Annotated in this window: 216 protein-coding genes, 3 tRNA genes and 1 riboswitch (2 of these 220 running past the window's edge); of the genes, 107 read left to right on the top strand and 112 right to left on the bottom strand. The window is 66.8% G+C overall.

Going from position 1 to position 222,965, the window contains the following annotated elements:
- On the top strand, window positions 1-401 hold the 3' portion of the coding sequence (locus PV781_RS11460; RefSeq protein ID WP_274775764.1) for a DUF4167 domain-containing protein. It extends 703 nt beyond the left edge of the window; only the last 401 of its 1,104 coding nucleotides appear in the window; the start codon falls outside the window, past its left edge; the stop codon is at window positions 399-401.
- A 237-nt stretch (window positions 402-638) separates the two neighbouring features.
- Here PV781_RS11460 and PV781_RS11465 read toward each other — a convergent pair whose 3' ends face one another.
- Window positions 639-791 (bottom strand): DUF3309 family protein, encoded by a 153-nt coding sequence (locus PV781_RS11465; RefSeq protein ID WP_274775765.1) that lies wholly within the window; start codon window positions 789-791, stop codon window positions 639-641.
- Window positions 792-857: 66 nt separating this feature from the next.
- Window positions 858-2,723 carry an aminopeptidase P family protein gene (locus PV781_RS11470; RefSeq protein WP_274775766.1) on the bottom strand — a complete coding sequence of 622 codons (1,866 nt, stop codon included), beginning with the start codon at window positions 2,721-2,723 and terminating at the stop codon, window positions 858-860.
- A gap of 253 nt (window positions 2,724-2,976) precedes the next feature.
- On the opposite strand from PV781_RS11470, the gene PV781_RS11475 reads away from it, so the two are divergent.
- The 5 genes from PV781_RS11475 to PV781_RS11495 all read left to right on the top strand — a co-directional run bounded on the left by PV781_RS11475 (window position 2,977) and on the right by PV781_RS11495 (window position 6,730).
- A tRNA-Gly gene (locus PV781_RS11475) sits at window positions 2,977-3,051 on the top strand.
- Between the two features lie 165 nt (window positions 3,052-3,216).
- Entirely contained in the window at window positions 3,217-4,407 is a 1,191-nt protein-coding gene (locus PV781_RS11480; protein WP_274775767.1) for a tyrosine-type recombinase/integrase, read from the top strand.
- Between the two features lie 323 nt (window positions 4,408-4,730).
- Window positions 4,731-4,916 carry a helix-turn-helix transcriptional regulator gene (locus PV781_RS11485; protein ID WP_274775768.1) on the top strand — a complete coding sequence of 62 codons (186 nt, stop codon included), beginning with the start codon at window positions 4,731-4,733 and terminating at the stop codon, window positions 4,914-4,916.
- Window positions 4,917-4,930: 14 nt separating this feature from the next.
- Window positions 4,931-5,716 carry a hypothetical protein gene (locus tag PV781_RS11490; RefSeq protein ID WP_274775769.1) on the top strand — a complete coding sequence of 262 codons (786 nt, stop codon included), beginning with the start codon at window positions 4,931-4,933 and terminating at the stop codon, window positions 5,714-5,716.
- A gap of 372 nt (window positions 5,717-6,088) precedes the next feature.
- The gene (locus tag PV781_RS11495; protein WP_274775770.1) at window positions 6,089-6,730 is read left to right on the top strand and encodes a hypothetical protein; all 642 of its coding nucleotides are present in this window, start codon (window positions 6,089-6,091) and stop codon (window positions 6,728-6,730) included.
- A gap of 110 nt (window positions 6,731-6,840) precedes the next feature.
- Here the strand turns inward: PV781_RS11495 and PV781_RS11500 are convergent, their stop codons facing one another.
- Window positions 6,841-7,344, bottom strand: coding sequence for a hypothetical protein (locus PV781_RS11500; protein WP_274775771.1), 504 nt, complete (start codon window positions 7,342-7,344; stop codon window positions 6,841-6,843).
- A 464-nt stretch (window positions 7,345-7,808) separates the two neighbouring features.
- Between PV781_RS11500 and PV781_RS11505 the strand changes: the two genes are divergently transcribed.
- Entirely contained in the window at window positions 7,809-8,375 is a 567-nt protein-coding gene (locus tag PV781_RS11505) for a recombinase family protein (RefSeq protein ID WP_274775772.1), read from the top strand.
- A gap of 700 nt (window positions 8,376-9,075) precedes the next feature.
- On the opposite strand, the gene PV781_RS11510 is transcribed toward PV781_RS11505, so the two are convergent.
- Window positions 9,076-16,854, bottom strand: a complete 7,779-nt coding sequence (locus PV781_RS11510) for a CHC2 zinc finger domain-containing protein (protein ID WP_274775773.1) — start codon at window positions 16,852-16,854, stop codon at window positions 9,076-9,078.
- A gap of 924 nt (window positions 16,855-17,778) precedes the next feature.
- Here PV781_RS11510 and PV781_RS11515 point away from each other — a divergent pair.
- Window positions 17,779-19,821 (top strand): AIPR family protein, encoded by a 2,043-nt coding sequence (locus PV781_RS11515; RefSeq protein WP_274775774.1) that lies wholly within the window; start codon window positions 17,779-17,781, stop codon window positions 19,819-19,821.
- A gap of 11 nt (window positions 19,822-19,832) precedes the next feature.
- On the opposite strand, the gene PV781_RS11520 is transcribed toward PV781_RS11515, so the two are convergent.
- Window positions 19,833-21,602: an ATP-binding protein gene (locus tag PV781_RS11520; protein ID WP_274775775.1), complete on the bottom strand. Its 1,770-nt coding sequence runs from the start codon at window positions 21,600-21,602 to the stop codon at window positions 19,833-19,835.
- Window positions 21,603-21,676: 74 nt separating this feature from the next.
- A complete protein-coding gene (locus tag PV781_RS11525) occupies window positions 21,677-22,969 on the bottom strand; it encodes a DNA double-strand break repair nuclease NurA (RefSeq protein ID WP_274775776.1) in 1,293 nt (430 codons plus the stop codon).
- Between the two features lie 156 nt (window positions 22,970-23,125).
- Here PV781_RS11525 and PV781_RS11530 point away from each other — a divergent pair, with 156 nt between their 5' ends.
- Genes PV781_RS11530 through PV781_RS11540 form a run of 3 tightly spaced genes read left to right on the top strand, consistent with a single transcriptional unit; the run spans window position 23,126 to window position 25,795 of the window.
- Window positions 23,126-23,566, top strand: coding sequence for a very short patch repair endonuclease (locus tag PV781_RS11530; RefSeq protein ID WP_274775777.1), 441 nt, complete (start codon window positions 23,126-23,128; stop codon window positions 23,564-23,566).
- Window positions 23,559-24,605 (top strand): DNA cytosine methyltransferase, encoded by a 1,047-nt coding sequence (locus tag PV781_RS11535; RefSeq protein WP_274775778.1) that lies wholly within the window; start codon window positions 23,559-23,561, stop codon window positions 24,603-24,605. Before PV781_RS11530 ends, PV781_RS11535 begins: the two co-directional genes overlap by 8 nt.
- Window positions 24,606-24,619: 14 nt before the next feature.
- On the top strand, window positions 24,620-25,795 hold the full coding sequence (locus tag PV781_RS11540; protein WP_274775779.1) for a restriction endonuclease: 1,176 nt from the start codon (window positions 24,620-24,622) through the stop codon (window positions 25,793-25,795).
- 432 nt (window positions 25,796-26,227) lie between these two features.
- On the opposite strand, the gene PV781_RS11545 is transcribed toward PV781_RS11540, so the two are convergent.
- Together PV781_RS11545 and PV781_RS11550 are read right to left on the bottom strand one after the other, a co-directional pair.
- A complete protein-coding gene (locus PV781_RS11545; RefSeq protein WP_274775780.1) occupies window positions 26,228-27,088 on the bottom strand; it encodes a hypothetical protein in 861 nt (286 codons plus the stop codon).
- Between the two features lie 13 nt (window positions 27,089-27,101).
- Window positions 27,102-27,461 carry a hypothetical protein gene (locus PV781_RS11550; RefSeq protein WP_274775781.1) on the bottom strand — a complete coding sequence of 120 codons (360 nt, stop codon included), beginning with the start codon at window positions 27,459-27,461 and terminating at the stop codon, window positions 27,102-27,104.
- Window positions 27,462-27,548: 87 nt separating this feature from the next.
- Here PV781_RS11550 and PV781_RS11555 point away from each other — a divergent pair, with 87 nt between their 5' ends.
- On the top strand, window positions 27,549-27,809 hold the full coding sequence (locus tag PV781_RS11555; protein ID WP_274775782.1) for a helix-turn-helix domain-containing protein: 261 nt from the start codon (window positions 27,549-27,551) through the stop codon (window positions 27,807-27,809).
- A 2-nt stretch (window positions 27,810-27,811) separates the two neighbouring features.
- Here the strand turns inward: PV781_RS11555 and PV781_RS11560 are convergent, their stop codons facing one another.
- From PV781_RS11560 to PV781_RS11575, 4 genes are all read right to left on the bottom strand, one after another.
- Window positions 27,812-28,189, bottom strand: coding sequence for a hypothetical protein (locus PV781_RS11560; protein ID WP_274775783.1), 378 nt, complete (start codon window positions 28,187-28,189; stop codon window positions 27,812-27,814).
- A 66-nt stretch (window positions 28,190-28,255) separates the two neighbouring features.
- Window positions 28,256-28,810, bottom strand: coding sequence for a PWWP domain-containing protein (locus PV781_RS11565; RefSeq protein ID WP_274775784.1), 555 nt, complete (start codon window positions 28,808-28,810; stop codon window positions 28,256-28,258).
- Window positions 28,811-29,624: 814 nt separating this feature from the next.
- Window positions 29,625-29,834 (bottom strand): helix-turn-helix domain-containing protein, encoded by a 210-nt coding sequence (locus PV781_RS11570; protein ID WP_274775785.1) that lies wholly within the window; start codon window positions 29,832-29,834, stop codon window positions 29,625-29,627.
- A gap of 5 nt (window positions 29,835-29,839) precedes the next feature.
- Window positions 29,840-30,370: a hypothetical protein gene (locus PV781_RS11575; RefSeq protein WP_274775786.1), complete on the bottom strand. Its 531-nt coding sequence runs from the start codon at window positions 30,368-30,370 to the stop codon at window positions 29,840-29,842.
- Window positions 30,371-30,522: 152 nt separating this feature from the next.
- Between PV781_RS11575 and PV781_RS11580 the strand changes: the two genes are divergently transcribed.
- Window positions 30,523-30,876, top strand: a complete 354-nt coding sequence (locus PV781_RS11580; protein ID WP_274775787.1) for a chlorophyllide reductase — start codon at window positions 30,523-30,525, stop codon at window positions 30,874-30,876.
- Window positions 30,877-30,941: 65 nt separating this feature from the next.
- On the opposite strand, the gene coaA is transcribed toward PV781_RS11580, so the two are convergent.
- The 7 genes from coaA to hisB are packed head-to-tail and all read right to left on the bottom strand — an operon-like array spanning window position 30,942 to window position 35,519.
- Entirely contained in the window at window positions 30,942-31,904 is a 963-nt protein-coding gene (coaA, locus tag PV781_RS11585) for a type I pantothenate kinase (protein WP_274775788.1), read from the bottom strand.
- A gap of 25 nt (window positions 31,905-31,929) precedes the next feature.
- Window positions 31,930-32,259: a phosphoribosyl-ATP diphosphatase gene (locus tag PV781_RS11590; RefSeq protein ID WP_274775789.1), complete on the bottom strand. Its 330-nt coding sequence runs from the start codon at window positions 32,257-32,259 to the stop codon at window positions 31,930-31,932.
- A gap of 18 nt (window positions 32,260-32,277) precedes the next feature.
- Window positions 32,278-33,054 (bottom strand): imidazole glycerol phosphate synthase subunit HisF, encoded by a 777-nt coding sequence (gene hisF / locus PV781_RS11595; RefSeq protein WP_209100843.1) that lies wholly within the window; start codon window positions 33,052-33,054, stop codon window positions 32,278-32,280.
- Window positions 33,055-33,062: 8 nt separating this feature from the next.
- Window positions 33,063-33,803: a 1-(5-phosphoribosyl)-5-[(5-phosphoribosylamino)methylideneamino]imidazole-4-carboxamide isomerase gene (hisA, locus tag PV781_RS11600; protein ID WP_274775790.1), complete on the bottom strand. Its 741-nt coding sequence runs from the start codon at window positions 33,801-33,803 to the stop codon at window positions 33,063-33,065.
- Entirely contained in the window at window positions 33,791-34,438 is a 648-nt protein-coding gene (gene hisH / locus PV781_RS11605) for an imidazole glycerol phosphate synthase subunit HisH (protein ID WP_274775791.1), read from the bottom strand. Before hisH ends, hisA begins: the two co-directional genes overlap by 13 nt.
- Window positions 34,435-34,905, bottom strand: a complete 471-nt coding sequence (locus tag PV781_RS11610; RefSeq protein WP_274775792.1) for a DUF2628 domain-containing protein — start codon at window positions 34,903-34,905, stop codon at window positions 34,435-34,437. Before PV781_RS11610 ends, hisH begins: the two co-directional genes overlap by 4 nt.
- 20 nt (window positions 34,906-34,925) lie before the next feature.
- The gene (gene hisB / locus PV781_RS11615; protein ID WP_274775793.1) at window positions 34,926-35,519 is read right to left on the bottom strand and encodes an imidazoleglycerol-phosphate dehydratase HisB; all 594 of its coding nucleotides are present in this window, start codon (window positions 35,517-35,519) and stop codon (window positions 34,926-34,928) included.
- A 212-nt stretch (window positions 35,520-35,731) separates the two neighbouring features.
- On the opposite strand from hisB, the gene PV781_RS11620 reads away from it, so the two are divergent.
- The 4 genes from PV781_RS11620 to hslU all read left to right on the top strand — a co-directional run bounded on the left by PV781_RS11620 (window position 35,732) and on the right by hslU (window position 39,098).
- The gene (locus PV781_RS11620; protein ID WP_274775794.1) at window positions 35,732-36,313 is read left to right on the top strand and encodes a hypothetical protein; all 582 of its coding nucleotides are present in this window, start codon (window positions 35,732-35,734) and stop codon (window positions 36,311-36,313) included.
- A 15-nt stretch (window positions 36,314-36,328) separates the two neighbouring features.
- Window positions 36,329-37,120 carry an alpha/beta fold hydrolase gene (locus PV781_RS11625; RefSeq protein ID WP_274775795.1) on the top strand — a complete coding sequence of 264 codons (792 nt, stop codon included), beginning with the start codon at window positions 36,329-36,331 and terminating at the stop codon, window positions 37,118-37,120.
- A 77-nt stretch (window positions 37,121-37,197) separates the two neighbouring features.
- Window positions 37,198-37,743, top strand: coding sequence for an ATP-dependent protease subunit HslV (gene hslV / locus PV781_RS11630; protein WP_274775796.1), 546 nt, complete (start codon window positions 37,198-37,200; stop codon window positions 37,741-37,743).
- A 47-nt stretch (window positions 37,744-37,790) separates the two neighbouring features.
- The gene (gene hslU, locus PV781_RS11635; RefSeq protein WP_274775797.1) at window positions 37,791-39,098 is read left to right on the top strand and encodes an ATP-dependent protease ATPase subunit HslU; all 1,308 of its coding nucleotides are present in this window, start codon (window positions 37,791-37,793) and stop codon (window positions 39,096-39,098) included.
- 1,588 nt (window positions 39,099-40,686) lie between these two features.
- On the opposite strand, the gene PV781_RS11640 is transcribed toward hslU, so the two are convergent.
- Both PV781_RS11640 and PV781_RS11645 read right to left on the bottom strand, forming a co-directional pair.
- The gene (locus PV781_RS11640; RefSeq protein ID WP_274775798.1) at window positions 40,687-41,130 is read right to left on the bottom strand and encodes an NUDIX domain-containing protein; all 444 of its coding nucleotides are present in this window, start codon (window positions 41,128-41,130) and stop codon (window positions 40,687-40,689) included.
- 45 nt (window positions 41,131-41,175) lie between these two features.
- On the bottom strand, window positions 41,176-41,802 hold the full coding sequence (locus PV781_RS11645) for a glutathione S-transferase family protein (RefSeq protein WP_274775799.1): 627 nt from the start codon (window positions 41,800-41,802) through the stop codon (window positions 41,176-41,178).
- A 192-nt stretch (window positions 41,803-41,994) separates the two neighbouring features.
- Window positions 41,995-42,094, top strand: a riboswitch (TPP riboswitch).
- Between PV781_RS11645 and thiO the strand changes: the two genes are divergently transcribed.
- The 4 genes from thiO (at window position 42,083) to PV781_RS11665 (ending at window position 44,926) form a co-directional block, all read left to right on the top strand.
- Window positions 42,083-43,252 carry a glycine oxidase ThiO gene (gene thiO, locus PV781_RS11650; protein ID WP_274775800.1) on the top strand — a complete coding sequence of 390 codons (1,170 nt, stop codon included), beginning with the start codon at window positions 42,083-42,085 and terminating at the stop codon, window positions 43,250-43,252. It overlaps the preceding riboswitch by 12 nt.
- A 2-nt stretch (window positions 43,253-43,254) precedes the next feature.
- On the top strand, window positions 43,255-43,476 hold the full coding sequence (gene thiS, locus PV781_RS11655) for a sulfur carrier protein ThiS (RefSeq protein ID WP_209098821.1): 222 nt from the start codon (window positions 43,255-43,257) through the stop codon (window positions 43,474-43,476).
- A gap of 22 nt (window positions 43,477-43,498) precedes the next feature.
- Complete coding sequence (locus PV781_RS11660) at window positions 43,499-44,278, top strand: thiazole synthase (protein ID WP_274775801.1); 780 nt, start codon at window positions 43,499-43,501, stop codon at window positions 44,276-44,278.
- A 3-nt stretch (window positions 44,279-44,281) separates the two neighbouring features.
- Complete coding sequence (locus PV781_RS11665; protein ID WP_274775802.1) at window positions 44,282-44,926, top strand: thiamine phosphate synthase; 645 nt, start codon at window positions 44,282-44,284, stop codon at window positions 44,924-44,926.
- Between the two features lie 6 nt (window positions 44,927-44,932).
- Here the strand turns inward: PV781_RS11665 and PV781_RS11670 are convergent, their stop codons facing one another.
- The 3 genes from PV781_RS11670 to PV781_RS11680 all read right to left on the bottom strand — a co-directional run bounded on the left by PV781_RS11670 (window position 44,933) and on the right by PV781_RS11680 (window position 49,137).
- On the bottom strand, window positions 44,933-46,615 hold the full coding sequence (locus PV781_RS11670) for a thiamine pyrophosphate-binding protein (protein ID WP_274775803.1): 1,683 nt from the start codon (window positions 46,613-46,615) through the stop codon (window positions 44,933-44,935).
- 75 nt (window positions 46,616-46,690) lie between these two features.
- Window positions 46,691-47,866, bottom strand: a complete 1,176-nt coding sequence (locus tag PV781_RS11675; RefSeq protein WP_274775804.1) for a CaiB/BaiF CoA transferase family protein — start codon at window positions 47,864-47,866, stop codon at window positions 46,691-46,693.
- A gap of 71 nt (window positions 47,867-47,937) precedes the next feature.
- Entirely contained in the window at window positions 47,938-49,137 is a 1,200-nt protein-coding gene (locus PV781_RS11680) for an acyl-CoA dehydrogenase (RefSeq protein ID WP_274775805.1), read from the bottom strand.
- Between the two features lie 100 nt (window positions 49,138-49,237).
- Here PV781_RS11680 and PV781_RS11685 point away from each other — a divergent pair, with 100 nt between their 5' ends.
- From PV781_RS11685 to eutC, 3 genes are all read left to right on the top strand, one after another.
- Window positions 49,238-49,918 (top strand): TetR/AcrR family transcriptional regulator, encoded by a 681-nt coding sequence (locus PV781_RS11685; protein ID WP_274775806.1) that lies wholly within the window; start codon window positions 49,238-49,240, stop codon window positions 49,916-49,918.
- Window positions 49,919-50,006: 88 nt separating this feature from the next.
- Window positions 50,007-51,395 (top strand): ethanolamine ammonia-lyase subunit EutB, encoded by a 1,389-nt coding sequence (locus PV781_RS11690; protein WP_274775807.1) that lies wholly within the window; start codon window positions 50,007-50,009, stop codon window positions 51,393-51,395.
- A complete protein-coding gene (gene eutC, locus PV781_RS11695; protein ID WP_274775808.1) occupies window positions 51,392-52,171 on the top strand; it encodes an ethanolamine ammonia-lyase subunit EutC in 780 nt (259 codons plus the stop codon). Before PV781_RS11690 ends, eutC begins: the two co-directional genes overlap by 4 nt.
- A 15-nt stretch (window positions 52,172-52,186) precedes the next feature.
- On the opposite strand, the gene PV781_RS11700 is transcribed toward eutC, so the two are convergent.
- The gene (locus PV781_RS11700; RefSeq protein WP_274775809.1) at window positions 52,187-52,567 is read right to left on the bottom strand and encodes a hypothetical protein; all 381 of its coding nucleotides are present in this window, start codon (window positions 52,565-52,567) and stop codon (window positions 52,187-52,189) included.
- 218 nt (window positions 52,568-52,785) lie between these two features.
- Here PV781_RS11700 and PV781_RS11705 point away from each other — a divergent pair, with 218 nt between their 5' ends.
- Window positions 52,786-53,178 carry a hypothetical protein gene (locus PV781_RS11705; RefSeq protein WP_274775810.1) on the top strand — a complete coding sequence of 131 codons (393 nt, stop codon included), beginning with the start codon at window positions 52,786-52,788 and terminating at the stop codon, window positions 53,176-53,178.
- 15 nt (window positions 53,179-53,193) lie between these two features.
- Here PV781_RS11705 and PV781_RS11710 read toward each other — a convergent pair whose 3' ends face one another.
- A complete protein-coding gene (locus tag PV781_RS11710) occupies window positions 53,194-54,075 on the bottom strand; it encodes an EamA family transporter (RefSeq protein WP_274775811.1) in 882 nt (293 codons plus the stop codon).
- A 125-nt stretch (window positions 54,076-54,200) separates the two neighbouring features.
- Window positions 54,201-55,121, bottom strand: coding sequence for a LysR substrate-binding domain-containing protein (locus PV781_RS11715; RefSeq protein WP_274775812.1), 921 nt, complete (start codon window positions 55,119-55,121; stop codon window positions 54,201-54,203).
- Between the two features lie 214 nt (window positions 55,122-55,335).
- Between PV781_RS11715 and PV781_RS11720 the strand changes: the two genes are divergently transcribed.
- From PV781_RS11720 to PV781_RS11745, 6 genes are all read left to right on the top strand, one after another.
- On the top strand, window positions 55,336-56,016 hold the full coding sequence (locus tag PV781_RS11720) for an orotate phosphoribosyltransferase (RefSeq protein WP_274775813.1): 681 nt from the start codon (window positions 55,336-55,338) through the stop codon (window positions 56,014-56,016).
- Entirely contained in the window at window positions 56,013-57,269 is a 1,257-nt protein-coding gene (locus PV781_RS11725; RefSeq protein WP_274775814.1) for a hydantoinase/carbamoylase family amidase, read from the top strand. The genes PV781_RS11720 and PV781_RS11725 overlap by 4 nt, the downstream gene beginning before the upstream one ends.
- A 122-nt stretch (window positions 57,270-57,391) precedes the next feature.
- The gene (locus tag PV781_RS11730; RefSeq protein WP_274775815.1) at window positions 57,392-58,183 is read left to right on the top strand and encodes a transporter substrate-binding domain-containing protein; all 792 of its coding nucleotides are present in this window, start codon (window positions 57,392-57,394) and stop codon (window positions 58,181-58,183) included.
- 143 nt (window positions 58,184-58,326) lie between these two features.
- Window positions 58,327-58,989: an amino acid ABC transporter permease gene (locus PV781_RS11735; protein WP_274775816.1), complete on the top strand. Its 663-nt coding sequence runs from the start codon at window positions 58,327-58,329 to the stop codon at window positions 58,987-58,989.
- 9 nt (window positions 58,990-58,998) lie between these two features.
- On the top strand, window positions 58,999-59,652 hold the full coding sequence (locus PV781_RS11740; protein WP_274775817.1) for an amino acid ABC transporter permease: 654 nt from the start codon (window positions 58,999-59,001) through the stop codon (window positions 59,650-59,652).
- The gene (locus PV781_RS11745; RefSeq protein WP_274775818.1) at window positions 59,636-60,436 is read left to right on the top strand and encodes an amino acid ABC transporter ATP-binding protein; all 801 of its coding nucleotides are present in this window, start codon (window positions 59,636-59,638) and stop codon (window positions 60,434-60,436) included. Before PV781_RS11740 ends, PV781_RS11745 begins: the two co-directional genes overlap by 17 nt.
- Before the next feature lie 114 nt (window positions 60,437-60,550).
- Here PV781_RS11745 and PV781_RS11750 read toward each other — a convergent pair whose 3' ends face one another.
- The 4 genes from PV781_RS11750 to PV781_RS11765 form a co-directional block, all read right to left on the bottom strand.
- Window positions 60,551-60,811 (bottom strand): hypothetical protein, encoded by a 261-nt coding sequence (locus PV781_RS11750; RefSeq protein ID WP_274775819.1) that lies wholly within the window; start codon window positions 60,809-60,811, stop codon window positions 60,551-60,553.
- Window positions 60,812-61,243: 432 nt separating this feature from the next.
- Window positions 61,244-64,102 (bottom strand): NHLP bacteriocin export ABC transporter permease/ATPase subunit, encoded by a 2,859-nt coding sequence (locus tag PV781_RS11755; protein WP_274775820.1) that lies wholly within the window; start codon window positions 64,100-64,102, stop codon window positions 61,244-61,246.
- Entirely contained in the window at window positions 64,092-66,266 is a 2,175-nt protein-coding gene (locus PV781_RS11760; RefSeq protein WP_274775821.1) for an NHLP family bacteriocin export ABC transporter peptidase/permease/ATPase subunit, read from the bottom strand. The genes PV781_RS11755 and PV781_RS11760 overlap by 11 nt, the downstream gene beginning before the upstream one ends.
- Window positions 66,263-67,510 carry an NHLP bacteriocin system secretion protein gene (locus PV781_RS11765; RefSeq protein WP_274775822.1) on the bottom strand — a complete coding sequence of 416 codons (1,248 nt, stop codon included), beginning with the start codon at window positions 67,508-67,510 and terminating at the stop codon, window positions 66,263-66,265. Before PV781_RS11765 ends, PV781_RS11760 begins: the two co-directional genes overlap by 4 nt.
- A gap of 341 nt (window positions 67,511-67,851) precedes the next feature.
- Between PV781_RS11765 and hydA the strand changes: the two genes are divergently transcribed.
- From hydA to rpsU, 4 genes are all read left to right on the top strand, one after another.
- Window positions 67,852-69,279, top strand: coding sequence for a dihydropyrimidinase (hydA, locus tag PV781_RS11770; protein ID WP_274775823.1), 1,428 nt, complete (start codon window positions 67,852-67,854; stop codon window positions 69,277-69,279).
- Between the two features lie 16 nt (window positions 69,280-69,295).
- Entirely contained in the window at window positions 69,296-69,973 is a 678-nt protein-coding gene (locus PV781_RS11775; protein WP_274775824.1) for a GntR family transcriptional regulator, read from the top strand.
- A gap of 261 nt (window positions 69,974-70,234) precedes the next feature.
- Window positions 70,235-70,447, top strand: coding sequence for a cold-shock protein (locus PV781_RS11780; protein WP_274775825.1), 213 nt, complete (start codon window positions 70,235-70,237; stop codon window positions 70,445-70,447).
- Between the two features lie 297 nt (window positions 70,448-70,744).
- On the top strand, window positions 70,745-71,035 hold the full coding sequence (rpsU, locus tag PV781_RS11785) for a 30S ribosomal protein S21 (RefSeq protein ID WP_274775826.1): 291 nt from the start codon (window positions 70,745-70,747) through the stop codon (window positions 71,033-71,035).
- 78 nt (window positions 71,036-71,113) lie between these two features.
- Here the strand turns inward: rpsU and PV781_RS11790 are convergent, their stop codons facing one another.
- From PV781_RS11790 to PV781_RS11805, 4 genes are all read right to left on the bottom strand, one after another.
- A complete protein-coding gene (locus tag PV781_RS11790) occupies window positions 71,114-71,851 on the bottom strand; it encodes an amino acid ABC transporter ATP-binding protein (protein ID WP_274775827.1) in 738 nt (245 codons plus the stop codon).
- Window positions 71,823-72,518, bottom strand: coding sequence for an amino acid ABC transporter permease (locus tag PV781_RS11795; protein ID WP_274775828.1), 696 nt, complete (start codon window positions 72,516-72,518; stop codon window positions 71,823-71,825). The genes PV781_RS11790 and PV781_RS11795 overlap by 29 nt, the downstream gene beginning before the upstream one ends.
- Window positions 72,518-73,192 carry an amino acid ABC transporter permease gene (locus PV781_RS11800; protein WP_274775829.1) on the bottom strand — a complete coding sequence of 225 codons (675 nt, stop codon included), beginning with the start codon at window positions 73,190-73,192 and terminating at the stop codon, window positions 72,518-72,520. The genes PV781_RS11795 and PV781_RS11800 overlap by 1 nt, the downstream gene beginning before the upstream one ends.
- Window positions 73,193-73,258: 66 nt before the next feature.
- Complete coding sequence (locus PV781_RS11805; RefSeq protein WP_274775830.1) at window positions 73,259-74,068, bottom strand: transporter substrate-binding domain-containing protein; 810 nt, start codon at window positions 74,066-74,068, stop codon at window positions 73,259-73,261.
- Between the two features lie 152 nt (window positions 74,069-74,220).
- On the opposite strand from PV781_RS11805, the gene PV781_RS11810 reads away from it, so the two are divergent.
- Genes PV781_RS11810 through PV781_RS11825 form a run of 4 tightly spaced genes read left to right on the top strand, consistent with a single transcriptional unit; the run spans window position 74,221 to window position 77,970 of the window.
- On the top strand, window positions 74,221-74,508 hold the full coding sequence (locus tag PV781_RS11810) for a (2Fe-2S)-binding protein (RefSeq protein WP_274775831.1): 288 nt from the start codon (window positions 74,221-74,223) through the stop codon (window positions 74,506-74,508).
- Window positions 74,505-75,920, top strand: coding sequence for an NAD(P)/FAD-dependent oxidoreductase (locus tag PV781_RS11815; RefSeq protein WP_274775832.1), 1,416 nt, complete (start codon window positions 74,505-74,507; stop codon window positions 75,918-75,920). Before PV781_RS11810 ends, PV781_RS11815 begins: the two co-directional genes overlap by 4 nt.
- On the top strand, window positions 75,917-77,038 hold the full coding sequence (locus PV781_RS11820) for an NAD(P)/FAD-dependent oxidoreductase (RefSeq protein WP_274775833.1): 1,122 nt from the start codon (window positions 75,917-75,919) through the stop codon (window positions 77,036-77,038). Before PV781_RS11815 ends, PV781_RS11820 begins: the two co-directional genes overlap by 4 nt.
- A complete protein-coding gene (locus PV781_RS11825; protein ID WP_274775834.1) occupies window positions 77,035-77,970 on the top strand; it encodes a dihydrodipicolinate synthase family protein in 936 nt (311 codons plus the stop codon). The genes PV781_RS11820 and PV781_RS11825 overlap by 4 nt, the downstream gene beginning before the upstream one ends.
- Window positions 77,971-77,998: 28 nt before the next feature.
- On the opposite strand, the gene PV781_RS11830 is transcribed toward PV781_RS11825, so the two are convergent.
- From PV781_RS11830 to PV781_RS11840, 3 genes are all read right to left on the bottom strand, one after another.
- Window positions 77,999-78,083: transfer RNA gene (locus tag PV781_RS11830), tRNA-Leu, on the bottom strand.
- A gap of 216 nt (window positions 78,084-78,299) precedes the next feature.
- On the bottom strand, window positions 78,300-78,734 hold the full coding sequence (locus PV781_RS11835; protein WP_274775835.1) for a DoxX family protein: 435 nt from the start codon (window positions 78,732-78,734) through the stop codon (window positions 78,300-78,302).
- A gap of 103 nt (window positions 78,735-78,837) precedes the next feature.
- A complete protein-coding gene (locus PV781_RS11840) occupies window positions 78,838-79,224 on the bottom strand; it encodes a HesB/IscA family protein (RefSeq protein WP_274775836.1) in 387 nt (128 codons plus the stop codon).
- A 247-nt stretch (window positions 79,225-79,471) separates the two neighbouring features.
- Here PV781_RS11840 and PV781_RS11845 point away from each other — a divergent pair, with 247 nt between their 5' ends.
- Window positions 79,472-83,149 carry a sensor domain-containing protein gene (locus PV781_RS11845; protein ID WP_274775837.1) on the top strand — a complete coding sequence of 1,226 codons (3,678 nt, stop codon included), beginning with the start codon at window positions 79,472-79,474 and terminating at the stop codon, window positions 83,147-83,149.
- Window positions 83,150-83,233: 84 nt separating this feature from the next.
- Here the strand turns inward: PV781_RS11845 and ettA are convergent, their stop codons facing one another.
- On the bottom strand, window positions 83,234-84,889 hold the full coding sequence (gene ettA / locus PV781_RS11850) for an energy-dependent translational throttle protein EttA (RefSeq protein WP_274775838.1): 1,656 nt from the start codon (window positions 84,887-84,889) through the stop codon (window positions 83,234-83,236).
- A 218-nt stretch (window positions 84,890-85,107) separates the two neighbouring features.
- Between ettA and PV781_RS11855 the strand changes: the two genes are divergently transcribed.
- Window positions 85,108-85,596 carry a cupin domain-containing protein gene (locus tag PV781_RS11855; protein ID WP_274775839.1) on the top strand — a complete coding sequence of 163 codons (489 nt, stop codon included), beginning with the start codon at window positions 85,108-85,110 and terminating at the stop codon, window positions 85,594-85,596.
- Window positions 85,597-85,641: 45 nt separating this feature from the next.
- On the opposite strand, the gene PV781_RS11860 is transcribed toward PV781_RS11855, so the two are convergent.
- The 3 genes from PV781_RS11860 to PV781_RS11870 all read right to left on the bottom strand — a co-directional run bounded on the left by PV781_RS11860 (window position 85,642) and on the right by PV781_RS11870 (window position 87,463).
- On the bottom strand, window positions 85,642-86,154 hold the full coding sequence (locus PV781_RS11860; RefSeq protein WP_274775840.1) for a DUF2059 domain-containing protein: 513 nt from the start codon (window positions 86,152-86,154) through the stop codon (window positions 85,642-85,644).
- Between the two features lie 82 nt (window positions 86,155-86,236).
- Window positions 86,237-86,935, bottom strand: coding sequence for a ribose-5-phosphate isomerase RpiA (gene rpiA, locus PV781_RS11865; RefSeq protein ID WP_274775841.1), 699 nt, complete (start codon window positions 86,933-86,935; stop codon window positions 86,237-86,239).
- A 96-nt stretch (window positions 86,936-87,031) separates the two neighbouring features.
- A complete protein-coding gene (locus tag PV781_RS11870) occupies window positions 87,032-87,463 on the bottom strand; it encodes a hypothetical protein (protein WP_274775842.1) in 432 nt (143 codons plus the stop codon).
- Between the two features lie 189 nt (window positions 87,464-87,652).
- Here PV781_RS11870 and gph point away from each other — a divergent pair, with 189 nt between their 5' ends.
- Window positions 87,653-88,339, top strand: a complete 687-nt coding sequence (gene gph, locus PV781_RS11875; RefSeq protein WP_342455447.1) for a phosphoglycolate phosphatase — start codon at window positions 87,653-87,655, stop codon at window positions 88,337-88,339.
- 106 nt (window positions 88,340-88,445) lie between these two features.
- Window positions 88,446-88,520, top strand: a tRNA-Val gene (locus PV781_RS11880).
- Window positions 88,521-88,576: 56 nt separating this feature from the next.
- Here PV781_RS11880 and PV781_RS11885 read toward each other — a convergent pair.
- Window positions 88,577-89,413 (bottom strand): alpha/beta fold hydrolase, encoded by an 837-nt coding sequence (locus PV781_RS11885; protein WP_274775844.1) that lies wholly within the window; start codon window positions 89,411-89,413, stop codon window positions 88,577-88,579.
- A gap of 157 nt (window positions 89,414-89,570) precedes the next feature.
- Here PV781_RS11885 and PV781_RS11890 point away from each other — a divergent pair, with 157 nt between their 5' ends.
- The 4 genes from PV781_RS11890 to PV781_RS11905 all read left to right on the top strand — a co-directional run bounded on the left by PV781_RS11890 (window position 89,571) and on the right by PV781_RS11905 (window position 93,320).
- Complete coding sequence (locus PV781_RS11890) at window positions 89,571-89,876, top strand: hypothetical protein (RefSeq protein ID WP_274775845.1); 306 nt, start codon at window positions 89,571-89,573, stop codon at window positions 89,874-89,876.
- A gap of 517 nt (window positions 89,877-90,393) precedes the next feature.
- Window positions 90,394-91,965, top strand: coding sequence for a sensor domain-containing diguanylate cyclase (locus tag PV781_RS11895; protein WP_274775846.1), 1,572 nt, complete (start codon window positions 90,394-90,396; stop codon window positions 91,963-91,965).
- A 125-nt stretch (window positions 91,966-92,090) separates the two neighbouring features.
- Window positions 92,091-92,696 carry a L,D-transpeptidase gene (locus tag PV781_RS11900; protein WP_274775847.1) on the top strand — a complete coding sequence of 202 codons (606 nt, stop codon included), beginning with the start codon at window positions 92,091-92,093 and terminating at the stop codon, window positions 92,694-92,696.
- 114 nt (window positions 92,697-92,810) lie between these two features.
- Complete coding sequence (locus tag PV781_RS11905) at window positions 92,811-93,320, top strand: DinB family protein (RefSeq protein ID WP_274776151.1); 510 nt, start codon at window positions 92,811-92,813, stop codon at window positions 93,318-93,320.
- A gap of 16 nt (window positions 93,321-93,336) precedes the next feature.
- Here PV781_RS11905 and mdoH read toward each other — a convergent pair whose 3' ends face one another.
- Window positions 93,337-95,124: a glucans biosynthesis glucosyltransferase MdoH gene (gene mdoH, locus PV781_RS11910; protein WP_274775848.1), complete on the bottom strand. Its 1,788-nt coding sequence runs from the start codon at window positions 95,122-95,124 to the stop codon at window positions 93,337-93,339.
- 63 nt (window positions 95,125-95,187) lie between these two features.
- Between mdoH and PV781_RS11915 the strand changes: the two genes are divergently transcribed.
- The 4 genes from PV781_RS11915 to PV781_RS11930 are packed head-to-tail and all read left to right on the top strand — an operon-like array spanning window position 95,188 to window position 98,513.
- A complete protein-coding gene (locus PV781_RS11915) occupies window positions 95,188-96,183 on the top strand; it encodes a zinc-dependent alcohol dehydrogenase (RefSeq protein ID WP_274775849.1) in 996 nt (331 codons plus the stop codon).
- 19 nt (window positions 96,184-96,202) lie between these two features.
- The gene (locus PV781_RS11920; RefSeq protein ID WP_274775850.1) at window positions 96,203-96,598 is read left to right on the top strand and encodes a 6-pyruvoyl trahydropterin synthase family protein; all 396 of its coding nucleotides are present in this window, start codon (window positions 96,203-96,205) and stop codon (window positions 96,596-96,598) included.
- Complete coding sequence (locus tag PV781_RS11925; protein ID WP_274775851.1) at window positions 96,595-97,662, top strand: glycosyltransferase family 4 protein; 1,068 nt, start codon at window positions 96,595-96,597, stop codon at window positions 97,660-97,662. The genes PV781_RS11920 and PV781_RS11925 overlap by 4 nt, the downstream gene beginning before the upstream one ends.
- A complete protein-coding gene (locus PV781_RS11930; RefSeq protein WP_274775852.1) occupies window positions 97,659-98,513 on the top strand; it encodes an SAM-dependent methyltransferase in 855 nt (284 codons plus the stop codon). Before PV781_RS11925 ends, PV781_RS11930 begins: the two co-directional genes overlap by 4 nt.
- On the opposite strand, the gene PV781_RS11935 is transcribed toward PV781_RS11930, so the two are convergent.
- Together PV781_RS11935 and PV781_RS11940 are read right to left on the bottom strand one after the other, a co-directional pair.
- Window positions 98,500-99,048 (bottom strand): cytochrome b, encoded by a 549-nt coding sequence (locus tag PV781_RS11935; protein ID WP_274775853.1) that lies wholly within the window; start codon window positions 99,046-99,048, stop codon window positions 98,500-98,502. The genes PV781_RS11930 and PV781_RS11935 overlap by 14 nt on opposite strands.
- Before the next feature lie 126 nt (window positions 99,049-99,174).
- Window positions 99,175-99,891, bottom strand: coding sequence for a RibD family protein (locus PV781_RS11940; RefSeq protein WP_274775854.1), 717 nt, complete (start codon window positions 99,889-99,891; stop codon window positions 99,175-99,177).
- A gap of 444 nt (window positions 99,892-100,335) precedes the next feature.
- Between PV781_RS11940 and ribA the strand changes: the two genes are divergently transcribed.
- The 5 genes from ribA to PV781_RS11965 all read left to right on the top strand — a co-directional run bounded on the left by ribA (window position 100,336) and on the right by PV781_RS11965 (window position 104,782).
- Window positions 100,336-101,460 carry a GTP cyclohydrolase II RibA gene (gene ribA / locus PV781_RS11945; RefSeq protein ID WP_274775855.1) on the top strand — a complete coding sequence of 375 codons (1,125 nt, stop codon included), beginning with the start codon at window positions 100,336-100,338 and terminating at the stop codon, window positions 101,458-101,460.
- Window positions 101,461-101,703: 243 nt separating this feature from the next.
- Window positions 101,704-102,453 (top strand): SDR family oxidoreductase, encoded by a 750-nt coding sequence (locus PV781_RS11950; protein ID WP_274775856.1) that lies wholly within the window; start codon window positions 101,704-101,706, stop codon window positions 102,451-102,453.
- 184 nt (window positions 102,454-102,637) lie between these two features.
- Window positions 102,638-103,624, top strand: a complete 987-nt coding sequence (locus PV781_RS11955; protein WP_274775857.1) for a hypothetical protein — start codon at window positions 102,638-102,640, stop codon at window positions 103,622-103,624.
- A complete protein-coding gene (locus PV781_RS11960; protein ID WP_274775858.1) occupies window positions 103,617-104,267 on the top strand; it encodes a chromate transporter in 651 nt (216 codons plus the stop codon). The genes PV781_RS11955 and PV781_RS11960 overlap by 8 nt, the downstream gene beginning before the upstream one ends.
- Window positions 104,264-104,782: a chromate transporter gene (locus PV781_RS11965; RefSeq protein ID WP_274775859.1), complete on the top strand. Its 519-nt coding sequence runs from the start codon at window positions 104,264-104,266 to the stop codon at window positions 104,780-104,782. Before PV781_RS11960 ends, PV781_RS11965 begins: the two co-directional genes overlap by 4 nt.
- Before the next feature lie 74 nt (window positions 104,783-104,856).
- Here PV781_RS11965 and PV781_RS11970 read toward each other — a convergent pair whose 3' ends face one another.
- From PV781_RS11970 to PV781_RS11980, 3 genes are all read right to left on the bottom strand, one after another.
- Complete coding sequence (locus PV781_RS11970; RefSeq protein WP_274775860.1) at window positions 104,857-107,250, bottom strand: carbohydrate-binding family V/XII; 2,394 nt, start codon at window positions 107,248-107,250, stop codon at window positions 104,857-104,859.
- A 197-nt stretch (window positions 107,251-107,447) separates the two neighbouring features.
- A complete protein-coding gene (locus PV781_RS11975) occupies window positions 107,448-111,218 on the bottom strand; it encodes a hypothetical protein (protein WP_274775861.1) in 3,771 nt (1,256 codons plus the stop codon).
- Window positions 111,219-111,361: 143 nt separating this feature from the next.
- The gene (locus tag PV781_RS11980; protein ID WP_274775862.1) at window positions 111,362-112,870 is read right to left on the bottom strand and encodes a catalase; all 1,509 of its coding nucleotides are present in this window, start codon (window positions 112,868-112,870) and stop codon (window positions 111,362-111,364) included.
- 123 nt (window positions 112,871-112,993) lie between these two features.
- Between PV781_RS11980 and PV781_RS11985 the strand changes: the two genes are divergently transcribed.
- The 3 genes from PV781_RS11985 to purN all read left to right on the top strand — a co-directional run bounded on the left by PV781_RS11985 (window position 112,994) and on the right by purN (window position 115,761).
- Window positions 112,994-113,932, top strand: a complete 939-nt coding sequence (locus tag PV781_RS11985; protein ID WP_274775863.1) for a hydrogen peroxide-inducible genes activator — start codon at window positions 112,994-112,996, stop codon at window positions 113,930-113,932.
- 98 nt (window positions 113,933-114,030) lie between these two features.
- Complete coding sequence (gene purM / locus PV781_RS11990) at window positions 114,031-115,098, top strand: phosphoribosylformylglycinamidine cyclo-ligase (RefSeq protein ID WP_274775864.1); 1,068 nt, start codon at window positions 114,031-114,033, stop codon at window positions 115,096-115,098.
- A 12-nt stretch (window positions 115,099-115,110) separates the two neighbouring features.
- Window positions 115,111-115,761 (top strand): phosphoribosylglycinamide formyltransferase, encoded by a 651-nt coding sequence (purN, locus tag PV781_RS11995; protein WP_274775865.1) that lies wholly within the window; start codon window positions 115,111-115,113, stop codon window positions 115,759-115,761.
- A gap of 15 nt (window positions 115,762-115,776) precedes the next feature.
- On the opposite strand, the gene PV781_RS12000 is transcribed toward purN, so the two are convergent.
- From PV781_RS12000 to PV781_RS12045, 10 genes are all read right to left on the bottom strand, one after another.
- Window positions 115,777-117,903, bottom strand: coding sequence for a molybdopterin-containing oxidoreductase family protein (locus PV781_RS12000; protein ID WP_274775866.1), 2,127 nt, complete (start codon window positions 117,901-117,903; stop codon window positions 115,777-115,779).
- Window positions 117,904-117,975: 72 nt separating this feature from the next.
- A complete protein-coding gene (locus PV781_RS12005; RefSeq protein WP_209099083.1) occupies window positions 117,976-118,710 on the bottom strand; it encodes a TerC family protein in 735 nt (244 codons plus the stop codon).
- A gap of 170 nt (window positions 118,711-118,880) precedes the next feature.
- On the bottom strand, window positions 118,881-119,576 hold the full coding sequence (locus tag PV781_RS12010) for a TerC family protein (protein WP_274775867.1): 696 nt from the start codon (window positions 119,574-119,576) through the stop codon (window positions 118,881-118,883).
- 395 nt (window positions 119,577-119,971) lie between these two features.
- Window positions 119,972-120,394, bottom strand: a complete 423-nt coding sequence (ndk, locus tag PV781_RS12015) for a nucleoside-diphosphate kinase (RefSeq protein WP_209099085.1) — start codon at window positions 120,392-120,394, stop codon at window positions 119,972-119,974.
- A gap of 128 nt (window positions 120,395-120,522) precedes the next feature.
- The gene (locus PV781_RS12020) at window positions 120,523-120,999 is read right to left on the bottom strand and encodes a MaoC family dehydratase (protein ID WP_274775868.1); all 477 of its coding nucleotides are present in this window, start codon (window positions 120,997-120,999) and stop codon (window positions 120,523-120,525) included.
- Entirely contained in the window at window positions 120,996-121,460 is a 465-nt protein-coding gene (locus PV781_RS12025; protein WP_425532393.1) for a MaoC family dehydratase, read from the bottom strand. Before PV781_RS12025 ends, PV781_RS12020 begins: the two co-directional genes overlap by 4 nt.
- An 82-nt stretch (window positions 121,461-121,542) precedes the next feature.
- Window positions 121,543-122,640: a redox-regulated ATPase YchF gene (gene ychF, locus PV781_RS12030; RefSeq protein ID WP_274775869.1), complete on the bottom strand. Its 1,098-nt coding sequence runs from the start codon at window positions 122,638-122,640 to the stop codon at window positions 121,543-121,545.
- A 151-nt stretch (window positions 122,641-122,791) separates the two neighbouring features.
- Window positions 122,792-123,400 (bottom strand): aminoacyl-tRNA hydrolase, encoded by a 609-nt coding sequence (gene pth / locus PV781_RS12035; RefSeq protein WP_274775870.1) that lies wholly within the window; start codon window positions 123,398-123,400, stop codon window positions 122,792-122,794.
- Between the two features lie 24 nt (window positions 123,401-123,424).
- Window positions 123,425-124,027 (bottom strand): 50S ribosomal protein L25/general stress protein Ctc, encoded by a 603-nt coding sequence (locus PV781_RS12040; RefSeq protein ID WP_274775871.1) that lies wholly within the window; start codon window positions 124,025-124,027, stop codon window positions 123,425-123,427.
- A gap of 177 nt (window positions 124,028-124,204) precedes the next feature.
- Window positions 124,205-124,330, bottom strand: a complete 126-nt coding sequence (locus PV781_RS12045) for a hypothetical protein (protein WP_256437020.1) — start codon at window positions 124,328-124,330, stop codon at window positions 124,205-124,207.
- A gap of 175 nt (window positions 124,331-124,505) precedes the next feature.
- Between PV781_RS12045 and PV781_RS12050 the strand changes: the two genes are divergently transcribed.
- The 3 genes from PV781_RS12050 to PV781_RS12060 are packed head-to-tail and all read left to right on the top strand — an operon-like array spanning window position 124,506 to window position 127,141.
- Entirely contained in the window at window positions 124,506-125,510 is a 1,005-nt protein-coding gene (locus PV781_RS12050) for an ABC transporter substrate-binding protein (protein WP_274775872.1), read from the top strand.
- 4 nt (window positions 125,511-125,514) lie between these two features.
- A complete protein-coding gene (locus PV781_RS12055; RefSeq protein WP_274775873.1) occupies window positions 125,515-126,342 on the top strand; it encodes an ABC transporter ATP-binding protein in 828 nt (275 codons plus the stop codon).
- Complete coding sequence (locus tag PV781_RS12060) at window positions 126,323-127,141, top strand: ABC transporter permease (RefSeq protein WP_274775874.1); 819 nt, start codon at window positions 126,323-126,325, stop codon at window positions 127,139-127,141. Before PV781_RS12055 ends, PV781_RS12060 begins: the two co-directional genes overlap by 20 nt.
- A gap of 7 nt (window positions 127,142-127,148) precedes the next feature.
- Here the strand turns inward: PV781_RS12060 and PV781_RS12065 are convergent, their stop codons facing one another.
- Complete coding sequence (locus PV781_RS12065) at window positions 127,149-129,323, bottom strand: primosomal protein N' (RefSeq protein ID WP_274775875.1); 2,175 nt, start codon at window positions 129,321-129,323, stop codon at window positions 127,149-127,151.
- A gap of 151 nt (window positions 129,324-129,474) precedes the next feature.
- Between PV781_RS12065 and obgE the strand changes: the two genes are divergently transcribed.
- The 4 genes from obgE (at window position 129,475) to proB (ending at window position 132,483) form a co-directional block, all read left to right on the top strand.
- Entirely contained in the window at window positions 129,475-130,512 is a 1,038-nt protein-coding gene (obgE, locus tag PV781_RS12070; protein ID WP_274775876.1) for a GTPase ObgE, read from the top strand.
- 38 nt (window positions 130,513-130,550) lie between these two features.
- The gene (locus PV781_RS12075; protein ID WP_274775877.1) at window positions 130,551-130,838 is read left to right on the top strand and encodes a type II toxin-antitoxin system VapB family antitoxin; all 288 of its coding nucleotides are present in this window, start codon (window positions 130,551-130,553) and stop codon (window positions 130,836-130,838) included.
- Window positions 130,835-131,224 carry a type II toxin-antitoxin system VapC family toxin gene (locus tag PV781_RS12080; RefSeq protein WP_274775878.1) on the top strand — a complete coding sequence of 130 codons (390 nt, stop codon included), beginning with the start codon at window positions 130,835-130,837 and terminating at the stop codon, window positions 131,222-131,224. The genes PV781_RS12075 and PV781_RS12080 overlap by 4 nt, the downstream gene beginning before the upstream one ends.
- Before the next feature lie 128 nt (window positions 131,225-131,352).
- Complete coding sequence (gene proB, locus PV781_RS12085; protein ID WP_274775879.1) at window positions 131,353-132,483, top strand: glutamate 5-kinase; 1,131 nt, start codon at window positions 131,353-131,355, stop codon at window positions 132,481-132,483.
- A gap of 5 nt (window positions 132,484-132,488) precedes the next feature.
- Here proB and PV781_RS12090 read toward each other — a convergent pair whose 3' ends face one another.
- Window positions 132,489-133,337 (bottom strand): FG-GAP repeat domain-containing protein, encoded by an 849-nt coding sequence (locus PV781_RS12090; protein WP_274775880.1) that lies wholly within the window; start codon window positions 133,335-133,337, stop codon window positions 132,489-132,491.
- A gap of 215 nt (window positions 133,338-133,552) precedes the next feature.
- Here PV781_RS12090 and PV781_RS12095 point away from each other — a divergent pair, with 215 nt between their 5' ends.
- The 4 genes from PV781_RS12095 (at window position 133,553) to rlmH (ending at window position 136,537) form a co-directional block, all read left to right on the top strand.
- Window positions 133,553-134,848 carry a glutamate-5-semialdehyde dehydrogenase gene (locus PV781_RS12095; protein WP_274776153.1) on the top strand — a complete coding sequence of 432 codons (1,296 nt, stop codon included), beginning with the start codon at window positions 133,553-133,555 and terminating at the stop codon, window positions 134,846-134,848.
- On the top strand, window positions 134,848-135,522 hold the full coding sequence (locus PV781_RS12100; RefSeq protein WP_425532396.1) for a nicotinate-nucleotide adenylyltransferase: 675 nt from the start codon (window positions 134,848-134,850) through the stop codon (window positions 135,520-135,522). The genes PV781_RS12095 and PV781_RS12100 overlap by 1 nt, the downstream gene beginning before the upstream one ends.
- A gap of 117 nt (window positions 135,523-135,639) precedes the next feature.
- A complete protein-coding gene (gene rsfS, locus PV781_RS12105; RefSeq protein WP_274776155.1) occupies window positions 135,640-136,020 on the top strand; it encodes a ribosome silencing factor in 381 nt (126 codons plus the stop codon).
- 34 nt (window positions 136,021-136,054) lie between these two features.
- A complete protein-coding gene (gene rlmH, locus PV781_RS12110; RefSeq protein WP_274775881.1) occupies window positions 136,055-136,537 on the top strand; it encodes a 23S rRNA (pseudouridine(1915)-N(3))-methyltransferase RlmH in 483 nt (160 codons plus the stop codon).
- 8 nt (window positions 136,538-136,545) lie between these two features.
- Here the strand turns inward: rlmH and PV781_RS12115 are convergent, their stop codons facing one another.
- Entirely contained in the window at window positions 136,546-137,262 is a 717-nt protein-coding gene (locus tag PV781_RS12115) for an SDR family oxidoreductase (protein WP_274775882.1), read from the bottom strand.
- Window positions 137,263-137,366: 104 nt separating this feature from the next.
- Between PV781_RS12115 and PV781_RS12120 the strand changes: the two genes are divergently transcribed.
- From PV781_RS12120 to PV781_RS12150, 7 genes are all read left to right on the top strand, one after another.
- The gene (locus tag PV781_RS12120; RefSeq protein WP_274775883.1) at window positions 137,367-138,785 is read left to right on the top strand and encodes a murein hydrolase activator EnvC family protein; all 1,419 of its coding nucleotides are present in this window, start codon (window positions 137,367-137,369) and stop codon (window positions 138,783-138,785) included.
- A complete protein-coding gene (locus PV781_RS12125; RefSeq protein WP_274775884.1) occupies window positions 138,782-140,128 on the top strand; it encodes a S41 family peptidase in 1,347 nt (448 codons plus the stop codon). Before PV781_RS12120 ends, PV781_RS12125 begins: the two co-directional genes overlap by 4 nt.
- Before the next feature lie 472 nt (window positions 140,129-140,600).
- Window positions 140,601-141,155: a F0F1 ATP synthase subunit delta gene (locus tag PV781_RS12130; RefSeq protein WP_274776156.1), complete on the top strand. Its 555-nt coding sequence runs from the start codon at window positions 140,601-140,603 to the stop codon at window positions 141,153-141,155.
- Window positions 141,155-142,684 carry a F0F1 ATP synthase subunit alpha gene (atpA, locus tag PV781_RS12135; RefSeq protein WP_274775885.1) on the top strand — a complete coding sequence of 510 codons (1,530 nt, stop codon included), beginning with the start codon at window positions 141,155-141,157 and terminating at the stop codon, window positions 142,682-142,684. The genes PV781_RS12130 and atpA overlap by 1 nt, the downstream gene beginning before the upstream one ends.
- A 56-nt stretch (window positions 142,685-142,740) precedes the next feature.
- The gene (locus PV781_RS12140; RefSeq protein WP_274775886.1) at window positions 142,741-143,610 is read left to right on the top strand and encodes a F0F1 ATP synthase subunit gamma; all 870 of its coding nucleotides are present in this window, start codon (window positions 142,741-142,743) and stop codon (window positions 143,608-143,610) included.
- Window positions 143,611-143,642: 32 nt separating this feature from the next.
- Window positions 143,643-145,079 carry a F0F1 ATP synthase subunit beta gene (gene atpD, locus PV781_RS12145; protein WP_274775887.1) on the top strand — a complete coding sequence of 479 codons (1,437 nt, stop codon included), beginning with the start codon at window positions 143,643-143,645 and terminating at the stop codon, window positions 145,077-145,079.
- 147 nt (window positions 145,080-145,226) lie between these two features.
- Window positions 145,227-145,643 carry a F0F1 ATP synthase subunit epsilon gene (locus tag PV781_RS12150; protein WP_274775888.1) on the top strand — a complete coding sequence of 139 codons (417 nt, stop codon included), beginning with the start codon at window positions 145,227-145,229 and terminating at the stop codon, window positions 145,641-145,643.
- A gap of 129 nt (window positions 145,644-145,772) precedes the next feature.
- On the opposite strand, the gene PV781_RS12155 is transcribed toward PV781_RS12150, so the two are convergent.
- The 4 genes from PV781_RS12155 to rplU all read right to left on the bottom strand — a co-directional run bounded on the left by PV781_RS12155 (window position 145,773) and on the right by rplU (window position 147,884).
- On the bottom strand, window positions 145,773-146,276 hold the full coding sequence (locus PV781_RS12155) for an RNA pyrophosphohydrolase (RefSeq protein ID WP_274775889.1): 504 nt from the start codon (window positions 146,274-146,276) through the stop codon (window positions 145,773-145,775).
- 145 nt (window positions 146,277-146,421) lie between these two features.
- Window positions 146,422-147,054, bottom strand: coding sequence for a GNAT family N-acetyltransferase (locus tag PV781_RS12160; protein ID WP_274775890.1), 633 nt, complete (start codon window positions 147,052-147,054; stop codon window positions 146,422-146,424).
- Window positions 147,055-147,215: 161 nt separating this feature from the next.
- The gene (rpmA, locus tag PV781_RS12165) at window positions 147,216-147,485 is read right to left on the bottom strand and encodes a 50S ribosomal protein L27 (RefSeq protein ID WP_209099145.1); all 270 of its coding nucleotides are present in this window, start codon (window positions 147,483-147,485) and stop codon (window positions 147,216-147,218) included.
- A gap of 21 nt (window positions 147,486-147,506) precedes the next feature.
- Complete coding sequence (rplU, locus tag PV781_RS12170) at window positions 147,507-147,884, bottom strand: 50S ribosomal protein L21 (protein ID WP_209099147.1); 378 nt, start codon at window positions 147,882-147,884, stop codon at window positions 147,507-147,509.
- Between the two features lie 230 nt (window positions 147,885-148,114).
- Here rplU and PV781_RS12175 point away from each other — a divergent pair, with 230 nt between their 5' ends.
- Window positions 148,115-148,507 carry an acyl-CoA thioesterase gene (locus tag PV781_RS12175; protein WP_274775891.1) on the top strand — a complete coding sequence of 131 codons (393 nt, stop codon included), beginning with the start codon at window positions 148,115-148,117 and terminating at the stop codon, window positions 148,505-148,507.
- A 6-nt stretch (window positions 148,508-148,513) separates the two neighbouring features.
- On the opposite strand, the gene PV781_RS12180 is transcribed toward PV781_RS12175, so the two are convergent.
- The 4 genes from PV781_RS12180 to PV781_RS12195 form a co-directional block, all read right to left on the bottom strand.
- The gene (locus PV781_RS12180) at window positions 148,514-149,344 is read right to left on the bottom strand and encodes a DNA-binding transcriptional regulator (RefSeq protein ID WP_274775892.1); all 831 of its coding nucleotides are present in this window, start codon (window positions 149,342-149,344) and stop codon (window positions 148,514-148,516) included.
- 241 nt (window positions 149,345-149,585) lie between these two features.
- Window positions 149,586-151,124 (bottom strand): bifunctional 3-(3-hydroxy-phenyl)propionate/3-hydroxycinnamic acid hydroxylase MhpA, encoded by a 1,539-nt coding sequence (mhpA, locus tag PV781_RS12185; protein ID WP_274775893.1) that lies wholly within the window; start codon window positions 151,122-151,124, stop codon window positions 149,586-149,588.
- 38 nt (window positions 151,125-151,162) lie between these two features.
- Window positions 151,163-152,131: a VOC family protein gene (locus tag PV781_RS12190; protein ID WP_274775894.1), complete on the bottom strand. Its 969-nt coding sequence runs from the start codon at window positions 152,129-152,131 to the stop codon at window positions 151,163-151,165.
- Window positions 152,132-152,207: 76 nt separating this feature from the next.
- A complete protein-coding gene (locus PV781_RS12195) occupies window positions 152,208-153,548 on the bottom strand; it encodes an MFS transporter (RefSeq protein WP_274775895.1) in 1,341 nt (446 codons plus the stop codon).
- 585 nt (window positions 153,549-154,133) lie between these two features.
- On the opposite strand from PV781_RS12195, the gene PV781_RS12200 reads away from it, so the two are divergent.
- Genes PV781_RS12200 through PV781_RS12210 form a run of 3 tightly spaced genes read left to right on the top strand, consistent with a single transcriptional unit; the run spans window position 154,134 to window position 155,753 of the window.
- Window positions 154,134-154,379 (top strand): hypothetical protein, encoded by a 246-nt coding sequence (locus PV781_RS12200; protein WP_274775896.1) that lies wholly within the window; start codon window positions 154,134-154,136, stop codon window positions 154,377-154,379.
- Entirely contained in the window at window positions 154,351-155,247 is an 897-nt protein-coding gene (locus PV781_RS12205; RefSeq protein WP_274775897.1) for an exosortase/archaeosortase family protein, read from the top strand. Before PV781_RS12200 ends, PV781_RS12205 begins: the two co-directional genes overlap by 29 nt.
- Complete coding sequence (locus tag PV781_RS12210; RefSeq protein ID WP_274775898.1) at window positions 155,244-155,753, top strand: hypothetical protein; 510 nt, start codon at window positions 155,244-155,246, stop codon at window positions 155,751-155,753. The genes PV781_RS12205 and PV781_RS12210 overlap by 4 nt, the downstream gene beginning before the upstream one ends.
- 149 nt (window positions 155,754-155,902) lie before the next feature.
- On the opposite strand, the gene PV781_RS12215 is transcribed toward PV781_RS12210, so the two are convergent.
- The 5 genes from PV781_RS12215 to PV781_RS12235 form a co-directional block, all read right to left on the bottom strand.
- Window positions 155,903-156,535 (bottom strand): NrsF family protein, encoded by a 633-nt coding sequence (locus PV781_RS12215; protein ID WP_425532394.1) that lies wholly within the window; start codon window positions 156,533-156,535, stop codon window positions 155,903-155,905.
- 10 nt (window positions 156,536-156,545) lie between these two features.
- On the bottom strand, window positions 156,546-157,100 hold the full coding sequence (locus PV781_RS12220; protein ID WP_274775899.1) for a sigma-70 family RNA polymerase sigma factor: 555 nt from the start codon (window positions 157,098-157,100) through the stop codon (window positions 156,546-156,548).
- Window positions 157,101-157,232: 132 nt separating this feature from the next.
- Window positions 157,233-157,856 (bottom strand): CGNR zinc finger domain-containing protein, encoded by a 624-nt coding sequence (locus PV781_RS12225; RefSeq protein WP_274775900.1) that lies wholly within the window; start codon window positions 157,854-157,856, stop codon window positions 157,233-157,235.
- A 162-nt stretch (window positions 157,857-158,018) separates the two neighbouring features.
- Complete coding sequence (locus PV781_RS12230; protein ID WP_274775901.1) at window positions 158,019-158,909, bottom strand: alpha/beta fold hydrolase; 891 nt, start codon at window positions 158,907-158,909, stop codon at window positions 158,019-158,021.
- 109 nt (window positions 158,910-159,018) lie between these two features.
- A complete protein-coding gene (locus PV781_RS12235; protein ID WP_274775902.1) occupies window positions 159,019-159,954 on the bottom strand; it encodes a LysR family transcriptional regulator in 936 nt (311 codons plus the stop codon).
- Window positions 159,955-160,084: 130 nt separating this feature from the next.
- Between PV781_RS12235 and PV781_RS12240 the strand changes: the two genes are divergently transcribed.
- Both PV781_RS12240 and PV781_RS12245 read left to right on the top strand, forming a co-directional pair.
- Window positions 160,085-160,624: a carboxymuconolactone decarboxylase family protein gene (locus PV781_RS12240; RefSeq protein ID WP_274775903.1), complete on the top strand. Its 540-nt coding sequence runs from the start codon at window positions 160,085-160,087 to the stop codon at window positions 160,622-160,624.
- A 63-nt stretch (window positions 160,625-160,687) separates the two neighbouring features.
- Entirely contained in the window at window positions 160,688-161,314 is a 627-nt protein-coding gene (locus PV781_RS12245) for a pyridoxamine 5'-phosphate oxidase family protein (protein WP_274775904.1), read from the top strand.
- A 48-nt stretch (window positions 161,315-161,362) separates the two neighbouring features.
- Here PV781_RS12245 and PV781_RS12250 read toward each other — a convergent pair whose 3' ends face one another.
- The 3 genes from PV781_RS12250 to PV781_RS12260 are packed head-to-tail and all read right to left on the bottom strand — an operon-like array spanning window position 161,363 to window position 163,720.
- Window positions 161,363-162,142, bottom strand: coding sequence for an aldolase (locus PV781_RS12250; RefSeq protein ID WP_274775905.1), 780 nt, complete (start codon window positions 162,140-162,142; stop codon window positions 161,363-161,365).
- A 2-nt stretch (window positions 162,143-162,144) separates the two neighbouring features.
- Window positions 162,145-162,792, bottom strand: a complete 648-nt coding sequence (locus PV781_RS12255) for a glutathione S-transferase family protein (RefSeq protein ID WP_274775906.1) — start codon at window positions 162,790-162,792, stop codon at window positions 162,145-162,147.
- Between the two features lie 7 nt (window positions 162,793-162,799).
- Window positions 162,800-163,720, bottom strand: a complete 921-nt coding sequence (locus PV781_RS12260; protein ID WP_274775907.1) for a Bug family tripartite tricarboxylate transporter substrate binding protein — start codon at window positions 163,718-163,720, stop codon at window positions 162,800-162,802.
- Window positions 163,721-163,892: 172 nt separating this feature from the next.
- Here PV781_RS12260 and PV781_RS12265 point away from each other — a divergent pair, with 172 nt between their 5' ends.
- Both PV781_RS12265 and mtnK read left to right on the top strand, forming a co-directional pair.
- Entirely contained in the window at window positions 163,893-164,423 is a 531-nt protein-coding gene (locus PV781_RS12265; RefSeq protein WP_274775908.1) for a helix-turn-helix domain-containing protein, read from the top strand.
- Window positions 164,424-164,619: 196 nt separating this feature from the next.
- Window positions 164,620-165,891, top strand: a complete 1,272-nt coding sequence (gene mtnK / locus PV781_RS12270; protein ID WP_274775909.1) for an S-methyl-5-thioribose kinase — start codon at window positions 164,620-164,622, stop codon at window positions 165,889-165,891.
- 20 nt (window positions 165,892-165,911) lie between these two features.
- Here mtnK and PV781_RS12275 read toward each other — a convergent pair whose 3' ends face one another.
- Window positions 165,912-166,406, bottom strand: a complete 495-nt coding sequence (locus PV781_RS12275; protein ID WP_274775910.1) for a PRC-barrel domain-containing protein — start codon at window positions 166,404-166,406, stop codon at window positions 165,912-165,914.
- A gap of 84 nt (window positions 166,407-166,490) precedes the next feature.
- On the opposite strand from PV781_RS12275, the gene PV781_RS12280 reads away from it, so the two are divergent.
- From PV781_RS12280 to PV781_RS12290, 3 genes are read left to right on the top strand one after another with little or no spacing between them, the layout of a single operon-like run.
- Complete coding sequence (locus PV781_RS12280) at window positions 166,491-167,153, top strand: cytochrome b/b6 domain-containing protein (protein WP_274775911.1); 663 nt, start codon at window positions 166,491-166,493, stop codon at window positions 167,151-167,153.
- Window positions 167,154-167,162: 9 nt separating this feature from the next.
- The gene (locus PV781_RS12285; protein WP_274775912.1) at window positions 167,163-167,954 is read left to right on the top strand and encodes a molybdopterin-dependent oxidoreductase; all 792 of its coding nucleotides are present in this window, start codon (window positions 167,163-167,165) and stop codon (window positions 167,952-167,954) included.
- A gap of 34 nt (window positions 167,955-167,988) precedes the next feature.
- A complete protein-coding gene (locus tag PV781_RS12290) occupies window positions 167,989-169,956 on the top strand; it encodes a hypothetical protein (protein WP_274775913.1) in 1,968 nt (655 codons plus the stop codon).
- Here PV781_RS12290 and PV781_RS12295 read toward each other — a convergent pair.
- The 12 genes from PV781_RS12295 to PV781_RS12350 all read right to left on the bottom strand — a co-directional run bounded on the left by PV781_RS12295 (window position 169,945) and on the right by PV781_RS12350 (window position 179,846).
- Complete coding sequence (locus PV781_RS12295; protein WP_274775914.1) at window positions 169,945-170,304, bottom strand: EamA family transporter; 360 nt, start codon at window positions 170,302-170,304, stop codon at window positions 169,945-169,947. The genes PV781_RS12290 and PV781_RS12295 overlap by 12 nt on opposite strands.
- A complete protein-coding gene (locus PV781_RS12300) occupies window positions 170,301-171,365 on the bottom strand; it encodes an NAD-dependent epimerase/dehydratase family protein (protein WP_274775915.1) in 1,065 nt (354 codons plus the stop codon). Before PV781_RS12300 ends, PV781_RS12295 begins: the two co-directional genes overlap by 4 nt.
- Window positions 171,362-172,111 carry a glycosyltransferase family 2 protein gene (locus PV781_RS12305; RefSeq protein WP_274775916.1) on the bottom strand — a complete coding sequence of 250 codons (750 nt, stop codon included), beginning with the start codon at window positions 172,109-172,111 and terminating at the stop codon, window positions 171,362-171,364. The genes PV781_RS12300 and PV781_RS12305 overlap by 4 nt, the downstream gene beginning before the upstream one ends.
- Window positions 172,111-172,827 carry a TIGR04282 family arsenosugar biosynthesis glycosyltransferase gene (locus tag PV781_RS12310; protein WP_274775917.1) on the bottom strand — a complete coding sequence of 239 codons (717 nt, stop codon included), beginning with the start codon at window positions 172,825-172,827 and terminating at the stop codon, window positions 172,111-172,113. Before PV781_RS12310 ends, PV781_RS12305 begins: the two co-directional genes overlap by 1 nt.
- A gap of 9 nt (window positions 172,828-172,836) precedes the next feature.
- Window positions 172,837-174,015, bottom strand: coding sequence for a trans-sulfuration enzyme family protein (locus PV781_RS12315; protein WP_274775918.1), 1,179 nt, complete (start codon window positions 174,013-174,015; stop codon window positions 172,837-172,839).
- A gap of 148 nt (window positions 174,016-174,163) precedes the next feature.
- Window positions 174,164-174,892, bottom strand: coding sequence for a GntR family transcriptional regulator (locus tag PV781_RS12320; RefSeq protein ID WP_274775919.1), 729 nt, complete (start codon window positions 174,890-174,892; stop codon window positions 174,164-174,166).
- 108 nt (window positions 174,893-175,000) lie between these two features.
- Window positions 175,001-175,936 (bottom strand): ABC transporter substrate-binding protein, encoded by a 936-nt coding sequence (locus tag PV781_RS12325; protein WP_274775920.1) that lies wholly within the window; start codon window positions 175,934-175,936, stop codon window positions 175,001-175,003.
- An 11-nt stretch (window positions 175,937-175,947) separates the two neighbouring features.
- Entirely contained in the window at window positions 175,948-176,799 is an 852-nt protein-coding gene (locus tag PV781_RS12330) for an ABC transporter permease (protein ID WP_274775921.1), read from the bottom strand.
- Window positions 176,783-177,586, bottom strand: a complete 804-nt coding sequence (locus PV781_RS12335; RefSeq protein ID WP_274775922.1) for an ABC transporter ATP-binding protein — start codon at window positions 177,584-177,586, stop codon at window positions 176,783-176,785. Before PV781_RS12335 ends, PV781_RS12330 begins: the two co-directional genes overlap by 17 nt.
- Before the next feature lie 64 nt (window positions 177,587-177,650).
- The gene (locus tag PV781_RS12340) at window positions 177,651-178,043 is read right to left on the bottom strand and encodes a RidA family protein (protein ID WP_274775923.1); all 393 of its coding nucleotides are present in this window, start codon (window positions 178,041-178,043) and stop codon (window positions 177,651-177,653) included.
- 5 nt (window positions 178,044-178,048) lie between these two features.
- Window positions 178,049-179,203 carry an alanine racemase gene (locus PV781_RS12345; protein WP_274775924.1) on the bottom strand — a complete coding sequence of 385 codons (1,155 nt, stop codon included), beginning with the start codon at window positions 179,201-179,203 and terminating at the stop codon, window positions 178,049-178,051.
- Window position 179,204: 1 nt separating this feature from the next.
- On the bottom strand, window positions 179,205-179,846 hold the full coding sequence (locus PV781_RS12350) for an HAD family hydrolase (protein WP_274775925.1): 642 nt from the start codon (window positions 179,844-179,846) through the stop codon (window positions 179,205-179,207).
- Window positions 179,847-180,095: 249 nt separating this feature from the next.
- Here PV781_RS12350 and PV781_RS12355 point away from each other — a divergent pair, with 249 nt between their 5' ends.
- Entirely contained in the window at window positions 180,096-180,755 is a 660-nt protein-coding gene (locus PV781_RS12355; RefSeq protein WP_425532397.1) for a Dps family protein, read from the top strand.
- Between the two features lie 127 nt (window positions 180,756-180,882).
- Here PV781_RS12355 and PV781_RS12360 read toward each other — a convergent pair whose 3' ends face one another.
- Window positions 180,883-182,277, bottom strand: coding sequence for a sensor histidine kinase (locus PV781_RS12360; protein ID WP_274775926.1), 1,395 nt, complete (start codon window positions 182,275-182,277; stop codon window positions 180,883-180,885).
- Window positions 182,252-182,917 (bottom strand): response regulator transcription factor, encoded by a 666-nt coding sequence (locus PV781_RS12365; protein ID WP_274775927.1) that lies wholly within the window; start codon window positions 182,915-182,917, stop codon window positions 182,252-182,254. Before PV781_RS12365 ends, PV781_RS12360 begins: the two co-directional genes overlap by 26 nt.
- Before the next feature lie 109 nt (window positions 182,918-183,026).
- On the opposite strand from PV781_RS12365, the gene PV781_RS12370 reads away from it, so the two are divergent.
- The 3 genes from PV781_RS12370 (at window position 183,027) to PV781_RS12380 (ending at window position 185,788) form a co-directional block, all read left to right on the top strand.
- Window positions 183,027-183,806, top strand: a complete 780-nt coding sequence (locus PV781_RS12370) for an ABC transporter ATP-binding protein (protein ID WP_274775928.1) — start codon at window positions 183,027-183,029, stop codon at window positions 183,804-183,806.
- A 12-nt stretch (window positions 183,807-183,818) separates the two neighbouring features.
- The gene (locus PV781_RS12375; protein WP_274775929.1) at window positions 183,819-184,685 is read left to right on the top strand and encodes an ABC transporter permease; all 867 of its coding nucleotides are present in this window, start codon (window positions 183,819-183,821) and stop codon (window positions 184,683-184,685) included.
- A gap of 86 nt (window positions 184,686-184,771) precedes the next feature.
- Window positions 184,772-185,788 (top strand): ABC transporter substrate-binding protein, encoded by a 1,017-nt coding sequence (locus tag PV781_RS12380; RefSeq protein ID WP_274775930.1) that lies wholly within the window; start codon window positions 184,772-184,774, stop codon window positions 185,786-185,788.
- Between the two features lie 56 nt (window positions 185,789-185,844).
- Here PV781_RS12380 and PV781_RS12385 read toward each other — a convergent pair whose 3' ends face one another.
- Window positions 185,845-186,243 carry a (R)-mandelonitrile lyase gene (locus PV781_RS12385; protein WP_274775931.1) on the bottom strand — a complete coding sequence of 133 codons (399 nt, stop codon included), beginning with the start codon at window positions 186,241-186,243 and terminating at the stop codon, window positions 185,845-185,847.
- 111 nt (window positions 186,244-186,354) lie between these two features.
- Here PV781_RS12385 and PV781_RS12390 point away from each other — a divergent pair, with 111 nt between their 5' ends.
- Window positions 186,355-187,410, top strand: coding sequence for an NAD(P)H-dependent flavin oxidoreductase (locus PV781_RS12390; RefSeq protein WP_274775932.1), 1,056 nt, complete (start codon window positions 186,355-186,357; stop codon window positions 187,408-187,410).
- 3 nt (window positions 187,411-187,413) lie between these two features.
- Here the strand turns inward: PV781_RS12390 and PV781_RS12395 are convergent, their stop codons facing one another.
- From PV781_RS12395 to PV781_RS12440, 10 genes are all read right to left on the bottom strand, one after another.
- A complete protein-coding gene (locus PV781_RS12395; protein ID WP_274775933.1) occupies window positions 187,414-188,409 on the bottom strand; it encodes an Ldh family oxidoreductase in 996 nt (331 codons plus the stop codon).
- Between the two features lie 265 nt (window positions 188,410-188,674).
- Entirely contained in the window at window positions 188,675-189,070 is a 396-nt protein-coding gene (locus PV781_RS12400; protein WP_209099234.1) for a carboxymuconolactone decarboxylase family protein, read from the bottom strand.
- Window positions 189,071-189,416: 346 nt separating this feature from the next.
- Complete coding sequence (locus PV781_RS12405) at window positions 189,417-190,709, bottom strand: ABC transporter substrate-binding protein (protein ID WP_274775934.1); 1,293 nt, start codon at window positions 190,707-190,709, stop codon at window positions 189,417-189,419.
- A gap of 229 nt (window positions 190,710-190,938) precedes the next feature.
- Entirely contained in the window at window positions 190,939-192,183 is a 1,245-nt protein-coding gene (locus PV781_RS12410) for an ABC transporter substrate-binding protein (protein WP_274775935.1), read from the bottom strand.
- Window positions 192,184-192,245: 62 nt separating this feature from the next.
- Window positions 192,246-192,953 (bottom strand): ABC transporter ATP-binding protein, encoded by a 708-nt coding sequence (locus PV781_RS12415; protein ID WP_274775936.1) that lies wholly within the window; start codon window positions 192,951-192,953, stop codon window positions 192,246-192,248.
- The gene (locus tag PV781_RS12420) at window positions 192,940-194,709 is read right to left on the bottom strand and encodes a branched-chain amino acid ABC transporter ATP-binding protein/permease (protein WP_274775937.1); all 1,770 of its coding nucleotides are present in this window, start codon (window positions 194,707-194,709) and stop codon (window positions 192,940-192,942) included. The genes PV781_RS12415 and PV781_RS12420 overlap by 14 nt, the downstream gene beginning before the upstream one ends.
- Window positions 194,709-195,665: a branched-chain amino acid ABC transporter permease gene (locus tag PV781_RS12425; protein ID WP_274775938.1), complete on the bottom strand. Its 957-nt coding sequence runs from the start codon at window positions 195,663-195,665 to the stop codon at window positions 194,709-194,711. The genes PV781_RS12420 and PV781_RS12425 overlap by 1 nt, the downstream gene beginning before the upstream one ends.
- Before the next feature lie 122 nt (window positions 195,666-195,787).
- Window positions 195,788-197,203 (bottom strand): MmgE/PrpD family protein, encoded by a 1,416-nt coding sequence (locus PV781_RS12430; protein ID WP_274775939.1) that lies wholly within the window; start codon window positions 197,201-197,203, stop codon window positions 195,788-195,790.
- Between the two features lie 125 nt (window positions 197,204-197,328).
- Window positions 197,329-198,282 (bottom strand): NAD(P)-dependent oxidoreductase, encoded by a 954-nt coding sequence (locus tag PV781_RS12435; RefSeq protein WP_342455448.1) that lies wholly within the window; start codon window positions 198,280-198,282, stop codon window positions 197,329-197,331.
- A 90-nt stretch (window positions 198,283-198,372) separates the two neighbouring features.
- The gene (locus PV781_RS12440; RefSeq protein ID WP_274775941.1) at window positions 198,373-199,335 is read right to left on the bottom strand and encodes a LysR substrate-binding domain-containing protein; all 963 of its coding nucleotides are present in this window, start codon (window positions 199,333-199,335) and stop codon (window positions 198,373-198,375) included.
- Window positions 199,336-199,595: 260 nt separating this feature from the next.
- Between PV781_RS12440 and PV781_RS12445 the strand changes: the two genes are divergently transcribed.
- Window positions 199,596-200,336, top strand: a complete 741-nt coding sequence (locus PV781_RS12445) for an SDR family oxidoreductase (protein ID WP_274775942.1) — start codon at window positions 199,596-199,598, stop codon at window positions 200,334-200,336.
- Window positions 200,337-200,348: 12 nt separating this feature from the next.
- Here the strand turns inward: PV781_RS12445 and mntR are convergent, their stop codons facing one another.
- Window positions 200,349-200,867: a manganese-binding transcriptional regulator MntR gene (gene mntR / locus PV781_RS12450; RefSeq protein WP_274775943.1), complete on the bottom strand. Its 519-nt coding sequence runs from the start codon at window positions 200,865-200,867 to the stop codon at window positions 200,349-200,351.
- Between the two features lie 240 nt (window positions 200,868-201,107).
- Between mntR and PV781_RS12455 the strand changes: the two genes are divergently transcribed.
- A complete protein-coding gene (locus PV781_RS12455; RefSeq protein WP_274775944.1) occupies window positions 201,108-202,421 on the top strand; it encodes an Nramp family divalent metal transporter in 1,314 nt (437 codons plus the stop codon).
- A gap of 84 nt (window positions 202,422-202,505) precedes the next feature.
- Here PV781_RS12455 and rhmD read toward each other — a convergent pair whose 3' ends face one another.
- The 4 genes from rhmD to PV781_RS12475 form a co-directional block, all read right to left on the bottom strand.
- Entirely contained in the window at window positions 202,506-203,693 is a 1,188-nt protein-coding gene (gene rhmD, locus PV781_RS12460) for an L-rhamnonate dehydratase (RefSeq protein ID WP_274775945.1), read from the bottom strand.
- Window positions 203,694-203,758: 65 nt separating this feature from the next.
- Window positions 203,759-205,069 (bottom strand): MFS transporter, encoded by a 1,311-nt coding sequence (locus PV781_RS12465; RefSeq protein WP_274775946.1) that lies wholly within the window; start codon window positions 205,067-205,069, stop codon window positions 203,759-203,761.
- A gap of 137 nt (window positions 205,070-205,206) precedes the next feature.
- On the bottom strand, window positions 205,207-205,959 hold the full coding sequence (locus tag PV781_RS12470) for an SDR family NAD(P)-dependent oxidoreductase (RefSeq protein WP_274775947.1): 753 nt from the start codon (window positions 205,957-205,959) through the stop codon (window positions 205,207-205,209).
- A 14-nt stretch (window positions 205,960-205,973) separates the two neighbouring features.
- Window positions 205,974-206,816 carry a fumarylacetoacetate hydrolase family protein gene (locus PV781_RS12475; protein ID WP_274775948.1) on the bottom strand — a complete coding sequence of 281 codons (843 nt, stop codon included), beginning with the start codon at window positions 206,814-206,816 and terminating at the stop codon, window positions 205,974-205,976.
- 138 nt (window positions 206,817-206,954) lie between these two features.
- Here PV781_RS12475 and PV781_RS12480 point away from each other — a divergent pair, with 138 nt between their 5' ends.
- Window positions 206,955-207,965: a LysR family transcriptional regulator gene (locus tag PV781_RS12480; RefSeq protein WP_274775949.1), complete on the top strand. Its 1,011-nt coding sequence runs from the start codon at window positions 206,955-206,957 to the stop codon at window positions 207,963-207,965.
- A gap of 8 nt (window positions 207,966-207,973) precedes the next feature.
- On the opposite strand, the gene lldD is transcribed toward PV781_RS12480, so the two are convergent.
- Window positions 207,974-209,146, bottom strand: a complete 1,173-nt coding sequence (gene lldD, locus PV781_RS12485) for an FMN-dependent L-lactate dehydrogenase LldD (RefSeq protein WP_274775950.1) — start codon at window positions 209,144-209,146, stop codon at window positions 207,974-207,976.
- Window positions 209,143-209,898, bottom strand: coding sequence for an FCD domain-containing protein (locus PV781_RS12490; RefSeq protein ID WP_274775951.1), 756 nt, complete (start codon window positions 209,896-209,898; stop codon window positions 209,143-209,145). Before PV781_RS12490 ends, lldD begins: the two co-directional genes overlap by 4 nt.
- A gap of 520 nt (window positions 209,899-210,418) precedes the next feature.
- On the opposite strand from PV781_RS12490, the gene PV781_RS12495 reads away from it, so the two are divergent.
- The 10 genes from PV781_RS12495 (at window position 210,419) to PV781_RS12540 (ending at window position 221,866) form a co-directional block, all read left to right on the top strand.
- Window positions 210,419-210,772 carry a hypothetical protein gene (locus tag PV781_RS12495; protein WP_274775952.1) on the top strand — a complete coding sequence of 118 codons (354 nt, stop codon included), beginning with the start codon at window positions 210,419-210,421 and terminating at the stop codon, window positions 210,770-210,772.
- 356 nt (window positions 210,773-211,128) lie between these two features.
- The gene (locus tag PV781_RS12500; RefSeq protein WP_274775953.1) at window positions 211,129-211,845 is read left to right on the top strand and encodes a TetR/AcrR family transcriptional regulator; all 717 of its coding nucleotides are present in this window, start codon (window positions 211,129-211,131) and stop codon (window positions 211,843-211,845) included.
- A 202-nt stretch (window positions 211,846-212,047) separates the two neighbouring features.
- Window positions 212,048-212,998 carry a 4-hydroxy-tetrahydrodipicolinate synthase family protein gene (locus PV781_RS12505; RefSeq protein ID WP_274775954.1) on the top strand — a complete coding sequence of 317 codons (951 nt, stop codon included), beginning with the start codon at window positions 212,048-212,050 and terminating at the stop codon, window positions 212,996-212,998.
- Window positions 212,999-213,007: 9 nt separating this feature from the next.
- Window positions 213,008-213,787 carry an SDR family oxidoreductase gene (locus PV781_RS12510; RefSeq protein ID WP_274775955.1) on the top strand — a complete coding sequence of 260 codons (780 nt, stop codon included), beginning with the start codon at window positions 213,008-213,010 and terminating at the stop codon, window positions 213,785-213,787.
- A gap of 62 nt (window positions 213,788-213,849) precedes the next feature.
- Complete coding sequence (locus tag PV781_RS12515) at window positions 213,850-214,818, top strand: Bug family tripartite tricarboxylate transporter substrate binding protein (RefSeq protein WP_274775956.1); 969 nt, start codon at window positions 213,850-213,852, stop codon at window positions 214,816-214,818.
- 19 nt (window positions 214,819-214,837) lie between these two features.
- Window positions 214,838-217,300 (top strand): molybdopterin-dependent oxidoreductase, encoded by a 2,463-nt coding sequence (locus tag PV781_RS12520; RefSeq protein WP_274775957.1) that lies wholly within the window; start codon window positions 214,838-214,840, stop codon window positions 217,298-217,300.
- Window positions 217,301-217,322: 22 nt separating this feature from the next.
- Window positions 217,323-217,811 (top strand): tripartite tricarboxylate transporter TctB family protein, encoded by a 489-nt coding sequence (locus tag PV781_RS12525; protein ID WP_274775958.1) that lies wholly within the window; start codon window positions 217,323-217,325, stop codon window positions 217,809-217,811.
- A gap of 31 nt (window positions 217,812-217,842) precedes the next feature.
- Complete coding sequence (locus PV781_RS12530; protein ID WP_274775959.1) at window positions 217,843-219,342, top strand: tripartite tricarboxylate transporter permease; 1,500 nt, start codon at window positions 217,843-217,845, stop codon at window positions 219,340-219,342.
- Between the two features lie 11 nt (window positions 219,343-219,353).
- Window positions 219,354-220,631 carry an NAD(P)/FAD-dependent oxidoreductase gene (locus tag PV781_RS12535; RefSeq protein ID WP_274775960.1) on the top strand — a complete coding sequence of 426 codons (1,278 nt, stop codon included), beginning with the start codon at window positions 219,354-219,356 and terminating at the stop codon, window positions 220,629-220,631.
- Between the two features lie 101 nt (window positions 220,632-220,732).
- Entirely contained in the window at window positions 220,733-221,866 is a 1,134-nt protein-coding gene (locus PV781_RS12540; RefSeq protein WP_274775961.1) for a PLP-dependent cysteine synthase family protein, read from the top strand.
- A 106-nt stretch (window positions 221,867-221,972) separates the two neighbouring features.
- Here PV781_RS12540 and PV781_RS12545 read toward each other — a convergent pair whose 3' ends face one another.
- On the bottom strand, window positions 221,973-222,416 hold the full coding sequence (locus PV781_RS12545) for an SRPBCC family protein (protein WP_274775962.1): 444 nt from the start codon (window positions 222,414-222,416) through the stop codon (window positions 221,973-221,975).
- A 487-nt stretch (window positions 222,417-222,903) separates the two neighbouring features.
- On the opposite strand from PV781_RS12545, the gene PV781_RS12550 reads away from it, so the two are divergent.
- Window positions 222,904-222,965 carry the 5' portion of a hypothetical protein gene (locus tag PV781_RS12550; RefSeq protein ID WP_274775963.1) on the top strand. It continues 412 nt past the right edge of the window, so only the first 62 of its 474 coding nucleotides appear in the window; its start codon is at window positions 222,904-222,906; its stop codon lies off the right edge, out of view.

Genomic DNA, 222,965 nt, shown 5'->3' on the forward strand with positions numbered 1-222,965 from the left:
ATGCGCCCCGCCCCGCCCGTGCCCCGCGCGAGGAGCGCCCCGCGCCGCAGGACGACGAGCAGCCCAGCCTGGGCTTGCCCTCCTTCATCACCGCGCCGGTTCCGGTGCCGGTGAAGGCGGAAGTGAAGGAGAAGCCGACCCGGTCGCGGTCGAGCGAATCCCGCGCCAAGGCCGCGCGGGAGGAGGAGCCGGCCGCTGCCCCAGCCGCCGCCGCTCCCGAGGCGGAGCCGGTTCTGCCGCTGGACACCGCTGCGCCGGCGCCCGCCGATGCGCCTGCCGCAGAGGGCGCCGAGGATCCCGATCGCTATCCCAATGGCCGCCGCCGGCGCCGCTACCGCTCGCGTGCGGAGCGCACGGACGAGGCTGGCGCGTCCGCCGAGACAAGCAGCGCCGAGTCCTGAGGCTCAAACAACAGGCCGCGCCCCTCGACCCTGCTTGCGGGTCGGTGGGCGCGGCCTTTTTGTTGCCTGGGGGGCGAGACTGTTTGCCTGTGCGCGAGGCCGTTCCTGGCCTCCCGACCCTTGAGAGGCGGCCGGTGAGAGCCCTTCAGCTTTTCATGGCACCCCTGAAGGGCTCTATCTCTTCGTTTTCACGCATTTCCTTCACGCAATCCGGTCCGCAATTCGCTCGGAAAAGCGTTAGACCCGGCCGGTCAAGGCGAGCACGATCACGACGATGAGGAGCACGCCGACCAGACCGCCGGGGCCATAACCCCAGCCGCGGCTATAGCCCCAGGTGGGCAGCGCCCCGATCAGCAGCAGCACCAGGATCACGATCAAAATTGTGTACATCTAAGCGTCCTCCCGACGAATAAAGTCTGCCGGGATAACGGTTCGCGTGCCGTGAAGGTTCCGCCCTCAAATCGGCGCGGTTGCTTGCTCCAGGAAGGCGCGGACGGCGGCCGGCACAAGCGGGCCGATTTCCTCAAGCACGCGGCGGTGATAGGCATCCACAAAGGCCCGCTCCTCGGGCGAGAGCAGGGCGGTGTCGATCAGCGCGCGATCATAGGGGGCCAGCGTCAGCACCTCGAAGCCGAGGGACGGTCGCTCTGCGCCGTCGGGATGGCGCGGCTCCACCAGAACCAGATTTTCGATCCGGATGCCGAAGGCCCCGGCTTTGTAATAGCCGGGCTCGTTGGACAGGATCATGCCCGCCTTAAGCGGCACGTAGCCGAGCTTGGAAATGCGCGCCGGCCCTTCATGCACCGACAGTCCGGCGCCGACGCCATGGCCGGTGCCGTGCTCGAAGTCGAGCCCGCATGCCCACAGGAACTGGCGCGCAAGCGGATCGAGTTGGGACCCGCTCGTCCCCTCGGGAAAGACCGCGCGGGAGATCGCAAGGTGCCCCTTCAGCACCTGCGTGTAGCGGGTCTTCATCTCCGCCGTGGGCGTGCCCACAGCCAGGGTGCGCGTCACGTCAGTGGTGCCGTCGGGATATTGCGCGCCCGAATCGATGAGGAAGAGTTCGCCCGTCCCGATGGCCCGGTTGGTCTCCTCCGTCACCCGGTAGTGCACGATGGCGCCGTTCGGCCCCGCGCCGGAAATGGTGGGGAAGGATACATCCTTCAACTCGCCGGTCTCCCGGCGGAAGGTTTCGAGGGCCTCCACCGCATCGATCTCGGTGAGGCCACCCTTCGGCGCGGTCTCGGCGAACCAGTGCAGGAAGCGCGCGAGCGCCACGCCATCGCGCACATGCGCGCTGCGCATGCCGGCGATCTCCGCCGCATTCTTGCACGCCTTCAGGAGGGTGACGGGATCGGCCCCCTTGGACACGCGCCCCCCGCCCCGTTCCACAATGTTCGCCAGATGAACCGGCGCCGTCGCCTGGTCGAGGCGCACAGTCCGGCCCTCGGCGAAGGCGGCCAGCGTCGTTTCCAGCGCCTCGACGGGGGCAAGGTCCGCCACGTCCGCCAAGGCGGCGCGCACGGGGGCGGAAAGCTTGCCATGGTCGATGAAGAGGCTGGGACGGCCCGCGGTGGGGACGAGGCACCAGGCCAGCGGAAGGGGCGTATGGCCCACGTCCGCACCCCGGATGTTGAACAGCCATGCGGTGTTGTGCGGATCGGAAATGAGCAGGCCATCCAGGCCGTCTCGGTCCTTGGCGAGCGCGGCCTGCGCCTCGGCGAGCTTTGACGCGGGGAGCACGCCCGCATAGGCCATGTCCAGATGGCGCACGGGCGCTGCGGGCGCGGCCGGCCGGTCGGTCCAGATGGGGTCGAGCAGGTCCTGCTCCACCGCCGCCAGGATGCCGCCGATCGCCGCCACGGCCTGGGCGAGCCGCTCGCGTCCGTCGAGCGTGGTGCGCCAGGAATCGAAGCCGAGCGAGGCGCCGCGGGGCAGGTTCTCCTCGATCCAGGCCTCCGGCGTCATCTGTGCCAGCGGCACCACGGTGAAGGCGGAGGTGTCCACCTGGGCCGGGGCCTGGAGCACATAACGCCCGTCCACGAACAAGGCGGCCTTCTCCTCCAGCACCACGCAGGTGCCGGCGGAGCCGGTGAAGCCGGTCAGCCAGGCGAGCCGCTCCTCGCGCGGCGGCACATATTCGTTCTGGTGGGCATCCGCCCGGGGAATCACATAGCCGCCAAGCCCCCGCTCGGCCAGGACCGCGCGCAGGGCGGCCAGCCGGGCCGCCCCGGCCCGGCCATCGGCCGCCGACACGAAGGACTGGAAGATCGCCTTGAAGGCAGGGGCAGGGGAGGGATGCGCGGCCACGGGAGAGGACATGAAGCAGGCCTGATCTGGTCGAAACGGACGGGACGGGGGGCCTGGCCGCGGCGCGCCATCAACCGCGATGCACCCAGGCCAACGCCGAGCCTTCATGCATAAAGCGCGAACGCGCCGGGGGAAAGCGCCCGCCTCCCGCATCTGGCGCCGGGCAGCGGGTGCCGTCCGGGCCTCACCCTGCCACGGGGTCATGGGGATTGCCGCGCATCCCCCCTTGCTGGCTGGCCCCGCCCCCGTCTATGGTGCAGCCGTCGCGGGCGTAGTTCAGTGGTAGAACGACAGCTTCCCAAGCTGTATGTCGTGGGTTCGATTCCCATCGCCCGCTCCAATTTCCTGCCTCAGAGCGTCTCAGAGACTATCACTTCTAAGCAATTTCAATGGGTTGAGCGTCTCACGGCATGTCATGCGCGCGCGTGGCGCTCCGTTGCATCTCAGAAAAATGTAGGCATTTTTGTAGGCATTGCGGCCAAAGGCCGATTTGAGATGCCTACACATGCCCCTCACCGACATTGCCCTTCGAAACGCTAAGCCGAAGGAGCAGGCCTACAAGCTCTTCGATGGCGGGGGGCTTTTCCTATACGTCACCCCCTCAGGCAGCCGTCTCTGGCGCCTTGCCTATCGCTTCGCGGGGAAGACAAAGCAGCTCTCCTTCGGTCCTTACCCCACCATCTCGCTTGCCGATGCACGACAAAAGCGCGATGAGGCCAAGCGCGCGCTTGCGGACGGCGAAGATCCGTCGGTGATTCGACAGAGGGCCAAGATTGAAGCGGCTGCCACCGCCGAAAACACGTTCGGCCTTGTCGCTGGGGAATATCTGGACCGACTTCAAGCCAAAGGCTGCGCACCCGCGACGCTGGCGAAAAACAGGTGGTTTCTCGAAAAGCTGGCCGGCCCTGCCTTGGGCCATCGGCCGATTTCTCACATCACCCCGGTGGAAGTGCTGAGCGTGCTGCAAAGCGTCGAGCGCAGCGGCCGTCTCGAAACAGCCCGAAGCCTCCGCTCGACCATCGGCAGCGTCTTTCGCCTTGCCATCTCGACATTGCGCGCGGAAACGGACCCCACGGCATCACTGCGTGGCGCTTTGCGTCCACCTCAGGTCGTCCATCGGGCGGCGCTTATCGATCCGAAGGAGGTGGGCGCGCTCCTTTGCTCCATCGATGAATATACCGGCTGGCCATCCCTTCGCGCTGCGCTGCTCTTCAACGCCCTGACATTCTGCCGCCCCGGGGAAGTGCGTGGCGCGCGATGGGTCGAAATCGACCTCGATAAAGCGGTTTGGACGATACCCGAGCACCGGATGAAGATGCGCCGTGCCCATCTGGTGCCGCTGTCGCGTCAAGCGGTGCATGTGCTGAGAGACATCTACCCCATCACCGGGGCAAGTGAACTCGTGTTTCCCTCGGTCCGCTCACATAAGAAGCCACTGAGCAATAATGCCTTCAACAGCGCCTTGCGCCGCATGGGCTTCACGCAAGACGAAATGACCGCCCACGGCTTTCGGGCCACTGCAAGCTCAATCCTCAACGAGCGCGGCTTTTCTCCCGATGTGATCGAAGCGGCCTTGGCGCATGTGGAGCCCAATGCCGTACGGCGCGCCTACAACCGCGCCACCTATTGGCCGGAGCGGGTTTCGCTCATGCAGGCATGGGCAGACATGCTGGATGAATTTCGTCGGCTGCGGTGAGGCGTAAAAAAATATAGCGCCTTAGGTCGTTTTAGATTGCCATCCGGAATCTAAAATCATAAAGTCCCTTATCGGCTCATTCGAATGAGCCGAATGATCAAGGGAGACCTAACAGTGACGACGAATAGCATATAACCCCGACGCGTCAAAGCGGGACGACCGCGCACCAGGGTGCCAAGCACCTTGCCTCTTGAGGGCAGCGCAAGTCACCCCGCATCCGGCCCAAATGGGCCGACAAACCCACCTTAAACTTCAGCGGAAAGGGCCCGAGCACCAGGCGGTGCGCGAACGAGGGCGCTTGTCCAAAATTCGAAAGTTGAAAGATGAAAACGTCACCTCCCGACACTCTCCTGCGTCTGAATCAAGTGCTCGCGCCTGAAGGACCTATCCCGGTATCGCGAGCCACTTGGTGGCGGGGAGTAAAAGACGGCCGCTATCCCCAACCAGTGCGCATTGGAGCACGCATTCGCGCATGGCGTCAGAGTGACATTGACGCCCTCATCAACTGAAACAGGAGTTAAAAATGCTGAATCGTGAAAATTTTTTATTTCGCAACATACGGAGAAATATTCTGAATTCAGACCGTAAATCAGTACTAATTACGTATCCAGTGACTCAATTTAATGATTATGAGGCGAAAAATACGCAGGACAGCAAAATGAAAGAAAATGAACATCAAGCCAAAGAATTCATCCTGGCCCTCCAGGAGATCCAAAAAAAGTACCTACCCAATGGACGCGGGCCGAGAAAGCACAATCGCAGCTTGATTGCAAAGACTGCGCGCTTAGTAAAGAAGGTCGAATCGAACAAGGTCGCTGTGCGGAAGCTTATGCGACACCCGTTCTGGCAGGGGGCCACAGTGCCGGTCAATTTTATGCACGCGGCTATGGCCTTTGTTGCCGGTTCAGAGTCAGACAAAGGATTTCGACAGGCCCTGAAACGTGCTCAGGCTGTCGAGTTTCTGATCAACCAAGGTTGGGAGCTTCAAGATCTGGAGCGCGGCCTGGAGGAAGGCATCAACAAAATCTGCGCGCGTTCTGGGAAAGGTCCTCGCAAGAGTGGTCCGAAGCAGCATACTTCCACGAAAAACGGACGAGAACGGGGGCGATCAGTAAATTCCGCAGTGGCGGATTGCAGTGCCACAAAACCCAAGGATAAGGGCGCCCTCAAGCCGGTCATCTTCACTGGCAAGGCCGCGAAAAATCTCCGGCGCTATCAGGATGGGCAATGCCTAAAGGTCATCATGAAGCTCCAGGATGCCACTACGCGGACCATTGAAATCATCGAGCTCAGCCCCTTGAAGGAGTGACCTCGAGCCAAATAAGGCACCAAAACGCGAAGGGCCCCCTGAGAGATCAGAGGGGCCCTTTTTCGTGGACGCCCCAATTTGAGGCCGCAGAGGTCTCAATTGCGATTCTGTAAAGAATAATGTTGGCCGTTTGATGTGCTGCGGAAGGCCCGGCACGCAAAACCAACTGCATACGCACTTTTTATGTGGTTCGTCTGATTTTTTGACGTTCCGCATATGATGTTTGTCGTCTAAATCAGTAAAAATAAAATATTCAAATATAAAAACCAATTAGAATAATGCATAAAATATTAAGATTAAATAATAATAATAAAAATACGAATAACTAAATCGCCATAGTGCAATGAAAATGCATAAAAGGAGAGTTGATATATGACGACTATGGTGAATAATATAGAAGGTTACTTCGATATAGATGCTTATTGCGATTGGGTGTCAAGCCTGTGCAATGCTGGGTACAAGCCGTTCCTGCTCACTTTCATGTTCAGGCCCATCCGCTTTTCTCCTAAGAAGAAAAAGGACATCATGGAGGACGCCATTGCGCACTTCTATTCGCGCGTCGTCACGCGCTTTACGCGCAACCCCAATCGGACTGCAGAACTCGACCAGCGACCCATCCTGATTGCCGCTGCCGATCTGCCGGTGCACAAAACGGCAAAAATCACCCTCCGAGACGCCTCGGTGAATGGTGGGCTGCATTTTCATGGAATGTTTCTGCGCCCGCCCGTTTCTCGCTTTAGGGGCTCGTTCAAGGCCTATGTGCGAGATAATCAGGAGGCGTTGATTGCCGAAACGTCCATGGCTCGCATTCATGTGGAGGTGGTCAGATATACCCCCGAGTATGCCACTCAATACGCCCTGAAATCCCTTGGGAGGGGCCTCATTAAAGGCGGCGAAGTGATGGTCCTCCCAGACAACGTCCGCAAGTGGAATCCAACAAATCGCGGCTATGACGAAGCAGCCCGATCGTACTCAGGTGCGTCTGTGCTATTCCCGGGACGAAGGCCTCTCTAGGTGCATGAGGGAGAGAGATTCAGGGCCTTCACTCGCCCTCAGGCGCGTATTCTTGGAAAGGCGAAAGGGGGCGTTCTGATAGCATTTTCAGCACCAGAAAGCCCCTTCATTCATCCCCGAATGATGATCTCGATATTCTCGACAGGGACGCCGAGCGTGCGAGACAAGGCCGCCTTCGCTTGCGGAATCGTCAAGGTCAGCGTGTCGAGGGAAGGCGCGGCAGGTGCGGCTTCCTCTTCGCGCTCGTCTGGCTCTTCCTCTGCCTCAAGCTGGGAGCGGTCAATACGCGCCACATCCACCTCTGCGCCCGCGGCTGCTTGCCCCAGGCTGCTCGCGCTCCACTCCCACTCAAAGCGCGAAACATTCCCCCTGCGGCCCACCACATAGGCTCCAAAGCCTGCTTTTTGCAGCTCCTTGGCCAGATCGACCGCCGCCGAACGGTCGCTGCGAATGATCTTGGCAATCCGGGAAATGCTCGTGCTCGATGGATCACGCTCGCGCATGGCCATCACCTCGAGAAACGCCCGTGCATTCGGACTTTTCGCCCTCAGTTCGCGGGCACGCTGGGCCAACAGCTCGAATTCGGCGTCTTCATCATACTCATCTGCGGACATGAAAAGCCTTCTAAGGTCCCTCTAGGCAAAGAAAGGCTATATTTTGCGTCTGACGGCGTCAATCAATGCCTTGTGGAGGAGGATGTTTGCGCCTCCCGCAGGCGCTGACAGGCACCAAAACGGCATCTGCAACCCACGCGCTAGTCGCCACATCAGGCACATTCAAAGCGGAGAATGCAGGCCATCAACAAAGACTTCTCCGTCGAAATGGAAATCAAAAACAAGGACGTTGAACTCTAGGTCAACGACAACAACGGTGAATTTAAGGGAGACCTCTCTATCACTCGGACTGGCCTGATTGGGTGTAAGGGAAAGACGAAGCTCGAGAACGGTGTTCCAGTGGACCCGGAGCAGTTTTCGAATAGATGGAGAACGAATGAAGGGAGGTGAAGGCCTCCCCTTTTTTTGTTTTCATCGCCGCATTTATATTGAGGTATTATGCGGCAATATCTAGAATCATTGGCATGAATTACGGCTATGCACGCGTTTCGACTGATGGGCAGTCTCTAGAGAGCCAGATCGAACACCTAAGTGCCGCCGGCTGCACGATCATCTTTTCTGAGACGGCCAGCGGGGCCAAGACGGAACGCCGCGAGCTGCGCAAATGCATCGGTAAGCTGAAGGCCGGCGACGTGCTGGTCGTGACGCGTCTTGACCGTCTTGCCCGCTCCACGCGCGATCTGCTCAACGTCCTTGCCGAAGTGGCCGAGAAGGGCGCGGCATTCCGTTCCATCTCTGATGCCTGGGCGGACACCACCACCCCTCACGGCCGCCTGATGCTGACCATTCTCGGCGGCCTGGCCGAATTCGAACGCGAACTGATCCGCACGCGCACAGGCGAAGGCCGCACGAGGGCCAAGGCACGCGGCATCAAGTTCGGCCGCAAGCCGAGGCTTTCTGCCGATCAGCAGGCCTATGTTGCAAAGCTCAAAGCCGACGGCGAAAGCGTCAGGCACATTGCCCGCATCATGGGAGTGAGCAAGGCGACCATCGGGCGGATCGGGGCGCCGGAAGCGGACTTTGACAGATGAGTACCTGACCGTCGGGTATGGGGCCGTATCCGGAATGGCAGCTATTGGGGACTTCAAAGGAGAAGCGGACATATGGCCGATGAAAGTAGAGGGCAGGCACTGATCCCTCTCTTACCTTGGCCGAGTTAGCTTTTGGACGGCGTCCCGACTCGGCAGCCTTGAGAGCATCAAGCCGGGAACCAGAATGTGCACAAAGCAAAGAACTGCATTCGGCTCTTCCGGCCGCCGAACAAGAGGAGGTCAACTGATTATGCCCGCCGTCTTTTGAGGCGCAAACCTATTCTACCAGATCAGCCGATGTGAATTCTTTCTCGACTGGCACCGGGGCGAGAACAATTGCCTAGCCGAACTGAAGGTCCTCGCTCCCCCCTCAAGCACGCTAGCACCGCCCCGTTCCATCTGCAGGAAGTGCTCGCTCCGCTACCTGGCGTATCCTCACCGGCTGTTCGCGCTTCGAGATCCAGGACGATCTTAAGGCCGGAGTTCCCGGTGGAATGGCGAGGATTCTGCTCTTCCGAAAGCCTTGTTCACCAAAGTTCAGAAGGCGGCCTCGACGCCGAAGGCCACTACCTCGCCCAGGAAAGTTACGTTACGATCCGGCCCTTAATGCATCACCGTCATCAAGCACTCTATGAGGGGGTCTGAATTAGCCATCGACTCAGTTTTGCCAGGCTGCGGAGGGCATTCCCGAGCAATTGAATTATTTACCTTCGCGCGGGACCCAGCGCCAGGCCGCTCCCTTTAGCTCTGGGGGCAATTCCGATGAAGTGACGGTGTCCTTCTTTATCTTCACAAGGTCATCCATAATCTTCTGAAGGGCGACGAGTTGGCTGTGGAACCGCTCGATATCGAGATCTACCACGAGCCAATCCACCAGCGCCGGGCACGGGAGAGGCTCCGGCAGAAGCCTCAAGTTCTCTGCCATCGCGGCGGCACGCCGTGCCATCGCCGGAGACCGATCAAACGCCGCGGCCAGCGATAACGCCGCCGCGATAGCGGCATCGGCCTGCTCGGCGGTCATGCCCAAGGAGCTTCCAGCCCCGGCTACCACTTTTTCCATTGCCGCGAAAAATTCATCCAGATCGACCCGCCTGCCGATCACGGCCTTGTGCAGCGCTATCTTGTGAAGCTTCGGATCGCGCACAAGCTCGGCGTTGTCGGCTAATATCCACGGGATCTGGCGCTCGTGGCACCAGATTTTGTCCCAACGCCCTTCGACCTCCTTGCAGTCCATGTCCTCCAGGATCGGAATGTGCGCCACGAGCCGCATCGGCGCGCCCAAGGTCTGAGACCTCGGCTTGTCGTCGACTGTCTTATCCGGGCGGATGTCGGCGATGATCAGAGCGTTCTCCGTCGGCGCCAGTGCGCCGCGGTCCGCGCCGTTCGACAGGAAGCCCGGAGTCACCCCGTGGTAGGGGTTCGGTGCCAGGGCGCCGTCGCCGCGAGTCTCCCAGCCCCCAGCGCCGATGAAGCAGCTGCCTCCGAATCCAGGCGCCGACCAATTGCAGAACGCGGTTACGATACCCGAAGCCAGATAGGCGCTCTGTGCGAAATAGTGATAGTCCGCATCGCGACTGGTAGCACAGGTCACGAACAGCAGACTTCGGCGCGGCTTGTGTCCTTCGGCCCCGCTGAATACTAGCGCTGCGTTCCGCGCATCGGCGACCACGGCCTCAAACCAGTCCTTCTCCGGCGCCACTTTGTACTTGGCCGCGACTTTCTCGAGGTGATCGGCGATGTTGCGCCAATTCAGCGGACCGTTGAAAACGAAGAGCTCGCTGCAGACTAACTCGTGGATGAATGACTCGATGCGGGTGAGCGAGCGGCTTACCGCCATCAAGGGTGTCAGGTCTCCGTGGCTGGGCTTGAACTCCTCGAACATTCCGATCGACGGATACTTCTTGGGCCTGTGGCGAATCCTTTCCGGGAGCTTTTGCTGGAAGATCGGCCCTTCGTCCTCGACCTCGCCGGTTGAAAGCACCGTCAGGAGATTGCCCGGTTGGGTCTCGTGGAAGACGACGCTGAGGTGGGCCTCCATTGGGCGTATGTCGGGATTCTGCTCAAGGCCGACGGGCACGTATGCGCCGTCACGGACCACTAGGCCGAAGCCGGTCTGCTGGCGGAATGTCCCGGCCCAGATCGAGATGTTGTAGCCGCGCTGACGGCAATGATCGACCATCCAGGTGATGGTCTCAGGCCAAGCCGAGTACTCCGGCATGACGAGGGCCTCGACACCTAAGGTGTCGCACGTCTCGAGCACCGCTGTCAGCACCTGACGGCGGCGGTGCTCGGCGAAGCTGAGCTTCCAATCGACGACGCCAGCCTCGACCCTTGGATACTTCCCCTCCTTGCCGTCGATTCCGTAGTTGGGGAATTTCTCCGGGTCGTAGCTGAGCGGAAAATCGTACTGAAGGATTGCCACCCGGCCATACCCGGTCTTGGCAAGGCCCGCTTCGGTGCCGCGCGCACGCCAGGCGCGATCGCGGCGAACCCGCCAGGCCGCCCGGCTGCCGGTAGGACCCGCAGCGGCCTTTCCAGCAACGGGCGCTGCGCCCGCGCCTTCAGGCGTGAGCGTAGGAGGAGGCTCGCTTTTGGCGTCTTGTTCCGGCGTTTGAGGCGGCTCGTGCGCCGCCTCGGGAACCGTCATGGGTTGCGGACCGAGCTCGCCTTGGGACTCCGCGTCATTCGAGTCTTCGGGTTCGAAGGCTTTATTGGTCGGCGCAATGGGTTGCGGCTCCGACTGCTCTTCCCCCTCCGACCTCCCGGCGGCGGGATTCATCGCCTGGGGCGCCGCGCCTTCGCTCTCGACCGCGGCATCCTTGAGCCCGGTGATCTTTCCCAGACTTTCGGAGATCAACTGCACGACCAGGATGCTGTCGCCGCCCTCCAGCATCGAGCAAGGGTGGACCAGACGATCCCCCTCCGGGACCGTTTCCACGCGGTCGATACGCTCACCGGCTGTCGAGATCAGGCTGCAACGCCACCACGGTAGGCGATAGCGACGACCAGCCGCGGTCACGAACTCCACGTGCTGGTCGGAAAGGACCAGACTGCTAAGCGGTGTCGGGTTCTCGGCCAACACCACGCCGGCAGCCTTCTGGATCGCTTCTAGGGCGCCGCGCGCCAGCCCGATGGCGCCTCGAAGGCCCGCCAAGTCGAGCGCGCTGGCCACTTCCCATGGCCAGCGATCGGGATCGTCGTCCGGTCGCGACGCGACCACCCCGAGCAACTCGGTCGCGAGCGCGCGCAACGGCGTCGCCAGCGCGGGATCCGGTAGCGGCAAAAGCCTCGGCCTGAGAGGGGGGGCGGTCTCCGTTGGCAACGGCGCCATCTCGAACGGTATGACCCCGGCGATCACGCTGATGATCGTGAGCCAGCCCGCGGTCGAGATTCGCTCAAGGCTTGCTCGCCCAGGGAGGGCCCGCTGGCCGAGCGCTTCAACCAAGGTGGCGAAGAGATCCTTGACCTGCCATTCGGCGTCGTAGCCCCAAGGTCTCGCTTCTCCCCCCGCCAAGGCCGCAGGCCGGCTTTCGCCCAGGCCAAAACGCGGCTCGATCAAGAGGAGCTCGCCGAAGGCGCCCAGTGCCGCGCATTCGGGGCGAACCTGAGCCAGGCGCCCCAGATCAGCCGGCGCGAACCGTGCAAGGATGGCCAGCACCAGGTCCTTCACCTCGAGTCGGAGCGCCGCCAACTCGAAGCTCAGGGCGGTCGCGCTCAGGACGGCCCTGCAACGGGCGTCTGTGGTCTGGTTTATCCAGGTGGAGATGGCGTCCGCGGTCCGGATGAGCGCCCGCCCGGGACGCGGCAGGCCAGACCGCACCGACGCATGCGCGAAGAGCCCCGCGTCGTCGGCCGCACGCAGTGATCTCCCGCCGACCGTTTCCAGAAAGCGAGCCCACCCGCCAGGCATATCCACGGCGAGCCCCAGGTCCATCCTGGCGCGCATGGCTCGCCCCGACAGCAGGAACTCCAGGGCGAGCGGACCGACCCTGTCATCTTCACCGGTCGCTTCCCGAAGGGCGTTGACGATACGGTGGAGGCTCATCGGCACGCTACGCGTGGCGAGCGCAGCCGAGACCTGAGCGGGATTGATCCAGCGCCCCCTCAGCCGCGAAAATGCCATGCGACGAAGCCGCGCCTGCAGTAGCCGCCGATCGCGCTTCAGGCCCGCCTGATGGTCCTCGACGGCACCATCACTGGGGATCGCGAAGAGATCCGCCACCGATTGGCCGATTCGCCAGATTTCGGCACCGGCGTGCGGCGAGCGCTGGACGGCGAGACCATCACCGCGCTGCTCGAAAATCAGCTGTTCGGCCTGCTCACGCCGAACGCGCCAGGCGAGCGCGAAGTAGGGGCTCGCTCCCTGAACTGCATCGGCCGCCTCCGCGCCGTCCAATTGCTGGACCGGACCGATCAGCGCGAAAACGTGGACCAGCGTCGTCTCCGGGCCCGGGTTGACCCCGTAGCGGGTCACAAGGCCGTCGAAGACGTCAGCGATCACCGCGAGATCGTCATCGACACGCCGCCGACCCGTGCGTGGATTCATCAGCAGGTCGCGATCACCAAGCTCGGCGCTCCAGCGCTGGAGATCGGCAATGGCCTCGCCCTGACGCCATTCAAGGTCCGCCGGCAAGATGGCCAGGGCGTCCGGGACCGCCTTTACGAGGATGGCGTGGACCGTGCGGCTCCCATCGGCGTCGGAGTAGCAAAACACGCCCGGTTGGTCTGCGATCGGCGGCAAGGGTAGGATTACCGCCTTGTCGACGAAGGTTCCTATCAATCCAGGACGTAGAGCCAAGGCTTCGCTCCGCCGTGGCCCAGCGGATAATGCCAAGAAAGCCGACAGGGTACGCATACGCCAGTCGGGCGGCGGGATCTCAGTTCCCCCAGCCAGCGCCCTGAACGCGCTCGCGATTGGATTTAGGCCCTCACTCCCGGCCGTCGGCGGCAGGAGTGTTAGGACCTTGTCGGCGGACCAAGCCATCGCCGCGGACAGAGCCGCGGGCGCCAAGATCTCCCCCCCAGCAGGCGCTGGGCCTCCGGCGACTTGCGCTTCGGCCGCAATCGCATGGAGCAGGCGGGTGACCGTCCCGCTATCGTTCTTGAGAAGCCCCTCCGGCGCGAAGGTGCGCATCCATCCAATAGCAACAAGGGCCGAGCCGGCCTCCGTCGGTGCCTCGATCAACGCACGCCGCGCGATTGCGAAATCGGGCTCGGGCTCGGGCTGCAATCGTATCGCCCGTGCCGCACGCTCCTCTAGTATCGCGCGCTGCAAAGTCAGCTGCGCGCCAAGATGATCGCGCACCAACTGCTGCGAACCGGGCGTGATTAGTCGCTGGAATAGCAGACCAAGAAGGCCTTCGTTGAGGATCCAGCAAAGTAGCTTGTTCTTTGCGCGGCCGATCGCGGTCTGGACCAGACGCGAAAACGTCGGGTTGCTCTCCGGACTTCCAAGGATGAGCCGCTCTAGCCCGGTGAGGAGGGCGCAATAGTCTCGAGCCGCGACCAACGCCTCGGCGAGCGCCATCTCGCTCGGGCGCACCCGGAGCTTCGGCGGCGCCTTCTCGTGCAGGGGCCGAAGGAGGAACTCGAAGAACTGGATGAAGCGCGCACAGGTCGATGCCTCTCCGTCATCCGTAGCAGCCAAGGCCGCCCTTAGGATAATGCGGCGGAGGATGTGGCCAAGGTCCGGCGCACGCAAATCGTCAGCCTGCGCTACCTTGGTCAGCATCAGCTCGAACTCTTCCCAGGGCGTCTGCTCTGGATCGTCCAGCGCGCTCCAGTGCAAGACGCTCAGGGCGGTGCGTCGGTCCAAAGTCGGGATATCGGCCCAGCTGCTGCGAACGTCAGGCGCCGGACTAGGTTGATCATCCGCTTCGCCATAGCCGACAAAGCCGGCCCCACGACGTTCGACGACCCAGTTGCGCGCGTCTTCCGCGCTCATCGGCGCGAGGTGCTCGGACTTTTCGTTCAGCTCCAGGCCAAGGCCTTCCAGCTTACTCTCGATCGCCGACCGTAGATTCCGAAGATCGTCGGGTGACCGAGCGGCAATGACAATGTCATCAACGTAGCGGGCGTAGAGGCCGCCACAGGCACGCTGGCCATCTTGCGCTAAGGCCTCCCCGTCCAGGGTCTTGACCCTCGCTTCCAACTCCGCGTCGAGTTCGAAGAGAACAATGTTGGCCAAATAGGAACTTAATGCTGGCCCCTGCGGCAGGCCTTTGGCGCCGCTTCCGCTGCACTTGGGCTGGCCATCGGCGGGCGCAGCGAAGCTGTAGCCATGCTCAATAGAGCCGAAGCTATGATCGAGAATCCAGCGCATAAGGCTGTCGCGCCGAGCGCCGCCATCCAGCTCCGCGCCGAACAGCGGCGCGATGTCAAACAGCACCATCGCGTCAGCGCTGGGCAAAGCTTGGTCGAGCGCACGCTCTACCGCGTATCGGGGCACGTGATCGTAGAACGACTTGATGTCCAAGCGCGCGATATAGATGAGGTCGGACCGCATCCGTTCGATGCGGCGGCCGATGTGCAAAATAAAGCTGTTCCAGCAATCCAAGAACGGCCGGAACATGTCGCGGCGGCGGTTTCGATCCGGTCGCTCCTCGAGCGCACGCATATCGATCTGGTAGGCGAAACTGACCGCGCTTTGTGGCCTAACCGCCCCCGTGACGACGAGCGCGGGCTGGTCGGACCAATAGCGCACCGCCGGAATGCGCTCGGCGATCTCCCGTTGTTCGCCGCGCACGCGCAGCAACTCGGTCAGCACGTATTGCTGCTGGATAGCATCTTCGGGACACGGTCCACATTTCAGCCGCGGCGCGCCGCTGTCCTTAGCCTCGTTGTGTGCGAGATATGGCCTTTGCGGCCCTTTGGGCCGCGCCAGGGATTGCTCAATCCAAGGCAAGAAGATCGACGCGCCTTCCTCAATGCGATCCCAGCTGGCGACGTCGACGGGATACTCCCGACTATCGGTCGATTCTCGGGCCAGGATCATCGCGTGCAACAGCGCCGCGTCCGCCGATCGCTCCTCTGCAATGAACGGCTCCGGCAACTTTCGCGCTACGTCGTCGGACGAGGCGCGCTCTAGCTCTTGAGAAAGACGACCGTAGGTTCGACTAAGCAGCCCAGCCTCTGACCGCGCGCCCAGAGTGGTCTCATCGGGGGCGAGATTCTGCCAGATCGCGGGCCAGTCAAGTTTCTGCAGACGCCGGGCCAGGCGGTTCTGGAGAATGATTGAGCCGCCGGCATCGAGCGCCTCCACTGCACCGGCCACGCCGGCGAATGAATGGTCGAGACTGACCGCAGCCAGCGCATCCAGGGCGGGCACCAAGGCCTCAAGAAGCGTTAGCCGGGCCTGGTGAGGATCGAGGCCGGCGAGAAGTTCATCGGGATCAATCTTGGTTCGGTCGTCGGCCTCCTCCATGTCCACGCCGACGACATCAACTAGGAACGACGCTTGCAGACCTTTGTGGAGGAGACGGGCTAGGGCGTCGGCCATACCTCGGCGCCCGGCCTTATCGGCATCGAAGAAGAGGTGAACCCTGAGGGCCCGTCCTGCTGATAGCGCCAATTCAGCAAGTTCGCCAATCGCCTCGACCTGCTTGTCGCTGATCGAGGCGCCAAACAGAGCTACCGCCGGCAGACCGAGACTTTCCAGCCGCAGGGCGTCGAAGACGCCCTCGACCAGGAACAGATCGAACCGGTCCGCGGCGGCATCAAGGGCGGCAGGCTCCTGGCCAGCGTCGATGCGTCGACGGACTTCGTCGCCTCGATATAAAAGGTCCGACTTCTTGAAGCCTTTGGTGAAGAGGTACTTCGGACCGTCGCCAACAACCCGTCGCGCCATGAACCCGACAGTCCTCGCGCGAAGATTCTTGATCGGGATGAGAACCGACGCGCCGCGCACGAACGGGGTCAGAGAGACCGACTTCAAGGACAGCGACAGCCCATTGTCCCCGGCGTAGCCAAGTCCCGCAGCAACGGCTTCGTCCAGCGCCGCTCGATCCTGGCCGAGACTGGCAAGGAAGGCTTCGGTAGACCCAATCACGATGCCTGCGGAAGTCAGGGTATCCAGACCGAACTTTCGCGCTTGCGCGAAAAGCTTGAGCTGCGGGAGGTCATTCTTCTCGTGCCAAAAGGCTTGAGCCCGCTGTCGGATGTCTTGGCGCGGCTCCTTGTTTCGCCATCCGCGCTGGCGAAGGTTCAGGCCATAGGTGCTCGCCAACCAGTCGATCGCGCCGGCGAAGTCGACGTGTTGACGCTGCTTGACGAGCTCGACCGTGTCGCCGTGTTCGTGGCAAGTGAAACAGTGATAGTGAGCGTCTTTCCCCTGGTAGAGATGCAGGGAAGGCTGAGTGTCGTTGTGAAATGGACAAATCGCTAGGCGGGGCGAACGCCGCCCCGGCGCCAGCTGTATTCCCAGTTTCTGCGCGACATCCACGATGTCAAGTTGCGAAATTTCGTCCTTCCAATCGGCCATAGTTTTTCAGCCTCATCCCCCAGTGAGGCGAACTGCGCCGATGGGAACCGATGACAATTTACCTATGGTGCAGCCCGGTGCCAAGGCACCAGCCATGCGTGTGCCGGGGAAAAGCGAGTAGTAGGCCTCACATCTGCCATCCCCTCGCTGGGCACATTTCGCCATCAGCTTCAGCGTTTGAACGTCTGAAATCCGGTGACATGCCAAAGACAGGAGTTTCGCCAAGGTGCCTTCGTCCCCTCGCGAATGTCCCCTTTCAGACCATGGTTGTTGGCACATTAATGACTGAAATGGGGGCGCAAAGCGGACGTCGCTGAAAGGGCTGTGAACGAACAGCAGAGAGTCAGAGGCGAAAGCAGTATCAGGCAGCGAGAATGCCGTCTCGTTTTGAGACTAAATTCTGAGACGCGTAACGGCTTGAAAAGACTGAGGCCGCCATACGTCTCATAACTTTTGAATTTTGAGACAAGTCATCCTTGATAATGGCGTCACGCTATCCGAATTGCGACAATCTGAAGCGCTGCATTGGACTTGGCCCGCAGTGGCCTATAGCTCCCCCCCGAAGACGCTTGATGCATCGTCGGCTTTGCGCCCTCATTGTCGCCGTTCACGCGCCAACCGGCGGCTTCCAATTCCTGACGGTCCCCTTCATGCCAGCCGGTGTATGCCAGCGGAATTGGCATGTCCTCATGCTCGGTGGAGATCGGAGCGGGTGCTTTTGAGCGCCAAGCCGCTTTTCCTGTGGTTCATTCAGGTACGGTGTCGCGGCCACCATGTGTCCAAATCGATCGTTCCCACCCAACAAAGGCCCTATCGTCACCGTCCCGGCCACGCCTATTCTGCCTGCCAATCAATCTGGTGGGCAATTGCTATACCCTGTGTACGCGCATACCGTGTGTGAAGGGGCAATGCGAAGGTAATAAGGTGCTTGAAGAGAAGCTTTTAGCGGAGTTCGCGGCAGGGCTCAGGGACGAAGCTAACGACAGGCTGATCGAGCTGCCGACGGAATTACCGTTGGCTTCGGAGACTGCGCTCGCTGAGGTGATCCTCGGTTACCTGGAGGAAGCCGGCTCGATAGCTGGCCATGACCTCTGTCCGCATGAGGATGTCGGACTTCATCGGCCCTGCCGGGTTATCGCCTATTCCCTGCCGGAAGATTCTGTCAGACTGGAGTTGTTTACGACGCTCGGCCTGAGTGCGGATCCGGTGCTGGCACGACGCGACATTGGTCGTCTCTCCGGATGGGCAGCACGCTTTTTCGAATATGCGGCAAAGGGCGATCACGTCCGTTTCGCGAATAACCCCGCCGCACTCGAAGCTGCTGCTCTGATCCAGACGGAACTGCTGCGCATTGAGGAAGTTCGGATCAACGTGCTTACCGACGCCCGTGTCAGGGATCGTGCGGTTGATGACATTGTCGTGCAAGGCCGGCGCGTCGAGACAGAGGTCTGGGATATCGAACGTCTCTATCGCGCGACAGGCGAAGACGTAACACGCGATCGGATCGAGATCGATTTCGCGAAAATGCTAGGCCGGCCGCTGGCATGCCTCGAAATGAAGCCGCGCCCGGCGGAATACGAGACATATATGGTCATCCTACCGGGGAAGCTGATCTACGATTTGTTTGATCAGTACGGGCCGCGCCTGTTCGAATTCAACGTGCGATCGTTCCTGCAGGCGAAGGGCGCCGTGAACAAGGGAATCCAGCGCACGATCAGGGAAGAGCCCGGCCGCTTCCTTGCCTACAACAACGGACTGACAGCCACGGCTGACGAGATCGAGGTATCGACTTGGCATGGTGAAACCGTCATCAACCGGCTGCGAGGGCTTCAGATCGTTAATGGTGCACAGACCACGGCCTCAATCCACCGCGCCCTGAAGGTAGACAAGCTTCCGCTGGACCAAGTGGCGGTTTCCATGAAGCTCACCCTCGTGCCACCCGAGAAGCTTGAAGAATTCGTTCCGCTGATTGCTCGCTTCGCGAATACCCAGAATCCGATTCAGGTGGCGGACCTCTCCGCCAGTGACCGCTTCCACCAGCAGTTCGAGGCGCTGTCGGAATCGGTCTGGCCTCCCGGCGAGGAAAGCCGCTGGTTCTATGAGCGCGCGCGGGGGTCATACCAAATGGCGCGGAACAGGCATGGATCGACGCCGGCCCGCCGCCGCGAATTCGATCGGACGTGCCCGCGTAGTCAGCACTTCGGAAAGACTGATCTCGCAAAATACCTGATGGCTTGGTGGGGCAGTCCCCAGATCGTAAGCCGCGGCGCGCAGAAGAACTACGCGACCTTCATGTTCAGCCTGCGCGAACGGCTTGGCGAGGCATGGAGCCCCGACAAGGACTTTTTCCGTCGCACGATAGCCAAGGCGCTTCTGTTCAAGGCCGCTCAGGGCGTGGTTCGCAAGGCTCGCCTCCAGTCATACGGGGCAAACGTTGTCGCGTACATGATCGCGCTTCTCGCCAGTCATCATGGCGACGGGATCGATCTCAAACGACTCTGGGACGAGCAGCAGGTCTCGAGCGAAATGGAGGCGTTGTTCGCGATGTGGGCGCCGCAGATCCACGCGGAAATCGTGGCGAGCGCTGGTAATCGCAATGTCACCGAATGGTGCAAGAAAGATGACTGCTGGGCCGAAATTGGCGCTCTCAATCTTCCTCTGCCATCGGCCATGCCGCCCGAATTTCGCGATGCGGCACCAGCGTCGAAGCAGCTCAACGGCAGTGAAGATCACAGCGAGTCGGACGATGATCTGATTGCGGAATGCGTGGATCTCGATGGTGCCGCATGGGCCAGGATCATGGCATGGGCGGCAGCGACACCAGCGATAGACGACTACGACCGCAAGGTGGTCCACACATTGAGCGGCTACGCGATGAATGGCTGGATCAAGCGTCCATCATCCAAGCAGGCTGTGCGAGGCAGCCGCGTCCTGAACGCCGCACGCAGCGCCGGGGTAGCGATCTGAAAGCCCAGTCGTCAGTAGTCTGGCCGTATTCCTCCACGACGTCCCGGCTTCGCGGTGCGCCTTCCCGTTCTGGGCGCAGCGGTATCACCATCATCCGATGACCTGGGCGCCTTGCGTAGGTTCTTCAGGATTGCCTCGGTGTTTCTTTCGCGGCGTGCGTCCGGCTTCCAGCTCTGCGCCTCCCGGATGAAATCCTCGTCGCCGATCGCTTCGCTCACGAGGTCCGCATCGAATTTCACCTGAACAAGCAGAGGGAAGCGTACCGCCTGTCCCGATACGATACCTTGGCCGCGACCGAATGCTTGCAAGATATTGGCGTCCGCCTCCGACAGGTTTTCCATCACTGACCGCACGAAGCTCTTGTCGCGCGGATTGACCAGACGGAGCACGAGGAAGCTGTTGCACTGTGCCAAGGTCGTCTCGTCCAGCCGGGATGGCCGCTGCGAGATGAGGATCAGGCCGGTGCCAAACTTTCTGCCCTCAGTAATCACCTTCCGGATCGTGGGCAGCGACGGAGTCTCGTCGGTCCCTTCCTGGCGGCTCGGGATGAAGTTGTGGGCCTCCTCGACCACGGCCTGGAAAGGAGGGATGATCCCGGAAAGCGTGGAGCGGTGGCCGAAGAGTGCCTCAAGGACCATGCTGACGATCGCCGACTGGTTGAGATGATCGTAGCCGGCGAGATAGAAAATCGAGACGGTTCCGGGCGCAACGATCTCATCCGGAGCATCGGACGGATCGGGCATCTCCTCGAAATCGTAGCTGGAGAAGCGGGACCGGCTGCGCAGCCTCGCATTATTCGACTCCATCTGCTCCAGATTGGAGAGAACGAATTCGAGCGATCTTTTGACCACGTTCATCGTGCCGCTGCGAGTGTCGGCGAGGTCCTCGGACAGGTCCTGACCGTCCTTGCGCCTCTTTTTCGCCGCGACCGCCTCCGCATGGTCGATCATCTTCCGTAAAAAGCTGGCGGCCGTCTCTCCATCCTGGACCTTCGCGTTGTTGAGTAGGTACAGATAGAACTGCTGCTGAGGATCGGTCAGCTTCTTTCCCATCTTGTCGATGAGATCGGAAATGATGCCGAGATTGTCCTGTCGCACGCGAATGACCGGATAGAGCACATTGATCCTGGTCTTCGGGAAACGGTCTCGGCTCTCATAGAAGCCGAGATAGTCGCCATGCGGATCGAAGATCACGAGCGGATATCGCAGCTCGATCAGCTCGCGAATGATCCGACGCGCTGCTACGGTCTTACCACCGCCTGTCATAGCGAGGATGGCCAGATGCCTGGACACGATATCGCGCGCCGACAGGCTGACCTCGACGTCGCCGCGGGCAATGAGACTGCCGACCAGCAGCTTCGCAGGAGCAGGGTCCGCTTGGTCATCGTCGCCAGTCAGCAGACGACGCACCGCGTCCGCCGGCGGATACAGCACCTCCGCGGAGGGTTTCACCGGGTAGGTTAAGGGAGAGAGCTGGGCGACACCAGGGTCGTCGCCGAACGTTGTGCCGAGGATCAGCACTTCCGCTTCGAGATGGTCACGGCTGCCTGAGAGAACCGTGTCGAGAAAGCGAATGTTCTCGTTCGCCAGCTCCTGGGCGGCCTCGGCCGGGAAAAAGGGATTGAAGCGATCGATGGACGTGATCCGGCCCCACACGGTGGCGATCTCGCGGTGGCCGGCTGACGCGACCGGCACCTCGACCCGAGTGGCAACGATGTCGCCAAGTTTTCCCTCAAGGTTCCGGAGAATGAAGGTATAGCGGCCCGTGGACGCCTCGCCCACGACGGTTCCGATACGCGGCCATGCCTCCGGCTCTGGTTTCGATCCCGCCCTTGCCATCTGCCCCCTCGATTCTCTCACGCACTCGGCCGGAACAGCCAATCCCGGCCCTTTGCGGCCAGCACTCTTTTCGCGAAGGCAACCGCCCTCGGATCGCCACTCTCGATCGCCCGCCTCAACAGCACGATCTGGTGTTGGCATTTGACCCCACGGCTTAGCCAAGCAGGTACTTTCGCGAAGCGATCCACGATGTCGAGGCCAACCGGAAATCCGTATGACGGTAATAGGCGGCTGGTGTGGAAGATCAGCGCCAGCAGGTCATCGAATCCATGGATGTCCTCGAAAGCTTCGACCCGGAAGGGCATCACCATCGCCGATGGCTTGATATAGGTCGTAAAAGCGTTGGGATAATCCCGAATCTTCCGTTTCCAGTCGTCCGGCCACTTGTTCTCCGGTCCCTGCCGCATGACGGGAGTTGGCACCACATACTCTCCGTCCCCTAGCACGACGTCGAGAAGCGAGGCATCATTCAGGCCGTAGGACAGTATCTTTCGCTCCAGTTCGCGCGCGTCCTTTTCCTTCAGGACCTTGCCGTCCTGGAGCCGATCGAGAATGCGCCGTAGGAAGACCGGGTCTCGCCCGATTGATCGCTCCACCGCACCTATCACTGGTGTCCCGGTCTCGCGGAGGCGTTCCAGCACCGTAAGATAGAGGGCAACGAACTGGCGTTCGCGCTCGTCACCTTCCCAGTCATCGTCATCCAGCAGCGTCCTGCAGGCATCGCGTCCGAAGGAAGGGAAATCTTCCAGCCCATAGGGCGCGACCGGATTGACCAGCGGTCCGTGCAGGATGATGGCGTCTACCCTATTTTCGCCAACGGTTTTCGCCAGCCGGTAGCCAGCGGCAACTTCGCTTACCATGCGCGCCGCGTCGCGCAGCTTCGCCACGTCGAGGAAATCGCTTTCGAAGAGAAATCCGGAATCGCTGAACAGGTCATCGACCAACGACAGCTCGATATTGAACTGTTCCCGTCTGTCCGACTCGTCCCCTGGCCGGACAATGTAGGACCCGACGCGAATGCCTATTGGCGCCGCCGATGGCAGCTCGATATTTGCGACGCCGCCGTCGACAAAGGCGAAAGACTTTCCGTGAAGTCTAGGCCAATAGTTATTGGGCGCATACTCGATGCGGCGTAGAAGATCGTTATTTTCCAGAAGCGCGCGGACGCTCTCGGCTATCCCGGAAAGATTCTCCACAAAGTCCGTGTGAGCCTGATTGGAGTGCTGCCGCGTGACTAGCAGCATGTTCGCCAGGAACTCGCCCTGGCCGATCCGCGCCTCTATCCGGTCCCTGATGTCCGCTTCAGCCAATACATCCCCCTGGAATCAGACTAGGATCCTCCCATGAGAGCGCAACATAATCCCGCCGAAGCGGATGAGGAACTGTTCATATCGGAGCCGGTAGCTCCCGAAGTGGCAGACGGTCGGGAAGTCGCGTCGCCGAGTCGGCAGCACCGAGGCGACTTCATGAGCCCGGGCACTCGAAGCGCCGTCATGAGCCGCATAAGGGGCCGCGACACAGGCCCGGAGCGCACGGTTCGTGCCATGCTTGAGGCACTTGGCCTGGAGTTCGAGAGTCATATCCGGTCGCTTCCCGGCAGACCAGACTTCGTGTTGTGGAAGCACTCGCTCTGCATCTTCGTCGACGGCGATTTCTGGCATGGCTGGCAGTTCGAAAGCTGGCGCATGAAGCTATCGGAAAAGTGGGAGGCGAAGATCGCGGCGAACCGGCGCCGGGACGATTGCAACCGACGCTTGCTTCGTCAGGCTGGGTGGCAGGTGCTCCGGATATGGGAACATCAGGTTCGCGAGCGCCCCCGTGGCTGTCGCCGCAGCATCCTCCTGCGGGTCAAGAGAGGGTTGCCGTTTGGCGCCGAGCCTGGCAACGTCGCAGTCGAAGATGTGTGAGACAGCGAAGTCGGGGGGGTGGTACGTGGTAAAAATCAGAGGGTTGGACCTATTTTGTGGCGCTGGAGGTAGCAGCCTCGGAGCCCGTGCCGCTGGCGTAGAGATGGTTGGGGCCGTCGACGCCTGGGATATTGCCACCGAAACCTACAAGGATAATTTTCCCCAGGCGGAGGTGATCACCACCCGTCTTGATGACAACAGCAGCGCAGGTCTCTTCTCCAAGGTCGATTCGGTCGACCTGCTTATCGCCTCACCCGAATGCACGCATCACTCCATCGCTCGCGGCGCCAAGCCACGATGCGAAACGAGTCGTCGATCGGGCTGGTATGTCATGCCCTTCGTTCGTGAGTATGAGCCGCGCTGGATCGTGCTGGAGAATGTCTCCGGCATGCGGCGCTGGGATGGGTACAAGGAACTGATCGACGAACTTGGCGAATACTATCATCTTCGTGCTCAGATGCTTGACGCGGCAAATTTCGGTGTGCCCCAGACCCGCAAGCGGCTGTTCATTCTTGGTGACCGGCTCCGCAAGCCGGCAAAGGTTCTTGCGAGCGAACCGTGCCCCCATGCCATCGCCATTCTCGACGATCCGTCAGCATGGAAGGCGCGCCCGGTATTCGGAGGTCATCTTTCCGAGAACACGATCGCACGAGTGAGCCGGGGCATGGCGGAACTGGGCAAGGGCAAGGATTTCCTGGTCGTGTACTACGGTTCCGATCGAGCGGGCGGATGGCAGCCGCTGGATAGGCCCATACGAACCCTTACCACGCTGGATCGGTTCGGACTGGTCCGGTGGATTGGAGGCGTGGCGACATTCCGCATGCTGCAGGTGTCGGAACTTCGCCGCGCGATGGGCTATCCCGAGGAGGCTAGGCTGGAACGAGGATCGCGTCGTGATCGCGTGAAACTGCTCGGAAACGGCGTCTGTCCGCCGGTCATGCGGGCGGCAGTGGAAACGCTTACTGGCGAAGCCGCGGAGAAGCCGGCGTCGTCACCGAAGACTCGCGGCGCCGGCGTTCCGATATCGATCGCAGCCTAGTTGGGTGGCTTTCGGTGCAGATATTCGGTCCCGACGAAGCTGCGACGGCCGATCTGCTGGTCGACGCCGTATATCAGGGCGGCCGCCGTGGCGGCGCAGGAGACGATCCCCTTCCGAACCTCGCAGGAGTCAGCACAGGCGGTGGCTTCCGCTACAGGGGCCGGATCGATCGCTTGGAGCTTGTCGTCCTGACTTCAAACAAGCGCGATCCAGACTGGCCTGATGCGCTTGATCGGGAAACCGGGGTCTACACCTACTATGGCGACAACAAGGTTCCGGGCCGGGCACTTCACGCAACGCCACGTTTCGGCAATGCCCTGCTCCAACGTATATTCGAGGACGCGAATGGCGGAGAGGAAGGGCGACGAAAGGTGCCCCCTGTCCTGGTGTTCACCTCGGCCGGTGAATGGCGCGACGTGATCTTCCTCGGTCTTGCAGTGCCGGGCGTTGCCGGACAGCGCCCGGCGGAGGATCTCTTGGCGGTCTGGCGCACGAGGGACGACAGCCGCTTCCAGAACTACAGGGCGCGCTTCACTATCCTTCGGACGGAGAGTGTAGCGCGCTCCTGGATTGAGAGCATTATAGCCGGTCAGCCTGACACAGCCCTGGCCCCGCCGGTGTGGACAACCTGGCTCGAGACTGGCCGGGTGGTACCCCTTCTTGCTCCCCGCACGATCCAGCACCGCAGGCGGGGCGAACAGCTTCCTTCAGATCCCATCGGGAAGGAAGTGATTGCGGTCATTCACGGCTTTTTCGCCGATGATCCGCATGGCTTCGAGCAGTGCGCTGCCGAATTGGCGCGGATGATGCTGCCCGACATCGCCAGCCTCGACCTCACCAGGAGATCGAGAGATGGTGGCCGTGACGGGATCGGACAGATGAGGATCGGCACGGGAGCGAGTGCGATCCTTGTAGATTTCGCGCTGGAGGCAAAGTGCTACGCCACCTCGCACGCCGTCGGCGTTCGGGAGATGTCCCGCCTGATTTCCCGGCTGCGTCACCGGCAGTTTGGCGTTCTAGTCACGACTAGTTACGTTGATGAACAAGCATACAAGGAAATAAAGGAGGACGAGCATCCCATTTTGGTAGTCGCGGCGAATGACATCGTCCGTCTGCTAAGGGACACGGGCTATGGAGCACCGGCCGCGGTTAGGATGTGGCTAGAAAGATCCTTTCCGTCTTCTCTGTGATTGAACGTCCCACTCTCTGATGTTTTACGATTAACCGTCAGGCTACTATCAGCTCGCCCATGCCGAAAAAATGCACATGAACGGACGTCCGCTTCCGGCCGACGACAGAACGCCTCCATCGAAATAACCTACTGGCGCTCGGCGCGGTCATAAGCAATGTACGCTTTCAGCAAGTCGTCATTATTACCCACACGTCCGGATTTAAGGCGCGAAGCGGTCATTCGCAACGGCGTGCCGGGAAGGCCGCTTTGGTTCAGTTCCAGCCTCGGGCATTCATTGGCGATATGTCCGCTTGCTGGTTGAACTCCCCGAAACCGGACAGTCCTATTTCGGCCCCATACTGCACGTTCAGGCGTGCATCGGGAAAGGTACGGTGCGTTGCGGATGGCGGAGGGGGGAGCAGGCGTCATCCGCCCACTCCCTTCGTGTCCTTCACACAAACCCCCATTTCCGCTTCGCCAGCTGCGTCTCCAGGCTGTCCGGATTGGCAAACGTCCACCCCTTGTCGATGAGGCGCTTGGCGGTCAGTTCGTTGCCTTTGATGGCGATGATGAGGAGGGCAGCGAGCTGGAAGCCGAAGCTGAGGGTGAAGGCAATGAAGGCCTCCCGGTCCGTCTCGGCGTTGGCGAGCTCCATGGCGAAGGGGGAGAGCAGGCTTATGGCGAGGAAGAGGGCCGCCCAGCCATAGAGCTTGCGCAGCATGAGGGGGATGCCGAAGAAGCCGGCGAAGAGGAACAAGGTCCAGCTGAAGCCGACCTTGATGGCCTTCAGCTCTCCGGTGCGGGGATTGACGAGTTGCACTTTCATAGGGCCTCCAGGGGGTGATGGGGGGATGAAAACGGGTGCCGACGCTGCCAGCGCTTTCGGCTGCGGCTGCGGCTGCGACGGCAAGGGCGCGGCACAGGCGGCCAGGAAGCGGTCAGCATCGATGCTGAAAGCGGGCGATGGCGCCTCGGCAGGCGGGGCGGGCACGGCTTGAGAGAGATCAGGCACTTGCCAGCCGCGCAGGGCGAGGCGGACGGTCGGGGCCGAGGGCTCGGCAAAGCGCCAGCCTTGCATCAAGAGGCGCCGGCCCCTGTGCCCGTTGAACTCGCGGCCGAAATAGATCGCGAAGGCCAGGATGATGCCGGTCGCGGATGAACCGCGCAGGCCGCCGCCACGGCCGTCAAGGACCAGGAAAAGCACGGTCCAGCAGACCCATAGGCCAAAGCCCAGGGCCAGGATCGGCCAGTTGAAGCCGATGCCGACGCGCGCATGAGCCCCCGTGAGGGGATGAACCAGTCGAACATGCATGGCATTGCCCCTCTCACGGTGCCCGTTTGGCTGCGGGAGACAGCCAGGCGAGGTCTTCGAGCGTGGCGAAGCGCCAGCCCCCCTTGCCGTTGGGCAGTTGCAGCGCCCGGAAGGCCAGCTCCAGCCAAGGCTTGTGGTGCACAAAACGGTAGTTGGCGAACCCCGAGCAGACCTGCGCGTCCCAGCCGGGAAAACGGTTCTCGATGTCGCCGAGATCAGCCGCCGTGGGCGTGCGCCAGATTGGGCCATCGGGCGCGAAGGCTTCTACCTGGAGAGCGATGTAGATGCCGCGCCAGGTGGTGTGGGGAACGAGACGGGTGCGTCCCGTGACGAGGAAGGAGGGATGCTGTGCCATGCGACGTGCGGCGTCCATGCGCCTTTCAGTTGTGGCGAAGCTAGCGATTAATGATGGCTATGGCCAGTGGTTTGATAGGCGCCGCAATCGTCAGCATGCGCGTCCATGAAGGGACGTGCCGTTCTGGCCTGGAATGTGCGGGCCCTGCGGGTTGAGCGGGGATTGTCGCAAGAGCGCCTGGCGGCGGATGCTGGGATCGACCGGGCGTATCTGGGCGGCATTGAGCGGCAGGTGGAAAACCCCACCATCGATCTTCTGGACCGCCTCGCTCAGGTGCTGAACGTGACCTTGAGCGACCTGGTGCGCCTGCCGGCTGAAGGGGCGACGCCTCCCGTGCCGCTGAAGCGCGGGCGCAAGAAGGCTTGAACTTACAGCCGGCTCTGGCCAGCCCGTCGCAGGCAAAGGTCAGCGCGGACCTCATCGGCAAAGCCGGCGATCAGCTCGGCTTCAAGATCCGATAGCAGGCCCATGCGACGCGAGACGATCACCGGCAGAATGCGGGCCTTGGCCTCAAGGCCAAGCGATGTGGATGCCTCCCGCCCTGCAATGCGCTCCAGCGCCCGTTCGGCGCGCCCCAGATGCCGCATGCCAAGAGCGCCGGCATAGCGCCCGTCAGCATCAGGATCAGCCTCATAGCCAGCCTTGAGCGCCGCCACGGCCTGCGCATAGAGCACGCAGTCGCGGATGAGGGCGCGATCTTTCGCGGCCTGCCTGCGGCGCCGACGGCGCCCATATCTTTGTCCCATGTGATGCTCACCTTTTTGCATGATCGGAGAGAGGGGGAGACGCCGCATGGCGGCGCCTCCACGTCGTCAGCCGGCATGCATGGGGTGCAGCAGGGCGAACTCGGTGATCTGGCGCGAGAAGTGGCCCATCTCCTCATAGTCGATGAAGACGCAGCTGGCGCGTCCCTCCACGAGGGTGATGACCTTGGCGGGCCACCACCCCTGGAACTCGCCGTCCGAATAGTCGGCCATCAGCACGACGTCGCCGACAGCGATGGCGCGCCAGAGGCGATCATCCACGGGCTTGGCGTCGACCTTCTCTGCAGGAGGAATGGCCATCGCGTCTCCGGGGGCCGAGGGCTCGGCCGTCACGGGCGCCTCAATGGTGGCAGGCGTGTCATCTGCGGCGGGCGTGCCGTTCGTGGCGGTTGCGACAGGCGCATTCTCGGCGGCCTGCGCCATGGCAGCGACAGCCGCCTCTTCGACAGAGGCCGCGTGGCCGGCAGAAGCTGCATGAATGGCCTCCGAGGCGTCGCCAGCGGCCGGCAGTGCCTTTTCGTCGACAGGCGTGGCCGCCGCCTCTTTCTTCGCCTCTGTGGCCTTCGGAGCGGTCTTGACGTTGATACGCGTGATCGAAGCCATGATGTGTCCTTTCATAGAGGGCTTGCGCCTATAAAAGGTATCATAGAACCTCAAAAATGTCAAGCGAACCGTTGCCACACCACGATTTCGGGCGCGAAAACGCTCCAAAACGCAAGGTGCGCTGGAGGGCTCAGAGGCGGCATTTGGAGGGGGGCGGCGGGGATCACGCCTCGCCGTGGATGAAGCCGGCGCGTCTTTCAGATGGGTCATCGGCCCCAAACGAGCGCCCAAAATGCTACACGGGGCAGGGGGGAGGGCTGCGGGGGTTGAATTGAGCGAGGCGATCCCGCAGCATGCCGTCTTGCGCGAAAAACTGTGTATGGGAACCGAACTTCTACAGGCGCGATTTTTGTAGGCATAAACGTAGGCATTGCGCTGTTCAGCGCGTATAATTTAATTGTTATATCAATGTTTTATCCTTCAAGTGTGACTCCCATCGCCCGCTCCAATTTCCTGCCTCAGAGCGTCTCAGGCCATCCTGTTTCCTAGAAAACGCCATGCGTTCAGCGCCGTGCAGTGGGTTCATGCGCGCGTCGGGGCCTGCTGCATCTGATCAATAGCCGGCATAGGCGCGGGCATACCGGCAGACGGCCGAGTTGAGATGCTTGCAGATGACCTTTCCGACATTGCCCTTTCAGCAGCCTCACGCATCGCCGCGCCAATCCCGGACCGGAACGCAGCAGACCGGTCTGCGGGATAAATCCGCCGCACGACCCAGCCCACGGGTCCAACCGTGCGGCGCAGGCCGTGCCGCCGTGGCCCGCGCCAAGCTGTGGGCCGGCCATGGCGGTCCTGTGTTGTCCCGGACTGCCGCTCAAAAATCGGGTTCGAATGCGAGGATGTCGCCCGGTTGACAGTCGAGGTATCGGCAAATGGCGGCGAGGGTTTCGAAACGGATACCCTTGACCTTACCCTGTTTCAGCAGGCTGAGATTGGCTTCGGTGATGCCGATCTGTTCGGCCAGGTCTTTGGACTTCACATTGCGACGTGCCAGCATAACGGCAAGGTTGACCTTGATCGGCATGGGCGTCAAACGATCTGGCTGTTTTCTTCGGCGAGCTGGGCGGCTTTTTGCATGGCCCAAACAAGGGCCGCAACCACGCCGGCAAACAGGGCCAGGATCATCACGTCCGAACTGATCTCGATGACGATCTGCTTCGGCCGGCCTTCCCAGCTCATGGCCAGCATGAACAGCATGCCCGCCAGCGGCTTGGCGATCGCGCTGAGCGCCGTGCCCAGCGCGAAGTCGCGCAGGCCGGCAATGCCTTCCGCGTCGAACGGGTGGCCCGTAGAGAACCGCGTCAGGCAGACCCGCAGCCGCCACAAGCCCCAGCTCAAGGGCAGGAGGTGCAGAAGTGCCGTGGCGATTGCGAACAGGCGCATGAGGTCTCCCTCGGCCACGCCTGCGCCTTCGGTGAGCCAATAGAAGATCGCCAGCGCGGGCAGCCCCGCAGCCAGGCAGACCGCGACGATGGCCAGGGCCTGAAACCCCCTGCGGGCTTGCCGCGACAGAGTCACGCCATTGGGCGCGGGGTCGAATTTATCCGAGCGGGCCGGCACGCCGGGGTGTTCCATGGCCATCACTCCCTCCATGAGGCCCATCTATCTGACGCAATAATTATCGTTTGACAATAAATTTATGCCGCTCAATATGGAGAAATTATTGTTTTGCGATAATCAGGTGCGCGAAAATGAACATGAAATGCACGATCGTGACCGCAATCGCTTGCCTCGGCGTCTCGCTGCCAGCCCAGGCAATGCCTTCGACCGCGACCGGCGAGATTTCCGTCGCCCAGGTGGTCGATCTCATCCAGCGCTCGTCCACGGACAATGCCGCACGCAATGCCGCCATGGCTTATCTCGCCGGGGTGGGGGAGGCGACGGGCCTTCTGGTCAAGGAGGCGCGCACGCGCGCATCGGACGGGCTCATCTGCGCGCGGCCGCTCGGCATGTCCAGCGATGCCGCCCTTGCGGCATTGTCACGGACGGACAAGGCCAGATGGCAACAGACGGCGGCCACGCCCATCCTTGTCAACGACATGATGGCCCGCGCAGGCTGTCGCTAGACCGTCAGCCGGCCAAACCAAGGTTTTCCCCGGCCGCTGGAGGTCGGCAAAAGCGCCGGCGCCCCTCACAATTTGCGCAGGCTGACTTCCGCGATCTCGTGGTCGCCGGCCTTGCGCAGGATGAGGTCGGCGCGCTGGCGGGTGGGCAGGATGTTCTCCTGCAGATTGGGCAGGTTGATGCGGTTCCAGATGGACAGGGCCGTCTGGCGGGCCTCTTCTTCGGTCAGCTTGGAATAGCGGTGGAAGTAGGAGAGGGGATCCTTGAAGGCGGTTTCCCGCAGCCGCATGAAGCGCTGCACGTACCAGTGCTCCAGCACGTCCTCGTCGGCATCGATATAGACCGAGAAGTCGAAGAAGTCGGAGACGAAGGGAATGCCGGTCCCGTCGCGGGGCAGGCGCCCGGTCTGGAGAACGTTCAGGCCCTCCACGATCAGGATGTCCGGGCGGTCCACCTCCACGCGCTGGTCGGGCATCACGTCATAAAAGAAGTGGCTGTAGAGCGGCGCGCGCACGGGCCGGCGGCCGGCCTTGATGTCGGTGAGGAAGGACAGGAGGAGGGGCAGGTCGTAGCTCTCGGGAAAGCCTTTCTTCTCCATCAGGCCTTCCTTCTCCAGCACCGCATTGGGCAGGAGGAAGCCGTCGGTGGTGACCAGATCCACCTTCGGCGTGTTCGGCCAGCGGGCGAGCAGGGCCTGGAGCACGCGGGCGGTGGTGGACTTGCCCACCGCCACCGAGCCGGCCACCCCGATGATGTAGGGCATCTTGCCCTCGCCCCGCGCCCCATGGTCGAGGAAGTCGCTCATGGCCCGGAACAGTTTCTGCGTCGCCCCAACATAAAGGGAGAGGAGACGCGAGAGCGGCAGGTAGATCTCCTCCACCTCGTTCAGGGAGAGCCGGTCGTTGAGGCCCTGGAGGCGCACGATCTCTTCGGTGCGCAGCGGCATGGGCGTGTCACGCCGCAGCTCCGCCCAGTCGGCACGGGTGAAGGTGCGATAGGGTGAAAGACGAAGGTCCAGACGCTGGTCCATGCTGCGTTTCTCCCCCATGCCCGCCTCAGCCCTGCTTTCTCGACGCCTTTTCCGCGAGCCCGGACTGTCCGGTGCGCCGCGCCAGTTCGGCATGGACTTCGTCCAGCTCCACGCCGCGGGCATGGAGCAGGACGGCAAGATGATACAGCAGGTCGGCACTTTCGCCGATCAGCTCCTGATGGCTGCCGGACAAGGCGGCGATCACCGTCTCCACCCCTTCCTCGCCCAGCTTCTGGGCGCACTTGGCGACGCCCTTGTCCAGAAGGGAGCGGGTGTAGGAGCTGCCGGCTTCCGCCGAGGCGCGTGCCGCGACGATGCGTTCGAGATCGAGAAGCGTCACGCGGTCGTCGGACATGGCTTGTCGCTCCTCGGTTCAGCCGTCGAGGCGCACGGGCAGGCCGGCGGCGGCGAGCCGGTCCTTGGCCTGGCGCACCGTGAAGGTGCCGAAATGGAAGATGGAGGCGGCCAGCACGGCGGAGGCGCCGCCTTCGCGCACGCCCTCCACCAGATGGTCGAGGGTGCCCACTCCGCCGGAAGCGATCACCGGCACGTGCACGGCATCCGAGATGGCGCGGGTGAGGGCCACGTCGAAGCCGAGGCCGGTGCCGTCCCGGTCCATGGAGGTGAGCAGGATTTCGCCGGCCCCGAGGTCCACCACCTCGCGGGCATAGGCGACCGCTTCCAGGCCCGTGGGCTTGCGCCCGCCATGGGTGAAGATTTCCCAGCGGTCCGGCTCGCCGGGGGCCGAGACCTTCTTGGCATCGATGGCCACCACGATGCACTGCTCGCCGAATTTCTCGGCTGCCTCGCCCACGAAGGCGCGGCGGTTCACAGCGGCGGTGTTGATGGAGACCTTGTCGGCGCCCGCATGCAGCAAGGTGCGCACATCGTCCACGGTGCGCACGCCCCCGCCCACCGTGAGCGGCATGAAGCATTGTTCGGCCGTGCGCTGCACCACGTCCAGGATGGTGCCGCGATTTTCGTGGCTGGCGGTGATGTCCAGGAAGGTCAGTTCGTCGGCGCCGGCCGCGTCATAGGCGCGGGCGGCCTCCACCGGGTCGCCGGCATCGCGCAGGTCGACGAACTGCACACCCTTGACCACGCGCCCGTCCTTCACGTCCAGGCAGGGAATGACGCGGACTTTCAGCATGGCGGTCCTCAGCCCCGGCCGGCCACCAGCGCCAAGGCGGCGCCGGGGTCGAGACGGCCGTCATAAAGCGCGCGCCCGGTGATGGCGCCGGCGAGCTTGGCGGCGCGGGGCTCGATCAGTGCTTCCACGTCCGCCAGCGAGGCAAGGCCGCCGGAGGCGATGACGGGAATGTTGACCGCGTCCGCCAGCGCGATGGTGGCGTCCATGTTGAGGCCCTTCAGCAGGCCGTCGCGGGCGATGTCCGTATAGATGATGGCGGCAACACCGGCATCCTCGAAGCGGCGGGCGATGTCCTCGGCGGGCAAATCGGAGGTCTCCGCCCAGCCTTCCACCGCCACGCGGCCGTCGCGGGCATCCAGGCCCACGGCCACGCGGCCGGGATGGGCGCGGGCCGCTTCCTTGACGAAGTCGGGGTCGCGCACGGCGGCGGTGCCGAGGATGACGCGGTTCACGCCCTTGCCGAGCCAGCCTTCCACGGTGGCCATGTCGCGGATGCCGCCCCCGAGCTGAACGGGAATGGAGACCGTCTCCAGGATGCGGTCCACCGCCGCCCCGTTCACCGGGCGCCCGGCAAAGGCGCCGTCGAGGTCCACCAGATGGAGATAGCGGAAGCCGATGGCCTCGAACTCGCCCGCCTGGGCGGCGGGGTCGCGGTTGAACACGGTGGCACGCGCCATGTCGCCCTGTTCCAGGCGCACGGCGAGGCCGTCCTTGAGGTCGATAGCAGGAAACAGGATCACGGGTGCCACTTCAGGAAATTGGCGAGAAGGGCAAGGCCCAGCTTCTGGCTCTTCTCGGGGTGGAACTGGGTGCCGGCCACATTGCCGCGCGCCACCGCCGCGGTGACGGTGCCGCCATATTCGGTGGTCGCCAGCCGGTCGGCCGGGTCGGCCACATGCATGTGGTAGGAGTGGACGAAATAGGCATGGAGGCCATCGCGGCCCGTGGGGATGCCGTCGAACAGCGGGTGCACGCGCTCCAGCGTCAGCGTGTTCCAGCCCATGTGCGGGATCTTCAGGCTGGGGTCGGTGGGCTCGATGCGCACCACCTCGCCCTTGATCCAGCCAAGGCCCGCGGTCTCGCCATGCTCGAGCCCGCGCTCGGCCAGCAATTGAAGGCCGACGCAGATGCCGAGGAAGGGGCGGCCGCGCTGGTGCACGGCCTCTTCCAGCGCCTCCACCATGCCGGGAACGGCATCCAGGCCCCGCCGGCAATCGGCGAAGGCGCCGACTCCGGGCAGCACCACCCGGTCAGCGGTGCGCACGATCTCGGGGTCGCTGGTGACGGCGATCCGCGGCGCGCCGAGGTCGAGCGCCGCCCGCTCCAGCGCTTTCGCGGCGGAGTGCAGGTTGCCCGATCCGTAATCGACGATGGCGACGGTCATGATGCACGCGGCTCCGGGAAGGATCCGATGATGGACGCGCCCGGCCGGGTGGGACGGGGCGAAATGAAGCCGGCGCGCAGGGTGCGTGGCGTCCAGCGCTTGAAGAAGCGGCGCTCCGCCTCGTCGCGGTCGCGCCCGGTGACGACGCCCGCCTCCTCATAGCCCAGGCGCCGCAGCTTGCGGACGCGCAGGTCGGGCAGTTCCAGGGCCACCAGCAGGTGCAGGCCCAGCGTCCCCGCCGCACCCACCACATCCGGCAGGCCGAGGGCAATCTCGATCGCGGCCAGACCGAGGCTTGCCGCCAGAAAGACGGCGAAGGCCAGCCACAGGCGATAACGCAGCAGGGCGAAGGGCGCGAACAGGAAGGCGAGAAGGGACACCTTCTCGCGCACCAGCACCACCCGCTCCGCGCTCTGCATCGGCGTGTCGTTCACCTGGTCCAGGATCAGGACGCTCCAGACGGCCATTTGGCTCTCCGCACGCGCGCTCAGACGCCGAGCGCGCCCTTGGTGGACGGGATCTCTCCAGCCGCAGCCGGGTCGATGGCCACCGCCGCGCGCAGCGCACGGGCGAGGCCCTTGAAGCAGCTTTCGGCGATGTGGTGGTTGTTGTCGCCGTAGAGCGTCTCCACATGCAGCGTCACGCCCGCATTGGAGGCGAACGCCTGGAAGAATTCGCGCACCAGCTCGGTGTCGAACTCCCCGATCTTGGGCGCGCTGAAGGACGTGCGGAACACCAGATAGGGCCGGCCGGAAATGTCCAGCGCCACGCGGGTCAGCGTCTCGTCCATGGGCAGGTGCAGATCGGCATAGCGTGTGATCCCGCGCATGTCGCCGAGCGCGCGGCGCACCGCCTGGCCGAGCACGATGCCCACATCCTCGGTGGTGTGGTGGAAGTCCACATGCAGGTCGCCTTCGGCCACGATGTCCAGGTCAAACCGGGCGTGACGGGCGAGGAGGTCGAGCATATGGTCCAGGAAGCCGATGCCCGTGGCCACGTGATTGCGGCCCGTCCCGTCGAGGTTGACGGACAGGCGCACCTTCGTTTCCTTCGTCTCGCGGACGATCTCGGCCTTACGCATGGAACTCCTCCAAGGCCGCGCCTTCTAGCAGTTTGGGTGCTGCAACGCCATATGGCGATTGCATGACGCGGCGCGCGGGTGTGCAAGGGGCTCGCGGCACCCGGCACCCGGCTGCCGCACCCCGTGCGGCCCGACGATCCTACGGGCGTGCCATTCCCCTTGAGTCCGTCCGCTCCCTCCTCTTCTATGCGCCTGCGTCGAGAGGATGAAGAATGGCCCTAGCCACAGATCCGCAGCTTTATGTGCATGTGCGCGTGGTGATGGGCATGATTCTCGGCCTGTCCGTGACGCGCATCCTGAGCGGCATCGCCAAGTTCATCCAGCACCCGCATGAGCATCAGATCAGCCGTATCCATTTGGGATGGGCGGTTGTGACGCTTTTGAGCGCGGTCATGTTCTGGTGGTGGGAATATCGACTCTCGTGGATCGAGTGGAATTTCGCCATATATTTCTTCGTTCTTGTTTATGCCAGCGTATTTTATTTCATGTGCGTCATTCTCTTTCCGGACCATCTCGGGGAATATGGCAGCTATAGCTCTTATTTCTATGCCAAACGCCGCTGGTTCTTTGGCATCCTCGCTTTGTCCCATATGCTGGACATGATCGACACCTCCTTGAAGGGCATGGAATATGTCCGCCTCGTGGGGGCGCTCCAGGCTTCGGTGTCGGTCCTGCTGATCGCCGGCTGCCTGGTCGCCATGCGCACGAAAAGCCCAAGGTTTCATGCCGCCTTCCTGGTGGTGGCGCTCGGCTGCCAGATCCTGCTCATCGCCCAACAACTTTACACCCTGTAACAAGCGGAGGCCCTTATGTCCGAATTCGCCACCAATGACGGCCTGATGCTTGCCTATGACGTGGCGGGGGAGGGGGCTCCGCTGCTCATCATTGGTGGCCTGTCTGCGGACCGGGCCTTCTGGTCCTTCAGCCGGCCGCATCTGACGGGCCTTCGCACCATCTGCTTCGACAACCGCGACATCGGGGCCAGTTCCCAGGCTTCCGCCGGCTACCGCGTCACCGACATGGCGCGCGACGCGCTGGCGGTGCTGGATGCGGCGGGGCTGGAGCGGGCCCATGTGCTCGGCCATTCCATGGGCGGCCTCATCGCCCAGGAACTGGCGCTCATGGCGCCCGAGCGGGTGGACCGGCTGGTGCTCTGCAACACCCTCGGCCGGCAAAATCTCTATACGCGTGAACTCCTTGGCTTGCTGGTGCGGCTGCGCACGGAGATTGCAGACCCCATCCTCTATGTCTCGACGCTCGCCACCTTCACGCTTGGGCGCGACACGCTGGCCCAGGTGCCGCTCGGCGCCATCGCCCAGGCGACGGTGGAGGCGGGCCCCCTCCAGCCGGTGGCGGGCTTCACCCGCCAGGCGCAGGCCTGCGCCGATGCGGACACCCTCGACCGGATCGGCGCCATCCGCGCGCGGACCCTGGTCCTGTCGAGCCCCGATGACCGCTTCTTCGCCCAGCCCTTCGCCGACGCGCTCATCGCCGCCATTCCGGGTGCCACGGGCGTTACGGTGCCGCACACCGGCCATTGCCCCATGGTGGAAGCCCCCGAAGTCTTCGCCGGCGCCGTGCGCGGCTTTCTGCTGGGCTGAGCGTGCCGCCTTGGCGGGGGCGGGACATTGCGCCGGCGCGGGAACGCCTTAAGTAAGAGGCGCAATCGGAGCCCCAAATGCATTCTCCCGACACCATCTATGGCACCACAATCGTATCCGTGCGCAAGGGCAACCGGGTTGCCATTGCCGGCGACGGCCAGGTCACGCTCGGCCAGACGGTGCTCAAGGCCAATGCCCGCAAGGTGCGCCGGCTCGGCAAGGGCGATGTGATCGGCGGCTTTGCGGGGGCGACAGCCGATGCCTTCACCCTGTTTGAGCGCCTGGAAGCCAAGCTCGAGCAGTATCCCGGCCAGTTGCAGCGTGCGGCGGTGGAATTGGCCAAGGACTGGCGGACGGACCGCTATCTGCGGCGCCTTGAGGCCATGATGATCGTGGCCGACGCCAATATCACGCTGGTGCTCACCGGCACGGGCGACGTCCTGGAGCCCGAAGCGGGCGTTGCCGGCATCGGCTCCGGTGGCTCCTTCGCGCTGGCGGCGGCCCGGGCGCTGCTGGACCGGGAGGAGGATCCGGAAGTGATCGTGCGTCGCTCCCTGGAGATCGCCGCCGACATCTGCGTCTACACCAATCGCAACATCGTCATCGAGACCATCGGCGGCTGAGCGTCGCGTTCGCCGCCGACCGCCTGCCGCGTTACGAAAGAAGACCCATGAGCGACTTTTCCCCCCGCGAGATCGTCTCCGAGCTCGATCGCCATATTGTCGGCCAGGGCAAGGCCAAACGCGCGGTGGCCATCGCCTTGCGCAACCGCTGGCGTCGGCAGCAGCTCGAAGGCCATATGCGCGAGGAAGTGCTGCCCAAGAACATCCTCATGATCGGCCCCACCGGCGTCGGCAAGACCGAGATCTCCCGCCGCCTTGCGCGCCTGGCTGGCGCGCCCTTCCTGAAGGTGGAAGCCACCAAGTTCACGGAAGTGGGCTATGTGGGCCGCGACGTGGAACAGATCGTCCGCGATCTCGTGGAGGTGGGCATCGGCCTTGTGCGCGACGCCAAGCGCAAGGACGTGCAGGCCCGCGCGCACCTCGCCGCCGAGGAGCGCGTGCTGGATGCCCTGGTGGGCGCAAGCTCTTCCTCGGCCACCCGCGAGGCGTTCCGCAAGCGCCTGCGGGCCGGGGAACTGGACGACAAGGAAGTGGAGATCGAGGTCCAGGCCGGCGGCCAGGGCATGCCCATGTTCGAAATCCCCGGCATGCCCGGCGCGCAGATGGGCGCGGTCTCCCTGGGCGACATGCTCGGCAAGGCCTTCGGAGGCCGCACCCGCACCCGCCGCGTGCTGGTGAAGGATGCCCATCCGCTGCTCCTCACGGAGGAGGCGGACAAGCTCATCGACCAAGAGGCCACCACACAGGAGGCCATCCATGCGGTGGAGAATAACGGCATCGTCTTCCTGGACGAGATCGACAAGATTGCCGGCCGGGAAGGGCGCTCGGGTGCCGATGTCTCCCGCGAGGGCGTGCAGCGGGACCTCCTGCCCCTGATCGAAGGGACGACGGTCTCCACCAAGCACGGGCCGGTGAAGACCGATCATATCCTCTTCATCGCCTCCGGCGCCTTCCATGTGTCCAAGCCCTCCGACCTGCTGCCGGAATTGCAGGGCCGCCTGCCCATCCGCGTGGAGCTGGAGGCTCTCACCCGCGCCGACTTCGTGCGCATCCTCACCGAGACCGAGGCGAGCCTCGTCAAGCAGCAGGTGGCGCTGATGGCCACTGAGGGCGTGACCCTCGACATCACCCCCGAAGCCGTGGAAGCCATTGCGGATGTGGCGGTGGAGGTGAATTCCAGCGTCGAGAATATCGGCGCCCGCCGCCTCCAGACGGTGATGGAGCGGGTTCTGGACGACCTGTCCTTCACCGCGCCGGACCGCTCGGGGGAGCAGGTGGTGATCGATGCGGATTATGTGCGCCAGCGGGTGAGCGACCTCGCCAAGAATGCCGACCTCAGCCGCTTCATCCTCTGAGGGGCGGTCCTGGTCATCAGCGGACACTCGCCCTCTGCGGACACTGGCAGTCTCCGAACAGATGGATCGCATTGCCGACCATCTGTTCGGGCCACATCGCAGGGCAGGTTTTAAGAAAAATATCCTAGACCATATTCCTAATTCCTCGCCCCTCTGCTATGGTTGTCCCACCTGGCACCAAGGAGGGGCGCGTCCGGAGCGGCCCGACGGGTGGTGTCGGGGGCGGGTGTCCGACGGGACGAGGCTTAACGCACCTCGCGCCCGTTAGCAGAGGAGGCTGAAGGCCCAGGCGCACCGATCCGGTTCTGGTTCGGCCGGTGCTGATGGGAGAACCTGTTGCCCACGCGGCGCAGGGCCGAGGCCATAAATCCCCGCGCGGGAGCGGACGGAGCGAGGCTCCGACGTCATCCTACACTTCTACGGCGCGCCGCCGCGCGCCGGCCGCTCCCGCATCCCTCCACCCCTGCCGATGGCGGGGATGTTGGTGCTGGGGCGTCAGAGGGGGCGCTTGCTCGTGGCGTTGTGTCCTTGCCCCCTCCCCAACCCTCCCCCGCTTCGCGGGAGAGGGGGCCGGTTCCGCCGGGGGAGAGGTCTGGATGACGGACGCTGAGGCAGAGCAGAGCTACCGCTCCGCCCAGGCGCACCAAAGTCCCCTCTCCCGCAAGGCGGGGGAGGGATAGGGAGGGGGCAAAGAGCCAGCGGCAGGGCGTAGCCTGGGGGGAAGAGGACGCTTCACTGTCCGCCATTCCCCCTCCCCAACCCTCCCCCGCTTCGCGGGAGAGGGGGCCGGTTCCGCCGGGGGAGAGGACTGGATGACGGACGCTGAGGCAGAGCAGAGCTACCGCTCCGCCCAGGCGCACCAAAGTCCCCTCTCCCGCGAAGCGGGGGAGGGATGGGGAGGGGGCAAAGAGCCAGCGGCAGGGGGTAGCCTGGGGGAAGAGGACGCTTCACTGTCCGCCATTCCCTCTCCCCAACCCTCCCCCGCTTCGCGGGAGAGGGGGCCGGTTCCGCCGGGGGAGAGGACTGGATGACGGACGCCGAGGCAGAGCAGAGCTACCGCTCCGCCCAGGCGCACCAAAGTCCCCTCTCCCGCGAGGCGGGGGAGGGATGGGGAGGGGGCAAAGAGCCAGCGGCAGGGCGTAGCCTGGGGGAAGAGGACGCTTCACTGTCCGCCATTCCCCCTCCCCGACCCTCCCCCGCTTTGCGGGAGAGGGGGCCGGTTCCGCCGGGGGAGAGGACTGGATGACGGACGCTGAGGCAGAGCGGAGCTACCGCTCCGCCCGGGCGCACCAAAGTCCCCTCTCCCGCAAGGCGGGGGAGGGCTAGGGAGGGGGCAAAGAGCCTGCGGCAGGGCGTAGCCTGGGGGAAGAGGACGCTTCACTGTCCGCCATTCCCCCTCCCCAACCCTCCCCCGCTTTGCGGGAGAGGGGGCCGGTTCCGCCGGGGGAGAGGTCTGGATGACGGACGCTGAGGCAGAGCAGAGCTACCGCTCCGCCCGGGCGCACCAAAGTCCCCTCTCCCGCAAGGCGGGGGAGGGATAGGGAGGGGGAACAGGGAGGGCGCGCGGGCGCCGCAAGATCACGCCCGCTCACCACCGATCCGTCCGCTCGCTCTCACCCCGCACTTCCGCAAGGCGGCGGGCGGTGCCGGGGGAGGTGTCGGCGGGCGGCGCGTCGAGGGGGAAGAAGGCGATTTCGCGGATTTCCGCATTGGGCTTGGGCGTCGGCCCACGGGAGAAGGCGGGCACGAGGAAGCAGGCCACATGGTCGCGACCCCCGAAGCGGGCGTTGAAATAGAGGCCGTGCAGCACAAGCGGCGCGGTGGCGGAAACGTTGGTCTCCTCCAGCAATTCCCGCCGCGCGGCGGCCTCGGCGCTCTCACCCGCATCCACGCCGCCGCCCGGCAAATGCCAGCCGGGCGCATAGCCGTGGCGGACCAGCAGCACATGGCCGCTCTCGTCCCGCACGATGGTGCGAACGCCAAGGGTGAGGCCATGGGTGAGACGGCGCAGGAGCGGGCGGAAGGGCAGCATGATCCGATTCTAAAGCCCTTCCGGCGCTGCGCCGCAAGGCCCGGCTCAGGCCTTGGTCGCCTGCTCCAGTTCGGCGAGGCCTTCCGCCTCGATGGCCTCGGCGCGCTGGAAGGCGGGGCGGGCGACGCAGCGGGCCACATAGGCTTCCAGCACCGGCCGATCCTTCACCAGCTTGAGCAGGTGCATTCCGTACCACAGGCTCATGCCCAGCATGATATCGGCGGCGGAAAAGCGCTCGCCCAGCACCCACGGACCGGTGGACAACTGGTCTTCCAGCACGCCCATGACCTGGTCGAAGCTGCCCCAGCCGGCCGAGCGCGACGGAATGGCAACGCCCGCCATGCGCTCCACGAAGGCGGCTTCCATGCAGGCCGTATCGAAGAACATCCAATGCAGATAGGCGCCGCGGGCGGGATCGCCGATACCAGGCGCGAGGCGCCCGTCGGGGGTAAGGTCCGCCACATAGGCGCAGATGGCACCGCTCTCGGCGAGCCGGGTCGGGCCATCCTCCAAGGCGGGCACCTTCATCATGGGATTGATGGCCCGGTACTCCGCGCTCTTGAGGCGCGCGCTGCCCAGCGGCACCATCTCCCGCTCATAGGCCAGGCCTGATTCCTCCAGCAGCCAGAGGGTGCGGAAGGCGCGGCTGTGGGGAGCCCAATAAAGCTTCATGGCGAATCCTCCTATGGGCGGGAACATAAGGGGAACGAAAGCCCCTGTCGATCCGCGTCGCGGCCATTGCCCTTCCGCCCGGCCCAAGCTAGAGCGGGCAGGCGGGAAAGGGCGCCGGGCCGGTGCGGCCTCACCGCGCGGGGCTGTCCGGTCGGTTTCCCTTGCCGTCGAAGGGTCATCGCGCGATACTGTCGCGACGGCCTGGGGTGCCGCGCATCATGTGCGGCTGAGATCATACCCATCGAACCTGTCTGGGTCATTCCAGCGTAGGGAGGAGCCGATGAGCCAAGGCTTGTCGTCCTTTAATTCTGTCCCCGCCGACCGCCCCCGCATCGCCATCATCGGCGCGGGCGTGATCGGCCTTGCCATCGGCTGGCGCCTTGCACAAGCGGGCGCCAGCGTGGATCTCTTCGATGCCGGAGTGGCCGGCCAGGGCGCCAGCCATGCCGCCGCCGGCATGCTCGCCGCCTGCGCCGAACTGGAGCCGGGCGAGGAAGACCTGCTCGCCCTCAACCGCGAGAGCCAGCTCCTGTGGCCCGCCTTCGCCGCCGATCTGGAAGCCGCCAGCGGCCAGGAGGTCGGCTATCGGGAAAGCGGCACCCTGGTGGTGGCGCTCAATGCCGACGATGCCGGCAAGCTGCGCCATCAGCACACGCTTCATCGCAAGCATGACTTGCCGGTGGAATGGCTGACCGCCGCCGAGGCGCGGCGCCGCGAGCCCTATCTCAACACCCGCCTGGCCGGCGCGCTCTGGTGCCCGGAAGACCACCAGGCGGACAACCGCCAGGTGGCGGCGGCGCTGAAGGTGGCGGCGGAAAAGGCCGGTGCCCGCATTCACGAGCACACGCCCGTGGACGCCGTGGAGACCACGGGCGGCGTGGCGCGCGGCGTGCGCATCGGCGGCCGGCTGCATGCGGCTGATGTGGTCATCCTCGCCGCCGGGGCCTGGTCGCGCGGCATCAATATCGCGCCCGCCGCGCCCTTGCCGGTGCGCCCGGTGAAGGGGCAGATGCTGTCCCTCCAGATGGACCCGGCCAATCCCGTGCTCACCCATGTGGTCTGGGGTCCGGGCATCTATATGGTACCCCGCAAGGATGGCCGGCTGATACTCGGCGCCACGGTGGAGGAGAAGGGCTTCGACACCACCATCACCGCCGGCGGGCAATTGGCCCTGCTCACCCATGCCTGGCGGGCGGTGCCCACCATCGAGGAATTGCCCATCCTGGAGCAATGGGTCGGCTTCCGCCCCGGCAGCCGGGACGATGCCCCCATTCTCGGCGCCTCCGGCGTGCCGGGCCTCATCCACGCCACCGGCCATCACCGCAACGGCATCCTGCTGCTGCCCGTCACCACCAAGGTCATTGTCGACCTGGTGCTGGAGGGCCGGGCCGATCCGCTGGCGGCGCCGTTCGGCGTCGACCGTTTCACCCCTCGCGCCGCGGCGGAATAGCCATGCCTGCGACGAACCCCATCAGCCTGAAGATCAACGGCGCGGCCGAGGCCCTGCCGGTGGACACCGTCTCCGCGCTCCTCGACGCCAAGGGCGTCGACCCGGCCCGCAAGGGCATCGCGGTGGCGGTGAACGGGTCCGTGGTGCCTCGTGCCCGCTGGGCCGCCCACCCGCTCGCCACAGGCGATGCGGTCGAGATCATCCAGGCCAAGCAGGGTGGCTGAGCGCTACCCGGGACAAGAAAACATGACCGCTTCTTCCGATCCGCTCGTTATCGCCGACCGCACCTTCACCTCGCGCCTGTTCCTAGGCACGGCGGGCTATCCCAACCAGAAGGTGTTCCTGGACGCGCTCGCCGCCTCGGGCTCCGAGATGGCCACCGCCTCCATCCGCCGCATGAGCCTGTCCGGCTATGAGGAAAGCCTCACCGACCTGCTCACCGGCCGCGTGCACATCCTGCCCAACACCGCCGGCTGCCAGACCGCCAAGGACGCGGTGCTCACCGCCGAGCTGGCGCGGGAAGCGCTGGAGACCCATTGGGTCAAGCTGGAGGTGATCGGCGACCGGGAACTGCTCTATCCCAATGTGGAGGAGCTGCTGAAAGCCACCGAGCAGCTGGTCCAGTCCGGCTTCGTGGTGCTGCCTTATTGCAATGACGACCCGGTCACCTGCCAGAAGCTGGCGGACTTGGGCGCCGCCACCGTCATGCCCTTGGGGTCCATGATCGGAACGGGGCTCGGCATTGCCAACCCGCATATGATAGAGCTCATCTGTGCCCGCTCGCCGGTTCCGGTGGTGCTGGATGCGGGCATCGGCACCGCCTCGGATGCCGCGCAGGCCATGGAGCTGGGCTGCTCCGCCGTGCTCCTGAACACGGCGGTGTCCAAGGCCCATGATCCCGTGCGCATGGCCGCTGCCTTCCGCCACGCGGTGGAGGGCGGGCGCCTCGCCCGGCTGTCCGGCCGCATCCCCAAGAAGACCCACGCGGAAGCTTCCAGCCCCGAATTCGGCTTGGTGGGCTCCTGATCCATGGCGCCTGCTCGCCTGCCCGATCCGCCGGTGCTGCTCATCACCGACCGGACCCAGGCGCGGGCGCCGCTGGGTGAGGTCGTGGCCGCCGCCTGCTCTGGTGGGGTGCGGTGGATCAGCCTGCGGGAAAAGGACTTGGCCGAGGCGGAGCAGAAGGCCCTGCTCGCCGCCCTGAAGCAGGCCGCCGCTCCCTTCGGCGCCCGCGTGCTGCTGCATGGTTCGGCTGAACTGGCCTTGGCGGCGGGTGCCGATGGCGTCCATCTGCCGGCGGACGGTGATGGACCTGCCGCTCGTGCTCTGTTGGGCGGCGAAGCGCTCATCGGCCAGTCCGTCCACAGCGCCGACGAGGCGTCGCGGGCGGTGCCTGGCGTGGTCGACTATGTGGTGGCGGGGCCGGCCTTCCTGACGCAGTCCAAGCCCGGCTATGGCCCGGCCCTGGAGGCGGCGGGCCTGGCCCGGCTGGTGGCGCTCTGCCCTGTGCCGCTTCTGGCGCTGGGCGGCATTGAGCCGTCCAATGTGGCCATGTGCCGCTCGGCGGGCATCGCCGGCATCGCGGTGATGGGCGGCATCATGCGTGCCGCGCGGCCGGACGAGGAGGCGCAAGCCCTCCTCGCCGCATGGGCGGGCGTCGCACCCGCCGGGTAGGACGTCTCAGCCCTTGGCCGCCAGCGCCTGCTCGCGAATGGCGGTCAGGGTGCGGGCGGGGGTGATGGCCTCGGGATCGAGCCGGCAATGCAGGATGGCCGGCAGGCCGCTCTCCTGGGCCCGCTTGAAGGCGGGGGCGAAGTCCTCGGTGCGCTCCACCAATTCGCCATGGCCCCCGAAGGCGCGGGCATAGGCCACGAAATCGGGATTGACGAGGCGAGTGGCCGAGACGCGGCCGGGATATTCCCGCTCCTGATGCATGCGGATGGTGCCGAACATGCCGTTGTCCAGCACCACCACGATGAGCGGGACGCCATATTGGACGGCGGTGGCGAATTCCTGGCCGTTCATCAGGAAGCAGCCGTCACCGGCAAAGGCCACCACGGTGCGGTCGGGGCAATGGCGCTTGGCCATCACCGCCGCCGGCACGCCATAGCCCATGGAGCCGGAGGTGGGCGCCAGCAGCGACGCGCCAGAGCGGAAGCGGAAGAAGCGGTGGATCCATGTGGCATAATTGCCCGCGCCGTTGCAGATGATGGCATCCGCCGGCAAGGTCTCCCGCAGCCACACCATGGCCTCGCCATATTGGAACGGGCCGGGCAAAGCGGGCGCCTTCTCGGTCCAGGCCAGATACTCGGCCCGGGCGACCTGGGTCTGCGGCTCCCACGGGCCGGGCAGAGCGGGGGCGAGGTGCTCCAGGGCGCGCACGAAGCTGGCCGGCGTCGCCTCAATGGCCAGTTCCGGCTGGTAGACGCGGCCCAGCTCCTCGGCACCGGGATGCACATGGACGAGCCGCTGGCCGGGCACGGGAATGTCGATGAGCGTGTAGGAGGAGGAGGGCATTTCCGACATGCGGGCGCCCACCAGCACCAGCAGGTCGGCGCTCTTGACCCGCTCGGCGAGCTTGGGGTTGGGCGAGATGCCCACATCGCCCACATAGCAGGGATGCTCGGCGGGGAAGAGGTCGGCGCGGCGGAAGGATGTGGTCACCGGCAGGCCACGGGCGGCCGCGAAAGCGGCGAACGCCGCCTTGGCCTCGCGCGTCCAGCGGGTGCCGCCGAGAATGAAGAGCGGACGCTCCGCATGGGCCAGCATCTGCTCGAAGCGGGCCATGTCGGCCGGCTCCGGGGCGGGGGCCGCCGGCTCCACATAAGGCGCGTCCACCACGGCCGCCATGTCCGTGAGCACGTCCTCCGGCAGGGCGATCACCACCGGGCCCGGGCGGCCCTGCATGGAGATGCGGAAGGCGCGGGCCACCAGCTCGGGAATGCGGGCGGCATCCTCGATTTCCACCACCCACTTGGCGATGGAGCCGAAGACGGCGCGATAGTCCAGCTCCTGGAACGCCTCGCGCTGCTTCATGCCGCGCTCCACCTGGCCCACGAACAGGATGAGGGGGGTGGAATCCTGGGCGGCGATGTGGAGGCCGGGGCTGGCATTGGTGGCGCCGGGACCGCGGGTGACGAAGCAGATGCCGGGCCGGCCGGTGAGCTTGCCATAGGCTTCCGCCATCATGGCCGCGCCGCCTTCATTGCGGCAGACCATGACATCGATGGACGCGTCGTGCAGCGCGTCCAGAACCGCCAGATAGCTTTCGCCGGGCACGCAAGTGATGCGCTCGACGCCCTGGGCGAGGAGCTGGTCGACGATCAATTGGCCGCCGGTGCGGGGGGCGGGCTGGGTGGTCATGGTCAACTCCCTGTTCGGCGCCGGGCGCCGCCTGGATCTTATGGCAAGGCCGGCCAAGGTGGCCGGCCGGGAACATCACGACTTGGAGGGCATGGCGAGGCGCGCGAGCACCTCCTGCGTATGGGCACCGAGGCGCGGGCTGGCGGCGGGAGCCACCATGCGCGTGCCGTCGAGGACGATGGGGCTCGCCACCGCCGGGACCGTGCCGCCGCCGGCCTCAGCCAGCGCCGCCTGGAGGCCGCGATGCATGACCTGGGGATCTTCGAAGACTTGGGCCACCGTGTTGATGGGGCCGCCGGGCACGCCCACCTTCTCCAGCTTCGCCAGGAGGTCGTCGCGGGCAAAGGTGGCGGTGAGGCGGGCGAGGTGGGCGGTGAGGTCCGCCCGGTTCGCCACGCGGTCGGCATTGGTGAGGTAGCGCGGGTCGATGGCCAGTTCCGGTGCGCCGAGGACGGTGCAGAAGCGGGCATATTGGCCGTCATTGCCCACGGCCACGATCAGGTGGCCGTCGGCGGCGGGGAAGACCTGATAGGGCACGATGTTGGGGTGGGCATTGCCCATGCGCCGCGGCGCCTTGCCGGAGGCGAGATAATTCATGGCCTGGTTGGCCAGCACGCTCACCTGGGTGTCCAGCAGCGCCATGTCCACATGGCCGCCGACGCCCGTGGCCTCGCGGCGGCGGAGGGCGGCGAGGATGCCGATGGTGGCATAAAGGCCGGTGAAGATGTCGGCGAAGGCGACGCCCACCTTCTGCGGCTCGCCGTCGGGCGCGCCGGTCAGGTCCATGATGCCGCCCATGCCCTGCACCAGGAAGTCATAGCCGGCGCGGGGTGCATAGGGGCCGTCCTGGCCGAAGCCGGTGATGGAGCAATAGACGAGGCGCGGATTGACTGCCTTCAGGCTCTCATAGTCGAGCCCATACTTCTTGAGGCCGCCCAGCTTGAAGTTCTCGATCACCACGTCCGAGCGGGCGGCAAGTGCGCGTATGGCGGCCTGGCCTTCGGGCGTATCGAAGTCGAGGGCCACCGACTTCTTGCCCCGGTTGGTGGCATGGAAATAGGCGGCGCCGATATCGGCGCCATCCGCGCCGGTCAGGAAGGGCGGGCCCCAGGTCCGGGTGTCATCGCCCGCGCCCGGCCGCTCCACCTTCACCACTTCGGCCCCAAGATCCGCCAGCGCCTGGCCCGCCCAGGGACCGGCGAGGATACGGGCAAGCTCCAGCACGCGGATGCCGGCGAGGGGGAGGGTCATGATCGGGTCTCGGTGAGGTCGGAACAGGCGGGAAGTTCCCTCCGGCACCGGTGCGCCGGAGGGAGAGGAGCTCAGAAGAAGGCCTGGATGCCAGTGATGGCGCGGCCGATGATGAGGGCGTGGATGTCGTGGGTGCCCTCATAGGTGTTGACGGTTTCCAGGTTCACCGCATGGCGGATCACGTGGAACTCGGCGGAGATGCCGTTGCCGCCGTGCATGTCGCGGGCGACGCGGGCGATGTCCAGCGCCTTCCCGCAATTGTTGCGCTTGATGTAGGAGATGGTCTCCGGCGAGAGGCGACCCTCGTCGAACAGGCGGCCGGCGCGCAGGCAGGCCTGGAGGCCGAAGGCGATGTCGGTGGACATGTCGGCGAGCTTCTTCTGCACCAGCTGGGTCGCGGCCAGCGGCTTGCCGAATTGCTTGCGATCCAGCGTGTACTGCCGGGCGGCGGCAAGGCAGGCCTCGGCCGCGCCCATGGCGCCCCAGCCGATGCCGTAGCGGGCGCGGTTGAGGCAGCCGAACGGACCCTTCAGGCCGGACACGTTGGGCAGCAGGTTCTCTTCCGGGATCTCGGCGCCCTCCAGCACGATCTCGCCGGTGACGGAGGCGCGCAGCGAGAGCTTCTTCTCGATCTTGGGGGTGGAGAAGCCCTTGGTCCCCCGCTCCACGATGAAGCCACGAATGGCATCCCCATGGGCGGCGGACTTGGCCCACACCACGGCGAGGTCGGCGATCGGGGAATTGGTGATCCACATCTTGCCGCCGGTGAGGCGGTAGCCGCCGTCGATCTTCTCGGCGCGGGTGCGCATGCCGGCGGGGTCGGAGCCGGCGTCCGGCTCGGTCAGGCCGAAGCAGCCCACCCATTCGCCGGTGGCGAGCTTGGGCAGGTACTTATTGCGCTGCGCCTCGTCGCCATAGGCATAGATGGGGTGCATGACGAGGGAGGACTGCACGCTCATGGCCGAGCGATAGCCGCTATCCACCCGCTCCACCTCGCGGGCGGCGAGGCCGTAGGAGACATAGCCGAGGCCGGCGCCGCCGTAGGCTTCCGGGATCGTGGGGCCGAGCAGGCCCAACTCGCCCATCTCGTTCATGATCTCCCGGTCGAAGCGCTCGTCCAGGAAGGCGGAGGTGACGCGGGGGAGCAGCTTCTCCTGGGCGTAGTCGCGCGCCGTATCGCGGACAAGCCGTTCTTCCTCGGTGAGCTGCCCGTTCAGGTCGAAGGGGTCGGCCCAATCGAAAGCGGCCTTGGTGGCGGTGTCGGCGGACATGGGGGTCTCCTCGGCTTCCCGGCCCTCCCGGCTGGGAGGCTTTACATTCCGACCAGTCGGAATATAATTCAAGGGCGTTGTCAAGACGGGTGGAGCAAACGTGGCGAAAAAGGCTGAGGCGCGGATCGAGGATGCGGCACGCGACGCGCTGCCGGCGCCCGCAGATGCCGGCCGCGCGGATCGGCGCCTGGGTCGCCCACCGCTGCTGACCGACCCACGCGCCGAGATCCTGCAGCAGGCGGCCCGTCTGTTCGCCGCGCAGGGCTATGCTGAGAGTTCGCTCGCCCAGGTGGCGGCGGCCATGAACTATTCCAAGGGCGCCATCTACAATTACTTCGCCTCCAAGCAGGAGATCTACGACGCCATCATCGTAGCGACTTTGAGGGGCCTTCACGAGGCGGGGCTCGCTGCCGCCGAGACCGAGGCGCCGCCGCCCGAGCGGCTGAAGGGCTTCATGGTAGCTCATGCCTGTTATCTGGCGGAAAACGCCGACGCCTTCCTGACCATGCTGGTGGGCTTCTCCGGCATGTCCGATGCCCAGCGCGCCGATGCCTTGCGACTGCGCGACGCCCATGAGGGCGTGCTGCGGGCCATCATCTCGGCGGGGGTGGCGGATGGCTCGTTCCGGGGCGTGGAGCCGGCCATCGTCGGACGCGCCGTGCTGTCCATGCTCAGCTGGATGGCCCGCTGGTTCCGCGCGGACGGCGAGAAGAGCGCGGAGGATGTGGCGCTCGATTATTACGACCTCATCGTGCGCGGCATGCGGCCCGCTGGCGCCTGACACCGGAGCGGGCGGGTCTCCAACTTTTCTCTTGAGGAACGCAAATTTCCCAAGCGTAATTGGTACCTCCGTCTGGGCGAGGTGCCACATGCCGTTTTGCCACCGCGTCGGTCCCAAGAGCTATGTCTTCGCCGACCTGAAGGACCTGATGGCCAAGGCCACGCCGCCGCGCTCCGGCGACATGCTGGCCGGCATCGCGGCGGCGAGCGCGGAAGAAAACGCCGCGGCGCGCATGTGCCTGGCCGAGGTGCCACTGAAGACCTTCCTGTCCGAGGCGCTAATCCCCTATGAGACCGATGAGGTCACCCGCCTGATTTTGGACGGCCATCACGCGGCAGCCTTCGCGCCCGTCTCGGGGATGACCGTCGGCGATTTTCGCGATTTCCTGCTGTCGGAGGCCGCCACGCCGTCCGCGCTGGCAGCGCTCGCGCCCGGGCTCACGCCGGAGATGGCGGCGGCGGTGTCGAAGCTCATGCGCAACCAGGACCTCATCCTGGTGGCCCGCAAGTGCAGGGTGGTCACGCGCTTCCGCAATACGATCGGCCTGCCCGGCACCATGGCGGTCCGGCTCCAGCCCAATCATCCCACCGACGACCTGGCGGGGGTCTCGGCCACCATTCTGGACGGCCTGCTCTATGGCGCGGGCGATGCGGTGATCGGAATCAACCCGGCGTCCGACAGCCTGCCGGTGATCGATAAACTGCTGCGGCTCATGGACCAGGTGATCACGCGCTTCGACATTCCAACCCAAAGCTGCGTCCTCACCCATGTAACCACCTCCATCGAGCTGATGAACCGGGGCGCCCCGGTGGACCTGGTGTTCCAGTCCATCGCCGGGACAGAGGCGGCGAACCGCTCGTTCGGGGTCGATCTGGCGGTGCTGAAGGAAGGCTATGAGGCGGCCAAATCCCTCAAGCGTGGCACGCTCGGCCAGAACGCCATGTATTTCGAGACCGGCCAGGGCTCGGCGCTTTCGGCCAATGCCCATCACGGGGTCGACCAGCAGACCTGCGAGGCGCGCGCCTATGCGGTGGCGCGGGTGTTCGAGCCGCTGCTGGTGAATACGGTGGTGGGCTTCATCGGCCCGGAATATCTTTATGACGGCAAGCAGATCATCCGCGCCGGGCTGGAGGATCATTTCTGCGGCAAGCTGCTCGGTGTGCCGCTCGGCTGCGATGTCTGCTACACCAACCATGCCGAGGCCGACCAGGACGACATGGATACGCTGCTCACGCTTCTGGCGGCGGCGGGCATCACATACATTATGGGCATTCCCGGCGCCGATGACGTGATGCTGAACTACCAATCCACCTCGTTCCACGACGCCCTCTATGTGCGCGAAGTGTTCGGGCTGAAACGGGCGCCGGAATTCGAGGTGTGGCTGGAGCGCATGGGCATTGCGGGAGCGGATGGGCGGCTCCTGCCGGCCAGCGGCTCTCATCCCCTCGTGGGCTTCGTGGCGGAGCGCGCGGCATGATCGACCGCGATCCCTGGCTCGCCTTCGCCCGTCACACGCCGGCTCGCATCGCGCTGGGGCGCACCGGCGCCAGCCTGCCCACGCAGGAGGTGCTGCGCTTCGCCCTTGCCCATGCTCAGGCGCGCGATGCAGTCCATACCCCCTTTGACGCTGGGAGTGTGGCGTCCGCCATCGAAGGCCTCGGACTTCCCGTCATCTCGGCCTCCAGTGCCGCGCCGGCCCGTGATGTCTATCTGCGGCGCCCGGACCTTGGCCGTCGCCTTTCCGATGAAAGCCGCGAATGCCTGGCTCAGGCCGGCGCGGCGGGGGCGCCGGTTGACCTGGTGCTGGTGGTGGCCGATGGCCTGTCCTCGGCTGCGGTACATGCGCAGGCGGTCCCGTTCCTGGCTGCCCTGAAGCCCTGGATCGCCGCCGAAGGCTGGCGTCTCGCGCCGGTGGTCGTGGCAAGCCAGGCGCGCGTGGCGCTGGGAGACGAGGTGGGCGCACTGCTGAAGGCGCGGGCCGTCGTGGTGCTGGTGGGGGAACGGCCGGGCCTGTCCTCGCCAGACAGCCTCGGCCTCTATCTGACCTTCGACCCGAAGCCCGGCCGCTCGGATGCGGAGCGCAACTGCATCTCAAACGTGCGCGCCGAAGGCCTGCCGCACGCTGCGGCGGCCTTCAAGCTGGCCTGGCTGATCAAGGAAGCCTTTCGCCGCGCCCTCACGGGCGTCGACCTGAAGGACGAGAGCGACCTGCTGCTCTCGGATGGCCGCCCGCCGGCCCGCCTGCCGGGCTGACGGGCGCGCCGGGCCTCAGACGGGCTCGACGGACACCACGCGGTAAGTGTGCATCTGCTCGTCCTCGCGGATGGACACATATTCGCCCACCGTGAAACGCTCGTCGCCGAAGCGGTAGCCCGCCTCGTCATCGTCGTCGCCCGACACGTCGTAGCGGAAGGCCCAGCTGCCGCCCGGCCGGCGCACCAGATGGCCAATCTCGTCCGCCTCGCTGGGGCGGAAGCGCACCACCCGGCAGGCGTCGCGATGCTTAGTCCAGAGCGCCGGCTCGATGCGGCCGCTTTCGTCCAGCGGGGCCACGAAGGAATAGCCGAAATCCCGCGCGCCCTGGGGATGGTCCTTCTCGCGGGCAAGCTCCAGGCGGATCTCGCGGAAGTCGTCGGGCAACTGGCTCATGGCGCTGTCTCTCCTCGGCTCTGGCCCAGTCGGGCTGCGGCTCCCCCCACGGGCGCGTCCTCGGGCGGGCGTGACATCGGTGTGCCGCGTTTGTGCTTCGCGCCATCCCGACCATGCCGCAGATGGACCTTAGGAGAAAGCGCGGCCTTGATCTGTCGCAATGACGAAATGGGGATGTGTTTATGATATGTTAAGATCTTAAGTCAGGGAGATCGACCATGAGTGACTCTCCGCTGTTCCAACCCTTCCCCGGTTGGGGGACGGGCAGCATGCCCCAGATGCCCTTCAAGTTGCCGGATGCCGCCGTCGGAGCCGCTTGGCCCATGACGCTCGCTCGGACCTATTGGGTGGACCTGCCCATGGCACTCACGTCCCATTGGCAGCGCTTCGTGGCCTCCCAGGTCCAGGAACAGGGGCGACTGTTCGCTGAACTGTCCAAGGTGGAAAATCCTGGTGTCGCCTTTTCCAAGGAGATGGCATTCCTCCAGCAGTCCACCCTCGCGGTGGGAGCCGAGATGATGGAACTGGTGGAACTCTGCCAGGAGAAGCTCCTCAACCCGGCCCATGCGGACACCGCCGCCGAGGCCCCGACCTTCCAGCAAGCCGCCTGACTCCTAGGCCAGCCGTTATGCGGGGGCGGCTGGCGGGGTGCGGTTGCGGACGGACAGGCTGGAGCCGATGGAGGCCGCCATGACGCAGGCGATGGCAATCCACTGGCTCACCGTCAGCCGCTCGCCCAGGATGAGGAAGCCCGACAGGGCCGCGCAGGCGGGTTCGCCGCTCATGAGGATCGAGAAGGTCTGCGCGGGCAGGCGCTTCAGCGCCAACATCTCCAGCGAATAGGGGATGGCGCTGGATAGAAGCGCGATGCCCACTGCGATGGGCAAAATGTGCGGCGTCAGCAGCGCCGCGCCGGACTGGGCGATGCCAACGGGTAGCACCACGCAGCATGCGATCACCATGCCGATGGCGGTCGCCGTGCCGGCGGGAACCACAGCGCTCGTGCGCTGGCCGAAGACGATATAGAGCCCCCAGCAGGCGCCCGCGAGGATGGCCAGCACGACGCCGAGGCCATCCAGCGGGCCGGCGCCCGAATGGATGGGCAGCAGAATGGCCACCCCAATGACGGCGAGCGCCACATAAAGCCAGTCCGACGGCCGGCGGGAATTGAGCACCGCCACCGTCAGCGGGCCGAGAAATTCCAGCGCCACGGCTATGCCGAGCGGAATGCGGGCGATGGACAGGTAATAAAAGAGGTTCATGAAGCCGAGCGTCGCCCCATAGAGCAGGAGCGGCCGCCAGGCCTTGCCTTGGGGCAAGGCGCGCCAGGGGCGGAAGACCGCGAGCAGGATGAGGCTGGCGAAAAAGATGCGCAGGGCCGAGGCGCCGGAGGCGCCCACCACGGGAAAGATGAGCTTGCCGAGGGCGGCGCCGACCTGCATGCAGCAGACGGCAACGAACACGGCCAGAAGCGCGAGCCAGACGCCGCGCTGGGTGGAGGCAAGCATAAGACGACTCAAGAAGGCGGGCGAAGCGGCCCGAAGGGAGGCCCGCGGAGAATGACGCGGCGCGCGCCGGACGCAAGCCCTCTGCGCGGCCGTGTCGCTGGAGAGGGGCGCGTGCGGGCGCGCTTTCAGGACGAGGGGGCGGCCAGCGCGTCCGCCAGTCGGCGGGCGGGCGCGGGCAGCAGGGCGAAATCCACGGCATAAAGGTTAAGCGCCCGGTGTGCCCAGGGGTCGGTGAGCGGGATGCTGGCAAGGCCGGTCTTGCCCAGCGCCTGGAAGGCTCCCCTCGCCATCACGCCGATGCCCATGCCGCACTCGATCATCCGGCACATGGCGGACAGGCTGTTCACCTCCACCCGCTGGCGCAACGCGCGACGCGCTTCCCGTGCCTCGCGATTGAGGCTGATCTGCACCGTGCTTGATCCCCGCATGCCCACCTGCTCGAAGTCGAGTGTCTCCGCAAAGGGGATTTCCGGTCGTTCGGCCAGGGGATGGTCGGGCCGGGTGACCAGCACCAGGTGCTCGGTGCGATAGGGGCGGGATTGAAGATGGACCGCGGCCTCGCTTTCTCCGCAGATGCCGAGGTCCGCTTCACCTGCCAGCACCGCCCGCGCCACGTCCTGGCTGCTGCTCTGATGGAGATCGATGCGGATCTCAGGGTGGTGCGCGGCGAAGGTGGCGAGGTCCGCGGGGAGGAACTGCTCCACCGCCGAGGCGCTCGCGGCCAGGCGCACCCGTCCGCGCACCCCTTGGGAGAATTCGTCCAGCGCGCTCCGCAGGCGCTCTACTTCGACCAATATGTCGAGGCCGTGTTCCATCACCTGCGCGCCCAACAAGGTGGGCCGGACACCCCGGGCATGGCGCACCAGAAGCGGACCACCCAGAAGGCGCTCCAGGTCCGCGATGCGCCGGCTGAGGGCGGAGGCTGCGATACGTCCCCGCTCAGCCGCGCGGGCAATGCTCCCGGTCTCACAGACGAGGACGAACAGGTCCAGTGTGCCGAGATCGATCTGCCGTAAAAATGTGCGAGATGCGGCTGGTGAGGGCATTTTGTGTGCAATCGATGTCCGGTGCGGCACGCTTGGGCGATGACCTCGCCCCTTCATTCCGAAGGCAAGGGACGGGCCGGCGCCACACCGCGCGCCACATGCCGCGCCTCATGGCATCGCCAATCGCGATGGCTCGCCGGAAGATTTTGAACTTCTCCCGCGTCTTGGGACGCTCCTAGGTTGCGGCCCCGCACCTGCCGTGGCCCATTTGTCCATGCCCGCACCGTCCATTTCCTGTCCCGCCGCCGCTCGCGTCGCCTCCATCCTGGTGGGGATCGGGGCGGTGCGCATCACCACGGCGCAGCCCTTCGTCTACACGTCCGGCTGGGCGAGTCCGGTCTATGTGGACACGCGGCTCCTGATGTCGGACGTGAGCCTTCGGACGGAGATCATGGATCTCGCCGCCACGGCCATGGCGCCGGTGGTGGAGGAACGCGGCATCAACGCCGTCGTGGGCGCGGAAAGCTCGGGCATCGCGTTTGCGGCTTGGCTGGCCGAGCGTCTCGCCTTGCCGCTGCTCTATCTGCGCAAGCGCCCCATGGGCTGGGGCCAGGCCGCGCGTCTGGAAGGCCGCCTGCCGCCAGCGGCGTGCCTCCTTTATGTGGACGATGTCACCACCGATGGCCGCTCCAAGCTCGCCGCCGCGAAGGCCCTGCGCCAGGGGGACGCGGCGGTGGACGATGTGCTGGTGATCCTCGACTACGCCATCTATCCCCGCACGGCCGGTCTGGCCGATGCCGCCGCGCCCCGCATCCATGCCTTGACCCATTGGCCGGACTTGCTGGCCGCCTTGCGCGCCGAGGGCGGGTTGAGCGCCGAGGCCGAGCGCACGCTGGCCGCCTTCGACGCCGACCCTGTGCGGTGGTCGCTGGAGAATGGCGGAGTGGGGGCGTGAGCGGGCGGGCGCAATTGGCGGCGGACCTCTTCGAGGAGATCCGCGCCCTCTCCGACGACGGCGTCGGCGTCACCCGCGAGGCCTACGGCGCGGGAGAGGAAGCCGCCATGCAGGCTGTGGAGCGCTGGGCCGCTGCGTTCGGCTTCACCGCTGCCCGCGACCGGTACCAGAATCTGTGGCTGCGCCTGCCCGAGGACAATCGGGCGGAGCCGCCCATCGTGATCGGCTCCCATCTGGATTCCGTGCCGCAAGGCGGGAATTTCGATGGGCTGGCCGGCGTCATCGCGGGCCTGCTCGTCCTGAAAGACCTCAAGGGGCGGGCGCGTCAGGTGCCGCCTGTCCGGGTGCTGGCGCTGCGGGGCGAGGAAAGTGCCTGGTACGGCAAGGCCTATACGGGCTCGCTCGCCCTGACCGGCCAGCTTCCCGCCAGCGCGCTGGCGCTGCGCCATCGCAGTGGAACCGGGACGCTGGGGGAGGCCATGGCCCGCAGCGGCGTGGATGTGGATGCGGTCGGGCGTGGCGAGGCGCTGGTGGGTCCCGCCGACATGGCCGCCTGGCTGGAACTCCATATCGAACAAGGACCGGTCATGATTGCCCGCCAGTGGCCGGCGGCGGTGGTCACCGGCATTCGCGGCAATATCCGCCATACCACCGTGACCTGCCAGGGCGAGGCGGGGCACTCTGGCGCCGTCCCCCGCTGGCTGCGCAAGGATGCGGTGCTGGCGGTGGCGGACCTGCTCTCTCGCCTGGATGAGCATTGGCGGGTCCTGCTCCAGATGGGCATGGACCTGGTGATGACCGTGGGCATCCTTGCCACGTCGCCAAAATCCCATGCGGTGTCGGTGATCCCGGGAGAGGCGCGCTTCAGCTTCGAGGTGCGCAGCCAGGACAAGGATACCCTTGAGCGCTTTTATGAACTGATGCTCCAGGAATGCCAGACGGTGGGGCAGGCGCGGGGCGTCTCCTTCTCCTTCGATGAACGCCTCATTTCCGCGCCGGCCACCATGGACCGCGGCTGGATCGAGCGCCTGGAGGCGGCCGGCCATGTCCTCGGACATCCGGTGGAGCGCATGCCCAGTGGGGCGGGTCATGATGCGGCGGTGTTTGCCAATGCCGGAATCCCTTCCGCGATGGTGTTCGTGCGCAATGCCAACGGATCGCACAATCCGAGCGAAGCCATGGAGATCAAGGACTTCCTGGCCGGGGTGGACCTGCTCTCTGCTGCCGTTACCTCAACACCGCCTGCCGCTTAGCTCTACCGGGGGTATCAGGCTTTTGTCGTCAGCTGCGCAAAACTGGCCCGCGGTTTGCTTTCCTTGAGCCAGCAACCAGGGGTTCCGAACCCATCACCGGTGCAGAAGGGGTCCAATCCGTCATGCTGTCCAAGCGCAGTTTCCTCGTCGCCCTCAGCCTGTCCCTCGCCACGTTCGCCGCCGGGGGCGCCATGGCGCAGAGCCAGCTGGACGACATCCTCAAGGCCAAGGTGCTGAAGATCGGCGTCCCCACCGACTACCCGCCCTATGGCTTCGTCGGTCCTGACCTTCAGCCCATGGGCCTCGACATCGATGTGGCAAAGCTGATCGCCGACAAGATGGGCGTGAAGGCGGAGCTGGTGCCGGTGGTCAGCGGAAACCGCATCCCCTACCTCCAGACCAAGAAGGTGGACCTCGTCGTCTCCACCCTCGGTCGCAATGAAGAGCGGATGAAGATCATCGACTTCTCGGTGGCCTATGCGCCCTTCTACCAGGGCGTGTTCGCCCTGAAGACCACCAATATCAAGAGCTTCGATGATCTCGCGGGCAAGACCGTGGCCGTGACACGCGGCGCCATGGAAGATGAGATGCTGGCCAAGGTGGCGCCGGCTTCCACCAATGTGAAGCGCTTCGAGGACCAGGCCGCCACCACCGCCGCCTTCGCCGCCGGCCAGACCGAGGTGATCGCCACCAGCGTCTCCAATATCGGCGTGCTCGCCCAGAAGAATCCCAGCCTTGGCGTCGAATACAAGCTGCTGCTGCGCGACAGCCCCTGCTTCGTGGGCATTGCCAAGGGCGAGGACGCCCTGCGGGCCAAGGTGAACGAGATCCTGCTGGCCGCCAAGGCAGACGGAACGCTGGAGAAGCTCTCCCAGAAGTGGCTGAAGCGCGGGACGGGGGACCTGCCGCTCTGAGCCAGCCCTGACGCTGGGCCGGGTCGGGGGATCCGACCCAGCGTGGGTGCGTCGCCTTTCCCCGAGAACGGGGCGGATGGCCGGCAGTGAGCCGAGCTAATCCGCGCGGCGCCTGACCTTCTTCCGCCTTCCGGATTCGCCCCATGCGCGTCGCACTCGATTTCTGGCCCCTTCTTGCCCAATGGCACTTGCTCCTGGTGGGCGCGGCCTGGACGCTGGGCCTGACCGCCATTGCCACCCTTCTTGGCTCGGCGATCGGCGTCGCCTGCGCCTGGGCGCGCGCCAAGGGGCCACGGCCGCTCGCGCTCGTCACCGCCGCCTATGTGGAGGTGATCCGCAACACGCCCTTCATCGTGCAGCTCTTTTTCATCTTCTTCGGCCTGCCGGCGGCGGGCGTGAAGCTGACCCCCCTCACAGCCTCCATCCTGGCCATGACCATCAATCTGGGGGCCTACGCCACCGAGATCATCCGCGCCGGAATCATCTCGACGCCGCGCGGCCAGATCGAAGCGGGGGAGAGCCTCGCGCTCAGCCGGGTGCAGGTCTTCACCCATGTCATCCTGCCGCCCGCCTTGAAGCGGGTGTGGCCGGCGCTGGTGAGCCAGATCATCATCGTCATGCTGGGTTCGGCGGTGTGCGGGCAGATCTCCATGGAAGAGCTGAGCCACGCGGCCAATCTTATCCAGAGCCGCAATTTCCGGGCCTTCGAGGCCTATATCGTGGCGACCGTGATCTATCTCGGCCTCGCCATTGCCGTGCGCCGCCTGCTCAACTGGGTGGGCCCGCGTTTCGTGTTCGGACGCTAGGAGGCGCGGATGGTTGACTTCACCTTCTGGGACATCCTGCGCAACCTGCTGCTCGCGGCCCGCTGGACCGTGATCCTCTCCCTCATCGCCTTCGTGGGCGGGGGCGTGGTGGGCCTCGCCCTGCTGGTCATGCGCCTGACCAAGAACAAGGTCGCCGACAAGGTGATCGGTGGCTATGTGCAGCTCTTCCAGGGCACGCCGCTGCTGATGCAGCTCTTCCTGCTCTATTTTGGCATTGCGCTGTTCGGCATCGATACCTCGCCCTGGGTCGCGGCGGCCCTGGCGCTGACCCTCTATACATCGGCCTATCTCACCGAGATCTGGCGCGGCTGCGTGGAGGCCATCCCCAAGGGTCAGTGGGAGGCGTCCTCTTCGCTTGCCTTGTCGTTCGGCCAGCAGCTCAGCCACATCATTCTGCCCCAGGCGCTCAAGATCGCCGTGCCGCCCACGGTGGGCTTCCTGGTGCAGGTCATCAAGGGGACGGCACTGGCCTCGGTCATCGGGTTCGTGGAACTGACCAAGGCCGGCGGGATGATCGCGAACGTCACCTACCAGCCCTTGCTGGTCTATGGCTGCGTTGCGGCGATCTACTTCATCCTGTGCTTCCCCATCAGCCTTTATGCCGGTTCGCTCGAAAGGAAACTCCATGTCGGCCGCCACTGAGCCGTCGCAGGCGGGCTCCGTGCTCGTCGCCCCGCACACCGAGGTGGGTGCGCCCATCGTGCGCATCACGGCGCTGCGCAAGTCCTATGGCGACCACGAGGTGCTGAAGGGCATCGACCTCGACGTGAAACGCGGCGAGGTGGTGGCCATCATCGGCAAGTCCGGCTCGGGCAAGAGCACGCTCCTGCGCTGCATCAACGGCCTGGAGGTGTTCCAGGAGGGCTCGCTGATCGTGGATGGCAAGCCCCTGCTGCACGACAGCGCGCTCGCCATGCGCGACCTGCGCCAGCGGGTGGGCATGATCTTCCAGAGCTTCAACCTGTTTCCCCACCTGTCCGTGGGGCGCAACGTCATGCTGGCGCCCCGGCTGGTGAAGAAGCGCAAGGGCGAGGAGAACGAGGCGCGGGCCCGGCAGTTGCTCGCCCGCGTCGGCCTGGCCGAGAAGTTCGACGCCATGCCCGAGCAGCTGTCCGGTGGCCAGCAGCAGCGCGTCGCCATCGCTCGGGCGCTGGCCATGGATCCGGCGGTCATGCTCTGCGACGAGATCACCAGCGCGCTTGATCCGGAACTGGTGGGCGAGGTGCTGCGGGTGGTGGAAAGCCTGGCAGACGAGGGCATGACGCTGCTCATGGTCACCCATGAGATGAATTTCGCCCGCAAGGTGGCGGACCGCGTCATCTTCATGCACCAGGGCCGCGTCCACGAGGCCGGGCCCCCGGCGGAGCTGTTCGGCGCGCCCCAAACGGCGGAACTCAAGCAGTTCCTCTCGTCCATCCACGATTGAGGCGCGGGCTTTCGCACCACAGAAGAACGTCAGACAGCCCGGAGAACGCCACCCGCGAGGTGCGTCCGGGCCGTCATGTCTTTAAGTGGAGGCTTGCGCCTGAAAGGGTTGTCCTCAGCGAGTGCCCTTCAGGTATTCCTTGCCGTCGGCGCCCATGGCCCAATAGTTGGTCCGGCCATCCGCCAGCCGCTCGGGCCGGTTAGAGCCGCTGACGTCTGTGATTGATCCCTCTTGGTTCTTTTCCCAGCCATTATACCAGGGTCGCCCACTTGCGCCGACAGTCCATTTCCCGCCGGCTGCCACAACGGTGCCTCCGCTGACGGGAATGAGTTCGTCGTCGGACAGCATCTGGTTCTCATTGGGCTCATTGGACATGGTCATCTCTCCTTTCTCTCGCAAGATGCTCCTGCAGACAGGGCTTTGATGCCGCGCATCGCGCCACCCTCAGCTCCGTGGGAGTCTGCTCTCGTACGTTTTTAACCGGGAGAAGTGATCGGTGGATCTGCGAGTTGATTTAAATTTCTGCCCCCGCTTTCGGATCGCACCTCAATTCAACCCGGTACGCCGAACAATATGCCAAATGTTCATTATGTTGGTGTGATAAAATTGTGAAAATTGATGTCTAAAGGGAGGAGTTTTTGAAAGAATGCGTAGCAATTATATTTAATCGGGTGATATAAACATTCTTAATGGCTCATCGGATGCTTTAGATTTCCAAGCTAGTGCCCAAGCCCTTCCTGGAACCGTATGCTCTCAAATGGTATCGCTGGGCGATCTGAGGTGACGGCAGCTCTCTTTGATTGTGTCCTAGGAAATGTGCCGCCGCGCCAGGTCCGTGAACAGTCCGTCCCGCTCCATGAGTTCCTCATAGGTACCTTCCTCCACCACCCGTCCGGCCTCCAGCACATAGATGCGGTCGGCGGCCATGATGGTGGACAGGCGGTGGGCCACCACAATGCGGGTCGCTTTCAGCTCCGACAGGCGGTCGGTGACGATCTGCTGGCTGCGATTGTCGAGGGCGCTGGTTGCCTCGTCGAACAGGAGCAGGTTCGGCCGGCGCACCACCGCCCGCGCGATCAGGAGGCGCTGACGTTGCCCGCCCGAGAGCAGCGCCCCGTTCTCGCCCGCAAAGGTGTGCATGCGCATGGGCATCTGGAGGATGTCCTCGTCGAGGCCCGCCAGATGGGCGGCGGCCCAGGCGTCGGCTTCCGTAAGCGGGGCTCCGCCCAGGATGTTGTCGAGGATGGAGCCGGTTGCGGCATGGCCATTCTGCAGCACCACGCCCATCTGCCGGCGCACCGCCCGCATGTCGATGGAGGCGGCATCCTGATGATCGAAGAAGATGGCGCCGCTGGCCGGCTTGTCGAAACCCAGCAGCAGGCGCAGCACCGAGGACTTGCCGGCGCCCGAGGGACCCACAAGGGCGATGAACTCGCCGGGGCGGGCGCGCAGGCTCACCCCGTCCAGCACCAACGGCCCATCCGCGTCGTAGCGGAAAGTCACGTTGTGGAACTCCACGTCGCCGCGCAGCACGCCGAACCCCGCGGGCCGGCCACCATCCTCCGGCGTGGTGCGCAGGAGCGGGGCCGCTCGCTCATAAAGGGTGCCAAGGGTCAGCAGGGCCGGCACCACGCCGGTCAGCGACAAGGCCGCCGAGAGGAATTGCCCGAAGGCCGCGTTGAAGGCGACGAACTGTGCGATGCCGATATTCACCAGACCGAAGCCCACGGCACCGATCAGCACGCCCGTTGAAAGGACGCCCAGCACCGCTCCCACCGTCTCAACAGCCACGGAGAGCCGGCGTTTGCGGAAGTCGAGGCCGCGACGCTCCAGGAACAGGCTCGCCCACCGGCCGAAGGCGCGGGATTCCGCGCCCGCCACGCGAAGCTTGCCGATGGCGGTGAGGATCTGAAGGGACAGCGCCTGCAGCCGGCCGTCGGTCGCCAGCGCCTGACGGTTCATGGAGATCATCACGATGCTGGACCCAACGGTCACCGCCACCTGAAGCGCCACCAGGACCGCCGCGATGGCCGCCAGCTTCCAGCTGTAATAGATGAGAAGGCAGAGGCTGGTCACCGAGAACACCGAGGACAACAGGGTGTTGAGCACCGTGCCGCCGATGGTGTCCCGCATTTGGTTGATTGCGGCCGCCCGCAGGGCCAGGTCGCCGGCGGTGTAGCCGCGGAAGAAGGTGGCGGGCAGGCGCAGGAGGCGGTCCCAGATCGCCCCCTCCAGGTCCACATTCACCAGCGTGGTCATGCGCAGCAGCAGGAAGCCCCGCACCAGCTCGAAGACGGTCATGCCCACGCCGAGCGCGGCAAGGCCGCCGACCAATTGCAGCAATTGGGGGACGGAACTTGAGGGGATCACCGTGTCGAACAGGATCTCGGTGCCGATGGGGGTGACCAGTCCCAGAAGCCCGGCAAGAAGCGCGACCATCAGCACGGGGATGGCCAGAGGACCCGCCAGGGGCAGGGCGAAGCGCAGCATGGCCTTGCCGTCTACCGGGCCGTCGGGAAGCGGGCGCTGGATGGCGTAGGCGATCTCGGACAAATGCTCGCCGCGTCCCAGCCAGGGCTGGCCATCCGCCTCGCGAATATCATAGCCGCTGCGCCAGCCGGAGCGGGCCAGGGCGGCCAGCGGGCGCAAGCCGTCGCGGGTGAACAGGATCAGGCTCTGGCCGCCGCGTTGCCAGCCCTGGGTCAGCCGCAGGGGACGCACCCGCAGCCGGGTCGCCAGGGCAAGGGCGGCCAGCCGGTCCTCGGGCGCGGTGGCCTCCACCGCCAGGGCGGAGGACAGGGCGTCTGCGGACACCTCGACGGCATTGGCTTGCGCCACCTGGAGGAACGCTTCCGTCAGCGCGTCTCCCTCGATCTCGGTGGCAGGGCGGCTTGTCCCGTCAAGTCCAGCGAACGGGCGCGTGGCGGCAGCACGATCCCGCGCCGGAGCGGTGCGCACCCTGTCCGCGGCGCGCCCGGCCTCCGCGGCCAGGCTGGCCGCCATGGCGCCCGCCACCCGCTCCAGATAGGCGCGGACGGCTTTCGGCAGGCGTCGCTCTCGCGCCAGCGTCGCGCTGTCCCGGCAAATCACGTCAGCGGGATCTTCCACCGCATGGGCGGAGCCCGGAGAGGCGGCAGACAGCGGCACGGGCGGCGCGCCGGCCTCAAGGGGATGGTCCGGATCAAGGTCGGGCGAGAGGCGCCCCTGCAGGATCTCGATCCAGAGCAGCCCCCGATGGGGACGCACGGCCATCTCCGCCGGCAAGGATTCGGTCTCGACAGCGATGCCGGTGACCCGTCCGGCCTCCGGATGCGCAAAGGCGCGCGCCATGCGCTCGACAAACGATTCCAGGCGGGTGATGGCGTCCGGATCGCCCGCCTCCAGGCGTGCGCAGAAGGCGTCCATCTCCATGGGCCGCACGGCTGTTTCCGGTGCCAAGGCGAAGCCGGCGAGGGTGACGTCGGGATGTGGCGGCAGGGCGAACAGGATCTCTCCTGCCGGAAAGGTCTCCGCCAGCCGTCGGCTGCCGGCCCGGCCGGGTGCTGAGATATAGAGCCCGAGCGTGCCCTCGGTCACTTCATAGGCGATCGTCCCGAGCGGCAGCGGATCATCGCCAAGGCGCACGGCGCCGGTGGCCTGGGAGGGGGAGGAAAGATCAGCCGGCACGGATCAGCTCCGCATAGGCGCCATCGGCCGCCCACAACTGGGCATGGGTGCCGCGCTCGATGACCTGTCCCTGGTCGAGGACCAGGATCTCGTCGCAGTCCCGGATGGCGCTCAGGCGGTGGGTGACCAGGATGAGCGAGCAACCGCGTCGGCGCAGGTTTTCCAGGATTCTGGCCTCGGTGCCGGCATCCAGCGCCGAGGTGGCCTCGTCGAAGACGAGGAGGCTGGGCTGGCGGGTGAGCGCGCGGGCGATCTCCAGGCGCTGGGCCTGGCCGCCGGACCAGTTGGATGCGCCCTCGCGAACCGGCGCGTCATAGCTGCCCGGTCGGGTGGCGATGACGTCGTGGATCTCTGCATCCTTGGCGGCGCGCACCATATCGGCCTCCGGGACAGTGGGGTCCCACAAGGTGAGGTTCTGGCGGACCGTGCCATCCATGAGGACGATGTTCTGGTCGACGAACCCCAGGGAGAAGGACAGCACTGCCGGATCGATGCGGCGCATGTCCGTTCCGTCGAAGCGAACGTCGCCGCCCCAGGGCTCGGCAAGGCCCACGATCATGCGCGCAAGGGTCGACTTGCCGCTGCCCGAGCGCCCGACCAGTGCCACCCGTCCGCCGGGCGGGATGGCGAGGTTGAAGTCGCGCACCAAGGGCGGGGTCAGCGGATTGTAGCCGAAGGAGAGGTCCTTCAGCTCCACGGCGCCCGAGAGGCGCCCCTGCGGCAGCTCCCGCGCGAAGGCGGCCGGGGGCGTGGTCCAACGCTCGTCCAAGGGGTAGCGCATCACGTCATTGATGCGCTCCAGATTGCCACGCAGCTCGCGCCGGGAAGAGGCGAGCCGCACCAGAGCGGAGACGTGGCCAGAAAAGATGGACAGGATGGTCTGGAAGGCGGCGAGGGTGCCCACCGTGATGATGCCGTCCATCACCTCCAGGCCGCCGACACCCAGGATCAGCGCCAGCGTCACGGCCCCAAGGATTCCAGGCACCATGCCCAGCACGAGGCTCGGCACCTGCATGGCCTGCACCGCATTGAGGAGGCGCGTCTGGTGGCTGGCCCAGCGGGCAAAGAAGTCGTCCTCCGAGGCATTGGCCTTGAGCGTCTCAATGGATTGGATGCCGTTCACCACCACGGAGGACAGGGCCGCATCCTCCCGCAGCAGGCCGCGTACGGCATTCTCCTGCCAGCGGGCGACCATATGCGCGAACACCGCGTTCAGCGCCGAGACGGCGATGCCGATGGTGGCCAGGAGCGGATCATAGAGCGTCATCAGCCAGGCATAGAAGATGGCCGCGAGTCCCGAGACGAACAGGGTGGAAACCTGGCCGGAAATAAGGGTGCAGATCTGCTCGGCGGAATGCAGCCGCGCCGCGACGTCACCTGTGTAACGCTGGGCAAAGAAGCGGGGTGGCAGGCGCAGGATGTGCCATGTGAGGTCGGAACCCACGACCGTGCCGAGCTTCCATTGCAGACGGGCAAGGAAATAGCCTTCCAGCCAGCTCAGAATGGCCCGCAGCACTGCGGCGAAGGCGAGGCCCAGCAGCAGGGGACGCAGCCAGTCCTTCAGATTGTTGAGCAGGATTTCGTCGACGAAGATCTTGGTGGCGGCCGGCACGAAGATGCCCGGCAGCAAAGCCGCGATGCCGGCAATGGCCAGGAAGGCGATGGCGCCCTTGGAATCCGACAGGAGATCGAGCACCGGACCCCACACGCGGGGCTTTTCGCCCCCCGGCTTGAAGTCGGGCCCCGGCTCCATCACCAGCGCGACACCCGTGAAACCGGCGTTGAACTCGTCATGGGAAACGGTGCGCGGGCCGCTGGCGGGGTCGTTCAGATAGACCTTGTTGCGGCCGATGCCTTCCAGCACGACGAAATGGTTGAATTCCCAGAACAGGATGATGGGGAGCGTCTTGCCTTGGAGGCCCGCGGGCTCCAGCCGCCAGCCCTGGGCCACCAGGCCATGTGCACGGGCGGCCTGCAGGAGGCTCTTGGCATTGCTGCCGTTGCGCGAGACGCCACAGGCGACGCGCATGTCCTCCAGCGGCACCCAGCGCCCGTAATAGGCGAGCACCATGGCAAGGCAGGCCGCTCCGCACTCGACCGCCTCCATCTGGAGAACGGTGGGGACCGACACCCGACGAGTCGGCTTGAAGCGCGTCTCGCTCATAGCCCGAGCCAGTGGCGGATGGCAGGGATCACAAGGGCGATGGGCCGCCCCGTGCGCACGGTGACCTGCCCATCCAGCAGCGTGCCGGAGGTGAGTTCCACCTCCTGGCCGCGCGAGGAGGTCCAGTCATAGCTGTCCGGCCCCTCGTCGCCCTTGTCGAGGAGGATCTCCACCTGGAGCGGTGGGCCCGCCTTGGTAAACTGGCGGGCCAGGTCGCGATTGCTCAGGCGCTCGGCGAGCGCCGTCTCCGTCTCCGGCACGGGATCCACTTTCACCACCCGGCCGAGAAGGGTGCCGAACTCTTCCTTCTTGGCGATGGTGGGAGAAAGCTGCACCTCCATGCCGGGCCGCACCTGTTTGCCTTGTTCGGCGGGCACATAGAGCAGCGCTTCCAGGCGCTTGTTCCCCGTCTCGATGACCAGGATGCGCTGGCCGGCCGAGACTAAGGCGTGGCTTGTCACCTCGTCGAGGACCACTGTGCCGGTGACGCGGGAATAGATGGAGGTGGCGAGGTCCTGGGAGAGGGTCACCTGAGTGAGCTGGCCTTCGCTGTCGCGGATCTGGCGGTCGATGGCGTCCAGCTCCTGGGCATGCTGGGAGCGCAGGGTGATCATCTGGGCATCGATGGTGAGGATGTCGGCGCGGGCCCGCGAGATGGCTTCGCGCGCGGCGAACAGCCGCTCGCGCACCTCCAGCACCCGGTCGCTGGTCATGAGGCCCTTGGATTGCAGGCCCTCGCGCGCATCCAGCATGGCCTGGAGCTCTTTCACGCGCGCCTCGCCCAGGCTGATGGCCTCGTTCAGCGCGTCGCGTCGGCGGGATGCGGCACGCTCCTCATTGGCGATGCGCTCGAAGAAGCGGGTGATGATCTCGTCGCGCTGACGCTTCAGCTGCACCAGCCTGCTGTCCGCGTCCGCGAGACGCTCCTGGCCTTCGGGAGAGGAAAGGCGTGCGATGAGCTGGCCCTGCTTCACGGCGTCGCCACGGTCGGAATAGCTCTCGAGCCATCCGGACTTGGGCGCATAGACTTGGACGAAGGAGCCGTTTTCGGGGACGAGCAGGCCGATCCCGCTCACAGTGACCCGATAGGTGCCGAAAATGGACCACAAGGTGCAGCCGGCAATGAGTGCGAGGGTGGTGCCCAGGGCAACCCAGCCCAGCGGGGAGACCACGCGCAGGTTCTGACCGAGTCCGCTGGCGCCGGACAGGCTTTCCAATGCTTCTCGCCTGAATAGGTCCGACACGTCCGTCTCTCCCGGCAGCGCCACCGCAGCGGTGCCGGTTTAGCGCGAAAGGCAGAGGGTGGGAACCTGAAGAATACGTAACTTTGTCAACGAGCTAAAAGGTCACGCCCGTGCATAGCTTAGAGTTGGTTGCAACAGGTCTTTCGCCAGAGGTGATGAAAACTCCAGTCGCCATGTGCCTGCTTTAGGATCGCCCGAAAGGGCGGGGCCGTCTTCGCCACGCGTCAGCGGCATCACACTTGGATGGAGAGGCGAGAGGGTGCATTTTCCCGGTCGAACGGGATGCATTTTGCGCACGATCTGTATACGCTCGCGCAGCAACTGACCGAAGACACAGCGCCATGGCCTCTTACGATATCATCATTTCCGGCGGAACCGTCGTGACGGCTTCCGATCGCACCGTCTGCGACGTGGCCATCAAGGACGGGCGCATCGTCGCCCTGGGAACCGGCCTCACCGGCGCGGACGAAGTGATCGACGCCACTGGCAAGCTTGTCCTGCCCGGCGGCGTGGATGCCCATGTGCACATCGCCCAACCCTCCGGCGAGGGCATCGTGATGGCGGATGATTTCGAGAGCGGCACACGCTCGGCAGCGCTGGGCGGCACCACAACCCTCATGCCCTTCTGCCTGCAGGAAAAGGGGCAGAGCCTGCGCAAGGCCCTGACCGACTATCACGCCAAGGCCGAGGGCATGTGCCATGTGGACGTGTCCTTCCACCTCATCATCTCCGACCCCACCGACCAGGTGCTGGGCCAGGAACTGCCGGCTCTGGTCGCGGACGGCTACACCTCCTTCAAGGTCTTCATGACCTATGAGGGTCTCGCGCTGAACGACCGCGAGATCCTGGACGTCATGTCGGTCGCCCGCGATACCGGCGCGCTCGTAATGGTGCATGCGGAGAATTACGACGCCATCCGCTATCTCACCGAAATGCTCGAAAAGCGCGGCCAGACGGCGCCCCGCTTCCATGCCACCTCGCGCCCCATCGCGGTGGAGCGGGAGGCGACACATCGCGCCATCTCGCTGGCTGAACTTGTGGATGTGCCGGTGATGATCGTCCATGTCTCGAACCGCGAGGCGATGGAACAGATCCGGTGGGCACAGCAAAAGGGCCTGAGCGTGCTGGGGGAGACCTGCACCCAGTATCTGGTCCTGACCGAGAAGGACCTGGATGGCCTCGGCATGGAGGGGGCAAAGTATGTCTGCTCCCCGCCGCCGCGCGACACGGCCAGCCAGGAGGCCTGTTGGGAGGGCCTGCGAACCGGCGTCTTCACCGTCTTCTCGTCGGACCATTGCCCCTTCCGCTATGACGACCCGGAGGGCAAGCTGACCCCCAGGGGCCGCACCTCTTTCCGCTGGGTGCCGAACGGCATTCCCGGCGTGGGCGCCCGCCTGCCGGTGCTGTTCTCCGAGGGGGTGATGAAGGGGCGCATCGCGCTCGAGCAGTTCGTGGCGGTCACCGCCACCAACCCCGCCAAGACCTATGGCCTCTACCCCCGCAAGGGCACCATCGCGGTCGGGGCCGATGCCGACATCGCCATCTGGGATCCCACGGTCAAGCAGCGCCTGACCCATGACCTCATCCAGGATGGGGCGGACTATACCCCTTACGAGGGCATCGAGATCACGGGATGGCCAGTGCACACCCTGGTGCGCGGCAAGAGCGTGGCGCGGAATGGCGAGATGGTTGGCCCCAAGGGCCTGGGTCAGCACCTGTCGCGCGCCAAGTCGCCTTATGCGGCGGCGCGTGATCCCCTGCTGCCCTGAGGTGGAGACCGGCCCAATGAGCGACATCGACGGCGAGGACGGGCCGGCCCGCGACAGCGGGCGCAGCAGCGGGATCAATCTTTCCAACCTTGCCTATAACGCGGTGTCGGAAATGATCCGCCATCGCCGCCTGCGCGGCGGTGAGATCATCGTGGAACAGCGCCTCGCCGAGACGCTGGGGATTTCCCGCACGCCGCTGCGGGAGGCTCTCCAGCGCCTGGAGGGCGAAGGGCTGGTGGTGAAGGGAACGGGGCGTTCGTTCCTGGTGCGCCATGTGGACCTGAAGGAATATCTGCAGAGCCTGCGGGTGCGGGAAATCCTGGAGCCCGAGGCGGCGGCCCTGGCCGCCGGCCGCATTCCGCCCGCCGAGATGGCGAGCGTGCGGGCCGAGATCAACGCGCTGCGCACCGCCGTGCCCTACCACACCGACGCGCACTGGCGCTCAGACGACAATCTGCACGAACTCTATGCGCGCAATTGCGGCAATCAGGTCCTGGCGGGCATGATCCGCATGCTGCGCGTCACCACGCGCCTGTTCGAGATTTCAAATCTCGCCGACCGGCTGGAGGCCGATTCGGCAGAGCACCTCCAGATCGTCGAGGCGCTCGGGCAGGAGGACTCCAAGGCGGCGCGCCGGGCGGTGACTCATCATCTGCGCAGCCTCAACAAGCACACCATCGACACCGTTAGATGATCCCGCCGGACTGCCCAAATCCGTGAGGAAAGCAAAGGACATGGGCGTTTGCGGCGGGAGCCACTTCAGCAGCCGGACCGATTAAATTTGACTTCCGCTGCCATAGCGGCCATCATGCACCCGTCGATAAACGGTCAGACGACTTGGCTTTGTGCCCGAAAAAGTGGCGCGTCGCTGACGATATCCCTCCGAAAAACATCTTTCGACGGTGCCGTCTAATCCACGGTGCGATATTCTATTTCTATCTGGAAAGGGTTTCCCATGACTACGGGAACCGTCAAGTGGTTCAACCCCGAGAAGGGTTTCGGTTTCATTGCCCCCGATGATGGCGGCGCCGATGCCTTCGTCCATGTGAGCGCGGTCGAGCGCGCCGGGCTGCCGTCCCTGCGTGAAGGTCAGAAGGTCAATTATGACCTCGTGGCCGACAAGCGCAGTGGCAAGAGCTCTGCTGCCAATCTCTCGCTCGCCGACTGAGGGGCCGTCCGGTCGGTGTGCCGACCGGACCTTGGGTTTCTGTCTTAGCCTTGGAGGCTGATCGGCCGGCCGGTTCCAAACCGCGCCAGCCTGGCCTCCAGCCGATGCCGGGCCTCACTGCCCGGCAGCTTCACAGCGCTTCTCACCGATCACGGATGTAATGACGGCGAAAATAGCGTAGTGAACCGGACAGAAAGCCCCGCTCCCTGGTGGATGCGGGGCTTTTCTTTGAAGCCGGGGGCCGATCCTGAACGGCCACACCCGAACGGCACCATGCCGGAAAGAGGTCATCTGCTTATGCAAGTTCTGGTTCGAGACAACAACATCGACCAAGCCCTGCGCGTGCTGAAGAAGAAGATGCAGCGCGAAGGCATTTTCCGTGAGATGAAGCAGCGCAAGGCTTATGAGAAGCCGTCCGAGCGCCGTGCCCGCGAGGGTGCCGAGGCTGTGCGCCGGGCCCGAAAGGCTGCCCGCAAGGCCGCCCAGCGCGAAGGTCTGCTGCCCAAGCCCCGTGCCAAGCCCCGCACCGTCGGCGGCCGTCCCGGCGCGCCGCGTCCTGCGGCTGCGGAAGGCGCTGCCAAGGTCTGATCGACCACAGGCCTGTTCAAAGGATGCGCGCGGCACCATTCGGTTGCCGCGCTTTTTTTGTTGCGCGCGATGCGGCGCTCAATGACGCAGGATCTTGGACACGAAGTCCTTGGTACGCGCTTCCGCCGGCTGGTCGAAGATCTGGGCCGGCGCGCCCGTCTCCACCACCCGTCCACCCGCCATGAACACCACGCGGGAAGCCACCTCCCGGATGAACGCCATTTCGTGCGAGACGATGAGCATGGTCATGCCCTCCTTCGCCAGCAGGCGGATGGTGTCGAGCACTTCCGATACGAGCTCGGGATCGAGGGCGGCGGTCACTTCGTCCAAGAGCAGGATTTCAGGGTGCAGCGCCAGGGCGCGCACGATGGCCACGCGCTGCTGCTGGCCTCCGGACAATTCGTCCGGGTAGCGCTTCAGCTTGTCGCCGAGCCCCACCTTGGCGAGGAGAGCGCGGGCTTCCTCCTCCACCTCCTTGCGGGGCCGCTTCTTGATCTTGACGGGCGCCACGCAGACATTTTCCAGCACGTTCATGTTCTGGAACAAATTGTACTGCTGGAACACGATGGCGATGCGGTCCCGCAGGCGGCGCACGTGAGCTGCATCCGCATAGTTCACGGGCAAGCCGTCGAGCTTCACGGTGCCGGCCACCGGCGGCAGCAGGCCCATGAGCACCCGCAGGATGGTGCTCTTGCCGGAGCCCGACGGACCGATGAGGCCGATCACGTCGCCCTTGCCGACGCTGATGTCCACGCCGGAAAGAACCGTATGTTCGCCGTAGCGGGCCTCAAGCCCGGCGATGTCGAGATGATGCAAGACGCGCCTCCAGATGCGCGCCGAGGCGCGACAGCGGGTAGGAAATGACGAAATAGACGAGAAGGATGACGCCGAAGCTCAAGGCGGCCGAGAAGCCCTTGTTGTTGAGCACCTTGCCCACATAGGTCAGCTCGATGACGCCGATCTGCGAGGCGAGCGCCGTGTCCTTGATGAACATGACGAAGAAGCCGAAGGCGGGTGGCAGCACGATGCGCCAGGCCTGCGGCAGCACCACGAGGCGAATGGTGTCGATGAGCGAGAAGTTCATCGCCGCTGCCGCCTCCCACTGGTTCACATGCACCGACTTGAAGCCGCCCCGGATGATCTCGCCGAGAAAGGCGCCTGCAATCAGCGTCACCGAGACGGCCGCGACCACGAAGAGCGGGATGTCATAGCCGGTCGACTGGAAGGCGAAGAAGCACAGCATCAGCGTGACCAGGAACGGCACGCGGCGGAATATTTCGGTGATCAGGAGCGCGACCACGCGCAGCGGCGCCAGCCAGCGGCTGGTCGTCACCCGGCAGACCGCAAGGCCAAGGCCAATGAGGCTGCCGAGCACGCAGCCCAATGCCGACAGAGCCAGCGTCGTTCCTGCCGCCTTGGCGATGAAGAGGAAATTGTAATAGGTGGCAAAGCGCGGCCACTCTTCGACGATCTGGCTCCACATCAGATCAGCTCCGTGCGGGCGCGGAAGAGGGCGCGGCCCATGAAGGCGAGCGCAAGCGAAGCGGCGAGGGTGAGCACCACATAGATGCCGGCGGTTACCGTGAAGACCTCAATGGAGCGGAAAGTCTGGGAATTGATGTTGAAGGCTTCGCCTGTCAGTTCCTCGACGCCGAAGACGGCCGCCATGGAGGTGCCGAGCGTCACGATGATGAACTGGTTGGACAAAGGCGGGAACAGCACCCGCGCCACATGGGGCAGGATCACGTAGCGGATCTGCTGAAGTCGGGTGAAGCCCATCACCTCCGCCGCCTCCATTTCGGGTGCCCTGCGGCTCTCAAATCCGGCGCGCTGAATTTCCGTGAGATAGGCACCGGCATTGAGCGTCATGCCGATGACCACGGCGGCGAAGGAGGACAGGAGGATCCCCATGTCCGGCAAAGCAAAATAAAGGAAGTAGATCTGCACCAGCTGGGGCGTGTTGGTGAAGAACACCACATAGAGGCCCACCACGCGGGAAAGCCATTTCGGGCCGAAGGACCGGATGGCCGCGCATGCGGTGCCGATCAAGAGCCCGCCGCAAAAGGCGAGCACCGCGATCTGCAGCGAGACCACGGCGCCCTCCAGGAGGCGGGGAAGGAAGGGCCAGATTTGGCCGTACTGGAGCGTGTAGGACATGGGGCCGCGTCGAAGAGGAGGGGGCCGACGCACGCGTCGGCCCGTTTAGCCGATGGCGCGATCAGATCAGAAGAAGGGCTGCGCGCCCACCGGCTTGATCATGTCCATGCCGAACCACTTCTTCCACAGTTCCGTGGTCTTGCCTTTCCGATAGAGGTCATAGACCGCGATGTTCAGCCAGTCCTTCAGGCCGGTGGAGTTCTTGGCGACGCCGAGGCTGCAATAATAGACGTCGATCGGGGTCTCGACGATCCGCCACTCCACCTTATGCTTGGACATGTGCTCGCCCATGAAGTCGATCACATCGATCATGGCGGTGCCGCGGCCCTGCGCCAAAGCGCGCACGGCGTCCGGATAGTTGTCGAGCAGCGTGACCTTCGCGTTCTTGAGGTTTTCCTCGATGAACTTGACGGGGGTCGAGCCGCGCACCTGCACGAAGGTCACCGAGGGATCGTCGAACTGCTTCCAGTCGGTGAAGGTATTGGCCTTGGTGGTGAGGACGCCCAGCACCTCGGTGTGCACGGGCACCGTGAAGTCGATGACCTTGGCGCGCTCGGTGTTGCGCGTCATGGCGCCCATCACGAAGTCGATCTTGCCGGAGGTGACGAAGGGGATGCGGTCGGGCGAGCCCACCTGCACCACTTCCAGCTTCACGCCCAGCAGCTTGGCGATCTCGCCGGCATAGTCCACGTCGAAGCCGACGATCTCGTTCTTGTCGTCGAACTTGCCGAGCGGGGGCAGCGTCGGGTTGACGCCGACGCGGATGACCCCCGACTTCATGATCTCATCCAGCGTCCGCGCCTCGACTGCCTGCGGCAGCACCGCGCCGGCGAGCGCCACCGCGAGTGTGGCGGCGGCGAGCAAAGACTTCAGCATGCGTGCTTCTCCAACCTCTGGAACCTCGGCCGGCGTCGCCTGTCTTGCGACTTCCCATTGCCAAACGGTAGACAATTTGTATACAGACTCGCTATCTGTAAAGTCAATTCGACAGGCTCCAGCGAGGTCATCGTGGACGGGACGGCCCTTTCATGAGCGCAGGCACATCCGGTGTTGGCGGCGATGCGCGCCCCCTCGTCACCATCCTGGTGGATGACGTGGCGGTGCCGGCCCGTGCGGGCGAGATGCTGACGACGGCGCTGGCGCGCAACGGGCTCTTGCGCCTGCGCCGCAGCCCCAAAGCGGGCGGACCGCGAGGCGCGTTCTGTCATATGGGCGTGTGCCAGGAATGCGCGCTGCATGTGGATGGCGTGTTGCGCCAGGCATGCCTGACGCCCGTCCGCGAGGGTCTCACCGTTGAGCGGCGAGGCGTGCTGTGAGCCACGATCTGATCGTTCTCGGCGCCGGCCCGGCCGGAGGCAATGCCGCGCTCAGCGCCGCCGAAGCGGGCCTCAAGGTGGTGCTGTTCGATCAGCAGTCGGACGCCGGCGGCCAGGTCTGGCGGGCGCCCTTGCCAGGCGTTTCCGCGCCGGCCTCGCCGGAGGCCGAAAACGGGGGTGCCTTGCGGGCGCGCCTTGCTGCCTCTGCGGTCGACTGCCGGTTCGGCCGCACGGTCTGGTCGGTTGGGGGGCGGTTCCGGGTGGATGCCGTGGGTCCGGCGGGCAACGAAACTGTGGAAGCCCCGCGCCTCATCGCGGCCACCGGGGCCCATGAACGTGTGGTGCCGTTTCCCGGCTGGACCTTGCCCGGTGTCATCGGCCTTGCCGCCGCTACTGTGCTTCTCAAATCCCATCGCGCCTTGCCCGGCCGGCGCGTGGTGGTGGCCGGCTGTGGGCCCCTTCTTGCGGTGGTGGCGGCGGGTATCCTTAAGGAAGGCGGCGAGGTTGCCGCCATTGCCGATCTGGCCGGCCCGCAGGAGTGGCTGCGGGCGCTCCCGGCCCTTGCCACGCAGCCGCGCCTTCTGGCGCGCGGGGCCGGCTGGGCCTTGAAAATCGGGAGCGCCCGGGTGCCCGTCCTGTTCCGCCATGGGGTTCGCGCGGCGGAGGGGGTTGAAGCCCTGGCCCGCGTGCGCCTCGCACCCTTGGACCATGCGGGGGCCTTCACGTCCGGGACGGAGCAGGTGCTTGATGTGGATGGCCTTTGCATCGGCCACGGGCTTGTTCCGGGCGCGGAGGTCACGCGCCTGTTCCGGGTGGAGCAGGGGTTCGACCGGCGGCGAGGTGGCTTTGTGCCCCAACTGGACGAAGACGGCCGCACGGGCCTCCACGGCCTTTATGCCTGCGGCGATGGCGCGGGTCTGCGCGGCGCCCTGGTGGCTGAGGCGGCCGGCCGCCTCGCTGGCCTTGCCGCCGCTCATGACGCGGGTGCGCTCTCGGCGTCCGCATTCGCAACCGCCGCTGCCGGCCCCCGCGTGGCCCTCGCCAAGGCCCGCGCCTTCTCGGATGCCATGGCGGACATGATGGCGCTCCGCCCCGCCCAGGTGTCCGCCATCCCTCCCGACACCGTGGTGTGCCGCTGCGAGGACGTGACGCGGGCGCAGATCGAGGCCGCCCATGCGGACGGGGCGCGCGACATGAATCAGCTCAAGCACTTCACCCGCTGCGGCATGGGGCCGTGCCAGGGCCGCTTCTGCGGCGACGTTGCCGCCGAACTCCTGGCTGCCAAGGTTGGCTCGCGCGAGGCGGTGGGCAGCTTCACCGCCCGCCCGCCCTTGCGCCCCGTGGCGCTGGCGGACCTCATGGGCGCCTTCGACTATTCCGACATCCCCATTCCCGCGCCGGCTCCCCTATGACCTACGATCTCGCAGTCCTTGGCGGCGGGGTTCATGGCTCCACCGTCGCCTTGTTCGCCGCCCGCGGCGGCATGAAGGTGGCGCTCATCGAGCGCGGCCAGCTCTGCCGAGAAGCCTCCGGCGTCAATGCCGGCACGCTCACCATGCAGATGACGCGCGTGGCGCTCATTCCCTACGCGCTGCGCGCCCACGCCATGTGGGCGAGCGCCCGCGACTGGCTGGGGCATGATGTGGGCGTGGTGGTGTGCGATGGCCTCTCCCTCGCCTTCACGCCGCAGGAAGAGGAATTGCTGACCTTCCGCGCTGGCAAGCGCCGGGAAGCGGGGGCGCCCATCGAGCTGATCTCCGGCACTCAGGCGTGCACCGTCGAGCCGGGTCTGTCGCAGGGCGTGCGCCTCGCTGGGTATTGCAAGGTCGATGGCTACGCCAATGCCTATCTCACGGGCCTTGCCTATCGCCGGGCGCTGCTGGAGGCGGGGGTGGACCTGCACGAGAACACGCCCGCCTCCGGCATTGTGCGGGAGGAGGCGGGCTTCGTGGTGGAAACCGCTCGGGGGCCGGTGCGTGCCAAGCGCATCGTGCTGGCGGGCGGGGTGTGGATCGAGCCCATGATGGCCTGGCTCGGCATCCGTCTGCCCATCAAGACGCTGGTGAACCAATTGGTGGTCACCGAGCGCGTGCGGCCGGTGATGCGCACCGTGGTGGGCATCGCCAACGGATTGCTCTCCCTGAAGCAATATCCCCACGGAACGGTGGTGATCGGCGGCGGCTGGCAGGGCGTCGGTGACCGGGAGCGGGGTGGGGTGGAGCTTCTGCCCGACCGGATCATCGGCAATGTGCGCCTCGCCTGCCACGCCATTCCCGACCTGAAGGCCGCGCGCATCGCCCGTGCCTGGGCGGGTCTTGAGGCGGAAACTGCCGATGCCTTGCCCGCCGCCGGGCCGATTCCAGGCATCCCGGACGCCTATGTCTGCGGCAGTGTCCATTCCGGCTATACCAGCGGCCCCTACATCGCCCGCCTCCTGGCGGACCGCATCCTGGGGCGCGAGCCGGACCTTCCCTTGTTTCCCATCGATCGTCTGCTTGCCCCGCGTGGCGTCTCCGAGGCCTCCCAATGACTGAAACCTTCGTCCAGCGCCTGTCTGGCATTCATGCGGCGACCGTGGTCCCGCTGCGCGCCGACTTCTCCATGGATGAGGAGGCGCTCGCCGCGCATATCGCTGGCGTCACCGCTGTCCCTGGCATTCGTGGGCTGCTGATCAACGGGCATGCGGGCGAGAACTTCGTTCTCTCGCTGGCCGAGAAGCGGCGGGTGGTGGAGATCGCGCGGGCGGTGGCGCCAAAGGAGTGCCTGCTGGTCTCCGGCGTGAACCACGAGTCCAGCCTCAAGGCGGCGCGCGAGGCGGCGGAGCTGGAGGCGGCGGGCGCCGACGGCCTTCTTGTCTTCCCGCCCAACAGCTGGGCGCTGGGCCATGCGGCGGACTGCACCTTGTTGCATCACCGGCTGATCGCGGACGCCACCAGCTTGCCGCTGATGCTGTATGGCGCGCCCGTAGGGGCGGGTGCCATGTCCTATCCGCTGGATGTGCTCTCCCGCCTCATCGAGAATCCCCGCTTCGTCGCCATCAAGGATGGCAGCTGGGAAGTGGCGGCCTATGAGGAGCATCTGCGCCTCATCCGCGCGCGGCGTCCGGACTTTGCGGTGCTGGGCTCGGGCGACGAGCATCTTTTCACCAGTTATGTGATCGGCAGCGCGGGAAGCCAGGTTTCTCTGGCCGCGGTGGTGCCGGAACTGGTGGTGGATCTGTGGAATGCCGCGGAAGCCAATGACTGGGCGGCCGCCCGCGCAGCCCATGAGCGGCTCTATCCGCTCTCGGTCGCCATCTATCGCGATGCCCCGGGTGGGCGTGCGACAGCCCGGCTGAAGACCTGCCTGAAGCTGCTCGGGCGGCTCAAGACCGATGTGATGCGTCCACCCCAGCCCGCTTGCGATTCCCGCGAAACCGCCGCTTTGTCCGCTGCCCTGAAGGGCGCGGGCGTGATGGAGTAAAGGCAAGGTGCGCGGGGGGGGGAAGACCTGGTACGGGCGACCGGACTCGAACCGGCATTCTTTGCAGAGACGGATTTTAAGTCCGTTGCGTCTACCAATTCCGCCACGCCCGCATCGGGCGGAGCTATAATCTGCCACCTGGATGCAGGCAAGCTTGGGTGCAGACAAGCTCAGGTGGTGCTTGCGCCGTCTGCGCCTTTTGCAGCCTATGCCCGCCTTTGACGTGGGATGGTGCTATCCCGTGCTGGCCGGGCCAAATGTTGCGCCATACGGTCTGACAGCACTGGGCCGCGTCCTTTAGGGGCTGCAAACAGGCTATCTCAACCTGCTTATGCCACGCTCGGCCGGTTCCCTCCTGGTCGCGCTTGAAGGTGGCAGAGGATAGCGCCGGCCATGAGGCCGCCGATAAGGCTCAGATGCTCAGCCGCTACGCGGAAATGAAGTAATCCCTCGTCGCCATCGAAGGCCCAGAAGGGATGGGCAATGGGGATGGTCAGAGCCACGAAGATGCCCAGTGCTCCAAAGCCTACCCAGGCCGCCACATTGAAGATGATCAGGACAGACGCAGCCAGGAGGGTGACTACCGCTGCCACAGCGAACGCGCTTGGCGGCATCAGTCCGTGGAGCGCCATCTCCGCGACGGTGCCCTGGAAATTCAGGAGCTTATCCAACCCCGCGCCCAGGAACATGGACACGAGCACAATGCGGCTCACAAGGAAGAAAATTCGGGATTCCAGTATCCCGGCGATAAAACTTGGAGTCATGGCGGCCCCCTCGGCGAGGGCAAATTGACCCGCCGGCCCGCCGGCGTCAATGCCGGCGAAACCCTTGCCAGTACTGGTTTCTCATTATACCGCCGGGCACACCTCAGAGGCGGTTCTCGGCTGCCTCCGGGGCCACCGGCGTGATCGCAACGGACTCCCCGCACCCGCAGGCGGAGGTCTGGTTGGGATTGTTGAAGACGAACTGGGCGGACAGCTTGTCCGTCTTGAAGTCCATCTGCGTTCCGAGAAGGAACAGCACCGCTTTGGGGTCCACGATGACCTTGACGCCCTTGTCTTCCACCACATCATCCAAGGGCGTGATCTCGCTGGCATAGTCCATGGTGTAGGACATGCCGGCGCAGCCGCCGTTCTTCACCCCGATGCGCACCGCGAGGGCCGGCGGATCGGTGCGGGACATGATCTGCCGCAGGCGGTTGGCGGCGGCATCCGTAATCTGGATCACGGGGGGACGAGGGCGAAGTCGCGACATCTGGACACTCCGAACCACGCCGGTTCAAGGCCGGCGGATCGATACACCTGTAACAATGGGGTTTATGGGCGCATCCGGCAAGAGCGCCGGGCGCATGGCGGAGTGCATGGCGATCTTTGCCCGCATGACAATCGCACCGAAGCGGTGTGTCTCAAGGGGAAACAGCGCAGAGCCATGCCGTTACGGGAGAATTTCAGCTAGAGTGAGAGGTGACGGGCCGGCCAAGTTGGCGTAGGTGCGTGAGACGATGTCGAACCGGCGCATCATCCTTGGGCTCACGCTGCTCTATGCGGCGTTTGCTTTCGCTTGGGTCTTGTCATCGGATCTTCTGGTGGAGTGGCTGGGCGGCATCGATCTCCTGGCCATGGTCTCCATCCCGAAGGGGCTTCTGTTCGTCGCCCTTACGGCTGCGGCCTTCTATCTTGTTTTGAATGCCGCCGTGTCCGGTCGGCTGGCCCGGCGGGTGGCACCACGTTGGCTCGGCCTGGCGAGTGGTCTGTTGCTCGCTGTCCTGTCGGTGGGGATCGGTGTCCTGGCAGCGGCGCTGGTCATGTGGCGCGCCTCCGGCCCTCTTATCGCCCATCAGGTGGATGAGCTGCGCACGATTGCGCGCTTTCAGATCGAGGCGCTGGAGCAGAATCGCCTCAAGGGGGAGGCCAATGCGCGCCTCTTGGCGGGTCGGCGCTTGTTCTATGAGGCGGTGGCCCGGTGGCGGGCCTCAAGCGATCCATTGGAGCGGGATCGCCTGCGGATCCAAATGGCCGACATGGCCGGCCTTCACGGCTTCAGCCGTGTGGAAGTGCTCGACGAGAAGGCCGAGCCCCTGCTTCATTTGCGCGGGGGGCACGGGAGCGGGATCGATCCCGCCTGGATCAAGGACGTCCTCCCCACCAGTCCGCCGACCTTCGTGCCTCTGCACCGCGCGGGCACGCTGCCCACCTACAGCTATGGCTTCTTGCTCTCCCTTCCGGCCGTGGCGGGTCCTGACGGTGCGCGGCCAGAGCCGCTCTTTCTCCTGGCCGAGGTGGATGCGGCGGAGTTCGTCTATCCGTATCTGAGCCATTGGCCGGTGCCGACGCGAACGGGCCAGTCTTTCCTGGTTCGCCCGCAACCCGACGGGTCCTATCTGCTGGTGTCGCCCATGCGCATGGGCCATGTGGCGCCTTTCACCCGCACTTTTCCGAAAGGCGCCTTCGGTTTCGCGCTCGCGCCCACGACGGGGGGCGAGGCGCCGCGCGGGACGGGTGGCGCCGGAACGGCGGTCCTGGCGGTGGCCGAACAGGTGGACGGCGGACCTCTCCTCCTGGTGGCGGAAATTTCGGAGGACGAGGCGACGGCCTCGGCGCGGGACGTCGCCATCATGGCCGGTCTCGTCCTGGTGCTGGCCATTGCTGGCGCCGTGGCTGCCGGGGCCGCGCTGCGCCAGCGCGACAAGCTCCTGGTCGCACGTCGCGAGTTGCATCAGGCGGAGGCCCTGCGGCAGGCGGAGATGCGGTTCCGCGCCACGTTCGAGCAGGCGGCGGTCGGCATCGTGCACCTGGGGCTCGACGGCATGTTCCTGCGCGTCAATCGCAAGGCCTGCGAGATGATGGGCTACGGCCGGGAGGAATTCCTGGCCATGAACTATCGCCAATTGCGCTACGCCGACCCGGCCCGCAACGATGATGCCGTCATCGCCCGCCTGGTCGCCGGTGACATGGAGCAAGCGGTGGGCGAGCGCTGCTACATTCGCAAGGACGGCACGCCCATCTGGCTCAGCACCACCACCACGGTGGCCCGTACAGCTCACGGTGCCGCAGAATATCTGATCGTCGTGGCCATTGACGTGTCGGCGCGCCATGCGGCCGAGGAGCGGCTGCGCATCAGCGACGAGCGTTTCAACCTCGCGCTCCTCGGCGCCACCGAGGGGGTCTGGGACATTGACCTCATCGAGGAGACGCTGACCGTCTCCCCGAGCTGGAACCGCATGCTCGGGCTGGACGAGGTGCCAACCGTTCATCCTGCCGCGCTGCTTTCTGCCCGCTTCGAGGCGCAGGACGCGGCCCTTCTCGCAACGGCGCTGGCGGATGCCAAGGCCGGACGGTTGCGCACCTTCTCCCTGGAGCCAAAGGCCCGGCGGGAGGATGGCACGCTCATCGACACGCTGATGCGCGGCCATGTGGTGCTCGACGATGCCGGCCGTCCCCGCCGGGTGGTGGGGACACAAACCAACATCACCGAACTGAAAGCCAACGAACGCAGACTACATCAGGCCGCCATCGTGTTCTCGACGGCGCAGGAGGCGCTGGTGGTGACCGAGCCGGACGGCATCATCTCGGCGGTGAACCCCGCCTTCACCGCCATCACCGGCTATGAGGAAGAGGAGGTCCTCGGGCGCAATATGAGCCTCTTGAGCTCGGGGCGTCAGGATCGGGCCTTCTATGCCCAGATGTGGGCGACGCTGCTCTCCACGGGCCATTGGCAAGGCGAGATCTGGAATCGGCGCAAATCGGGTCAGGTCTATCCAGAACTGCTCAGCATCCGCGCCATCCTTGACCAGAGCGGCGGCGTGAGCGGCTATGTGGCCTCTTTCAGCGACCTGTCCACCATCAAGCAGTCGCAGTCTCAGCTCGACCACATCGCCCACCATGACGCACTGACCGATCTGCCCAACCGCCTTCTGTTCCTCACCTTGCTCGACCACGCCGTGACCCAGGCGCGAGACCGCAGCAAGTGCGCCGTTCTGTTCCTCGACCTCGACCGCTTCAAGGCCGTCAATGACAGTCTCGGCCATGAAGCCGGCGACATGGCGCTGGTGGAAGTGGCGCATCGCCTGCGTGGAGCGCTTGGTGATCGCGATACGCTCGCCCGTTATGGTGGCGACGAATTCATGGTGCTGGTGGAGGATGTGGTCGGTCCCCAGCAGGCCGCGCTCACCGCCACGCGCCTGATCGCCTGCCTGTCCCAGCCCTTCTCCTTGCCGGGGGCGTCCGAGGTGTTCCTCGGGGCGAGCGTGGGCATCGCCATGTATCCGGAAGACGGGATTCTTCCCCAGCATCTGGTGCAGCGTGCGGACGTGGCGCTGGCCCGCGCCAAGGCCGGCGGGCGCGGCATCTATGTCTTCTATCGCGACGGCATGACCGAGGCGGCCAATTCCCGCCTGGAGCGGGAGGCGCGGCTGCGCCGGGCCATCGAACGCAATGAATTGTCGCTGGTCTACCAGCCTGTGGTGGACTTGAGCGACGGCACGATCCTGGGGGCCGAGGCGCTTCTGCGCTGGACCACGCCGGAAGGCACCATTTCGCCGGCGGACTTCATTCCCCTGGCCGAGGAAACGGGCCTGATCCTGTCCATCGGCGACTGGGCGCTGGAGGAGGCCTGTCGGCAGGGGGCGGACTGGATGGCGCGGGGGGTGCCCTGCGGCCGCATCGCGGTGAACCTCTCCGCCCGCCAATTCTATGTGCGGGACCTGCCCGGCCATGTGGCTGGCATCCTGCGGCGCACCGGCTTTTCGCCGGACAGGCTGGAACTGGAGATCACCGAGAGCATCCTCCTGGAAGACCGGGTGGACACCCAGCAGATCCTGCAGCGCCTGCGCGAGATGAAGCTGCGGGTGGCGCTCGATGATTTCGGCACCGGCTTCTCCTCGCTCAGCTATATCCGCCGCTTCCCGGTGGCCAAGCTGAAGATCGACCAGTCCTTCGTGCGCGATCTGTTGAGTGCTCCGGCCGATGCGCACATCACCATCGCCATCATCGCACTGGCCACGGCGCTCGGGCTGGAGGTGCTGGCGGAGGGGGTTGAGGAGCAGGAGCAGGCGGATTTCCTGCGCGCCCATGGGTGCCACCTGGCCCAGGGCTATCTTTTCTCGCCCCCCATCCCGGCGGCGCAGTTCGAGGACCTCGTCATCGACCGGGGCGGGCGCTGGCGGGCCTCTGCCCAGTAAGTCCCCCGCGGAGGCGGGCGACCCAACGCTTCACGCTCACGTCTGCATGAAAAAGGCCCGGGGCGATGCCCCGGGCCCTTCTCGTCAGCGTGAGAACTTCTTGTACTGGATGCGCTTCGGAATCGTGGAATCGAGACCGAGGCGGCGCTTCTTGTCTTCTTCGTAGTCAGCGAAGTTGCCCTCGAACCATTCCACATGGCTGTCGCCCTCGAAGGCGAGCATGTGGGTGGCGATGCGGTCCAGGAAGAAGCGATCATGGGAGATGATGACGGCGCAGCCGGCATAATCTTCCAGCGCCTCTTCCAGCGCGCGCAGGGTGTCCACGTCCAGGTCGTTGGTGGGCTCGTCGAGCAGCAGCACGTTGCCGCCCCGCTGCAGCGTCTTGGCGAGGTGCACGCGGTTGCGCTCACCGCCCGAGAGCATGCCCACCTTCTTCTGCTGGTCGCCGCCCTTGAAGTTGAAGGCGGCGCAATAGGCGCGGGACGGGATCTCGCGCTTGCCCACATAGATCACGTCATTGCCGCCGGAAATCTCTTCCCAGACGGTCTTCTTGTCGTCGAGGGCGTCGCGGCTCTGGTCCACATAGGCGAGCTTGACGGACTCGCCGATGGTGATGGTGCCCGCGTCCGGCTTCTCCTGGCCCGTGATCATGCGGAACAAGGTGGACTTGCCCGCGCCGTTGGGCCCGATCACGCCCACGATGCCGCCCGGCGGCAGCTTGAACGACAAATCGTCGATCAGAAGCTTGTCGCCGAAGCCCTTGCTGAGATTCTCGAACGCGATGACGTTCTGGCCCAGGCGCTCGGCCACGGGAATGATGATCTGGGCGGTCTGCGGGGCCTTTTCGGAGGCCTTCTTGACCAGGTCCTCATAGCGCTGGATGCGGGCCTTGTTCTTGGCCTGGCGCGCCTTGGGGGAGGCGGCGATCCATTCCTGCTCGGCGGCGAGCGCGCGCTGGCGGGCCTCGTCCTCGCGGCCTTCCTGCTGGAGGCGCTTCTGCTTCTGGGCGAGCCAGGAGGTGTAGTTGCCCTCATAGGGAATGCCGCGGCCGCGATCCAGCTCCAGGATCCAGCCGGTGACATTGTCCAGGAAGTAGCGATCGTGGGTGACGATCAGGATGGCGCCCGGATAGGTCCGCAAATGGCCTTCCAGCCAGGCGGTGGTCTCGGCGTCCAGGTGGTTGGTGGGCTCGTCGAGCAGCAACAGCTCGGGTTGCTCCAGCAGCAGCCGGCACAGGGCGACGCGGCGACGCTCGCCGCCGGAGAGCTTCGCGACGTCCCAGTCGTCGGGCGGGCAGCGCAGGGCGTCCATGGCCTGGTCGACCTTGCTGTCCAGGTCCCACAGGCCCTGGGCCTCGATCTCGTCCTGGAGGCGGGTCATTTCGTCCGCCGTCTCGTCCGAGTAGTTCATCGCGAGCTCGTTGTAGCGATCGAGGATCGCCTTCTGCTTCGCCACGCCGTCCATCACATTGTCGCGGACATTCTTGGCCGGGTCGAGCTGGGGCTCCTGAGAGAGGTAGCCGACCCGCACGCCGTCGGCCGGCTTGGCTTCGCCGGAGAAGTCCTTGTCGATCCCCGCCATGATGCGCAGCAAGGTGGACTTACCCGCGCCGTTGACGCCGAGAACGCCGATCTTGGCATCCGGATAGAAGGACAGGTGGACGTTATCCAGGACCTTCTTTCCGCCGGGATAGGTCTTGGTGAGACCATGCATGTGATAGGCATACTGATAGGCAGCCATGGCGGCGCGGCTCTCCGGACTTGTCGCGTTTGGGGCCGTTCTAGAGCGCCGCGCGGCTGGAGGGAAGGGCGAATGCGCCGTCCCCCTTGCGGGCGTCGGCCAAGTTCGCCGGCGACGATGGCGCTGCGGCCACCCCTTTCGCGGGCCGGCGCGGCGATCTAGCCTGCCGGCTCAAGCGGCGAAGCAGCTGGAGCCGAGCGCCGCACCGGGAGCCCAAGATGAGCCACAGCCACGACCATCCTCACGACCACGCCCCCATCGACTGGCGCGACACCGGCGTGAAGGTGATCCGGGGGGATCAGCTGGATCCCAATACGGCGCAGACGCCGGGCATGAACCGGGCCACAGCCATCAACCATGCACGTGCGGGCGCCGAGAAGCTGTGGGCGGGCACCGTGCACATCCACCCCGATGCGAAGACGGGGGCGCACCATCATGGCGACCTGGAAAGTGTGATCTTCGTGGTGAAAGGCAAGGCGCGCATGCGGTGGGGCGAGAAGCTGGAATATACCGCGGAAGCGGGGCCGGGCGACTTCATCTATGTGCCGCCCTATGTGCCCCACCAGGAGATCAATGCCTCCCCCGACGAGGTTCTCGAATGCGTCCTGGTGCGCTCGGGCCAGGAGCCTGTCGTGGTCAATCTGGACATCGAGCCGGTGGAAAAGCCGAGCGAGGTCAAGTGGATCGATCCCATCCACAAGTCGTGAGCGCCCGGCGCGAAGGGGCGCAAGCCCCTTCGCGGTCAAGCGCGATCAGAGATCGTAGCCCTTCTTCTTCATTTCCGAGCGGATGCGGTCCATTACTTCGTTGTTCAGCTTGGCAGCCCAGGCCTGAATGTTCTGGACAGCCTGCTGCACGATGGCCGGACGATCCGTCACCAGCTTCTGGCCCACGGGGGACTTGTAGAAGGCCAGCGCCTCCTTCAATTCCGCCTCGGTGAAGCGGGTGGCGTAGGACGTAGCGAGCATGTCAATGATCTCGCTCTGCCGCTTGTTGAATTCGGGCCGCAGGGCGGTCGCCAGGTCGCGCAGTTGCGGGGCGAGGTCGGGATTGGTCTGGAGGAAGCCGAGGGCCGCTCCATCCACCAGATTCTGGATCACGCCGTCGAAGGCATGGGCTTCGCCGTTGGCCTGAACCAGGTCGCGTGCGGTCTGGAGGGCGGCAGGGCTCGGGGCGGCGGGCTGCTGGGCGAGCGCCGGGGCGGCCACGAGCATCAGGGCCAGCATGCCCATGCCGATATGCCGGGCCGCGGTCGAGCAACGCATGATGATCTCCATGGGGAAGGTCTCGTTCGGTTCTGAGAGGGTGCGGCCCGGCGCGTACCAGGGGGTGCCGGGGGCCGCGCGATCAGGCTTCGAGGATCTCAATGCCGTTTGCGCCAGCCAGGATCACGCGGCGCGCGAGGCCGAGGAACAGGCCGTGCTCCACCACGCCCACCACGGAGCGGATGGCGGCATCGAGGCGGGCGGGGTCTGGAATGCGCTCCAGATGCGCATCGAGGATCACATTGCCCTGGTCGGTGACGAAGGTCTCGCCCGTCGCCGTCTTGCGCAGCACCAGCGCACCTTCGCATCCGGCGGCGGTGATGGCCTCCGCGAGGCGGCGGGAAATGGCCGGGACGCCGAAATCCACCACCTCGATGGGCAACGGGAAGCGGCCGAGCGTCTCCACCCGCTTTGAGGCATCTGCAATCACCAGCATCTCGCGTGCGGCGCTGGCGACGATCTTCTCCCGCAGCAGTGCACCACCGCCGCCCTTGATGAGGGCGAGGCCGGGCCCCACCTCGTCGGCGCCGTCGATGCACAGGTCGAGGGCGGGCACCGTGTCGAGGGTCGCCAGCGGCACACCGAGGCTCTCGGCCTGCGCGCGCGTGCGCTCCGAGGTAGGCACGCCCACGACGTTCAGGCCGCCGCGCACCTTCTCGGCCAGAAGGTCGACGAAGTGCTTGGCCGTGGAGCCGGTGCCGAGCCCGAGCTTCATCCCGTCGGTGACGAACTCCAAGGCGCGGGCGGCCGCTTGGCGCTTCAGGTCTTCGGCGTCTGACATCGGAACTCCGGAAGAGCGCGGGAGAGACATGTCTGGAAAAGGTCCAGCATCGCGTCCCGTTGCTAACGCCGATCGAGGCCGCCGACAAGCCGCGCGCTACTTCGCCGCCGGGGTGCACAGGATGGCGGGCTCGGTGCCGCCGCCGGCCTTGGGCACGTCGCGGACATAGCAGATGCTCATTTCGCCGGTGTCCGCATTGGCGCGGAAGATGCCCGTCTCGCCGGAGAAATTGGTGGCCACCAGCCGGTAATTGCCCGGCTTCTGCGCCCCCGCGCCTTCGCCCCGGGCGAAGCAGCGCGTCACCCCCACGAGCGCGCTGTCCGGCCGCTCGAACTGGCAGGCGGACATTTCCCCGGTGGCGCGGTTCACCGAGAAAACGCGATTGGCCTGGTTGGAGGGGGGAGCGCCGAAATCGAAACCGGCCTTGGTTTCCTGCGCCGTCGCACCCGCAAGAGTACCCATCAGGAGGGCGCCCGCCAGAAGGCCGCCGCCGCCGATCGCCGCCGTCGTCAACCTCTTGCCCGTCATCCTGTCCTCCCGGTTCAGCCGTCGAAGGCCGGGCGCGACGCGCCGGCCTGGATCGCGCCGGAGGCTGGACATCAAAAGCGGCAGGATTGTAGGCAAGGGGCGAATGCGACGGCGCGCCGCCGCTTTTCCTTCGCGCAGCTGTCGCATCGGGACGCAATGCTGCGGATCGAGCCCCAAAGGATGCCCCCAATGGCCCACGCGCCCCTCGTCGTCGCCTTCGATCTGGACGGAACGCTGGTGGATACCGCGCCCGACCTCCTGGATGCGCTGGACCATGTCCTCCACCGCCACGGCGTCGCGCCGGTGGATCGCGACCGCTCGCGCAACATGATCGGCCGCGGTGGGCGTCACCTGATCGTGCGGGCGCTGGAGCAGGTTGGGGTGGCGCCCTCGCCGGAGGAACTGGACGAGATGGTCCGGCAATTCCTGGCCTACTACACCGATCATATCGCGGATGGATCGCGCCCCTTTCCGGGCATGGTGGAGGCCCTGGAGCAACTCGCCGCCGATGGCGCGACGCTGGCGGTCTGCACCAACAAGCTGGAGCGCCTGGCGCGGATTCTCCTCGACCGCCTCGACCTCACGCGCCACTTCACGGTGATTACCGGCGCGGACACCTATGCTCGCAGCAAGCCGGACCCGCTGCCGCTGCTGTCCACCATCACGGCCTGTGGTGGTTCGCTGGCGGCGGCGGCCATGGTGGGGGACAGCGCCACCGACATCGCCACCGCCAAGGCGGCCGGCGTGCCCTCCGTGGCGGTTTCCTTCGGCTATACGGAAGTGCCGGCGGCCGAACTCGGCGCGGACCGTCTGATCGGCCATTATGACGAACTGGTGCCGGTTCTCGCCCAATTGGTGGAGCGTGTTCGGGCGTGAGGCGGGCGGCTGGGGCTGTGGATGAGAGGTGAAATTCTCCACCTGCCCTTGACACCGGGAGGGCTGCGGCTTTAAACGGCCCTCCTCGCCGATCGGCGCAGACGGCGGGCGATTAGCTCAGCGGGAGAGCACTCCCTTCACACGGGAGGGGTCGCAGGTTCAATCCCTGCATCGCCCACCATTCCTTTCCAAAACTCCGCCGCAGCAAGATGACCCGTTAAGTCCGGTCTCTTTCTCTCATGTCTGCGCCACGAACGCCGCAAGCCGTGCGTTGAATGCTTCGGGCCGTTCCAGGAATGGGGCATGGCCGGTCTCGTCGAGAATCACCTGCTGCGCGCCGGGCACCAGGGCCGCGATATGCTCGGCCATCGCCAGCGCGATCACCTGGTCTTCCCGGCCATGGACCACCAGCGTCGGCCGGTCGAGGCGGGCCAGCAGGTCGTCATACTCCGCCGGCCGCCCCATGGCCGCGCGCACCTGGGGCGGCACCATCATGTTGGCGGCGAGCAGGATCTCGAACGTGTCGGTATCGAGCGGAACATGGACGCAGCGGCGCAGGAAAGCGCGCGTGGCCGCGATGGCGGTGGCCGGTTCAAGGTCGGTCATCTGCTTCATCAGCCGGTTGCAGGAGCCGTAGAAGCCGCGCTCATTGCCGGTGATGGCATCCACGAACACCAGGCCGCCAAGATCCGCCGAGCCATAGGCGCGCAGATAGTCGCCGATAATGCGCCCGCCATAGGACCAGCCCACCAGGATGGGCCGGTCCAGGCCGAGCCCGTCCATGATGGCGCGCACGTCGCCAGCCCAGCGGTGCCCCTCCGCATAATGCGCCGGGTCCAGAGGCTTATCGGAGCCGCCATGTCCGCGCAGGTCATAGGTGACCAGGCGCAGGTGGGAGAGGGTGGGATCCTCCACTTGGCGTGCCCAGCACAGGCCGGCCTGGGAATAGCCGTGAATGAAGATCACCGGTCGTCCCTGCGGATTGCCGTGTTGGCGTACGGCAAGGCTCAGGCCATCTGGGGAACGGATCTGACGGGGGGCGAAGGCGTCTTGGGGAAGGGGCGTGTCGCTCATGGCGGGAAATCTAGACGAGCGTCCCGCGATCCGCAGCGCTTTTTCGGCCCGGCGGCCACCAGACGGATACAAGAGGCTGCCTGGTGCGTTCCTGCGGTGTCCAAGGGCGCAGGTCAGGGCAAAGGTCGGGGGCCAAAGGTCGGGGCGGAGGTCGATCATGAGAAGTGTACACGTGGCGGCCGGGGTCGCCTTGATCCTGGGTCTCGATATCCTTCCGGCCGCAGCACGTCCGGCCACCTACCGCATGACCTGCACCAGTGCGCAGCGTCTCGTGCAGCAGCAGGGCGGCGTGGTGCTCGATACTTCGCCCACCACCTTTGATCGCTATGTCGCCGACGTGCGCTTCTGCATGCCGCAGCAGGCGCTACGGCCCCAATGGGTGCCCGCCAAGGACAACCCGCAATGCTTCATCGGCTATACCTGCATCGATCCCGAACTGGGCTGGCGACGCTGGGGCTTCTGACCGGGGTCGCCTGGCGCGCGGGCCTGAGTTCAGGGGTCCTGCGAGGGCGGCTGGCCGAGAACGCGCATCATCCGCCAAGAGAGAGCCAGCACGATGGAGGCCAGAGCCAGCACGCCAAGCGGTATCGCAAACATGATCGTGTCCGGCTCCAAGCCGAGCGCATCCTGCGCGTATGCCATGAGGGCGTTAAGACTGTGCATTGACCCGGCGGATTACGGTTCGCTTGTGGACGCTGACGACTTTAGAGGGCCGTAACCCGATACGAAAGCGCCGTGTGAGCAGGCAGCCCCCCACTGGACCGGCGCGTGAATCCGGCATGCAGACGCAGCTGGAACACTGAACGCCCACGACCACCTTCTCACTCATGGCACGCAAGGCGCAGGAGGGCGGCTATTGGAAACGGAAGCATCTGGACTCCAGCGACCTTCCGCTCCAGGTTCGACGAGAAGGGAGTACCGTTCGTGGCGCGGGCGGAAACAGGAAGACGCATGCAGTCGGGGATCGGGATGAGGCCGGCATGTTCCGTTTGACGCGGCACGCCGCGGCCAGTGGATGGGCCACCTTTGCCCTCGCCCTCATGCTGGTCATCATCCTGATCCTGGAGGCGGCCTCTCTCTGGCAAGGGCGAACCCAAGCCCTGGAAAATGCTCAACGCACCTCGGAAAGCGTCCTCAACTCCCTAAGCGTTGCGGTGGAGCGCAACCTGAATGTGCTCGACGCGTCCCTGCGCGGGATACAGCATGCGATAGCCCTCCCCGATCTTGAGACCTTGCCGGCACCGGTGCGCCAGCTGCTGTTGTTCAACACCGCCGACACGGCGGAATATGTAAGCTCCATCCTCGTCCTCAACGCGGACGGGACCATCCGCTTCGATTCCAAATCTATCGAGCCGCGCTATTTCAACGCGTCTGAGCGGGACTATTTCCTGGTTCAGCGCGAGCGCGATGCGGGTCTGTTCATCAGCCGGCCCTTGAAGTCGGGGCTCGGGCCCGCGGAGGAGGTGATCGTCCTGTCCCGGCGGATCTCCGATGTGGAAGGCACCTTCGAGGGGGTCGCCGCTGCCACGCTGCGCTCCGCGTTTTTCCGCACCCTGTTTGCGGGCGTGAGCCTGGGCCAGCGGGGCATTATTGCCATCTTCTCGACCGACGGCATCATGGTGATGCGCAGCCCGGCCACCGATGGCAAGGGCAATGCCGGCCTTGATATGTCGCGCAGCGCGACCTTCAAGCGGATCCGTCAGGGAGACGCCTCCTTCACCGGTACGGCGACGGTGGACGGGGTGGAGCGGCATTATCTCTCCCGGCAGATCGGGACCTACCCTCTTTACCTGTCGGTCGCCTTCGCGCCCGGCGAGGTGCTCGCCCCCTGGCGGCTGCGCGCTTTGCTGACCGGAGGGGTCCTGATCGGCATGTGCCTTGCCATTCTCATCCTTTTCGTGCGGTTCCAGGCGGTGCTTCGGCGCAGCTTTGAACTGGAGCACATGCTCACCACCGCCGCTGCCACCGACACGCTGACTGGCCTTTTCAACCGTCGCGAATTCGACCGTCGGTTCGACCAGGAATGGCGCCGCTGCGCCCGAAACGGGGCGCCCATCAGCCTGCTTCTGGTGGATGCGGACCGCTTCAAGGCGGTCAATGACAGCCACGGCCACAAGGTGGGCGACCAGGTGCTCAAGATGATCGGCCAGAAGATCGAGCGGGTGGTGCGCCGGCCGGCCGATGTGAGCGCGCGCTATGGCGGCGAGGAATTCGCCATCATCCTGCCGGAGACCCGCATCGAAGGGGCGGCGGCCATTGCGCAGGCCATCCGCGCGAAGGTGGAGCGTTCCGAACTGGCGCTCGACCATGGCGCGGCCGTGCGGGTCACCGTGAGTGTGGGGGTCGCCTGCGTCGTGCCCAGCGGCAAGATGGAGAAGGACGACCTGTTCGTGTTGGCCGACGCGGCCCTCTACAAGGCCAAATCCAGCGGGCGCAACCGGGTAGAGGCCGTTCCCGCGCTCGAGCCGGGCCCGCGGACCGAACTGAGCCTCCCGTCTGGGAGGGCTGCCGGCGAGCCGCCCAGCGAGCACACGTCACAGCCGCGTGCGTAAGTCCATGTTTCGAAACAATCTGGTTGCGGGCGGTCGCGATTTGCGGCCCCATTGAGGCCGGGGGGCTGGCACCGGGCGCTGACCGGGCCGGCAGACGACGTTGCGTCAGATGCACAGGTGACATCATGAGCGTCAAATCGGTTGCGTACGCCGCCCTTGTTTCATGCCTCCTTGCCGTCCCGCTGGCGGCGCCTTTCACCTCATCCGCCACCGCCGATGACCGGGCCGACATTTTCGGCTTTGCGGCCCTGTTCGGCGGCGGCTTTTCCGGCGTCACGGCGGGCACATCGCCCATTCCGCGGCAGGTCGTCGCGTTCGATCCGAAATACAAAGCCGGTTCCGTCGTGGTGAATACCTCCACGCGTCGGCTCTATTACATCACCCAGCCGGGGCAGGCGATCCAATACGGCATCGGCGTCGGGCGCGAGGGCTTCCAATGGTCGGGGGTCAAGGTGGTGAGCGCCAAGAAGGAATGGCCGTCCTGGGTGCCCCCGGCGCAGATGCTGAAGCGGCGCCCGGACCTGCCGCGCTACATGCCCGGCGGCATCGACAATCCGCTGGGTGCCCGCGCCATGTATCTGGGCTCCAGCCTCTATCGCATTCACGGCTCCAATGAACCCGAGACCATCGGCCAGGCGGTGTCTTCCGGCTGCATCCGCATGACCAATGACGACGTCGTCGACCTCTACAACCGCGTCAAGGTCGGGGCGACCGTCTATGTGATGCGATAGGGACGCGGGACGGGATTTCTCGGGCCGGGCGCCATCCTCCCGGTTGACCGATGGGATCGGGCAATGGTCCTGTGCGCCATCACGGCTCACGCCTCATGCCATCGGTCGACCATGCTGCATCGCTCCTACGACGTGCTCGCCGCCTATAATGAATGGGCCAATGCCCGCCTCTACGCGGCCGCCGCCCGCCTCTCTGATGCCGATTACCGGGCGGACAAGGGGGCCTATTTCGGCTCCATCCACCGCACCTTGAACCACTTGCTGGTGGTGGACCGCATCTGGATGGACCGCTTTATGGGGCTTGGCTGCCGCCCGCCGTCGCTGGACCACATCCTGTTTGACGACCTCGCTGCCCTGCGCATGGCCCGCGCGGCGGAAGACACCCGCGTCCGCGCCTTCGTGAAGGCACTCACTCTCGACGATCTCCTCACCGAGATCACCTTCACCCTGGTGACGGGCGAAGAGATGACGCAGACGGTGGCGGCCGCGCTCGATCACTTCTTCAACCATCAGACCCATCATCGCGGCCAGATGCATTGCCTGCTCACGGTCATCGGCGGCCGCGACGCGGCGCCCACGCTGGATCTCCTCTTCTATCAGCGCGAGCATCAACCCGTGCCGTGATCCTGGCCGGGAGCGGTCACGCCGCCTGGGCCGGCCGCTCGGGCTCTCCGTCCGTAAGACGGGTGAGGATGGCGGGCGGCTCGGCTTCCTCGGGCAGGGCGCACAGGCCGGTGCGGACCATGAATCGGCCAAGGCGGGGGTCGGCGGAGAGCACAGCGAAGGGAATGGCCAGCCAGCAGCCAGCCAGAAGCGGCGTCACATAGGCGAGCAGGAGGGGCGAGATGGCGGCCGCGCCTGCACCCGCAACGAGGCCATACGCCGTCACCGGCCAGAGCGCGGCGGCGGCCTCGCTCCAGGCGACCCGGTGCGGATCTCGCGCCTGGCCGTTCCATCCGGCCCGCGCCCGTCCCAGCACCATGCGGAAGAGGAGGCCGGTCACAGACAGGCTGGTAATGGCTCCGAGCAGAAGCGAGAAGACGATCTCGCTGACAGCCGAGACGGCAAAGCGCAGGGGGCCGCCATAGCGCGCCGCCCCTCCGGGCGAGAGCGCCACGTCCGCCAGTCCGAACAGCTTGGGGGCCAGGGAGAAGAGGAAGATCGCACCATAGAGCCCGGCCGCAATGGCGGCGGCCAAAGGCGGCGCCCCCCATGCGGCGAGCGGCAGCAGCAGCAAGGCGAGGGGAACGGCCGGCTGGGTGGCGAACATCAGGATCGCCCAGATGAGCTGAAAGCGGCTGGTGGCGGGCAAACCGGCGGGAAGCAAGCCGGGCGTTCCAATGAGGCGGATATATTGCAGATTGCCCATGCACCAGCGCAGGTCCCGGCGCACGAATTCCGGCAAGGTGGGCGGGTTTTCCTCGTAGCTTTCGCTTTCCACCGGCAGCACCCGCACCTCGTAGCCGGCGGCGCGCATGAGCACCGCCTCCACCTGGTCGTGGGAGAGGATCGGACCTCCCAAGGGCGCCGCGCCCGGCAGCACCGGCAGGTGGCAATGGGCGGCGAAGGGCGCGATGCGCACCAGCGCATTGTGACCCCAATAGGGTCCGCAATCCCCGCCCCACCAGGCGGAGCCGAGCGTGTAGCAGCGCATGCCGTGGCGCATGCCGAACTGGAACAGGCGGGCAAAGGCGCTCTGCGACGGCAGGCCCACGACCAGGCTCTGAAGAATGCCGAGCCGCGGATGGGACTGCATGATCCGCACCATGGAGAGGATGGTGGATGCGCCCATCAGGCTGTCCGCATCCAGCGGCAGCATGGCCTCGAAATGGGCGCCATGGGTCCGGCAGAAGTCCCGCACATTGCCGGCCTTGAAGCCCTCATTGTCGTTGCGGCGACGATAGTGAAGCCCGACCCCGCCTTCCATCGCGCGCCAGGCGGTCATGGCTGCCTCTTCCGCCTGGGCAATGTCCGGCAGGGAGGTGTCGGAGAGAACGAAATATTCGAACGCACCGCCGTAGGGGCTGTCGTCCAGCTCAGCCTTGACCGCACGCAGACGTGAAATGGCGCGCTCGGGATCTTCATTGCGGAGCGTCATTAAAATGGCAGTACGCATGGTCACCGGCTTGTCTTTGACACCGGCGAGGAATGGGGCGGCGGACGGCAGGCCATGCCGCTTGACGTGAAGAAGCCAGAAGCCAATTGCCGAATTCCAGAAACCGATGGCGTTCCACGGCGTTGCTGCCAGGACGCAGAGGAGCAGCACGATGTCGACCGCGCGCCATCCCGCCGAGGAGGCCGCCCAGCCCCCCGCCAGTGCCACGGCGGCGAGCGTGGCAAGGTTGGCGCCGAGCACCGCGAGACGCCGGCCGCGCAGAACGGCCGCCGCGGATGCGGGCACCGGATCAGGAAGGGTACGCAGGAGCATGGGGCTGGACTTTGGCTCGGGGTGGCGCGGGTCGGTTGCTAATACGGGGTCGGATCGATGGAGATGAAATCTGTGGCAAAATGCCACGCTCAAGCCGAAGCGACCGCCCTGTGGTACGCCGCTCCCCACACCGTGCGCCTGGAGCGGGAGGCGCTCCCCACGCCGGCGGGCGACGAGGTGCTGGTGGCGGCCGCCTGGAGCGCCATCAGCCGGGGCACCGAGCGGCTCGTTTTTTCCGGACTCACCGATCCCTGCCATCGGGAGCGCATGCGATCTCCCATGCAGGTGGGCGAATTCCCCTTCCCTGTAAAATATGGCTATTGCTCGGTCGGCGAGGTGATCGCCGGCCCCGCCCGGCTGGTGGGCCGGCATGTGTTCGCCTTCCATCCCCATCAGGACCGCTTTCTGGCCGGGCTTGATGCCGTGACCGTCATACCCGAGCATCTGCCGCTCCGGCGCGCCACGCTGGCCGCCAATATGGAAACGGCGCTCAACACGCTTTGGGACAGCGGGGCAGGCGCTGGTGACAGGATCGTGATCGTCGGCGCCGGTTTGGTGGGCCTGCTCGTGACCTATCTGGCCGCCCGCCTGCCGGGCACGGAGGTCACGGCCATCGATCCCAATCCCGGCCGGCGCGCCCTGGTGGAGCGTTTTGGCGCCCAGTATCGGGAAAACGCGGCCCAGGTGGCGGAGGCGGACGTGGTCATCCATGCCAGCGCCACGGCCGCGGGGCTGGAGACGGCGCTCTCCTGCTGCGCCACCGAGGCCACGTTGGTGGAGGCAAGCTGGTATGGCGACGCCACCGTTACCGTGGGCCTGGGCGGCCCTTTTCACGCCAAGCGGCTTCGCCTCGTCTCCTCCCAGGTTGGCGCGGTGCCCATGGAACGCCGGCCCCGCTGGAGCCGCCGCCGGAGGCTGGCAAAGGCGCTGGAGCTGCTGGGGGACGAGCGCCTCGACGCGCTCATCACCCATGAAGTGAACTTCTCCCACCTTCCCGAACGTATGGATGCCATTCTCAATGGCGCCCCGGACGCCGTGGCCACTGTGGTCCGCTATTGAGCGCTGATCGGAGCAAGACATGTTTGCGGTGGAAGTGCGTGACCACATCATGGTGGCTCACAGTTTCAAGGGCGCGGTCTTCGGTCCCGCGCAGGGTCTGCATGGCGCCACCTTCGTGGTCGACGTGGCCTTCCTGGCGCCAGAGCTCACCGAGGATGGCATCGTGGTGGATATTGGCCTCGCCCATGAGGCCCTGAAGGCGGTGCTGGCGCCGCTTGCCTATCGCAATCTCGACGACCTTCCCGCCTTCGCCGGGCGCAACAGCACCACCGAGGTGCTGTGCCGCCACATCTTCGATGGCATGGCGGATGCCGTACGCTCGGGGACCCTGGGGGAGACCGCCATCACCCGCCTCAAGGTGACGCTGCATGAATCCCACGTGGCCCGGGCCTGGTTCGAAGGCGATGTGCCATGACGCTTGCCGCGGTGCTGGCCTTTCCCGGTGACCTGTCCACCCCGACGGGCGGCTATGCCTATGACCGGGCGGTGATCGCCGCCTTGCCGGGGGTGGGCGTGGACATTGTCCCGCTTTCGCTGCCGTCCGGCTTTCCCTTTCCCGGGCCCCGGCAGGTCCGCGCTGCACTGGACCTGCTGGAGCGCGTGCCCGCCGATCACGTGCTCCTGATCGATGGCCTCGCCCTTGGTGCCCTGCCGCCGGCCGACATGGCGCGCCTGCCTCACGCCAAGGTGGCGCTGGTGCACCATCCCCTGGCGCTGGAAGCGGGGCTTGAGGAGCCGCAGCACGCGCATTTCGCCGCCAATGAGCGCGCGGTGCTCGCCACCTGCGGGCAGGTGGTCTGCACCAGCCCCGGCACGGGGCGCACGCTCGTGGCCGATTATGGCGTCGATCCCGCCCGGATGACTGTGGCGCTCCCGGGTACAAGCCCTGCCCCCCGCGTGAGCGCGGATGGCGACCCGCCCCGGCTGCTCGCGGTGGGATCAGTCATCCCCCGCAAGGGCTATGAGACCCTGGTGGCGGCCCTGGCTGGCCTCCAAGACCTGCCCTGGATGCTGGAAGTGATCGGCGGGCTCAGCTTCGATCCCGCACATGTGAGCGCCGTGCGCGCCGCCGTTGCGCAGGCGGGGCTGGGCGATCGCATTCAACTGCGGGGGGCCTTATCGCCGCAGGATCTCGAAGCGGCCTATGGGCGGGCGGACCTGTTCGTCCATCCCTCGCTTTATGAAGGCTACGGCATGGTGCTGGCCGAGGCCCTGCGCCGCGGCCTCCCCTTGGTGTGCACCACCGGGGGGGCGGCGGCGGAAACGGTGCCGGACGGTGCCGGACGAAAGGTGCCGCCGGGGGATGCCGATGCGCTGGCGCAGGCGCTGCGCCCGCTCCTTGCCGATCGCATGGCCCGCCGCCAGCTGGCGGATGCAGCGTTCGAGGCAGGGCGCGCGCTTCCCGACTGGCAGGACACGGCTCGCGCCATAGCCGGCGCCTTGGCCAAGGCCCATGCGTGCGCGCGAGAACCGGTATGAGCGGATTTTCGGCCCACTGGCTCGGCCTGCGTGAAGCTGCCGACCGCGCCGCGCGCAATGCGCCCCTCGCCGCCCGCCTGGCGGACCTGATGGCGGCGCACGACCCCATCCGCATCACCGATCTGGGCGCCGGAACCGGCTCCAACCTGCGCGCCAGCGCGGAACTGTTCGGTCCGCGCCAGGACTGGACCTTGCTCGACCACGACGCGGACCTTCTGCGCGCGGCGTGCGCGGAATTGTCGGCTTGGGCGGAGCAGGCGGAGGATGATGGCGAGTGCCTGGTGCTTCACAAGGCGGGCCGGCGCATTCGCGTCGCCTGCCGCGTGGGCGACTTGGCGGCGCAGCCCGATCTGGTGCGGGTGGGCGCGCCGCATTTGGTGACAGCATCCGCCTTTTTCGACCTGGCCTCCGTCGACTGGATCTCGCGCTTTGTTGCGGAAGTGGCACGGGACGGTGCGGCTTTCTACACCGTGCTGACCTGCGATGGCGCGGACGCCTGGGACCCGCCCCATCCCCGCGACGCGGACATTGCTGCGGCGTTCCGCGCCCATCAGGGCCGGGACAAGGGCTTTGGGCCGGCGGCGGGCAACGGGGCGAGCGCGGCTCTGGAAGCCGCTTTCGCTGAAGCCGGCTATGGGGTGGAGTGGGCGCCGAGCCCCTGGCAGCTGGCGCCCGGCGACCCGCTCATTCCCGCGCTTGCCGAAGGCACCGCTGCGGCGGCGGTGGAGGCGGGGACGGTGCCGCCGCAGGAAGCCCGGGCCTGGGCGCAAGCCCGCGCTCAGGCTGGTTGCGTCATCGGACATCTCGACCTTCTGGCGGTCCCGCCCGGGACCAGGATCACCGGCGGCTAAGCGCTGGGATCATGCGAGAGAGAACGCCGTCGCGCTTCACGATGCCATGCCAGAGGCCGGCGAGGATGTGCAGGCTCACCAGCCCCGCAGTGACATAGCCCAGGGCCTGGTGGGCGCCGTTCAGCCGGTCGGACAGCGCCTCGTTCTTCGCCACCAGGTCCGGCAGGGTGAACAGGCCGAAGACGGAGACGGGCGCTCCATAGGCGTTGGAGCCCGCCCATCCCAGCAGGGGCATGACGAAGATCAGCAGATAGAGCGCGTGGTGCACCGCGTTGGAGGTCGCGCGCTGCCAGCGCGGCTGGTTTGGCACCGGGGGCGGAGCCCCGTAGGCGAGCCGCACCGCCACCCGCAGCACGGCCAGACACAGGATGAGGAAGCCAACCGACTTGTGCAGGTCGAACAACTGGTCCTGCGCCGGTCCCGAGGGCAGGCGCATCATGACGAGGCCGGCGGGAATGACGGTGAGGATCGCAAGGGCGGTGAGCCAGTGGATCCAGCGGGCTGGGGCGGAATAAGGGGTCACGGCTGCGGGCATGTCCGTTCTCCTGGATCGCGTCCGTCTGTCGCGGAGGGCGCACCCAGTGTGCCCTTCCGTTAAGTGTCGCGAAACAAAGACGCACGTTCCCGCGGGTTGGATTTATCCGACCGGGTCCAGCGCCTCCTATTCGATCCCGCTGTCCGCGCGCCCCGAGCGGCGCAGGTCGCATTCAAAGAGCACGTCGCCATCCGGGAACACGGCGCGGCGGGTGGCCGGGCGCATGGCGGCACGCAGGGAGGCGATGGGGCGCAGGTCAAGGCCCGTGCGGCCGGAGCCGAGGATCACGGGCGACACCACCACGTGCAGCCGGTCAACGCACGCCGCATCAATGAAGGCGGCGAGCGTGCGCGGGCCCCCTTCCAAAAGGATGCGCCGCAGCCCCGCGCCCGCCAGCGCCTCGAGCACGGCAGCGGGCGCGAGGACCCCGTCCCGATCGGCGGGAAGATCCAGCGTCTCGAGGCCTGCCGGGACGGTCGCCTGGCATCCGGCACGGCGGACCAGCAGGCGACGGGCGCCGTCGGCTCCGAGACAACGGGCGTGCGGATTGACGCGGCCGGAGGGGTCGAGGATCACCCGGGCCGGATTGCGCCCCGGCACGCGCCGCACATTCAGAAGCGGGTCGTCGGCCATGACCGTACCCACTCCCACCAGCACCGCGTCGGCGGCGGCGCGCAGCCGATGGAGATGGTCAAGCGCATGGCTGCCGCTGATATATTTCGAGTCCCCGGAAGGGGTGGCGATGCGTCCATCCAGCGATTGGCCGAGCTGGCCGATCACGACCGGGCGATCCGCATCGTAAGAACTGGCAAAAGGATCCGAAAACGGATCATAGTCCTGCATCAGCTTGGCCCTGGCCTTGCATTGCGCGAAGTCTGGAACTTCCAGGCCCTCCGTGCGGTTGTGGAGCGGGGACGGGGCGGCCCAGTTCTTCAGACCTGGACATGTCCGTCTCCGGATAAAGTGGTGCGCGCATGCGGGGTTCCGCCGGCGATCGCCGCAGCGGATACGGCCTCGATCCGGCGGCCGGATCAGGCGGGGACTTGAACATTTCGCCCCGCTCCACAAGTTAAAGCGTTGTGTGAGGCGCCCATGTCCCCTGTGAAGAGCTCGTCCTTGAAGAGCCCAACCTTATCCCAAACCGAGGTGCAAGCCACCGGGCGAGGCGATGAGGCCATGGGACGCGGCGCTGATCCGCTGCCTGCTCGCCGTCGTAATGGGTCAATGTCGGAGCCTGACCGCGTGGTCACGGTAGCCGAACCTAAGGTCCCGTCCCGCGAGGCTTCCATGTTTCCAGATTGGCCCCCCGTTCTCGACCTGCTCGGTCAGGGTTCCGCTGGCGCGGCGGTTGCCGCCGAACGAGCCATCGCCGAAGTGCGCGCCGGCCGCCCGGTCCTGGTGTGCGCTGGCGGCCAGTCGGCGCTGGCCATCGGCGCCGAAGCCTTCGAGGCGCCGGTCGCCAATGCCTTTGCCGCCATCGCGCCGGGCGCCTTGCGGCTCGCCTTGCCAGGGCCGCGCTTGACGCGTCTCGGCGTGCGGCGTGAAAGCTCCGGCTCTGTTTCCATCTCGGGCAGCGCCGCCGCGCGGGTGGAGGAGCTGGCCTTGTCCCTGGACGCCCGCTTGGACTCCCCGGTCGCCGACGCGCTTCCGCTGGACCTTGCGGCCCTTGATCTTCTGGGCGTGGCGCTGCTGCTGCCGGCGGCCGTGATCGCCCCGTGCGATGCTGCGGCCTTCCCGTCCGTGCTGCGCGTCTCTGACCTGGACATCAAGCTCTATCGCGAACGGCAGGCGCGATCCCTGCGCGTTGTTGGCCGCGCGCCCGTGCCGCTGGAAGGCGCGCCGGATACCGAGTTCGTGGTGTTCCGCGGTGGCGAGGGCCTGCGCGACCAGGTGGCCATCGTGGTGGGCCGGCCGGACCTCTCCCGCCCCGTGCCGGTGCGCCTGCACTCGGCGTGCCTGACGGGCGACCTGTTCGGCAGCCTGAAGTGCGACTGCGGCGACCAGCTCCGCGACACCGTCCGCCGCATGGCGGAAGGCGCGGGCGGAATCCTGCTCTATTTGGACCAGGAAGGCCGCGGCAATGGCATCGCCAACAAGATGCGCGCCTACAAGCTGCAGGCGGACGGGTTCGATACCTATGACGCCGATGCCGTCCTCGGGTTCGGCCTGGACCAGCGCCGGTTCGACTTCGCGGCGGAGATGCTCCGCCAATTGGGGGTGAGCGCGGTGGAGGTGTTCACCAACAACCCGGTGAAGATCGCCGCGCTGAAATCCGCTGGTCTCGACGTTGTGTCGGAAGAGCGGGTCCTCGGTCGCAAGACCCGCGAGAACACGCGCTACCTGGCCTCCAAGCGCGACAAAGCGGGGCACTATATCGATTTCGAAGCCCTCGCGGCGCGGGCGGTGGACTGATCCATCGCCCCATCGCGCGCACACTCGCGTACGGGTTCGATAAAAACGATTAGAGCCTTGGTGGATAAAGCCCTCCGCGCCTGAAATTGGGCCTTCGCCCGCGATGCGATCTCCGCTAGAGCCTAGAGCGGACCCGCGAGACAGCGGGTTCGCGCGTCCGTGTGCCTTCATGGCCCGGCGAGGTTCAAACAAGCCGCCCCCCGCGCCGCGCGGATGAGGTGCGGCGCTGCGAGGAGATGCGCCATGTCCCAGTCCAGGATCGCCATCGTGACCGGAGCCGGCTCCGGTGTGGGCCGCGCCGTGGCGCAGGGGCTGGCGAAGGCCGGCTGGACGGTTGCACTGGCCGGTCGCCGGCGTGAGGCGTTGGAGGCGACGGTGGCGAGCCTAAACGGTGCGCCCTCTCTCGCCCTTCCCACCGACGTCACCGATCCCGCGTCCGTCAAGGCGCTGTTTGCCGCCGTGAAGGAGGCCTATGGCCGCCTCGACCTTGTCTTCAACAATGCCGGAACCGGCGCGCCGCCCGTGCCCATGCACGAGCTGACTTACGAGCAGTGGCGCACGGTGGTGGATACCAATCTGACCGGCCCCTTCCTGTGCACCCAGGAAGCCTTCCGCATCATGAAGGACCAGGACCCGCGCGGCGGTCGCATCATCAATAACGGGTCGGTCTCCGCCACCGCCCCGCGCCCCTTCTCCGCGCCCTACACGTCCACCAAGCACGCCATGACGGGCCTCACCAAGTCCACCTCGCTGGACGGGCGGGCCTATGACATTGCCTGCGGCCAGATCGACATCGGCAATGCCGACACCGACATGGCGCAGAAGATGAAGGCGGGCGTTCCGCAGGCGGACGGCTCCATCCGCGTCGAGCCGGTGATCGATCCGGTCCATGTGGCCGATGCCGTGGTCTACATGGCCAGCTTGCCGCTGGAAGCCAACGTTCAGTTCATGACCGTCATGGCAACCAAGATGCCCCTGGTGGGTCGCGGCTGACCACCTCCGGTGGCGCCGCCGGGCCCTGCACAGCCTGACGCAAGGCACCCTTTGCAAGCCTCTCGCGGATATGCTCGTCTGTCACGCGAGCGTCATGCGTCGCCACCCCATCACCTCGCCAGAGGGGAATCGGGATGGCAGCGACGTGAGCCGAGCGGGGCCCGGACGGGGACGGGGAGGCACGATGAAGGACGATAAGCACGGCAAGGGCCAGAAGAAGAAAAAGCACGCCGGAGAGGCCGAGGCGCAGCTCGCGACCCCGGCCGAGTTCCAGCCGCTGGATGCGGAGGAGAAGGAGACGGCCTTCTATTCCGACGGCCATCCTCTCGATGATGTCCACTATATCGAGGCGAAGATCATCCTTCAGGGCCTGCGCTTCACATCGGTGCAGAGCTTCTTCGATTTCGCCAAGATCGTTGCCAAGGTGGCCAAGCGGTATGGCGTGGACTTCGACCCCATGGCGGGGCGCGGCATCCGGCCCCAGATCCGCGAAGTCCTGTTCCTGGATACCCAGGACTTCAAGCTCTACAACAACAACTTCATCCTGCGCCGGCGCATCGTCTATGAAGACGGCTTCCCCGTCGGCGAACCGGAGATCGTCTTCAAGTTCCGGCATCCCGACCGCGACACGGCCGCTGCCCTTGATGTGCGGCCCCAGATTCCGGGCAGCTACCGCATCAAGTTCAAGGAGGAGCTTCTCCCCCTGAAAGGCCACATCGGCGGGGTGCGCTCGCTCTACTCCCACAATGTGGAATTCCCCTTCCGCCCCCGCGGCGTCGCCGACCCCTCCGCCGCGTCGACGCTGGTCAAGGTGTTCCCGCCGCTCGGCAGCGTGCTGACCAGCGGGCGCAAGCATGTCTCCCTCGTCAACCGCACGGCGGTGGAGGAGGTGCTCCAGCAGCTCGGCAATCTGGATTTCGGCAAGGGCATGCTGGCGCCCTGCAATGTCTCGGTCTGGCGCACCCGTGGCGACCAGCACCAGCTCGTGGGCGAGTTTTCCTACCAGGTGCGCTTCCTCCGCCGCGAGGAGCTGAGCACCAGGGCACTGGAGCGCAGCCACGAATTCTTCTGCGCCCTGCAGACGGAGGCGCAGGACTGGGTCTCGCTGGGCACCACCAAGACGGGGGCTGTCTACCGGCTGAAGGGCAATCCGCCCCAAAGCCATGAGTGACACCCCGGCCTCCCCTCAAGGCGCCCCAGCGCCGGGCGCCCCTCCTTCGGGGGGCGTCCCCGATGCCGCTGTCGTGGCGCCCGGCTCGGTGTCGCTGCTCGACATCTTCGTGGGCTTCTTCGTCATCGGCGCCACCAGCTTCGGCGGCGGCGTGGTGGCCTATCTGCGCACCGGTCTCGTCAACCGGCGCCGGTGGATCGACGACGTCACTTTCGTCGAGCTTTTGTCCATCTGCCAGACCTTGCCGGGCCTCAATGCCTCCAACATGGCCATCCTGGTGGGGGACCGGCTGCGCGGCACCGCTGGAGCGGCCGTGGCCCTGATGGCCATCTGCCTGCCGGGCGGATTGATGATGATGGCGGCGGCCGCTGCCTATGCGGCCTCCCAGGGCCATAGCGGCAATGTGGTGGGCGCGATCCTGCATGGCGCCTCGGCCGCGGCAGTGGGGCTGGTGCTGTCCGTCACCTTCCAGCTCGGGCGCAAGACGCTGGGGCGCTTCATGGATTTCATCTTCGTGGCGCTGACCGTCATCGGCGTGAACGTGCTGCACCAGTCGGTGCTGCTGGTGCTGTTCGTGGTGGGGGCCATGGCCATCGTGTGGTACCGGCCCGCCGCCAAGCCGTTGGGGGAGGGGACGAAATGAACCAGATCCCCATGCTGATCGGTGTCTTCGCCTACCTGTCCCTGCTGACGGTGGGCGGCGGAATGGCCGCCTTCCCCGAGATGAAGACGCTTGTGGTGGACCACGAGAAGTGGATGACCTTCCCGCAGCTCATCCATCTTTATTCCATCGGCCAGATGGCGCCTGGCCCCAACATGATGATGATCGCCGGCATCGGCCAATGGGTGGCCGGGCCCATCGGGGCACTGGTGGTGGTTCTGGCCTTCTTCCTGCCGACCGGTCTCTTCACCTTGTGGGTGGGGCGCATGTGGACGCGGCTGGAGCACTGGCCCTGGCGCAATTCCATCCAGCGGGGCCTCGCGCCCGTGTCCATCGGCCTCCTGCTGGCGGGCGCCATCTCCATCTCCAAGGGCGCCATCACCGGATGGGCCAGCGCCGGCATCATGGTGACGGTGTTCGTGGTGTTGGTGAGTTCGAAGGTGAACCCCATCCTGCTGATCGCAGCGGGGGCTCTGGCCGGCTATTTCGCTTTCTGAGCCTTTGGGGCCAGCTCAAATGCAAACGGGCGCCGCGCGGCGCCCGTTCGTGTGTCGAAACCGATGGGAAGCGCTCAGCGCCGGAACCCGCCGCCGCCGAAGCGATCACCGCCAAAGCCGCCGCCGCCGAAGCCGCCTCCGCCGAAGCGGTCGCCGCCATAATTGCCCCAGCTGCGGGCCTGGTTCTCGCGGTTGAACTGGCTCATGTCGGCGTTGCGGTCCACCGACTGCCAGCCGTTTCCGGTATTGCGGCTCCAGCCATCATTGGAGTGCTGGTACACGTTGCCGTTGCGGTCGGTGTAGACGTTGCCGTTGTTCCAGGCGACGGAATTGCCCGTCTTGGTGTTGGTTGCAACGCCCTTGCTGTCCACGTCCACCTGGCCATTCTCGCGGCTGACGCTGGTGGACGAGGCATGCCCCGTTCCCGTGGTGGGATTGTAGCCGGCTGACGAGCGGTTGGCGTCGTAATTGCCGGTATAGGCATTGCCCGTCACGCTCGCGCTCGAGGTGCCCCGGGCCCCGGTATAGGGATTGTACCGGGTGTTGTCGCGGGCGGCGCCATAATTGCCCGTATAGGGATTGAAGGCGGCGGCGGAACGGCCGGCGAAGTCCGTGCCGCGAGCGGTGGTGCCGTCCCAGGCGCGGGTGGACCAGTTGGTGCCGTTCCAGGTGGTGCCCCAGGCATGGTTCACCGTGGCATTGGCGCCCCAGCGGCCATAGATGTTGGTCTGGTTGACGTTCACATAGCCCCAGTGGCCGCCATAGGGGCCGGCGCCCCAATAGGGACCCCAATAGGGACCGACCGCTGCGCCCCAGGCCCAGCCGGCCGCGAAGCCGAAGCCGAAGCCGGCTGCCGCGCCGAGCGCGAAGCCCGCGCCATAGCCATAGGTGGTCGGGCAGCCATACCACCAGGTGGCCCCCACATAGCCGTTGCAGGCATAGCCGGAGCCATAGACCACGGTGCCGCCGGGGGCGACCATGACGCCCATATAGCCGGGGGTGTAGCCCACCACGACCACTTCGGGCTGCACGGAATAGACCCGCACATAGGTCACATAGTGCACCGGCGAGTTCACCGGGATGGTGTAGATCACCGCCGGCACGGTGGTGGCCACCCGCCAGGGACCGGTGGGCGCGCCGGCCATGAACCAGACGCCGTTGGACACCATGTAGTAGGCGGTGGGCGAGACCTGGATCACCGGCAGGGGCGTGTTGACCGCATATTTCAGCGGCGTGCCTTCCACCGGCACGAACTGGGGCGCACCCTGGTAGGAGACGGTTGCGGTGGCCGACTTCTTCACCGTGGAGGTCTGCGGGATGGTGGCCGCGATGGCCGCCTCCTTGGCCTCGGGCGTGCCAGCGACCGACACCAGGACGTTCGCCTTGGCGTCGTGGGGCGAGATGTTCTTGAAGTCCGCCGGCAGGGCGTCCGGGGGCACGAAGGCCCACGGCCCTTGGAGGCCGCGGCCCTTGAACCAGCGGCCCGAGATCAGCACGTAATAGTCGTTATTGGACGGATCCATGAACACGGCATGGTCCGCATTGCTCATGGTCAGCAACTGGGTGCCCTGCACCGGCAGCAATTGAGGCTGGCCGTTGGTCTGGATCAGCTCCGTCGGCACCGTGGAGACCATGATGGCCGGCGGCGGGCTGATGGGCTTGCCGTCCTGGCCGAGCAGCGGATCGGGATTGCCGGTCTTGGCCGCGGCCTTGGCCGCCGCCTGGAGCGCCGAGGAGGGCTTGGGCGTCACCACCCAGGTGCCGTCGAGCGCCGTGGTCTCATACCACACGCCCGCCGCCTGGAGATGATAGAGGCCGCCCTGGTCGCGCAGCATGAGCGGGCGGGTGTTCATCACCCGCTGGAAGCCCTGTGCTCCCTCGACGGGACGCAGGACCGGCTCGCCGGCAATAGGGACAAGGATGGTCAGCGTATCCGTGAACAGGATGCGCGGGGGGGTGTTGTCCACCGGCTGGGTCTGCAGCTTGGCGATCTGCTGGTTCACCGCATAGCTCGCCTGGAGCTGGCTCAGGGGGGTGGTCAGGCCCTCCTTGGGCAGGCGCTCCTGGATCGCCTGGCGCACCGCCGCAGCCTTGTCGGGGGCGGTGGGCACCTCAACCTTGGTGATGCTGATGGTGTCGAAATGGACGAGCCCGGCCGCCTTGTCGATGGTGGCGCTGGCGGAGAATTCCACCATGCCGTAGGTGGGCGATCCGTTCTTCGGCCCGAGCGCAATGGCCGAGCGCCCGGTGATCGTGTTGCCATCCAGGCTGTCGATCTGGGGCTGGTAGATTTCGAGGCGATTGTCGCCCACGTCGAAATCCCGCGGCCAGGCGACCCCGGGCTTACCGATCGGAGCGTTCTGCGACGGTGCCGGCTGCTGCTGGGCATAGGCCACCGGCGGCAGGACCAGACCTGTCATGGTGAGCGCCAGGACGACGCTCCGGCTCACGGCTGAAGCCGAACCCATTCTTCATCTCCCTCAAAGCAACCCGCGCGGGTGAAGCTTTAGCACTCCCGCCGCGACGATGCCCTATCACTATTTGGCCGCGCCGCAGCGGAACCGCTTCGCAGCAGGCGCCATGATGGCCGGCGGCCGGATTTGAGGCGATCACGTTTTCTGGCGCGCCACCGGCTTGATGGTGTCCCCTGTGGGGGCACGCGGGGTCAGCGGCGATCATGTCCTCCGCCGCCATGATGATCCCCGCCCTTGTGGTGGGAGGAGTGATCGCGATGATCTCCCCCGCGGTGATCCCCGTGATCGCGATCACCGTGGTCCGCCGAATGGTCCCGGTTATCCCGATCCCGATCGTCCCGGTCCCGGTCACTTCGGTCCCTATCGCTTCGGTCCCGGTCGCTGCGATCCCGGTCGGCACGGTCTTTGTCGTCCCGGCCCGTATCGGCGCGGTCATGGCCGTCCTCGTCCCGCCGCCCGTCTGTGGCAGAGCGATCCTCCTGACGGCCGGTATCGTCCCGGGTCTTGTCTCGATCCGGGCTGGCGGCGGCATCCGTCGGACGATCATCGGAGCGGTTGCTGCGGGCAGCGTCATCCGACGTGCTGGTGCCTTCGCGGGGCGTCGGGCGCGCCGGCGTTCCGCTCTCCTTGCTTCCGGTGGAGGTCTGGGGACCCAGGTCACCGGGTGTGTTGCCGCGGGAGGGGTCCGATTTCTGCTCGGCTGGCCCCAGCCCTTGCGAGGCCTCGGACTTGCTGGAGCTTTCGCCCTTGTTCGGCTCGGCCGGCCCCGGTCCCTGGTGGGTGTCGGGCTGGCCGGACGTGCCGCCCTGCGGCGCGCGTGCGGGCCCCGGTCCTTGCGGTGTCGCGGGCCGCCCCTGGCTTCCGCCCTTGTTCGGCTCGGCCGGCCCCGGTCCCTGGTGGGTGTCGGGCTGGCCGGACGTGCCGCCCTGCGGGGCGCGTGCGGGTCCCGGCCCTTGGGGTGTCGAGGACTGACCTTGGCTTCCGCCCTTGTTCGGCTCGGCCGGCCCCGGCCCCTGGTGGGTGTCGGGCTGACCGGACGTGCCGCCCTGCGGGGCGCGTGCGGGTCCCGGCCCTTGGGGTGTCGCGGGCCGGCCCTGGCTTCCGCCCTGCTCGGGTCGTGCCGGCCCTGGTCCCTGGTGGGTGTCGGGCTGGCCGGACGTGCCGCCCTGCGGGGGGCGTGCGGGTCCAGGTCCTTGCGGTGTCGCGGGCCGCCCCTGGTTTCCGCCCTGTTCGGGTCGTGCTGGCCCTGGTCCCTGGTGGGTGTCTGGCTGGCCGGACGTGCCACCCTGCGGGGGACGCGCGGGCCCCGGTCCTTGCGGTGTCGCTGGCCGGCCCTGGCTTCCGCCCTGCTCGGGTCGTGCTGGCCCTGGTCCCTGATGGGTATCGGGCTGGCCGGACGTGCCGCCCTGCGGCGCGCGTGCGGGCCCCGGTCCTTGCGGTGTCGCTGGCCGGCCCTGGTTTCCGCCCTGTTCGGGTCGCGCCGGTCCTGGTCCCTGATGGGTATCGGGCTGGCCGGACGTGCCGCCCTGCGGAGCGCGTGCGGGTCCCGGCCCTTGCGGTGTCGCTGGCCGGCCCTGGTTTCCGCCCTGTTCGGGTCGTGCCGGCCCTGGTCCCTGATGGGTATCGGGCTGGCCGGACGTGCCGCCCTGCGGGGCGCGTGCGGGCCCCGGTCCTTGCGGCGTAGCTGGCCGGCCCTGGCTTCCGCCCTGCTCGGGCCGTGCCGGCCCTGGTCCCTGATGGGTATCGGGCTGCCCGGACGTGCCGCCCTGCGGGGGCCGCGCGGGCCCCGGTCCTTGCGGCGTAGCTGGCCGGCCCTGGCTTCCGCCCTGCTCGGGCCGTGCCGGTCCTGGTCCCTGATTGGGATTGGGCCTGCCATTCGGGCCGACGGAGCCTCGGTTTCCATCGGGGCCTTGGTGTCCAGGGCCGCTGCGATCGGGATTTGACGGGCTGCCCGGGCTGGGCCGGTCTGGCCCGTTATTGTTGATGGTGGTGTGGTTGTTGTTGATGGTGGTGTTGTTGATGGTGGTCGAGTTCACGTGAACGTTCACGTTCTCGGACATGTACCGACCACCATAGGCGCTGAATCCGCCGAAGCCGAAGCCGAAACCGGCGCCACCGAAGCCTATTCCCACCCCGCCCCAGGCACCATGGGACCAGGCCGAGACGCCGATGCCGACGCCGCCCCAGCCGCCGCCAACCGCGATGCCCTCGCCCCAGCGGCCATAGATGTTGGCGGCCCCCACATCGGCAAAGCCCCACCCCCGGCCATAGGGAGTGGCGCCTGCATAGGGTCCCCATGCCGGCGCCGGTCCGGCGCCCCAAGACCAGCCGGGGGAAAAGCCGTAGCCGAAGCCACGCGGGCCGAGAGCAAAGCCCGCACCGACGCCATAGGTGACGGGTGGCGCGATCCAGCGTGCGCCCGCATAGCCGGGCGTGGCATAGCCGGAGCCGTAGACGAGGGTGCCGCCCGGCCCGGGCAGCACGCCCATATAGGTCGGCGTATAGCCCGTCAGGACGCTGCCGCCGCCGGTGCCGTAGACCCTCACGCCGGTGACATAATGGACCGGGGAAGCGGCCGGGATGGCATAGATGGCGTCGGGCACGCGGGTGGCGACCCGCCACGGCCCCTCAGGTGCCCCGGCCATGAACCACACGCCGTTGGAGACCGTGTAGAGCGCGTCGGGCGCGACCCGGATGACCGGGCTCGCGGTATTCTGCGCATAGGCCAGCTCCGTGCCGGCAATGGGCAGGAAGTGCGGCGCGCCCTCATAGCTCACGGTCGTGGACGCGGTCAGCGGCACCGTCGCCGTCTGCGGCAAGGTGGCGGCGATGGCGGCATTTCGCGCTTGCGGGGTGCCTGCCACCGAGATCAGTACGTTTGCCTTGGGGTCGGTGGGCGAGATGCGGGCGAAATCCGCGGGAAGAGCGTCAGGCGGCACGTAGGCCCAGGGGCCGCGCTCGGAGGGAGCCGTGAACCAGCGGCCGGAGATCAGCACATAGAGTGCGCCGGTGTCGGGGGCGCTGAAGACCGCGTGGTCCGCATTGTCCCAGGTGGTCAGCCGCGTGCCGGAGACCGGCCCGGTCTTTGGCGGTCCGTCCGTCTGGATCAGCTCGGTCGGGTCGGTCGCCACCAGGATGGCCGGCGGTGAGGCGGGCGGCTGGCCCGATGCCGGCAGGAGCGGATCGGCGGGCTGCTGCGCCTGCGCCGAACGGGCGGCGGAAACGACGTCAGGCGGCACCTCGGCCGTGGGAATCCAGGGGCCCGTGAGGGCGGTCGCCTCGTACCAGGAGCCGCCAGCCTGGAGGTGAAGGACCTGGTCCACATCCTTCAGCAAAAGCGGCTGGGTGTTGATGGCGCGCTGAAAACCCGCGGTGTCCGGGACAGTGCTCCAGTCCGGGGCCCCCGCCAGCGGCACCAGGATGGTCGGGCTCTGCGCGAAGACGATGGTGGGTGGCATCGTGCTGACTTCTGGCGGCGGGGCGCTGGCGCGAGCAAGGTCTGCCGCCACCAGGGACGCCGGGAGCCGGACCCCGCGTTCGCGCAGGTTCCGGTCCACCGCGCGCCGCACGGATTCGGCCTGGTCCGGGGCCAGCGGAATGTCGACGGAGGCAATGCGGATGCGCGACAGAGTCACCGTGCCGCTCGCGTCATCCCTGCGGGCGTGGGCGGAGAAGGTGGCGCGTCCGTAGAGGGGCGCCCCCGACGTCGGCCCAAGGGCAAAGGCCATGGTGCCGGAAACCCGGTCGTCCTTGGACGCGTCGATGCTCGGGGGATAGAGCTGGAGCGTATTCGCCCCCACCTTCATGCTGCGCGGCCAGGCCGGCTTGGTCGTCTTGGCTGTTGTCTTGGCTGTCGTCGCGGCCTGCACCGCGGGCGGCGCGCTGCCTTGTGCGTATGCACCGAGGGGGTATCCCGTGGCGGCGAGCAGGATGACGGCTTTGAGCACAGGGCGATGGAACATGGCTTCCTCCGCAGAGGAGGGCGTTATAAGCACCAAGGCCAAGGTTCAGATAGATAATATTTTGTAATAAAACGTCTTTCCCGGCTTGATGCGAAACGGGCGCGCCGTGGCGCGCCCGTTCCTTCATCGTGTGCGGCGATGGTTCACTCGGCGGCCTGGGTGCCTTGCGGCATCTTCTGCTGCTGGGCGGTCTCGGAGGCCTTGGCCCGGGTCATCTCGGCCAAAGCGGCGCGCACCCCCGCGCCATATTCGGGATGGACCTTCTCGAAATGGCCGAGCTGGCGCTCGATGATGAAGTCCGGAACTCCGAACATGGCTTCCGCCAGGTTCTGGAACAGGCGCTGGCGCTGGCCGGCATCGAACAGCTCGAACAAAGCGCGGGGCTGGGAATAATCGTCATTGCCCACGCGGTGGCTGTAGCGCTCCGCGTCGCCGGAGATCTTGAGCGGGGGCTCCAGGTAAGCGGGGTTCTCAGCGGCGCCGTTGAACGAGTTGGGCTCGTAATAGGCGTCCGTATTGCCCGTCATCTGCGGGAAGAACCGCATGGCACCGTCCTTGTGGTAATGGTGGACGGGGCAGCGGGCGGCGTTCACCGGCAGGTGCTCGTAATGGGTGCCGAGGCGATAGCGGTGGGCGTCCGCATAGGAGAAGATGCGGCCCTGGAGCATCTTGTCCGGCGAGAAACCGATCCCGGGGATGATGTTGGAGGGCGAGAAGGCGAGCTGCTCGATCTCGTTGAAGTAGTTTTCCGGGTTCCGGTTCAGCTCCAGGATGCCCACGTCGATCGGCGGATACTCGCCGTGCGGCCACACCTTGGTGAGGTCGAACGGATTGTAGGAGGTCTTCTCCGCATCCGTCTCCGGCATGATCTGGACCTGCATCTTCCACTTGGGGAAGTCGCCCTTCTCGATGGAGGAGAACAGGTCTTCCTGGGTGGATTCGCGGGTGCGGCCCACCACCTCGGCGGCTTCCGCATTGGTCCAGTGGCGATGGCCCTGCAGGGTCTTGAAGTGGAACTTCACCCAGAAGCGCTCACCCTCCGCATTGATGAAGGAGAAGGTGTGCGAGCCGTAGCCGTTCATGTGCCGCACGTCGGTGGGCAGGCCCCGGTCGGAGAACAGGATGGTCACCTGGTGCAGGCTCTCGGGCGAGAGCGACCAGAAATCCCACATGGCGGTGGGGGAGCGCAGGTTGGTCTTGGGGTGGCGCTTCTGCGTGTGGATGAAGTCGGGGAACTTGTAGGGATCACGCACGAAGAAGACGGGGGTGTTGTTGCCAACCAGATCCCAATTGCCTTCCTCGGTGTAGAATTTCAGCGCAAAGCCGCGCACGTCGCGCTCGGCATCCGCCGCGCCCAGCTCACCGGCGACGGTGGAGAAGCGCAGGATCATGTCGGTCTTCTTGCCCACCTGCGAGAACAGCTTCGCCTTGGTGTAGCGGGAAATGTCGTTGGTGATGGTGAGGGTGCCATGGGCGCCCCAGCCCTTGGCGTGCACCACGCGCTCGGGGATGCGCTCGCGGTTCTGGTGCGCGAGCTTTTCCACCAGCTGGTAGTCCTGCAGCAGAACCGGGCCGCGGGCACCCGCGGTCAAGGAATTCTGGTTGTCGCCGACAGGTGCGCCGGCCGTGGTGGTCAAAGTCGGCTTGGTCATTGGACGTCCCCTTTCTCGCCACCCGGCGGGCGGCAGAGTTCCGTTTCGGGGGGCACTGTGGCCCCGGACGGGCATCAGCACAAATCAGTTTACATGCGTTCTACGATAAGATTTATTTATCGCATGCTCTCCACCCGTCAGCTCCGCTATTTCGAGACCCTCGCGCGGCACCTGCATTTCGGCCGCGCCGCCGAGGAATGCGCCGTCACCCAGCCCGCCTTGTCCATGCAGATCCGGGAGATGGAGGCCTATCTGGGGGTCGAGCTTGTGGAGCGCGGCCGCACAGGCGTGCGCCTGACGGCGGCGGGAGAGGAGGCGGCCGAACGGGCCCGCGGGGTGCTGGCTTCACTGGCCGATCTGGAGCGCTCGGTCCGCGCGCGTGGGCGCCTCCTGGAAGGCCGGCTGCGGCTGGGCGTTATCCCCTCGGTGGCGCCCTATCTGCTGCCGCGCCTCCTGCCCGAGGTGGGGCGCCTCTATCCGGGCCTGGAGCTGGCGCTGCGAGAGACGCAGACGGAGCAATTGCTGGCGGAATTGTCCACCGGCAGCCTCGACCTCGTGATCCTGTCCCTGCCGGTGGAGGATCCGGCCCTCGCGAGCCTTGCTTTGTTCGACGATGCCTTTCTCCTCGCCGTGCCCGAGGCCGGGGCGCGACCCTTGAGTGGCCTGGCCTCCCCCGACCAGCTTCCCCCTGAGGACCTGCTCCTGCTGGAGGACGGCCACTGCTTCCGCGACCAGGCGCTGCAGGTGTGCGGCACCATGGACCAGCGGCGCCTGCGCCGGTTCGGCGCCACCAGCCTGTCCACCCTGGTGCAATTGGTGGCCAACCAGCAGGGCGTGACCCTTCTGCCGGAAATGTATGTGACCAGCGAGGGCGGCCATGTGCCCCGGGTCCATCTTCTGCGCTTTCCCGATCCCCAGCCTTACCGCACCATCGGCCTCGTCTGGCGCCGGACTTTGCCCTTCACCGGTGATGTGGAGGCGTTCGCGCGGCTGGTGGAGAGCTGTCGGCCCGGCCTTTCGCCACCGGCGCGGCGCGTCGAGGGCACGCCCCAGGTGCTCTGAAAGGCATGAGAAAGGGCAGGCGGCGCGGTGCGAAACCCTGCCATGCCTTGCCTCCGGTGCGGTTCGCGGCTAATCCCCGCTGACAGTGCGAGGATGACATGGCTCAGGACGGTCTCAACTATCGTGACGCGGGCGTCGACATCGATGCCGGCAACCGGCTCGTGGATCTCATCAAGCCGCTTGTGAAGGCGACCGCCCGTCCGGGCGCGGACGCGGACATCGGCGGCTTCGGCGGGGTGTTCGACCTGCGCCGCGCCGGCTTCACCGATCCCCTGCTCATTGCCACCACAGACGGCGTTGGCACCAAGCTGAAGATCGCCATCGAGACCGGCTGCCACGACACCATCGGTATCGACCTGGTGGCTATGTGCGTCAACGACCTGGTGGTGCAGGGCGCCGAGCCCCTGATGTTCCTGGACTATTTCGCCACCGGCCGGCTCTCCCCGGAAGTGGGCGCGCAGATCGTGGCGGGCGTCGCCCGCGCCTGCCGGGAATCGGGCTGCGCCCTCATCGGCGGCGAGACGGCGGAAATGCCGGGCATGTATCGCGATGGCGACTATGACCTGGCGGGCTTCGCCGTTGGTGCGGTGGAGCGCAACGCGCTCCTGCCCCGTCCCGACGTGGCGCCGGGCGACGTGATCCTCGGCCTCGGCTCGGACGGCGTCCATTCCAACGGCTATTCCCTGGTGCGGCGCATCGCCGAGCGCTCGGGCCTGGCCTGGAGCGATCCGGCGCCCTTCGCGCCCGGCCAGACGCTCGGCGCGGCGCTGCTCACCCCCACGCGACTTTATGTGAAGAGCGTGCTGCATGTGGTGCGCGGCACAGGCGCGGTGAAGGCGCTGGCCCACATCACCGGCGGCGGCATCACCGAGAACCTCCCCCGCGTGCTGCCCAAGCGCACCATCGCCCGCATCGACCTGTCCAAGCTGGAACTGCCGCCGGTGTTCAAGTGGCTGGCGGCCACCGGCGGCGTCGACCCCATGGAGATGCTGCGCGCCTTCAATTGCGGGATCGGCATGGCCGTGGTGGTGCCCCAGGCGGCGGTGGCGCGCGTGTCCAGCGCGTTCACGGCGGCGGGCGAAACGGTGTTCGAGCTCGGCACCATCGTGTCCGGCGAGGGCGATGCCCGCGTGGTCTATGAGGGGGAACTGGGCCTTCAGGCCTGATCCGGAGACAAGATGCAGAAGAAGCGCACAGCCATCCTCATTTCCGGGCGTGGCTCCAACATGGCCGCGCTGCTGAAGGCGGCGCAGGCGCCGGACTATCCAGCCGAGATCAGCCTCGTTGTGTCCAACCGCGCCGATGCGGCCGGTCTTGAGGTGGCGGCGGCGGCGGGCATCAACACCATGGTGCTCAGCCACAAGGACTTCAAGGATCGCATCGCCTTCGATGCGGCGCTCGACGCCCATCTGCGCATCGAGGGCATCGAGATCATCTGCCTCGCCGGCTTCATGCGCCTGCTCACCCCCTGGCTGGTGCAGCGTTGGCGGGACCGCATGATCAACGTGCATCCCTCCCTGCTGCCGAGCTTCAAGGGCCTCGACACCCACGAGCGGGCACTGGCGGCGGGCGTGCGCTTCCATGGCTGCACGGTGCATCTGGTGCGGGCCGAGATGGACGAGGGCCCGATCGTGCTCCAGGCGGTGGTGCCGGTGCAGCCGGGCGACACGCCCGACAGCCTCGCCGCGCGCGTCCTGGAGCAGGAGCACGTCATCTATCCCGCCGGCCTCGCCCTGCTGGCCAGCGGCCGCCTGAGTGTGGAGGACGAGCGGGTCGTCCTCGCCGGCGTCACGGCGCCCCGCCAGGTGCTGATTTCTCCCGAAGTCTGACCGCGTCCCGGCGGGTCACGCCGGGATCGCCTGCGCCTCGATCTTGCGCAGGCGCACGCGATTGTCGTGGAAGGCGGCGCCGCCCACCGGCGCCACCGGATCCGCGCCGGTCAGCGTGTTGATGCCCCGCCCGCCCGCATGGGCGCCATTGGGGTGGATCTGCTCGGCCACCACAACGCCCCGGCGCAGGCCGTCGAACAGGCGCGCCTCCAGTTCCACGCTGCCGCGCGGATTGGACACCTCCACCCGGTCGCCCTGGGACAGTCCGAGCGCGGCGGCATCCTCGGGATGAATGAGCAGGCTGGGCCCGCCCTCCCGCTTCACGGAGGTGGGGGTCTGGTTGAAGGTGGTGTTGAGAAAATTGCGCGCCGGCGCTGTGACCAAACGGAAGGGATGTTCCGGGGTCGCATCCTCGATCACCGCCCAATGGTCCGGCAGTTCGGGCATCTGGTCATGGGGGCCGAAGCGGCCGGGGGCAGGGAAGGGGACCTTGGCCCAGTCCGGCTTCAGGTGGAAGCGCCCGTCCCGATGGCCGAAGCCCTTGAGGTAATGGGCGGTCTCGAAATCCGGCTGCACGTCGATGAAGCGCGCCGCCTCCAGCCCATCGAGATCGCCGCGCCCGGATTCCCGCAAGGTCCAGTCGATGATCTCGCGCGGCGTCATGGCAAAGCCGGGGTGCTCGGCGCCGAGACGGTCGGCCAGAGCCGCGATGACATCGTGGTTGGAGCGGCATTCGCCCGGCGGCTCCACGAGCTTGGGGCCGAGCAGCAGGTGCTGGTGGCCGCCGCTCTGGTAGAGATCGTCGTGCTCGGTGAACATGGTGGCGGGCAGCACGATGTCCGCCTGTCGGGCGGTCTCGGTGAGGAAATGCTCGTGCACCGCCACGAACAGGTCGTCGCGGGCAAAGCCGCGCTTCACCCGCTCCTGCTCGGGGGCAACGCTCATGGGATTGGTGTTCTGGATCAGCAGCGCCTTCACCGGCGGGCCGCCGGACAGCACCTCCGGGTCGCCCTCCAGGATGGCGCCGATGCGGGATTGGTCGAGCTGCCGCACGGCGGGGTCGAGCCGGTCGAGGCCCTCGATCAGCGTCTTCTTCAGGCGATAAATGCCGGTGTTCGAATGGAAGGCGCCGCCGCCCTCATGCTGCCACGCCCCGCTCACCACGGGGATGGAGGCGATGGCGTGCATGTTCACCGCCCCGTTGCGGCTGCGGGAGAGGCCATAGCCGATGCGGAAATAGGCGCGGGGCGTCGTCCCCACCAGGGCGGCGAAGGCCTCGATCTCCTCCACCGAAAGGCCGGTGATGGCGGAGGCCCAGGCCGGGTCGCGGGGCTTCAGGTGCGCTTCCAGCGCCTGCGCGTCCCGGGCATAGCGCGCGAGATAGGCGCGGTCGGCGTGCCCGTCGCGGAACAGGATGTGCATGACCGCGCACGCCAGGGCCCCGTCCGTGCCGGGACGCAGCAGAAGGGGGATGTCCGCCTGCTCCATGGTGGCGGTGCGATAGACATCCACCACGGCCACCTTGGCGCCGCGCTCCTTGCGGGCGCGCACGGCGTGGGTCATCACATTCACCTGGGTCGCCACCGCATTGGTGCCCCAGATCACCACCAGGTCGGACCGGCCGATCTCCCGCGGGTCGGCGCCCGCGAGCCGGCCGGTGCCGGCCATGTAGCCGCTCCAGGCCGGGTTCACGCAGATGCTGGAGAAGAAGCGGGAATAGCCCTTGGCGTGGGTGAGGCGGTTGATGCCGTCGCGCATCACCAGGCCCATGGTGCCCGCATAGAAATAGGGCCACACGGACTGGGCGCCGAACGCCCGCTCCGCGGCCAGGAGACCCTCTGCCACACGGTCGAGCGCTTCGTCCCAGGAGATGGGGGTGAACTGGCCGGACCCCTTCGGCCCGGTGCGGCGCAGCGGGGTGAGCAGGCGGTCGGGATGATGGGCGCGCTCCGCATAGCGGGCGACTTTCGCGCAGATGACCCCCGCCGTGTAGGTGTTGTCGGCGGCCCCGCGCACGCGGCCGATGCGGCCATCCTCCAGAACCTCCACCTCAAGGGCGCAGGTGGAGGGGCAATCGTGGGGGCAGACGGAGGGGCGGAGGGCGCGGCCGGAGACCGCGCCGGGGGGAACGTGGGACGTCATGCGCGAAGCAACTCCTTCGCGCCTTTATAGCATCACCGCGCCGGTCCGGCGCGGGGATGTCGGGCCGCCAGATCAGGCGGCCTGCGCCCTGTGGCGAGACCGCAGCACATAGCCGATGGTCACCACCACGATGGCGCCGATGGTGCTCGCCAGGTAGTGGGGCAGGTCGGCCGGCTTGACGCCCGTGGGCGCCTCGGCATCCGCCTTGACCCAGGTCGGGTCGAAGCCCTGGAGCCACTGCAGGGACATCACGTCCGACACCAGCATCTCGCCGGCAATCCAGCCGAGCAGCGCCGCGCCCGCCCACACCAGGATGGGGAAGCGGGTGAGGAGGGCCATCACCAACTGCGAGCCGGCGATGATCAGCGGGATGGTCAGCAGAAGGCCGAAGATGAAGAGCTCGGGATGGCCGCGCGAGGCCGCAGCGATGGCCACCACATTGTCGAGGCTCATGACGGCGTCGGCGATGGCGATGGTGCGCACCGCCTTCCACAGGCTGTCGGAGGCTTCCACTTCATGGGCATCGCCCTCGCTGTCGGTCACCAGCTTGACGGCAATCCACAGCAGCAGCAGGCCGCCGACCACCTTCAGGAAGGGGACGCCCAGCAGGTAGGAGACCACGAGGGCAAAGATGATGCGCAGGCCAACCGCCGCGCCGGCGCCGAGCAGGATGCCCCACCGCCGTTGCTTCGCGGGCAGGGAGCGGCAGGCGAGCGCGATGACCACCGCATTGTCGCCGGAGAGCAGAAGGTCGATCCAGATGATCTGGAGCAGGGAAAGCCAGAAGGTGGGTGAACTGAAGTCCATGCTATGTCCTCGTGTGACGTGGCTCCCGCCAGGGACGGGGCGTGTCGACGACCTCAGGATGTTTCCGTGATAACGTAAGGTAACTCTTTATCTTCCGCTACGAGATTACCTTAGGGAACTTTGGGGGTAAAGAAAAAGGGGCGCTGACGCCCCTTTCCACGTCGCAGGCGCTAGGCCTGCTCCGCCTTGGCCTTGCGCAGCCGGCCGAGGGCATAGGAGGTCCCCACCACCAGCACGGCGGCAATGGCAGCGGCCGGATGGGCCCAATGCTCGGCCTTCTCCAGGCCGCCCATCAGATCCACGACCGCAGCGTCGGTCACGAGCATTTCGCCCGCCACCCAGCCGAGGAGTGCCGCGCCCGCCCAGACCAGCAGGGGGAAGCGATCCAGGATCGCCATCACCAGCGAACTGCCGGCCACGATCAGCGGAATGGAAATGGCGAGGCCGAGGATCAGCAGCAGCCAGTTGCCATTGGCGACAGCGGCCACCGCCACCACATTGTCGAGGCTCATGACGATGTCCGCCACCGCCACGGTGCCGACCGCCTTCCAGAGGTTGTCGCTGGCCTGGACATGGTCATCGCCGTCCTCGCCGGGCAGGGCGAGGTCCACGGCAATCCACATGAGGGCGAGGGAGCCCACCAGCTTCAGCCACGGCAAGGCCAGGAGGGTGGCCACGATGCCGGTAAAAAGGATGCGCAGCCCCACGGCGACGCCCGCCCCCATGACGATGCCCCATTTGCGGGCGCGGTCCGGAAGCTGGCGGCAGGCCATGGCGATGACCACGGCATTGTCGCCCGACAGCAGAATGTTGATCCAGATGATCTGAAGCAGCGCGAGCCAAAGCGCCGGTGAGTCAATCGACATCGTTCCCCGTTCCCTATGCGCGTGTCCTGAGGGCGTGTGCGTCTGGTGCGCCGTATTATGCATGCCCAAGCGGGAGGCTAATCGAGGCGCAGCGGGGTCTCAACCAAAACCGGTCAGGACGCCAAGTAAAAAGATGATGCGGTGCATCCAAGGCGAGAATTCGAGCCCGCCAGATCTTGCCGCACGTTGAGGAAACGGACGGTCTCCTCGCTATGGCCGTCCTGGGATCGCATCGGACGACGCACGGCCCCAGCCTCCGCACCCGCCCTTTGGACCACCTGAAATGAGAAGAGAACCCGCGCCCCGCATCGCTTTCGCGGCCGGGGCGCGGGCTCTGACCTGCCGTTGGCCCTGCCCGCAAGGCGAGCCGGGCCTGACCTTTCCTAAGGGAAGGATCAGCCGACGATCTCGTTGCCGGCGAAGAACTGAGCGATCTCCACCTGGGCATTCTCGACGCTGTCGGAGCCGTGGGCCGAATTGGCCTCAATGGATTCCGCGAACAGCTTGCGGATGGTGCCCTCGGCCGCGTTGGCCGGGTTGGTGGCGCCCATCACTTCGCGATACTTGGCGACTGCGTCCTCACCCTCGAGAACCTGCACCACCACCGGGCCGGAGGTCATGAAGGACACGAGATCCTTGAAGAAGGGACGCTCGCGATGCACGCCGTAGAAGGTCTCGGCCTGGGCCTGCGTCATCAGCACGCGCTTCTGCGCCACGATCCGGAGGCCGGCCTTTTCGATCACCGCATTGATCGCGCCGGTAAGATTGCGACGCGTCGCGTCGGGTTTGATGATCGAGAAGGTGCGCTCGATCGCCATGATGACCGTCCTGTCTGTAAATTCCAAGGAATGCCCGCGCCCATGCGCGGACGGGCGCTCTTAGCAGTCATGTCCCCCGGCGGCAAGCAGGGCAGGCGACCCGCCGCGCGGGTGGCCTGCCCCAAGGGTCAAGCGGGCTGACGCTGGAGGAAGACCATGCTCTCGAAATCGAACACCAGCGTGCCATCCTGGTTGGTGGCGCTGTTATAGGCGGAGAGCATGCCGAACTGGGGACGGGACTTGGAATTGGCCTTGCTGCGGGCCTCGGTGGCATAGGTCAGGGTATCGCCTGCATAGACCGGCCTCAGCCACCGCATCTTGCGGAAGCCGGGGGAGGGACCGAGCTCCGGTACGGGCAGGCCATTGGCGATGCGCTCCGCCACATGGCGCTCATTGAAGGCGACGAACAGCTTCATCCACACCGCCGCCGTCTGCCAGCCGGAGGCCACCAGCGCGCCGAAATGGGTGCGCTTGGCCGCTTCCGGGTCCAGGTGGAAGGGCTGGGGGTCATATTTGCGGGCGAACGCGATGATGTCGTCCTGTTCGAAGCGATAGGAGCCCAGCACCTCCCGTTCGCCGATTTCGATCTCGTCGAGGAACTTCATGCGAGGCGCGCTCCCGGGTTGCGGCGGGCGAACAGGATCACGCAGGTCTGCTCGCAGGCGACCGCGCCCTTGGCCTTCACCAGTTCCAGCTTGAAGGTCACGAGCCCCATGTCGGGGCGGCTCTTGGAGGTGCGGCTTTCCAGGACGGTGCGGCGCAGGCGTAATTCATCGTCCGGGAACACCGGTTCCCTCCAGCGCGTCTCCTCGATGCCCGGCGAGCCGAGCCCGGCGGCGCGGCTCAGGAAGCTGTCGAAGAGGAGGCGCATCATGATGGCGCAGGTGTGCCAGCCGGAGGCGGCCAGCCCGCCCAGCATGGAGGCCTTGCCGGCGGCGTCATCCAGATGCATGGGCTGCGGGTCATATTCCCGCGCGAATTCAAGAATTTCGTCGCGGGTGACGATGGTGGGGGCGGACGTCTTTACGTCGCCCTCCACAAGGTCTTCCCAATAAATGTCGGGCAACTGGGCCTCCCGGTTTCTCCCCTCGCGTCATTGGGGAGGAAGCCGGGGGGCGGGTCAAGGCGTCACGGTGTCGAGACGCGGCTCAGTTTGCGAAGCGGAAGTGCAGCACGTCGCCGTCCTGCACCACATAGTCCTTGCCTTCCAGACGCAGCCGCCCCGCTTCGCGGGCACCGGCCTCGCCCTTGTTCTGCACATAGTCCTGGAAGGCGATGGTCTCGGCGCGGATGAAGCCCTTCTCGAAATCCGAATGGATCACGCCGGCCGCCGCGGGCGCCCGCGTGCCGCGGGTGATGGTCCAGGCGCGGGCTTCCTTGGGGCCGACGGTGAAATAGGTGACGAGGTGCAGCAGGTCATAGCCGGCGCGGATGACGCGGTTGAGGCCCGGCTCCTCGAGCCCGATGGCGTCCAGATAGTCCTTCTGGTCGTCGGGAGGCAGGATGGCGATCTCGCTCTCGATCTTGGCGGAGACCACCACCGCCTTGGCGCCCTCGGCAGCCGCGCGGGCGAAAACGGCCGCCGACAGCGAGTTGCCGTCATGGGCGGACGCCTCTTCCACGTTGCACACATAGAGGACGGGCTTGGCGGTCATCAGGCCCAGCATGCCGAAGGCGCGCTCTTCCTCGGGCTTGCGCTCCACCAGGCGCGCGGGCTTGCCCTCGCGCAGCAGCACCAAGGCGCGCTGCATGAGGTCGAGGCTTTCCTTGGCTTCCTTGTCGCCGCCCTTGGCCTTCTTCTCCAGCGCGGTGGCGCGCTTTTCCAGGCTGTCCAGGTCCGCGAGCATCAGCTCGGTCTCGATGGTCTCGATGTCGTCCACGGGAGAGATCTTGCCCTCCACATGGGTCACGTCGCCATCCTCGAAGCAGCGCACCACATGGGCGATGGCGTCGCATTCGCGGATATTGGCCAGGAACTGGTTGCCCAGGCCTTCGCCCCGGGAGGCGCCCCGCACCAGGCCGGCAATGTCCACGAAGGTAAGGCGCGTGGGGATGATCTGGCCCGAGCCGGCGATGGCGGCCAGGGTGTCGAGGCGCGGATCCGGCACGGCCACTTCGCCCACATTGGGCTCGATGGTGCAGAAGGGATAGTTGGCCGCCTGCGCCGCCGCGGTCTGGGTGAGGGCATTAAAGAGCGTCGACTTGCCCACATTCGGCAGGCCGACAATGCCGCATTTGAAGCCCATGCTCTGCAATCTCTCAAGGACAGGAGGCCGGCGCGCGGCTCCGATGGACGACCGGAAGCGATGCGGCGGCGGGTTGGGGGCTCCCTATCACATCGCAAGCGGCGACGGGACAGGGGGATGGGGAAAAAGCATGCGAGGCGGGGCGCCGCCCTCAGTCCTTCGCGCCCAGCACCTTCTGCGCTCCGAAGCCCTGGGCTTCGAGGAAGAGGTGGGCGCGGTTCTGGAATTCCTCGGGCTTGCCGGCGGCGAACTGGTCGGCGAAGTCGGCACTGGCGGTGCACACCGCCTCCACCCAGGGACGCTCCGACTTGGCGAAGTCGTTCAGCACATAGGCATGCACGAGCGCCTTGTCGCCGGGATGGCCAATGCCGAGCCGCACCCGCCAATAGTCGTTGCCGCAAAGCGCTGTGATGGATTTCAGGCCGTTATGGCCGGCATTGCCGCCGCCCTTCTTCACCCGCACCTTGGCGGGGGGCAGGTCCAGCTCGTCATGGAAGACGAAGACCTTGTCGAGGGGGATCTTGTAGAAGCGCATGGCCTCGGCCACCGCGCGCCCGCTCTCGTTCATGAAGGTCTCGGGCAGAAGGGCGATGGCTTTCTCGCCGCCCATCTCACCCTCGCAGGCCGCGCCTTGGAAGCGCCGGCGCCAGGGGGAAAAGCGATGGCGGCGGACGATCGCGTCCACCGCCATGAAGCCGATATTATGCCGGTTGCCGGCATATTTCGGGCCGGGATTGCCGAGCCCCACCAGAAGGAGCATGGGTCAACTCCGGCCCGGTTCCACTCACGCGGTGGCGGCTGCGGCGGCTTCCTCGGACTCGAGGGCCGCGGGCGCCACGATGGTGGCGAGGGTGTCGTCGCCGTGCAGCGCAGACACCACGCCTTCGGGCAGCTTCACGCCGGACAGGTGGATGCTGTCGCCGATTTCAAGGCCGGTGACGTCCACATTGATGGCCTCGGGGATGGCTTCCGCCGGGGCGTCCAGGGTCACCGCGTGGTGCACGATGTTGAGCACGCCGCCCGCCTTCAGGCCCGGCGCGGCTTCCTGGTTGATGAAGTGCACGGGCACTTCGACGGTCACATGAGCGCCAGCGGAAACCCGCAGGAAGTCCACGTGCAGGGGCAGGTCCTTGACCACGTCCAGCTGGTAGTCACGCGGGATCACGCGCAGCTTCTTTCCGTCCACGTCGATGAGAAAGAGCGTGGTCAGGAAGTGGCCGGCATAGATCGTCCGGGTGATCTCCTTGTGGTCCAGGGAGATGGTGATGGGGTCCTGCTTCTCGCCGTAAATCACGGCGGGCACGCGTCCAGCGCGGCGCTCGGCACGGGCGGCCCCCTTGCCGGCCCGCGGGCGCGCCACAGCCTTCAGTTCCTTGATGGCGGTCATGGCACTTGTCCTAGGTTAAAGGGTTCTCTAACGGCCGACGGCCGCTCGCGCGGCCGTCCGGCTTTCGCCCGTGGCACGCCTCCAGGGGGGCGCATGCCTCGGCGAAGGCGCGCTTATAGCGTCCGATCCCTTCAATTGCAACGGCCGCACACCCGTCCGGGGGGCGGCGAGGGTCGACTATTGCGCGACCGGGCCGCCGCAGGTCTTGGGCGGGGTGTATTTGAACCAGTTGCCGCACTTGTCGCAGGAGGCGGCGCTGAGGCCGAGCGCAATCACGACGGCGATCCGAACCAAGCTGCGCACCGGCAAATCCCCTCACGCATTGAGGCCCGCAGGATAGGGGCAAACCGAGCTTATGAACATGGGGCGGTGTATCGGAAACAACAAAATTACATCGTTAATTATCTAAAAGCACAAAATAAATTGACTCTATCGATTTTATGGAAATTATCTCCGCAACCCGTCGCGGAGCCTTTTCATGCGCAAAGCCGTCCTTCTTGCCCTCGCCCTTCTCCTACCGCCCGCCGCCCTCGGAGCTCCGACACCGGCCCGTGCCGAGACCGGCCAGTTGCGGATCGCCCAGCAGTTCGGCATCGCCTATCTGCCGCTCATCGTCGCCAAGGAGAAAAAGCTCATCGAGGCGCGGGCGCTGGCGGACGGCGTTCCTGACCTGAAGGTGGAATGGCTGCGGCTCTCCGGTGCGGCGGCCATGAACGATTCGCTGATTTCCGGCGGTCTCGATCTCGCCACCGCCGGCATGGCGCCGGCCATCCTCACCTGGGACAAGACGCGCGGGAAGGTGGACATCTCGCTGGTGGCCTCCCTCGGCTCGATGCCCAATGTGCTCACCACCAACAATCCCAATGTGAAGACCATCAAGGACTTCACCGCCTCCGACCGGATCGCGCTGCCATCGGTGAAGGTGGGCTTCCAGCCCATCGTGCTGCAGATCGCCGTCGAGAAGGCGTTCGGCAAATACGACAAGCTGGACGACCTCACCGTCAGCCTGCCCCATCCCGATGCCACCGCCGCGCTTCTGTCCGGGACCGGGGGCATCACCGCCCACTTTACCGCGCCGCCCTTCTATGAGCAGCAGCTGGCGAGCGGGAAGGTGCACGAGGTGCTCAACAGCTATGACGTGCTGGGCGGGCCGCACACCTTCAACGTGGTCTATGCCACCAAGAAGTTCGTGACCGACAATCCCAAGGTCATCCAGGCCTTCGTCGAGGCCCTCGATGAAGCCAATGCCTGGATCAAGGCCAATCCGGCGGAGGCCGCCAAGCTCTATATCGCGGCCGAGACGTCCAAGCTGGACCCGGCTTTCGTGGAGAGCATCATCCGCGATCCGCAGATCAACTTCACCACCACGCCGGAGCGGGTCGAGGCTTTCGTGGACTTCGAGTACCGCGTCGGCCTCATCAAGCAGAAGCCGAGCTGGAAGGACCTGTTCCAGCCGGGCCTCCACGCCAAGAGCGGGAGCTGAGGCGGTGCACAGTCCATTAGGGGTCGGCGCGTCCAGCGCGGTGCCGCTCGCCGTGTCCGGTGTCACCTTGCGCTATCGTACCCAAGCCGGACTCGTCACGGCGGTGGAGGATGTCTCCTTCTCCATCGGCCGGGGCGAGCGGCTGGCGCTGCTGGGCCCCTCGGGCTGCGGCAAGTCGAGCCTGTTGCGGGCGGTGGGCGGCTTCCTGAAGCCGGAGGCGGGCACCATCCGTCTCAATGGTGCGCCGGTGCATGGCCCCGGCCCGGACCGGATGGTTGTGTTCCAGGAGTTCGACCAATTGATGCCGTGGCTGACGGTGGCGGGCAATGTGATGTTCGCGCTCCGCAAGGCCCGGCGCATGGGCAAGGATGAGACCCGGACGGTGGCCCTCGACTGGGTCAGGCGCGTGGGGCTCGGGCCGTTTGCCGATGCCTTTCCCCATACCTTGTCGGGCGGGATGAAGCAGCGGGTGGCGATCGCCCGAGCCTTTGCCGTGCAGCCCGCCATCCTGCTGATGGACGAGCCCTTCGCCGCCCTTGATGCCCTGTCCCGCCGGCGCATGCAGGACGAATTGCTGGCGCTGTGCGAGGAAACCGGCGCGACCGCCCTGTTCGTCACCCATGCCATCGAGGAAGCGGTGCATGTGGGCACGCGCATCCTGGTCCTGTCGCCCCATCCCGGCCGCATCGCCGCTGAATATGATGTGGCAGGGGAGGCGGGGCGTCGCGGCACGGCTCAGTTCGCCGCTCTCGAAGCGGAAATCCAGTCTCGCATCTTCGCCGGCCATGGGCCGCGCGAAGGGAAGGCCGATCATGTCCTCGCGCACGCTTGAAGTCGCTGCCCCAGCCGGGCGGGCACCCCTGGCCCTCGGCCCCGGGGCGCGGCAGGCTATTCTCCTGGTGGTGCTGGCCGCCATCTGGGAGGGCTATGCCCGCTCTCTCAACAATTCCCTGCTGCTGCCCAGCTTCTCCGAGACCCTCCAGGCCCTGGTGACGGCGACGCTGAACGGCGAATTGCCCGGGCGCACCGCGGCGTCCCTGTCCGTGCTGCTGTCGGGCTATGGCATCGGCATCGGGCTGGCGGCCCTCATCACCGGGCTCGCCGCCTTGAGCAGATGGGGCGAGAGCCTGCTGACCCTCCTCACCTCCATGTTCAATCCGCTCCCGGCCATCGCCCTGCTGCCCATCGCCTTGCTGTGGTTCGGCGTCGGCTCGTCGAGCCTCATTTTCGTGACCGTTCATGCGGTGCTCTGGCCGCTGGCCCTGTCGTGCCATGCGGGCTTCCGTTCGGTGCCGCAGACCTTGCGCATGGCCGGGCGAAACCTGGGCCTTGCCGGGCCGTCTTATGTCTTCACCTTGCTGGTGCCGGCGGCGCTGCCCTCCATCCTGTCCGGCCTGAGGCTGGGCTGGGCCTTTGCGTGGCGCACGCTCATTGCGGCCGAGATGGTGTTCGGCGCCAGTGCGCGCTCGGGTGGCCTCGGCTGGTTCATCTTCACCAACCGGGCGCAACTGGACACCGCCAATGTCTTTGCTGGCCTGCTGGCGGTGATCCTGATCGGCCTCGTGGTGGAAACCGTCATCTTCGCCACCCTGACCCGCCTCACCGTGCGGCGCTGGGGACAGGAGAGCTGAACCCGCATCAAAGGAAGGTCATCGGGTCCACATCGATGGCCACCTTCACATTGCCGGTGGGCTTGGGCGCCACGGCCCGCCAGGCGCGCAGATAGGCGGAAAGGTCGTAGCCGCGCGGCGAGCGGGCCAGCAGCCGCCAGCGATGCCGCCCGCGCAGGATGGCCAAAGGCGCCTCGGCAGGTCCGAGCACCCGCACGTCCCGGTCCCGGGGCGCGCTGGCCAGCAGCGCGCGGGCATGGGCTTCCGCTGCCTGGGCTTCGCTGGCCGAGACAATGAGGCTGGCGAGGCGTCCGAAGGGCGGCAGGTGGGCCTCTTCCCGCGCCGCAATCTCGTTTTCATAAAAGGCGGCGCGGTCGCCCTTGACCAGCGCCTGCATGACCGGGTGCTCGGGCATGTGGGTCTGGATGAAGCCGCGCCCTTCCGCCGCGCCGCGCCCCGCTCGCCCCGCCACTTGGTGCACCAGCTGGAAGGTGCGCTCGGCCGCGCGCGGGTCGCCATGGCCGAGGCCCACATCCGCATCCACCACCCCCACCAAGGCAAGGCCGGGGAAATTGTGGCCCTTGGCCACCAATTGGGTGCCGACGATGACGTCCACCTCGCCATTCGCCACCGCATCCAACTCCGCCCGCATGCGCTCGATGCCGCCGGTCAGGTCGGAGGAGAGCACCAGCGAGCGGGCATCGGGGAACAGAGCCGCCACCTCCTCTTGCAACCGCTCCACGCCGGGACCGCAGGGAATGAGGCTGTCCTTGGCCTGGCAACTGGGGCAGGTGTCCGGCACCGGGGCCTGGTAGCCGCAATGGTGGCAGGTGAGGCGGCGGCGGAAGCGGTGTTCCACCAGCCAGGCCGAGCAGGAGGGGCAGCGCATGCGATGCCCGCAGCTGCGGCACAAAGTGAGCGGGGCATAGCCGCGCCGATTCAGGAACAAGAGCGCCTGCCCGCCATCCTCCAGGGTTTGGTTGATCTCGCTTTCCAGGCGCGGGGCGATCCAGCGGCCGCGCGGCGGGCCCTCGCGCCTGAGATCGATGGGCGCAAGGCCCGGCACCTTGGCGCCGCCGAAGCGCTCCGGCAGAGGCAGCCGGCGATAGCGCCCGCGCCGTGCATTCACCTCGGTCTCGATGGAGGGCGTCGCGGACGTGAGCACGATGGGCGCCCCGGCAAGCCGCGCCCGCACCACCGCCATGTCGCGGGCGTGATAGGCAACGCCGTCATCCTGCTTGTAGGCGGGGTCGTGCTCCTCATCGACGATGATGAGGGCGAGGTCCTTGAAGGGCAGGAACAAGGCCGAGCGCGCGCCCGCCACCACCTGCGCCTCGCCCCGCGCCACCGCCGAGAGCAGGCGTGCCCGCCGGCGGGTGGAGACGCCCGAATGCCATTCCGCCGGCTTGACCCCGAAGCGGCGGGTGAAGCGATCGAGAAAGGCCTGGGTGAGGGCGATTTCCGGTAGCAGGATGAGGCATTGCCGTCCTTGCCGCACCGCCTCCGCCACGGCCTCGAAATAGACCTCGGTCTTGCCGGAGCCGGTGACGCCGTCCAGGAGATGGGGCGCGAAGGCGCGCGCCTCCACCGCGTCTTTCAGGATCTGCGCCACGCCCGCCTGCTCCGGGGAGAGGGTAGGGGCGGCGTGGTCGGGATCGGGGGGATAGGCGGCGGGCTCGGGCGGCAGGACGAGGGATTCCAGCACCCCTTCATCCACCAGCCCGTCCACCACGGAGGGCGAGACGCCCGCCTCCCGCGCCGCCTCGCTCTTGCCACGCACGAAGCCATCCGCCAGCAAAGCCAGCAGCTTCTCCCGCGCCGCCGAGCGGCGGACCGGGTCCTTGCCCGTGGGCCGCACGCCCACCCGCTCGCGCGCCTCGCCCGGGCTCTCCCCATGGCGCAGCGCCATGCGCAGCACCATGCCGCGGGGGGCAAGGGTATAGTCCGCCATCCAGTCGATGAGGCGCAGAAGGTCGGGCGGCAGCGGCTCATAGGCAAGCTTCGCCTTCACCGCCTTCAGCTTGGCCGAGGGCACCACTTGGCTCTCGCCCTTGCGCGGCCAGACGCAGCCGATCATGCCGCGTGAACCCAGCGGCACATGGACGACATCGCCGGGCGCAAGGTCCAGCCCGTCGGGGACGGCATAGGAATAGGGAGCATCGAGGCCGAGCGGGAGCAGGACATCGACGGTGCGGGCGCTCATGTTCCTCTTTTGATCCGGCGGCGGGAAAAGGTCAAAGGGGCGGGATGCCCGGTCCACTGTTGCAAACGGGTCGTCTGTCTTTGGCAAGCGGAAGGGCGGCCATGCGCAGGACACCCTTGCGTCGCGAGCCGCGCGCGTCTACCTCCAGGCCATGAAATTCCTCGATCAAGCCAAGGTCTATGTCCGGTCCGGAGACGGGGGCGCAGGGTGCGTCTCGTTCCGGCGCGAAAAGTTCATCGAGTTCGGCGGCCCCAATGGCGGGGACGGCGGGCGCGGCGGCGACGTATGGATCGAATGCGTCGACGGGCTCAACACGCTCATCGACTACCGCTACCAGCAGCACTTCAAGGCCAAGAAGGGCGAGCACGGCATGGGCGCCAACCGCACCGGCGCCAAGGGCGCCGACGTGGTGCTGAAAGTGCCCGCTGGCACCCAGATCCTGGACGAGGACGAGGAGACGGTGCTCGCCGACCTCACCGAGGTGGGCCAGAAGATCAAGCTGCTGGAAGGCGGCAATGGCGGCTTCGGCAACGCCTATTTCAAGACCTCCACCAACCAAGCCCCCCGCCGGGCCAATCCGGGCCTGGAAGGCCAGGAGCGTTGGATCTGGCTGCGGCTGAAGCTGATCGCCGATGCCGGCCTCGTCGGCCTGCCCAATGCCGGCAAGAGCACGTTCCTGGCCGCCACCACGGCGGCCAAGCCCAAGATCGCCGACTATCCCTTCACCACCTTGCATCCCGGCCTCGGCGTGGTGCGGGTGGACGGGCGCGAATTCGTGCTGGCCGACATTCCCGGCCTCATTGAGGGCGCCCACGAAGGGGTCGGCATTGGCGACCGGTTCCTGGCCCATATCGAGCGCTGCCGGGCGCTCCTCCATCTGGTGGACGGCACCAGCGAGCATGCGGGCAAGGCCTATAAGACCGTGCGCGCCGAGCTTGTCGCCTATGGGGCGGGGCTGGAGGACAAGCCGGAGATCGTGGCCCTGTCCAAGATCGACGCGCTCTCCCCCGAGCTGCTGAAGCAGCAGAAGGAGCGCCTCCAGCGCGCGGCGAAGAAGAAGCCGCTTTTGCTCTCCGCCCAGTCCGGCGCCGGCGTGGAAGCGGCGTTGCGCGCCCTTCTCTCCACGGTGGAGACCGCCCGCGCGGAAGAAGAGGCCGCCGCCCGGCCCAAGGCGGAATGGCGGCCGTGAGGCGCGTGTGCTAGCATCATTGCAAAGGTAGCTAGCAGATGGCGCGACAGCTCAATATCCGAAGCGACGAGGCTGTGGAGACGGCCAAGCGCTTGGCCAAGCGACATGGCCTCACGACCACGGAAGTGGTGGTACAGGCTCTGCGTCGACTGGAGCGCGCCGACCAATCGTCCGCCGACCAGCCGTCCGCCTACCAGATGACATCCGATCAAGTGGCACACTTCAATGCTCTTCTTCGGTTGTCCGAAGAGTCGGCCCGCCAAGCGCGTCCGGGCGCCACGTCCGACCATCGCGACATGTATGACGATAATGGTTTGCCCATTTGATCGCCCTGGACACATCCGCCATCGTGGCCATTGCCTTGGCGGAGGAGGAGCGCGATGCCTTCATTCGCGTCATTGCAATTCGCGGGGCTTTGGTCGGCGCTCCCACACTGCTGGAGACGCGTCTTGTGCTCTCTTCCCGTATCGCTGCACCTGACACCTTCCTTGAGGGTCTGATCGGGCAATCCGTTATTCACACCGTGGACTTTTCCCTCGATCACTGCCGCCTCGCGGCGACGGCCTTTGATCGGTTCGGCAAAGGGAGAGGGCACAAGGCTGGCCTCAACTTCGGCGATTGCCTCTCCTACGCGGTGGCCCAGGCGCGCGATGTGCCTTTGCTGTTCAAGGGCCAGGACTTCATCCATACCGACATCCGCCCCGCGCTCTGACGCGTTATGTGGCCGGGTGGTGTGCGCGATGGCCGCGCCTCCGCCTCCGGCCTGCGCATCCGCCCCTGTTCCTGACGCCTCGCTTGGAGTATCGAGACGGCCCCTGTTCCAGCCGTGAAGCCCCGACCGTGACCGCTCAGACGCCCGCCCTCACCGATTTCCGCCGCATCGTCATCAAGGTGGGGTCGGCCCTCCTGGTGGATTCCACCCGTGGGAAGGTGCGCCTGGCCTGGCTCTCCTCGCTGGTGGAGGACATTGGCGCGCTCCATGCCAAGGGCAAGGAGGTGATGGTGGTCTCCTCGGGCGCCATCGCGCTCGGGCGCACGGTGCTCGGCCTGCCGCGCGGCGTGCTGAAGCTGGAGGACAGCCAGGCGGCCGCCGCCGTCGGCCAGATCGCGCTTGCCCGCACCTGGGCCGAGGCGCTGGCCCATGAGGACATCACCGCCGGGCAGATCCTGCTGACGCTGGGCGACACCGAGGAGCGTCGCCGCTACCTGAACGCCCGCTCCACCTTGGCGCGGCTGATGGAGCACCGGGCGGTGCCGGTCATCAACGAGAACGACACGGTGGCCACGTCCGAGATCCGCTATGGCGACAATGACCGCCTCGCGGCCCGCGTCGCCACCATGGCGAGCGCCGATCTGCTGGTGCTGCTGTCCGACATTGATGGCCTCTACACCGCCCCGCCCGCCAACAATCCGAACGCCGAATTCCTGCCCGTGGTGCCCCGCATCACCGCCGAGATCGAGGCCATGGCCGGGGCGGCGGGTTCGGAACTGTCACGCGGCGGCATGCGCACCAAGATCGAGGCGGGCAAGATCGCCACTTCGGCGGGCACCCACATGGTGATCGCCTCTGGCCATCGGAAAAACCCGTTGCGGGCCATTACCGAGGGGGCGCGCTGCACGTGGTTCCTGACCGGCGCCACCCCCGCCCGCGCCCGCAAGGCCTGGATCGCCGGGGCGCTGGAGCCGCGCGGCGTGCTGCATCTGGACGAAGGGGCGGTGGCGGCCCTGCGGCGGGGGGCGAGCCTTCTGCCGGCGGGTGTCAAGCGCATCGAGGGCACGTTCGAGCGTGGCGACGCGGTGTTGCTGCGCGGGCCGGATGGGGCCGAGATCGGGCGCGGGCTGGTGGCCTATGACAGCGACCATGCGGATCGCATCATGGGGCGGGGCACCGATGAGATCGAGGCGCTGCTCGGCATTGTCGGTCGCGCCGAGATGATCCACCGCGACGACATGGTTGTCAGCGGAAAATAGCCGGCTCACTGATCCTTTTCATGCGGCGCGGGCACGCGCACAACGCCTCCACCGGCCAGACCTACATCCACCGCCGGGCGCCCCTTCTCCTGCGCCAGCGCGAAGTTCGAGGCGGCGGGGCGCGGCAGGGGCGCCTGACCGATCTGATGGGCGGTGCCGCGGAAGGAAATGAACACGAGGCTCCGACGGTCGCGCGAGGGCACCGCGAGGTCCGTGACTCCATCCCCGTCGAAGTCCGCTGCGGTCGAAAGGCCCTGCGCGGCTGAGCCGGCCACATGGTTGGAGACGCCCGGAAAGGTGGCGATCTCCTTCAGTTGTCCCTGGTCCAGCGTGTACACCCGGAGCAGGCCGACCACGTGGGGCTGCTGCACATAGGCGACGTCCAGCCGGCCATCTCCATTATAGTCGGCGATGGGAACCGGGTTGAGCCAGCGGTGCGGCGCGCCGGTGGAAGGGCTGTGCGCCACCATGCGCAACGTGTCTCCGGCGAGCGCGATCACCACAAGGTCGGTGCCCGTGCGACGGTTGCTGCGCACCAGGACAATCTCGTCCTGGCCGTCGCCGTCGAGGTCGGCAAGGCGGGGGATGCGATCCTCGAACACCTCGTCTTCCGGCAAGACGAGGCTCACCACATGCCCTTCGCGGGTGCGGACCACCAGCCGCGCCGCCTCCATGCGGGCGCCCAGGACGAAATGATCGTAGCGGCCCGTGGGATCGCTCAGCCAGGCCAGTGCGATATGTCCCGTGCCCGTGGCGACCACCGAGCCGGGCAAGGGCGCGCCTGCCTCACCGGCATGAGCGGGCGGCGGGAAGGCGAGGAGCAGGAACGCCAGAGCAAGAGCGGCGCGCGACATGATCAGGTCTCCTCCGCCAGGGCGTGGCGGATCGGGATGCTATGCGTGTCATACGCAGCTTCGCCGTCGGCCATTACACCAAGTGGAGGCCGCTCGGCGCCTGCGCCCCTGTCACGGGAGGTGAGGCGATGCTATGTGTGACCTCCCGCCGGGTCAGGCGGGCCAGAACATTACCCGTGAGCAAAGCCATGTCCGTCTCGTCCGCTGCCCGTGCGATGGTCCCCTCCCTTGAGGGGTCTGCCAAGCCGCCGGCGGACGTGAATGCCTATATGCTCGACCTCGGCCGCAAGGCGCGCTCTGCCGGCCGCATCCTCTCCGTGGCCCATGCGGACCAGAAGACCGCCGCTCTGAAGGCCGCCGCCGCCGCAATCCGCGCCGCCGCCCCCGCCATCCTGGAGGCCAATGCCCGGGACCTGGAGCGCGCCAAGGCGGATGGCATGAGTGCGGCCTTCCAGGATCGTCTGGCGCTCACGCCCGCGCGGGTGGAGGCCATCGCCGCCGGCGTGGACATGGTCGCGGCGCTGCCCGATCCGGTTGGCGCCGTCACCGAGAGCTGGACGCGGCCGAACGGCCTGATGATTGAGCGCGTGCGCACGCCGCTCGGCGTCATCGGCGTCATCTATGAAAGCCGCCCCAACGTGACGGCGGACGCGGCCGCCCTGTGCCTGCGTGCCGGAAATGCGGTGATCCTGCGCGGCGGGTCCGACAGCCTGAATTCCTCCGGCGCCATTCATGCGGCCTTCGTGCAGGGTCTGCGCGATGCGGGATTGCCCGAGGACGCGGTGCAGTTCGTGCCGTTTGCTGATCGCGCCGCCGTGGGCGCCATGCTGGCGGGGCTCGGCGGCAATCTGGACGTCATCGTGCCGCGTGGCGGCAAGGGCCTGGTGGGCCGGGTGCAGACTGAGGCGCGGGTGCCGGTTTTCGCGCATTTGGATGGCATCGTGCATGTCTATGTGCACGGGGCGGCGGATCTCGAAATGGCCAAGACCGTGCTCCTGAATGCCAAGATGCGGCGCACCGGCATTTGCGGCGCGGCGGAAACGCTGCTGGTGGACGAAGCCTGCGCCGCCACCCACCTCGCCCCGCTGGTGACCATGCTGCTGGATGCCGGCTGCGAGGTGCGCGGCGACGCGGCGGCCCAGGCGGTCGATCCCCGGGTGAAGCCGGCGGTGGAGGCCGACTGGGATACCGAATATGAGGACGCCATCATCTCCGCCAAGGTGATTGAGGGCATCGACGCGGCCATCGCCCATATCGAGGGGCATGGCTCGCACCACACGGATTCCATCATCACGGCGGACGCGGCGGCGGCGGCCAAGTTCCTCTCCGAGGTGGACTCGGCCATCGTGGTGCACAATGCCTCCACCCAGTTCGCCGATGGCGGCGAGTTCGGGTTCGGCGCCGAAATCGGGATTGCCACCGGCCGTATGCATGCGCGCGGCCCGGTGGGCGCCGAGCAACTCACCACTTTCAAGTATCGCGTGCACGGCACCGGCCAGACCCGTCCGTGATGCGGGGAGGGCGGCTCGTGCGGGTGACGCAGGCGGAGGCCGAGCGGCTGCCCATGGCCGTGCCCGGCCTGAGGGTGGGGCTGTTCGGCGGCACCTTCAATCCCGCCCATGAGGCGCACCGGGCGGCGAGCCTTCTGGCCTTGCGGCGGCTGGGGCTGGACCGCATCTGGTGGCTGGTGACGCCGGGCAATCCCTTGAAGGACAATCACCGTTTGCCCGCGCTTGCCGCCCGGGTGGCGGCGGCGCGCCAGGTGGCGCGCCATCCGCTCATCGATGTGACCGGCGGCGAGGCCATGCTGGGCACCCGCTACAGCTGCGAGACGGTGGCGCGCCTGAAGCGGCGCATGCCGCGCCTGCGCTTCGTGTGGATCATGGGGGCGGACAATCTCGCCTCCTTCCACAAGTGGCAGAGCTGGCGGGAGCTGGCCGATCTCGTGCCCATTGCGGTGGTGGATCGCATGGGCTCCTCGCTCGCGGCGACCGCCTCCATTGCCGGCCGGGCGCTGGCCAAATATCGCATTGATGAAAGCGACGCGGCCATCCTGCCGACCCTCTCCGCGCCGGCCTGGGTGTTCCTGCACGGCATGAAATCCCCCGTCTCCTCCACGCGCATTCGCGCTGCACAAGAGGCAGCGGAACCGGGCGGCATCGGAGAGGGAACGCGAAATCCTTGATGTTTGCTGGATTTTAAGGCATTGTTAGCGGTGCGGCTCCAGGGATCGGCTTCGTCGGTTCCCAGGGGGCCGTTGATTTGATCGAGAGGATCTGGACCCCTGTCAACGACGGCTCTTCTGGCGGCCGCCCCCAACCCGGCGCCCGCTTCAGTCTCCGAAGCGCAGCTTGATGCGGAGGAGATTCTCGCCTTCGTCACTGCCAGCCTCGATGACGACAAGTCGGAAGACATCGTCTCCATCGACCTGCGGGGCAAGACATCCATCGCCGATTACATGGTGATCGCGTCCGGCCGCTCGCAGCGGCATGTGGGCGCCATCGCCGATCACCTGATCGAGGGCCTCAAGGCCAAGGGCGTGCGCAATGTGCGCGTCGAGGGCCAGCCGGCTTGCGATTGGGTGCTGATCGACGCGGGCGACGTGATCATCCACGTCTTCCAGCCGGAAGTCCGCAGCTTCTACAATATCGAGAAGATGTGGTCCGGCACCGCGCGCGCCTGAGCGTTCGACGGCCGCGCCGCGCGGAGGAGGTGCGGTGCGCCTTCAGCTTGTCTGTGTCGGCCGCCTGAAGGCAGGCGCCGAGCGGGAATTGGTCGGCCGCTATCTGGATCGGGCGAAGGCCTCCGGCCGCGCGCTGGGGCTGGCCGGCTTCGAGGTGGCCGAACTCTCCGAATCCGCCGCCCGCCGGGCGGAAGACCGCATGGCCGAGGAAGGCGGGGCGATCTTGAGCGCGCTTGCCCAGGGTGCCCGCATCGTGGCGCTGGATCCGCGCGGCAAGCCCCTGACCAGCGAAGACTTTTCCACTCGTATCGCCACTGTGCGCGATGCCGGCGCGCCGGCCATGGCCTTTGTCATTGGCGGGGCGGATGGCTTGAGCCCGTCCGTGCGCGACAAGGCCGACCTGCTGCTCGCGTTCGGTGCCGCCACCTTTCCCCATCAATTGGTGCGCGTCATGCTGGCCGAGCAACTCTATCGCGCCACCACCATCCTTTCGGGGCATCCCTATCACCGGGCGTGAGGGGATGCTCACCGTCCCGGCAGGCTGGCGCCGCCATCGACGCCGATGACCTGACCGGTGATGAAGCTGGCATCGTCCGAGAGTAGGAAGGCGATGGCCGCCGCCACTTCATAAGGCTCGCCCACGCGCCCCATGGGCACGGCCCGCAGCGCCCGCGCCTCCGATTCGCTGCCCGGCGGGCGGGCGGTGCGAAACAATTCCGTTCCGATGGGGCCAGGGGCCACTGCGTTGCAGGTAATGCCGAAGGGCGCCAGTTCCAGCGCCCAGGTGCCGGTGCAGCCCATGAGCGCCGCCTTGGCGGCGGAATAGGCGGTGCGGTCGATGCTGCCATGCATGGCGCGGCTCACCACATTGACGATGCGGCCCTGGCGACGCGCCTTCAGCCCCTCGACGAAGAACTGCGTGACCTGCACCGCCGCCCGCAGATTGAGGTCCAGGACCGTCTGGAACGTGGCAAGGTCCACCGCGCCGAACGGCTGGGGCATGACCGCGCCCACATTGTTGACGATGCCAGAGACCGTGAAGCGCGCGGCGACCTCCTCCAGGGCGGCGGCGGTGGCCTGGATGTCCGAGAGGTCGCAGGAAAGGAGCGTGCCGGGAAAGGGCACGTCCTCCACGGCGCGGGCGAGGCCGACCACGGTTCGCCCCTCTGCGGAAAGACGCCGGGCGGTGGCGAGGCCGATGCCCTTGGAGGCACCGGTGATGAGAATGGCGGTGTCGTCCATGGCGTTCCTCCGCCGGCGGTGGCGCCGGGCGCACCCTTGTGGGGCCGGCTTTCTGCCGGTCATGGTTTACGTCTCCTAAACCCGCACCGGTTAAGACTGCGTTCATGACCGCTCGTTCGCGCCGGCACGCTCGCATCCTGACGCTCGGGGGCCTCGCCCTTGCGGGCGCCGGCCTGCTACCGGCCGTTCTCGCGGCGCAGACCAGCCCGCAGACCGCGCCCCCCGCCGCGACGCGCCCGGCACCGCCATCGGCCTCTCCCTCTCCCTCTCCCTCTCCCTCTCCCTTGCCCTTGCCCAAGCCCCGCCCGGGCGGACGGGCCAATCTGGGCGCGGCCGATCTTGATACCGAGGCCATACGCGCGGAGATCGCCCGCAACACCAGCTTTCAGGCGACCCTGCGGCAGGATCTGGAGGCCGCCCGGACCGATCGCGGCCGGCTCAACCGGCTCTTGGTGGACGCCACCACGCGCATCCGCACGGTCGAGCAGCAATTGATCGACCTGGAGCCGCGCCTCGCTGCCCTCGACCGCTCCGCCGCCGACCTGCGCCAATCGCTCGCCCAGCGGCGCGACCTGCTGGCGGAGGTCTTGGCCGCTTTGGTGCGCATGGGGCGCAATCCGCCCCCGGCTCTGCTCATGCGGCCGGACGATGCGCTCGATTCGGTCCGCTCGGCCATTCTTCTGGGAGCGCTGCTGCCGGAATTGCGGGTGGAGGCGGAGACGCTGGCCGCCGACTTGACCGAATTGTCCCGCGTCCGAACGGAAATGGTCTCCGCCCAGGAGGCCCTGAAAGGTCTGCGGACCGCATTGGAAGAGGATCGCGTGCGCATCGGCGCCTTGGTGGAGGAGCGCCAGAAGCGCGAAGCCGAGGCCCAGCCGACGCAGCCGGGGGACCGGGCGCAGGCCGAGCTGGTGGCGCGGAACACGCCCGACGTGCACGATCTCGTGACAAGGCTGGAAACGGAAGTGGCCCCGGCGTCCCGTGCGGCCGATGCCGCCAAGGCCGGGACGGGCGCTTCCCCGAAGGAGGGGCCGCCCGGAACAACCGAGCTTGCCGCCCTCTCCAACCCCGCGCGCCTGTCTCCGGCCATGCCCTTCGCGCAGGCTAAAGGCTTGCTGCCGCTACCGGTCGCGGGGGTTCGGGTGCGTGAGTTTGGCGCCCAGGACGCGGCCGGCGTCACCGAGAAGGGCATGACGCTCGCCACCCGCGCCGGCGCCCAGGTGGCCTCTCCCGTGGATGGCTGGGTGGTCTATGCGGGACCCTTCCGCAGTTACGGGCAACTCTTGATCATCAATGCCGGCGGCGGGTACCATATCTTGATGGCGGGGATGGAGCGGATTTCCGTCGATCTCGGCCAATTCGTCCTGACGGGGGAGCCGGTCGCGGTGATGGGCGGCGGATCACGATCTGCCGGTTCAGCCTCGGGACAGCCGCAATTGTATGTCGAGTTCCGAAAAGACGGAGTCTCGATCGACCCCGCCCCATGGTGGGCGGCAACGGACAGTCAGAAGGTGCGCGGATGATGCGTCGTACGTCTTTCTTTGTTGTCGGCGTCGCGGCCGGCGCCTTGGGGGCGGTTCTCGCCACCCAGCCGGGCATGCTGTCCAGCATGGCGGCGCAGGCGGCATCGTCCGACACCTACCGCCAGTTGAACCTCTTCGGTGACGTGTTCGAGAAGGTCCGCTCCGATTATGTCGAGAAGCCGGACGACGCCAAGCTGGTGGAAGCGGCCATCAACGGCATGCTCGCCGGCCTCGACCCCCATTCATCCTACATGGACGCGAAGAGCTTCCGCGACATGCAGGTGCAGACGCGCGGCGAGTTTGGCGGCCTCGGCATCGAGGTCACCATGGAGGATGGCCTCGTGAAGGTTATCTCGCCCATCGACGACACTCCGGCCTCCAAGGCGGGCGTGCAGGCCGGCGACATCATCACCAAGCTCGACGGCGAGCAGGTGCAGGGCATGACCCTGAACCAGGCGGTGGAGAAGATGCGCGGCGCGGTCAACACGCCCATCACCCTCACGGTGGTGCGCAAAGGCCAGGACAAGCCGATCGAGATCAAGGTGGTTCGCGACACCATCCGGATCAAGTCGGTGCGCTCGCGCATCGAGAATGGCGACATCGCCTATCTGCGCGTGACCTCGTTCAACGAGCAGACCTACGACAACCTGAAGAAGGCGGTCGAGGACCTGACCGCCCAGATCGGCCCCGACAAGATCAAGGGCTACATCCTCGACCTGCGCAACAATCCAGGCGGACTGCTGGACCAGGCGATTGCGGTGTCCGATGCGTTCCTGGACCGGGGCGAGATCGTCTCCACCCGCGGGCGCAACGCGGATGAGACCCAGCGCTTCAATGCGCGGGGCGGCGACCTGACCAAGGGCAAGCCCATCATCGTGCTGACCAATGGCGGCTCGGCCTCGGCCTCCGAGATCGTGGCCGGCGCCTTGCAGGACCATAAGCGCGCAACCATTCTGGGCTCGCGGTCCTTCGGCAAGGGCTCGGTGCAGACCATCATCCCGCTCGGCGGCAACGGTGCCCTGCGCCTGACCACCGCGCGCTACTACACGCCCTCGGGCCGCTCCATCCAGGCCAAGGGCATCGAGCCGGACATCGTCCTGATCCAGGACCTGCCCGACGAGCAGAAGGCCAAGATCGCCGCGGCCGGCGGGGACACCACCCGCGGCGAAGCCTCGCTGAAGGGCCATCTGAAGAACGGCGACGACGAACAGGCGGGCTCGCCCTCCTACGTGCCGCCGGATCCCAAGGACGACACCCAGCTCAAGATGGCGGTGGAGTTGCTGGAAGGCACCACCAAGAACGCGGCCTTCCCGCCCAACCCGAAGAGCTCCGTCGCCAACTGATCGGCGCTCGCTTCTGAAAAAATGGCCCGTCGGGGATACCCGGCGGGCTCTTTTTATTTTTGCGGCCGTCTTCTTTCGATCGAGATCAATGCGGCTGCGGCGCCATGGGTGGCGAATCGACGGTTTTCGCGCGCTTCCACGCCTGGCTTGCGCGAGGCGCGCCAGAAACGGCTTGATCACAGGAAAATCGGCGCCTGTGACGCTGCGGCATGTGGGCTGCCGGCGCCCGATTTGTGCCCCAGCGTCAGCAAAAAATGCGGCTTTGCGGCCTCCGGTGCGGCAATGCGGCACGAATGTGGGGGATCGGTCATGTTGCCGCGTCGCAAAGCCTGTGTTAGGCAACCCCCGCAAATCGGGAACCGGCCCTGCCGTGTTTCCGGGGGCTCACATCGATATTCCCAACAGATCAAGGATTTGGGCCTTGGATGGCGTGCTGGGCGCCGTCGGGCCGCAAGATCCGAGAGAGGCGCGGGTGGCGGAGACGATCGTGTCAGGCATGGCGGGGCGCTATGCGACCGCACTGTTCGAACTGGCTGATGAGGCCGGGTCCATCGACGCCGTGAAGGCGGATCTCGACACCCTGGGGGCACTCATCCAGGACAGCCCGGATTTTGCGCGGCTGGTTCGCAGTCCGGTCTTCACGGCCGACGAGCAGCTCAAGGCTGTGGTCGCGGTGCTGGAGAAGCTGGGCATCGGCGGTCTCGCCGGAAATTTCGTGAAGCTCGCGGCGCAGAATCGTCGCCTGTTCGCGCTTCCCGCCATGGTCTCGGCCTATGGCGCGCTGGTCGCCGCCCGCCGGGGCGAGGTGACCGCGCAGGTCACCGCCGCCGAGCCCCTGAGCGACACCCATATTGCCGCGCTGAAGGCAGCGCTGGCTGAAAAGACCGGCAAGGACGTGAGCCTCGACGTGACCGTCGATCCGTCCATCCTCGGTGGTCTGATCGTGAAGCTCGGCTCACGCATGGTCGACGCTTCTCTCAAGACCAAACTCAATTCTATCCGGCATGCGATGAAAGAGGTCCGCTGATGGACATTCGAGCCGCTGAAATTTCTGCCATCCTGAAAGAGCAGATCCAGAATTTCGGCCAGGAGGCGGAAGTCTCGGAGGTCGGTCAGGTTCTCTCCGTCGGCGACGGCATTGCCCGCGTCTATGGCCTCGACAATGTCCAGGCCGGCGAGATGGTCGAGTTCGAGAACGGCACGCGCGGCATGGCGCTGAACCTCGAAATCGACAATGTCGGTATCGTGATCTTCGGCTCCGACCGTGAGATCAAGGAAGGCCAGACCGTCAAGCGCACCGGCGCCATCGTGGACGTACCGGTGGGCAAGGGCCTGCTCGGCCGCGTCGTCGACGCGCTCGGCAACCCGATCGACGGCAAGGGCCCCATCATGTTCGAGACGCGCCGCCGCGTCGACGTGAAGGCCCCGGGCATCATTCCCCGCAAGTCCGTGCACGAGCCCATGCAGACCGGCCTCAAGGCGATCGACGCCCTGATCCCGATCGGCCGCGGCCAGCGCGAGCTCATCATCGGCGACCGCCAGACCGGCAAGACCGCCGTGGCGCTCGACGCCATTCTCAACCAGAAGCCCATCAACCAGGGCACGGACGAGAAGGCCAAGCTCTATTGCGTGTACGTCGCGGTGGGCCAGAAGCGCTCCACCGTCGCCCAGTTCGTGAAGGTGCTGGAAGAGCAGGGCGCGCTGGAATATTCCATCGTCGTCGCCGCCACCGCCTCCGACGCGGCCCCCATGCAGTTCCTGGCGCCGTTCGCCGGCACCGCCATGGGCGAGTATTTCCGCGACAACGGCATGCACGCGCTCATCATCCATGACGACCTGTCCAAGCAGGCGGTCGCCTATCGCCAGATGTCGCTGCTGCTGCGCCGTCCTCCGGGCCGCGAGGCCTATCCCGGCGACGTGTTCTATCTGCACTCCCGCCTGCTCGAGCGCGCCGCCAAGCTCAATGACGAGAACGGCGCCGGCTCCCTGACCGCCCTGCCGGTCATCGAGACCCAGGCGAACGACGTGTCGGCCTATATCCCGACCAACGTCATCTCCATCACCGACGGCCAGATCTTCCTGGAGTCGGACCTGTTCTACCAGGGCATCCGCCCGGCGGTGAACGTCGGCCTGTCCGTGTCGCGCGTGGGCTCCTCGGCCCAGATCAAGGCGATGAAGCAGGTGGCGGGCAAGATCAAGGGCGAGCTGGCCCAGTATCGCGAGCTGGCGGCCTTCGCCCAGTTCGGCTCCGACCTCGACGCCGCCACCCAGAAGCTGCTGAACCGCGGCGCCCGCCTCACCGAGCTTCTCAAGCAGGGCCAGTTCTCCCCGCTGAAGGTCGAGGAGCAGGTGGTGGTGATCTTCGCCGGCACCAACGGCTATCTGGACGCCCTGCCGGTGAGCAAGGTGCGCGAGTTCGAGCAGGGTCTCCTGCTGGCCCTGCGCTCCCAGCACCCCGAAATCCTCGACGCCATCCGCACCTCCAAGGAGCTCTCCAAGGACACCCAGGAGAAGCTGGTGAAGGCCCTCGACGCCTTCTCCAAGAGCTTCGCCTGAGCCCTGACGGACGCTCTACGGCTTCCGATGGAAAGTGACGCAAAGGGACGGGTGCGATGGCGAGCCTGAAAGACCTAAGAAACCGCATCGCCTCGGTGAAGGCGACGCAGAAGATCACCAAGGCGATGCAGATGGTCGCCGCGGCGAAGCTGCGTCGCGCCCAGATGGCGGCGGAAGCCGCCCGCCCGTTCGCGGAGCGTATGGATGCGGTCCTCGGCAACCTGGCCGGGGGCATGACCACCAGTGCGGATACCCCGCTCCTGCTCTCGGGCACCGGTTCCGACCAGCGGCACCTGCTGCTGGTCTGCACCGGCGAGCGCGGCCTGTGCGGTGCCTTCAACACCTCCATCGTGCGCCTGGCGCGCGAGCGGGCGCAGTCGCTGATGGCGCAGGGCAAGGACGTCAAGTTCTTCTGCGTCGGCCGCAAGGGCTATGACCAGATCCGCCGCCAGTTCCCCAACCAGATCGTCGAGCTGGTGGACCTGCGTGCGGTGCGGACCTTGAGCTTCACCAACGCCCAGGACATCGCCCACAAGGTGATCGCCCTGTTCGAGCAGGGCAGCTTCGACGTCTGCACCCTGTTCTATTCCAACTTCAAGTCGGTGATCGCCCAGATCCCCACGGCCCAGCAGATCATTCCCGCCACCTTCGAAGCGAAGGCCGGCGAGGCAGTGATCTATGATTATGAGCCCGAGGAAAGCGAGATCCTGGCGGACCTCCTGCCCCGCAACATCGCGGTCCAGGTCTTCCGCGCTTTGCTTGAGAATCAGGCCTCCTTCTACGGCGCCCAGATGAGCGCCATGGACAATGCGACCCGCAATGCGGGCGACATGATCAAGAAGCAGACGCTGGTCTACAACCGGACCCGTCAGGCCATGATCACGAAGGAACTCATCGAAATCATCTCCGGCGCCGAAGCGCTCTGACGGCAGCGGGACGAGGATAAAGGACGACGAAAATGGCGAACCCCACCGGACGCATCACCCAGGTCATCGGCGCCGTCGTCGACGTGCAGTTCGACGATCACCTGCCGGAAATCCTCAACGCGATCGAGACCACCAACCAGGGCAACCGCCTGGTGCTCGAGGTGGCCCAGCATCTGGGCGAGAACACGGTCCGCACCATCGCCATGGACTCCACCGAGGGTCTCGTGCGCGGCCAGGCGGTGACCGACACCGGCGCCCCCATCCTGGTGCCCGTGGGTGAAGCCACGCTCGGCCGCATCATGAACGTCATCGGCGAGCCGGTGGACGAGCTCGGCCCGGTGGTCGGCGAAGCCATGCGCGCCATCCACCAGCCCGCGCCCTCTTATGCGGAGCAGTCCACCGAGGCCGAGATCCTCGTCACCGGCATCAAGGTGGTGGATCTGCTGGCCCCCTATTCCAAGGGCGGCAAGATCGGCCTGTTCGGCGGCGCCGGCGTGGGCAAGACCGTGCTCATCATGGAGCTCATCAACAACATCGCGAAGGCGCACGGCGGCTATTCCGTGTTCGCCGGCGTCGGTGAGCGCACCCGCGAGGGCAACGATCTCTATCACGAGATGATCGAGTCCAAGGTGAACGTGGACCCCCACGAGCACAATGGCTCCTCCGCCGGTTCCAAGTGCGCCCTGGTCTATGGCCAGATGAACGAGCCTCCGGGCGCCCGTGCCCGCGTGGCGCTCACCGGCCTGACCGTCGCCGAGCACTTCCGCGACCAGGGCCAGGACGTGCTGTTCTTCGTGGACAACATCTTCCGCTTCACCCAGGCCGGCTCGGAAGTGTCCGCTCTGCTGGGCCGCATTCCCTCCGCGGTGGGCTACCAGCCGACTCTGGCCACGGACATGGGCGCGCTCCAGGAGCGCATCACCACCACCACCAAGGGCTCCATCACCTCGGTGCAGGCCATCTACGTGCCGGCGGACGACCTGACCGACCCGGCGCCTGCCGCCTCCTTCGCCCATCTGGACGCCACCACCGTGCTCTCGCGCTCCATCGCCGAGAAGGGCATCTACCCGGCGGTGGATCCCCTGGACAGCACCTCGCGCATCCTCTCGCCCATGATCCTGGGCGAGGAGCACTACAACGTGGCCCGTCAGGTTCAGCAGACCCTGCAGCGCTACAAGGCGCTCCAGGACATCATCGCGATCCTGGGCATGGACGAGCTTTCCGAAGAGGACAAGCTGGTGGTGGCCCGCGCCCGCAAGATCGAGCGCTTCCTCAGCCAGCCGTTCCACGTGGCGGAAGTGTTCACCGGCTCCCCCGGCAAGCTGGTCGACCTGCAGGACACCATCAAGGGCTTCAAGGGCCTGGTGGAAGGCAAGTATGATCACCTGCCCGAGCAGGCCTTCTACATGGTGGGTTCCATCGAGGAAGCCATCGAGAAGGGCAAGAAGATGGCCGCCGAGGCGGCCTGATCGATCCTGGAACCCCGCACGGGCGTTCCGGTTCTATGACCAGCACGGCCGCGCCTCGAGCGCGGCCGCTGCCGGACCCGAAGGTGGATCGATCCAGACCCGGATCGGCGCCGGGCCGGCGAAGTGACGGCGGATTGAGAGGCAGACATGGCCAACTTCACGTTTGAGCTCGTTTCGCCCGAGCGGCTGATCTTTTCCGGCCAGGTGGACAGCGTCGATGTCCCCGGCTCCGAGGGTGATTTCGGCGTCGGCGCGGGCCACGCGCCCTTCATCGCCACCTTGCGCCCGGGCATCCTGACCATTCACGGCCAGGGCGCGCCCAAGCGCATGTTCGTGCGCGGCGGCTTTGCCGAGGTGAATGGCGCAGGCCTGACCGTGCTCGCCGAGCGCGCCACGCCGGTGGAAGAGATCAAGCTCGACCATCTGCGCCAGCTCATCAAGGATGCCCAGGAAGACCTGGCGGATGCCCGCTCTGACGAGGCCAAGCAGAAGGCGCAGTCCCAGCTCTCGGACCTGCAGCAGGTCCTGGACGTGCTGACCCAGCAGGGCGGCACCGCCCACTGAGGTGACGCCCAGGCGGCTTTCAAGGCTCTGATACGAAAAGGGGAAGGCCTGTGCCTTCCCCTTTTTGCGTTTGCGGAGCCTGCGGGCGGTGGCAAGGGGACGCGCGCTCGGCGCACCCCTCTCCAACACTCACACGGTGAAGCGACGGAATTCCTTGGCCACGCGCTCATAGACCGGCCGCTTGAAGGGCACCACCAGCTCCGGTGCCCGGTCCAGGCTCTCCCACCGCCAGGCCATGAACTCAGCCTTGTGGTGGCCACCGCCGGGCTTGAGGATCTCGATCTCGCCCTCGTCGCCGGTGAAGGCGAAGGCGAACCATTTCTGAGTCTGGCCGCGAAACTTGCCGCGCCAGGCCTGGCCGACGATGCGGCCGGGAATGTCATAGGTCAGCCAGTCCTCGATCTCGCCCAGCTTCTTGACCGAGCGGATGGAGGTCTCCTCGTAAAGCTCGCGCAAGGCCGCCTCGTAGGGATCTTCGCCCTTGTCGATGCCGCCCTGCGGCAATTGCCAGGAATAGGTCATGTCCACATGCTCGGGCCCGCCGGCGCGCTGGCCCATGAAGACGTGGCCGGCGCGATCGAATACGGCGAGGCCCACACAGGGGCGATAGGGGAGATCGTCGGACGGACGCATGTGCGGCAGATCCTTTGGCTGGAGCGGTTGCCCTCCAGATAGCAGATCACGCCCGCCCATGCCCGCGGTCAGAGCGCGGAAAGCACGCTCGTCGGACCGCTGCCGCCCGCTCCGCCTATTCCCAGGCGGAGCGGATCCGACTGCCTCAGTGCGTGAGGGCGCGATGGTGGGGAAGGGCGGTGGAGCCCCAGGCGCGCAGCGAGGCCCAGGTGCGCCGCTCCAACTGGAAGCGGTCCACCGGCACCGAGGCGCCGAGCGCCTTCACGCGGCACAGGCCCACCCCGCACCACTGGAAGGCGCACTTCTCCAGCACCCGGCGAGAGGCCGGATTGACCACGCGGGCGGCGCCGAGAATGCGGTCGTGGTCAGTCTCGGAGAAGACGAAATCGATGATGGCGCGCACCGCTTCGGTGGCGATGCCGCGTCCCCAATGGGGTTCGCCGATCCAATAGCCGATCTCGGGCGCAGTCTCGCCCTTGCGCTGGCCGAAGCCGCACATGCCGGCGAAGGCGAAGCCGCCTTCCTGCTTGAGGAAAATGGCGAAGGTGATGCCGTTGGCGGTGGCGGCCAGCGTGTCGACGAAGGCGCGGGCGTCCGACGGGCGATAGGGATGGGGCAGGTTCGCGGTCATTTCCGCGATCCGGACATTATTGGCGAGGGCAGCAATGGCGGGCACGTCCTCGACCCGGGGCATGCGGAGCACGAGCCGCTCGGTTTCGAGGACGGGGATACTGCTCTCCTGGAGCAGGACCTGCGACGGGCATTCGACGATGGTCATGGCGGGCTCCTTGCCTCAAGGGTCTTCAGGACCGTGCGGACAAAACAAAACCGGGGAGACTGCCCGTCTCCCCGGTTTCATTCAGGAGCCAATGACACCCATGTCAGGCTCCCACCGGTTCGACGAGACCGGCGGGACCCTGCATTTTCAGGTCTCGCCGCTTATTCGGCCGCCTCAAGGGCGGGGACAACGGATACGAAGGTTCGGTCGTTGGCTTTGGTGCGGAACTCGACTTTGCCCGGAATGAGGGCGAACAAGGTATGGTCCTTGCCCATGCCCACATTGGTGCCGGGATGCCATTTGGTGCCGCGCTGGCGCACGATGATATTGCCGGCAATGACCTCTTGGCCGCCGAACTTCTTCACGCCAAGGCGGCGGCCGTCGGAGTCGCGACCGTTGCGGGACGAGCCGCCTGCTTTTTTATGAGCCATCTGAGCTCTCCAATCCTAAGATCAGGCGTCGGCAGCGGCCTCGGCGGCCGGCGCGTCCTGGGTGGTCTGGGCAGCCTTGGCGCTTTCGCCGCCGGGGCCGGTGATCTCGGTGATGCGCACCACGGTCTGCTCCGCGCGGAAGCCCCGCTTGCGGCGCGAATTCTGGCGGCGGCGCTTCTTGAAGGCGATCACCTTGTCGCCGCGGGTCTGTTCCACCACCTCGGCGGTGACGGTGGCACCGTCAACGAGGGGGGCACCAATGACCGTGGCCGCGCCGGCCACCATGAGAACCGGGAAGGACACGCTCGCGCCGGCTTCGGCCTCGATCTTGTCCACCGTGATGACGTCGTCGGCGGCGACGCGATACTGCTTACCGCCTGTCTTGATGACCGCGAACATCTTGTCTCGCTTTCGTGTTCAGCCAAGCCTCGAAGGGCCGGCTTCTTTCGGTCGGGCTGGGATATGGGGCGCATGTCCCCACGCGAAGGGTGTCCCCTATCTGCGGGAGGCCTTTTTGTCAATGCGAAAAGGCCGGGGATGGCTGGCATGAAAGCCGGCAAATCCTGTCCGCCTGCGGCTTCCGGTCTCAGTTTGGCATCGCTAAAAGGAGTCCAACACAGGGGGACATCATGCGTGACAAAGAGGCCGGGATGCCGGACGAGGTTCCGTCCATCCGCACCATCGCCATGCCGGCGGACACCAATCCCAATGGCGACATTTTCGGCGGCTGGCTCATGTCGCAGATGGACCTGGCCGCGGGCAATGTGGCCACTCGCCGGGCGCGGGGCCGCGCGGCGACCGTGGCGGTGGAGGCCATCACCTTCCTGGGGCCCGTGGCGGTGGGAGACGAAGTGAGCCTGTTCGCCAAGCTCACCAAGCTCGGCCGCACCTCCATGCGAATCGAGGTGGAAGCCTGGCGCCGGGCGCGGGCCAGCGAGGAGACCTTCAAGGTCACCGAGGCCACCTTCACCTTCGTGGCCATTGACGAGGCCGGCCGGCCCCGCCCGATTCCCGTGGAGTGAGCGTCCTCAGGGTGGCGCGGGCGCGGCAGCGCCGGCGGCGATGGCCTGGGTGATCTGATGCAGCATGCCCGCATGGGCGGCGATGGCTTCGTCCAGGGAGAGGGCCGAGCGGATCCAGATCATGGACACCACCGCCACCATCCGCCCCTCCACCAAAACGGGCGCCGCAATGCTGGAGGTCTTGGGGCGGAACTCGCCCCCGTCCCGCACGCCAAGGCCCCGCCGCCGCACATCCTCGATCATGCGCGCCAGCCACGCCTCTTCCAGGAAGGGCTTGTCCTCCGGCTCGTCGAGGCGCCGGAGATGGTCGAGAATCATCACCCGCTCCTCGGGCGCGCAGAGCGCCAGATAGGTGCGGCCGGCGGATGTGCGCAGCATGGGCAGGCGGTAGCCGATCATGCCCCGGTCGATGGAGAGCGGCGAGCGGGTGTGGGTGGTCTCCTGGATCACCATGGCCGCATTCTCATAGACGGTGAGATCCAGCGGCCAGACGAGCTTCGGCCCGAACGTCCCGAAGACGGGGCCGGCGGCCTGGCAGACCCGCGAATGGGCGGCATAGCCGTCCCCGAGGCTCGCCGCGAGGCGCGTCACCCGCACCTGGGCGGAGGAGGCGGAGAAGGAGAGATAGCCTTCCTCCTCCAGCGTCTGGATCAGCCGGTAGACGGTGGGGCGGGGAATGTTGAGGGCGCGGGCGATGGCCGAGGCGCCGGCGCTGCCCACCGAATTCACATAGCGCAGCACCGCGAGGCCGCGGCTCAAGGCCCGCACGCTCTCGCTTTTGTCCTGTGGTTCCTTGTGCAGGCCCGCCGGGCTGGGCGCCGCGTCGGTCTCGTCCATGGCAAGGTCCGTCCGGCCGAAGGGGTCGGCGATATCAGATCAACCGCCCCCGCCGGCCGCACGTCAAGCCCGGTGCCGAAGCGCTCCCTTGCGCCAGGGGGATCGCGGGTGCCGTCCTGCGCGCCGCCGCTGCGAGATGAGCGGCGGCCGAGGTCGACGCCCCTCATCCCGGTGGCGCTCCCGTGGCGTGTGCGGGTGAAGGACGCAGACGACCGGGGCGAGACCTCCGGCGGATCGAGGGTCAGGCCGCCGAGGCGTGGGTCGGCCGGTAGGGGGCAAGGGCCTGGGAGAGGGCGGCCAGCTCCGCCACATCATGGGCCGCGCCGGCCACATAGCGGTCCGGGCGCACCAGGAGGGCGGAGGCGTCCGCCTCGTCCAGCAGCGCGGCGAGGGCCGGACCGTCTGTCTCGGTGAGCACCGCGATGCCCGCCTCGGTGAAGCCGCGCCGGACCCCTTCACTGGCCGCGCGCCAGAGGCTTTCGCGCGCCAGCAGGGCAAAGCCGTAACCCACCGCCTCGTCGAGCCGCCGGCCATCGGCAAGGCGCGGCTGGGGAATGCGCTGGCCGGCGCGGTCCGCCCGCCCGGCGGCCAGGCCCGCGCCCAGCTGCGGCACCCGGCTCTTCAGGCGGGCCACGCCGTCTTCGTCGCGGAAGGCGCTGGCCAGCGCCGCCTCGGTGTTGCAGGTGTTGATGAGTCCGCCGAGGCGCATGGCGGTCTCGATATAGGCGCGGGCGTCGGGCGCGCGTTCGCTCTGATAGGTGTCGAGCAGCGCATCGGCCGCATGGCCGTTCACCACCGCCTCCAGCTTCCAGGCAAGGTTCGCCGCGTCGCGCACCCCCGAGCACATGCCCTGGCCCATGAAGGGTGGGGTCAGGTGGGCGGCATCCCCCGCCACCAGCAGGCGCCCGGCGCGCCACTGGCGGGCCACGGCGGAGTGGAAGGTATAGACGGCGGCCCGCTCCAGTTCCGCCTCCTCCGGCTTCAGCCAGGGGGCCAGCAGTTCCCACACCTTGCGGGGCGTGGTCATGGTGGCGGCGTCCTCGTGCGGATGCACGGTGATTTCCCACCGCCTGCGGTCGCCGGGCCCGCGCACATAGGTGGCGGGGCGGGCCGAGTCGCAATATTGGATGGTGTGGTCGCCCAGCTCCGGCTTGTCCCGCCGCAGCATCACGTCCAGCACCAGCCAGCGCTCATGGAAGCCGAGGTCCTCCAGGGAGGACCCCATGAAGCGGCGCACCAGCGAGCGGCCGCCATCGCAGCCCACCACATAGCGGGCGCGCACCGTGCGCGGTGTGCCGGTGCCCAGCTCTTCGTAGCGCACCTCGACGCTCGCGCCGTCATCGGTGAAGGCGAATACATCGCAGCGGGTGCGCACCTCAACGGAGGGGAAGCGCGCCAGCCCGGCGCGCAGGATGCGCTCCAGGTCCGGCTGGTGGAAGCGGTAGCTCGCCTGCCAGCCTTGCGGGCTCTCGCCCTGCGGCCGGGGCCAGTCCAGAAGCAGGGCGCCCTGCGCATCCACGAAGCGCATGCCGGGATTGCATCGGGTGGTAGGTTCGATCTCGTCGGCGAGGCCGATGGCCTGGAAGACGCGCATCACCTCGTCGTCGAAATGCACGGCGCGGGGGAGGTGGTAGGCGTTGGTCTCGCGCTCCAGCACCAAGGTGGAGACGCCCTTCAGGCCCAGCAGATTGGCCAGGCAGGCCCCCACCGGGCCGAGGCCCACGATGGCAACGTCGAAGATGTGGTCGGTATCGGTGGGCGCGGAAGTGAGCGTGGACATTTGGGTCCCTCGCGAATGTCAGGGGAAGAGGGAAGGTCTCAGCCGGGGACGTGGCCATAGAGCCAGGGGCAATCCACGACGGCGGGCGCGCGAACGCCGTTGGCGGCGGCGTCGAGGCGCATCTGGCGCAGCCGCGCGCGAGGCTCCTCGGGCAGATAGAGCCGCTCATGGCCCCAGAAGCTCGGCCCCGCGAAGGTCTCGTGGGGCTCCCAGGTGGCCGGGTCGATCACCCGCCCGCCCCAGCCATTTTCCACGAAGAAGCCGGAGGGCGAATGGGCGTAGAAGGAGGTCATGTAGTCGTTGGTGTGACGGCCCAGCGTGTAGGCGACCCGGCCCTCCTGCAACTGGGCGAGGTCATAGCCCTGGCCGACATCGTCGAGATTTTTGAACTCCACCATGAAGTGATGGAAGCCCGTCTGGCCCGAGCCCACCATGGCGAAGGAATGGTGGCGGCCGTTCACATGGAAGAAATAGAGCGGATAGGGGGTGAGCCCGTAATCGGAGACGTGGAAGCCCAGGAGATCCCGGTAGAAGGGCAGCAGGGCCTCGATGCGCACGGCGTGCAGCACCGCATGTCCCATGCCCAGCGCCCCGGTGTTGAAGCCGGAAATGGGCCGGCCGGGCACGAAGGGATCTTCCGCCCGCATGGGGTTGAAGAACAATTCCACCCGGTTGCCGTCGGGATCGTCGAAGGTGATGAGGTCTTCCACGAAGCGCTGGTCGGCAAGGCCGCGCGTGCCCCGCTTCACCGCCACCCCCGCAGCCTCCAGCCGGGCGCCGAAGGCGTCGAGGTCGCCCTTCTCCTCCACTTCCCAGCCGATGGCGGCCAGCGTCGAGCCGGGCTCGTTGGCAACGAACAGGCGCTGGCGCTGGTCGTCCATGCGGAAGGTGGCGTGGCCGGAGGTGACATCCACCGCCTGCATGGCGAGGAGGCCGGAGGCGAAATCGCGCCAGTCCCTCATCTTGTCGGAGCGGATGCCCAGATAGCCCAGTGCGATGACGCCCATGGCTCAGTCCTCCAAAGCGGAAAGTCGAATGCGGGGAAGGGCGCGCGGGCCGTTGGCCGGTCCGCACGCCAGGGGATCAGGGACGCGGGGCGCCAGTGGCGGGCAGTTCGGTTCCCAGCGCCTCGGTGGCCGGCACGCTGTCGCGCCGGGTGATGTGGAAGCTCGCCCAGAAGCTCAAGGCGGCGCACAGCGCGATATAGAGCGAGGGCGCGGCAGGCATCTGGGTGCGCTCGATCAGCATGGTGGCGGCCAGCGGCGCGAAGCCGGACAGGATGGTCACGCTCACATTGTACGACAAGGCGATGCCGGAAAAGCGCACCTTGGTGGGGAAGAGGTTGGCCAGCAAGGAGGGCCAGATGCCGCTCGCCAGGGAGAAGACCAGCGACAGAAGGCTCAGCACCAGCACCACGCTGGCCCCGTGATTGGCCAGCAGCATGAACAGGGGCACGACCGTGACGACCATCAGCGCCGAGCCGATGCGCAGGATCTGCTTGCCGGGCACATAATCCCCGGCCCAGCCGGCAATGATGAGGCCAATGGAGGACACCACCAGCGCCGAGGTCATGGCGAGTGCCACGTCGGGGGCCGCATAGCCGAGCGAACGCACCAGGAAGGCGGGCATGAAGCCATAGAGCAGGCCGTTGAAGCCGGCAATGATGGCGGCGATGCCGGCGGCCACGATCAGGGACCGGCCGTGATCGCGCACCAGTTCCTTGAGCGGATGGCGGGACGCCTTGCCGTGCAGGTTCACGAATTCCGGCGATTCCTCCAGCTTCCGGCGCAGGGTGAAGGAGATGATGCCGATGACGCCGCCGAACAGGAAGGCAATGCGCCAGCCATAGGACGCGACATCCTGGGGCGGCAGGGCATATTGGATGCCGAGATTGACCAGGGTGGCGATCAGCACGCCCACATTGACGCAGAAGATGATGAAGCCGCAGGCAAGGCCCGCACGCCGCGGCGCCGCTTCCACCGCATAGGTCACAGCGCCCGGCAATTCGCCGCCGAGGCAGATGCCCTGAACCAGGCGGAAGGCCACCAGCAGCAGCGGCGCCGCAATGCCCCAGGTGGCGTAGGAGGGCAGGAGGCCGATGGCGATGGTGGCCAGCGTCGTCAGGCCGAGCGAGGCGATGAAGACCGGCCGGCGGCCATAGCGGTCACCCAGGCCCCCCAGCAGCACACCGCCCAGCGGCCGCGCCAAGAACCCCAGCGCCAGCACCGAGAAGGACAGGATGAGCGACACATAGGGGTCGCTGGTGGGGAAGAACTGGGCCGAGATGTACTGGACGAAAATGCCGTAGATGATGAAATCGTAGAATTCCAGCGAGCCACCGAGGCTGGCCAGCATGATGATGCGCCACTGCGCGCGGCTGAGCCGGGGCGCGGGAGCGGGCGATGATGTGAGTGTGGCGCTCATTGGTCCTCAGGCCCTCCGTAAGCCTTCTTGATGGGCGGGAATTGGCAATGGGGGATCGTTCGCCCGACGCGCGCGGCGGGCGGCACCCGGGCGGACCGGGAGGTCTCAGCCTCGGCTCGGCAGATCGAGGTGCAGCGCGTCAGCCGGCGTGAGCCGCCGAAGGGAAATGGCGCGGCGGGCCGTCTGCGCTCTTGTCACTGCAAAGAAGATGTCCGGGTGGCGGTCAGGAAGGGATGGGTCGTGATCTCATCCGATCACGTCTTCCTGGCGCGCCGGTGCGCCTCGGCCTCATGGTGTCCTCCGGTTTTTCTTATGTGTCTGGCATAGGCCGGTGCGGCGACATGCAACAGAGGAAAACCCCTCCTGTCCGCCTGGCGGACAGGGTGGTGCAAGCCTTGCCTGCGAAGGATCGCGGTGGAAGCGGCTTCGGGGCCCGGCGCGCGCGCCCGACGCACCGTGCCGTGCGGCGGCCGGTGTTCGAGGGGTCGGCTGTTGTTCCCTTGACGCTTTGTTGATTTGAGGCGCCCGCGTGTGTCCCCCTAAGGCAGAGCTTGAGCAACGAAGAAAAACCAAAAGGTTCGTATCATGAGACCCAAAGGCCAGATGCTGTCCCACGTCTTCCTGGCAGGGATCCTGGGCGTCTGCCTCGTCACGGCTTCTGCGGCCGGGGATGTCTCCCGGGCCTGGGGCGATGACGATTACGCTGGCGAGCGCGGCCATCACGGTGGCGGCGGGCACCATGGCGCGCCCGGGCCGCTGGCTGGGGTTGGCCTGCCGGCTCTCGCCGTGGCGGGCCTCTATTATGTCATCCGCAAGCGCCGCCAAGGCTGAAGCGGCCGCCCCGCCTCCCCGCGCGTTTCAGCGACGGGACCTGTGGTGCGCGGTGTTGGTGGTGGGGCTCGGCAACGGCATTGCCGCCCGCGCCATCACTGCCATCGGTGAGGTGGGCTGGGCCGACGCCATCTATTCCACCTTCGATGTCTCCATCATCGTGTGGGCCGCCTGCGCGGTGCTGCTGGGCCGGGTGTGGGTCTTGCCCGAGGCGCCGGTGCGCCGGGTCGACCTCGCGGTGGCCTGCGCCTGCACCGGGGCCTTCTTGCTACCGGTAGGGCAGGCGAGCTGGTTCGGGTTGACGCTCCTCAGCGTCCACATGACGGTTTCCAGCCCGCGCGGGTCCGAGGGACGCCGCGCCGCCGCCCTGCTCCTGGCGCTCACCCTCGCCATGCTCTGGGCCCGCCTGCTGCTGTCTGTTTTCAGCGGGCCGCTGTTGCGGACGGACGCGGCCCTGGTTGCCGCTCTTCTGGGCGAGCAAGCGGTGGACAATACGGTGCCGCTCGCGGACGGTTCGGGCGTGCTGTGGATCGCGCCCGCCTGTTCCTCGGTGCTCAACCTGGCTCTGACGCTGCTCTGCGCCCAAACCTTCCTTGCCCGCTCCGGCCGGCCTTGGACGCTGCGGGCCGTAGGGTGGACGCTGGTGGCGGGCGCTCTCGTCTTCGCCCTCAACATTGTGCGGCTTGCGGTACTGGCGGCCTTTCCCCGCTACTATGACGTGTTGCACGGCCCGGCTGGCCAGGGGGTGTTCGGCCTCCTGACACTGGCGGTCATTGTCGGGGTGCTCGTCCTCGGCGGGGTGGGAGGGGAGGCGCGGCCTGGCCCACGTCCGCTCCAGCCCGTCCAGGACGAGGGGGCGACGCCATGACGGGCGTTCCGCTCCCCGGCGCTGCACGGGCGCGCCTCGCCCTTCTTGTGGCGGTTGCGGTGATGCTGGGCCTGGGAATTGGGCTCAAGCTCCTGGCCGCGCGCCATCGGCCAGAGGATCCGACCCCCCTGCGCCTCGCTGCCGCCCGCGCCTTCCTGGAAGGGCAGGGGCTTTCCGTGACCGGGCAGGAGACGACCCTCGACCTCCATTTGCTGACCGCACGCAAGGGCGAGGCCTGCCGCCTCGTCCTTGCGCTGCTGGCGCCGCAAGGCTGGCACGGGGGCGTGCTGCGCACGCTGGGGCAGCCGGGCGATGACCTCTTTTTCGTGCTCGACGGTCACGCCACCGACGCGCAGCCGGTGTGGCGGGCGCGGCTCGCCCTTTATGGCGCCTTGCTGCAAATCCAGTTCGGCATCACGGCTCGGCCGCCCGCGCTCCTGGGCATCGTCGCGCGGCCCGCCTGCGGGGCGCGGGATTATCCCTGGAGCCAGATCGAGGTCCGCTAGGAGCTGCGCCGGGGTGCATGCCCCTCATGCTGGGGGACGCCACGGCACGCGCCGTGCTCTCTGCCGGGCAGAACAGACTGCGATGCGACTGCCCTTCCTTCCCGCCGCCCATGGCCGGTGCCACCGGCTCTGACGCGGGCGGGCTCGCCTCACCAGCGCAGCAGGCGCCTGCCCAAGAGGGCCCCAAGGCCGGCCACGGCCAGGATGGAAAGGCCGTACCACGTCAGCACGAAGAAGGCGGAATCGTCCGGGCAGTGAAAGGCGTAGACGGCGGCGCCGAGGCCGCCCGCCAGGAAGCCTGCCGCCGCGCCGGCTTCCGCCGGGCGGGCCGGGGCGCCGCGCCGCAACGCCACCAGGGCCGCGCCCAGCACCGGAAGGGAGAGCAGCGGCACATAAGCGAGGCAATAGGGGGCGAAGCGGCCGATGAGGCCGGGCATCCAGCTGCGTTCCGGGGTCGTCAGCATCTCGCCCGCGCAGCCCGCCAGGGCCAAGGCGAGTGGCAGCAGGATGACGGCCCAGGACGGGCGCCGAGCGCCGGGCCGGGACAGGCGCAAAGTGAGGGCGCCGGCCGAGGCGGCCATGGCAAGGCCGACCGCGAATTTCAGCAGGATGCGCGGATCCGTCATCAGCCCGGCAAGGCCCGGCCGCACATTCAGCGTGGCGGCGAACAAGGCGGCCGCGGCCACCAGGCCGACCACAAGCGCCCCCGCGAGCCCGGCTTGAAGGCTCGGCCCCGGGCGGGGATCGCTGGCGAGGGCTCGGATCAGGTCGTCGGTCTTCACGCGCATCATCCTATTCGATGTCTTCGCCGCGCAGGCGATCGGCGAGGCGGGCGAAGGCGCGGTGCAAGTTCACCCGCACGGCGCCGGGCGTGAGCCCGAGGCGGCTCGCCGTCTCGCCGACCGAGGCGCCCTCCACCGCGATGGAGGTGAGCACATCGCGCTGACGCGGGGGCAGGGTGGCCAGATGGCGCTGCACGTCGGGGGCGTCGGGGCCGGGGCGCTGTTCCTCAGCGGGGAGGATCTCGGCAAAATCCTCGATGGGCACTTCCACCCGCCGCCCGCGCCGGCGCAGATGGTCCACGAACTTGTTGCGGGCGATGGTCCACAGCCAGGGGCCCAGCGGATCGGAGGACCGCCAGGTGTGCCGCTTCAGGTGAACAGCCAGCAGGATCTCCTGCACCACATCCTCGCTCTCCCCCGTCCCCAGTCCGATGCTGGAAAAACGCCGGCGGACGGCCGCGCGCAGCGCCGGCGCCAGTTCGCGCAGAAGCTGCTCATAGGCCTGCTGGTTGCCGGCAAGCGCATCCCGCATGCCCTGCGCCCAGCGCCGTTCGCGATCGTCCATCCACGCTTTCCCAAAGGTCATTCGCGCGACGGGGCCCCGGCGTTACATCCGCCCGGCCCCCGTCCTGTTCGTACCGCACGGCTCGGGAATGGCAAATGCAAAGGGGCGCCAGCATGCGGCATGGTGCTGCGCTCAGGTGGTGCCAGCATCCCCCGCGCGCCGCGCCCGGAAGCGGCTCACCTTGTCCCGGTTGCCGCATATGCTCATGGTGCACCAGCGGCGGCGCCCGTTGCGGCCTTGATCATAGAAGACCATGGAGCAGGCCGGATTGGCGCAATGCTTCAGCCGTTCCGGCTCGAAGTCGCAGAGGAAGCGCGCGAAATCGAGCGCGATGGCGCCCGCAATGCCGCCCGCTTCCTCGGACAGCACATAGCCGCTTCCTTCGATGCTCACGCGTGGTCGCACATGAACCGAGGCGAGCGCCCGGTTGGCGGCGTCCGCGATGTCCGCGCGGGGCGCGCCGCCCTGTGCCAGCTCATCAAAGAGGGCGCGCAAATCCCGGCGCAGGTCCAGCACGGCCTTGTGCACCTTGCCGCGTGCCGCAGGCTCGGGCGGCTGGACGCGGGCGAGCACCGTCCACAGCGCGAGATCGTCGGGCGTGGCGATGAGGTCGCGGGGGCCGTCCTCGGTGACCGGCGTGGTGTTGAGAAGGTCGATCCACAATCGCCCGCCCAGAAACGGCACGCCGTCCCGGAACTCCCCCTCCGCAGGGGAGGGGACGGGATGGGGGGTGGCAGGCTTTGGGGCGTGGGGCATCAGGGATCCGGCGGCAGGCGCGAGCCTCCCGCATCTAACGGATTTCCGAGCGAAGCGGAAACCGGTTCGCGTGAAAGGAAAACCGCCAAGCCAAAGAAAGCGCGCGTCTTGGCTTGGTGCCAGGACGGCCGGCGGACATGACGCCCGCCGGCCGCTCCGGCCTTAGCGCAAGGTGCGGTCGAGGAAGGCGAGGGTGGCGGCGCCGATCTCGTCCACGTGGGTCTCGAGGGCGAAGTGGCCGGCATCGAAGAGATGCACCTCGGTCTCGGGGATGCAGGCCTTTACATGGTCGACGCCGGCGAGGGTGAAGAAGGGATCATTCTTCCCCCACACCACCAGCGTGGGCGGCCGGCGGGCGCGCAGATAGGCGGCGAAGGCGGGATAGAGGGCCACATTGTCCTGATAAGCCTGCAGCAATTCCAGCTGGATGGCGTCATTGCCGGGCCGGTCGAGGCCCGCCTGGTCGACGATGTAGCTCTCCGGCGCCACCCGCTCGGGCCGGGAGGCGCCGTGCAGATATTGGAAGCGCGTGGTGTCGGCGCTCAGCAGGTTGCGTACCGGCGCCTCGCTTTCGGGCGTGCGGCTTTCCCAATAGGGGGCGATCTGGGCGACCACGTCAGGGTTCCAGCCTTCCACATTGGCCACCGCATTCTGGAAGATGAGCCCGCGCACCCGCTCGGGGTGGCGTAGCGCGAGGCGCAGGCCCACCGGGCCGCCATAATCCTGCATGTAGAGCGTGTAGTCCCGCGCGCCGACCGCCTGCGTGAAGCCCTCGATCACTTCGGCGAGGCTGGCGAAGGAATAGGGGAAGGCGTCCGGAGCGGGCGCGGACGAGATCCCGAAGCCCGGATAATCAGGCGCCAGCACCCGATAGCGGGTGGCCAGCAGGGGAATGAGGTCTCGGTACATGTGGGAGGAAGACGGGAAGCCGTGGAGCAGCAGCACCGCGGGGGCCTCGGCGGGGCCGGCCTCCCGATAGGCGATGGTCAGGCCGTTCACGGTCACGGTGCGGTGGAGGGCGCGCGTCGACGCCCCCGCAAGAGGTGCGGGCATAGGCAAGGCTCCTGGTTTGGCAGAGGGGCGCACGGCCCAATGCGGGCGGGCATCAGCCCCGGTATGGCCAAGGCATAGGAGGGAAGAATGTAACCTGTCAAATATTATTTTATAGGTTACTTTCCTCCCCTCCGCCGGCATTCCCGGCCAGCTCGCCCAGCCGCGCACGCAGGCGCGGCACGGCGAAATCCACGAAGCTGCGTACCTTGGCGGCGGCAAGGCGCGCCTCGGGATGCACCACATGCACGGGCATGGGCGGCGGCTCGAAGTCTTCCAGCAGCAGCCGCAACCGCCCGTCTTTCACCGCATCCGCCACCTGATAGGACAGGACGCAGGTGATGCCCCGCCCCTCAATGGCGGAATCGATCGCCGCTTCCGCGCCCGTCACCGCAAGGCGCGGGCGGATCTCCACCGGCCCGCGCCCCCGGCCGGTGGGAAAGGCCCAGCCCTGGCCTTCCGAGATCTGGCCGAAGGTGATGCAGGGCAGGCCGGAGAGGTCATCGGGCGTCGCGATGGGGGGCAGGCGTTCCAGCAGCGCAGGGCTGGCGCAGACCACCCGGCGCACCTCGCCCACGCGGCGCGCAATCAGCCCGGAATCCGGCAGGCGCCCGATGCGGATGGCCACGTCCATCCCCTCGTCCACCAGATGCACCATCCGATCGAGCAGCAGGAGGCGGCCCTGCACTTCGCTGTGCGCATCGAGGAAATCGTCCAGGATCGGGCGCACATGGCGGCGCCCGAACACCGCCGGCGCGGTGAGGGTGAGCACACCGCGCGGGGCGAGGTGCTCGCCCGAGGCCTGGGCGAAGGCCTCGTCATAATCGGCCAGCAGCCGCCGGCAGGCCATGAGATGGCGTTCCCCCGCCTCGGTGAGGTGCAGCGCGCGGGTGGTGCGCCGCAGGAGGCGCGTGCCCACCTGCTCCTCCAGGTCCGAAAGCGCACGGGACACGGCTGTGGGCGAACGCCCCAGGCGCCGGGCGGCAGCGGCGAGGCCCCCCGCATCCACCGCCAGCACAAAGGCCCGCATGGCGTCGATCCGGTCCATTTCCGATTCCCTTCGTGCGAGAACCGCAAGAATGTCTTGCGGCTTATGTCCATTCTACGCAGCAATGGGCGCGGATATTTCATGGCGCACCGGCCAAATCGGCCGCCTGCTCCATGAAAGGACAAGAGCCATGACCCGCATCCCCGGCGTCGACCCCACCACCGCCACGGGCCGCAGCGCGGACCTGCTCGGCGCCATCAAGGCCAAGCTGGGCGTGGTGCCCAACCTCTATCGCGTCGTCGCCCATTCGCCCGCCGTGCTGGAGGCGACGCTCGCCTCCGGCGAGACGCTCAATGGCGGCGTGCTCACCGCCCGCCAGCGCGAGGCCATCGCCATAGCCACGGCCGAGGCCAATGGCTGCGACTATTGCCTCTCCGCCCATGTGCTGCTGGGCCGTGGCGCGGGCCTGACCGAGCCGCAGATCGCCGCTGCCCGCCATGGCGAAAGCGGGGATGCCACCTTCGACGCGATCCTCGCCTTCACCCGCGCCTTGCTGGAAAAGAAGGGCCATGTGAGCGATGCCGAGATCGCGGCTTTGCGCGCCGCCGGTCTTGGCGATGACGCGCTGGTGGAGATCGTGGCGCAGGTGACGCGCAACATCTTCACCAATTATCTCAACCATGTGGCCCGCACCGAGATCGATTTCCCCGTGGTGCGCACCGCCGCCTGAGCGGCCTTCGACACAGACGGGGCGGCCGTGACGCCGCCCTGGATCCCCCATGGGAGACCTGTCATGACGCAAAGCACATGCGACATCGCCTTCACCCCCACCATCCGCGCCGAACAGGAGCGGCGGGGCTCGCGCGCCCGCTATGCGGCGGTGGAGGCACAGGGCGGCTTCCGCGGTGATCTCTCGGAGTTTCCGCGCGGCTTCCTCGCCCGCGTGGATACGGCGTTTCTGGGGACGGCCAATTTGGAAGGCCAGCCCTACGTCCAGCATCGGGGCGGCCCGCCGGGCTTCATCCGCATCGCGGACGACCATCATCTCGTGATGGCGGACTTCCGGGGCAACCGGCAATACATCTCCACCGGAAATCTCGCGGACAATCCCAAGGCCTTCCTGTTCCTGATGGATTACGAGAACCGCCACCGCATCAAGCTGTGGGGCCGCGCCCGCATGAGCGACGACATCGCGACCTATGCCGAGGTGCTGGGCATCGATCCCGCTGACCGTAAGGTGGAGCAGGTGCTCGTCTTCCAGGTGGAGGCCTGGGATGTGAACTGCCAGGCCCACATCCCCCAGAAGGTGGACGCCGCCGCTGCCGCCCGCGTGGTGCTGGCGCTCCGCGCGCGCCTGGAGGCCGTGGAGGCGGAGAATGCGGAATTGCGGGAGCTGCTGAAGCCTGGGGGCGGCGCCTGAACGCGTGGGCGTCTCGAAGGCACCGACCCCATGGCGTCGCTGAGCGCCTCAGAAGGGGGCGGGCCCCATGGTCCGCCGCGCATAATAGGCGAAGGCGGCGGCGTTGCGCTTGGGGGTGTTGATCCAATCGCGCGCCTCGCGGGCGAGGTTGGGGTCGATCGGCTGGATCGGCCCCGCCGCCATCGCGGCCAGCTGCATCTTCGCCGCGCGCTCGAAGGCCAGGGCGATGATGCAGGCTTCTTCAACCGTGCGTCCCGCCACCAGCAGGCCGTGATGGGCCAGAAGCAGCGCGCGCTTGGTGCCCAGCGCCGCCGAGATCAATTCTCCCTCGTCATTGCCCACCGGAACGCCGGGCCATTTGGGCACGAAGGCGACATCCTCATAAAGGATGCAGGTGTCCATGTGGGACACTTGGAGGGGCACCTCCAGCATGCTGAGGGCGGCGGTGTGGAAGGCGTGGCTGTGAACGATGCAGGTCACGTCCGGCCGCGCCCGATAGACCCAGGAGTGGAAGCGGTTGGCGGGGTTCGGCATGCCCGTGCCTTCCAGCACGCGCAGATGCTCGTCCACCAGCAGGAGATTGTCGGGGCTGATCTCGTCGAAGCCGAGGCCGAGGCGTTGCGTCAGGAAGGTGCCGTGCGTTTCCCCGCGGGCGGTGATCTGCCCTGCAAGCCCTGAGTCATGCCCGTTATAAAACAGGATGCGGCAGGTGAGGGCCACCTTCTCCCGCATGGTGTAGGCGCCCTCGTCCAGGTGCGCGCGCATCTCGTCCTGCGACCTCACCATCAGGCTGGTCTTGTCGAGGCTGAAGCTGTCCGGCTGCCCCATATTCATATCTCCTGTCTGGATTCGGTCAGCTCCGGCCGGCCGGGAAAAAGGGGCTCGTAGCCCGGCAGGGCCTCGATGCGCCGCAGCCAGCGGGTGATGGCGGGAAACTGCCCCATGTCCAGGCCGCCCATGGCGGCAAGACGCGTATAGGGATAGAGGGCGACATCGGCGATGCTTGGATGGGACGGGGTCGCCACCCACCCGCTCTCCCCCGCGGCTGCCAGCCGGGCCTCCAGCTGCCACAGGGCGTCTTGCGCCTGATGGCGCCAGTGCGCGAGCTGGTCGGGGGGCAAGGGCCAGTCTGGATGAAGCGCCAGATGCAAGCGCAACTGGGCCAGCGGATGCATGTGCTGGGACTGCTCGAAGGACAGCCAGCGCAGCACTTCGGCTTGCTCAAGCCGCGCCTTGGGCCACCACAGCGTGCCGTCCGCCAGATAGAACAGGATTGCCAGGGATTCCGATAAGGTCCGCCCGTCCGGCAGCTGGAGGACAGGCACCTGGCGCAGGGCATTCAAGGCCGCAAAGGCCTCGGTTTTCAGGTCGCCGCGGTCGATGGACAGCGATGTGCGCTCCAGCCGGAGGCCCAGGAAGCCCGCCAGCAGCCGCACCTTCCAGGCATTGCCGGAGCGCTGTGTGTCGTAGATGCGCATCGGGCCCTCACTGGATGCTGATGTGAGCGGCTTCAACCACTTTCGACCAGCGCTCGGTCTCGGCCGCGATATGCCGGGCATAGGCTTGGCTTCCGACGGGCATGGGCTCGATGCCCAATTCCTGGAACCGCGCCAGGAGGGTGGGGTCCGCCAGGACCTGTGCGAGCGCGTCCCGGAGCACCGTCACCCGGCTGTCGGGCGTTCCGGCCGGGGCCAGAAGGGCGTTCCAGGAACTGACCACCATGCCTTCCACGCCCTGCTCGGCGGTGGTCGGCAAATCGGGGAACGCGGCACTTCGCTTGGTGTCCGTGATGGCGAGGGCCTTCAGGCGTCCGCTGGCCTGGTGGGGCATCACCACGGGGATGGCGTCGCACACGATCTGGATCTGGCCGCTCAGCGCACCGTTGACGGCGTCGCCGCCGCTTTTGAACGGGATGTGCTCGATCTTCGTCCCGGTCAGAAGTTCAAGCAGCTCCAGGGCCAGATGGGGCGAGGAGCCGTTGCCGGCGGAGCCGAAATTCAGCTTGCCCGGTTCGGCCTTCGCCCGCTCCACGAGCGCCTTCAGGCTGTTCACGTCGAGCGCGGGGGAGACGGCGATGACATAGGGAGAATTGCTGACCAGGGAAATCGGGACAAAGCTGGCGGGGTCATAGGACAGGCGCGGATAGATCATCTTGTTGACGACCTGCGTGCCCACGGTTCCCAGAAGAAGCGTGTAGCCATCCGGCGCCGCAGTGGCCACCGACTGGGCGGCCGTGGCTCCTCCCGCTCCCGGGCGGTTCACCACCACCACCGGCTGGCCCAGCCGGTCCGACAGGCCCTGGGCCACGAGCCGCGCCACCACATCGGTGATGCCACCGGCCCCGAAGGGGACCACCAGCTTGATGGGCCGCGTCGGAAAGCCGTCCTGCGCCTGCACAGGGCTCACGCCGCCCGCCAATGCCCACGCCGCCAATGCCCACGCCGCCAAGACGCAGAGGCCAGCCAGGAGCCCCCTGGTACGATGCCTCAACATCCGTTCCCTCCCTCGCTATGGTCTGCGGTGCGGGGGAGCAAAATCCGTTTCACAGATCGAGTCAACAAGTTTCTTGTAGGAAACAATGTCTCTCAGTTTCAAGCTGCTGCGCCTGCGCGCCAATCTCACTCTGGAAGAGGTCGCCCAAGCCACGGGCGTCACCCGGGGCTATCTGTCCAAGATCGAGCGGGGTCTGGTGAAGCCGTCCGTGGGCTCCGCGCTGAAGCTCGCGAAGGTGCTGAACGTGTCCGTGGACGAGCTGTTCGGCGACGCCGAAACCGGCGACGCGGTGGTCGTCACCCGCGCCGGTGAGGGCACGCCGCAGGATACGCTGCGCGGCACACCCCGGCTGGTGGCCAGCACCCGGGGCGGACATCGCATGGTCGCCTTCGTCATGAGGCCGGGCGAAGCGCGGGAGCAAAGCCATCCCATGAGCCACCATGAGGGGGACGAACTGCTTTTCGTCCTGGGCGGTCGCATCCGCCTGGAATTGCCGAGCCGGGTGGAGGATCTCGAACGCGGGGACGCCGTCCAGTTCAATGGCGTGGTCCCGCACAAGATCACCTCGCTCAGCGGCGACGAGGCGGAGGTGCTCATCGTCATCAGGGTCGACTGACCTCCCGCCCTCCGCATTCCCGATCGGGGGCGGTTCGGCGCCCCTTTCCGGCGGGATGTTCGCGGCATCGCCCGCCCTTCACAGCGCCGTGACGCATGTAACGGCCAAGCCGTTTCCGTCGAATGGATCATCGGAACCCGGTCTCGCCCATCGCCCATGGGCGGCCGGCAGATCCGTCCGCTCCACGGAGACCGGCATGCTCGAAAGACTGCCCGCCTATCGGCCGCTCACAGGCGCCGATTTGCCCCTGCGCCTCGCCCATCGCAGCGAGATGACCGACGCCCTCGGCCCCATCACAGGCTGGCGCGTGCGGGAGATCGGCGACGGCAATCTCAACCTCGTCTTCGTGGTGGAGGGCGCGCGCGGCGCGCTCATCGTCAAGCAGGCGCTGCCTTATGCGCGCGTGGTGGGCGAGGGTTGGCCGCTCTCGCTGGCCCGCGCCACCTTCGAGTTTCATGCCCTGACGCGGCTCGGCGCCCGAGACCCCGGGCGCATGCCCAAGGTGCTCGCCTTCGACGAGACGCAGGCGCTGATCGTGATGGAGCATCTGACGCCGCATCTCATCCTGCGGCGCGGGCTCATTGCGGGCGAATTCTACGGCGATCTGGGCCGGCATCTGGGCCACTATCTCGCCCGCACGCTGTTTCGCGGCTCCGACCTTCATCTTGGTCCGGCGCAGCGCAAGGCGGACACGGCCCTCTTCTGCGCCAATGTGGAATTGACGGGGATCACCGAGGATCTGGTCTTCACAGATCCCTTCCTTGACCACCCCCGCAACCGCCACACGCCGGGCCTGGAGCGGGAGGCGGCGCATGTGCGCGCAGATCGGGCGCTGAAGCTGGCCGCCTGGCAGATGAAGGCGCGCTTCGCCACGCGGTCGGAGACGCTGCTGCACGGCGATCTTCACACCGGCTCGGTCATGGCCAGTGCCACCGATACGCGGGTGATCGACCCGGAATTCGCGGTCTATGGCCCCATGGGCTTCGATGTGGGCGCGCTCTTGGGCAATCTCTTCCTCGCCTTCTTCGCCCAGCCGGGCTTGCCGACGGGCAGCGTCGACCGAGCGGCCTATGGGGAATCCATCCTGGATCTCGCGGCCACCGTCTGGGCGAGCTTCACGGAGGAATTTTCCGCCCTCTGGCATTCCGAGCGCGTGGGAATGCTGGGCGGGCGGGATGTGTTCGAAGAACAAGGCGATCCGCGCGGCGCGCACCTCCTGCTGAAGGCGCGTCTTGGCGAAATCTGGGAGGACACGCTCGGCTTTGCCGGCATCGAGATGCATCGCCGCATTCTCGGCCTCGCCCATGCGGCGGAGTTGGAAGCGGTGGCCGATGAGCGAGTGCGCGCCGCCTGCGAGCGCCGGGCGCTGAAGGCGGGGCGGGCGCTCGCGGTGGGGCGCACGGGCTTCGCACGCATGGCGGATGTCTGCGCGCTGATGCTGGACCTGGCCGGCGGGGCGCGGCCGTGAGGGCCGCCCCCGCCCCGTCGTCAGCGCCGCGAAATGGCGATGCGGATGGTCTCGTTCGCCGCCAGCGGCGTGCCGTCCTTGGCCATCCAGTCGGGCAAGGCGGCAAGGTCCGCCCGGTCGAGATCGAGCAAATTGATGTGCCGTCCGAGGCTCGCCACCGCCTCCAGCGGCACGCCCACGGGGCGCCCGCCAAGGCCGAACCAGCCGCCATAGGGCATCACCAGCACGAGGCCGCCCTCCGGCGTGCGCGCCACCTCGGTGACGAAGCCGAGCGTGCGGTCGTCGAAGTCGAGGACCGCCTGGCCGATCAGGTCGCCCACGCGCGCTTTCTGGGGAAAGCGGCGCTCCATGCGCTGCTGCGGGGTGAGCCCGTCCTCCTGCGCCACCGGCTGGGTGTGCGCCCCGCCTTCGCGGCGGGTGATCTGCGGCCCGTCATCGGCGCGGGCGGGACCGGCCAGTGGCGCGGCGAGAAGCAGGGCGGCGAGCGTGGAGGTGAGAAGAAGTTGGATCTTCATTTGGATGAATGTCCGAATTGAAGTGATGAATTTAAAATATATCTGAAATTGAAATTCGTAAATCTAAATAAAGCGGGGCAGAAAATGTCAGATATATCTCTTGATATGGGGCGAGCTGGGGATCGTGCGCGCCGTCTGCATCCGCTTCCCTTGCGGATTATGCATTGGGTCAATGCTGTCACCATGGTCGTCATGATCATGAGTGGGTGGAAAATCTACAATGACGAAGTGATCTTCGGCTTTCTGCACTTCCCCGAAGAGATCGTGCTGGGGGTATGGGCGCAGCACGGGCTGCAATGGCATTTCCTCGGCATGTGGGTGCTGGTGCTGAACGGGCTCGCTTATCTGGCCTACGGCATCCTCTCCGGCCGCTTCCGCCGCATGCTGCTGCCCATCCGGCCGCGCGAGGTGATCGCGGAGGTCATCGCCGCGCTCACCTTCCGCCTGAAGCATGACGATCTCACCCACTACAACGCCGTGCAGAAGACCCTTTATGTGGGCGTGATCGGGGCCATCATCTTCCAGGTGGTCACCGGGCTGGCGCTGTGGAAGCCCGTGCAATTCCAGGGGCTTGTGAGCCTGTTCGGCGATTTTCAGGGCGTGCGCCTGGCTCATTTCCTCGGCATGGCAGCCATCGTCCTGTTCCTGGTGGTGCATGTGAGCCTCGCGCTCCTCGTGCCGCGCACCATCCTGGCCATGCTCACCGGCGGCCCCCGGCTGCCGGCCTCCCCGTCCTCCGACCACTGAAGGCGTGTCATGTCCTTGCGCAGGCGCCCCCTTTCCCTGTTCCGCCCGCAGAGCGGGCCCGATCGCGGCGTGCTGGTGGAGAACCGCAAACTGGTGGAGGCCATCGACCGCCGCAAGGTGCTGCGCGGCGCGCTGAGCCTTGGCGCGCTCACCCTTCTCACCGGCTGCAATGTCTCGCAGGACGAGAGCGTGCAGACCGTGCTGCGGGCGGTGTCCGACTTCAATGACGGCGCGCAGGCGGCCCTGTTCGATCCGAACAAGCTGGCCCCCACTTATGACGTCTCGCAGGTGGTGAAGCCGCCGCGCTTCAATGCCTATTACGAGATCGAGGATGTGCGCCCGGTGGACCTGTCCACCTGGAAGCTGGAGCTGGCCGGCCTCGTGAAGGACAAGCGCCCCTGGACGCTTAACGCCATCAACGCCTTGCCGCAGCAGGAGGAGATCATCCGCCACATCTGCGTGGAAGGCTGGGACTATATCGGCCAGTGGTCCGGCCCCAACCTGAAGGACTTCCTGACCCGCGTGGGGGCGGACCTGTCCGCCCGTTATGTGGCCTTCCATGGCGCCGACGATTACATGGAGAGCATCGACATGGCCTCGGCGCTCCATCCGCAGACCATCCTGGCCACCCATTATGCGGGCGAGCCCATCACCGATCCCTATGGCGCCCCGCTGCGGCTGCGCACCGCGGTGAAGCTCGGCTTCAAGAATCCCAAATGGGTGCGGGCCATCGAGGTGACCAACACCTACCAGCAGGGCTTCTGGGAGAAGCAGGGCTTCAACTGGTTCTCCGGCCTGTGAAAGGCCGCTCTGCGGCCCGCTACGGCCTCATGCCATGCTGAGCCTGCCTTCCGTCCTCGCCTGCGCCGCCTTGGCGCTCGTCCTGTGGGGCGGGCCGGGATGGCTCCTCGCCACCCGCCTGCGGCTGGGGCTCGGGGGCAGCCTCGCGCTGGCGCCCGCGCTCGGCTGGGCGGTCCAGAATGCGCTGGCCTTGCCGATGGCGCAGCTGTTTGGCTTCTCGCACGCCACGAGCCTTGCGGCCTCGCTGCTGGTCGGCGCGCTGGCGCTTCTTGCCGCGCCGCGGCCTGGGGAGCGGGGAGGGGTGGCGCCGGTGCTGCTGTTCGCCGGGGCGGCGGCCCTCATCGCTTTGCTGCCGGCGGCGGCGGTGTGGCCGAAGGCGGGAGATAGCGGCGTGCTGCTCTCCGCGCCCCTCTTCGATCATTCCAAGGTGGCGCTGATCGATGCCATCCTGCGGGAGGGTGTGCCTCCCGAAGATCCCGTCTATGGCGGCGCGCCGCTCGCCGTATCCTATTATTATCTCTGGCACTTTGGCGCTGCCCAACTGGCTGGTCTCACCGGCACCATGGGCTGGGCCGCGGATGCGGCGGGAAGCTGGTTCACCGCCTTTGCCGCGCTCTGCCTCATGGGCGGGCTGGCGGCGCGCCTGCGGCCGGGACGGCTCGCGCCGACCTTGGTCCTCGTGGCCGCCTTCTCCGGTTCGCTTCGCCCCGTGCTGGCGGCGTTGGTGGGGCAGGCGATCCTCGACAAGGTGCTGGAGCCCGCGAGCGGTCTGGCGGGGTGGCTGTTCCAGGTGAGCTGGAGCCCCCATCATGTGATGGCTGCCTGCTGCGCGCTGCTGGCGCTCGGCCTGTTTCAGCGCCTTGCCACGCGCGCTGGCCGGCCGGAGGCGCTGGTGACGGGCCTTGTGCTGGCGCTGGTTCTGGCGGCGGGTTTCCAGGCGTCGCTCTGGGTGGGTGGCATCACGCTGGCTCTGGCTGGCGGCGCGGTGGTGCTGGCGCTTCTGCGCGGATTGCCACCCCGGCGGCGTCTGGCCTTTCTGGCGCTGTGCCTTGGCGCGGCGCTGCTCGCCCTGGGGCTGAGCGCCCCCCTGCTGCACGCCCAGGCGGAGGCTGCGGCCGCGCGGGGGGGCGGGGTGCCGCTGATGCTCGGCTTTTATCCCGTGCTGGCGCCCGATCTGCCGCATACCGTGCGCCAGCTTCTTGATGTGCCGGCCTATTGGCTCGTCTTCCTGCCGCTGGAACTGCCTCTGGTCTTCTTGCCCGGCACCCTCTGGCTGCTGCGCGGCCGGGGGGAGGATGCGCGCTTCACCCGCCTGCTGGCCCTGTTCGCCTTCGTGAGCCTTGTGGGCGGCTGGGTGCTGGTGAGCACGGCGGGGGAGAATAATGACCTGGGCTGGCGCGCCGTCCTGCCCGGGCTTCTCATCCTCATTCCGGCCGCTGCCGCGCAGGCGGCGGAGTGGATCGGCAGGCGCGCCCGCGCGCCATTATGTGCACTCGCCCTGGCGGCGGTTGCGAGTCTTGCCGGCGGGGCCGTCATCGCAGTGGGAAATCTGCGCGGCGTGCCGTCCCCATCTGCGCAGGATTTCGCCCGGGCGCCTGACCTCTGGGCGGCGGTGCGCCGCCATGCGGGGCCGGGCGACCGGGTGGCCAACAATCCCGCCTCGTTCGCGGACATGACCCCCTGGCCGGTGAACATCTCCTGGGCGCTGCTGGCGAACCGACCTTCCTGCTTTGCGGGCAACGAATTGGCGCTGGCCTTCGCGCCGTTGTCGCCGCAGGCCCGGGAGGAGCTGACCGACCTGTTCGCCCGCGTCTTCGCCGGCACGCCGCAGGCGGGCGACGTGGCGGCGATGGTGCATCACCTCGGCTGCCGGGTGCTGGTGGTGACGCCGCAGGATGGGGCCTGGGACAAAGATCCGTTCCGCGCCGTCCCCGCTTTGCGGCTCGTCGAAGAGGAGCCCGGCCGCTGGCGCATCTATGTGGCTGAGGGATCAGGACAGTGAGAGCACCACCACGCCGGCGACGATGAGCGCCGTGCCGGCCATGCGGGCGGGCGGCATGGGCTCGCCCAGGAGAAAAGTCCCCGCCAGCGCCACCAGCACGAAGCCGAGGCCGAGGAAGGGATAGGCGAAGGAGACATCCACCTCCCGCAGCACCCGCAGCCAGATGAGCAGGCTGAGGCCGTAACAGGCGAGCCCCGCCAGGATGCCCGGCCGCACCACGAACAGGGCGAGCGCCGCAAGCCCGCTCTCGGCCTGCGGCACGCGGGCGCCCCAGCGCAGGAGCACCTGCGCCGAGGCATTGAGCGCCACGCTCGACAGGATCAGCGCCAGCGCGCCCGGCAGGCTCACGAGGCGCGCCGGGTGGGCGCCGCGCGCGCGCGGGCCTCGGCCGCGAAGGCGGCGATGCCGGCGGCGAAGTCCTCCTGCGGCCGCCATCCCAGAACGTCGCGCAGGCGGCGGGAATCGGCGGTGATGTGGCGGACATCCCCCAGCCTGAAGGCGCCGGTAATGACCGGCCGGGGGCCGGCAAGGGCTGTGGCGAGGGCGTCCGCCATCTCGCCCACCGTGCGCGGCGTGCCCGATCCCACATTAAAGGCGGCGACTCCTGTTTCATGGCGCTCCAGGGCCGCCACCGTGGCGGAGGCCACGTCGCGCACATGCACGAAGTCGCGCCGCTGCCCGCCATCCTCGAACACGCGCGGCGCCTCGCCCTTGAGCAAGGCCGAGGCGAAGAGGGAGGCCACCCCCGCATAGGGCGTGTCCTGCGGCATGCCCGGCCCATAGACATTGTGGTAGCGCAGCGCGGCGACGCTGCCTTGGGTCATGCGCGCCCAATTGGCGGCATAAAGCTCCTGCGCCATCTTGGAGGTGGCATAGGCATTGCGCGGATCAAACGGCGTCGCCTCATCCACCAAACGGTGCGCCAGCGGGCGGGCGCAATGGGGGCAGCGGGGCTCGAAGCGGCCGGCGGCAAGGTCTTCCGGCCTGCGGGGCGCGGGGGTGACGGCGCCATGCTCGGCGCAGTCCGCCTGCCCCTCGCCATAGACAACCATGGAGCTGGCGAGCACCAGTCGCGGCACCTCCTGCCGGGCCATCGCCGCGAGCAGGATGGCGGTGCCGGTGTCGTTGGTGCCGGCATAATCGGGCATGTCGTCGAGGCTCACTCCGAGCCCCACCTTGGCGGCCAGATGCACCACCGCATCGACCCCCTCCAGGGCTTCCATCACCAAGGCGGGATTGCGCACATCGCCTCTGAGGAAGGCGACGCCCGGGGGCGGATGCCAGTCGCCGGAGCGGTGCACGTCGGCGCGCAGGCTGTCGAGGACGCGCACCTCGTGCCCGTTGCGCAGGAGCGTCGCGAGCACATGGGTGCCGATGAAGCCGGCGCCGCCGGTGAGCAGGATGGTCATGGCGAAGTCCTTGGGAGGGGGGCGGGCGGCGTGCGGGCGCGGCGCAAGGTCAGGGCCAGCCGCAGGAAGGTGAGGGTGATGCGGAAGGCGGCGTTCAGGCCCGCCACCAGATTGCCGGACACCTTGGAGACCCCGCCCCGGCGGCAGCGATGGTCCACCGGCACCTCCAGGCACACGAGGCCGAAGGCGGCGGCGCGCATCTGCATTTCCAGGTTCCAGCCATAGGTTTCCTCACCCATGCCGAGGGCGGCGAGGCAGTCGGCGGGGATGGCGCGCAGCGGCGACATGTCGGTGAAGCGCACGCCATAGGTGGCGCGGAGCAGCACCCCCGCGAGCCGCCCCGCCGCAAGCTGCTGGGGCGTCAGGCTGCCCGGCTCGCGATGGCCGCGCAGCCGCGAGCCCATGACGAAGTCGGCGGTGCCGGCAATCACCGGCCCGGCCACGTCCCCAAGGAAGGCGGGCACGTCGCTGCCATCCCCATCCAGGAAGCACAGGACCGGCGTGGCGGCGGGTGCCGCCGCAACACCCGCCGCGCAGGCCCGGCCATAGCCGCGTTCCGGTGCCGCCACAACGTGCGCGCCGGCAAGGCGGGCGTTGCGCGCCGTCTGGTCGGTGGAACCGTTATCCACCACGATCACCGCGCCGACCCCTTGCGCACGCACGTCGTGCACCACGTCGGCGATGGCCTCTTCCTCATTCAGGCAGGGAATGATGACGGCCACAGAAGACAGATCCACCCGCGCCATCACGCCGCCTCCCGGCCCGCTTGGCGGGCGGCGAGGAAGGCGGCGGTGGCGGGGGCCGGCGCGCCGGCATGGCGCAGCGCCTCGGGCAGGGGGCGGCCGGCGAGGTCGTCCTCCAGCAGGGCATAGGTCGCCGCATCGTCCACGTCGTACCAGGGGGCGAGGACGAGCACCGGCAGGCCGATGGCTTCCGCGCGGGCGAGCGTCTCCGCCAGTACCGTCTCGGTGCTCCAGGCGATGTCGGCGAATAGGCGCGGCTCGCGAGAGGTCATGCCGATAAAGGTGTAGCCGCCATCGAGCGCCGGCCCCACCACCACCGGCGCGCCCTCCTCCAGCGCCGCCACCGCCTCGCGCAGCAAAGCGGGGGGCAAGGTGGGGCTGTCGGAATTGATCAGGATGGCGCCCCCATGGCCGGCAGCGAGCAGATCCGCCACCCCCCGGTCGAGGCGGGCGCCCAGGTCGCCCTCGCCCTGCGGCACCAGGCCCACCCCCTCCGGCAGCAAGGCGCGCAAGGCCGCTTCGCTGCCCACTGGCGTATAGACCGCATAGGCCCGCGCCCGTCCCTCAGCGTCCAGGTTGGCTAGGGTGCGGGCGAGATCGCGGATGAAACAGGCGGAGAGCGCCGCGCACTCCTCCGGCGCCAGAGGCGGGGAGAGGCGGGTCTTGGACGCGCCCGGCCGGGGCGTCTTGCACAGGATGGCGAGGGCGATGGTGGACATGGCGTCACCTCATCGGGTCGAGCGGGAAGGGAGGTCGGGCAGCAGATTGTCGAGGGCCTGGGCCAAGTCGTGGAACAGGTCGTCGGGGTCCTCCAGGCCCACCGACAGTCGCAGCAGGTCGTCGGGACACGGCGAGCCCGGCCCCTCGATGGAGGCGCGGTGCTCGATGAGGCTCTCCGAGCCGCCGAACGAGGTGGCGCGGTGCCAGAGCCGCACGCGCCCCGCCGCCGCGATGGCCGCGGCCGCGCCCTCCTTCACCCGCACCGAGATCATTCCGCCATAGCCCCCCGCCATCTGCCGGGCGGCGATGGCATGGCCGGGATGTTCGGGAAGGCCGGGATAGAGCACGTCCGACAAGGCGGGATGGAAGGTGAGGCGCACGGCGAGGCGCGCCGCGCTGCGGCTCTGCTCGCGCACCCGCAGGTCCAGCGTGCGCAGGCCGCGCATGAGAAGCCAGGCTTCGAACGGGCCGAGCACGGCGCCATGATGCTCCCGCACCTGCCGGATGCGGCGCCACAGATCGCTCTCGCCGGAGGTCGCGAGCACGCCGGCGATCACGTCCGAATGGCCGTTCAGATATTTGGTGGCCGAATGCATGACGAGGTCGGCGCCAAAGTCCAGGGGACGGCTGAGCACCGGCGTCGCCACGGTGGAATCCGCGCACAGGAACGCGCCGGCCCGGTGGGCGATATCAGCCACGGCGGCGATGTCGGTGAGGGTCCATAAGGGATTGCTGGGCGTCTCGATCCAGACGAGGCCCGTCTCCCCCGGCCGCACGGCGGCGCGGACCGCGTCGAGATCGGCCATGTCCACGAAGGTGACGCGATGGCCGTAGCGGGCGGCCTCGGTGAGCCACAGCTTGAAGCCGAAATACATGTCGCGCGGGGCCACCACATGGGTGGGGGCAAGGGCGAGGAAAACGGTGGTGGCCGCCGCCATGCCGGAGGTGAAGAGCAGCGCCTCGCTTGCCCCCTCCAGCTCCGCCAGCTCGTCCTGCGCCTGCTGGACCGTGGCGTTGTCCTTGCGGCCATAGACATGGCCGGTGCGATAGCCGTTATCGGCATCGCGGATATAGGTGGCCGAGACATCGATGGCCGGCGCCAACGCGGTGGCTGGCGAGCGGCGGGAGAGGCGGGCGCGGGCGGCCAGCGTCCGCGGCTTGGGGATGAAATGGGGCCGGTCGTCCATGGTCCGCTTTTGGCTGTGGCGCCCCGCCGACCGGCCGGGGGAGCCGGCGGCTTTCGGGGGTCACAGGGCCATACGCGGGCGGTGTGCGGCGCGTTACGCGCCGGCGTGGCCGTCGCGTTTTCGTGAAGGGTCGGCGGGAGGCGCGGTGTCAGGACCGCCGGGATTTTCCCGGCGCCTTTGCCGATGGGATTTTTGCGCGGGCCTTGCTCGTGGGTTCTGCGGCCAGCGAGGCTTCCAGCTGCGCCTTGGTGGCGGCGATGTGCCGGCGCATCAGGCGCTCGGCGTCGTCGGGGCGGCGCTCGGCGATGGCGGCGAGGATCTCCCGATGCTCCTGGAGGGCGCGGGCGCGCTGGTCCACGTCGCCGGACACGCGTTTGAGGCCCACCCGCATCTGGCCTTCCAGCGTCTGGAGCAGGTCATAGAGGCGGCCATTGCCCGATTGCTGGCCGATCACCGCGTGAAACTCCGCATTGGTGGCGAAATAGGCCTCGGCGTCATTGTCCTCAACGGACTTCGCCTGCCGCTCCAGGATCTCGTCCAGTTGCGCCATGTGGGCCTCATCGATGCGCTCGGCGCACAGGCGCGCGGAGAGCGCCTCGGCGAATTCGCGCACCTCGTGGATTTCCAGCAGGTCGCGCGGCTCGATGGTGACCACCACCACGCCCTTGCGCGGCTGTTCCACCGCCAGGCCGTTGGCGACGAGGTTCAGCACCGCCTCGCGCACCGGGCTGCGGGAGACATCCAGCTGGCGGGAGAGTTCCGGCACCGAGAGTTGCTGGCCGGGCTTCAGCCCGCCCTCGAAAATGGCTTCCTTCAGCTTTTCACTCACCGCATCCACCAGCCGCATGGCGGGCCGCAGCTTGGGCAGCTTGTCCATTCGTCCCTCAGATCCCTTGCCCGTGAAGCCGTGTTGTCCGTTCGGTATAGACCGTCCCGCCGGGGCTTGTCCTCCCGGCGGAATGGCGGGGCCCCCCTCGCGAGGGGCCTACTTGAACGTCACCTCGTCGATGCCGGTGACGGCAGTGCGCAGGAAGCCGGTCTGCTTCATGAAGTCGGCGAGGCCCTCGATGCCGGCGGTGCTGTCGGTGAAGTCGGTGTCGGGGTCCTTCAAGAGGGCCATGGCCTCCTCGGCGGTCTGCCGGCCGCCCATCTCCTGCGCCACGATGCGCCCCGCCTCCAGCGGGTCCTTGGCGATGAGGGCGATGGCGGTGGCGATGGCCCCTTGCAGGGCCGCGATGATGTCGGGACGCGCCGTGCCGAACTTCTCCGTGGCGAAGGACAGGGCGAAGGGCAGGGGGCCGAAGGCCTCCTTGCTGTCGGCGATGCGCCGCGCCCCGCGCGCCACCGCCTGGGACTGGAAGGGCGGTGAGGACATGTAGCCTGCGATCTGGTTGGTCACCACCGCCTGCAAGGCGTCGGGATGAGGCATGGCAAGCATGTTGGTGTCCAGCGCCCGCGCATCGCCGAAGGCCTGGAGGGCGAGCTTGCGCAGCACGAAGGCCTGGTTGGTGTCGGGAGCGGGCACGGCGATCTTCTGGCCCGGCTTGAAGTCCTTCACCGACTGGATGGCGGGGTCATTGGTGACCAGCCACAGATTGGTGCGGTTGAGCACGGAGACGGCCTTCACCTTGAAGCCCCGGTCGCGGCCCACCAGAAAGGGGGCGACGGAGCCCGCGCCCACCTGAACGTCGCCGGCCAGCATGGCCTCGCGGATGGCGGCGGAGGAGGCGATGGTCTTCCAATCCATCTCCACCTGCCCCACCTTCGCCTCCACCAGGCGATTGGCCTTGGCGATGAGGAGCGGGGCATAGGACAGGCCCGGCAGCATGGCCACCGTCACCTTGGTGGCCTGCGCCCGCACCAGAGCGGGGGCGCACAGGGTGCCGGCGGCGCTGAGCAGGAGGGTTCGGCGCGTGATCATGGGCGGGTCCCTTATCTGGTGGTTTGGGTCGAGGATTGCTGCTTCATGCCCCAGCGCACGATGGTGCGGCGCTCGATGGCGGCGAGGACGAGTTCCAGCGTGATGCCGATGAGGGCCACCGAGATGATTCCGGCAAAGACCTCGTCGGTGCGCAGGAAGTAGCGGGCGTCATTGAGGAAGTTGCCGAGCCCGCTCTTGGCGCCGGAGACCCCGAACACCAGTTCGGCGGCGATGATGGTGCGCCAGCCATAGCCAAGGCCGGTCTTGATGCCGGTCATGGTGTGGGGCAAGGCGGCGGGGAAGAGCACATCGGTGATCATCCGCCACCAGCTCAGGCCGATGTTGCGGCCCACATTCACCAGCGTCTGGTTCACCGTGCGAAAGCCGGTGGAGAGGGCCAGCGTCACCGGCCAGAGCACGGCATTCACCACCACGAAGATCAGCGCATTGACGTTGAGCCCGAACCAGATGAGCGCGATGGGCAGCATGGCCACCGAGGGCAGCGGGTTCAGCATGGAGGTGAACAGCTCCACCGCATCGTCCGCGAAGGTGGAGACGCGGGAGAGGACGGTGAAGATGAGCGCCAGCCCCATGCCGATGGCCAGCGACAGGGCGAGCAATTGCAGGGTGGTGAGGGTCGCCTGGGCGAGGCGCCCGGAGGTCCAGCCTTCCACCAGCGCCTGCCCCACCTGGAGCGGCGGCGGGAAGATGAGCGGGTCGACGCCCGAAGTGCGCGTATAGGCTTCCCACGCCGCGATGAGCATGAGGAATTGCAACGCCCGGCGCAGGGCCACGGGCAAGGCGGCCCAGCGCAGTTTCCGGCCCGGCCGGGAGGCGGGGGCGGCGTCAGTCGCCATGGACATGGCTTGCTCCTTCTCCCATCACGCCCGCCACATGGCGGCCGATCTCCAGCGCGCGCGGGGAGGAGGGCTCCCGCGCCGCCCGCGCGTCCACGATCTCCTTGATGCCGGAGGGGTGGCCGTCGAGGATGATGATGTCGTCACCGAGCAGCACCGCCTCGGCGATGGAATGGGTGACGAACAGGACGGTCGCCTGCGACCGGCGCACGATCTCCAGCAATTCCAGTTGCAGGCGGAGGCGCGTCTGCGGATCAAGCGCGCCGAAGGGCTCGTCCATGAGCAGCATGGCCGGGTCGAGCGCCAAGGCGCGGGCGATGGCGACGCGCTGCTTCATGCCGCCGGAAAGCTGGTGGGGAAAGCGGTCCGCCGCGTGCTCCAGCTTCATCAGCGCCAGCAAATCGCGGGCGCGGGCATCGGCGGCGGCGCGGCTGCGGCCGATGCGGCGCTGGGGATAGGCGATGTTGTCGAGCACCGTGCGCCAGGGAAAGAGCTGGTCGAATTCCTGGAACACCACCGCCCGGTCGGGGCCGGGCCGGTCCACCGCGCGGCCATTCACATGGAGCGTGCCCTTCAGCGGCGAGAGGAAGCCCGCCACGGCTTTCAGGATGGTGGACTTGCCGCAGCCGGAGGGGCCGAGCAGGATGGCCGTCTCGCCGCGCGCCACGGTGAAGGTGACATCCTTCACCGCCGTCACGGTCCCCGCCGGCCCGCCATAGCCCAGATGCAGGCCGGTGACGGCCAGCATGGGGCGTTCAGCGTCCGGCACGGTCTGTGCCTGAACCTGTCGCATCGTTTGTTCCTGTCTGGTCGGTTGCTCCGGCCTCTGCGGGCCGGTTTGGGTCCTGGTCTTGTGGTCAGATCACGGCGATGGCCTCGATCTCCACCTTGGCGCCGAAATGCAGGGGCCCGGTGGGCACCACCGAGCGGGCGGGGCGATGGTCGCCGAAGAAGTCCGCATAGGCGGCGTTCACCTCATCCCAGCCGGCAATGTCGGAAATGTAGAGGGTGGTCTTGGCCACCCGCGTGCGGTCGCAGCCGGCGGGCTTGAGGATGGCCTCGATGCTGGCGAGCGCGAACAGGGTCTGCTCGCGCAGCGACCGGCTCGGGTCCTGCCCGCGCAGCAGGCCCAATTGGCCGGACACATAGACCGTGCCGCCGGCTACGATGGCCTGGGAATAATGCCCGCCGGGGGCGGGAGCCTCGCGGCTCATGACGCGGGTGAGGGGCGGTTGGGTGGGGTTCGTCATAGGGATCACCAGCCGGAAATACGGGGCCAGAGCGCGCTGACCTTGCCGTCGGCGATGACCGCATACTGGTCATAGGCCGCGCAGGTCAGGCAGGCGTGATTGGGCAGGATGCGCACGGTCGCGCCCACGGGCAGGCGGGCGAACCAGGTTTCGTCGTCCACCGGCACATGGCCGTGCTCCTGGTGGACGGCGGTGACCGACAGGGCGCCGAGGCGTTCGCCGGTGACGGCATCGCAGACATAGCCATAGCCGGCATCGGGCAGGAATTTGTTGGCACCGATATCCTTGGTGAGGGCCAGCGCCCCGGCATCCAGGATCAGCGCGCCCGCCGCATGGTTGTGGCCGATGACGGTGGAGAGCACGGACACCGCAATGTCCTCCACCGCGCACATGTGGCGGGAGAGCTGGGCGAGGTCCCAGAACATATAGATGCCCGCCCGCGCCTCGGTGACGCCGTCCAGATGGTCGGCATGAAGGACCGTGGGCGTCGAGCCGATGGAGACGATCTCCACCGGGATGCCCGCCGCGCGAATGGCCTCAGCGGCGCCCACCGCCGCGTCCCGCTCGATGGCCGCGAGCGCCACCACGTCGGGGATCTGGTCGCTGCCATAGGAATGGCCGGCATGGGTCATGACGCCTCGGAAATCCAGATGCGGCGCGTCGTGGATGGCGCGGGCCAGCGTCACCACGTCCGGCGCGTCGGGCAGGAGGCCGGAGCGGTGCTCGCCGCAATCGATCTCCACCAGGAAGGAGAGGCGCGTGTTCGCCTCGACGCAGAACGCTTCCGCCGCCTCGATAACGGACAAAGCGTCGGTGACGAGGAGCAGGTCCACCCCCGATGCGCCGATGCGCGCCGCGCGGGCGAACTTGCCGGGCGCGATGGCGGTGGCGAGCAGGATGTCCTTATAGCCCGCGGCGGCGAAATATTCGGCTTCCTTCAGCGTGGAGACGGTGATGGCCCCTGGCCCGTCGGGCAGCGCCACGCGAGCCACCTCCACGGATTTCGCCGTCTTCAGATGGGGGCGCAGGAGCACGCCGAGATCCGCGCAGCGCGCCCGCATGCGGGCCGCATTGGCTTCGAGCTTCGCGCGGTCCAGCAGCAAGGCCGGGGTTTCGAGATCCCGCGCGGCAAGGCCGAGGGGGGAGGGGGCCGCTTCCATGTCACACCAGCTTCAGGAGAGGGTCGAGGGAATCGGCAATATAGTCCGGCCGGGCCGCATCCACCGGCCTCAAGCCCATGCGATTGTGCCAATAGACGGACATGCCCACGCCGCGCGCGCCCGGCACGTCGGAGGCGGAGCCGGCGACGAAGAGGGTGCGGGCGGGGTCGACACCGAGCTTTTCGAGCACCGCGCGATAGGGCTCGGGGCGGGGCTTGTAATAGCCGGCATCCTCGGCCGTCACCACGGCGGCAAAGTCGGTGCCGGTACGGGCCACCGCAATGGCGCCCAGCGTGCGAGAGCAATTGGTGGCGATGCCCAGCGGCACCTTGCCGGCGAGTTGGGCGAGGACGCCCTGCGCCTCCGGCCAGCAGGTCAGCTCGGCCTGACGCTCCGCCAGCGCCTGCGCCCAGTCCACCGGGAAGCCGCAGGCCTCGGCAGCCTGCGCCACCAGGGTCTCATAGGGCCGGTAGCTGCCGCAGCCATAGGTGAGCTCGAGATATTTCCGCCGCCAGCGCAGCCCCGCCTCCGGCGTGCCGGCAATGTCGTTCCACAGCGACCAGGAATCGATCAGCGCGGTCAGAAGATCGAACACCACCGCGTCATAGCGGGCCGCGCCCGTCGTGTTTGCCCCGTCCATCATCCGTCCTCCTGCATGTTACATGTAGCATGTAGGAGCCAGAGTCAATCGCTTCCCCTCTGCAAGGGACTCGGGCCGAGAAAAATGCGAGGGCGCGGCAACCTTCGGCGTGGCCGGGCGTTATGCCCACGGCTCGCGTGCGGGCCGGATGCTGCATGGGCGTGGTCGCCCTGGCGCCCGGCCACCGGCCGCGCGCCCGGTCCGCCATCCCCGGCGGGCGCGCGAAAAGCGAAGAAGAGGTTTTCCATGGCCATGTCCAAGAGCAGCCGCACCGGCACCCCGTCGAAAGCCAGCAGCGCGCCCAAGGCGCCCGCCAAAGCCACCGCTCCCAAAGCCGCCCCCAAAGCCGCCCCTGCAAAGGCCGCTGCCACCAAGCCCGCGCCCCTGTCGGACACCGCCGCCGCCTCCGCTCGCGAGCGCCGCCTCGGCCCGCTGCGCACCCCCACGGATCTCGGCGCCGAGGCGACCCAGGACATCGCCGCCGCGCTCACCCGGCTGCTGGCCGACATGTTCGCGCTCTATGTGAAGACCAAGAACTTCCACTGGCACGTTTCCGGCCCGCACTTCCGCGACTATCACCTGATGCTGGACGAGCAGGGCGCGCAGATCTTCGCCACGACCGATGATCTCGCCGAGCGGGTGCGCAAGGTGGGCGGCACGACGCTGCGCTCCATCGGCCACATCGCCCGTCTCCAGCGCATCCCGGACAATGAGGCTGATTATGTGACCGCTCCTGACATGCTGGCGGAACTGGCGCAGGACAACATCGCCCTCACCACCTATCTGCGCGAGGCGCATGCGGTGTGCGAGGACCATAATGACATCGCCTCCACCAGCCTGATCGAGAACTGGATCGACGAGGCCGAGCGGCGTACCTGGTTCCTCTACGAGGCCACCCGCTCCAACCACTGACGCGGGATTTTGCCGCCGCCTCCCGCATGCGAAGAGGCGGCGGACACCTCATTACGAATGAGGTGCAAAGCTATTTAAAATCAGCGACTTAATTTCGCGTGATTTGGCCCGCTTTTTCCGCCGGTTTTCACCCCCTCCCCGCCGCCCCCGCCGGATGCTCCGGGAGCAGCAGCGCGGCGCGAAATGCGCCCTCGCCGCCCGAGAGCACCAGCGCGCCGCCATGGGCGCGGGCAACCTCCACGGCGATGGCAAGGCCGAGCCCCGAGCCATGGGAGGCCACGCCCTTCTGGAATGGCTCGCACAAGTGCGCCCGCGCCTCCGGCGGGATGCCCGGCCCGTCATCGGTGACGGCCAGCGCGAAGCCCGAGGGGATATCCTCCACCGCCACGGTGAGGCGCGTGCGCGCGCCATGGGCGAGCGCGTTGTGGATGAGGTTGGACAGCGCCTCCCGCACGCTGATGGCGTCCGCTGCGATTGTTGCGGGGTCCTCATGCGGCAGGAAGGCGATGGACACCTCCCGGTCGAGGCTCAACGGCACCGCCTGGGAGAGAACGGACTTCGCCAGCGCATTGAGATCCACTTCGGTGAAGCGCGGCGACTGGGCGCGGTGCAGGATCATGGCGTGGTCCAGCAACTGGCTGGTGAGCCGCCCGAGATCGGACACGCGGTTCCGCAGCCGCTCCAATTCCTCGGGATTGGCGCTCCCCGCCGCCAGCAACTCGGCTTCCGCATCGATGGCGGCCAGCGGCGTGCGGATCTGGTGGGCGGCGTCCGCGATGAACCGCTGCATCATGCGCACCCGGGTGTCGAGCCGCTGCATGAAGCCGTCTATGGCGCCCACCAGTGCCCGCACTTCCGGGGGCGCGGCCACCGAGATGGGGCGCAAATCATCGGGCCGGCGGCCGGCTATCTCAGCCTCGATGCGGGTGAGCGGCGCGAAGACGAGACCGAGGCACAGAGCGGTCGCCACCAGAGCCAGCGTGTTCATGGCCGCGATCATGGCCAGTGCCTTCAAGGTCAGGTCGAAGGCGAGGGCATTGCGGGCATCCAGGGTCTGGGCGAGCACGATCTCGATCCAGCCGTCGCCGGGCGCATTCTCCAGCTTGCGGGCGAGCACCGCGATGCGCACCGTGTGGCCGCGAAACATGCCATCGGTGAGCACCACGCCGGCGCGGGCGGCACCGGGGGGTACGTCGGCGGCAAGGTCGTCATGCCCCGCCACCACCACGCCGCGCCCGTCCGTGACCTTGTAGAAGACGAGGTCGTAGGCCGAGAGCGTGGAGAAGGCCGCGGCCGGCGGATCAAGGGCCACCACCCCGCCCTGGAGATAGATGTTCTCCGCGATCTGGATGGCCCCGCCGATGAGCAATTTGTCATAGGCATCGCGGGCGGCCAGCGCCGCATATTGCCAGGCGGCGATGGACAGGATGAGCGAGCCCACCGCCAGCAGCGCGCCGACGATGAACAGCACGCGGGCGCGCAGCGAGGCGCGCAGCTCACGAAGCGAGGAGCTGATAGCCAAGGCCGCGCTCGGTGCGAATTTCCACGGGGGTTCCGGTGAGCTTGCGCCGTAGGCGGGCGACAAACTGCTCCACCGCATTGGGGCTCGGGTCTTGGTCGAAGCCGAACAATTGCTCCACCAATTCTTCCTTCGAGACATAGCGCCCCGGCTTGGAGGCGAGGATTTCCAGCACGGTCAGTTCCCGCCGGGTGAGGTCCAGGGGCTGGCCCGCCACCGCCGCCGTGCGCCCGGCACGGTCGATGACGAGCGGCCCCACCTTGATGGTGTTGTCCGACATGCCCGCTGCCCGGCGCAGCAAGGCGCGGGCACGGGCCTCCAGCTCGCGATAATCGAACGGCTTGGTGAGATAGTCGTCGGCGCCCAGATCCAGCGCGCTGATGCGGTCGTCCACCGCCGAGCGGGCGGTGAGCACCAGCACGGGCGTGCGCAGGCCGCGCCCGCGCAGATTCTTCAGCACGGTGAAGCCGTCCATGTTGGGCAGCATCACGTCCAGCACCACCAGATCATAGCTCTGCACCTCGATCAGCTCGCTGGCGGTGCGCCCGTCGGTCTCCCAGTCCACCGCATAGCCCACGCGCTCGAAGCGGCTCGCCACCGCGCGGCCGATCTCCTCCGTGTCCTCCACCAGCAGGATGCGCACGATTGTCAGTCCCGGTCAGGTTCGTGTCAGCGATGCCGGCTATGATCCTAAGCAAGGTTGCCTGAGTGCACCAAGAAAAAAGAACGCGCCTTGTCGCACGGGAGGGACGATGACACTGCATCCATCCGAGACTCAATTTGCGCCCTTGCTTTCGGTTGAAGGCGTGACGCTGCAATACAAGACGCCTGACACGCTGGTGACGGCGACATATCGCGTCGAATTCAAGGTCTATAATTCAGACCGCTTCGTTCTTCTTGGGCCGTCTGGCTGCGGCAAGTCCACTCTGCTGAAGGCCATTGGCGGATACTTGCGCCCCACCGAGGGCAAGATCCGCCTGAAGGGCAACGAAGTGCGCGAGCCCGGCCCCGACCGCATGATGGTGTTCCAGGAGTTCGACCAGCTCCTGCCCTGGAAGACGGTGGGCGAGAACGTCATCTTCGCCCTCACTTCCTCCGGCCGCGCCAGTGAGGTGGAAGCCCGCGAGCGCGCCCGCTCCTATATCGACAAGGTCGGCCTGACCAAGTTCATCGACAGCTATCCCCACATGCTCTCCGGCGGCATGAAGCAGCGTGTCGCCATTGCCCGCGGCATGGCCATGGAGCCGGACGTGCTCCTCATGGACGAGCCCTTCGCGGCGCTCGACGCGCTCACCCGCCGCAAGATGCAGGACGAGCTGCTGCAATTGTGGGAGGACACGCGCTTCACCGTGCTGTTCGTCACCCATTCCATCGAGGAGGCGATCAAGATCGGCACGCGCATCCTCCTGCTCTCTCCCCATCCCGGACGGGTGCGGGCCGAGCTGAACAGCGTGCCGGCCGAGCAGATGGGCACCACTCCCGCCGCGGAGCTGGAAGCCCGCATCAACGACATGCTGTTCGGGCACCACTGAGGAGACGCCAAGATGAGCGAGACGCTTGTTCTGCGTCCGGAGATCGTCAATCCGGACACCCCCCTCGGTCATGTGGAAGTGGAAGCCTCCCTATCCCTGTTCGAGCGGATCTATCGCATCGGCGCGGTGCGCAAGGCCTTCATTCTCATTGTGCTGGCCTTGATCTGGGAAGGCTATGGACGCTGGCTGGGCAACCCGTTGCTCTTTCCCACCTTCACCGAAACGCTCAGCGCTTTCTTCGAGAATATCCGCAATGGCGTCATTCCCGCCCGCACTTTGGTGTCGCTGGAAACGCTGCTGATCGGCTATGGCATCGGCGTGGCGCTCGCCGCCGTGCTCACCACGCTCGCCATCGGCTCGCGGCTGGGAGCGGACCTGCTGGAGGCGCTGACCTCCATGTTCAACCCGCTGCCCGCCATCGCGCTTCTGCCGCTGGCGCTGATCTGGTTCGGCCTCGGCAAGGGCTCGGTGATCTTCGTTCTCGTGCATTCGGTGCTCTGGGCCATCGCGCTCAACACCCATTCGGGCTTCCGCGCCGTGTCCAACACGCTGCGCATGGTGGGCCTCAATTACGGCCTGCGGGGCCTGAAGCTGGTGCGCCTGATCCTCATCCCCGCCGCCTTCCCGGCCATCCTGACGGGCCTGAAAGTGGGTTGGGCCTTCGCTTGGCGCACGCTCATCGCCGCCGAGCTGGTGTTCGGCGTTTCCTCCGGCAATGGCGGGCTCGGCTGGTTCATCTTCGAGAACCGCAACCAGCTGGAAACCGCCAACGTCTTTGCCGGCCTCTTCACCGTGATCCTGATCGGCCTCGTGGTGGAAAACGTGGGCTTTGCCACCATCGAGCGCAAGACCGTGCGCCGCTGGGGCATGCAGCACTGACCTTTCAGCACTGACCCCTCACGCATAAGGGCGCCCCACGCCAAAACCGGGGCGCCCGTCTAAACTCAATAGATTGGGAGGACAAAATGGGCTTCATGAAGCATGTGACCGCCGCCGCCCTCGGCCTTGCCCTGGTGGCCGGTGGAATGGGCGCGGCCCGCGCCGAGGTCAAGGAAGTCCGCATTTCCAAGGGATACGGCATCCTCTATCTGCCGCTCATCGTCATGGAAGACCAGAAGCTGCTGGAAAAGCACGCCGAGAAGGCGGGCCTTGGAGCGGTGAAGGTCAACTGGCTGATGCTGGATGGCGGCAATGTCATCAATGACGCCATGATGGCCGGTTCGCTGGATCTGGCCGGCACCGGCGCGCCGGGCTTCATCACGCTGTGGGCCAAGGCCAAGGGCATTCCCAATGTGGAAGTGGTGGGGGTCAGCGGCCTCAGCTCCACCGCCTTGTGGATGAACTCCAACAACCCCGCCATCCAGTCGCTGAAGGACTTCAAGTCCTCCGACAAGATCGCCCTGCCGGGCATCAAGACCTCGCTGTCCGCCGTCATTCTCCAGATGATGGCGGCCCATGAGTTCGGCCCCGCCAATTATGCCAAGCTCGACCCGCTGACCGTGGGCCTGCCCCATCCCGAGGCGCTGGCCGCGCTGGTGGGCGGCAAGACCGAGATCACCGCCCACTTCACCTCCCCGCCCTTCGCCTATCTGGAGCTGAAGGACCCCAAGGTGCATCGGGTGGCGAGCTCCGTGGACGTGATCGGCCGCCTCACCATGGACGTGACCTTCGCGCCCAAGCGCTTCGTGGATGCCAATCCGAAGATGGTCCAGGCTTTCATCGACGCCCTCGACGAGGCCAACGCCCTGATCGAACGCGACAAGCCGCTGGCGGCGGAGATCTATGTGCGCAATTCCAAGGTGAAGACCACCAAGGAAGAATTCCTGGAGATGCTCCAGGACAAGGACACCTGGTTCTCCACCACCCCCGAAGGCATCATGAAGATCGCCGACTTCATGTACCAGGCGGGCTCCATCAAGGTGAAGCCGGCCAACTGGACCGACCTCTTCGTGCCCCAGCTGAAGGATCGCAAGGGCAGCTGAGGCCTTTCCCTCGCACAAGAAGGCCGCCGCCGGGCAACCGGGGCGGCCTTTTCGTTTCAGGTTCCCAGATACTGCGCCTCGGTGACATGCTCCAGCCAGTCCACCGCCCGCCCGTCCAGGCGCTCCTGGATGGCGATGTGGCTCATGGCCGTGTCGGGGGCGGCGCCGTGCCAGTGCTTCTCGCCGGGCGGGAACCACACCACGTCGCCGGGCCGCAATTCCACGATCGGCCCGCCCTCCCGCTGCGCGCGCCCGAAGCCAGTGGTGATGATGAGCGTCTGGCCCAGCGGATGGGTGTGCCAGGCGGTGCGGGCGCCGGGCTCGAAGGTCACCAGCGTCCCCGCCACGCGGGCCGGCGCATCCGGCTGGAACAGGGGATCCTGGCGCACCGTGCCGGTGAAATAGTCCGCGGACGGCGTGAGCGAGGGCCGTTCGCCCGCATGCGTGATGTCCATCCCACCCTCTCCTTCATTTTGCCTTCCCCACACATAGACGCGAACCGCCGTCCCTGGCAGGGGGCAGGGCGGCGCGCTTGGTGTAAGGTGCGCCGAAAAAGGGGAGGCCCCATGCCCGCCGATCACCGCATCACCGATCTGTTCGGTATCCAATTGCCCGTCATCCAGGCCCCCATGGCCGGCTCTTCCACCCCCGACATGGCGGTGGCGGTAGCGGAGGCCGGCGGGCTCGGCTCGCTGCCCTCGGCCCAATACGCCGTGCCCCAGCTGCGCGAGGCGATCCTGGGAATCCGTGCCCGCACGGACCGGCCGCTGAATGTGAACTTCTTCTGCCATGCCAACCCGGCCGAGGACCCCGCCGCCCAGGCCGCCTGGCGGGCGCGGCTCCAGCCTTTTTATGACGAAGCCGGCCTTTCTGACCTCGTGCCCCCCGCCGGCCCCGGCCGCGCGCCGTTCGATGACGCCTTCTGCGCGGTGGTGGAGGAGTTGCGGCCGGAGGTTGTGAGCTTCCATTTCGGCCTGCCGTCGTCGCACCTCCTGGACCGGGTGCGGCGGACGGGCGCGCGGATCCTGTCCTCCGCCACCACGGTGCGCGAGGCCATCTGGCTGGAGAGCCAAGGCGTGGATGCCGTCATCGCCATGGGCGCCGAGGCGGGTGGGCATCGGGGCAATTTCCTCACCCACGACATGGCCGGCCAGGTGGGAACCATGGCCCTGGTGCCGCAGGTGGTGGATGCGGTCTCCGTGCCTGTGATCGCCGCCGGCGGCATCGCCGACAAAAGGGGCGTCGCGGCGGCCTTTGCGCTGGGCGCTTCCGCCGTGCAGGTGGGCACCGCCTATCTCTTCACCCGCGAGGCCAATGTGAACGCGCTCTATCGCGCGGCGCTGGAGGGCGCGGCGGGGGATGAGACGGCGCTCACCAATCTCTTCACCGGCCGTCCCGCACGCGGCATCCTCAACCGCCTGATGCGCGAGGTGGGGCCTCTCAGCACCCATGCGCCCGCCTTCCCGACGGCGGGCGGCATGCTGGCGCCCTTGCGGCAAGCGGCCGAAGCCAAGGGCGCGGCAGACTTCACCAATCTGTGGGCGGGACAGGCGGTGGCGGTCAGCCGCATCGCCAGCGCGGCGGACCTCACGCGAGAGCTGGCCGCCGGTGTGCCGGACTGATCCTTAGCCGGGCACGCCGGCCGCAAAGCCTTCCAACTGCCGCACCAGCAGGTCGGGCACCTCGATCGTTCCGGCCGCGCGGCGTTCCTCCCGCAGGCGCCGTGAGCCGTCGAAGGGCATGCGCACGGGTCCGCCGCCCGCCACCGGGCGGGTGGCGCGCACCGCCTCCCCATAGGCCGAGGCGTTGCGGCGGAACGTGTCCGCATCGCCCAGGAGGTCCGGCTTGAGGGTGATGATGACCATGCCGAAATCCGCCAGTTCCGGCGGGATGGTCGGCGAGCCCGCCAGCAATCCAAGCAGATGCACCACGATGGCGAGGCCCGATCCCTTCGGCCCGCCCCAGGCGGCAAACGCGCCGGCCAGGGCTGCGGCGGGGTCGCGGGTGGGCGCGCCATCGGGACCATAGGCGACGCCCTCGGGCAATTCGTGGCCAAGGCGCTTCGCCAGGGTGACTTCCGCATGGATGATGGCGGACGTGCCGATGTCCCAGATCACCGGCGCGTCCGCCGTGGGAAAGCCGAAGCACATGGGATTGGTGCCGAACCGCCCCTCCGTGCCGCCATAGGGCGCCACCCAGGGTGAGGCGTTCGAGGCGATCATGCTCACGAGGCCACGGGCGGCGGCCATTTCGGCATAATAGGAGAGCATGCCCGTGTACCAGGTTCGGCAGGCGCCCACCACCGCGATGCCGGCAGCGTCCGCCTTCTCGATGGCCATCTCCATGGCCCGATGCGCCACCAGATAGCCGATCTGGTCGCCGCCATCGAGGCGGGCGGAGACGGGCGTCTCATGGAGGACGCGGATGGGCTCGCGCGGCCTGGTGGTGCGCTGGAAGCGCTCGGCCACCGAGACGGCGCGGGCGAGGCCGCCATAATCGAGGCCCCGCAATTCGCAATCCATCAGATGGTCGGCAATGAGCGCCGCCTCCGCCGGGCTATGCCCGAAGGCTTCGATGACCCGCTCCGCGAGGCGCCGGGCTTCGTCGAGGGTGAGGCGCATGGCGGTTGCTCCTGGTGTTTGGGGGGCGGATGGAAGGCGGCGGGCGCGCGGCGGCCGGCGCGGACACCCGGACGCATGGCTGTCGCGCCCCCTCCGCTCGTCAGGCCCGGCCTTGTGCCGGGCATCCACGGGGTGGGGCCGGGCGGGCCGCAGTCGGTTCCGCGAACGGCGGGGCGTGGATGGCCGGGATAAACCCGGCCATAACGGCGGCCTCAGGTGCAATGGAGGCGCTTAGCATGCAGCCTTGGCCGCCGCGGCGTTGGCCTCAGCCCCCCGCCGCTTCCTTTTCCACCTCGTTGAAGGCTTCCTGCGCGGTGCGGAAGGAATCCACGCCCGCCGGAATGCCGCAATAGATGGCCACCTGGAGCAGCACCTCGCGGATCTCCGCCTTGGACACGCCATTCTTCAGCGCGCCCTTCACATGCATCTTCAGTTCGTGATTGCGGTTGATGGCGCCGAGAATGGCGAGGTTCAGCATGGAGCGCGTCTTGCGCGGCAACTGGTCCTCGCGGCCCCACAGCCAGCCCCAGCAATATTCCGTCGTCAATTCCTGCATGGGGCGGTTGAATTCGGTGGCGTTGTTGAGCGAGCGCTCCACGAATTCCTTGCCGAGCACATCCTTGCGAATGGAGAGGCCGCGCTCGAAGACGTCGTTGGTCATGGTGGTCCTTCCTGGCTTTCAAGGGTGAAAAGCGGCCCGGCGCGCTTGCGCCGGGCCGGAGGGGGAGCGGGGCCGGCGCGAGGGCGGATCCGCTCGGGAAAGGCCGGGTTCTCTGGTCCTGGCCTGGTGTGTCGGGGGCGCGTTGAGGCGCCTCAAAAAGCTTTCCGTCATGCCCGGGCTTGTCCCGGGCATCCACGCGGCGCCGCCTGGAGGGGCGCCGCAGGCCTGTTCTTGTTCTGATTGTCCGTTTCTTGTGACACGCCCCGTGGATGGCCGGGACAAGCCCGGCCATGACGGTTGTGAAGCGTATTTCTGCTTGGCGAAGCCTTGGGCTTAAGCCTTGCGATTACTTTTTCGGCCAGAAGGGCTCGGCCACCGCCAGGTCCTTCGGGAAGACGGTGACGGGGATGCCGTTCTGCCACTGCACGACCGTCATCTGCGCATCGACGCGCCGGCCCTTCTCATCGAACTTGATGATGCCGCCGGGATAGTATTTGGACGGCCCGCCATCCATGGTGCGCAGGGCGTCGGCCACCGCCACCTTGTCGGCCTTGCCGGCCTTTTCCAGGGCGTCCTTGATGACCCACATGTCGCCATAGGTGGAGATGGCGTTCTGCGTCATCCAGGGCTCCTTGTAGCGGGCGTTCAGCTCCTTCACGAGCGCCTCGTGGCCCTTGGTGGTCCAGGACCCCACGCAGGTCAGAAGCCCCTGCAGCAATTGCGGATTGATGGTCTGCAGGATGTCCGGCTCGGCGATGGCGATGCCGAACGAGATGGTGGGAATGCGGCCCTGGCCGAGGCCGAACTCGTTCATCTTTTCCAGCACCAGCTTGGCGTCGGAAATGACGGTGGGCAGGAAGAAGAGCAGGTCCGGCCGTGTGGAGCGCACCTTCTGGATCAGGGGGGTCGCGTCCGACAAGGGAGGCGTGAAGGTCTCGTCCATGACGAGCTCCAGCCCCAGCTCCTTCAAGAGGCCCTCGCGCATGGGCTTCACGGAGGCGATGGAGGCGCCGGTATTGTCGGTGATGATGGCCACCGTCTTCGGCCGCTTGCCGGAGGCGTCCTCGGCGAGCTTCATGATCAGCGGCAAGGCCTGGCGCGCCTGCGAGGCGGCGGTGGCCGAGGTCTGGAACACATAATGGAAGCCGCGGTCGGTGATGAGGTCGGAATAGGAGAGCGTCAGCATGGGCAGCTGCGCGCGCTCGGTGACCTCGGTGGCCGCCAGCGTGAAGGAGGACAGGTAGGCGCCGGTGGCGGCGACGAGGTCCGGCTCCTGCGCCACCATGCGCTGGGCGGCATTCTTGGCCTTCTCCGTGGTGTCGCCGGAATCCAGCACCACCAGCTTCAGCTTGGCGCCGCCCAGCGCCTTGACGCCGCCGGCCGCATTGATGTGGTCCACCGCCATTTCGGCGCCCATCTTCATGACATTGCCGGGGCGGGCATAAAGGCCCGACAGCGGCACCAGCAGGCCCACCTTCACTTCCTGCGGCTGGCCGGTGGCGGGGGCGGCGGCACTGCCTTGCGCGGGGGCGGGGGCGGGGCTCGCGCCCTGCGCCAGCGCACCGCCCGCCGCCAGCGTCGAGGCCACCGCCGCGAGCATGGTCCGGCGCGTCAGCGCGCGCGTCCAGGTCTCTTTCATGGTTGTTCCTCCCTTATGTTTGTTGAGATTTATTTGGTTTTGTTTTTTGGCGTCTTGTCGTCAGATGTTCAGTGTTCATTGCGATCTCTTCGCAAGCTCTGAAATGCTGGCGTCATGCTCGGGCTCGTCCCGGGCATCCACGGGGACCCCGGCGGGGGTCCCAGCGGTGAGGCGGGGATACCCGGGACAAGCCCGGGTATGACGGTCCAAAGGCGCGCGCGCCGGCCGGTCACTTCTTCGGCCAGAAGGGCGGGGCGACCGCCAGCGCCTCCGGGAAGACGGTGACGGGAATGCCGTTCTGCCACTGCACCACCACCACGCCCGCGCCGATGCGCCGGCCCTTGTCGTCGAACTTCAGGATGCCACCGGGATAGTATTTGGAGGGGCCGCCATCCATGGTGCGCAGGGCGTTGGCCACCGCTTCCTTGTCGGCCTTGCCGGACTGTTCCAGCGCATCCTTGATGAGCCACATGTCGCCATAAGTCGAGACCACGTTCTGCGTCATCCAGGGCTCGTTATACTTGGCCTTCAACTCGGCCATGAGCTTTTCCTGGCCCTTCACGCCCCAATTGGCGACGATGGTCATGATGCCCTGCACCACTTCCGGGCTCACCGACTGGAGCATGTCGGGCTCGGCGATGGTGATGGAGAAGGAGATGGTGGGCACCTTGCCCTGTCCGAGGCCGAATTCGTTCAGCTTTTCAAGACCGAGCTTGGCATCCGAAATGGCGTTGGGCATGAAGAAGAAGAGGTCCGGCCGGGTGGAGCGGACCTTCTGGATGATGGGGGTGGCATCCGCCAGCGGCGGGGTCCACACCTCGTCCATCACCAGCTCCAGGCCGAGCTGGGGAAACAGCTTTTCCTTCAGGGCCTTGGCGGTGGCGATGGAGGTGCCCGTATTGTCCATGGCGATGGCCACCGTCTTCGGCTTCTTGCCGGAGGCCTTCTCCGCCAGCTTCATCAGCTCCGGCAGGCCCTGCATGGACTGGGAGGAAGCCGTGGCGGCGGTCTGGAAGATGTACTTGAACCCCCGGTCGGTGAGCAGGTCCGAATAGGACAGCGTCAGTAATGGCAGGCCGGCGCGCTCGGTGACTTCGCTCACCGCCAAGGTGAACGAGGACAAATACGAGCCGGTGGCGGCAACGAGGTCCGTCTCCTGCGCCACCATGCGCTGGGCGGCATTCTTGGCCTTCTCCACCGTGTCGCCGCAATCGATGGGAACGAGCTTCAGCTTCGCCCCGCCCAGCGCCTTGACGCCGCCCGCCGCATTGATGTCGGCGACCCCAAGCTCGGCTCCCATCTTCATCACCGCGCCGGGCCGGGCATAAAGGCCGGACAGCGGGACGATGAGCCCGACCTTGACCTCGGCCGGAGATCCCTGCGCCATGGCGCGGGTGGAGAGCGCGAGACCGGTGGCCGCCGCCCCGCCGACGAAGGCGCGGCGGGTCAGCGCGGAAAAGAGGTCTTCGTCCATGTTATTCCTCCCTAGATCATGTGTTCCTCGGCCTTGTTCCGGCCGTGTTCGGAGCGTGTTCGCTACATGCCGAGATAGGCCTGGCGCACCCGGTCATCGGCCCGGAGCGTGGCGTTGGAGCCGGACAGCACCACCCGCCCGGCTTCCAACACATAGCCTTGGTCGGCCGACTCCAGTGCCTCCGCAACCCGTTGTTCAACCAATAGAATCGTCAGGTTCGTCTCGCGGCGGATCTCGATCAGCTTGTCGAAGATGAAGTCCGCAATGGCCGGCGCGAGGCCCATGGAGGGCTCGTCCAGCATCAGGAGCTTGGGCGCCGAGGCGATGCCCCGGCCGATGGCCACCATCTGCTGCTCGCCGCCCGAAAGGGTGCCCGCAAACTGCTCTGATCTTTCCTTAAGCACTGGCATCAAAGAGAAAATCAGGTCGAGATTGCGCTTGAAACTGCGTCTTCCGGCCTCGGTGAAGGCCCCCATTTCGAGATTCTCCATCACCGAAAGGGAGGGGAAAACCTGTCGCCCCTCCGGCACATGGGCGATGCCCAGGTGCGGCCGCTCGTGGGGAGGAACCTTGGCAAGGTCCCGCCCCTCGAAGCGGATGGCGCCGGCGCTGGGCGCTACCACTCCCGATATGGTCTTGAAAAGCGTGGACTTTCCCGCCCCGTTCGGGCCGACAATGGCGACGAACTGGTTCGCCTCCACGCGGATCGACACGTCTTTCAGGACCGGAACGACGGAATATCCCGCGCAAATCCCCTCAAGCGTGAGCATGAGTCACCCATTTCTTGCCGAGATAAGCCTCGATGACCGCAGGGTTGCGGGTGACGACCTCGGGCTCGCCATCCACCAGGACGGCGCCGTGGTCCAGCACCAGGAAGTGATCCACCAGGCGCACCATGGCCTGCATGGTGTGCTCGATGATGACGATGGTAACCCCTTCTCGCGCAAGGCGTTGCACCACGGCGACCACCTCGTCCGCCTCGCCATGGCCAAGCCCGGCCAGGGTCTCGTCGAGCAGCAGAAGGCGGGGTTGGCCGGCCAGCGCCCGGGCCAGCTCCATCAGCCGCAGCTCCTTGGTGGTGAGCTCCGCCGCCACCTTGTCGGCCACTGCGGAAAGACCAGCACGGGTCACCGCGTCATCGGCGAAGCGCAGCGCCTCCTCCTCGCTTTTCGCCCGCACATAGGCTCCCACCCGGACGTTCTCCCGCACGGACATGCGCGGGAAGGGGCGCATGACCTGGAATGTCCGGCCGACGCCGGCCTCGCACAATTCGTGCGGCCGGCGGCCCACCATCTCCTTGCCGTCGAACGTCACCGTGCCCGTATCCGGCTTGAGGAAGCCGTTGAGAAGGTTGAACAATGTGGTCTTTCCGGCCCCGTTCGGGCCGATGATGCCGAGGATCATGCCCTCGTGCACATCGAAGCTGACATCCTGCACCGCCTTCAGGCCGCCGAAGGCCTTGGAGAGGCCCCGCACCGACAGCAGCACCTTGCCGCTGCGCTCCCGCCGCTCCCGCGCGGGGGAGGGGGTGAAGGCCACCACATGGTCCGGCAGAACCGGCGCCACTGATGCAGGCGCCACCGAGCGCTTGCGCCACCAGTCGCGCACCTTCCAATAGACCCCCTCGGGTGCCATCAGGATCACCGCCATGATGGCGATGCCGAAGATGACGCCCTGGATGCCGGGCACCCGCGCGCCCAGTTCCGCGTGCAGGATTTCGGACACCGGAATCAGCACCGCGGCGCCGATCAGCGGCCCCCAAACGGTGCCGATGCCACCGAACATGGACACGGTGAGCGCCTGGGCGGACACCAGCATGCCGAACACCGAAGGCGGCGTGACCACAAGCAGGACCACGGCATAGAAGGCGCCCACGGCGCCGGCGATGGCGCCGGACAAGCAGATGGAAAAGAGCTTCCAGCGCAAAGTGTTGATGCCTGCTGCCTCTGCCGCGGCCTCATTCTGCTTGATGGCGAGCAGGGCGACGCCGAACCGGCAGCCCTCCACCCAGCGGGTGATGAGCACGACGATGAGCAGCATGGCGAGGGCGACGAAGGTGTACATGCGCGGATCGGAGAATTGCATGTACGCGAACGGCGTCTCCCTTTTGATCGGGATGGTCAGCTCCTGGTAGCCGAGCCACTCGAAAATATATAGCAACGCCAAAGGGTAAGCCAACATCGCCAGAGCGAAGTAGTGGCCCTTCAGACGGAAGGTGGGGAAGCCGATGAGCAGGCCGGCAATGCCGCCGATGACCGCCGAGATGGGGATGGAGATCCAGGGCGAGATGTCGAAATAGATCTGCCCGAGAACGGTCGCATAGGCGCCGAGCCCGAAGAAGGAGGCGTGGCCGAAGGAGACCAGGCCCGTATAGCCGGAGAGGAGATTCCAGGACAGGCCAAAGCAGGCCCAAACCAGCACCAGCGTGAGGGTGAGCTGGTAGTAGGAATTGGTGACCACCAGGGTCACGGCGGCGTAGATCGCCGCGACGATCAGCAAGGGGGCGAGGGAGCGAAGGGTCTGCATCACGTCCTCTCCACCATGCGGCCGAAAAAGCCCTGCGGACGCAGGAAGATAATGAGCAGGAAGACGACGAAGATCGCCGCGTTCTGGAGCTGCGTGGGCAGGACAAGGGTGGACAGCTGCTGCACCAGGCCGATGGTCATGCCACCCCAGAAAGCGCCCGTGATGGAGCCCATGCCGCCGAGCACCACGCCCGCATACATGACGATCACGTATTCCAGGCCGATGAAGGGATGGAAGGGATAGTTGGTGGCCAGCAGCCCGCCGGCGAGGGCGGTCACGGCGGTGCCAAGGCCGAAGGCGATGCGATAGGAGCGGTCGATGTCGATGCCCATGTAGGTGGCCGCAACGGGATTGTCCGCCGAGGCGCGCAAGGCCTTGCCGAGGCGCGTCCGGGCGATCAGCAGCCAGAGGCCGACCATGGCAACGACCGAGAACAGAGCCGCTATCCCTCGAGACTTGTTGACGAAAATGGAAACGAAGTCGCCCCAGAACGGACCCAGTTCCCAGGCGCTTGAGGACAGCGGCGTGCGGATGGAGGCGAGCACCGAGCCGAAGACGATGAGCCCGCCATTCTGCAGCACCAGCGCGATGCCGAGCGTCAGGATGAGTTGCGCGAAGTGACCTTCGCCTTCCAGTTGCGCGGTGCGCTGGCCCGTGACGCGCGAGATGAGCACCTTGTGGATGAAATAGCCGAACAGGAACAGGAGCGGCGCCGACAACACGATGGCCACATAGGGGCCGATCACACTGCCGAAGATGGTCTGTATTCCAAAGGTCAGGAACAGATAATAGGCAGCGTACATGCCGAGCATCATGAAATCGCCCTGGGCGAAGTTGATGACGCGCATGACGCCGAAGATGAGGCCCAGGCCCACGCACATGAGCCCGTAGATCGCCCCTGCCAGAATGCCGGCGGCCAGCGCCTGGAGGATATTCTCGACCATCTGCGACGTCATGGCTGCATCCTCGCAGCCAGGCGCGCAGTGCCGCGCGGCACCGTCTTCATTGCGTTGGTCCTCCCAGTTTTAAGCCGGGCTTTGTGCCCGTTGGTCAAATCCCTTCCGCTGAGCGAAAAGGCTTACGCATGCAGTGAGTTGGCCGTCGCGGCCGCGCGCACGGCGCTGTCGGATGGTGTTGCGCAGAGGGCCGCGATCCGGCCGGCATCGGCGGAGCGCTCGAGCTCGTCCACGCGCTCTTCGATCTCTTCAGCCCGGCCGGCCCCGATCACCGCGCCGGCCGCCAGGCGAAAGCGCTGGCGGATTTCGCTTTCGGTGGCGGGAATGACGTCGGGGAGGCGCCGGCTGATGGTGGCGCCGCCGGCAAGCTGCACCACCACCTCGGCGCCTTGGGCGGCGGGAAAGCGGGCGGTGAATTCCGCATCGCGCTCCAGGCGGATCAGCGCCGCGAGACGCAGGATTTCAGGTGCGTCCAGGCGGCGATAATTGTCTTCCTCAACCGCCCCCCGCACCAAGGCGGCGGCGACGCCGTACTGGATCGACATCTTGGCCTGGAGCGCCCGCTCATAGGGGCCGGTGAAGTCGCAGCCGGGATACCGGATGGCCGCTTCCGGGAGCAGGACGGTGACCTCGCGTATGGTCTCGCGGCCGTCAATCTGCTGCGCTACCCGCAGGGCGGCTTGGGTTGCGGTCTGGGCGAAATTGCACGCGGGGGCCGGCTTGTTATAGACGGCCAGCACCTCGGCTTGCCCGCGCGGGAAGAGCGTCACGGGCTGGGACAGAGGCGAGCGCCGGAAAGCCATCGCAAGCCCTGCCTCGCCCTCCAGGATATAGTCGGAGCCCATCGCGCCGGCGCGGGCGAGGTCCACAGACAGGATGGCCGCCCGCGCCGCGAAGCCCGGATGGAAATACATGTCGCTGCTGCCTTCATGAGGCCATTGATTGAGCCCGCCCGAGGCATTTGCGCCCAGCGCCAGTGCGGAGGCGCTCTGGCTTTCCGACAGGTCGAGGAGCCGGCTTCCCGCTGCCGCGCCCGCAATGGGGCCAAGGAGGCCCGTGGGACGGAACAGGCGGGCAAGGTCAGCATTGAAGAGCGCCCGCCCCAGCCGACCGCCCACCTCGTAGCCGACTGCGGCTGCGGTCAGGAATGCCGCGCCCGACACCGGTGCGCGCTGGCTAAGCGCCAGGAGCACCGGCCAGATCACCACGCCGTGATGGCCGATGCTGGCGGCATGCATGTCCTCCCGCACCAGCCCATGGCCGGCGGTGGCGTTGGCGAAGGCCGCATCGCCCACGGGGGCCGTGACGGACGTGCCGATGATGGTGGCGCCTTCGCTGGTACGGGGCGCGACGGAAGCGGCCTCGCGGCTCCAGGGTAAATCGGCGGCCTCGAAGGCGCAGGACAGGAAGTCCAGCAGGCATACCTTCAGCTTGTCTCGCGTGGCGGCGGAGAGGTCGTCAAGGCGCGTCGCCCGCGCCTGGAGCGCGAGGGTGCGCGAGATGGAAAGCGGGCGCGCGGCCGCGTCCAGCATCGTCATGGATGCGTCTCCTCGACCTTTTGCTTGTTGGCCCGTCCTGCCGTCGGCGGCGTGGGACGCAGCTTCTTTGTTCGCCTTTGCGATGTCTGGAGCGCGCCCGGGGCTTGGACCCGGACGCGCGAGGATCAGCCGCGGATCTCAACCCCCGCCCATTCCTCGGAGAGGCGGGCGATGCTCGTGAAGTCGGACTCCGCGCCATACTTGGCTTGTGTCAGGGCCAGGATCTGGCGCACCACGGCGCCCATGATCATGGGAATGCCCATGGCTTCGGCCTCGTCCAGGCACAGGCGAACATCCTTGTAGGACAGGCCGGTGGCGAAGCCGAAATCGAAGGTGCCGGGAAGCACAGATCGGGGGAACTTGTCCTGGGTGGCGCTGTTGCGGCCGGACGAGACATTGATGATGTCCAAGAGGATCTTGGGATCGAGCCCGGCCTTCACGCCCATGGCCATGCCCTCGGACGAGATGACCAAGGCGGCCGCCGCCAGCAGGTTGTTGACGAGCTTGGCCGTCTGGGCAAGGCCGGCCTTCTCGCCGGTATAGAAGAGCTTGCCGAAATGCTTGAGGATCGGCTGCGCCGTGGTCTCATAGACCTCGCGCGGGCCGGAGATCATGAGCGCCAGCGTGCCGCCCTTGGCGCCCGCAATGCCGCCGGAGACGGGGGCATCGATCAGCGCGATGTCGCGCTCCGCCAAACCTTTAGAAACGAATTGCGAGGCGCCTGGGCCGGAGGTGGACAGGTCGATGACCGTGCGCACGGCATTGCCGCGGGAGATGCCGCCCTCGCCGATGGTCACGGCCTTGACTATGTCGGGCGTGGGCAGGCTGAGGAGGACCGTCTGGGCCGTCGAGGCCACCTCCAGCGGAGAAGCCGCAAGCCGTGCGCCCCGCGCCACCAGCGGCGCCGTGGCGGCCGCCTGGGTGTCGAAGACGCACAATTCATATCCCGCATCCAGCAGGCGGCCCGCCATCGCGCTGCCCATGCGGCCGAGACCCACGAACCCTACAAGTTCACCTGACATGACGCTTCCCCGGCGCTCTCTTGGCGCTCCCTGGCCGCATGCAGGTCCAATCCCCAAGGGGCATCCTGCTGCGGCTCGTCGATTGTGGGGGAAGGCTAAACCGGAGAATTGGCGAACGTCATTGCCGTTTCCGGCATAACAGATTTCTCACCCCTGATCTTCGCGCTGCAGCGTGGAGGTGGAGACCGGCATGTTGGACGACCAGGCGCCCCGCCGCACCAGTTCCTGCACCTGCCGCCGCACCATGGAGGCGAGCGCCCGCGTGGAGAAGGTGGTGGGGCGCTGGCTGGAGGTGGCGAGGATCAGCTGGCGGGTAATGACCGGATCGACAATGGACCAGCTTTTCATCCGCCCCGCCTCGATCAGATGCCGCGCCGGGCCATAGGACAGCAAGGTATAGCCGATGCCGTTTTCCACCAGGCTCAAGGTCGAGGGCATGGCATCCACCTCAATGATGACGTTGAGGTCGATCTCCGCCTCGCTCAGCAGCGAATCCACCACCAGCCGCAGTCCGTGGGGCCGGGAGGGAATGATCATCGGGATTTCCGGGAGCCGGCTCGCCGGAATGGGCCCGTCGGGAAGGCCGAGCGGATCGTCGATGGCGCCCAGCAAATTGATCTCTTCCTGGAGGAGCGGCTCGGCGCGCAGATTGGAAGTGCGGGGTGCGTTGTAGAGCACGGCCACGTCGATTTTGCCGGTGGCGAGCCATTCCAGCAGATGGCCGGAAAAGCCTTCCACCACGCGGATCGCCACCATGGGAAACTCGGCGCGGAAGGTCTTCACCAGGGGCACGGTGAGCACCGCGCCCACGGAGGGGGGCATGCCCAGGGCAACCGTGCCGCGCGGAGAGGAGCGCAGGGCCGTCACCTCGTCGGTCGCGCGGGTGACGGTGTCCAGCACATTGCCCGCATAGCCGTGCAGCAGCTTGCCCGCCTCGGTCAGCACGATGCCGCGCCCGTTGCGGTAGAAGAGCTCGATGCCCAGTTCCTCCTCCAGCGACTTGATCTGCCGCGACAGGACCGGCTGGGCCACCGAGAGGACGGCGGCCGCACGCGAGAAGGAGCCGAATTCGGCCAGTGTCGTGAAGGCCTTGAGCTGCTTGAAGTCCATCCCTGGTCCGCTTTTCTGTTGCTTGGCTCTATTGCTTGGCCGCCCCTTGTGGCGCGGGCGGCGGCGCCAAATCCGGAATAACAGTTAGCACGCGGGCGAGTGCGGACACAGCGCGCCTCATCTGACAGTGTTCGCGTCCGCAGACGCCCATCTCGTCTCACCGCCAATCAAAGGGCGCACGTCTTCCCAAGGGCCATGCTCGCGGCAGGAGGCGCGTGCCGCCGCACGGCCATCCAAGGCCGGCGTCAGGGAGGACACAAATGCCTGAAGACAAGACGGAAACAGCGCTTCTCACCGGTGCCGCCGGCGGCTTCGGCCGGGCCATCGCCCGCGCCTTGATCGCCTCGGGACGCAAGGTGGTGCTGGTGGATCGCAACAAGGAGGCTCTCGTGGCCTTCGCGGCGGAACTGGGCGCCAATGCCTTGCCCGTGGTCCTCGACATTTCCGACTATCCGGCGGTCGACCGCCTGCTTGACCAGGTGCCCGCAGCCTTCGGCACGGTCGACATCCTCATCAACAATGCCGGCCACGACATTGGCGGGCGCATGCCCTTCGTGGAGGGCTCGGCCGACGACTGGACGGGGATCATCCAGACCAATCTCATCGGCACCATGCGGGTGACGCGCGCGGTACTGCCGCCCATGGTGAAGCGCGATCGCGGCCATGTGGTGAATGTCTCGTCCATCAATGCGGTGCGCCTGGTGCCGGACATGACCGCCTATTCCACCTCCAAGGCGGGCGTGCGCATGTTCACGGAGACCTTGCGGGGCGAACTGACGGAGAGCGCCGTGCGCGTGACCGAGATCCTGCCGGGCCTTGCCCGCACCGGCATCATCCGCACGCGCTACCGGGGGGACGAGGAGAAGGAAAAGGCCTATTTCGACCAGTTCAAGATGGCGCTCGACCCGGAAGACGTGGCCCGCACCATCCTCTTTGCCCTCGACCAGCCGCCTCACGTCCAGATCGCCGAGATCGTGGTTCTGCCGGTGAACCGCTACTGATCGCCTCGGCCCTCACGCTTTGCGGGCATCCAGGAAGCGGCGGAAGGCCTCCAGCGTGGTTTCGGAGACATAGTGCTCCATGCCTTCGGCATCGGTCTCGGCGGCCTCTGCGGGCACGCCGATGGCCACCAGAAGGTCCACCACGAGGCGGTGGCGGGCACGGACCCGCTCCGCCATGGCGGCACCCGCCCCGGTCAGGAAGACGCCGCGATAGGGGCGGGAGGTGACGAGCCCCTCCCGCTTCAAGCGCGCCAGAGCCTTGGTGGCCGTGGGGTGCGTGACGCCCAGGCGACGGGCGATGTCGGTGACACGCGCTTCCCCATGCTCGGCGATGAGGTCGCCAATGAGCTCCGTATAGTCTTCGAGGATTTCCGCCGAGCGGGCCGTGCGGGCGCGGTCGAACCGGCAGGTGTCGTCGGTGCGGTTGTCGTCGGTGCGGTTGTCGTCCGCCCGGCTTTTCTCCGGCGCCCCTTCCGGCAGCGTGCTCTTCTGCGGCTCGCCCGTGACCGGCAATTTCGCGGTTCGCGCCACTCCGTTTCCTCTCCGGGCCGTCCGAGCCGGGAGGCCCAGGACGGAATGAAATTTGCGCACACTATGAAGCCGTGGCTACGGATTGCAATCCGTGCCGTACGTGGTCGCTTTTGAAAGCCTGCTAGCCCCTTACACGTCGTGCCCATCGCCCCTTGGCCTTTCGTCGCAGCAGGAAGGCTCTTGCAATAGATGTAGCCGAGGCTACATTTATTGGTGCCAGCAACAAGACGCCTCCATGCCATGAGCGACAGCCTGTCTTCCGCCGCGCCCCGATCGGTCAGCGATCGCACCCGCCTCGCCATCGAGGAGGTGCTCTCCGGTCGCCGGCGAGGACCGCTCTCAGCCTTGCTGTTCGTCGGCCCCGCGGTGATCGCCTCCATCGCCTATATGGACCCCGGCAACTTCGCCACCAACATCCAGGCGGGCGCCGGCTATGGCTATACCCTGCTCTGGGTGGTGGTGATGGCCAATCTGGTGGCCATGCTGTTCCAGTCCCTTTCGGCCAAGCTCGGTATCGTGACCGGCCGCAACCTGGCGGAGCTGTGCCGTGCCTCCTTCTCCAAGCCGGTCGTGCTGGCCATGTGGGTGGTCAGCGAAGTCGCGGCCATGGCCACCGACCTCGCCGAGTTCCTGGGTGGCGCGGTCGGCTTGTCGCTGCTGTTCGGCTTGCCGCTCCTGGTGGGCATGGGCATCACGGCTGTCGTCACCTACGGCATCCTCCTGATCGAGGGGCGCGGATTTCGGCCCTTGGAACTGGTGATTGGCGGGCTCGTGGCGCTGATCGGCCTGTGCTACCTGGTGGAGATCCTGATCGCGCCGGTGGACTGGGGGCAGGTTGCACTGGGCGCCGTGACACCGCAGATTCCCGACGCCGCCGCCCTCACCATCGCCGTCGGCATCATTGGCGCCACGGTCATGCCCCATGCGCTTTTCCTGCATTCGGGCCTGACCCAAAGCCGCTCGCGGCCGCGCGACATCGGCCAAAAGCGGCTTTTGGTGCGCTTCTCCAATCGCGAGGTGGTGGTGGCGCTCTCCGTGGCGGGCCTCGTCAACATGGCCATGGTCATCATGGCCGCAAGCGCCTTTCATCTGGGCCATAGCGACGTGGCGGAGATCGAGACCGCCTATCACACATTGACCCCCTTGCTGGGCGCCGCCTCCGCCGGGGTGTTCCTGGTCTCGCTGATCGCCTCGGGCATCTCCAGCTCCGTGGTGGGCACCATGGCCGGGCAGATGATCATGCAGGGCTTCATCGGCATCCGCATTCCCCTGCTGGTGCGCCGCCTCGTCACCATGGTGCCCGCCTTCGTGGTGGTGGCCATGGGCGTGAACGCGACCCACGCGCTGGTGCTGAGCCAGGTGGTGCTTTCCATCGCCTTGCCGGTGCCGATGATCGCCTTGGTGCTGTTCACCGCCCGGCGCGACCTGATGGGCGAGTTCGCCAATTCCCGCCTCGTCAACGTGCTCGCCATCGGAGGCAGCATCGTCGTGCTCAGCTTGAACGGCGTGCTGCTGGCGCAGGCCTTCGGCGTGCCCATTCCAGGGCTCGGATAAAAAAGAAGGCCGGTGCGCGAGGGCACCGGCCAGCGGGAGGAAGCGGACGAGGAGAGGGCGCGCGGTGTCCTCCCCTCCAAGCGTTCAGTTCGACGGAAAAGGCCGGTGGAGCTGCACCTCGGGATTGAGGGAGACGCCGAAGCCCGGCTTGTCCAGGGCGGAGGCCTTCAGGCGGCCGTTCACGGGCACCGGCTCGTCCAGCAGTAGCGGGTGGAAGGCGGGGCGCACCTCGTCCGCATTGGGCGCGCTCATGATGATTTCCGTGAACGGGCTGTTATGGCGCGTGATCACGAAATGATAGCTGTAGGGGCCCGAGCCATGGGGCACCATGAGCTTGCCATGGGCGTCCGCGAGCGCCGAGATCTTGATCAGCTCGGTGATGCCGCCGCACCAGTTCACGTCGGGCTGGATGATGTCGCAGCAATTCATCTCCAGCAGCATGCGGAAGCCCCAGCGGGTGGCCTCATGCTCGCCGGTGGTCACCAGCATGCCGGTGGGCGCCTGGCGCTTCAGTTCGGCATAGCCCCAATAGTCGTCGGGGGAGAGGCACTCTTCGATCCATTTCAGGCCGAATTCCTGCGCCTTGTGGGCGAGGCGGATCGAATAGTTGAGATCGAGCGCCATCCAGCAATCATACATCAGCCAGAAGTCGTCGCCGACCTTGCTGCGCATGTCCGCCAGAAGCTCGATATTCTTCTTCAGGCCCTCGTCGCCCTCGGCCGGGCCGTGGAGCAAGGGCAGCTTGCCGCCGATGAAGCCCATCTTCTTGGCCAGATCCGGCCGCGCGCCGGTGGCATAGAAGGACAGCTCGTCCCGCACCGGGCCGCCCAGCATGGCATGCACGGGTTCGCCGCGGATCTTGCCGAGCAGGTCCCACAAGGCGATGTCGACGCCGGAAATGGTGTTCACCACCACCCCCTTGCGGCCATAGAACTGGGTGCCGAAATACATCTGGTCCCAGATCTTCTCTATTTCGGTCACCTGTCGCCCGATCAGGAAGCGGGAGAGGTGCTTCTCCACGATGAAGGCGCCGATCTCGCCCGCCGTGGTCACGCCGACGCCCACTGTGCCGTCGGAGGCTTCCACTTCCACCACCAGCGTGCCCAGCACGTTGATGCCGAACGAGCGGCGGCTCTGCCGGTATTCCTCATAGCGCGCCATGGGGGTGGCGATGTGGTCGTCGATCCAGTGATAGCCCTGGGTGTCGTGATAGTCGGCGCCGCCGCCGCGCACGGTGTAGGCGCGGACCGCCTTGATGGTCGGCATGGCCATGGTCTTGTCTCCTTATCGCCCCGCGCACCGCGCGGGGCGTCTGGTTTTCCAAAAGCGGGCAGGGTTCAGGCGCGCTTGGCCTTGGACGAAACGGGCATGGAGGTGGCCCGGCCGATGGCCAGGATGAGAACCGCACCCAGCAAGGTGGTGCCGGCCAGCAGGTAAAGACCAGCAGCCTGCGAGGCGAAGGCGGCCTCCGCCCAGGTCTTCACATTGGGCGCCACGAAGCCGCCCAGCGCGCCCAGCGAGTTGATGAGGGCGATGCCTCCCGCTGCGGCCACGCCGCCGAGATAATCGGTGGGGAAGGTCCAGAAGATCGGCTGCACGGCGATGAAGCCCGCCGCCGCAAAGCACAGGGCGATCAGCGCCAAAGCCGGGGAGGTGGTGGCCACCGAGGCGGCAATGCCAAGGCCGGAGACGGCAAGGATGCCCGCCGCATAGCCGCGACGGTTGCCGGAGGCATCCGACATGCGCGGCAGCACATAGGCGGCAACGAGCGCACAGACCCACGGAATGGCCGAGACGAAGCCCACCTGCAGGCCCACCTTGGTGCCGAGCAGGTTCGCCACCTGCGTCGGCAGGTAGAAGACGACGCCATAGACGCTCATCTGGATGAGGAAATAGATGAGCGCGAAGTGCAGCACCTTCATGTTGCGCATCGCCGCCAGCAGATGGGCGGGACCATGGGCGGTCTTGTGGCTCTCTTCGGCGGCAATGGCGCGTCCGAGCTCATCCTTCTGCGCCTGCGTGAGCCACTTGGCGTCGGCCGGCTTGTTGTCCAGGTAGAAATAGGCCCACACGCCGACGACCACCGCCAGCAGGCCCTCCACCATGAACATCCACTGCCAGCCATGCAGGCCGCCGAGGCCATGCCAGTCCAGGAGCAGGCCGGAGAGCGGCGAGCCGAAGATGAAGGCGAGCGGGGCGCCGAAATAGAACAGGCCCATGGCGCGGCCGCGCGCGAAGGAGGGGAACCAATAGGTCAGGTAAAGGATGACGCCCGGGAAGAAGCCCGCTTCGGCGGCGCCCAGCAGGACGCGCAGCACGTAGAAGGTGAATTCATTGTGCGCGAACATCATGGCGGCGGAGATCAGGCCCCAGGTGACCATGATGCGCGCCATCCAGATCTTGGCGCCAACGCGATGCATGATGATGTTCGAGGGCACCTCGAACAGGGCATAGCTCAGGAAGAAGATGGAGGCGCCGAGCGCGAAGGCGGCGTCGGAAATTCCAGTATCCGCCTGGAACGCCTTCTTGGCGAAGCCCACATTGGCCCGGTCCAGGAAGGCGAGCACATACATGAGCAGCAGGAACGGCAGGAGCCGCTTGGTGACCTTGGAAATCGTCGCCTGAAGCGACGGGGACGGGGCAGGCATCAGCCTCTCCATGTGGAACGTTGCCTCCGACCGTCTCGGGGTCATTCCCGGACGATTCTGTTCTTGGCGCGCCCGGTCTTGCCGGGCGCGCGGGAGACGGCGGCCTCATGCCGCCAGGATCTGTAGGAGATGAGCGGTCAGTAGACCGCCCGGCCGCCGGAAATGTCGAACACCGCGCCGGTGGAAAAGGCGCATTCGGCCGAGGAGAGCCAGGCGATGAGGGCTGCTGCCTCGTCCACTTCCAGGAAGCGGCCCATGGGGATCTTCGACAGCATGAAGTCGATATGCTCCTGCTTCATCTGGTTGAAGATCTCGGTGCGCGCGGCGGCGGGGGTGATGCAGTTCACCAGAATGTTCGCCTGCGCCAGTTCCTTGCCCAGAGACTTGGTAAGGCCGATGAGGCCCGCCTTGGACGCGGAATAATGGGAGGCGTTGGGATTGCCTTCCTTGCCGGCGATAGAGGCGACATTGACGATGCGCCCCCAGCCATTGGCGATGAGGTGCGGCACCACCACCTTGCAGGTGATGAAGGGGCCGACGAGGTTCACGTCGATCACGCGACGCCACACATCGGTCTCCAGCTCCCAGAGCTTGGCATTGCCGCCGGTGATGCCGGCGTTGTTGACGAGGATGTCGATCTTGCCATGGCTGGCGAGGACGCCCTGCGTGGCGGCGACGACGGAAGCTTCGTCGGTGAGTTCCACGGTCTGGGTGCTCACCGTTCCGAGCTTGGAGAGCTCGGCGGCCGCATCCGCGAGGCGGGCGGCGTCGATGTCCCACAGGCTCACCTGCGCGCCCGAGGCGAGCATGCGCTGGGCGGTGGCATAGCCGATGCCGCGGGCGCCGCCAGTGATGATGGCGACGCGGCCCTGAAGGTCGATCTTGGTCATGATTTCCTGCTCCCTCAGGCCTGGACGGTCGTCTGGCGTTGCTCGCCCAAGCCGGCAATGCCGAGCCGCATGGTCTGGCCGGCCTTCAGATAGACGGGCGGCTTCTGGCCGAGGCCGACGCCGGGCGGCGTGCCGGTGGAGATGATGTCGCCGGGCTGGAGGCTCATGAACTGGCTGATATAGCTCACCACATGGGCGACGCCGAAGATCATGGTGCGGGTGGAGCCGTCCTGGTAGCGGTGGCCGTCCACTTCCAGCCACATGTGCAGGTCCTGCGGGTCCTTCACCTCGTCGGCGGTGACCAGCCAGGGGCCGATGGGCGCGAAGGTGTCGCAGCTCTTGCCCTTGGTCCACTGGCCGCCGCGCTCGATCTGGTAAGCGCGCTCGGAGACGTCGTTGATCACGCAATAGCCGGCCACATGGGCGAGGGCGTCCGCCTCGCTCACATACTTGGCGATCTTGCCGATGACGATGCCCAGTTCCACTTCCCAATCGGTCTTCTGCGAGCCGCGAGGGATCTCCACATCGTCATTGGGGCCGACGATGGAGCTGGTGGCCTTCATGAAGAGCACCGGCTCTTCGGGCACCGGCAGGCCGCTCTCGGCGGCATGGTCGGAATAGTTGAGCCCGACACAGATGAGCTTGCCCACCTGTCCCACGCAGGCGCCGAGGCGCGGCGTGCCCTCCACCAGGGGCAAGGTGGCGGTGTCCACGGCCTTGAGGCGCTCCAGGCTTTCGGGGAGCAGCGCGGCACCGGCGATGTCCGGCACGAGGGCGGAGAGGTCGCGCAGGCGGCCGTCGGTGTCCATGAGACCAGGGCGCTCCTGCCCCGCCGCGCCATAGCGAACGAGCTTCATTCTAGTCCTCCCATGCGGTTGGCCGTTGCTTCGGTCACGGCCGGACCGGTTCGAGCCATTTCGCGCGGGACGCTAGCCGACTGATCGATAACGCGATAATGAGAAGTTCTGTTCGATCCATTCCATCTGGTTATCGCGATGCGCGACCTCGGCCCGCCCGCCCTTCTCTCGCGCCTGCGCTTCAAGCAGCTGCGTCTCGTGGATGTGCTGGGGCGCACGGGCAATTTGCGCCGCGCGGCGGCCGAGCTGAACATGACCCAGCCGGCCGCCACCAAGATCCTTCAGGACCTGGAGGAGATGCTGGGCGTGCGCCTGTTCGAACGCACGCCGCGCGCCATGCTGGCCACGGAGATCGGCGCCCATGTGGTGGACTATGCCCGCCGCGCGCTCACCGACGGGGAGCGCTTCGCCAGTGGCCTCGCCAATCTGAAGCGCGGCGGCTATGGCGCGCTGGCGCTCGGGGCGATCATGGCCACCGCCTCGGACCTCCTGCCGCGTGCCATCGCCGAGCTGAAGCGCCAGCGCCCGCTCATGACCATCCAGGTGCTGGCCACCACATCGGACCAGCTGATCGCCGCCCTCGATCGCGGCGAACTGGACCTCGTCATCGGCCGCATCCCCTCGGTGCGGGATCGGGCGAAGTTCGACTTCGAGCCCTTGTCAAAGGAGGAGTTGTGGGCGTTCGCGGCCACCTCGCACCCGCTGGCCGGGCGCGCGCATCTGGACCTGGCCGACATGGGCGACATGCCCTGGGTGCTCCAGCCGGCGCCGAGCCCCATGCGTCTCCTCATCGACACCGCCTTCGCGGCGGCCGGCCTGCGGACGCTGGACAATCTGGTGGAGACCTCCTCCATCTTCGCCACCCTCAATCTGGTGCGGCACGCGGGCATGATTTCCATGCTGCCGAAGACGATCGTGGCGCAGGAGGTGGCGAGTGGCGGCTTCGTGCGGCTGCCGCTGGAGGTGGAGGGGCGCCTGGACCCCTATGGCATCGTCACGCCGAAGGGCGTGGCGATGACGCCGAACGCCAGCGAATTCCTGACCATTCTCAAGGCGCTGGTGGCGCAGGATGCGGGCGAGGCGGCGGCGCGCCCGCGCCCCGCCCGAAAGGCCCGCGCAGGCCGGCTGCCGAAGGGCGCGCCGGCCTGAAGGTGGAATCAGGCCGCCGTGGCGATCTGGGCGAGCGGCGTCTCCACGTCCCGCACCAGGCTCTCGCGGGAGATGCCGGCCAGCGTCTTCGCGCCGGTGAGGGTCATGGCCACCCGCATCTCCTTGGCGATGAGGTCGAGGACATTCCCCACGCCCTGGCCGCCCGCCGCGGCGAGCGCATAGACGAAGGCCCGGCCCAGCAGCACGCCGTCCGCCCCCTGGGCCACCATGCGCACCACGTCGAGGCCGTTGCGGATGCCGGAATCCGCCAGTAGCGTGAGCTTGCCCTTCACCTTGTCCGCGATGGCGGGCATCGCCCGGGCCGAGGAGAGCACGCCGTCGAGCTGCCGGCCGCCATGGTTGGAGACCACGATGCCATCGGCGCCGAAACGCACTGCGTCTTCCGCGTCTTCCGGGTCCAGGATGCCCTTGATCACCATGGGTCCCTTCCAGAATTCGCGGATCCATTCCAGATCGCGCCAGCCGATGGCGGGGTCGAAATTCGCCCCCAGCCAGCCCACATAATCTTCCAGCGTGGTCTTGTGCCCGCGATAGGCCGAGACATTGCCAAGGTCATGCGGTCGGCCCATCAGCCCCACATCGAACGCCCAAGCCGGGTGGGTGATGGCCTGCAAGATCCGGCGAATGCCGGCATTGGGGCCGGACATGCCGGAATGGGCATCGCGATAGCGCGCGCCGGGCACCGGCATGTCCACGGTGAAGACCAGTGTGCGGATGCCCGCCGCCCAGGCCCGCTCCAGTGCATTCTTCATGAAGCCCCGGTCTTTCAGGACATAGAGCTGGAACCACATGGGCCGCGCCAGCTGGCTCTGCACCTCCTCGATGGGGCACACGGAGACCGTGGACAAGGTGAATTGCACGCCCCGGCTGAAGGCTGCTTTTGCCGCCTGCACCTCGCCCCTGCGGGCGAACATGCCGGTGAGCCCGACGGGGGCCAAAGCCAGGGGCATGGACAGGTGTTCGCCGAACAGGTTGGCCGAAAGGTCAACCTCGCCCACGCTCTTTAGCACCCGCTGGCGCAGGGCCAGCAGGGACAGGTCCGAGACGTTGCGCCCCAGCGTATATTCCGCATAGGCGCCGCCATCGATGTAGTGGAACAGGAAGGGCGGCAGGCGGCGGCGGGCGGCTTCGCGATAATCCGCGGAGGAGGAGATGATCACGGCGTGACGTCTTTCTTTGGGCGGGTATGGGATAAGGCGCGGGAAGATCGGTGCCGCCGGGCCGCATCCTCCTCGATCTGGCGAAGGGTCTGTTCGACGAAGTCGAGATGCTGTCGCGCCGCGTCGCGTGCATCTTCGGCACGCCCGTAGCGGATGGCCGTGGCTATGGCACGATGCTGGTCGTCGAGCGCCTGCGCGGTGCGGGGAATGAGATAAAGCCTCTCCAGGCTCTGCGAGATGCTCTGGCGGAGCAGGTCGAACAGGCCGGCCATCACTTGCCGCAGCACCGCATTGTGGGACGCTTCGGCGATGGCCATGTGAAATTGCGCGTCCGCGCGCGCCTGCGTGGCGGCATCGGCTTCGACCGAGGCGCAGACGTGGTGCAGGGTCCACTCCATGCGCTTCAGGTCCTCCTCCCCGGCGCGCAAGGCGGCATGGTAGGCCGTGTCGGGCTCCAGCGACTTGCGGATTTCCATGACGTCGCGCCAAAAGCCGAGCTCGCCTTCAGGCATCTGGATCAGCGGGGCGAGCGCGTGGGCCACGGGATGGGCCTGTTCGGGAGGGGCCACGAAGCTGCCGCCGCCCCGGCGGGTGACAAGACGGCCCTGGCTGGCCAGGTGCCGGAGCGCTTCGCGCAAGGTTGGGCGGGACACCTTGAGTTCCGCCGCGAGCGCACGCTCGCCCGGCAGCCGGGCTCCCGGCTTCAAGCCCCGCTCTGCAATCAAGCGTTCAATCGCGTGCGTCAGATCCACCACAACGGCCCCCTTCTCGGTGGCTCGTAGTGGTCATACCACCTATCATAGATTTTGCAACACGACCGAAAATCGAAACAAAAAAATGACGATCTACTCAATTTGGTCAGACCAGTTCGGCCACCGTGCTGCGCCCTTTCGGCGAGCGGGGGGCAGGTCACTCGCCGCGGGGCTGCAAAGGTCGCGAAGCTGCGACCGACATTTGGCGCCCCTGTGCCTGGGGCGATCGCGGGCGGTCGGATCATGCCTCAGCTTGCGTGCGGATCTTGATGCTTCATGTCTTGTGAGTGATCGGCGATGGCGCGCATGAGCGTGCACCGGTGTTCCCATTTGCTTGTCTAAAGGGCGCCGCTGGAGAAATCGGGATTCATCCTTCCATGGATGCGATCCCGGTTCTCCACTCACCTTACGCACATTTAATGATGTCGCAGCGTGTTCGTGACAGAGGATTGTGGCGAATACGCTTTGGTTCAGGTGAGAAGATGGCCACCCGGCGCATCCCTTTTGGATGGGCCGGGTGATGTCAGTATTTTATATCGAGGGCAAGGATATGCCGGACCGCACCGATTTGAACACGGGGGTGGAGCTCTTGGGGGTCCAGGCGCTCATTGCAAAGCTTGGGTCCGACAGGTCGGCCATGCAAGCTTTCGTCGGGCGCGTGAACAGTGCCGCCGCACTGGCGGCCTTCGCTGAAGAAAACAAGATTGTGTTGACCGCAGAGGAAGCGGAAGAGGCCTTTTCGGCGATGCAGTCTGCTGCCAGCGGCCAGCAGGCTGTGGACGACGCGCAGCTGACAGACGTGACTGGCGGGGCTTTGGCAATCAAGTCATTTTGGTCGCAGTACAATCGCATGAACAATCAGAACGGTGGCTGAGGGCTTAGCTTTACGTGACGCGGAACGTGGGCAATCCGGGCGGTCTCCCTGTTCGGCGCCTGTCGGGTAATTGAGCAGCCCTGCTGCTGATGGGTTTGCGGGATGACGCGGGTCCCGCAAGCTCGAACCCGCCGAAGCCGTTGAAGGCATGCAGGCTGGATCGCGCGTCCTTGGTCTCTGCAATTTTGCGTTGCTTCGTCGCGAGATGTCCTGCTGCGGCAAGGTGCTTGAATTGTCGCTGGTGTGGCGGCTATAGCATTCTCGCGGGAGCCTTGGTGAGGCCTCCCCTTCACCCTCATGTCCATCTGGCGTGGAAACGGCGTGCCGGTCTGCTGCCACAGGGGAGGCCGTGCCACGTGGCCAAGGCAAGTCGAAGTCGGAGCCAGGCACAGCCATCGGACGCGCAGCGGCAAGACGATCCTAGGGAACGCATCCTCTCCGCCGCCCAGCGGGTGTTTCTTGACCAGGGCTTTGAGCTTGCCACGGTGCGGGACATCACGCTTCGCGCCGAAGTGAATGTTTCTGCCATCAATTACTATTTCGGCTCGAAGGACGAATTGCTGGGCGCGGTCCTTGACCGCATCATGCAGCCCTATACCGAGGCCCGCGTCAGTGCGCTCGAGGGCGCGGAGCGAGAGGCGGGGCCCGACGGGCCGTCACTGCCCCAGATTGTGGAGGCTCTGATCCGCCCCATGGTGGAACTCAGCCGCGATGCCACCGGTGCACGCCCACTCACCAGGCTCATCCAACAGATCCGGGCGCGGCCGAATGAGGGAACGTCGCGCTTTTTCACGCAGCGTGTGGACCCTTCCGTTTTCCAGTTCATCAATGCATTGCAACGCGCTGTGCCTCATCTTGGGCGGGCCGACATTTTCTGGCGCTACAACTTTGCCATTGGCGCCGTGATGCAGGTTCTGATCGATTCCGATCCCGCCACTTTCCGCCTGAAGCGGCTTTCGGGCGACCTGTGCGATACCAGTGATGAGGACGAGATCATCGCCCAGTTGGTGGCGTTCGTCTCGGCCGGCTTTCTCGCCCCGTCCGCTGTCAAGGTCGCGCGCGGGGCTGGCTGAAATCTTTTGAAACTCAACTCGTTGTCTGCTTGGCACGCGGCTTCGCCTCGCCAGATGCGCCCGTGTGTCGACTCTGGAAATGGTTACGCTTTAGGCAGTTTGGCGCCCTCTTTTTGGGCTTCGTGCCTCAGGAATGCCGTTGACTGCTGAGCCGATTAAATTACGTTTCAAACAGTGATTGAATTTCGCAAGGAAGCCGCGGATGTCCACCTCCACCGCTAGGAAGATCACCGGTTCGTTCGTCGCCCTCGTCACGCCGTTCGACCGCGCCGGGCGTGTGGACTTTGGAGCCTTCCGTGAATTGCTGGCGTTCCATGAAGCAAATGGCACGGGCGCCGTCCTGATCATGGGATCGACGGGCGAAGTCTCCATGCTCTCCGCGGACGAGCGGCGGGAGATTATCGTGGAAACGGCCAAAATGAAGACGGAAAAGATGCCGATCTTCTTTGGTTGCACCGGCAACAACACCGAGACCACGATTGAGAACGTGCGCTTTGCCCGGGCCAATGGCGCTGATGGCGCGATCCTGGCGGCGCCGGCCTATATCTGCGCCCCGGAGGCGGATATTGAGCGCTTCTTTCTTGAGGTGGCGGATGCGAGCGACCTGCCGCTCGGCATTTACAACAATCCGCCCCGGGTGAAGAGCGATCTGCACTGGGATCATCTTCTGCGCATCTTCAAGCATCCCAACTACGTGGTGCATAAGGAATCCACCACCCGCGTGGGCCAGGTGGCCCAGATCCTGGCGGCGCGGCCGGATGTTTCCGTCATGTGCTGCGATAGCCCCAATCTCGGTCTCGTTGTGCCCACCATGAGCCTGGGTGGACATGGCACGGCGAACATGAGCGGCAATATCGCGCCCGCCGAAGTGGCCTATATGTCCCGTCCCTGGGCGAGCTATGACGAGGCCGAGGGCTTCAAGCAGAGCTACCTGAAACTCTTGCCTCTTCTTCATTACAACTATTCGGCCATCAATCCGGTGGCGGTGAAGTCGCTGATGAAGGCGGTGGGTCTGCCGGTGGGCGAACTGCGCCGGCCGCTCACGGGGCTTGAGGGCGAGGCGCTGGCGCGGGGCGTGCGCATCGTCCAGGAGCTTGGCCTCGACAAGGTCTATGGCTGGAAGATCGCCCCGATCTCCGCCGTTGCGGCCTGAGCCAGGGCCATGGACCTCGGCCTTTCCGGGCGCAGGGCGCTTCTGACCGGCAGCAGCCGCGGCATGGGTCGGGCGGCCGCCTTCGCCCTCGCGGCGGAGGGGGTTGATCTGACGCTTCTTGCTCGCACGCCCGATGTGCTTGAGCAGACGGCGGCGGAGATCCGGGCGCGTGCAGGCGTCCGGGTCACCGCCGTGGCGGGGGATATCACCACCCCCGCCGGCCGCGTGGCGGCGCTGGAAGCGTGCCCCGAGCCGGACATCCTGGTCAATAATGCCGACGGCGAATTGCCCGGCGATTTCCGGAACTGGTCACGCGAGGACTGGATCCGGGGTGTCGACAAGATGATGCTGACGCCCATCGAGATGATCCGCCTCACAGTGGATGGAATGATGGCGCGCGGCTTTGGACGCATCGTCAACATCGTCTCGCGCAGCGTGAAGATTGCGCAGCCAGAACTTGGCATGTCCAATGCCGCACGTTCGGGCCTTGTGGGATTTGTTGCCGGGCTGGCGCGGCAAACGGTGGCGCACAATGTTACCATCAACAACATCCTGCCCGGCATCATCGCCTCGGACGGCCAGCGCGGGCATGTGGAGGAACTGGCGCGCGTGACCGGTCGCCCCTTCGAGGAGATCTGGGCGCAACGGGCGGCGCAAAATCCCGCCGGGCGCTATGGTGAGCCCGACGAGGTGGGGGCCTATATTGCCTTCCTGTGCTCGGCGAAGGCCGGCTTCGTGAATGCGCAAAATCTGATGATTGACGGGGGCCAGTATCCCGGAACGTACTGAGCATTGGTGAACCAGTAATCGGCGCGGGCGGGGGGTCCGCTGTCTGTCGCAGGAGGCTAGACATGAAGATGTTCCACGCGCTTTCCATTGCGCTTGCACTGGTGGCCCCAGTGGCGCCTGCTGCGGCGCAGGGCTTTCCCGACCGGCCGGTGACCATCGTGGTCCCCTATCCGCCCGGCGGCTCCGTGGACGGTGTGGCGCGCGCGCTCGCCACAGCCCTCCAGACGAGGACTGGCAAGGCTTTCGTGGTGGACAACAGGGCGGGTGGCGCCGGCGGCGTCGTGGGGTCGTCCGAGGTGGCCAAGGCGGCGCCTGATGGCTATACGATCCTCCTGGATGCCTCCATCCATGTGGTGACGCCGCTCATCAACAAGAACGTATCCTATAATATATTCAAAGATTTCACGCCCATCGGCGAAGTTGCCGAGGGTCCTCTTCTGATCACCACCAACCCCAAGGTGAAGGCTGACACGCTGAAGGATTTCTTCGCGCTCGCCAAGGCCAAGCCGGATGATTTCTCTTTTGCAACATCGGGTTACGGCTCGGCTGGGCACCTTGCGGTGGAGATGCTGAAGCAGAAGGCCGGGGTGGATGTGGATGTGATCGCCTATAAGGGCGGCGGACCGGCCCTGAACGACATGATGGGCGGCCAGGTGCAGCTGATCGCCGATCCCATGCTGTCCTCCCTGCCTTATGTAAAGTCCGGTCGCCTCAAGGCCTTAGCGGTTACCAGCAAGACCCGCTCGCCGCTCGCGCCGGATGTGCCCACCGTGGATGAGGCGGGCATGGGACCGTTCGAGATGGTCTCCTGGTATGCCGTCTGGGGTCCCCGCAACCTCGATGCCAAGGCCTCGGAATTCCTTGTGAGCAACGTTTCGGCGGTGGTGAACTCCGACGAATTCAAGCAGAAGCTCGCCGTGTTCGGGTTTACTCCGAAGTACCGTGACCCGGAGGCGCTCCGCACCTTCGAGCAAGATGAAAGCGCCCGCTATGACGTCATCGTCAAGGCGGCCAAAATCTCCGTCGAGTAAAATTGCGTCGAGTGAGACCATGACCCTCTCCCCCCCGGCCATCCTCCCAAGCCCCACCTCCCGTCCCGGGCTGCGGCCCGGGAGCGGGGCGCGGGCGGGGCAGGGGGCTGAACAGGAGGCGGGGGCCGGGCTGGTGGGCACCCATTGGGGGCTCTACCGGCACCGGGGGGACATCTCCACCCTCGCCGACTTCGAGGGTGACGGCGATCCGGCACGGTTCGGGCTCGGGCTTGCGGGGGACCGTCTCGCGCCGTGCCGGGTGCTGCGTCCGGCGGTCCGGCGCTCCTATCTGGAGCACGGGCCGCTGGCGCGCCGGGGCCGGCGGGGGGCGGAGCCCTTCGTGGAGGTGTCCTGGGACGAGGCTTTGGACCTCGTCGCCCGTGAGATCCGGCGGGTGCGGGACACATATGGGCCGGGCGCGCTCTATTCGGGCTCCTATGGCTGGTCGAGCGCGGGGCGCTTCCACCATGCACAGAGTCAGCTCAAGCGCTTCTTCAACATGGCCGGGGGCTCGGTGCGCTCGGTTCAGACCTATAGCTACGCCGCCGGCGAAGTGCTGCTGCCCCATGTAATCGGCACGCAGGAAGGGCTGATCGCCGGCCATACCCCCTGGGCGGACCTGATCGGGCAGGCGGAGCTCATCGTCATGTTCGGCGGCACGCCCTTGCGCAATGCGCAGGTGAGCGCTGGCGGCATCGCCGCCCACACGGCGCGGGACGGGCTGCTGGCCTGCAAGGCGGCGGGGGCGGACTTCGTCACGGTCAGCCCCATACGGGCCGACGCGGCGGACGCGCTGGGCGCGCAGTGGATGGCGCTGCGGCCCAATACGGACACCGCGCTCCTCCTGGCGCTCGCCTTCGTCCTGATCCGCGAAGGCCTTCATGACCAAGCCTTCCTCGATCGCTTCACCACGGGCTTCGAGACCTTCCGCGCCTATGTGATGGGCGAGAGCGACGGCATCCCGAAGGATCCGGACTGGGCCGCCGCCATCACCGGCCTTGCCTCGTCCGACATCATGGCGCTCGCCCGGCGCATGGCGGGCCGGCGCACCTTTCTCATGATGGCCTGGTCGCTCCAGCGGGCGGACCATGGGGAGCAGCCTTATTGGGCGGCCATCGCCCTGGCGAGCCTGCTCGGCGGCATCGGCCGGCCGGGGGAAGGGTTCGGCTTCGGCTATGCAGCCATCGATGGGGTGGGCGTGCCTCATCCGGCGGTGTCCTGGCCCTCGCTGCCCCAAGGCCGCAATCCCGTGGACGACTATATCCCCGTCGCCCGCATTGCGGACATGCTGCTGCACCCCGGCGAGGCCTATGACCATGACGGCGCCGCGCGCCGCTATCCCGACATCCGCCTCGTCTATTGGGCCGGCGGCAACCCGTTCCACCACCACCAGGATCTCAACCGGCTGGTGGAGGCGTGGCAGCGGCCGGAGACGGTGATCGCCCACGAGCATTGGTGGAACGCCCATGCCCGCCATGCGGACATCGTGCTCCCCGCCGCCACCTTCTTCGAGCGGGACGACCTGGTGGCGAGCGGGCGGGACCGCTTCCTGGCCTATTCCAGCCGCGCGGCGGAGCCGCCGGGCGCGGTGCGTACGGATTACGAGATCCTCGCCGGCATCGCCGACCGGCTCGGCGTCGCGGACGCCTATACGGAGGGGCGCGACGCGGAAGGCTGGCTGCGCCATCTCTATGACCAGGCCTGGGCCAATGCCGCCGCCCGTGGCTTCGATCTGCCGCCCTTCGAGGAGTTCCGGGCGCAGGGCCTCATCGACCTGCCGCCCAAGCCCGGTCCCCGGCCGCTGCTGGGGGCCTTCCGGGCCGATCCCGAAGGCCATCCTCTGCGTACCCCCTCGGGGCGGATCGAGCTGGCGTCGGCGCGCATTGCGAGCTTCGGCTATGGCGACTGCCCCGGCCATCCCGCCTGGCGCGCGCCGGCCGAATGGCTGGGGGCGCCGCTCGCCGCGCGCTATCCCTTCCATCTCCTGTCCTGCCAGCCGGCGGACAAGTTGCATAGCCAGTGGGACCATGCGGCCCCTTCCCGCCGCACCAAGGCCGGCGGGCGCCAACCCATCCTCATGCATCCCACCGACATGGCCGAGCGCGGCATCGCTGCCGGCGACGTGGTGGAGGTGTCGAGCCCGCGCGGGCGCTGTCTTGCGGTGGCCGAGCCGTGCGGGGATCTCCTGCCGAAGGTGGTGCAACTGGCCACCGGCGCCTGGTTCGATCCGCAGGACCCCGCAGCGCCGGGATCGCTGGAAGTGAACGGCAATCCCAACGTGCTGACTGCCGACCACGGCACTTCGCGCCTCGGCCAGGGGCCAAGCCCCAATTCGTGCCTGGTAGACATCCGCCGTTTCGAGGGGCCCGTCCCACCGGTGCGGGCCTATCGGCCGCCAGATTTGGTGCCGGACCCGCGCCCGGCCCAAGGTTCTTCCGCGCTTTCCGCGCGGTCCCCGTCTTCCCGTCCCCCTCACCCCTAGCCCCGCGCCCCGGAGGCCGATCATGTCTCCTCCCCTGTCGTCCTCCTCACGGCCGTCCTCCTGGTTCAACCGGGACGTGGTGGCCGGCGCGCTGTTCCTGGCCATCGGCCTGTTCTTCCTGCTGAACGGCCTTGGCCTCTCCTTCGGCACAATGCGCAAGATCGGGCCGGGGGCTTTCCCGTCCATGGTGGCGGGGCTGCTCATCCTCACCGGCGTGGGCCTGTGCGCGAAGGGCTTGATCACCCGCGGCCCGGTGGCCTCGGTCTTCGGCGCGCCCCGCCCGCTCCTGGCGGTGCTCGCCTCGCTCATCCTCTTTGGCGTCACGGTGCGCGATGCGGGGCTCCTGCCCGCGGTCCTGCTGTGCACGCTGGCGGCGGCGCTCGCCATGCGCCCGCTGCGCCTGGGGGTGATGACACTCTACGGCATCCTGGCCGGCATCTTCTGCTGCGCCGTCTTCATCACCGCGCTCGGCATGCCCATGCCGGTCATCGGTCCCTGGTTCCGCTTCTGAAGCGCCACCGCCCTCCCGTCAGGAGCATTCCATGGACACGCTGAGCTCCATTCTTCTGGGCCTCAACCAGGCCATCCTGCCCGTGAACCTGTTCTGGTGCTTCACCGGCGCGCTTCTGGGCACGTTGGTGGGCGTGCTGCCCGGCCTCGGCCCGGCCGCCACGGTCGCCATCCTCCTGCCTTTCACCACGGGGCTGGACCCGGTCACCGCGCTGATCATGCTGGCGGGCATCTATTATGGCGCCCAATATGGCGGCTCCACCACGGCCATCCTCCTGAACCTGCCGGGCGAGGCCTCTTCTGTCATCACCGCCATTGACGGCTACCGCATGGCGCGCAACGGCCGGGCAGGGGTGGCGCTGGCCACCGCCGGCATCGGCTCCTTCATCGCCGGCACCATCGCCACCTTCGTGCTCGCCTTCTTCGCCCCGGCTTTGGCCGAAGTGGGGCTGATGTTCGGGCCGGCGGAATATTTCGCCGTCATGGTGCTGGGCCTTCTCACCTCGGTGGTGCTGGCGCGCGGCTCGCTGCCCATGGCGCTGGGCATGGTCTTCACCGGCATCCTGGTCGGCCTCGTGGGCCAGGACGTGCAGACCGCCGCGCCGCGCTTCACGCTGGGCCTTCCCGACCTTGCGGGCGGGGTGAACTTCGTCATCGTCGCCATGGGCATGTTCGGCATCGGCGAACTGGTGCGTGACCTGGAGAACCCGGAGAGCCGCACCGTCATCCGCACCACGATGGCCTCCCTGGTGCCGTCTCGCAGGGACTTCCGCCGCATGGCCATGCCCATCCTGCGCGGCACCGGCATCGGCTCGGTGCTGGGGCTGCTGCCGGGTTCGGGGGCGCTGCTGGCGTCCTTTGCCTCCTATGCGGTGGAAAAGCGCGTCGCCCGTCCGCCGGAAGGCTTCGGCAACGGGGCCATCGAGGGTGTGGCAGGGCCGGAGAGCGCGAACAATGCAGGCGCGCAGACCTCCTTCGTGCCCCTCCTTACGCTGGGCCTGCCCGCCAATGCGGTGATGGCGCTGATGGCCGGCGCACTCATCATGCAGGGCATCGCGCCGGGGCCGACCCTCATTTCCGAGCATCCGACCATCTTCTGGGGCGTCATCGCCTCCATGTGGATCGGCAATGCCATGCTGCTCGTGCTCAATCTGCCGCTCATCGGGCTGTGGACGAGCCTTCTCACCGTTCCGTTCCGCTATCTCTACCCGGCCATCATCATCTTCTGCGCCATCGGCGCGCTGTCGCTGAACAACGCCCCGTTCGACCTGTGGCTGCTGGCGGCCTTCAGCCTCGCCGGCTATGTCTTCTCCAAGCTGGAATGCGATCCGGCCCCCCTCATCATGGGCATGATCCTCGGCCCGGCGCTGGAGGAGAATTTCCGCCGCGCCATGTCGGTGGCCAAGGGCAATCCGGCCATCTTCATCCACCGGCCCATCGCCGCCACCTTGCTGGCCATCGCCGTCCTCCTGCTGGTCATCATGCTGCTGCCCAAGGTGAATGCGGCCCGCGAGGAGGCGTTTCAGGAATGAGCGGGCCAGGCATGAGCGCGTCGCCCGCAAGCACGCCCCATGTGGCGGTGATCGGCTGCGGCATCGCCGGGGTGTGCAGCGCCATTGCGCTCCTGAAGGCGGGACATCCGGTCACGCTCATTGAACCGGGCGCACCGGGCGGAGAGCAGGCGGCCAGCTATGGCAATGGCGCCTGGCTCTCGCCCGCCTCCATCGTCCCCATGTCCATGCCGGGCCTCTGGCGGAAGGTGCCAGGCTATCTGCGCGACCCGGAAGGCCCGCTGACCATCAGCCCGCGCCATCTGCCGCGCCTCGCCCCCTGGCTGGTGCGCTTTCTGGCGGCGGGCTGGAGCGTGGAGAAGGTGACGCGCACCGCTGGCCTCCTGGCGGGCCTGCTGCGCGATGCGCCGGCCCGTCACGCCGCACTGGCGGTCGACGCCGGGCAGGGCGACCTCATCCGCCGTGACGGCCTGCTCTATGCCTATCCCGACCGGGCCGCCTTTGCCGCCGATGCGCTGGGCTGGCGCCTGCGGCGGGAAAATGGTGTCGCCTGGCAGGAACTGGAAGGGGCGGCGCTTGCCAGCTTCGAGCCCGCCTTGAGCCTCCGCTATGGCTTCGGCGCGCTGGTGGAGGCCGGGGGGCATTGCCTCGATCCCGGCGCCCATGTGGCGGGGCTCGCCCGGCATGCGGTTGCGCTGGGCGCGCGGCGGGTGAGCGCCCGCGCCACCGGCTTCTCCTTTGCCGGCGACCGCCTTGCGGCGGTGGAGACCGACCAGGGGGCGGTGCCGTGCGACCGGGCCGTGATCGCCGCCGGTGCCCGCTCCGGTCCGCTCGCCGCCCTGGCGGGGGACCGTGTCCCGCTGGAAAGCGAGCGGGGCTATCATGTGGAGGTGGAAGACCCCGCCGCCGCGCCCCGCATTCCCGTGATGCCCTCCGATGGCAAGATGGGCAATACGGTCACGCGCGGGGGCTTGAGGGCCTCGGGACAGGTGGAATTGTCCACGCTCGATGCCCCGCCGGACTGGCGGCGGGCGGACATCCTGCTGCGCCATCTGGTGGCCACCTATCCAGGCCTCGGCCCGGCGTCCGCGCTGAAGGTGCGCCGCTGGCAGGGCAACCGGCCTTCCACGCCCGATGGCCTGCCGGTGATCGGCCGCGCCTCGCGCTGCCCGGACATTTTCCACGCCTTCGGCCATGGCCATGTGGGCCTCGCCTCCGGCCCGGTGACGGGCGAGATGGTGGCCGCGCTCGTCTCCGGCGCCCCCTCGCCCCTGCCGCTCACCCCCTTTTCTTGCATTCGCTTTCACTGAAACTGCCTGTGAAAAGCCCCAATCCGCGCTAAACTCTTTCCCAGCCTTCCGTTTCCGCCCGGCCGGCGCATTCCCTTGCCGGCCCCGCTCCAGGACTGATCATGACCGCCACCTTCCCCTGCCTGCCATGCCCCCCGCTCGCGCCCCTGCCGCCCAGCCCCGACCGGGACTGGACGCGCAAGGCCATCGCGCTGTTGCGGGGCGATGGGCGGCGCTCCGCCGACACCCATCTGGTGAAGCCGGTCTTCAAGGGGCTGACGGGCATCTCGGTCTATCTGAAGGATGAGTCCACCCATCCCACCGGCAGCCTCAAGCACCGGCTCGCCCGCTCGCTGTTCCTCTATGGCATCTGCAACGGCTTCATCCGCAAGGGCACCACCCTGGTGGAGGCCTCCTCCGGCTCAACGGCGGTGTCTGAAGCCTATTTCGCGCATTTGCTGGATCTGCCCTTCATCGCCGTGATGCCGCGCTCCACCAGCCGGCAGAAGATTTCCGCCATCGAGCATTTCGGCGGCACCTGCCATTTCGTCGACCATTCCTCGGAGGTCTATGTGGCCGCCGAGCGCCTCGCCTTGGAGCATGGCGGGCATTATCTCGACCAGTTCACCAATGCGGAGCGCGCCACCGACTGGCGGGGCAACAACAACATCGCCGAATCCATCTTCGAGCAGATGAAGGGCGAGCCCCATCCCGAGCCCGAATGGGTGGTGATGAGCGCCGGCACCGGCGGCACCTCGGCGACCATCGGGCGCTATATGCGCTACCATTCCATGTCGACGCGCCTGTGCGTCGTGGACGTGGAGCATTCCGCCTTCTATGCCAGCTACATGTCGGGGGACCGGGAGGTCACCTGCCTGCACCCCTCCCGCATCGAGGGCGTGGGCCGGCCGCGGGTGGAGCCCTCCTTCATTCCGGGCGTGATCGACCACATGATCAAGATCCCCGACGCCGCCTCCATCGCCGCCATGCATGTATTGTCCGAGCGGCTGTTCCGCCGGGTGGGTGGGTCCACCGGCACAAATTTCTACGGCCTGTGCTGGATCGCCGCCTCCATGATGGCAGAGGGGCGGGAAGGCTCGCTGGTCTCGCTCATCTGCGACAGCGGCGACCGCTATGCCGCCACCTATTACGATGCCGACTGGCTCGCCCGCGCCGGCATCGACATCACCCCCCACAGGGAGCGGCTGGAGGCCTTTCTCGACAGCGGCGATCCCAGCCTCATGAATGTGAGCTGAGCGCCCTGGATCGCATTGCGAGCGAAGCGGGGACCGGCGCGCGTGAAGAACGTGCGCCGAAACAGAGAGTTGGATCGCTTCCGTGTGTCCCTGAAACGCTGAAGCTCTATTGAGTGATCTCCGGCTCCACCAGCCGGGCGAGATTGCGCAGGCTCTCCTGCCAGCCCAGATAACAGGCTTCCACCGGGATGGCATCGGGAATGCCGGCCTGCTCGATCTCCACCTGCGTACCGACGCTGACAACGGTGAGCTTCACCGTCACCGTCATCTCCCCGGGCAAAGCGGGGTCGTCGAATCGGTCCGTATATTGGATGAGCGATCCCGGCACGAGGGTGCGGTAGGTGCCGCCAAAGGCGTGGCTCTCTCCGGTGGTGAAATTGCGGAACGACATGCGGAAGCTGCCGCCTTCCACCCCGTCCAAATGATGCACGGTGCAGGTGAAGCCGTTGGGCGGCAGCCACTTGGCGAGAGCGTCGGCCTCGATGAAGGCGCGATAGACCTTGTCGGGTCGGGTGGTGAGGATGCGGTGGAAGCGAACGGTGCCGGGCATGGGGTGATCTTTCAAGGTGGGCTCGGTTCCAGGACGGGCGAGGTGCGGCGGCGCCGACACGGCGGGCAAAGAATTGTGTGGGGGGCGATGCCGCGCGCGCCGGACAGCGAAAAATCCCATTGCCTTTCCGCGCGCCGCGCTGAAGATCCCGGAGCGGGGACAGCATGCGGGGGAATGAAGAGGGCGCTAAGCCTGGCACCTGAGACGGGACGGCGGGCGTGCCGCGGATCGGTCCGACCGGCTTGCACAGCAAGCGGATCGGCGCGCATTCTCGGCCCATAGCTCCGACGCTGATCTTGAGATCACGGCCCTTGGATGGGGCTCCGGCCGCCCGCGCAGCGTCCCCGGACGGCCGGATGGCCAGCCCGGAAAGGGCGCTGCCTGTCGGCCGGGATGCCGCTCCCTCGCCATCTTCCACATGATCGCTCGAACCGATCCGAAGTGCCTCGCGCCGATTGGCGTCGAGGACAGTCATGGAGTTGATGGCATGATCCGCCTCGCCCGCCTGCTGCCTGTGCTCGCCGCGGCCGCCCTTCTGGGCGCGTTCGG

The organism is Aquabacter sediminis (genome assembly GCF_028863665.1).
Lineage (GTDB): Bacteria > Pseudomonadota > Alphaproteobacteria > Rhizobiales > Xanthobacteraceae > L1I39.

Bases quoted from the DNA above. Each gene is read 5' to 3' on its own strand.
- PV781_RS12505 (WP_274775954.1), top strand. From the start codon at position 212,048: ATGTCCACCTCCACCGCTAGGAAGATCACCGGTTCGTTCGTCGCCCTC.
- PV781_RS11920 (WP_274775850.1), top strand. From the start codon at position 96,203: ATGTTTGCGGTGGAAGTGCGTGACCACATCATGGTGGCTCACAGTTTC.
- PV781_RS11740 (WP_274775817.1), top strand. From the start codon at position 58,999: ATGGTTGACTTCACCTTCTGGGACATCCTGCGCAACCTGCTGCTCGCG.
- coaA (WP_274775788.1), bottom strand. From the start codon at position 31,904: ATGGACCAGCGTCTGGACCTTCGTCTTTCACCCTATCGCACCTTCACC.
- PV781_RS12100 (WP_425532396.1), top strand. From the start codon at position 134,848: ATGCGGGGAGGGCGGCTCGTGCGGGTGACGCAGGCGGAGGCCGAGCGG.
- PV781_RS12420 (WP_274775937.1), bottom strand. From the start codon at position 194,709: ATGCAGACCCTTCGCTCCCTCGCCCCCTTGCTGATCGTCGCGGCGATC.
- PV781_RS11795 (WP_274775828.1), bottom strand. From the start codon at position 72,518: ATGTGGAGCCAGATCGTCGAAGAGTGGCCGCGCTTTGCCACCTATTAC.
- PV781_RS11560 (WP_274775783.1), bottom strand. From the start codon at position 28,189: ATGGGACAAAGATATGGGCGCCGTCGGCGCCGCAGGCAGGCCGCGAAA.
- rpmA (WP_209099145.1), bottom strand. From the start codon at position 147,485: ATGGCTCATAAAAAAGCAGGCGGCTCGTCCCGCAACGGTCGCGACTCC.
- PV781_RS12515 (WP_274775956.1), top strand. From the start codon at position 213,850: ATGAAGATGTTCCACGCGCTTTCCATTGCGCTTGCACTGGTGGCCCCA.
- PV781_RS12390 (WP_274775932.1), top strand. From the start codon at position 186,355: ATGCCCGCCGATCACCGCATCACCGATCTGTTCGGTATCCAATTGCCC.
- PV781_RS12310 (WP_274775917.1), bottom strand. From the start codon at position 172,827: ATGTCCACCATCGCCCTCGCCATCCTGTGCAAGACGCCCCGGCCGGGC.
- PV781_RS12530 (WP_274775959.1), top strand. From the start codon at position 217,843: ATGGACACGCTGAGCTCCATTCTTCTGGGCCTCAACCAGGCCATCCTG.
- PV781_RS12415 (WP_274775936.1), bottom strand. From the start codon at position 192,953: ATGCTCACGCTTGAGGGGATTTGCGCGGGATATTCCGTCGTTCCGGTC.
- PV781_RS12140 (WP_274775886.1), top strand. From the start codon at position 142,741: ATGGCGAGCCTGAAAGACCTAAGAAACCGCATCGCCTCGGTGAAGGCG.
- mdoH (WP_274775848.1), bottom strand. From the start codon at position 95,124: ATGCTCCTGCGTACCCTTCCTGATCCGGTGCCCGCATCCGCGGCGGCC.
- PV781_RS12190 (WP_274775894.1), bottom strand. From the start codon at position 152,131: ATGGGCGTCATCGCACTGGGCTATCTGGGCATCCGCTCCGACAAGATG.
- PV781_RS11860 (WP_274775840.1), bottom strand. From the start codon at position 86,154: ATGCGTTGCTCGACCGCGGCCCGGCATATCGGCATGGGCATGCTGGCC.
- atpA (WP_274775885.1), top strand. From the start codon at position 141,155: ATGGACATTCGAGCCGCTGAAATTTCTGCCATCCTGAAAGAGCAGATC.
- PV781_RS11980 (WP_274775862.1), bottom strand. From the start codon at position 112,870: ATGACCAAGCCGACTTTGACCACCACGGCCGGCGCACCTGTCGGCGAC.
- PV781_RS11690 (WP_274775807.1), top strand. From the start codon at position 50,007: ATGCCGTTTTGCCACCGCGTCGGTCCCAAGAGCTATGTCTTCGCCGAC.
- PV781_RS12175 (WP_274775891.1), top strand. From the start codon at position 148,115: ATGCGTGACAAAGAGGCCGGGATGCCGGACGAGGTTCCGTCCATCCGC.
- PV781_RS12090 (WP_274775880.1), bottom strand. From the start codon at position 133,337: ATGTCGCGCGCCGCTCTTGCTCTGGCGTTCCTGCTCCTCGCCTTCCCG.
- PV781_RS11810 (WP_274775831.1), top strand. From the start codon at position 74,221: ATGAGCGCAGGCACATCCGGTGTTGGCGGCGATGCGCGCCCCCTCGTC.
- PV781_RS11965 (WP_274775859.1), top strand. From the start codon at position 104,264: ATGAACCAGATCCCCATGCTGATCGGTGTCTTCGCCTACCTGTCCCTG.
- rhmD (WP_274775945.1), bottom strand. From the start codon at position 203,693: ATGGCCATGCCGACCATCAAGGCGGTCCGCGCCTACACCGTGCGCGGC.
- PV781_RS11550 (WP_274775781.1), bottom strand. From the start codon at position 27,461: ATGGACGCCGCACGTCGCATGGCACAGCATCCCTCCTTCCTCGTCACG.
- PV781_RS11485 (WP_274775768.1), top strand. From the start codon at position 4,731: ATGAAAACGTCACCTCCCGACACTCTCCTGCGTCTGAATCAAGTGCTC.
- PV781_RS11835 (WP_274775835.1), bottom strand. From the start codon at position 78,734: ATGACTCCAAGTTTTATCGCCGGGATACTGGAATCCCGAATTTTCTTC.
- PV781_RS11885 (WP_274775844.1), bottom strand. From the start codon at position 89,413: ATGAGCGACACGCCCCTTCCCCAAGACGCCTTCGCCCCCCGTCAGATC.
- PV781_RS12395 (WP_274775933.1), bottom strand. From the start codon at position 188,409: ATGCGCCTCACCCTCGACGAAGCCCGGCGCCTCGCGGAGCGGGTCATC.
- PV781_RS11915 (WP_274775849.1), top strand. From the start codon at position 95,188: ATGAAATCTGTGGCAAAATGCCACGCTCAAGCCGAAGCGACCGCCCTG.
- PV781_RS11535 (WP_274775778.1), top strand. From the start codon at position 23,559: ATGTGTGAGACAGCGAAGTCGGGGGGGTGGTACGTGGTAAAAATCAGA.
- PV781_RS11930 (WP_274775852.1), top strand. From the start codon at position 97,659: ATGAGCGGATTTTCGGCCCACTGGCTCGGCCTGCGTGAAGCTGCCGAC.
- PV781_RS11480 (WP_274775767.1), top strand. From the start codon at position 3,217: ATGCCCCTCACCGACATTGCCCTTCGAAACGCTAAGCCGAAGGAGCAG.
- PV781_RS11590 (WP_274775789.1), bottom strand. From the start codon at position 32,259: ATGTCCGACGACCGCGTGACGCTTCTCGATCTCGAACGCATCGTCGCG.
- PV781_RS12235 (WP_274775902.1), bottom strand. From the start codon at position 159,954: ATGGACCGGATCGACGCCATGCGGGCCTTTGTGCTGGCGGTGGATGCG.
- PV781_RS12230 (WP_274775901.1), bottom strand. From the start codon at position 158,909: ATGCCCGCACCTCTTGCGGGGGCGTCGACGCGCGCCCTCCACCGCACC.
- PV781_RS12205 (WP_274775897.1), top strand. From the start codon at position 154,351: ATGTCATCCGCAAGCGCCGCCAAGGCTGAAGCGGCCGCCCCGCCTCCC.
- PV781_RS12290 (WP_274775913.1), top strand. From the start codon at position 167,989: ATGCTGAGCCTGCCTTCCGTCCTCGCCTGCGCCGCCTTGGCGCTCGTC.
- PV781_RS11985 (WP_274775863.1), top strand. From the start codon at position 112,994: ATGCTCTCCACCCGTCAGCTCCGCTATTTCGAGACCCTCGCGCGGCAC.
- PV781_RS12520 (WP_274775957.1), top strand. From the start codon at position 214,838: ATGACCCTCTCCCCCCCGGCCATCCTCCCAAGCCCCACCTCCCGTCCC.
- PV781_RS12405 (WP_274775934.1), bottom strand. From the start codon at position 190,709: ATGAAAGAGACCTGGACGCGCGCGCTGACGCGCCGGACCATGCTCGCG.
- PV781_RS11495 (WP_274775770.1), top strand. From the start codon at position 6,089: ATGACGACTATGGTGAATAATATAGAAGGTTACTTCGATATAGATGCT.
- PV781_RS11625 (WP_274775795.1), top strand. From the start codon at position 36,329: ATGTCCGAATTCGCCACCAATGACGGCCTGATGCTTGCCTATGACGTG.
- PV781_RS11530 (WP_274775777.1), top strand. From the start codon at position 23,126: ATGAGCCCGGGCACTCGAAGCGCCGTCATGAGCCGCATAAGGGGCCGC.
- PV781_RS12280 (WP_274775911.1), top strand. From the start codon at position 166,491: ATGTCAGATATATCTCTTGATATGGGGCGAGCTGGGGATCGTGCGCGC.
- PV781_RS11745 (WP_274775818.1), top strand. From the start codon at position 59,636: ATGTCGGCCGCCACTGAGCCGTCGCAGGCGGGCTCCGTGCTCGTCGCC.
- PV781_RS12330 (WP_274775921.1), bottom strand. From the start codon at position 176,799: ATGTCCATGGCGACTGACGCCGCCCCCGCCTCCCGGCCGGGCCGGAAA.
- PV781_RS11660 (WP_274775801.1), top strand. From the start codon at position 43,499: ATGACCGCTTCTTCCGATCCGCTCGTTATCGCCGACCGCACCTTCACC.
- PV781_RS11490 (WP_274775769.1), top strand. From the start codon at position 4,931: ATGCTGAATCGTGAAAATTTTTTATTTCGCAACATACGGAGAAATATT.
- PV781_RS11775 (WP_274775824.1), top strand. From the start codon at position 69,296: ATGAGCGACATCGACGGCGAGGACGGGCCGGCCCGCGACAGCGGGCGC.
- hydA (WP_274775823.1), top strand. From the start codon at position 67,852: ATGGCCTCTTACGATATCATCATTTCCGGCGGAACCGTCGTGACGGCT.
- PV781_RS11510 (WP_274775773.1), bottom strand. From the start codon at position 16,854: ATGGCCGATTGGAAGGACGAAATTTCGCAACTTGACATCGTGGATGTC.
- PV781_RS12475 (WP_274775948.1), bottom strand. From the start codon at position 206,816: ATGAAGCTCGTTCGCTATGGCGCGGCGGGGCAGGAGCGCCCTGGTCTC.
- PV781_RS12005 (WP_209099083.1), bottom strand. From the start codon at position 118,710: ATGGACTTCAGTTCACCCACCTTCTGGCTTTCCCTGCTCCAGATCATC.
- PV781_RS11505 (WP_274775772.1), top strand. From the start codon at position 7,809: ATGAATTACGGCTATGCACGCGTTTCGACTGATGGGCAGTCTCTAGAG.
- PV781_RS12465 (WP_274775946.1), bottom strand. From the start codon at position 205,069: ATGCCTGCCCCGTCCCCGTCGCTTCAGGCGACGATTTCCAAGGTCACC.
- PV781_RS11950 (WP_274775856.1), top strand. From the start codon at position 101,704: ATGTCCCAGTCCAGGATCGCCATCGTGACCGGAGCCGGCTCCGGTGTG.
- PV781_RS11825 (WP_274775834.1), top strand. From the start codon at position 77,035: ATGACTGAAACCTTCGTCCAGCGCCTGTCTGGCATTCATGCGGCGACC.
- PV781_RS12430 (WP_274775939.1), bottom strand. From the start codon at position 197,203: ATGACGATGCTGGACGCGGCCGCGCGCCCGCTTTCCATCTCGCGCACC.
- PV781_RS11780 (WP_274775825.1), top strand. From the start codon at position 70,235: ATGACTACGGGAACCGTCAAGTGGTTCAACCCCGAGAAGGGTTTCGGT.
- PV781_RS12535 (WP_274775960.1), top strand. From the start codon at position 219,354: ATGAGCGCGTCGCCCGCAAGCACGCCCCATGTGGCGGTGATCGGCTGC.
- PV781_RS12180 (WP_274775892.1), bottom strand. From the start codon at position 149,344: ATGGACGAGACCGACGCGGCGCCCAGCCCGGCGGGCCTGCACAAGGAA.
- PV781_RS12150 (WP_274775888.1), top strand. From the start codon at position 145,227: ATGGCCAACTTCACGTTTGAGCTCGTTTCGCCCGAGCGGCTGATCTTT.
- hisF (WP_209100843.1), bottom strand. From the start codon at position 33,054: ATGCTGAAAGTCCGCGTCATTCCCTGCCTGGACGTGAAGGACGGGCGC.
- PV781_RS11955 (WP_274775857.1), top strand. From the start codon at position 102,638: ATGAAGGACGATAAGCACGGCAAGGGCCAGAAGAAGAAAAAGCACGCC.
- PV781_RS11675 (WP_274775804.1), bottom strand. From the start codon at position 47,866: ATGACCCTCCCCCTCGCCGGCATCCGCGTGCTGGAGCTTGCCCGTATC.
- PV781_RS11940 (WP_274775854.1), bottom strand. From the start codon at position 99,891: ATGCAGGACTATGATCCGTTTTCGGATCCTTTTGCCAGTTCTTACGAT.
- PV781_RS12410 (WP_274775935.1), bottom strand. From the start codon at position 192,183: ATGGACGAAGACCTCTTTTCCGCGCTGACCCGCCGCGCCTTCGTCGGC.
- PV781_RS12525 (WP_274775958.1), top strand. From the start codon at position 217,323: ATGTCTCCTCCCCTGTCGTCCTCCTCACGGCCGTCCTCCTGGTTCAAC.
- PV781_RS12095 (WP_274776153.1), top strand. From the start codon at position 133,553: ATGGTCCCCTCCCTTGAGGGGTCTGCCAAGCCGCCGGCGGACGTGAAT.
- purN (WP_274775865.1), top strand. From the start codon at position 115,111: ATGCAGAAGAAGCGCACAGCCATCCTCATTTCCGGGCGTGGCTCCAAC.
- PV781_RS12155 (WP_274775889.1), bottom strand. From the start codon at position 146,276: ATGCGTCCGTCCGACGATCTCCCCTATCGCCCCTGTGTGGGCCTCGCC.
- PV781_RS12120 (WP_274775883.1), top strand. From the start codon at position 137,367: ATGACCGCTCGTTCGCGCCGGCACGCTCGCATCCTGACGCTCGGGGGC.
- PV781_RS12250 (WP_274775905.1), bottom strand. From the start codon at position 162,142: ATGGGGCAGCCGGACAGCTTCAGCCTCGACAAGACCAGCCTGATGGTG.
- rplU (WP_209099147.1), bottom strand. From the start codon at position 147,884: ATGTTCGCGGTCATCAAGACAGGCGGTAAGCAGTATCGCGTCGCCGCC.
- PV781_RS12510 (WP_274775955.1), top strand. From the start codon at position 213,008: ATGGACCTCGGCCTTTCCGGGCGCAGGGCGCTTCTGACCGGCAGCAGC.
- thiO (WP_274775800.1), top strand. From the start codon at position 42,083: ATGAGCCAAGGCTTGTCGTCCTTTAATTCTGTCCCCGCCGACCGCCCC.
- PV781_RS12315 (WP_274775918.1), bottom strand. From the start codon at position 174,015: ATGGACGACCGGCCCCATTTCATCCCCAAGCCGCGGACGCTGGCCGCC.
- hslV (WP_274775796.1), top strand. From the start codon at position 37,198: ATGCATTCTCCCGACACCATCTATGGCACCACAATCGTATCCGTGCGC.
- PV781_RS12455 (WP_274775944.1), top strand. From the start codon at position 201,108: ATGAGCGACAGCCTGTCTTCCGCCGCGCCCCGATCGGTCAGCGATCGC.
- PV781_RS11670 (WP_274775803.1), bottom strand. From the start codon at position 46,615: ATGACCACCCAGCCCGCCCCCCGCACCGGCGGCCAATTGATCGTCGAC.
- PV781_RS12060 (WP_274775874.1), top strand. From the start codon at position 126,323: ATGTCCTCGCGCACGCTTGAAGTCGCTGCCCCAGCCGGGCGGGCACCC.
- PV781_RS12050 (WP_274775872.1), top strand. From the start codon at position 124,506: ATGCGCAAAGCCGTCCTTCTTGCCCTCGCCCTTCTCCTACCGCCCGCC.
- PV781_RS12075 (WP_274775877.1), top strand. From the start codon at position 130,551: ATGGCGCGACAGCTCAATATCCGAAGCGACGAGGCTGTGGAGACGGCC.
- PV781_RS11845 (WP_274775837.1), top strand. From the start codon at position 79,472: ATGTCGAACCGGCGCATCATCCTTGGGCTCACGCTGCTCTATGCGGCG.
- PV781_RS11935 (WP_274775853.1), bottom strand. From the start codon at position 99,048: ATGCCCGCAGCCGTGACCCCTTATTCCGCCCCAGCCCGCTGGATCCAC.
- PV781_RS12065 (WP_274775875.1), bottom strand. From the start codon at position 129,323: ATGAGCGCCCGCACCGTCGATGTCCTGCTCCCGCTCGGCCTCGATGCT.
- PV781_RS12305 (WP_274775916.1), bottom strand. From the start codon at position 172,111: ATGGCGCGGGTGGATCTGTCTTCTGTGGCCGTCATCATTCCCTGCCTG.
- gph (WP_342455447.1), top strand. From the start codon at position 87,653: ATGGCCCACGCGCCCCTCGTCGTCGCCTTCGATCTGGACGGAACGCTG.
- PV781_RS12345 (WP_274775924.1), bottom strand. From the start codon at position 179,203: ATGGAAGCGGCCCCCTCCCCCCTCGGCCTTGCCGCGCGGGATCTCGAA.
- PV781_RS12160 (WP_274775890.1), bottom strand. From the start codon at position 147,054: ATGACCATCGTCGAATGCCCGTCGCAGGTCCTGCTCCAGGAGAGCAGT.
- thiS (WP_209098821.1), top strand. From the start codon at position 43,255: ATGCCTGCGACGAACCCCATCAGCCTGAAGATCAACGGCGCGGCCGAG.
- PV781_RS12200 (WP_274775896.1), top strand. From the start codon at position 154,134: ATGAGACCCAAAGGCCAGATGCTGTCCCACGTCTTCCTGGCAGGGATC.
- PV781_RS11800 (WP_274775829.1), bottom strand. From the start codon at position 73,192: ATGTCCTACACGCTCCAGTACGGCCAAATCTGGCCCTTCCTTCCCCGC.
- PV781_RS12380 (WP_274775930.1), top strand. From the start codon at position 184,772: ATGGGCTTCATGAAGCATGTGACCGCCGCCGCCCTCGGCCTTGCCCTG.
- hisB (WP_274775793.1), bottom strand. From the start codon at position 35,519: ATGCGTAAGGCCGAGATCGTCCGCGAGACGAAGGAAACGAAGGTGCGC.
- PV781_RS12020 (WP_274775868.1), bottom strand. From the start codon at position 120,999: ATGAAGTTCCTCGACGAGATCGAAATCGGCGAACGGGAGGTGCTGGGC.
- ettA (WP_274775838.1), bottom strand. From the start codon at position 84,889: ATGGCTGCCTATCAGTATGCCTATCACATGCATGGTCTCACCAAGACC.
- PV781_RS12265 (WP_274775908.1), top strand. From the start codon at position 163,893: ATGTCTCTCAGTTTCAAGCTGCTGCGCCTGCGCGCCAATCTCACTCTG.
- PV781_RS12275 (WP_274775910.1), bottom strand. From the start codon at position 166,406: ATGAAGATCCAACTTCTTCTCACCTCCACGCTCGCCGCCCTGCTTCTC.
- PV781_RS11720 (WP_274775813.1), top strand. From the start codon at position 55,336: ATGCCCGCACCGTCCATTTCCTGTCCCGCCGCCGCTCGCGTCGCCTCC.
- PV781_RS11710 (WP_274775811.1), bottom strand. From the start codon at position 54,075: ATGCTTGCCTCCACCCAGCGCGGCGTCTGGCTCGCGCTTCTGGCCGTG.
- PV781_RS12240 (WP_274775903.1), top strand. From the start codon at position 160,085: ATGACCCGCATCCCCGGCGTCGACCCCACCACCGCCACGGGCCGCAGC.
- PV781_RS12340 (WP_274775923.1), bottom strand. From the start codon at position 178,043: ATGACGAACCCCACCCAACCGCCCCTCACCCGCGTCATGAGCCGCGAG.
- PV781_RS11820 (WP_274775833.1), top strand. From the start codon at position 75,917: ATGACCTACGATCTCGCAGTCCTTGGCGGCGGGGTTCATGGCTCCACC.
- PV781_RS11730 (WP_274775815.1), top strand. From the start codon at position 57,392: ATGCTGTCCAAGCGCAGTTTCCTCGTCGCCCTCAGCCTGTCCCTCGCC.
- PV781_RS12040 (WP_274775871.1), bottom strand. From the start codon at position 124,027: ATGACCGCCATCAAGGAACTGAAGGCTGTGGCGCGCCCGCGGGCCGGC.
- rpiA (WP_274775841.1), bottom strand. From the start codon at position 86,935: ATGTCAGACGCCGAAGACCTGAAGCGCCAAGCGGCCGCCCGCGCCTTG.
- PV781_RS12115 (WP_274775882.1), bottom strand. From the start codon at position 137,262: ATGGACGACACCGCCATTCTCATCACCGGTGCCTCCAAGGGCATCGGC.
- PV781_RS11890 (WP_274775845.1), top strand. From the start codon at position 89,571: ATGAGAAGTGTACACGTGGCGGCCGGGGTCGCCTTGATCCTGGGTCTC.
- PV781_RS11870 (WP_274775842.1), bottom strand. From the start codon at position 87,463: ATGACGGGCAAGAGGTTGACGACGGCGGCGATCGGCGGCGGCGGCCTT.
- eutC (WP_274775808.1), top strand. From the start codon at position 51,392: ATGATCGACCGCGATCCCTGGCTCGCCTTCGCCCGTCACACGCCGGCT.
- PV781_RS11620 (WP_274775794.1), top strand. From the start codon at position 35,732: ATGGCCCTAGCCACAGATCCGCAGCTTTATGTGCATGTGCGCGTGGTG.
- PV781_RS12195 (WP_274775895.1), bottom strand. From the start codon at position 153,548: ATGAGCGCCACACTCACATCATCGCCCGCTCCCGCGCCCCGGCTCAGC.
- ndk (WP_209099085.1), bottom strand. From the start codon at position 120,394: ATGGCGATCGAGCGCACCTTCTCGATCATCAAACCCGACGCGACGCGT.
- PV781_RS12440 (WP_274775941.1), bottom strand. From the start codon at position 199,335: ATGGACTTCAAGCAGCTCAAGGCCTTCACGACACTGGCCGAATTCGGC.
- PV781_RS11665 (WP_274775802.1), top strand. From the start codon at position 44,282: ATGGCGCCTGCTCGCCTGCCCGATCCGCCGGTGCTGCTCATCACCGAC.
- PV781_RS12495 (WP_274775952.1), top strand. From the start codon at position 210,419: ATGTCAGTATTTTATATCGAGGGCAAGGATATGCCGGACCGCACCGAT.
- PV781_RS11500 (WP_274775771.1), bottom strand. From the start codon at position 7,344: ATGTCCGCAGATGAGTATGATGAAGACGCCGAATTCGAGCTGTTGGCC.
- PV781_RS11840 (WP_274775836.1), bottom strand. From the start codon at position 79,224: ATGTCGCGACTTCGCCCTCGTCCCCCCGTGATCCAGATTACGGATGCC.
- pth (WP_274775870.1), bottom strand. From the start codon at position 123,400: ATGCTCCTTCTGGTGGGGCTCGGCAATCCCGGCCCGAAATATGCCGGC.
- PV781_RS12325 (WP_274775920.1), bottom strand. From the start codon at position 175,936: ATGATCACGCGCCGAACCCTCCTGCTCAGCGCCGCCGGCACCCTGTGC.
- PV781_RS12245 (WP_274775904.1), top strand. From the start codon at position 160,688: ATGACGCAAAGCACATGCGACATCGCCTTCACCCCCACCATCCGCGCC.
- PV781_RS12470 (WP_274775947.1), bottom strand. From the start codon at position 205,959: ATGACCAAGATCGACCTTCAGGGCCGCGTCGCCATCATCACTGGCGGC.
- PV781_RS12255 (WP_274775906.1), bottom strand. From the start codon at position 162,792: ATGCGCATCTACGACACACAGCGCTCCGGCAATGCCTGGAAGGTGCGG.
- PV781_RS11640 (WP_274775798.1), bottom strand. From the start codon at position 41,130: ATGCTGCCCTTCCGCCCGCTCCTGCGCCGTCTCACCCATGGCCTCACC.
- PV781_RS12375 (WP_274775929.1), top strand. From the start codon at position 183,819: ATGAGCGAGACGCTTGTTCTGCGTCCGGAGATCGTCAATCCGGACACC.
- PV781_RS12300 (WP_274775915.1), bottom strand. From the start codon at position 171,365: ATGACCATCCTGCTCACCGGCGGCGCCGGCTTCATCGGCACCCATGTG.
- PV781_RS11855 (WP_274775839.1), top strand. From the start codon at position 85,108: ATGAGCCACAGCCACGACCATCCTCACGACCACGCCCCCATCGACTGG.
- PV781_RS11900 (WP_274775847.1), top strand. From the start codon at position 92,091: ATGAGCGTCAAATCGGTTGCGTACGCCGCCCTTGTTTCATGCCTCCTT.
- PV781_RS11570 (WP_274775785.1), bottom strand. From the start codon at position 29,834: ATGCCGATCAAGGTCAACCTTGCCGTTATGCTGGCACGTCGCAATGTG.
- PV781_RS11895 (WP_274775846.1), top strand. From the start codon at position 90,394: ATGTTCCGTTTGACGCGGCACGCCGCGGCCAGTGGATGGGCCACCTTT.
- PV781_RS11700 (WP_274775809.1), bottom strand. From the start codon at position 52,567: ATGAGCCAGTTGCCCGACGACTTCCGCGAGATCCGCCTGGAGCTTGCC.
- PV781_RS12335 (WP_274775922.1), bottom strand. From the start codon at position 177,586: ATGCGACAGGTTCAGGCACAGACCGTGCCGGACGCTGAACGCCCCATG.
- hisH (WP_274775791.1), bottom strand. From the start codon at position 34,438: ATGACCGTCGCCATCGTCGATTACGGATCGGGCAACCTGCACTCCGCC.
- PV781_RS12480 (WP_274775949.1), top strand. From the start codon at position 206,955: ATGCGCGACCTCGGCCCGCCCGCCCTTCTCTCGCGCCTGCGCTTCAAG.
- PV781_RS12545 (WP_274775962.1), bottom strand. From the start codon at position 222,416: ATGCCCGGCACCGTTCGCTTCCACCGCATCCTCACCACCCGACCCGAC.
- PV781_RS12225 (WP_274775900.1), bottom strand. From the start codon at position 157,856: ATGCCCCACGCCCCAAAGCCTGCCACCCCCCATCCCGTCCCCTCCCCT.
- PV781_RS12400 (WP_209099234.1), bottom strand. From the start codon at position 189,070: ATGACCAACGACGTCTTCGAGCGCGGCCTCTCCATTCGCAAGGATGTG.
- PV781_RS11970 (WP_274775860.1), bottom strand. From the start codon at position 107,250: ATGGGTTCGGCTTCAGCCGTGAGCCGGAGCGTCGTCCTGGCGCTCACC.
- PV781_RS12210 (WP_274775898.1), top strand. From the start codon at position 155,244: ATGACGGGCGTTCCGCTCCCCGGCGCTGCACGGGCGCGCCTCGCCCTT.
- PV781_RS11760 (WP_274775821.1), bottom strand. From the start codon at position 66,266: ATGAGCGAGACGCGCTTCAAGCCGACTCGTCGGGTGTCGGTCCCCACC.
- PV781_RS12285 (WP_274775912.1), top strand. From the start codon at position 167,163: ATGTCCTTGCGCAGGCGCCCCCTTTCCCTGTTCCGCCCGCAGAGCGGG.
- rpsU (WP_274775826.1), top strand. From the start codon at position 70,745: ATGCAAGTTCTGGTTCGAGACAACAACATCGACCAAGCCCTGCGCGTG.
- PV781_RS11565 (WP_274775784.1), bottom strand. From the start codon at position 28,810: ATGGCTTCGATCACGCGTATCAACGTCAAGACCGCTCCGAAGGCCACA.
- PV781_RS11680 (WP_274775805.1), bottom strand. From the start codon at position 49,137: ATGTCCGCCGACACCGCCACCAAGGCCGCTTTCGATTGGGCCGACCCC.
- PV781_RS12350 (WP_274775925.1), bottom strand. From the start codon at position 179,846: ATGATGGACGGGGCAAACACGACGGGCGCGGCCCGCTATGACGCGGTG.
- PV781_RS11470 (WP_274775766.1), bottom strand. From the start codon at position 2,723: ATGTCCTCTCCCGTGGCCGCGCATCCCTCCCCTGCCCCTGCCTTCAAG.
- PV781_RS11735 (WP_274775816.1), top strand. From the start codon at position 58,327: ATGCGCGTCGCACTCGATTTCTGGCCCCTTCTTGCCCAATGGCACTTG.
- obgE (WP_274775876.1), top strand. From the start codon at position 129,475: ATGAAATTCCTCGATCAAGCCAAGGTCTATGTCCGGTCCGGAGACGGG.
- PV781_RS12220 (WP_274775899.1), bottom strand. From the start codon at position 157,100: ATGGACGATCGCGAACGGCGCTGGGCGCAGGGCATGCGGGATGCGCTT.
- PV781_RS11555 (WP_274775782.1), top strand. From the start codon at position 27,549: ATGAAGGGACGTGCCGTTCTGGCCTGGAATGTGCGGGCCCTGCGGGTT.
- ychF (WP_274775869.1), bottom strand. From the start codon at position 122,640: ATGGGCTTCAAATGCGGCATTGTCGGCCTGCCGAATGTGGGCAAGTCG.
- PV781_RS11610 (WP_274775792.1), bottom strand. From the start codon at position 34,905: ATGGCCGTCTGGAGCGTCCTGATCCTGGACCAGGTGAACGACACGCCG.
- PV781_RS12385 (WP_274775931.1), bottom strand. From the start codon at position 186,243: ATGGACATCACGCATGCGGGCGAACGGCCCTCGCTCACGCCGTCCGCG.
- purM (WP_274775864.1), top strand. From the start codon at position 114,031: ATGGCTCAGGACGGTCTCAACTATCGTGACGCGGGCGTCGACATCGAT.
- PV781_RS11960 (WP_274775858.1), top strand. From the start codon at position 103,617: ATGAGTGACACCCCGGCCTCCCCTCAAGGCGCCCCAGCGCCGGGCGCC.
- ribA (WP_274775855.1), top strand. From the start codon at position 100,336: ATGTTTCCAGATTGGCCCCCCGTTCTCGACCTGCTCGGTCAGGGTTCC.
- PV781_RS11750 (WP_274775819.1), bottom strand. From the start codon at position 60,811: ATGTCCAATGAGCCCAATGAGAACCAGATGCTGTCCGACGACGAACTC.
- mtnK (WP_274775909.1), top strand. From the start codon at position 164,620: ATGCTCGAAAGACTGCCCGCCTATCGGCCGCTCACAGGCGCCGATTTG.
- PV781_RS12000 (WP_274775866.1), bottom strand. From the start codon at position 117,903: ATGACGTCCCACGTTCCCCCCGGCGCGGTCTCCGGCCGCGCCCTCCGC.
- PV781_RS12320 (WP_274775919.1), bottom strand. From the start codon at position 174,892: ATGGACAAGCTGCCCAAGCTGCGGCCCGCCATGCGGCTGGTGGATGCG.
- PV781_RS11465 (WP_274775765.1), bottom strand. From the start codon at position 791: ATGTACACAATTTTGATCGTGATCCTGGTGCTGCTGCTGATCGGGGCG.
- hslU (WP_274775797.1), top strand. From the start codon at position 37,791: ATGAGCGACTTTTCCCCCCGCGAGATCGTCTCCGAGCTCGATCGCCAT.
- PV781_RS12010 (WP_274775867.1), bottom strand. From the start codon at position 119,576: ATGTCGATTGACTCACCGGCGCTTTGGCTCGCGCTGCTTCAGATCATC.
- PV781_RS11705 (WP_274775810.1), top strand. From the start codon at position 52,786: ATGAGTGACTCTCCGCTGTTCCAACCCTTCCCCGGTTGGGGGACGGGC.
- PV781_RS11805 (WP_274775830.1), bottom strand. From the start codon at position 74,068: ATGCTGAAGTCTTTGCTCGCCGCCGCCACACTCGCGGTGGCGCTCGCC.
- PV781_RS11645 (WP_274775799.1), bottom strand. From the start codon at position 41,802: ATGAAGCTTTATTGGGCTCCCCACAGCCGCGCCTTCCGCACCCTCTGG.
- PV781_RS11715 (WP_274775812.1), bottom strand. From the start codon at position 55,121: ATGCCCTCACCAGCCGCATCTCGCACATTTTTACGGCAGATCGATCTC.
- PV781_RS12445 (WP_274775942.1), top strand. From the start codon at position 199,596: ATGCCTGAAGACAAGACGGAAACAGCGCTTCTCACCGGTGCCGCCGGC.
- atpD (WP_274775887.1), top strand. From the start codon at position 143,643: ATGGCGAACCCCACCGGACGCATCACCCAGGTCATCGGCGCCGTCGTC.
- PV781_RS12125 (WP_274775884.1), top strand. From the start codon at position 138,782: ATGATGCGTCGTACGTCTTTCTTTGTTGTCGGCGTCGCGGCCGGCGCC.
- PV781_RS11975 (WP_274775861.1), bottom strand. From the start codon at position 111,218: ATGTTCCATCGCCCTGTGCTCAAAGCCGTCATCCTGCTCGCCGCCACG.
- mhpA (WP_274775893.1), bottom strand. From the start codon at position 151,124: ATGTCCACGCTCACTTCCGCGCCCACCGATACCGACCACATCTTCGAC.
- PV781_RS11925 (WP_274775851.1), top strand. From the start codon at position 96,595: ATGACGCTTGCCGCGGTGCTGGCCTTTCCCGGTGACCTGTCCACCCCG.
- PV781_RS12355 (WP_425532397.1), top strand. From the start codon at position 180,096: ATGTCCAAGAGCAGCCGCACCGGCACCCCGTCGAAAGCCAGCAGCGCG.
- PV781_RS12540 (WP_274775961.1), top strand. From the start codon at position 220,733: ATGACCGCCACCTTCCCCTGCCTGCCATGCCCCCCGCTCGCGCCCCTG.
- PV781_RS12370 (WP_274775928.1), top strand. From the start codon at position 183,027: ATGACACTGCATCCATCCGAGACTCAATTTGCGCCCTTGCTTTCGGTT.
- PV781_RS11545 (WP_274775780.1), bottom strand. From the start codon at position 27,088: ATGCATGTTCGACTGGTTCATCCCCTCACGGGGGCTCATGCGCGCGTC.
- PV781_RS12425 (WP_274775938.1), bottom strand. From the start codon at position 195,665: ATGACGTCGCAGATGGTCGAGAATATCCTCCAGGCGCTGGCCGCCGGC.